Annotated in this window: 224 protein-coding genes, 1 tRNA gene and 6 pseudogenes (2 of these 231 only partly in view); 120 read left to right on the top strand and 111 right to left on the bottom strand. The window is 67.0% G+C overall.

Features of this window, described 5'->3' with window-relative positions; translation table 11 throughout:
• The 6 genes from AC1VNX_RS03220 to AC1VNX_RS03245 all read right to left on the bottom strand — a co-directional run.
• On the bottom strand, nt 1-158 hold the 5' end (the start) of the coding sequence (locus AC1VNX_RS03220) for a zinc-binding dehydrogenase (protein ID WP_483155435.1). 964 nt of this gene lie to the left of the window's left edge; only the first 158 of its 1,122 coding nucleotides appear in the window; the start codon lies at nt 156-158; the stop codon falls past the left edge of the window.
• Between the two features lie 87 nt (nt 159-245).
• Complete coding sequence (locus AC1VNX_RS03225) at nt 246-818, bottom strand: tyrosine-protein phosphatase (RefSeq protein ID WP_483155436.1); 573 nt, start codon at nt 816-818, stop codon at nt 246-248.
• Nucleotides 815-1,312 carry a hypothetical protein gene (locus tag AC1VNX_RS03230; protein ID WP_483155437.1) on the bottom strand — a complete coding sequence of 166 codons (498 nt, stop codon included), beginning with the start codon at nt 1,310-1,312 and terminating at the stop codon, nt 815-817. The genes AC1VNX_RS03225 and AC1VNX_RS03230 overlap by 4 nt, the downstream gene beginning before the upstream one ends.
• Complete coding sequence (locus AC1VNX_RS03235; RefSeq protein WP_483155438.1) at nt 1,309-2,475, bottom strand: MGDG synthase family glycosyltransferase; 1,167 nt, start codon at nt 2,473-2,475, stop codon at nt 1,309-1,311. The genes AC1VNX_RS03230 and AC1VNX_RS03235 overlap by 4 nt, the downstream gene beginning before the upstream one ends.
• 189 nt (nt 2,476-2,664) lie before the next feature.
• A complete protein-coding gene (locus AC1VNX_RS03240; RefSeq protein ID WP_483155439.1) occupies nt 2,665-4,110 on the bottom strand; it encodes a nicotinate phosphoribosyltransferase in 1,446 nt (481 codons plus the stop codon).
• Nucleotides 4,111-4,176: 66 nt separating this feature from the next.
• Nucleotides 4,177-5,247 carry a bifunctional nicotinamide-nucleotide adenylyltransferase/Nudix hydroxylase gene (locus tag AC1VNX_RS03245; protein ID WP_483155440.1) on the bottom strand — a complete coding sequence of 357 codons (1,071 nt, stop codon included), beginning with the start codon at nt 5,245-5,247 and terminating at the stop codon, nt 4,177-4,179.
• An 81-nt stretch (nt 5,248-5,328) separates the two neighbouring features.
• Here AC1VNX_RS03245 and AC1VNX_RS03250 point away from each other — a divergent pair, with 81 nt between their 5' ends.
• The 5 genes from AC1VNX_RS03250 to AC1VNX_RS03270 all read left to right on the top strand — a co-directional run bounded on the left by AC1VNX_RS03250 (nt 5,329) and on the right by AC1VNX_RS03270 (nt 9,965).
• Nucleotides 5,329-6,165: a pseudouridine synthase gene (locus tag AC1VNX_RS03250; RefSeq protein WP_483155441.1), complete on the top strand. Its 837-nt coding sequence runs from the start codon at nt 5,329-5,331 to the stop codon at nt 6,163-6,165.
• Nucleotides 6,132-7,265, top strand: a complete 1,134-nt coding sequence (locus AC1VNX_RS03255) for a winged helix DNA-binding domain-containing protein (RefSeq protein WP_483155442.1) — start codon at nt 6,132-6,134, stop codon at nt 7,263-7,265. The genes AC1VNX_RS03250 and AC1VNX_RS03255 overlap by 34 nt, the downstream gene beginning before the upstream one ends.
• A 146-nt stretch (nt 7,266-7,411) precedes the next feature.
• Nucleotides 7,412-8,068: a response regulator gene (locus AC1VNX_RS03260; RefSeq protein ID WP_483155443.1), complete on the top strand. Its 657-nt coding sequence runs from the start codon at nt 7,412-7,414 to the stop codon at nt 8,066-8,068.
• Nucleotides 8,065-9,435, top strand: a complete 1,371-nt coding sequence (locus AC1VNX_RS03265; RefSeq protein ID WP_483155444.1) for a sensor histidine kinase — start codon at nt 8,065-8,067, stop codon at nt 9,433-9,435. The genes AC1VNX_RS03260 and AC1VNX_RS03265 overlap by 4 nt, the downstream gene beginning before the upstream one ends.
• Nucleotides 9,436-9,626: 191 nt before the next feature.
• Complete coding sequence (locus tag AC1VNX_RS03270; RefSeq protein WP_483155445.1) at nt 9,627-9,965, top strand: hypothetical protein; 339 nt, start codon at nt 9,627-9,629, stop codon at nt 9,963-9,965.
• A 40-nt stretch (nt 9,966-10,005) separates the two neighbouring features.
• Here the strand turns inward: AC1VNX_RS03270 and aqpZ are convergent, their stop codons facing one another.
• Nucleotides 10,006-10,713 (bottom strand): aquaporin Z, encoded by a 708-nt coding sequence (gene aqpZ, locus AC1VNX_RS03275; RefSeq protein ID WP_483155446.1) that lies wholly within the window; start codon nt 10,711-10,713, stop codon nt 10,006-10,008.
• A gap of 186 nt (nt 10,714-10,899) precedes the next feature.
• On the bottom strand, nt 10,900-11,913 hold the full coding sequence (locus AC1VNX_RS03280; RefSeq protein ID WP_483155447.1) for a zinc-dependent alcohol dehydrogenase family protein: 1,014 nt from the start codon (nt 11,911-11,913) through the stop codon (nt 10,900-10,902).
• A 101-nt stretch (nt 11,914-12,014) separates the two neighbouring features.
• On the opposite strand from AC1VNX_RS03280, the gene AC1VNX_RS03285 reads away from it, so the two are divergent.
• Complete coding sequence (locus tag AC1VNX_RS03285) at nt 12,015-12,923, top strand: LysR family transcriptional regulator (protein WP_483155448.1); 909 nt, start codon at nt 12,015-12,017, stop codon at nt 12,921-12,923.
• A gap of 56 nt (nt 12,924-12,979) precedes the next feature.
• Nucleotides 12,980-14,011 (top strand): ABC transporter substrate-binding protein, encoded by a 1,032-nt coding sequence (locus tag AC1VNX_RS03290; protein WP_483155449.1) that lies wholly within the window; start codon nt 12,980-12,982, stop codon nt 14,009-14,011.
• Nucleotides 14,012-14,115: 104 nt separating this feature from the next.
• Here AC1VNX_RS03290 and AC1VNX_RS03295 read toward each other — a convergent pair whose 3' ends face one another.
• From AC1VNX_RS03295 to AC1VNX_RS03320, 6 genes are all read right to left on the bottom strand, one after another.
• Nucleotides 14,116-14,760, bottom strand: coding sequence for a hypothetical protein (locus AC1VNX_RS03295; RefSeq protein WP_483155450.1), 645 nt, complete (start codon nt 14,758-14,760; stop codon nt 14,116-14,118).
• Nucleotides 14,757-15,584, bottom strand: coding sequence for a COG1470 family protein (locus tag AC1VNX_RS03300; protein WP_483155451.1), 828 nt, complete (start codon nt 15,582-15,584; stop codon nt 14,757-14,759). Before AC1VNX_RS03300 ends, AC1VNX_RS03295 begins: the two co-directional genes overlap by 4 nt.
• Nucleotides 15,581-16,099: a hypothetical protein gene (locus tag AC1VNX_RS03305; protein WP_483155452.1), complete on the bottom strand. Its 519-nt coding sequence runs from the start codon at nt 16,097-16,099 to the stop codon at nt 15,581-15,583. The genes AC1VNX_RS03300 and AC1VNX_RS03305 overlap by 4 nt, the downstream gene beginning before the upstream one ends.
• On the bottom strand, nt 16,096-16,734 hold the full coding sequence (locus AC1VNX_RS03310) for a hypothetical protein (protein ID WP_483155453.1): 639 nt from the start codon (nt 16,732-16,734) through the stop codon (nt 16,096-16,098). Before AC1VNX_RS03310 ends, AC1VNX_RS03305 begins: the two co-directional genes overlap by 4 nt.
• Nucleotides 16,734-17,339, bottom strand: a complete 606-nt coding sequence (locus tag AC1VNX_RS03315) for a hypothetical protein (RefSeq protein ID WP_483155454.1) — start codon at nt 17,337-17,339, stop codon at nt 16,734-16,736. Before AC1VNX_RS03315 ends, AC1VNX_RS03310 begins: the two co-directional genes overlap by 1 nt.
• A gap of 62 nt (nt 17,340-17,401) precedes the next feature.
• Entirely contained in the window at nt 17,402-19,534 is a 2,133-nt protein-coding gene (locus tag AC1VNX_RS03320) for an SdrD B-like domain-containing protein (protein ID WP_483155455.1), read from the bottom strand.
• A gap of 466 nt (nt 19,535-20,000) precedes the next feature.
• Between AC1VNX_RS03320 and htpG the strand changes: the two genes are divergently transcribed.
• The 4 genes from htpG to AC1VNX_RS03340 all read left to right on the top strand — a co-directional run bounded on the left by htpG (nt 20,001) and on the right by AC1VNX_RS03340 (nt 25,625).
• Nucleotides 20,001-22,037, top strand: coding sequence for a molecular chaperone HtpG (gene htpG, locus AC1VNX_RS03325; protein ID WP_483155456.1), 2,037 nt, complete (start codon nt 20,001-20,003; stop codon nt 22,035-22,037).
• A complete protein-coding gene (locus AC1VNX_RS03330) occupies nt 22,034-22,738 on the top strand; it encodes a hypothetical protein (RefSeq protein ID WP_483155457.1) in 705 nt (234 codons plus the stop codon). The genes htpG and AC1VNX_RS03330 overlap by 4 nt, the downstream gene beginning before the upstream one ends.
• A 145-nt stretch (nt 22,739-22,883) precedes the next feature.
• Complete coding sequence (locus tag AC1VNX_RS03335; RefSeq protein WP_483155458.1) at nt 22,884-23,837, top strand: Bug family tripartite tricarboxylate transporter substrate binding protein; 954 nt, start codon at nt 22,884-22,886, stop codon at nt 23,835-23,837.
• Between the two features lie 87 nt (nt 23,838-23,924).
• The gene (locus AC1VNX_RS03340) at nt 23,925-25,625 is read left to right on the top strand and encodes a hypothetical protein (RefSeq protein WP_483155459.1); all 1,701 of its coding nucleotides are present in this window, start codon (nt 23,925-23,927) and stop codon (nt 25,623-25,625) included.
• Here AC1VNX_RS03340 and AC1VNX_RS03345 read toward each other — a convergent pair.
• From AC1VNX_RS03345 to AC1VNX_RS03360, 4 genes are read right to left on the bottom strand one after another with little or no spacing between them, the layout of a single operon-like run.
• Nucleotides 25,615-26,742, bottom strand: a complete 1,128-nt coding sequence (locus tag AC1VNX_RS03345) for a glycosyltransferase family protein (RefSeq protein WP_483155460.1) — start codon at nt 26,740-26,742, stop codon at nt 25,615-25,617. The genes AC1VNX_RS03340 and AC1VNX_RS03345 overlap by 11 nt on opposite strands.
• Before the next feature lie 3 nt (nt 26,743-26,745).
• Nucleotides 26,746-27,516 carry a hypothetical protein gene (locus tag AC1VNX_RS03350; protein WP_483155461.1) on the bottom strand — a complete coding sequence of 257 codons (771 nt, stop codon included), beginning with the start codon at nt 27,514-27,516 and terminating at the stop codon, nt 26,746-26,748.
• Nucleotides 27,506-28,516 (bottom strand): hypothetical protein, encoded by a 1,011-nt coding sequence (locus AC1VNX_RS03355; RefSeq protein ID WP_483155462.1) that lies wholly within the window; start codon nt 28,514-28,516, stop codon nt 27,506-27,508. Before AC1VNX_RS03355 ends, AC1VNX_RS03350 begins: the two co-directional genes overlap by 11 nt.
• A 43-nt stretch (nt 28,517-28,559) precedes the next feature.
• Nucleotides 28,560-29,588, bottom strand: coding sequence for a glycosyltransferase family 2 protein (locus tag AC1VNX_RS03360; RefSeq protein ID WP_483155463.1), 1,029 nt, complete (start codon nt 29,586-29,588; stop codon nt 28,560-28,562).
• Between the two features lie 96 nt (nt 29,589-29,684).
• Between AC1VNX_RS03360 and AC1VNX_RS03365 the strand changes: the two genes are divergently transcribed.
• Nucleotides 29,685-31,031, top strand: coding sequence for a UDP-glucose dehydrogenase family protein (locus AC1VNX_RS03365; RefSeq protein ID WP_483155464.1), 1,347 nt, complete (start codon nt 29,685-29,687; stop codon nt 31,029-31,031).
• Here the strand turns inward: AC1VNX_RS03365 and AC1VNX_RS03370 are convergent.
• From AC1VNX_RS03370 to AC1VNX_RS03380, 3 genes are read right to left on the bottom strand one after another with little or no spacing between them, the layout of a single operon-like run.
• The gene (locus tag AC1VNX_RS03370) at nt 31,017-32,159 is read right to left on the bottom strand and encodes a CaiB/BaiF CoA transferase family protein (RefSeq protein ID WP_483155465.1); all 1,143 of its coding nucleotides are present in this window, start codon (nt 32,157-32,159) and stop codon (nt 31,017-31,019) included. The two genes, AC1VNX_RS03365 and AC1VNX_RS03370, sit on opposite strands and share 15 nt — an antisense overlap.
• 10 nt (nt 32,160-32,169) lie before the next feature.
• The gene (locus AC1VNX_RS03375; RefSeq protein WP_483155466.1) at nt 32,170-33,150 is read right to left on the bottom strand and encodes a Bug family tripartite tricarboxylate transporter substrate binding protein; all 981 of its coding nucleotides are present in this window, start codon (nt 33,148-33,150) and stop codon (nt 32,170-32,172) included.
• A gap of 35 nt (nt 33,151-33,185) precedes the next feature.
• Nucleotides 33,186-34,886 (bottom strand): acyl-CoA dehydrogenase family protein, encoded by a 1,701-nt coding sequence (locus tag AC1VNX_RS03380; protein ID WP_483155467.1) that lies wholly within the window; start codon nt 34,884-34,886, stop codon nt 33,186-33,188.
• A 100-nt stretch (nt 34,887-34,986) separates the two neighbouring features.
• Here AC1VNX_RS03380 and AC1VNX_RS03385 point away from each other — a divergent pair, with 100 nt between their 5' ends.
• A complete protein-coding gene (locus AC1VNX_RS03385) occupies nt 34,987-35,889 on the top strand; it encodes a LysR family transcriptional regulator (RefSeq protein WP_483155468.1) in 903 nt (300 codons plus the stop codon).
• Here AC1VNX_RS03385 and AC1VNX_RS03390 read toward each other — a convergent pair whose 3' ends face one another.
• The 4 genes from AC1VNX_RS03390 to AC1VNX_RS03405 all read right to left on the bottom strand — a co-directional run bounded on the left by AC1VNX_RS03390 (nt 35,890) and on the right by AC1VNX_RS03405 (nt 39,241).
• Entirely contained in the window at nt 35,890-36,924 is a 1,035-nt protein-coding gene (locus AC1VNX_RS03390; RefSeq protein ID WP_483155469.1) for a serine/threonine protein kinase, read from the bottom strand.
• A 35-nt stretch (nt 36,925-36,959) separates the two neighbouring features.
• A complete protein-coding gene (locus AC1VNX_RS03395) occupies nt 36,960-38,078 on the bottom strand; it encodes a DUF2855 family protein (RefSeq protein WP_483155470.1) in 1,119 nt (372 codons plus the stop codon).
• Between the two features lie 161 nt (nt 38,079-38,239).
• The gene (locus AC1VNX_RS03400) at nt 38,240-38,665 is read right to left on the bottom strand and encodes an organic hydroperoxide resistance protein (RefSeq protein WP_093058675.1); all 426 of its coding nucleotides are present in this window, start codon (nt 38,663-38,665) and stop codon (nt 38,240-38,242) included.
• A 120-nt stretch (nt 38,666-38,785) separates the two neighbouring features.
• On the bottom strand, nt 38,786-39,241 hold the full coding sequence (locus AC1VNX_RS03405) for a MarR family winged helix-turn-helix transcriptional regulator (protein ID WP_295981273.1): 456 nt from the start codon (nt 39,239-39,241) through the stop codon (nt 38,786-38,788).
• Between the two features lie 163 nt (nt 39,242-39,404).
• On the opposite strand from AC1VNX_RS03405, the gene AC1VNX_RS03410 reads away from it, so the two are divergent.
• Nucleotides 39,405-40,460, top strand: a complete 1,056-nt coding sequence (locus tag AC1VNX_RS03410; RefSeq protein WP_483155471.1) for a MerR family transcriptional regulator — start codon at nt 39,405-39,407, stop codon at nt 40,458-40,460.
• On the opposite strand, the gene AC1VNX_RS03415 is transcribed toward AC1VNX_RS03410, so the two are convergent.
• On the bottom strand, nt 40,450-41,277 hold the full coding sequence (locus AC1VNX_RS03415; RefSeq protein ID WP_483155472.1) for an ABC transporter permease: 828 nt from the start codon (nt 41,275-41,277) through the stop codon (nt 40,450-40,452). The two genes, AC1VNX_RS03410 and AC1VNX_RS03415, sit on opposite strands and share 11 nt — an antisense overlap.
• A gap of 3 nt (nt 41,278-41,280) precedes the next feature.
• Nucleotides 41,281-42,270 (bottom strand): ATP-binding cassette domain-containing protein, encoded by a 990-nt coding sequence (locus AC1VNX_RS03420; protein WP_483155473.1) that lies wholly within the window; start codon nt 42,268-42,270, stop codon nt 41,281-41,283.
• Between the two features lie 26 nt (nt 42,271-42,296).
• Between AC1VNX_RS03420 and AC1VNX_RS03425 the strand changes: the two genes are divergently transcribed.
• The 4 genes from AC1VNX_RS03425 (at nt 42,297) to AC1VNX_RS03440 (ending at nt 44,821) form a co-directional block, all read left to right on the top strand.
• Complete coding sequence (locus AC1VNX_RS03425; RefSeq protein WP_483155474.1) at nt 42,297-42,617, top strand: hypothetical protein; 321 nt, start codon at nt 42,297-42,299, stop codon at nt 42,615-42,617.
• 88 nt (nt 42,618-42,705) lie between these two features.
• Nucleotides 42,706-43,548, top strand: a complete 843-nt coding sequence (locus AC1VNX_RS03430) for a hypothetical protein (protein WP_483155475.1) — start codon at nt 42,706-42,708, stop codon at nt 43,546-43,548.
• 68 nt (nt 43,549-43,616) lie between these two features.
• The gene (locus AC1VNX_RS03435) at nt 43,617-44,243 is read left to right on the top strand and encodes a hypothetical protein (protein WP_483155476.1); all 627 of its coding nucleotides are present in this window, start codon (nt 43,617-43,619) and stop codon (nt 44,241-44,243) included.
• A complete protein-coding gene (locus AC1VNX_RS03440; RefSeq protein WP_483155477.1) occupies nt 44,240-44,821 on the top strand; it encodes a hypothetical protein in 582 nt (193 codons plus the stop codon). The genes AC1VNX_RS03435 and AC1VNX_RS03440 overlap by 4 nt, the downstream gene beginning before the upstream one ends.
• Nucleotides 44,822-44,842: 21 nt before the next feature.
• Here the strand turns inward: AC1VNX_RS03440 and AC1VNX_RS03445 are convergent, their stop codons facing one another.
• Entirely contained in the window at nt 44,843-45,733 is an 891-nt protein-coding gene (locus AC1VNX_RS03445) for a LysR family transcriptional regulator (RefSeq protein ID WP_483155478.1), read from the bottom strand.
• Between the two features lie 116 nt (nt 45,734-45,849).
• Between AC1VNX_RS03445 and AC1VNX_RS03450 the strand changes: the two genes are divergently transcribed.
• Both AC1VNX_RS03450 and AC1VNX_RS03455 read left to right on the top strand, forming a co-directional pair.
• Nucleotides 45,850-46,515, top strand: coding sequence for a glutathione S-transferase family protein (locus AC1VNX_RS03450; RefSeq protein ID WP_483155479.1), 666 nt, complete (start codon nt 45,850-45,852; stop codon nt 46,513-46,515).
• Entirely contained in the window at nt 46,512-47,504 is a 993-nt protein-coding gene (locus tag AC1VNX_RS03455; RefSeq protein ID WP_483155480.1) for a flavin-nucleotide-binding protein, read from the top strand. Before AC1VNX_RS03450 ends, AC1VNX_RS03455 begins: the two co-directional genes overlap by 4 nt.
• Here AC1VNX_RS03455 and AC1VNX_RS03460 read toward each other — a convergent pair.
• Nucleotides 47,462-48,613, bottom strand: a complete 1,152-nt coding sequence (locus tag AC1VNX_RS03460) for a cytochrome P450 (protein ID WP_483161868.1) — start codon at nt 48,611-48,613, stop codon at nt 47,462-47,464. The genes AC1VNX_RS03455 and AC1VNX_RS03460 overlap by 43 nt on opposite strands.
• Nucleotides 48,614-48,725: 112 nt before the next feature.
• On the opposite strand from AC1VNX_RS03460, the gene AC1VNX_RS03465 reads away from it, so the two are divergent.
• The gene (locus tag AC1VNX_RS03465; RefSeq protein WP_483155481.1) at nt 48,726-49,421 is read left to right on the top strand and encodes an ArsR/SmtB family transcription factor; all 696 of its coding nucleotides are present in this window, start codon (nt 48,726-48,728) and stop codon (nt 49,419-49,421) included.
• Between the two features lie 96 nt (nt 49,422-49,517).
• Here AC1VNX_RS03465 and AC1VNX_RS03470 read toward each other — a convergent pair whose 3' ends face one another.
• The 8 genes from AC1VNX_RS03470 to AC1VNX_RS03505 form a co-directional block, all read right to left on the bottom strand.
• Nucleotides 49,518-50,474 carry a Bug family tripartite tricarboxylate transporter substrate binding protein gene (locus AC1VNX_RS03470; RefSeq protein WP_483155482.1) on the bottom strand — a complete coding sequence of 319 codons (957 nt, stop codon included), beginning with the start codon at nt 50,472-50,474 and terminating at the stop codon, nt 49,518-49,520.
• A gap of 173 nt (nt 50,475-50,647) precedes the next feature.
• Nucleotides 50,648-51,661, bottom strand: a complete 1,014-nt coding sequence (locus AC1VNX_RS03475; RefSeq protein WP_483155483.1) for a Bug family tripartite tricarboxylate transporter substrate binding protein — start codon at nt 51,659-51,661, stop codon at nt 50,648-50,650.
• Between the two features lie 125 nt (nt 51,662-51,786).
• Nucleotides 51,787-53,304 (bottom strand): AMP nucleosidase, encoded by a 1,518-nt coding sequence (locus AC1VNX_RS03480; RefSeq protein WP_483155484.1) that lies wholly within the window; start codon nt 53,302-53,304, stop codon nt 51,787-51,789.
• A 39-nt stretch (nt 53,305-53,343) separates the two neighbouring features.
• Nucleotides 53,344-53,895: a TIGR00725 family protein gene (locus AC1VNX_RS03485; RefSeq protein WP_483155485.1), complete on the bottom strand. Its 552-nt coding sequence runs from the start codon at nt 53,893-53,895 to the stop codon at nt 53,344-53,346.
• Nucleotides 53,843-54,667 (bottom strand): ABC transporter permease, encoded by an 825-nt coding sequence (locus tag AC1VNX_RS03490; protein ID WP_483155486.1) that lies wholly within the window; start codon nt 54,665-54,667, stop codon nt 53,843-53,845. Before AC1VNX_RS03490 ends, AC1VNX_RS03485 begins: the two co-directional genes overlap by 53 nt.
• 21 nt (nt 54,668-54,688) lie before the next feature.
• Complete coding sequence (locus tag AC1VNX_RS03495; RefSeq protein ID WP_483155487.1) at nt 54,689-55,768, bottom strand: extracellular solute-binding protein; 1,080 nt, start codon at nt 55,766-55,768, stop codon at nt 54,689-54,691.
• A gap of 22 nt (nt 55,769-55,790) precedes the next feature.
• The gene (locus AC1VNX_RS03500; RefSeq protein ID WP_483155488.1) at nt 55,791-56,819 is read right to left on the bottom strand and encodes an ABC transporter ATP-binding protein; all 1,029 of its coding nucleotides are present in this window, start codon (nt 56,817-56,819) and stop codon (nt 55,791-55,793) included.
• A gap of 19 nt (nt 56,820-56,838) precedes the next feature.
• The gene (locus AC1VNX_RS03505) at nt 56,839-57,606 is read right to left on the bottom strand and encodes an ABC transporter permease (protein WP_301506981.1); all 768 of its coding nucleotides are present in this window, start codon (nt 57,604-57,606) and stop codon (nt 56,839-56,841) included.
• A 185-nt stretch (nt 57,607-57,791) separates the two neighbouring features.
• On the opposite strand from AC1VNX_RS03505, the gene AC1VNX_RS03510 reads away from it, so the two are divergent.
• Both AC1VNX_RS03510 and AC1VNX_RS03515 read left to right on the top strand, forming a co-directional pair.
• Complete coding sequence (locus AC1VNX_RS03510) at nt 57,792-58,706, top strand: LysR substrate-binding domain-containing protein (protein WP_483155489.1); 915 nt, start codon at nt 57,792-57,794, stop codon at nt 58,704-58,706.
• A 55-nt stretch (nt 58,707-58,761) separates the two neighbouring features.
• Entirely contained in the window at nt 58,762-59,667 is a 906-nt protein-coding gene (locus AC1VNX_RS03515) for a ketopantoate reductase family protein (RefSeq protein ID WP_483155490.1), read from the top strand.
• Between the two features lie 112 nt (nt 59,668-59,779).
• On the opposite strand, the gene gorA is transcribed toward AC1VNX_RS03515, so the two are convergent.
• On the bottom strand, nt 59,780-61,156 hold the full coding sequence (gorA, locus tag AC1VNX_RS03520; RefSeq protein ID WP_483155491.1) for a glutathione-disulfide reductase: 1,377 nt from the start codon (nt 61,154-61,156) through the stop codon (nt 59,780-59,782).
• Nucleotides 61,157-61,282: 126 nt separating this feature from the next.
• Nucleotides 61,283-62,575, bottom strand: coding sequence for a FecR family protein (locus AC1VNX_RS03525; RefSeq protein WP_483155492.1), 1,293 nt, complete (start codon nt 62,573-62,575; stop codon nt 61,283-61,285).
• Between the two features lie 177 nt (nt 62,576-62,752).
• Here AC1VNX_RS03525 and AC1VNX_RS03530 point away from each other — a divergent pair, with 177 nt between their 5' ends.
• Complete coding sequence (locus AC1VNX_RS03530; protein WP_483155493.1) at nt 62,753-64,813, top strand: PEP/pyruvate-binding domain-containing protein; 2,061 nt, start codon at nt 62,753-62,755, stop codon at nt 64,811-64,813.
• 36 nt (nt 64,814-64,849) lie between these two features.
• Here the strand turns inward: AC1VNX_RS03530 and AC1VNX_RS03535 are convergent, their stop codons facing one another.
• From AC1VNX_RS03535 to AC1VNX_RS03555, 5 genes are all read right to left on the bottom strand, one after another.
• The gene (locus tag AC1VNX_RS03535; RefSeq protein WP_483155494.1) at nt 64,850-65,167 is read right to left on the bottom strand and encodes a DUF2645 family protein; all 318 of its coding nucleotides are present in this window, start codon (nt 65,165-65,167) and stop codon (nt 64,850-64,852) included.
• 2 nt (nt 65,168-65,169) lie between these two features.
• On the bottom strand, nt 65,170-65,877 hold the full coding sequence (locus AC1VNX_RS03540) for a hypothetical protein (protein ID WP_483155495.1): 708 nt from the start codon (nt 65,875-65,877) through the stop codon (nt 65,170-65,172).
• A 285-nt stretch (nt 65,878-66,162) separates the two neighbouring features.
• Nucleotides 66,163-68,139 (bottom strand): TRAP transporter large permease, encoded by a 1,977-nt coding sequence (locus AC1VNX_RS03545; protein ID WP_483155496.1) that lies wholly within the window; start codon nt 68,137-68,139, stop codon nt 66,163-66,165.
• The gene (locus AC1VNX_RS03550) at nt 68,136-68,759 is read right to left on the bottom strand and encodes a TRAP transporter small permease subunit (RefSeq protein ID WP_483155497.1); all 624 of its coding nucleotides are present in this window, start codon (nt 68,757-68,759) and stop codon (nt 68,136-68,138) included. Before AC1VNX_RS03550 ends, AC1VNX_RS03545 begins: the two co-directional genes overlap by 4 nt.
• A 108-nt stretch (nt 68,760-68,867) precedes the next feature.
• On the bottom strand, nt 68,868-69,983 hold the full coding sequence (locus tag AC1VNX_RS03555) for a TRAP transporter substrate-binding protein (RefSeq protein ID WP_301506966.1): 1,116 nt from the start codon (nt 69,981-69,983) through the stop codon (nt 68,868-68,870).
• Between the two features lie 177 nt (nt 69,984-70,160).
• Here AC1VNX_RS03555 and AC1VNX_RS03560 point away from each other — a divergent pair, with 177 nt between their 5' ends.
• Nucleotides 70,161-70,571 (top strand): rhodanese-like domain-containing protein, encoded by a 411-nt coding sequence (locus AC1VNX_RS03560; protein WP_483155498.1) that lies wholly within the window; start codon nt 70,161-70,163, stop codon nt 70,569-70,571.
• A 40-nt stretch (nt 70,572-70,611) separates the two neighbouring features.
• Here AC1VNX_RS03560 and AC1VNX_RS03565 read toward each other — a convergent pair whose 3' ends face one another.
• Complete coding sequence (locus tag AC1VNX_RS03565) at nt 70,612-70,884, bottom strand: DUF4242 domain-containing protein (RefSeq protein ID WP_125952379.1); 273 nt, start codon at nt 70,882-70,884, stop codon at nt 70,612-70,614.
• A gap of 129 nt (nt 70,885-71,013) precedes the next feature.
• Here AC1VNX_RS03565 and AC1VNX_RS03570 point away from each other — a divergent pair, with 129 nt between their 5' ends.
• On the top strand, nt 71,014-71,967 hold the full coding sequence (locus AC1VNX_RS03570; protein WP_483155499.1) for an AraC family transcriptional regulator: 954 nt from the start codon (nt 71,014-71,016) through the stop codon (nt 71,965-71,967).
• Between the two features lie 26 nt (nt 71,968-71,993).
• Here AC1VNX_RS03570 and lysM read toward each other — a convergent pair whose 3' ends face one another.
• Nucleotides 71,994-72,455: a peptidoglycan-binding protein LysM gene (gene lysM, locus AC1VNX_RS03575; protein WP_483155500.1), complete on the bottom strand. Its 462-nt coding sequence runs from the start codon at nt 72,453-72,455 to the stop codon at nt 71,994-71,996.
• 141 nt (nt 72,456-72,596) lie between these two features.
• On the opposite strand from lysM, the gene AC1VNX_RS03580 reads away from it, so the two are divergent.
• A complete protein-coding gene (locus tag AC1VNX_RS03580; RefSeq protein ID WP_483155501.1) occupies nt 72,597-73,385 on the top strand; it encodes a type III pantothenate kinase in 789 nt (262 codons plus the stop codon).
• Nucleotides 73,386-73,409: 24 nt separating this feature from the next.
• Here AC1VNX_RS03580 and AC1VNX_RS03585 read toward each other — a convergent pair whose 3' ends face one another.
• The 3 genes from AC1VNX_RS03585 to AC1VNX_RS03595 are packed head-to-tail and all read right to left on the bottom strand — an operon-like array spanning nt 73,410 to nt 76,464.
• Entirely contained in the window at nt 73,410-74,741 is a 1,332-nt protein-coding gene (locus tag AC1VNX_RS03585; protein WP_483155502.1) for a serine hydrolase domain-containing protein, read from the bottom strand.
• A gap of 23 nt (nt 74,742-74,764) precedes the next feature.
• Nucleotides 74,765-75,580, bottom strand: coding sequence for a crotonase/enoyl-CoA hydratase family protein (locus tag AC1VNX_RS03590; protein ID WP_483155503.1), 816 nt, complete (start codon nt 75,578-75,580; stop codon nt 74,765-74,767).
• Between the two features lie 35 nt (nt 75,581-75,615).
• Entirely contained in the window at nt 75,616-76,464 is an 849-nt protein-coding gene (locus AC1VNX_RS03595; RefSeq protein ID WP_301506954.1) for a 3-hydroxybutyryl-CoA dehydrogenase, read from the bottom strand.
• Nucleotides 76,465-76,648: 184 nt separating this feature from the next.
• Here AC1VNX_RS03595 and purT point away from each other — a divergent pair, with 184 nt between their 5' ends.
• From purT to AC1VNX_RS03645, 10 genes are all read left to right on the top strand, one after another.
• Nucleotides 76,649-77,851 carry a formate-dependent phosphoribosylglycinamide formyltransferase gene (purT, locus tag AC1VNX_RS03600; protein ID WP_483155504.1) on the top strand — a complete coding sequence of 401 codons (1,203 nt, stop codon included), beginning with the start codon at nt 76,649-76,651 and terminating at the stop codon, nt 77,849-77,851.
• A gap of 152 nt (nt 77,852-78,003) precedes the next feature.
• On the top strand, nt 78,004-78,945 hold the full coding sequence (locus tag AC1VNX_RS03605) for an alpha/beta hydrolase (protein WP_483155505.1): 942 nt from the start codon (nt 78,004-78,006) through the stop codon (nt 78,943-78,945).
• A gap of 121 nt (nt 78,946-79,066) precedes the next feature.
• Nucleotides 79,067-79,912: a helix-turn-helix domain-containing protein gene (locus AC1VNX_RS03610; RefSeq protein WP_483155506.1), complete on the top strand. Its 846-nt coding sequence runs from the start codon at nt 79,067-79,069 to the stop codon at nt 79,910-79,912.
• A 19-nt stretch (nt 79,913-79,931) separates the two neighbouring features.
• Complete coding sequence (locus AC1VNX_RS03615) at nt 79,932-80,807, top strand: branched-chain amino acid ABC transporter permease (protein ID WP_483155507.1); 876 nt, start codon at nt 79,932-79,934, stop codon at nt 80,805-80,807.
• A gap of 7 nt (nt 80,808-80,814) precedes the next feature.
• Nucleotides 80,815-81,891, top strand: coding sequence for a branched-chain amino acid ABC transporter permease (locus tag AC1VNX_RS03620; RefSeq protein WP_483155508.1), 1,077 nt, complete (start codon nt 80,815-80,817; stop codon nt 81,889-81,891).
• Between the two features lie 37 nt (nt 81,892-81,928).
• A complete protein-coding gene (locus AC1VNX_RS03625) occupies nt 81,929-82,708 on the top strand; it encodes an ABC transporter ATP-binding protein (protein ID WP_483155509.1) in 780 nt (259 codons plus the stop codon).
• A gap of 339 nt (nt 82,709-83,047) precedes the next feature.
• A complete protein-coding gene (locus AC1VNX_RS03630; RefSeq protein WP_483155510.1) occupies nt 83,048-83,821 on the top strand; it encodes an ABC transporter ATP-binding protein in 774 nt (257 codons plus the stop codon).
• A 5-nt stretch (nt 83,822-83,826) separates the two neighbouring features.
• A complete protein-coding gene (locus AC1VNX_RS03635) occupies nt 83,827-85,686 on the top strand; it encodes an AMP-dependent synthetase/ligase (protein WP_483155511.1) in 1,860 nt (619 codons plus the stop codon).
• A 47-nt stretch (nt 85,687-85,733) separates the two neighbouring features.
• Complete coding sequence (locus tag AC1VNX_RS03640) at nt 85,734-86,897, top strand: ABC transporter substrate-binding protein (protein ID WP_483155512.1); 1,164 nt, start codon at nt 85,734-85,736, stop codon at nt 86,895-86,897.
• A 7-nt stretch (nt 86,898-86,904) separates the two neighbouring features.
• A complete protein-coding gene (locus tag AC1VNX_RS03645) occupies nt 86,905-87,366 on the top strand; it encodes an EVE domain-containing protein (RefSeq protein WP_483155513.1) in 462 nt (153 codons plus the stop codon).
• A 22-nt stretch (nt 87,367-87,388) separates the two neighbouring features.
• Here AC1VNX_RS03645 and AC1VNX_RS03650 read toward each other — a convergent pair whose 3' ends face one another.
• Both AC1VNX_RS03650 and AC1VNX_RS03655 read right to left on the bottom strand, forming a co-directional pair.
• A complete protein-coding gene (locus AC1VNX_RS03650; RefSeq protein ID WP_019657800.1) occupies nt 87,389-88,042 on the bottom strand; it encodes a MarC family protein in 654 nt (217 codons plus the stop codon).
• A gap of 2 nt (nt 88,043-88,044) precedes the next feature.
• Nucleotides 88,045-88,791, bottom strand: coding sequence for an SDR family oxidoreductase (locus AC1VNX_RS03655; protein WP_483155514.1), 747 nt, complete (start codon nt 88,789-88,791; stop codon nt 88,045-88,047).
• Nucleotides 88,792-88,864: 73 nt separating this feature from the next.
• Here AC1VNX_RS03655 and AC1VNX_RS03660 point away from each other — a divergent pair, with 73 nt between their 5' ends.
• Nucleotides 88,865-89,470, top strand: a complete 606-nt coding sequence (locus tag AC1VNX_RS03660; protein ID WP_483161869.1) for a DsbA family protein — start codon at nt 88,865-88,867, stop codon at nt 89,468-89,470.
• A gap of 49 nt (nt 89,471-89,519) precedes the next feature.
• Nucleotides 89,520-90,203: a dienelactone hydrolase family protein gene (locus AC1VNX_RS03665; RefSeq protein WP_483155515.1), complete on the top strand. Its 684-nt coding sequence runs from the start codon at nt 89,520-89,522 to the stop codon at nt 90,201-90,203.
• Nucleotides 90,204-90,273: 70 nt separating this feature from the next.
• On the opposite strand, the gene AC1VNX_RS03670 is transcribed toward AC1VNX_RS03665, so the two are convergent.
• A complete protein-coding gene (locus AC1VNX_RS03670; RefSeq protein WP_483155516.1) occupies nt 90,274-91,188 on the bottom strand; it encodes a LysR family transcriptional regulator in 915 nt (304 codons plus the stop codon).
• A gap of 133 nt (nt 91,189-91,321) precedes the next feature.
• On the opposite strand from AC1VNX_RS03670, the gene AC1VNX_RS03675 reads away from it, so the two are divergent.
• Both AC1VNX_RS03675 and AC1VNX_RS03680 read left to right on the top strand, forming a co-directional pair.
• Nucleotides 91,322-91,648, top strand: coding sequence for an alpha/beta hydrolase (locus AC1VNX_RS03675; protein WP_483155517.1), 327 nt, complete (start codon nt 91,322-91,324; stop codon nt 91,646-91,648).
• 218 nt (nt 91,649-91,866) lie between these two features.
• The gene (locus AC1VNX_RS03680; RefSeq protein ID WP_483161870.1) at nt 91,867-92,235 is read left to right on the top strand and encodes a DUF4148 domain-containing protein; all 369 of its coding nucleotides are present in this window, start codon (nt 91,867-91,869) and stop codon (nt 92,233-92,235) included.
• A gap of 86 nt (nt 92,236-92,321) precedes the next feature.
• On the opposite strand, the gene AC1VNX_RS03685 is transcribed toward AC1VNX_RS03680, so the two are convergent.
• The gene (locus tag AC1VNX_RS03685) at nt 92,322-93,500 is read right to left on the bottom strand and encodes a magnesium transporter CorA family protein (protein ID WP_483155518.1); all 1,179 of its coding nucleotides are present in this window, start codon (nt 93,498-93,500) and stop codon (nt 92,322-92,324) included.
• 19 nt (nt 93,501-93,519) lie between these two features.
• Nucleotides 93,520-94,533, bottom strand: a complete 1,014-nt coding sequence (gene hemB / locus AC1VNX_RS03690; RefSeq protein ID WP_483155519.1) for a porphobilinogen synthase — start codon at nt 94,531-94,533, stop codon at nt 93,520-93,522.
• A 341-nt stretch (nt 94,534-94,874) separates the two neighbouring features.
• Between hemB and AC1VNX_RS03695 the strand changes: the two genes are divergently transcribed.
• From AC1VNX_RS03695 to AC1VNX_RS03805, 23 genes and pseudogenes are all read left to right on the top strand, one after another.
• Nucleotides 94,875-95,303 (top strand): CopD family protein, encoded by a 429-nt coding sequence (locus AC1VNX_RS03695; RefSeq protein WP_483155520.1) that lies wholly within the window; start codon nt 94,875-94,877, stop codon nt 95,301-95,303.
• An 11-nt stretch (nt 95,304-95,314) separates the two neighbouring features.
• Nucleotides 95,315-96,454 (top strand): VanZ family protein, encoded by a 1,140-nt coding sequence (locus tag AC1VNX_RS03700; protein ID WP_483155521.1) that lies wholly within the window; start codon nt 95,315-95,317, stop codon nt 96,452-96,454.
• Between the two features lie 57 nt (nt 96,455-96,511).
• A complete protein-coding gene (locus AC1VNX_RS03705) occupies nt 96,512-96,865 on the top strand; it encodes a (2Fe-2S) ferredoxin domain-containing protein (RefSeq protein WP_093208502.1) in 354 nt (117 codons plus the stop codon).
• A gap of 35 nt (nt 96,866-96,900) precedes the next feature.
• Entirely contained in the window at nt 96,901-97,533 is a 633-nt protein-coding gene (locus AC1VNX_RS03710) for an alpha/beta hydrolase (protein WP_483155522.1), read from the top strand.
• A gap of 40 nt (nt 97,534-97,573) precedes the next feature.
• Nucleotides 97,574-98,743, top strand: coding sequence for a D-alanyl-D-alanine carboxypeptidase family protein (locus AC1VNX_RS03715; protein ID WP_483155523.1), 1,170 nt, complete (start codon nt 97,574-97,576; stop codon nt 98,741-98,743).
• A 211-nt stretch (nt 98,744-98,954) separates the two neighbouring features.
• A complete protein-coding gene (gene rpsL / locus AC1VNX_RS03720; RefSeq protein ID WP_013543948.1) occupies nt 98,955-99,332 on the top strand; it encodes a 30S ribosomal protein S12 in 378 nt (125 codons plus the stop codon).
• Between the two features lie 152 nt (nt 99,333-99,484).
• On the top strand, nt 99,485-99,958 hold the full coding sequence (rpsG, locus tag AC1VNX_RS03725) for a 30S ribosomal protein S7 (protein WP_007829591.1): 474 nt from the start codon (nt 99,485-99,487) through the stop codon (nt 99,956-99,958).
• Between the two features lie 95 nt (nt 99,959-100,053).
• Nucleotides 100,054-102,153: an elongation factor G gene (fusA, locus tag AC1VNX_RS03730; RefSeq protein WP_483155524.1), complete on the top strand. Its 2,100-nt coding sequence runs from the start codon at nt 100,054-100,056 to the stop codon at nt 102,151-102,153.
• A 142-nt stretch (nt 102,154-102,295) separates the two neighbouring features.
• Entirely contained in the window at nt 102,296-103,489 is a 1,194-nt protein-coding gene (tuf, locus tag AC1VNX_RS03735; RefSeq protein WP_483155525.1) for an elongation factor Tu, read from the top strand.
• A gap of 26 nt (nt 103,490-103,515) precedes the next feature.
• On the top strand, nt 103,516-103,830 hold the full coding sequence (rpsJ, locus tag AC1VNX_RS03740) for a 30S ribosomal protein S10 (RefSeq protein ID WP_007838118.1): 315 nt from the start codon (nt 103,516-103,518) through the stop codon (nt 103,828-103,830).
• A 256-nt stretch (nt 103,831-104,086) separates the two neighbouring features.
• Nucleotides 104,087-105,568, top strand: coding sequence for a hypothetical protein (locus AC1VNX_RS03745; RefSeq protein ID WP_483155526.1), 1,482 nt, complete (start codon nt 104,087-104,089; stop codon nt 105,566-105,568).
• A 22-nt stretch (nt 105,569-105,590) separates the two neighbouring features.
• Complete coding sequence (locus tag AC1VNX_RS03750) at nt 105,591-106,136, top strand: hypothetical protein (RefSeq protein WP_483155527.1); 546 nt, start codon at nt 105,591-105,593, stop codon at nt 106,134-106,136.
• Between the two features lie 237 nt (nt 106,137-106,373).
• Nucleotides 106,374-107,054, top strand: coding sequence for a 50S ribosomal protein L3 (gene rplC / locus AC1VNX_RS03755; protein WP_483155528.1), 681 nt, complete (start codon nt 106,374-106,376; stop codon nt 107,052-107,054).
• Nucleotides 107,054-107,674 (top strand): 50S ribosomal protein L4, encoded by a 621-nt coding sequence (rplD, locus tag AC1VNX_RS03760; protein WP_019657681.1) that lies wholly within the window; start codon nt 107,054-107,056, stop codon nt 107,672-107,674. The genes rplC and rplD overlap by 1 nt, the downstream gene beginning before the upstream one ends.
• Nucleotides 107,671-108,006 (top strand): 50S ribosomal protein L23, encoded by a 336-nt coding sequence (gene rplW, locus AC1VNX_RS03765; protein ID WP_093206293.1) that lies wholly within the window; start codon nt 107,671-107,673, stop codon nt 108,004-108,006. Before rplD ends, rplW begins: the two co-directional genes overlap by 4 nt.
• Before the next feature lie 2 nt (nt 108,007-108,008).
• Nucleotides 108,009-108,832: pseudogene (rplB, locus tag AC1VNX_RS03770) on the top strand (50S ribosomal protein L2).
• 10 nt (nt 108,833-108,842) lie between these two features.
• Entirely contained in the window at nt 108,843-109,121 is a 279-nt protein-coding gene (gene rpsS, locus AC1VNX_RS03775; protein ID WP_007838132.1) for a 30S ribosomal protein S19, read from the top strand.
• Between the two features lie 9 nt (nt 109,122-109,130).
• Nucleotides 109,131-109,463, top strand: coding sequence for a 50S ribosomal protein L22 (gene rplV, locus AC1VNX_RS03780; RefSeq protein WP_019657678.1), 333 nt, complete (start codon nt 109,131-109,133; stop codon nt 109,461-109,463).
• Between the two features lie 13 nt (nt 109,464-109,476).
• Complete coding sequence (gene rpsC / locus AC1VNX_RS03785) at nt 109,477-110,391, top strand: 30S ribosomal protein S3 (RefSeq protein WP_093057771.1); 915 nt, start codon at nt 109,477-109,479, stop codon at nt 110,389-110,391.
• 52 nt (nt 110,392-110,443) lie between these two features.
• Nucleotides 110,444-110,860: a 50S ribosomal protein L16 gene (gene rplP / locus AC1VNX_RS03790; protein WP_007838137.1), complete on the top strand. Its 417-nt coding sequence runs from the start codon at nt 110,444-110,446 to the stop codon at nt 110,858-110,860.
• A gap of 55 nt (nt 110,861-110,915) precedes the next feature.
• A complete protein-coding gene (gene rpmC, locus AC1VNX_RS03795) occupies nt 110,916-111,125 on the top strand; it encodes a 50S ribosomal protein L29 (protein ID WP_026284221.1) in 210 nt (69 codons plus the stop codon).
• Nucleotides 111,126-111,134: 9 nt separating this feature from the next.
• Nucleotides 111,135-111,404, top strand: a complete 270-nt coding sequence (rpsQ, locus tag AC1VNX_RS03800; RefSeq protein WP_015867662.1) for a 30S ribosomal protein S17 — start codon at nt 111,135-111,137, stop codon at nt 111,402-111,404.
• Between the two features lie 76 nt (nt 111,405-111,480).
• Nucleotides 111,481-111,987: a peroxiredoxin gene (locus AC1VNX_RS03805; RefSeq protein ID WP_126025404.1), complete on the top strand. Its 507-nt coding sequence runs from the start codon at nt 111,481-111,483 to the stop codon at nt 111,985-111,987.
• 10 nt (nt 111,988-111,997) lie between these two features.
• Here AC1VNX_RS03805 and AC1VNX_RS03810 read toward each other — a convergent pair whose 3' ends face one another.
• Complete coding sequence (locus AC1VNX_RS03810; RefSeq protein ID WP_483155529.1) at nt 111,998-112,585, bottom strand: GNAT family N-acetyltransferase; 588 nt, start codon at nt 112,583-112,585, stop codon at nt 111,998-112,000.
• Nucleotides 112,582-113,292 (bottom strand): cytochrome b/b6 domain-containing protein, encoded by a 711-nt coding sequence (locus AC1VNX_RS03815; RefSeq protein WP_483155530.1) that lies wholly within the window; start codon nt 113,290-113,292, stop codon nt 112,582-112,584. The genes AC1VNX_RS03810 and AC1VNX_RS03815 overlap by 4 nt, the downstream gene beginning before the upstream one ends.
• 161 nt (nt 113,293-113,453) lie before the next feature.
• On the opposite strand from AC1VNX_RS03815, the gene AC1VNX_RS03820 reads away from it, so the two are divergent.
• Nucleotides 113,454-113,900: a c-type cytochrome gene (locus AC1VNX_RS03820; protein ID WP_483155531.1), complete on the top strand. Its 447-nt coding sequence runs from the start codon at nt 113,454-113,456 to the stop codon at nt 113,898-113,900.
• A 72-nt stretch (nt 113,901-113,972) separates the two neighbouring features.
• On the opposite strand, the gene AC1VNX_RS03825 is transcribed toward AC1VNX_RS03820, so the two are convergent.
• Entirely contained in the window at nt 113,973-114,470 is a 498-nt protein-coding gene (locus AC1VNX_RS03825) for a TlpA disulfide reductase family protein (protein WP_019657670.1), read from the bottom strand.
• A gap of 99 nt (nt 114,471-114,569) precedes the next feature.
• Between AC1VNX_RS03825 and AC1VNX_RS03830 the strand changes: the two genes are divergently transcribed.
• The 11 genes from AC1VNX_RS03830 to AC1VNX_RS03880 all read left to right on the top strand — a co-directional run bounded on the left by AC1VNX_RS03830 (nt 114,570) and on the right by AC1VNX_RS03880 (nt 123,172).
• Nucleotides 114,570-115,121 carry a hypothetical protein gene (locus AC1VNX_RS03830; RefSeq protein ID WP_483155532.1) on the top strand — a complete coding sequence of 184 codons (552 nt, stop codon included), beginning with the start codon at nt 114,570-114,572 and terminating at the stop codon, nt 115,119-115,121.
• Between the two features lie 148 nt (nt 115,122-115,269).
• Nucleotides 115,270-115,725, top strand: coding sequence for a PTS sugar transporter subunit IIA (locus tag AC1VNX_RS03835; RefSeq protein ID WP_126025398.1), 456 nt, complete (start codon nt 115,270-115,272; stop codon nt 115,723-115,725).
• Nucleotides 115,694-115,963, top strand: coding sequence for an HPr family phosphocarrier protein (locus AC1VNX_RS03840; RefSeq protein ID WP_184642140.1), 270 nt, complete (start codon nt 115,694-115,696; stop codon nt 115,961-115,963). Before AC1VNX_RS03835 ends, AC1VNX_RS03840 begins: the two co-directional genes overlap by 32 nt.
• A 10-nt stretch (nt 115,964-115,973) precedes the next feature.
• Nucleotides 115,974-117,776 carry a phosphoenolpyruvate--protein phosphotransferase gene (gene ptsP, locus AC1VNX_RS03845; RefSeq protein WP_483155533.1) on the top strand — a complete coding sequence of 601 codons (1,803 nt, stop codon included), beginning with the start codon at nt 115,974-115,976 and terminating at the stop codon, nt 117,774-117,776.
• Between the two features lie 213 nt (nt 117,777-117,989).
• Complete coding sequence (locus tag AC1VNX_RS03850; RefSeq protein ID WP_483155534.1) at nt 117,990-118,364, top strand: DUF4148 domain-containing protein; 375 nt, start codon at nt 117,990-117,992, stop codon at nt 118,362-118,364.
• 134 nt (nt 118,365-118,498) lie between these two features.
• The gene (locus AC1VNX_RS03855; RefSeq protein ID WP_184642137.1) at nt 118,499-118,963 is read left to right on the top strand and encodes a Spy/CpxP family protein refolding chaperone; all 465 of its coding nucleotides are present in this window, start codon (nt 118,499-118,501) and stop codon (nt 118,961-118,963) included.
• A 93-nt stretch (nt 118,964-119,056) separates the two neighbouring features.
• Nucleotides 119,057-119,458 (top strand): DUF4260 domain-containing protein, encoded by a 402-nt coding sequence (locus AC1VNX_RS03860; protein ID WP_483155535.1) that lies wholly within the window; start codon nt 119,057-119,059, stop codon nt 119,456-119,458.
• On the top strand, nt 119,452-119,844 hold the full coding sequence (locus AC1VNX_RS03865) for a hypothetical protein (protein WP_483155536.1): 393 nt from the start codon (nt 119,452-119,454) through the stop codon (nt 119,842-119,844). Before AC1VNX_RS03860 ends, AC1VNX_RS03865 begins: the two co-directional genes overlap by 7 nt.
• 50 nt (nt 119,845-119,894) lie before the next feature.
• The gene (locus AC1VNX_RS03870; protein ID WP_483155537.1) at nt 119,895-120,590 is read left to right on the top strand and encodes a response regulator transcription factor; all 696 of its coding nucleotides are present in this window, start codon (nt 119,895-119,897) and stop codon (nt 120,588-120,590) included.
• Between the two features lie 29 nt (nt 120,591-120,619).
• Nucleotides 120,620-122,008, top strand: a complete 1,389-nt coding sequence (locus tag AC1VNX_RS03875) for a HAMP domain-containing sensor histidine kinase (RefSeq protein ID WP_483155538.1) — start codon at nt 120,620-120,622, stop codon at nt 122,006-122,008.
• A 120-nt stretch (nt 122,009-122,128) separates the two neighbouring features.
• The gene (locus AC1VNX_RS03880) at nt 122,129-123,172 is read left to right on the top strand and encodes an NADP-dependent oxidoreductase (protein ID WP_483155539.1); all 1,044 of its coding nucleotides are present in this window, start codon (nt 122,129-122,131) and stop codon (nt 123,170-123,172) included.
• 30 nt (nt 123,173-123,202) lie between these two features.
• On the opposite strand, the gene AC1VNX_RS03885 is transcribed toward AC1VNX_RS03880, so the two are convergent.
• The 10 genes from AC1VNX_RS03885 to AC1VNX_RS03930 all read right to left on the bottom strand — a co-directional run bounded on the left by AC1VNX_RS03885 (nt 123,203) and on the right by AC1VNX_RS03930 (nt 133,653).
• Nucleotides 123,203-123,520: a hypothetical protein gene (locus AC1VNX_RS03885; protein WP_483155540.1), complete on the bottom strand. Its 318-nt coding sequence runs from the start codon at nt 123,518-123,520 to the stop codon at nt 123,203-123,205.
• Nucleotides 123,521-123,618: 98 nt separating this feature from the next.
• On the bottom strand, nt 123,619-124,461 hold the full coding sequence (locus AC1VNX_RS03890) for a DMT family transporter (protein ID WP_483155541.1): 843 nt from the start codon (nt 124,459-124,461) through the stop codon (nt 123,619-123,621).
• A gap of 89 nt (nt 124,462-124,550) precedes the next feature.
• Entirely contained in the window at nt 124,551-125,258 is a 708-nt protein-coding gene (locus AC1VNX_RS03895; RefSeq protein WP_483155542.1) for a helix-turn-helix transcriptional regulator, read from the bottom strand.
• A 50-nt stretch (nt 125,259-125,308) separates the two neighbouring features.
• Entirely contained in the window at nt 125,309-125,860 is a 552-nt protein-coding gene (locus tag AC1VNX_RS03900) for a hypothetical protein (RefSeq protein ID WP_483155543.1), read from the bottom strand.
• Between the two features lie 43 nt (nt 125,861-125,903).
• Nucleotides 125,904-127,079, bottom strand: a complete 1,176-nt coding sequence (locus tag AC1VNX_RS03905) for an SLC13 family permease (protein ID WP_483155544.1) — start codon at nt 127,077-127,079, stop codon at nt 125,904-125,906.
• Nucleotides 127,076-128,347, bottom strand: coding sequence for an MFS transporter (locus AC1VNX_RS03910; RefSeq protein WP_483155545.1), 1,272 nt, complete (start codon nt 128,345-128,347; stop codon nt 127,076-127,078). The genes AC1VNX_RS03905 and AC1VNX_RS03910 overlap by 4 nt, the downstream gene beginning before the upstream one ends.
• Before the next feature lie 16 nt (nt 128,348-128,363).
• Nucleotides 128,364-129,074 (bottom strand): hypothetical protein, encoded by a 711-nt coding sequence (locus tag AC1VNX_RS03915; protein WP_483155546.1) that lies wholly within the window; start codon nt 129,072-129,074, stop codon nt 128,364-128,366.
• A 175-nt stretch (nt 129,075-129,249) separates the two neighbouring features.
• Nucleotides 129,250-130,611 (bottom strand): sigma-54-dependent transcriptional regulator, encoded by a 1,362-nt coding sequence (locus AC1VNX_RS03920; RefSeq protein WP_483155547.1) that lies wholly within the window; start codon nt 130,609-130,611, stop codon nt 129,250-129,252.
• A complete protein-coding gene (locus AC1VNX_RS03925; protein WP_483155548.1) occupies nt 130,596-132,068 on the bottom strand; it encodes a sensor histidine kinase in 1,473 nt (490 codons plus the stop codon). The genes AC1VNX_RS03920 and AC1VNX_RS03925 overlap by 16 nt, the downstream gene beginning before the upstream one ends.
• 52 nt (nt 132,069-132,120) lie before the next feature.
• The gene (locus AC1VNX_RS03930; RefSeq protein WP_483155549.1) at nt 132,121-133,653 is read right to left on the bottom strand and encodes a class I adenylate-forming enzyme family protein; all 1,533 of its coding nucleotides are present in this window, start codon (nt 133,651-133,653) and stop codon (nt 132,121-132,123) included.
• Between the two features lie 238 nt (nt 133,654-133,891).
• Between AC1VNX_RS03930 and AC1VNX_RS03935 the strand changes: the two are divergent.
• Nucleotides 133,892-134,134 (top strand): annotated as a pseudogene (locus AC1VNX_RS03935) (winged helix-turn-helix domain-containing protein); the annotation flags it as partial.
• Nucleotides 134,135-134,143: 9 nt separating this feature from the next.
• Here the strand turns inward: AC1VNX_RS03935 and lipA are convergent.
• The 4 genes from lipA to AC1VNX_RS03955 are packed head-to-tail and all read right to left on the bottom strand — an operon-like array spanning nt 134,144 to nt 137,081.
• Nucleotides 134,144-135,127 (bottom strand): lipoyl synthase, encoded by a 984-nt coding sequence (lipA, locus tag AC1VNX_RS03940; protein WP_483155550.1) that lies wholly within the window; start codon nt 135,125-135,127, stop codon nt 134,144-134,146.
• A 7-nt stretch (nt 135,128-135,134) separates the two neighbouring features.
• On the bottom strand, nt 135,135-135,836 hold the full coding sequence (gene lipB, locus AC1VNX_RS03945; RefSeq protein ID WP_483155551.1) for a lipoyl(octanoyl) transferase LipB: 702 nt from the start codon (nt 135,834-135,836) through the stop codon (nt 135,135-135,137).
• Nucleotides 135,837-135,867: 31 nt separating this feature from the next.
• Nucleotides 135,868-136,179, bottom strand: coding sequence for a YbeD family protein (locus AC1VNX_RS03950; protein ID WP_483155552.1), 312 nt, complete (start codon nt 136,177-136,179; stop codon nt 135,868-135,870).
• Complete coding sequence (locus AC1VNX_RS03955) at nt 136,176-137,081, bottom strand: D-amino acid aminotransferase (RefSeq protein ID WP_483155553.1); 906 nt, start codon at nt 137,079-137,081, stop codon at nt 136,176-136,178. The genes AC1VNX_RS03950 and AC1VNX_RS03955 overlap by 4 nt, the downstream gene beginning before the upstream one ends.
• A gap of 157 nt (nt 137,082-137,238) precedes the next feature.
• Between AC1VNX_RS03955 and AC1VNX_RS03960 the strand changes: the two genes are divergently transcribed.
• The 22 genes and pseudogenes from AC1VNX_RS03960 to AC1VNX_RS04065 all read left to right on the top strand — a co-directional run bounded on the left by AC1VNX_RS03960 (nt 137,239) and on the right by AC1VNX_RS04065 (nt 159,939).
• Complete coding sequence (locus tag AC1VNX_RS03960) at nt 137,239-137,724, top strand: ATP synthase subunit I (RefSeq protein WP_483155554.1); 486 nt, start codon at nt 137,239-137,241, stop codon at nt 137,722-137,724.
• Nucleotides 137,725-137,728: 4 nt separating this feature from the next.
• On the top strand, nt 137,729-138,598 hold the full coding sequence (atpB, locus tag AC1VNX_RS03965; protein ID WP_093206375.1) for a F0F1 ATP synthase subunit A: 870 nt from the start codon (nt 137,729-137,731) through the stop codon (nt 138,596-138,598).
• Between the two features lie 54 nt (nt 138,599-138,652).
• Nucleotides 138,653-138,916, top strand: coding sequence for a F0F1 ATP synthase subunit C (atpE, locus tag AC1VNX_RS03970; RefSeq protein ID WP_019657641.1), 264 nt, complete (start codon nt 138,653-138,655; stop codon nt 138,914-138,916).
• Between the two features lie 82 nt (nt 138,917-138,998).
• The gene (locus AC1VNX_RS03975; protein ID WP_093206376.1) at nt 138,999-139,469 is read left to right on the top strand and encodes a F0F1 ATP synthase subunit B; all 471 of its coding nucleotides are present in this window, start codon (nt 138,999-139,001) and stop codon (nt 139,467-139,469) included.
• 8 nt (nt 139,470-139,477) lie between these two features.
• Complete coding sequence (locus AC1VNX_RS03980) at nt 139,478-140,008, top strand: F0F1 ATP synthase subunit delta (protein ID WP_483155555.1); 531 nt, start codon at nt 139,478-139,480, stop codon at nt 140,006-140,008.
• Between the two features lie 48 nt (nt 140,009-140,056).
• Nucleotides 140,057-141,610 (top strand): F0F1 ATP synthase subunit alpha, encoded by a 1,554-nt coding sequence (gene atpA, locus AC1VNX_RS03985; RefSeq protein ID WP_483155556.1) that lies wholly within the window; start codon nt 140,057-140,059, stop codon nt 141,608-141,610.
• A 33-nt stretch (nt 141,611-141,643) separates the two neighbouring features.
• A complete protein-coding gene (gene atpG / locus AC1VNX_RS03990) occupies nt 141,644-142,519 on the top strand; it encodes a F0F1 ATP synthase subunit gamma (RefSeq protein WP_483155557.1) in 876 nt (291 codons plus the stop codon).
• Nucleotides 142,520-142,607: 88 nt separating this feature from the next.
• Nucleotides 142,608-143,003 carry a hypothetical protein gene (locus AC1VNX_RS03995; RefSeq protein WP_126025130.1) on the top strand — a complete coding sequence of 132 codons (396 nt, stop codon included), beginning with the start codon at nt 142,608-142,610 and terminating at the stop codon, nt 143,001-143,003.
• A gap of 149 nt (nt 143,004-143,152) precedes the next feature.
• On the top strand, nt 143,153-144,553 hold the full coding sequence (gene atpD / locus AC1VNX_RS04000; protein WP_483155558.1) for a F0F1 ATP synthase subunit beta: 1,401 nt from the start codon (nt 143,153-143,155) through the stop codon (nt 144,551-144,553).
• A gap of 12 nt (nt 144,554-144,565) precedes the next feature.
• Nucleotides 144,566-144,985: a F0F1 ATP synthase subunit epsilon gene (locus AC1VNX_RS04005; protein WP_019657634.1), complete on the top strand. Its 420-nt coding sequence runs from the start codon at nt 144,566-144,568 to the stop codon at nt 144,983-144,985.
• Between the two features lie 232 nt (nt 144,986-145,217).
• Complete coding sequence (locus AC1VNX_RS04010) at nt 145,218-146,387, top strand: ROK family protein (RefSeq protein WP_483161871.1); 1,170 nt, start codon at nt 145,218-145,220, stop codon at nt 146,385-146,387.
• Nucleotides 146,384-147,920, top strand: a pseudogene (locus AC1VNX_RS04015) (sugar ABC transporter ATP-binding protein). The gene AC1VNX_RS04010 and the pseudogene AC1VNX_RS04015 overlap by 4 nt, the downstream one beginning before the upstream one ends.
• Nucleotides 147,883-148,914 carry an ABC transporter permease gene (locus AC1VNX_RS04020; protein ID WP_483155559.1) on the top strand — a complete coding sequence of 344 codons (1,032 nt, stop codon included), beginning with the start codon at nt 147,883-147,885 and terminating at the stop codon, nt 148,912-148,914. Before AC1VNX_RS04015 ends, AC1VNX_RS04020 begins: the two are co-directional and overlap by 38 nt.
• 43 nt (nt 148,915-148,957) lie before the next feature.
• Complete coding sequence (locus AC1VNX_RS04025) at nt 148,958-149,920, top strand: substrate-binding domain-containing protein (protein WP_483155560.1); 963 nt, start codon at nt 148,958-148,960, stop codon at nt 149,918-149,920.
• Nucleotides 149,921-150,081: 161 nt separating this feature from the next.
• Nucleotides 150,082-151,248: a Gfo/Idh/MocA family protein gene (locus AC1VNX_RS04030; protein WP_483155561.1), complete on the top strand. Its 1,167-nt coding sequence runs from the start codon at nt 150,082-150,084 to the stop codon at nt 151,246-151,248.
• 169 nt (nt 151,249-151,417) lie between these two features.
• On the top strand, nt 151,418-152,122 hold the full coding sequence (locus AC1VNX_RS04035; protein ID WP_483155562.1) for a hypothetical protein: 705 nt from the start codon (nt 151,418-151,420) through the stop codon (nt 152,120-152,122).
• Between the two features lie 259 nt (nt 152,123-152,381).
• Nucleotides 152,382-153,050 (top strand): hypothetical protein, encoded by a 669-nt coding sequence (locus AC1VNX_RS04040; RefSeq protein ID WP_483155563.1) that lies wholly within the window; start codon nt 152,382-152,384, stop codon nt 153,048-153,050.
• 120 nt (nt 153,051-153,170) lie between these two features.
• Nucleotides 153,171-153,818, top strand: coding sequence for a phosphatase PAP2 family protein (locus AC1VNX_RS04045; RefSeq protein WP_483155564.1), 648 nt, complete (start codon nt 153,171-153,173; stop codon nt 153,816-153,818).
• Nucleotides 153,819-153,895: 77 nt separating this feature from the next.
• A complete protein-coding gene (locus tag AC1VNX_RS04050) occupies nt 153,896-154,435 on the top strand; it encodes a DUF3617 domain-containing protein (RefSeq protein ID WP_483155565.1) in 540 nt (179 codons plus the stop codon).
• Between the two features lie 100 nt (nt 154,436-154,535).
• Nucleotides 154,536-155,654: a ligase-associated DNA damage response exonuclease gene (locus AC1VNX_RS04055; RefSeq protein ID WP_483155566.1), complete on the top strand. Its 1,119-nt coding sequence runs from the start codon at nt 154,536-154,538 to the stop codon at nt 155,652-155,654.
• Nucleotides 155,651-157,306, top strand: coding sequence for an ATP-dependent DNA ligase (locus AC1VNX_RS04060; protein WP_483155567.1), 1,656 nt, complete (start codon nt 155,651-155,653; stop codon nt 157,304-157,306). The genes AC1VNX_RS04055 and AC1VNX_RS04060 overlap by 4 nt, the downstream gene beginning before the upstream one ends.
• Nucleotides 157,303-159,939: a ligase-associated DNA damage response DEXH box helicase gene (locus AC1VNX_RS04065; protein WP_483155568.1), complete on the top strand. Its 2,637-nt coding sequence runs from the start codon at nt 157,303-157,305 to the stop codon at nt 159,937-159,939. The genes AC1VNX_RS04060 and AC1VNX_RS04065 overlap by 4 nt, the downstream gene beginning before the upstream one ends.
• A gap of 2 nt (nt 159,940-159,941) precedes the next feature.
• On the opposite strand, the gene trxC is transcribed toward AC1VNX_RS04065, so the two are convergent.
• Nucleotides 159,942-160,391 carry a thioredoxin TrxC gene (gene trxC, locus AC1VNX_RS04070; protein ID WP_301507652.1) on the bottom strand — a complete coding sequence of 150 codons (450 nt, stop codon included), beginning with the start codon at nt 160,389-160,391 and terminating at the stop codon, nt 159,942-159,944.
• 65 nt (nt 160,392-160,456) lie between these two features.
• On the opposite strand from trxC, the gene pdeM reads away from it, so the two are divergent.
• Nucleotides 160,457-161,140 carry a ligase-associated DNA damage response endonuclease PdeM gene (gene pdeM, locus AC1VNX_RS04075; protein ID WP_483155569.1) on the top strand — a complete coding sequence of 228 codons (684 nt, stop codon included), beginning with the start codon at nt 160,457-160,459 and terminating at the stop codon, nt 161,138-161,140.
• Here the strand turns inward: pdeM and AC1VNX_RS04080 are convergent.
• The 3 genes from AC1VNX_RS04080 to AC1VNX_RS04090 all read right to left on the bottom strand — a co-directional run bounded on the left by AC1VNX_RS04080 (nt 161,137) and on the right by AC1VNX_RS04090 (nt 163,305).
• Nucleotides 161,137-161,688 carry a TPM domain-containing protein gene (locus AC1VNX_RS04080; protein WP_483155570.1) on the bottom strand — a complete coding sequence of 184 codons (552 nt, stop codon included), beginning with the start codon at nt 161,686-161,688 and terminating at the stop codon, nt 161,137-161,139. The genes pdeM and AC1VNX_RS04080 overlap by 4 nt on opposite strands.
• Before the next feature lie 5 nt (nt 161,689-161,693).
• Nucleotides 161,694-162,554 carry a TPM domain-containing protein gene (locus tag AC1VNX_RS04085; RefSeq protein ID WP_483161872.1) on the bottom strand — a complete coding sequence of 287 codons (861 nt, stop codon included), beginning with the start codon at nt 162,552-162,554 and terminating at the stop codon, nt 161,694-161,696.
• A 151-nt stretch (nt 162,555-162,705) separates the two neighbouring features.
• A complete protein-coding gene (locus AC1VNX_RS04090) occupies nt 162,706-163,305 on the bottom strand; it encodes a LemA family protein (RefSeq protein WP_483155571.1) in 600 nt (199 codons plus the stop codon).
• Nucleotides 163,306-163,351: 46 nt separating this feature from the next.
• On the opposite strand from AC1VNX_RS04090, the gene AC1VNX_RS04095 reads away from it, so the two are divergent.
• A complete protein-coding gene (locus AC1VNX_RS04095; protein WP_483155572.1) occupies nt 163,352-164,110 on the top strand; it encodes a hypothetical protein in 759 nt (252 codons plus the stop codon).
• Nucleotides 164,111-164,113: 3 nt separating this feature from the next.
• On the opposite strand, the gene AC1VNX_RS04100 is transcribed toward AC1VNX_RS04095, so the two are convergent.
• From AC1VNX_RS04100 to AC1VNX_RS04130, 7 genes are all read right to left on the bottom strand, one after another.
• Nucleotides 164,114-164,788 carry a cysteine hydrolase family protein gene (locus AC1VNX_RS04100; RefSeq protein ID WP_483155573.1) on the bottom strand — a complete coding sequence of 225 codons (675 nt, stop codon included), beginning with the start codon at nt 164,786-164,788 and terminating at the stop codon, nt 164,114-164,116.
• The gene (locus AC1VNX_RS04105) at nt 164,785-165,717 is read right to left on the bottom strand and encodes an ABC transporter permease (protein WP_483155574.1); all 933 of its coding nucleotides are present in this window, start codon (nt 165,715-165,717) and stop codon (nt 164,785-164,787) included. Before AC1VNX_RS04105 ends, AC1VNX_RS04100 begins: the two co-directional genes overlap by 4 nt.
• Nucleotides 165,714-166,856 carry an ABC transporter permease gene (locus AC1VNX_RS04110; protein WP_483155575.1) on the bottom strand — a complete coding sequence of 381 codons (1,143 nt, stop codon included), beginning with the start codon at nt 166,854-166,856 and terminating at the stop codon, nt 165,714-165,716. Before AC1VNX_RS04110 ends, AC1VNX_RS04105 begins: the two co-directional genes overlap by 4 nt.
• Nucleotides 166,849-168,375 (bottom strand): ABC transporter ATP-binding protein, encoded by a 1,527-nt coding sequence (locus AC1VNX_RS04115; RefSeq protein WP_483155576.1) that lies wholly within the window; start codon nt 168,373-168,375, stop codon nt 166,849-166,851. Before AC1VNX_RS04115 ends, AC1VNX_RS04110 begins: the two co-directional genes overlap by 8 nt.
• Nucleotides 168,376-168,393: 18 nt before the next feature.
• Nucleotides 168,394-169,500 carry a BMP family ABC transporter substrate-binding protein gene (locus AC1VNX_RS04120; protein WP_483155577.1) on the bottom strand — a complete coding sequence of 369 codons (1,107 nt, stop codon included), beginning with the start codon at nt 169,498-169,500 and terminating at the stop codon, nt 168,394-168,396.
• Between the two features lie 80 nt (nt 169,501-169,580).
• Nucleotides 169,581-169,967 carry a VOC family protein gene (locus AC1VNX_RS04125; protein WP_369660599.1) on the bottom strand — a complete coding sequence of 129 codons (387 nt, stop codon included), beginning with the start codon at nt 169,965-169,967 and terminating at the stop codon, nt 169,581-169,583.
• A 4-nt stretch (nt 169,968-169,971) separates the two neighbouring features.
• Nucleotides 169,972-170,973 carry an isopenicillin N synthase family dioxygenase gene (locus AC1VNX_RS04130; protein ID WP_483155578.1) on the bottom strand — a complete coding sequence of 334 codons (1,002 nt, stop codon included), beginning with the start codon at nt 170,971-170,973 and terminating at the stop codon, nt 169,972-169,974.
• A 202-nt stretch (nt 170,974-171,175) separates the two neighbouring features.
• Here AC1VNX_RS04130 and rutR point away from each other — a divergent pair, with 202 nt between their 5' ends.
• On the top strand, nt 171,176-171,886 hold the full coding sequence (gene rutR, locus AC1VNX_RS04135) for an HTH-type transcriptional regulator RutR (protein ID WP_483155579.1): 711 nt from the start codon (nt 171,176-171,178) through the stop codon (nt 171,884-171,886).
• Between the two features lie 131 nt (nt 171,887-172,017).
• Here the strand turns inward: rutR and rutF are convergent, their stop codons facing one another.
• From rutF to rutA, 6 genes are read right to left on the bottom strand one after another with little or no spacing between them, the layout of a single operon-like run.
• A complete protein-coding gene (gene rutF / locus AC1VNX_RS04140) occupies nt 172,018-172,575 on the bottom strand; it encodes an NADH-dependent FMN reductase RutF (RefSeq protein WP_483155580.1) in 558 nt (185 codons plus the stop codon).
• A 14-nt stretch (nt 172,576-172,589) separates the two neighbouring features.
• Nucleotides 172,590-173,192, bottom strand: a complete 603-nt coding sequence (locus tag AC1VNX_RS04145) for a malonic semialdehyde reductase (protein WP_483155581.1) — start codon at nt 173,190-173,192, stop codon at nt 172,590-172,592.
• Entirely contained in the window at nt 173,189-173,995 is an 807-nt protein-coding gene (gene rutD, locus AC1VNX_RS04150) for a pyrimidine utilization protein D (protein WP_483155582.1), read from the bottom strand. The genes AC1VNX_RS04145 and rutD overlap by 4 nt, the downstream gene beginning before the upstream one ends.
• 5 nt (nt 173,996-174,000) lie before the next feature.
• A complete protein-coding gene (gene rutC / locus AC1VNX_RS04155; RefSeq protein ID WP_019657601.1) occupies nt 174,001-174,393 on the bottom strand; it encodes a pyrimidine utilization protein C in 393 nt (130 codons plus the stop codon).
• Nucleotides 174,394-174,431: 38 nt separating this feature from the next.
• Nucleotides 174,432-175,223: a pyrimidine utilization protein B gene (gene rutB / locus AC1VNX_RS04160; RefSeq protein WP_483155583.1), complete on the bottom strand. Its 792-nt coding sequence runs from the start codon at nt 175,221-175,223 to the stop codon at nt 174,432-174,434.
• 13 nt (nt 175,224-175,236) lie between these two features.
• Nucleotides 175,237-176,349 carry a pyrimidine utilization protein A gene (gene rutA / locus AC1VNX_RS04165; RefSeq protein ID WP_483155584.1) on the bottom strand — a complete coding sequence of 371 codons (1,113 nt, stop codon included), beginning with the start codon at nt 176,347-176,349 and terminating at the stop codon, nt 175,237-175,239.
• Between the two features lie 217 nt (nt 176,350-176,566).
• Here rutA and AC1VNX_RS04170 point away from each other — a divergent pair, with 217 nt between their 5' ends.
• From AC1VNX_RS04170 to AC1VNX_RS04180, 3 genes are all read left to right on the top strand, one after another.
• A complete protein-coding gene (locus AC1VNX_RS04170; RefSeq protein WP_432728068.1) occupies nt 176,567-177,019 on the top strand; it encodes a YybH family protein in 453 nt (150 codons plus the stop codon).
• A gap of 67 nt (nt 177,020-177,086) precedes the next feature.
• Nucleotides 177,087-178,112 carry a YheT family hydrolase gene (locus tag AC1VNX_RS04175; protein WP_483155585.1) on the top strand — a complete coding sequence of 342 codons (1,026 nt, stop codon included), beginning with the start codon at nt 177,087-177,089 and terminating at the stop codon, nt 178,110-178,112.
• Between the two features lie 4 nt (nt 178,113-178,116).
• Nucleotides 178,117-178,680 carry a DUF2946 family protein gene (locus AC1VNX_RS04180; protein ID WP_483155586.1) on the top strand — a complete coding sequence of 188 codons (564 nt, stop codon included), beginning with the start codon at nt 178,117-178,119 and terminating at the stop codon, nt 178,678-178,680.
• A 53-nt stretch (nt 178,681-178,733) separates the two neighbouring features.
• On the opposite strand, the gene AC1VNX_RS04185 is transcribed toward AC1VNX_RS04180, so the two are convergent.
• From AC1VNX_RS04185 to AC1VNX_RS04200, 4 genes are all read right to left on the bottom strand, one after another.
• Entirely contained in the window at nt 178,734-179,354 is a 621-nt protein-coding gene (locus AC1VNX_RS04185) for a c-type cytochrome (RefSeq protein WP_483155587.1), read from the bottom strand.
• 175 nt (nt 179,355-179,529) lie between these two features.
• On the bottom strand, nt 179,530-180,975 hold the full coding sequence (locus AC1VNX_RS04190) for an efflux transporter outer membrane subunit (protein WP_483155588.1): 1,446 nt from the start codon (nt 180,973-180,975) through the stop codon (nt 179,530-179,532).
• Nucleotides 180,972-184,136, bottom strand: coding sequence for an efflux RND transporter permease subunit (locus AC1VNX_RS04195; RefSeq protein WP_483155589.1), 3,165 nt, complete (start codon nt 184,134-184,136; stop codon nt 180,972-180,974). The genes AC1VNX_RS04190 and AC1VNX_RS04195 overlap by 4 nt, the downstream gene beginning before the upstream one ends.
• Nucleotides 184,137-184,154: 18 nt before the next feature.
• Nucleotides 184,155-185,462 (bottom strand): efflux RND transporter periplasmic adaptor subunit, encoded by a 1,308-nt coding sequence (locus AC1VNX_RS04200; RefSeq protein ID WP_483155590.1) that lies wholly within the window; start codon nt 185,460-185,462, stop codon nt 184,155-184,157.
• A gap of 179 nt (nt 185,463-185,641) precedes the next feature.
• Here AC1VNX_RS04200 and AC1VNX_RS04205 point away from each other — a divergent pair, with 179 nt between their 5' ends.
• The 9 genes and pseudogenes from AC1VNX_RS04205 to AC1VNX_RS04245 form a co-directional block, all read left to right on the top strand.
• Nucleotides 185,642-186,316: a TetR family transcriptional regulator gene (locus AC1VNX_RS04205; protein ID WP_483155591.1), complete on the top strand. Its 675-nt coding sequence runs from the start codon at nt 185,642-185,644 to the stop codon at nt 186,314-186,316.
• Between the two features lie 43 nt (nt 186,317-186,359).
• Nucleotides 186,360-186,434, top strand: a tRNA-Arg gene (locus AC1VNX_RS04210).
• Between the two features lie 639 nt (nt 186,435-187,073).
• On the top strand, nt 187,074-188,405 hold the full coding sequence (locus tag AC1VNX_RS04215) for a hypothetical protein (protein WP_483155592.1): 1,332 nt from the start codon (nt 187,074-187,076) through the stop codon (nt 188,403-188,405).
• 98 nt (nt 188,406-188,503) lie between these two features.
• A pseudogene (locus AC1VNX_RS04220) lies at nt 188,504-189,798 on the top strand (hypothetical protein).
• A 4-nt stretch (nt 189,799-189,802) separates the two neighbouring features.
• Nucleotides 189,803-190,504, top strand: coding sequence for a DUF4194 domain-containing protein (locus AC1VNX_RS04225; protein WP_483155593.1), 702 nt, complete (start codon nt 189,803-189,805; stop codon nt 190,502-190,504).
• A gap of 4 nt (nt 190,505-190,508) precedes the next feature.
• Entirely contained in the window at nt 190,509-193,325 is a 2,817-nt protein-coding gene (locus tag AC1VNX_RS04230; protein ID WP_483155594.1) for an ATP-binding protein, read from the top strand.
• 80 nt (nt 193,326-193,405) lie between these two features.
• Nucleotides 193,406-194,551 carry a DUF2399 domain-containing protein gene (locus AC1VNX_RS04235; protein WP_483155595.1) on the top strand — a complete coding sequence of 382 codons (1,146 nt, stop codon included), beginning with the start codon at nt 193,406-193,408 and terminating at the stop codon, nt 194,549-194,551.
• A 929-nt stretch (nt 194,552-195,480) separates the two neighbouring features.
• Complete coding sequence (locus AC1VNX_RS04240; RefSeq protein WP_483155596.1) at nt 195,481-196,719, top strand: MBL fold metallo-hydrolase; 1,239 nt, start codon at nt 195,481-195,483, stop codon at nt 196,717-196,719.
• Nucleotides 196,720-196,977: 258 nt separating this feature from the next.
• Nucleotides 196,978-197,235, top strand: a pseudogene (locus tag AC1VNX_RS04245) (transposase); the annotation flags it as partial.
• Between the two features lie 263 nt (nt 197,236-197,498).
• On the opposite strand, the gene AC1VNX_RS04250 reads toward AC1VNX_RS04245, so the two are convergent.
• The 8 genes and pseudogenes from AC1VNX_RS04250 to AC1VNX_RS04285 form a co-directional block, all read right to left on the bottom strand.
• The gene (locus AC1VNX_RS04250) at nt 197,499-198,368 is read right to left on the bottom strand and encodes an alpha/beta fold hydrolase (protein ID WP_483155597.1); all 870 of its coding nucleotides are present in this window, start codon (nt 198,366-198,368) and stop codon (nt 197,499-197,501) included.
• 38 nt (nt 198,369-198,406) lie between these two features.
• Nucleotides 198,407-199,474 carry a 4-hydroxy-2-oxovalerate aldolase gene (dmpG, locus tag AC1VNX_RS04255; protein WP_483155598.1) on the bottom strand — a complete coding sequence of 356 codons (1,068 nt, stop codon included), beginning with the start codon at nt 199,472-199,474 and terminating at the stop codon, nt 198,407-198,409.
• Nucleotides 199,475-199,485: 11 nt separating this feature from the next.
• The gene (locus AC1VNX_RS04260; protein ID WP_483155599.1) at nt 199,486-200,436 is read right to left on the bottom strand and encodes an acetaldehyde dehydrogenase (acetylating); all 951 of its coding nucleotides are present in this window, start codon (nt 200,434-200,436) and stop codon (nt 199,486-199,488) included.
• A gap of 67 nt (nt 200,437-200,503) precedes the next feature.
• The gene (gene mhpD, locus AC1VNX_RS04265) at nt 200,504-201,292 is read right to left on the bottom strand and encodes a 2-keto-4-pentenoate hydratase (protein WP_483155600.1); all 789 of its coding nucleotides are present in this window, start codon (nt 201,290-201,292) and stop codon (nt 200,504-200,506) included.
• Between the two features lie 13 nt (nt 201,293-201,305).
• The gene (locus AC1VNX_RS04270; protein ID WP_483155601.1) at nt 201,306-202,256 is read right to left on the bottom strand and encodes a 3-carboxyethylcatechol 2,3-dioxygenase; all 951 of its coding nucleotides are present in this window, start codon (nt 202,254-202,256) and stop codon (nt 201,306-201,308) included.
• Nucleotides 202,256-203,473 carry an FAD-dependent monooxygenase gene (locus AC1VNX_RS04275; protein WP_483155602.1) on the bottom strand — a complete coding sequence of 406 codons (1,218 nt, stop codon included), beginning with the start codon at nt 203,471-203,473 and terminating at the stop codon, nt 202,256-202,258. Before AC1VNX_RS04275 ends, AC1VNX_RS04270 begins: the two co-directional genes overlap by 1 nt.
• 61 nt (nt 203,474-203,534) lie before the next feature.
• Nucleotides 203,535-204,032: pseudogene (locus tag AC1VNX_RS04280) on the bottom strand (FAD-dependent monooxygenase); the annotation flags it as partial.
• Between the two features lie 18 nt (nt 204,033-204,050).
• Nucleotides 204,051-205,046, bottom strand: a complete 996-nt coding sequence (locus AC1VNX_RS04285; protein WP_483155603.1) for a Bug family tripartite tricarboxylate transporter substrate binding protein — start codon at nt 205,044-205,046, stop codon at nt 204,051-204,053.
• 122 nt (nt 205,047-205,168) lie between these two features.
• On the opposite strand from AC1VNX_RS04285, the gene AC1VNX_RS04290 reads away from it, so the two are divergent.
• Complete coding sequence (locus AC1VNX_RS04290; protein ID WP_483155604.1) at nt 205,169-205,984, top strand: DNA-binding transcriptional regulator; 816 nt, start codon at nt 205,169-205,171, stop codon at nt 205,982-205,984.
• 608 nt (nt 205,985-206,592) lie between these two features.
• On the opposite strand, the gene AC1VNX_RS04295 is transcribed toward AC1VNX_RS04290, so the two are convergent.
• Both AC1VNX_RS04295 and AC1VNX_RS04300 read right to left on the bottom strand, forming a co-directional pair.
• Nucleotides 206,593-206,775: a hypothetical protein gene (locus AC1VNX_RS04295; RefSeq protein ID WP_483155605.1), complete on the bottom strand. Its 183-nt coding sequence runs from the start codon at nt 206,773-206,775 to the stop codon at nt 206,593-206,595.
• 8 nt (nt 206,776-206,783) lie between these two features.
• Nucleotides 206,784-208,031: an acyl-CoA dehydrogenase family protein gene (locus AC1VNX_RS04300; protein ID WP_483155606.1), complete on the bottom strand. Its 1,248-nt coding sequence runs from the start codon at nt 208,029-208,031 to the stop codon at nt 206,784-206,786.
• Between the two features lie 381 nt (nt 208,032-208,412).
• Here AC1VNX_RS04300 and AC1VNX_RS04305 point away from each other — a divergent pair, with 381 nt between their 5' ends.
• Nucleotides 208,413-209,471, top strand: coding sequence for an AraC-like ligand-binding domain-containing protein (locus AC1VNX_RS04305; protein ID WP_483155607.1), 1,059 nt, complete (start codon nt 208,413-208,415; stop codon nt 209,469-209,471).
• A gap of 38 nt (nt 209,472-209,509) precedes the next feature.
• Complete coding sequence (locus AC1VNX_RS04310) at nt 209,510-209,791, top strand: IS1096 element passenger TnpR family protein (protein ID WP_483161873.1); 282 nt, start codon at nt 209,510-209,512, stop codon at nt 209,789-209,791.
• 106 nt (nt 209,792-209,897) lie between these two features.
• On the opposite strand, the gene AC1VNX_RS04315 is transcribed toward AC1VNX_RS04310, so the two are convergent.
• From AC1VNX_RS04315 to AC1VNX_RS04355, 9 genes are all read right to left on the bottom strand, one after another.
• Nucleotides 209,898-210,467, bottom strand: a complete 570-nt coding sequence (locus AC1VNX_RS04315) for an ATP-binding protein (protein WP_483155608.1) — start codon at nt 210,465-210,467, stop codon at nt 209,898-209,900.
• A 253-nt stretch (nt 210,468-210,720) separates the two neighbouring features.
• On the bottom strand, nt 210,721-210,879 hold the full coding sequence (locus AC1VNX_RS04320; RefSeq protein ID WP_483155609.1) for a DUF3309 family protein: 159 nt from the start codon (nt 210,877-210,879) through the stop codon (nt 210,721-210,723).
• A 76-nt stretch (nt 210,880-210,955) separates the two neighbouring features.
• Nucleotides 210,956-212,245, bottom strand: coding sequence for an NRAMP family divalent metal transporter (locus tag AC1VNX_RS04325; RefSeq protein WP_483155610.1), 1,290 nt, complete (start codon nt 212,243-212,245; stop codon nt 210,956-210,958).
• A gap of 42 nt (nt 212,246-212,287) precedes the next feature.
• Nucleotides 212,288-212,980 carry a Crp/Fnr family transcriptional regulator gene (locus AC1VNX_RS04330; protein ID WP_483155611.1) on the bottom strand — a complete coding sequence of 231 codons (693 nt, stop codon included), beginning with the start codon at nt 212,978-212,980 and terminating at the stop codon, nt 212,288-212,290.
• 121 nt (nt 212,981-213,101) lie between these two features.
• Nucleotides 213,102-213,818, bottom strand: a complete 717-nt coding sequence (locus tag AC1VNX_RS04335) for a Crp/Fnr family transcriptional regulator (protein WP_483155612.1) — start codon at nt 213,816-213,818, stop codon at nt 213,102-213,104.
• A gap of 142 nt (nt 213,819-213,960) precedes the next feature.
• The gene (locus AC1VNX_RS04340) at nt 213,961-214,212 is read right to left on the bottom strand and encodes a hypothetical protein (protein WP_483155613.1); all 252 of its coding nucleotides are present in this window, start codon (nt 214,210-214,212) and stop codon (nt 213,961-213,963) included.
• Nucleotides 214,213-214,251: 39 nt separating this feature from the next.
• On the bottom strand, nt 214,252-215,376 hold the full coding sequence (locus AC1VNX_RS04345; RefSeq protein ID WP_483155614.1) for a sensor histidine kinase: 1,125 nt from the start codon (nt 215,374-215,376) through the stop codon (nt 214,252-214,254).
• Between the two features lie 246 nt (nt 215,377-215,622).
• Entirely contained in the window at nt 215,623-216,417 is a 795-nt protein-coding gene (locus AC1VNX_RS04350) for a LuxR C-terminal-related transcriptional regulator (RefSeq protein WP_483155615.1), read from the bottom strand.
• A 229-nt stretch (nt 216,418-216,646) separates the two neighbouring features.
• A complete protein-coding gene (locus AC1VNX_RS04355) occupies nt 216,647-216,868 on the bottom strand; it encodes a hypothetical protein (protein ID WP_483155616.1) in 222 nt (73 codons plus the stop codon).
• Between the two features lie 415 nt (nt 216,869-217,283).
• On the opposite strand from AC1VNX_RS04355, the gene AC1VNX_RS04360 reads away from it, so the two are divergent.
• The 3 genes from AC1VNX_RS04360 to AC1VNX_RS04370 form a co-directional block, all read left to right on the top strand.
• A complete protein-coding gene (locus tag AC1VNX_RS04360) occupies nt 217,284-217,691 on the top strand; it encodes a hypothetical protein (RefSeq protein WP_483155617.1) in 408 nt (135 codons plus the stop codon).
• Nucleotides 217,692-217,754: 63 nt separating this feature from the next.
• Nucleotides 217,755-218,813, top strand: coding sequence for a glycosyltransferase family 4 protein (locus AC1VNX_RS04365; protein WP_483155618.1), 1,059 nt, complete (start codon nt 217,755-217,757; stop codon nt 218,811-218,813).
• Nucleotides 218,810-220,433, top strand: the 5' portion of a protein-coding gene (locus AC1VNX_RS04370; RefSeq protein WP_483155619.1) for an amylo-alpha-1,6-glucosidase. Its footprint extends 539 nt past the window's final position; 1,624 of the gene's 2,163 nt are visible here — the first part of the coding sequence; it begins with the start codon at nt 218,810-218,812; the stop codon falls past the right edge of the window. Before AC1VNX_RS04365 ends, AC1VNX_RS04370 begins: the two co-directional genes overlap by 4 nt.

A 220,433-nucleotide genomic window follows, 5' to 3' on the forward strand; every position in this document is an offset into this window, starting at 1 on the left:
GCCGCGCCGAAAAGCAGGCCCAGGTCGGACGGGTTCAGTGGCGAGGCCTCGACGCGGATCACCACTTCGTGGGCCTGCGGCTCGGGAATGGGGTCGTCGTGCAGCGAGAGTTCGAGTTCGCCGCTGGAGCGGATGAGGGAGCGGATTTGCAGTGCCATGGAAGAGCCCTTCTGGTCAGGTTCGCGGATGGCCTTCGGCCACGGGGCGGCCAGTATAGGAGCGGGGTTCGCTGCCTGCTGGCGCCTTCAGGACACCACCGGAATCGCCGGCGCGTGGGCCAGCGCGTCGCGCATGGCGGCCGGGTCGAGCCGCTCGATGTAGCGCGGGATGTTGCGCCACAGCGTGTGGTAGCCGTAGCCGCCGCGCAGCATCTCGTGGCGGGCACTGTCCTTGTCCCAGTCCTGCAGCGCCATGCGGTAGACCGCCGCGACCACGCCGGTGCGGTCGGCGCCGTGCATGCAGTGGATGAGCACCGGCCCCTGCTTCTCGGCCGCGCGGATGGCCTGCAGCGCGCGCAGCACCTTGGCGTCGTCGATGGACCAGGTGTTGATCGGCACCCGCACCAGCCGGATGCCGCTGCCGGCGAACACCTTTCGGTCGTCGTTGAACGAACGCAGGCTCACCACGGTGCGGATGTCCAGCGACTGCAGCGCCGCCAGGTTGGCGCGCCGGGGCTGCGCGCTGCGGTACAGGGTGGGCGTGATGCGGTGCAGGTTCTCCACGCCCAGCGCGTCCAGCGGATCGGCCCAGTGGCCGGGGCGCGGTGCCTCGGCGATGGGCTCCTGCAGGCGTTCCCTGCGCTTTCTCCCGCCGCTCATCGGGCGCCCTTGCGCGGCCAGTGCCGCGTCGCCAGGATGACCGCCGCCACCGCGAGCCCGCCCCAGTAGTCGACGGGCGCGCCCCAGATCCAGTGCTTGTGCCAGAACGCGTCCGCCGGGTTGAAGCGCTCCCAGCCGAAGGCCGGGTTGATGAGGAACCAGGTGAAGTCCTCGCAGACCCAGAAAACGATGAGGCCCGCCACCGCCAGCCCCACGTCGCGCCAGGTCCAGCGGCCGTTGAAGGCCAGCGGCGAGAAGAACACCAGCGCCATGAAGGTGAAGACCCAGGCGTGGTAGCCCGTCATCGCGCGGCCGCCCCAGAAGATGTCGAGCCAGATGCTGTTCTCGATGCGCCATGTCGGCAGCGAGGTGGCCCAGCCGGCACCGCCTTCGATCTGGATCTCGGCGTTGGCGAAGAAGAAGGCCATGACGACCACCCAGGCGAGATACCCGAGCGTGCGTGCCACGCTCGTCTTTTCGACGGCCGGGCTCATGCGGCTGTTCCCGTCGCGGTTCCCAGCACGCGCTGCAGCACCGATCGCGCTGCCTGCGGCTTGCCCAGCGCCCGGCTGCGCGCGGCCATGGCCGAGAGCTTGGCCGGGTCGGCCATGAGGCGCGCCACCTTGTAGTCGAGGCCGATGGCGTCGTAGGCAAGCCAGGCTGCGCCTTCTTCCATCAGGAAGCCGGCGTTGTGTTCTTCCTGCCCGGGAATGGGCGAGATCAGCAGCATCGGCTTGCCCAGCGCCAGGCACTCCGACACCGTGAGGCCGCCGGGCTTGGTCACCACCAGGTCGGAGGCGGCCATCATCCGGTGCATCTCGTTGGTGAAGCCGACGGCGGCCACGCGGCCCGGATGACGTTTGGCCAGCGCTTCGAGCCTGCCGTGCGCCTCCACGTTGCGGCCGGCGACGGCGATCACCTGGAAGTCGTTCGGCTTGCCGTCCGGCCCGCCCATGCCGAGCACGCGCTCGACCATGCTCGGCAGGTCGCCGACACCGGCACCGCCCGACACCATCAGCAGCACCGGCCGCGAAGGATCGAGCCCGAGCCCGGCTACGCAGGCATCGCGCGCCAGCGAAGGCGAATCGGGCTCGGAGAACGCGGGCATCACCGGGATGCCCGTGACGTGGATGCGCTCGGCCGGAACACCGCGCGCCTGCAGGCGGAAGGCCACTTCCTCGGTCGCGGCGAGGTAGCCCGTCATGCCTGGCACCAGCCACATGTTGTGCAGGTCGTAGTCGGTGATCTGCAGCCACACGGGGTAGTCGATGCGGCCCCGGTTGCGCTCGCGCATCAGCAGCTCGGCCGGCAGGAAGTGGGTGCAGATCACCGCATCGGGCTTCTCGCGGCGGATCTCGTGCACCAGCGCGCCGGTGCTCAGCCGCTCGATGCCGCGGCGCAGGCGCTGCGAGGGCGCATGGTGCGGCGTGACGTCGGTGCGCTGGTGCAGGTAAGACCACAGCTCAGGCGCGCGATTCACGAGCTGGATGTACCAGTCGGTGTAGACCTTGCGGAACCCCGCGGCCACGTGCGCCATCGCGTCGATATGAACCGCCGTGCAGGGCGGGGCGAGGGACTGGGCGGTGGCGGCAAGCGCCTGTGCTGCACGCACGTGGCCGTTGCCGGCACTCACGCTGAGGATCAGGAGTTTGGTCATGAAATCCGGGAGTTGCGCGGATTATGGCGATGCCGTGTGGCAGTGTTCTTGGGGCTGTGATTGGCGCTGTTGTTCGGGGCGCGATCTGCTCCCCGCAGCGAAATAAAGGAGGAGCCCGAAGGGCGGGGGACATTCGCGGAGGGGAGTACCCGGTGGCCTGGGTACTCCCCCCGAACGCCTGAGCTCAAATCAAAGCGGCGCCCGCGAAGTGATGAACTGATTCACCCCTGCAGCAGCGCGTTCGCGCACAGCATCGAACGTGGTGCTCTCGACGATGCGCCCGTTCTCGAACACCGTCTGCAGCAGATCGGCCTGGCCTGCCGCCAGCGTCTCTTCACGCACCGTGCGCTCGATGCCGTTCGCATCGCGCACCAACGCAAGACGCCCCTTCTTCGAGGTCTTGCCCACGTCTCCAACAGGCGACTTGTACACGTCGCGCCACTGGCCGTTCACCTGCATGGCCGAGCACTTCATCGCCCACTGCATGGTGTCGCGGTTGACCTGCTGCAGCAGCCCGCCGCCCATGCCGAAGGAGATGTTCTCGGTGGAGAAACCGTTGTGATAGAAGTTCGACAGGCACAGCCGCAGCGAGTCGAGCGTCACGCCGTCGCCCTGGATGATTCGCACGTTGTTCAGCACGCGGAAGCCCTTGGCGTTGGTCGTGGTGCCGAAGCGGTCGGCCAGGATGCGCGCCACCTTCAGCGTGGTTTCGGCCGGGTCGCCCGAGTCGGGCCGCACCACCAGCGTGGCGCCCGAGGCCACCACCTTTGCCTTCAGCTCTTCGCCCCAGATGCGCGCGCAGGCGTTGAAGATGTCGTAGCTGTCGCTCACCACCGCGAAGGTCGCGCCGGGCTTGCCGAACTGGTCGATCATGTTGCCGTAGGCATCGGCCTCGTGATCGCGGCCCCAGCCGGTGATGGTGCTGTGCTCCGCCGCCGGAATCGAAAAGCCCGCCACGTCGCAATCGTAGTAGCGGCGCGCCGCCACCAGCGCGGCCAGCGTGTCGGTGCCCATGAAGTTCACCAGGTGCGCCATGCCGCCGAGCGCGGCCGATTCGAGGCTCGACACGCCGCGCGCGCCGAAGTCGTGCAGCCTGAAGGCGATCTGGCCCTGCGGGTCGTCGCAGGTCGCCTCCAGGTAGCGCAGCAGCGTGGTGCGCGCGGCGGCCGAGAGCGTGGCCACCGTGGTCGGGTACCAGATGGCGCGCAGCAGCTCGGTCTCGAGGAAGCTCGTGACCCAGAAGAACTCGGGGTCGGTGTTCTCGATGGTCGCGAGCACGTTGTGCACCGGCAGCACGCTGCCCTCGGGCACGGCGCGGATGCGCACCGGCATCAGCCCGCCGTGCTTCTCGATCAGCCGCAGCCAGCCCTCGCGGTTGAAGGGCTCGCCGTGCACGGCCATGAGCGCGGCGGCTTCCTCCACGTCGTCGCGCGTCACCGGCGTCTGCAGGTATTCGCGCAGGTAGGCCTGCAGCCCGAAGAAGAGGGAATGGCTGAAGATGCCGCCGCGAGACTCGATGTAGCTGTACACCGTCTGCGTGCCGGGCGGGTACTGCATCCAGTGCGAGACCTTGTAGGAGTCGGTGCGCAGCAGCAGGTTGTTGCCCAGGGGCGAGGAGGTGAGATTGCGGTTCATGTGAAAGCTCCTTTCACTGTGGCGCCCGTCAACCAGGCGCCGTTCTTGCTGACAAGGCCGGGGCGTTCAGTTCTTGCCCAGGCCACCCAAAAAATGATTCGCGATGAAGAAGTGGTCTTCGTAGATGCGCTCCTGCATGTCGAGGAACTCGGCAATGGGCGCCCAGCGCACCTCGGCCGCGTCGTCGTCGGCGCGCACCTCCGACAGGCCCGTCCACTGGTTGTGCGCCAGCTCGAAGAAGAAGCCGTGCGTGATGGTGCGGCCGCGCTGCGAGCGGTCGGGCGCGTCGAACACATGGCTGGCCTTCATGCTGCCGTTGAGCACGGGCACCGGCACCTTCAGGCGGGTTTCTTCCTTCAGCTCGCGGATGGCCGCGTCCTGCAGCCGCTCGTGCTGGCCGACGAAGCCGCCGGGCAGCGCCCAGGTGCCCTTGCCGGGATGGAACTTGCGCTGCACCAGCAGGATGTGGCCAGCCTCGACGACCACGGCATCGACGGTGGTGTAGATCGGGGGAAACTCGCTGCCGGCGTAGCGGTACTTGTCGCGGTAGTCGGCGAGGAATGCGCGTTCCTCGCAGAGCTCGGCGTAGTCGGCGGTGCGGGTGAACTGGTCGAGGAACGCGGCCGTGCCGTCGGGCAGGTCGGCGCGCGCGAGCTGGCCGCGGTTCTCGGGGTCGAAGTAGAGGCTGCGCACGTCGGTGGCGTTGAGGCTCTCCACGCTGTTCTGTCCGACGAACTCCCAGTGCGGGAAGAGCTTGAGGTAGTAGCTCGACGCGTCCTTCAGGTGGCCCACCAGCGCCACCTTGGCCTTTGCGGGCGTGTGGCCGTCCTGCACGATGAGCCGCTCGACCGCCGACTGGATCGACGCGATCCAGATCTGGTCGTTGTAGGGCGAATCGCCCACGCCGACCACGCTCACGCGCATCTGCTCGGTGCCGCGCAGGCAGGCGCGCACCATGCGTTCGCGTTCGTCGAAGGTGAATGGGTTCTTGACGCTGCGTGGCTGCCGGTCGGAGCCGACCACCACGATGACCCGCTCGGCGGCGCGAAGGCCTTCCTCGATGAGTCGTTGATGTCCGAAATGAACGGGCTGGAAGCGCCCGATGACGATGGCGTATTGGTACTTGCGTGTGCTCACTTGGGAATCCCCCAAAAAGAACGCGATCAACTCGCGTCTGGCTTCAGGATAGCATCGGTGCCGCAATCCGATCAAGCCCCGATGACAGAGCCCTCTTCTTCCTCCCCCACCGACGCCGTGCGCCTCAACAAGCGCATGGCCGAGCTCAAGCTGTGCTCGCGCCGCGAAGCCGACGAATGGATCGCCAACGGCTGGGTGAAGGTCAACGGCAAGCCGGCCGAGATGGGCGTGAAGGTCACGCCCTCGGACCGCATCGAGGTCGACAAGGCCGCCAAAGGACAGCAGGCGAACCAGGTCACCATCCTCATCAACAAGCCCATCGGCTATGTGAGCGGGCAGGCCGAGGACGGGCACGATCCGGCGGTGAAGCTCTTCACGCCGCAGAACCGCTGGGCCGACGACAACGCGCGCTTCTTCTTCAACCCCGGACAGCTGCGAGGCCTCGCGCCCTGCGGCCGGCTCGACATCGATTCCACCGGCCTGCTGGTGATGACGCAGGACGGCCGCATCGCGCGCCAGCTCATCGGCGAGGACTCGACGATGGAGAAGGAGTACCTGGTGCGCGTGGCCTACCACGGCCTGGGCCAGCCCGCGTCCACCGGCCAGCTGGTGCGGCTGGACGACGACGACCCCGTCACCACCAACGTGCAGGCGGTCTTCCCGAAGGCCATGCTCGCGAAGCTGCGCCACGGCCTGAGCCTCGACGGCCAGGCGCTGAAGCCGGCGCGGGTCGACTGGCAGAACCCCGAGCAGCTGCGCTTCGTGCTCACCGAAGGCAAGAAGCGCCAGATCCGCCGCATGTGCGAGCTGGTCGGCCTGAAAGTGGTCGGCCTCAAGCGCGTGCGCATCGGCCGGGTGATGCTCGGCAACCTGCCCGTGGGCCAATGGCGATACCTCGCGCCGCACGAGAAGTTCTGAGCCTGCGCGCGCTGAACCGCGCGACGCTGGCGCGGCAGATGCTGCTGGAGCGGCGCAAGCTCAGCGCGACACAGGCCGTCGAGCGGCTGGCCGGGCTGCAGGCGCAGGCGCCCAATCCGCCTTACATCGGTCTCTGGAGCCGCATCGAAGGCTTCCGGCGCGAACAGCTCACCGAGGCCCTGCGCAAGCGCCACATCGTTCGCATGTCGACCCTGCGCGCGACGCTGCACCTGATGACCGCGCAGGACGCGCTGGCATGGCGCCCGCTGCTGGAGCCCGTGCATCAGCGCGGCCTGCTGGGCAGCAGCCACAAGAAAGAGCTTGAAGGGCTCGATCGCGCGGCCGTGATCGCGGCGGGGCGCGCACTGCTCGGCGAGCAGCCGCGCACCGGCGCCGAGCTGGGGCAAGCCCTGGGCCTGCAGTGGAAGGGCCGCGAGGCCGCATCGCTGGCCGCGCTGATCCGGAACAACCTGCCGCTCGTGCACCTGCCGCCGGCCGGCACCTGGAACTCGCGTCAGAACGCGGTGCTGCAGCCCCTGGGAGACTGGCTCGCAGAGGCTGTGGAAGCCGCCCCTGCCACGCAGGATGACCTGCTGCTGCGCTACCTCGCCGCCTTCGGCCCCGCCACGCTGGCCGATGCCGGCGCATGGTCGGGCCTCACGGGCTGGAAGGCGGTCGCCGAGCGCCTGCGGCCGCAATTGCGCGTGTTCGCGGGCGAAGACGGCCAGGAGTTCTTCGACCTGCCCCGTGCGCCGCGCCCCGACCCCGGCACGCCCGCGCCGCCGCGTCTCGTGGCCGAGTGGGACAACCTGCTGCTCTCGCACGCCGACCGCAGCCGCGTGCTCAGCGAGGCACACCGCGCCCGCGTGTTCACCATCAACGGCATCGTGCGCGGCACGGTGCTGCTCGACGGTTTCGTGGCGGGCACCTGGAAGATCGAGCGGGAGAAGCTGAAGAGCAGGAACACCGCCACCGTGCTGCTGGAGCCCTTCGGCCGCTGGTCGAAGGCCGACCGCGCAGGCGTGGAGAAGGAAGCTCTCGACCTGCTGGCCTTTGCCTCGGACGACGAGGGCGAGCGCCACGCCGTGCGCGTGGCCTGATCCGGCCTGAGCCATTGGGCCATTGACCCCGCGCCGCGCCCGCTGCCTAAGCTTGCTCTAAGTATTCGCACCTACTCTGCGCCACGGCGCAGGCTCTTCCGATCATCCCGGTCGCGTGCTACCTTGCGGCCGAAGGAGTCGCCGCGATGCGCGTGCTGTTGGTGGAAGACGATGAAATGATCGGGCGCAGCCTGAAGCAGGCGCTCGAGGGCGCGGGCTGGTCCGCGGACTGGGTGCGCGACGGCGAGCTGGCGCAGAGCGCGCTCGGCGACGGCGGCTACACCTGCGTGCTGCTCGACCTGGGCCTGCCGAAGCAGGACGGCACCGAGGTGCTGCGCCGCGCCCGCGAACACGGCGACGCCACGCCGGTGCTGGTGCTCACCGCGCGCGACGGCCTCGACGACCGCATCCACAGCCTGGACCTCGGCGCCGACGACTATCTGCTCAAGCCCTTCGAGTTTCGCGAGCTGCTCGCGCGCATGCGCGCCGTGGTGCGCCGTCGCGATGGCGCCGCGCACTCGCTGGTGGGCAGCGGTGCGCTGCAGCTGGACCTCACCACGCGCGAAGTCGTGGTCAACGGCGCACGAGAGGCGCTCACCGCGCGCGAGTTCGCGCTGCTGCACGCACTGCTGGAGCGTCCCGGCGCCATTCTTTCGCGCGAGCAGCTCGAGAACCGCATCTACGGCTGGGGCGAAGAGGTCACCAGCAACGCGATCGACGTGCTGATCCACGGCATGCGACGCAAGCTCGGCGCCGATGCGATCCGCAACGTGCGCGGTTTGGGCTGGCGCGTGGCCGCATGAACGGTGCGGCGCGCGGCATAGGCCGCTGGTGGCGGCCGCGATCGCTGCGCACGCAACTGCTGCTGTGGCTCATCACGCTGCACCTGGTCGCGGCCGTGCTCACGGCGTGGTTCTCCTTCGTGGCCTACGGCAACCTCGTGCACAACGCGCTGGACGACCAGATGCGCCTCGTGGCCGAGTCGTACGCGGGCAGCGATCCGCAGAAGCTGCCGCGCCCCATGGACGGCGAGGCCGCGTTCTCGCGCGGCGCTTTCATCGTGCAGATCTGGAGCGCCGACGGCAGCACGCTGCGCGCCACTTCATGGCCGGTGCTCACGGTGCCGCTGCAGGCCCGTCCCGGCTTCAGCGACGTGAATACCGGCACGCACGCGGGCTCCGCATGGCGCGTGTTCACCGCCGAGCCCGGCTCGCGCGCCGACCAGCCGCGCGTGCAGGTGCTGCAGAACGAGGACTATCGCCGCCGCCGCGCATTGCGCCGCGCGCTGCTCGAAGGCTTGCCGATCACGCTGCTGCTGCCGCTGGCGCTGCTGATCCTGTGGATCATCGTGTCGGCCGCGTCGCGCTCACTGCGCGCGGTGGCGCGCGACGTCGCCTCGCAGGACGAGCGCAGCCCCACCGAGCTGTCGCTCGCGCGCGTGCCCGACGAGATCGCGCCGCTGGTGGGCGCCTTCAACAACCTGCTGTCGCGCGTGCGCAGCGCCTTCGCCACGCAGCGGCGCTTCGTGCAGGACGCGGCCCACGAGCTGCGCACGCCGATGGCCGCCATCGGCCTGCAGATCGAGAACCTGCGCGCGCACGTGCCTGCCGGCGAGGCCACCGAGCGCTTCAACCAGCTGGAGGCGGGCGTCACGCGCGCACAGCATCTGATCGAGCAGCTGCTGCATCTCTCGCGGCAGGATGCGCCGCGTGTGGGGAGTGCGAGCGAGCGCGTCGACATCGAGGTGCTGCTGCGCGACAGCGTGAGCCAGCTGATGGTGCTTGCCGACGCGCGGCGCGTGGACATCGGCTTCGAGGGCAGCATCGCCGCCGTGGTGGTCGCGCCGGTGGCCGAGCTGCGCAGCGTGTTCGACAACCTGATCGACAACGCGCTGCGCTACGCGCCCGAAGGCGGCGTGGTCGACGTGAAGCTGCATCAGGTCGAAGGCCATGCGGTGGTCGACGTGCTCGACAACGGCCCCGGCATTCCGCAGGCCGCCATGGGCCGCGTGTTCGACCGCTTCTTCCGCGTGCCGGGTGCGGCGGCGGGCGGCAGCGGGCTGGGGCTGGCGATTGCCCGCACGGCGGCGGAGCGCCATGGACTGCGCATCGAACTGCGCAACCGCACCGACGGGCCAGGGCTGATGGCTCGGGTGCATCTGCCTGCCTAGCGCTGCCGTGCGTGCTGGGGCGGTGCGGTCCAAAGCTTCAGGAAAAAGAACGGCGCTCACGCGCGCCTAACTCTTCGCTCACATCCAGCTCAGTCAGCGTGCCTAGAGTGCGTTCAGGTCCTGCCACGCGCAGTTCGCGCGATGGCATGTGACCGGAGACAACCTGCTGCAATCAATCAGGAGAACACACCATGCGCACTTCCTTCAAGCTTCTCGCCGTCGGTTCCTTTGCTGCGCTGGCAGCGATGGGCGCCGTCACCGCATCGGCCGAAACCACCGATGGTTCGGACTTCCATCCGCTGCAGATGAATTCGCCGGAGAACCCCGATGTGCAGGCCGGCGCGATGGCCGCCGCACGTCCGAGCGGCACCGAGCCCGTGGGCCAGTCGACCAGCGCTCCCGCGATGAGCTCGACGATGCCGGTGGCCGACATCCAGGCAGGCGCCTATGCGGCGTCTCACCCGACCGGCACCGAGCCGATCGGGCAATCGACTTCACTGCCGATGGTGAAGTCGGGCAGCGGCAGCTGAGTCGACGAGGCCCTTTCGCTGCCGCCGGTGACGACGGCGATCAGTCGTCGTTGCCGTTGCTGAGCAGTGCGCGGTAGATCACCGCGCCGATGATGGCGCCCGCGATGGGCGCCGCCCAGAAGAGCCACAGTTCCGACACCGCATAGGACGGCCCGAAGAGGGCTGGCCCTGTGCTGCGCGCCGGGTTGACCGAGGTGTTGGTCACGGGAATCGAGATCAGGTGAATGAGCGTGAGGCACAGGCCGATGGCCAGCCCCGCGAAGCCGCCGGCCGCGCGCTTGGCGGTGGCGCCGAGGATCACGATCAGGAACACGGCCGTCATCACCACTTCGCACAGCAAGGCAGCTGTCATGCCGTACTTGCCGGGCGAGTGCTCGCCATAGCCGTTGGTGGCGAAGCCGCCGATGTCCGCGCCCGGCTTGCCGGTGGCGATGAGATAGAGAATGCCCGCCGCGGCGATGGCGCCGAGCACCTGCGCCACGATGTAGCCCGCGAGCTGCGAGGCCTTGAAGCGGCCCGCGGCCGCGAGGCCGATGGACACCGCCGGGTTGAAATGCCCGCCCGAGATCGGGCCCAGTGCGTAAGCCCCCGTCACCACCGTGAGACCGAAGGCCAGCGAGACGCCGAGCAGGCCGATGCCGACATTTGGAAAGGCCGCAGCCAGAACTGCGCTTCCGCAGCCTCCGAGCGTGAGCCAGAAAGTACCAATGAACTCGGCAGACCACTTTTTATAGGTACTGTGTTCCATAACGCTCCATCCTGAAGTTGAGAAAGCGCGCGGGCCGCGAGGCGATGCGCGGGCGGATTCTAGGAACGCAAAGAGGGAGCGTCGAGCAAGTCGTTGGCACTAACGGAACCTGTTCACGGATGGCGCGGCTTTTGTGCACTGCCGCAACTGCGTTGCATCTGCCGCACCAGTTCGTTTCGTGATCTTTTACAGCGTCACGACGATCTTTCCGAACGCGCCGCGCTCCAGGTGGTCGAGCGCATCGGGCAGTGCGTCGAAGCCGTAGCTTGCCGCGATCACCGGCTTGAGCGCGTTCGCATCGACGGCGCGCATGAGATCTTCGAGCGCGCGGCGATGGCCCACGCCGATGCCCTGCACTGTCACGCGGCCCAGCACCATCGCGTAGAACGACGCGTTCAGCGTCTCGCCGCCGAGCATGCCGATGATCGACACGCGCCCGCCCTGCTTCACGGCCTGCAGCGAGCGATCGAGATTCGGTCCGCTCGCGAGCTCGAGCACGTGGTCGGCACCGCGTCCTCGCGTGAGGCGGCGCACTTCGGCGGGCCAGTCGCCATCGCGCGCGAGCACATGCGAGGCACCGAGCGCGAGTGCCTGCGCACGCTTGGCATCGTCGCCGCCCGTCACCACGATGGCCCGCGCGCCATGCAGTCGCGCGATCTGCAGGCCGAAGAGCGCGACGCCGCCGGTGCCGTGGATCAGCACCGTCTCTCCCGCGCGCAGCGCGCCGGTCTCGGCCAGCGCGAACCATGCGGTGAGGCCCGCGCAGGGCAGGGTGCTGGCTTCGGCCAGGCTCAGCGTCCCGGGCGCGGCCACCGCCCAGGCGGCATCGAGCAACACGTGCGAGGCCAGCATGCCGGGGCCGGGCCCGCCGAGCAGCGTGGTGTCGGCATGCCAGTGGCTGTCGATCCAGCCGCCCCAGAAGGTGTTGACGACGCGGTCGCCGACCGCGAAACGCGTCACGCCGGGGCCCACGGCCTCCACGGTGCCGGCCATGTCGGAGCCGGGCACGAAGGGCATGCCGATCGCCATGCCCATGCCGTCGCGGATCATCAGCAGGTCGCGGTAGTTGAGCGAGACCGCACCCACCTTCACGAGGATCTGGTGCGGGCCCGGTGCGGGCAACGGGGCCTCGGCCTGCTCGAGATGGGCGCGGCCGAATTCGGGAAGCTGCCAGCGGCGCAGCGTTCGGGGTTCTTGCATGAATGGGCTCCAGGGGAAAGACAGGAAGCCTTCATGCTATTGACGATCAAAAATATCCGGTGGTGGATAATTTTCCGATCAATGGCGCCTGAAAGTATCCAATGAGCCAGCGTCTGCAAGGCATAGAAGAATTCGTCGCGGCGGTGGAGGCGGGCAGCTTCGCGCTGGCCGCGCAGCGCCTGCACGTCACGCGCTCGGCCGTCGCCAAGAGCATCGCGCGGCTCGAATCGCGGCTGGACACGCGGCTCTTCCTGCGCACCACGCGCAGCCAGAGCCTCACGCAGGAAGGCCACGGCTACTACGAGCGCTGCCGCCGCGCGCTGGCCGAACTCGAAGCGGCCGAGGCCATCGCCGACGTGGCGCGCAGCACAGCCTCGGGGCTCGTGCGCCTGAGCATGCCGGCGATGCTGGGCCGGCTGAAGGTCGGGCCGCTGCTGCTGGCGCTGGCGCGCAACCATCCGCAGCTGTCGCTGGAGCTCTCGTTCAACGACCGGCGCGTCGATCTCGTCGAGGAGGGGCTCGATCTCGCCATCCGCAGCGGCGAGCTCGCCGACAGCACGGAACTGGTCGCACGGCCGGTCGGCATGCAGTGGATGGTGCTGTGCGCCTCGCCAGCCTACCTCGCCGCGCACGGGCATCCCGCCGGCATCGACGAACTGAAAGGGCACGGGGCCGTGCTCTACGCGCGCGACGGGCAGGTCTCGTCCTGGCGCTTCCACGATGCCGAGGGCCGCCTCGTCGAGGTGACGCCGCCCTCGCGGCTGCGCTGCGACAGCGCCGAGGTGCTGCTGGAGGCGGCCGTCGGCGGCATGGGCCTCGCGCGGCTGCCGGCCTGGCTGGCGGCCGATGCGCTCGCGGCCGGCACGCTGATGCGCGTGTTCGACGAGCCCCGGCCCTTCGGCTTCGAGCTGAACCTGATCCGTTCGCGCAGCCGCTACCTGCCGCTGAAGACGCGCGTGGTGACCGACTGGCTGGCCGAGCACCTGCCGCCGTTGCTGGCTGCACGCTGAGCGGCTGTTGGGCGCTATCCTGCGCCTTCCAACAACGACAACGAGGAGATCCGCGCATGCGCCCATCCGCCATCGCCATCGCCGCCGGCATTGCCGCGGCCGCCCTTCTGGGTGCGCCGAACGCCGCGGCCCAGGGCACCGTCAACGCACTGTGCAGCACCGACGCCGGCTGGTGCGAGGCTGCTGCCACGGCCTTCACGCGCGAGACCGGCATCAAGGTGCAGCAGGCCCACAAGGGCACCGGCGAGATCGGCGCCCAGCTGCGCGCCGAGGCCGCCAATCCCAAGACCGACATCTGGTGGGGCGGCACCGGCGACCCGTTCCTGCAGGCGGCCGAGCAGGGCCTGCTGGAGCCCTACCGCCCGACCTACATCAACGACCTGCACGACTGGGCGGTGCGGCAGTACGCGCTGTCGCAGAACATGGTGGGCGGCTTCTACACCAGCGCCATCGGCTTCGGCTTCAACACCGACGTGCTCAAGAAGAAAAAGCTGCACGAGCCCAAGTGCTGGGCCGACCTGATCAAGCCCGAGTACAAGGGCGAGATCGAGATCTCGCATCCCGCCACCAGCGGCACGGCCTACACCATCATCGCGGGCCTGGTGCAGCAGATGGGCGAGGAGGAGGCCTTCGACTACCTGAAGAAGCTGCACAGGAACGTGACCAGCTACACCCGCAGCGGCCAGGCTCAGGCGCCCAACGTGGCCAAGGGCGAGGTGGCCATCGGCGTGAGCTTCATCTTCGGCTTCGAGCGCTGGCGCTACGACAAATTTCCGGTGAAGACCGCCGCGCCCTGCGAGGGCACGGGCTACGAGATCGGCGGCATCGCCCTCGTGAAGGGTGCGCGCAACAAGGAGAACGCCAGGCGCTACTACGACTGGCTGATGAGCCCCGCGGGGCAGGCCATCGGCGGCAAGTCGGGCAGCCTGCAGTCGCCGGCCAACAAGACCTTCAAGCCCGACCCGCGCATCCCGTCGATGGCCGAGGTGAAGCTCATCAAGTACGACTTCGAGAAGTACGGCAAGGCGGCCGAGCGCAAGCGTCTCATCGACCGCTGGACGCGCGAGGTCGAGTCCTTGCCGAGGTAGGCGGCTCCCGGCCCTTTTTCTTGTTCATGCAAAGCTCCTGAATCCACCCCGGAGCCTTGGCGAGCGATCCCGGCGCCAGCTGACCTGGCGGCGCACCGGCCCCGTCAGGGTGAACTGGCGGTGAAGGTGACCTGCCCGGTGTAGGTGCCGGCGGTGCGGCTGGCGAGGTTCGCGTAGGAAAAGGTCCAGGTCGCGGTGCGCTGGGTGACGAGGTTGGCGAAGGCGGTGCCCACGACGTTCACGGCGGTGCCCGTCCCGGTGTTCGGAATCTGCGGTGCGGGCAGGTTGGCATCGCTGCTGGCGATGGTGATCTCCGACAGCGGGATCGTGTTGGCGCCGTTCGCCAGCGGTGTCGTCGCGGTGGCCCGCAGCGTGATCTGCCCCGCGTTGCTGCGCACCTCCACCGGCAGCGCGTTGCCCGAGGGCGTGACGCCGAAGCCGGGCGCCGCGCCGCTCCAGTTCACCGGTGTGTTGTTGCCCGCGACCGGCGTGGTGGGCACGGCCGGGATCGACGGCGTGAGCACGAAGCTCACCGTGCTGGTGGTGCCGCCCGGCGTGGGCCAGGCGCCGTCGCCGATGCGGAAGAAGATGAACTTGTCGATGGCGATGGTGAAGTCCAGGTTCACGCCGGTGCTCAGCGGCACGGTCGCGCTGGGGCCGGCGGTGCTGGAGGCGGCCTGCGCCCCTGTCATGCCCATGCCCAGCACGACGGCGAGCGTACCGGCGCCATGCATCGCGCGGGTGTTCATTTCAGTTCCACGTCCACCTTGAAGCTGCCCTTGTCCCAGTCCAGCCGGCCGCTGGCCTTCACCGGGTAGACGGGCTGCGGCGGCGGTTGTCCGCCCTCGCCCTTGGGCACCAGCGCCAGCGTGCGCGTCTGGCCCGGCAGGATCGGCGTGCCCTCGGGTACCAGCTCGAACGCGAGGCCCTTGCTGTCGGTGGCGTCCAGGCTGCCTTCGAGCCGGCCGTGCGCGTCGCCGGTGTTGGCCACTGTCACCACCGCGCGGCGCGCGCCGCCGGCTTCTCCGCTGGCGATCTGCCTGATCTCCAGCCTGGGCTCCGCGCCGTCGAGCATGACGTACACCGCCACCGCGATGCGGCCCGTCACCGGCAGGCTCAGGCTGGCGCCGCCGCTGCGGATGACGGTCTGCTGCGCCGGCTCCGAGCCCTCGATGGCGATCATGAAGCGGCACTCGCCGCGCGGCGCGTCGGCCGGCGGTTCGACCTGGAAGCGGAACGATCGCTTGCCGCGCGCGGGCACCGTCACGCTGCGCCGCTCCAGCACCACCCACGGCCTGCAGCTGCCGGGCAGCAGTTCGTCGTGATAGCCGATGTTGCCCTCGGCCGAGTAGCTCCAGTCGATGGTGCGCATCGTCACCTCGGAGGCGGTCGAGGCCAGGTTGTGGATGTCGAGCGACTGGCCCAGCCGCGCGCCGGCCTTGCCTGTGAGCTCGAAGCGCGATGGGGTGACGGCGAGCTCGAAGGGCGCCGCCATCGATGTTCCGGCAGCGGCGAGAAGCACGAAGCAAAGGGGCGTGAGGAAAAGGGGCGTCAGAAAAGCAGGTGCGTTCATGGCAGCGTTTCGATTTCGAAGAACGACTCGAAGCTCAGCGCCGAGCCCGATGGCATGCGCAGCTCGCGCGGATCGACGCGCAGCGTCAGCTCGAAGGTCTCGTTCATCCATGGTGACTGGACCATGCCGTTCCACACCTGCACCCGGTCGCCGGGGCGGCCGCTGCCGCTCGCGAAGACGCCGTTGCCGCGCCACTGCACCTGCATGCCGGCGGGAGAGCGCAGGCCCGCGACCATCGCCGGGATCACGTAGAAGATGCGCGCGCGCCGGCCCATGTGGGACGCGGTGGCCAGCCGGTATTCGACGCGCCCGAGAGGCAGCACCAGCATGTTGCCGTCCATGCCCTGGGCATTGCCGAAGTCGCTGCGCACCTGCGCGCGCGGCGAGGCGGAGTCGTCGAGCCGGGCGATCGTCGCCCGCGCGGGATGGAACGCCGCGGTGCACAGGAGCAGCACCGCCAGCGGCGCCGCGGCCGTGCGCCGGCGAAAGAGGCGTGGAAAGCGAGCGGCGTTCATTCCATCGACGCCGTGAAGCGCACGGTGCCCTTGTAGTTGCCGCCCGGGTAGATCACGTCGTTGTCGTACGAGAACTGCAGCCGCGTGGCCGTGATGTTGTTCGACAGGTAGGTCCAGGTGCCGATGCCCAGCACGCAAGGCAGGCCGAGCGGGCCGACGCAGAAGGTGGCGTTCGCGTTGTAGCTCGCGATCGACTGGGTGGCGGTGCCGTCGAAGCGGCCGCTCTGGATGTCGCCCGAGGCGGCGCTGCTGTTGTTGGTGGCCACCCAGCTGACCTTGCTGAAGGGAATGACCGTGGTGCCGCAGCCGCCCGACTGGCAGCTCAGGCCGGCGGAGGAGTCGACGCGCAGCGTCACCGGGCGTGCCACCGTGGTGTTGGCCACGGGACGCACCGGCATCACCCAGACGTCGATGGTCGGCGTGCCGGTCACTGCCGTGGGCGTGAGCCCGGCATTGGCGCCGGTCACGCTGAAGGCCACCGTGTCGACGGTCGCGCCGGCCGAGCCCACGCGAAGCGTGAGGCCGTAGGTGCTGCCGGTGTCGGTCACGGTGGTGATGACGGCGCGCGCGGGCATGGCGGCGAGCATGGCCGCCGCAGCGAGCGCCATCGCCGTCACCACCGTCTGCGCCGGCATCAGATGCCCTGTGCGGTGTACGTGATGGTGTTCGTGTAGGTGCCCGCGACCCAGCCGGCGGGCGTGCCGCCGAGCGTGTAGGCCCAGGTGCCCGTGGCCACCGCGTTCGAGGGGAACGAGGTCGAGGCGCAGGCGCCGAGGTTGGCGCCCGGGTGCGGCAGCGTGCCGGTGGTCGCGACGGTGAAGTCCGCGTTCGCCGGGCCGCCGGCGGCGGGCGCCCAGGTGCCCATGGCGCAGTTGATGGTGCCGGCGCCGGCGTTGGTCCAGGCGTACACGTTGAGCGTGTTCGTGGTCGAAGCGGGCGTGACGGTGGGGGCCGCGCCGTTCCAGTCCACGTTGGTGTTGTTGCCGGTGACCGGCGTGGTGGGCACGGCCGGAATGCTGAGGGCGGAGGTCCAGGTCACCGTGTCGACCGTGGTGTTGGTCGAGCCCACGCGCAGCAGGATCAGCTTGGGCACCGTCACGCTCAGGTTCACCTTGGCCTGCGCGGTGATCGTGCCCGTGCCGGAGCCGTACTGGCTCTCGGCCACGGCATTGCCGCCGGCCAGCGCGAGGCCCGCGAGGCATAGGACCGTCAGTTTGCGGGAGATGGGGGCTCTGGTCATGAAGTCTCCTTGGGTTGAATGCACTGGGGTGGGGAAAGGGGCTGCTGGCAGGCCGGCGCGGTTCATTCGCCCACCTTGACGACGGGGATCGCCACGCTGGCCTGGCCGCGCAGCGGGACGTTCACGCTCACCCCGTTCTCGCCGGCCGCGCCCCATGGCAGCGGCACGCTCTCGAGCCTGAGCGTCAGTTGATGGCGGCCGGTGGTCACCAGCGGAAATTCGAAGCGGCCGTCGCGGTCGGTGACGGCGCGGTAGCGGCCGTCGAGCAGCACCTCGACGCCCGAGACACCGCCTTCGCCCGACTGCTCCTCGCCGTCGCGGTTGGCGTCGTAGAACACGCGCCCCGACACGCTGCCCCCACCGGGCCCTTCGGCGCGCATGCCGGCCGCCCGGTAGCCCGTGCCGGCGCTGCCCTCCCAGCGCAGGTAGACGTAGGCGGTCTTCTCGTTGCTGCGATAGAGGTTGGGCGCGGACCACGAAGTCGGCAGCGGCGAGGCTCGCGCCTGGTTGAAGTTGGCCACGAAGCCCAGCCGCCAGCCCGAGCCCAGGTCCTTCTCGGCCGTGAGCGAGCCCGACAGGCCGCGGCTGGTGTAGAGGCCGCCGCTTTGCGAGGTGTAGCGCAGGTTGCCGCCCACGTTGAAGCCGCCGTCGAACCAGTAGCGGAACTGCAGGCCGGCCGTCGGGTAGCTGCGCTCGGTGCCGCCGCTGCGGTCGCGCGCATGGCCGACGGTGGTGGTGAGTTCGGGGCGCATGGTCTCGTAGCGCCCGCCGATCCAGTCCTGCTCCCACTGCACTTCCTGGCCGGTGGCGGCGGAGTCGCCGAGCACGATCAGCTCGTTGCGCCGCACCGTCAGCGTGAAGCGGCTGCGCGGCCAGTCGAAGAAACGGGTCTGGTAGAAGGCGCTCGCATAGAGGCTGCGGCCGTCGCCGCCACCGGTCGACGTGCCCGGCAGGCTGCTGGCGGAGCTCGCTTCGTAGCGCGTGCGGTAGGCGCTCACGCTGCCGCCGACGGAGTTGTAGCGGTCGAAGAGGTACTGGAAGTTGCCGTTCGCGCCCACGCGCCGGTAGCCCGAGAGGCGAAAGCTCGTGTCGGCCGCCGCGCGCTCGTAGTCCAGGCCGGCGCCCCAGCTCATGCGGCTGGTGTTGCGGTCCACCCGCCAGTAGGTGCCGCGTGTGCCGGTGGCCAGCGCGTAGTCGCCGAAGTACAGGTTGGGCCGCGCGGTGTAGGCGCCGAACTCGTGGCGGTACAGGCCGGTGCGCGCACTCGCCTCGACGAAGAGACCGTGCGAATCGCCGGTGGGCACGCCCGGCGTGGGCGAGCTCACGCGGCTGCCCACCAGCGTGGCGCGCGCCTTGAAGTCGCCGTCGCGCAGCACGTCGCGGCCGTAGCCCAGCGAGGTGGCCCAGCTCGTGACGTCCTTGCGGCCGAAGCCCTGGGCCGTCAGCGGGTCGTAGTAGTAGGCGGCGACGTTGCGCGCCTGGTCGAGCTGGAACGCGGTGAACCACTTTTCGTCCAGCCGCAGCGTGGCGCCGAGCCAGCCCAGCGTGCCCTGGCTCTTCTCGAAGCCGGGGTACGGCCCGCCCGTGAGGTTGCCGCGCTGGCCGAAGCCGGCGCGCAGGTCGAACTCGCTGCTGAAGACCCGCGTGGAGGCGCCGCGCACCGTGGTCGAGCCCAGCGAGAGCCTGTAGTTGCGCGAGAGGCCGTCGGTGAGCTCGCTGTAAGTGTCGCCCACGGTGGTGTCGGCGAAGGTCTGCGTGGTCAGCGGAAAGCCGAGGTTGCGCAGCGTGAAGCGGCCGCTGGTGTTCTCGCGCGCATAGCCCAGTGAGCCGATGCCGAAGCTGCCCGTGGTGTTGTCGCCGCCAAGGTGGCGGCCGTCGGCCTGCAGCACGAACTCGCCGTAGTTGAGCGTCTCGCGGCGGTACTCGAAGCGCTGGCCCAGCTCGCTCGCGCGCTGGCGGCCGTAGCCGGTGGTGGTGGCTTCGCCGAAGCCGATGCGGCTTTCGACCAGCCAGGCGCGGTAGCCCTCGGGCTGCGCGGCCTCGGGCGAGTCGTCGGCCGAAGCCTTGTCCGACGGGGCTGTGTCGGGGGTCATGAAGCGGTCTTCGTAGGCCTTGGGCGCGGATTCGATGAGCGCCTTCAGGCGCGCCTGCTCCGCCTGTACGCGATCGAGGGTTTCGATGCGCGCGTCAGCCACGACACGGGCGGCAGGGGCCGTCGCCTGCTGGGGTTTTTGCTGGGGCTCCGCCTGTGCCTGCGCACAGGACAGCCACGCGAGGGCGGTCGTGCACTCGATCCATACAAGGGCGGCTACCGGGCGCCTCGCGGCTCCGGGCGGGCCGGAAACGGCCCCTGGCGACGTGCAAGTCATCAGAAGTCATCCCTTGTCTCGCTCCCCGGGGCTGTACCCCTGTTCGTGTCACTTCCTGGCAGTCGTCAGGATATTTCAGAACTGTTAACAAGAGTCAATTTTTCGGGGGGCGGAGGGTTTTCCCCAGAGGAGACACGGGCATCGGGCCTCCGGAAAGCCGAAAAATGGAACGTTGGATTTCATTTGCTCTTGATGAGAACAAAAGACGGCCCAATTGAAGACGTTGGCGTGGCGGCGCTCTGCGACGCCGCGCCCGACTTAGAATTTTTCCGGTTTCGACATTTCAATTTCCATGGCTGATTCCTCCAAAACCAAACTTCCGTTCCAGGCCGAAGTCGCACAACTGCTGCATCTGGTCACCCATGCGCTCTACTCGAACAAGGAAATCTTCCTGCGCGAGCTGATCTCGAACGCATCGGACGCCTGCGACAAGCTGCGCTTCGAGGCGCTCGACCATCCCGAGCTGTACGAAGACCAGCCCACGCTCGACGTGCGCCTGAGCTTCGACAAGGCCGCGCGCACCATCACCATCACCGACAAGGGCATCGGCCTGTCGCGCCAGGAGGCCATCGACAACCTCGGCACCATCGCCAAGAGCGGCACCAAGGACTTCATGAGCAAGCTCAGCGGCGACCAGAAGGCCGACGCTCAGCTCATCGGCCAGTTCGGCGTGGGCTTCTACTCGGGCTTCATCGTGGCCGACAGGATCACCGTCGAATCGCGCCGCGCCGGCCTGCCGGCCGATCAGGGCGTGCGCTGGGCCAGCGGCGGCGCCGGCGACTTCGAGGTGGCCGACATCACGCGCGCAGAGCGCGGCACCAGCATCACGCTGCACTTGCGCGAGGATGCCGACGAGTTCCTGAACGCCTGGAAGCTCAAGCAGATCGTCGGCAAGTACTCCGACCACATCTCCCTGCCCATCCTCATGGAGAAGGAAGAGTGGAAGGACGGCGAGAACGACCAGCCCGGCGACATGGTGAAGACCGGCGAGTGGGAAACCGTCAACAAGGCCAACGCCCTGTGGAGCCGCCCCAAGAAGGACATCACCACCGAGCAGTACGAAGAGTTCTACAAGAGCATCAGCCACGACTTCGAGGCCCCGCTCGCCTGGAGCCACAACCGCGTGGAAGGCAGCACCGAGTACACGCAGCTGCTCTACATCCCGGCCAAGGCGCCCTTCGACCTGTGGAACCGCGAGAAGAGCGCGGGCGTGAAGCTGTACGTCAAGCGCGTCTTCATCATGGACGACGCCGAGGCGCTGATGCCCAGCTACCTGCGCTTCGTGAAGGGCGTGATCGACTCGGCCGACCTGCCGCTGAACGTGAGCCGCGAGCTGCTGCAGGAAAGCCGCGACGTGAAGGCCATCCGCGAAGGCAGCACCAAGCGCGTGCTCGGCATGCTGGAAGACCTGGCGAAGAAGCAGAAGACCGCGCCCGAGAGCGGCGAGGGCAGGATCGACGTGGGCTCGGGCGAATCGGTGCCGGCTCCCGAGCCGACCGAGGGTGTGACCGACGTGGTCGACAAGAACGCGCCCACCGCCGCTGAAACCGCCGCTGCTGCCGCCGACGAATCGGGCAAGTACGCCAGGTTCTACGCCGAGTTCGGCTCGGTGCTCAAGGAAGGCCTGGGCGAGGACTTCGGCAACCGCGAGCGCATCGCCAAGCTGCTGCGCTACGCCTCCACCACCACCGACACGGTGAGCGTGAGCTTCGCGGACTACAAGGCCCGCATGAAGGAAGGCCAGGACGCCATCTACTACATCACGGCCGACACGCTCGCCGCCGCCAGGAACAGCCCGCAGCTCGAAGTCTTCAAGAAGAAGGGCATCGAGGTGCTGCTCATGACCGACCGCGTCGACGAGTGGGCGCTGAACTACCTCAACGAGTTCGACGGCACGCCGCTGCAGAGCGTGGCCAAGGGCGCGGTCGACCTCGGCAAGCTGCAGGACGAGGCCGAGAAGAAGGCCGCCGAGGAAGCCGCCGAGTCGTTCAAGCCCCTGCTCGAGAAGCTCAAGGAGGCGCTCAAGGACAAGGCGGAAGACGTGCGCGTGACCACGCGCCTCGTCGATTCGCCTGCCTGCCTCGTGGTGCAGGACGGCGGCATGAGCACGCAGCTCGCGCGCATGCTCAAGCAGGCCGGCCAGCCCGCGCCCGAGCTGAAGCCGGTGCTCGAGGTCAACGCCGAGCATCCGCTGGTGAAGAAGCTCGAAGGCTCGGCGCACTTCGACGACCTGGCCAACATCCTCTTCGACCAGGCGCTGCTGGCCGAAGGCGGCCTGCCGGCGGACCCGGCGGCCTACGTGAGGCGCGTCAACGCGCTGCTGGTGTGAACGGCCGGCCGCGCGTCATCCGTGCAGCGGCCGTCGTTCCGGCGGCGCTGCTCTTGCTCCTGACGGGCGGCTGTTCCCACTATCACGTCGGCATTCCGCTGGTGCCCGGGCTCTCGCTGGGGCTCGGCGCCACGAAGGACGGCAATTTCTCCGTCGGACTGAACACCGGCTTCGGCCCGCTCGGCGCGGGCGTGGCGGTGAACAACGGCGGGCAGGTGTCGGGCTCGGCCGGCGTGGGCGTCGGCGTGGGGCCGGTGCGCACCGGGGTGAGCAAGAGCGCCATGCTCTACGACCCGAAGGGGCAGCCGGTGGCTCCCGTGGCGCCGGCCACGGCGGACGGAGCGCCACCAGCGGCTGGCGCGGTGGCCTCTGCCGCCCCCGTGGCTTCGCCGGCTGCCGCAGCCGCGCCAGCCCCGGTCCAGTATTACTCGACACCCGCGGCGCCATTCACGCCCGTGGGCCCGGTCATTCCGACGGCTCCCGTGGCCGCCGCGCCCGCCAGTGTTTCGCCGGCCGCTGCGCCGGTCCGGAGGGCTCCGCTGGTCAAGATCACGCGTCCGCCGCCGGAGCCGGCGGCCCCCGTGGCGCCTGTTGCTGCCGCGGCGCCCGCCGTGAACGTCACCTACCGCACGCCGGCCGTGGCCGCCGCTGCGGCATCGGCCCGCGAGGCCGGCACGCCGGGCAATCCGGTCGCGCCCTGATCCCGCTGACTCCCTCCTGATCCCGCTCGGCCCTTGTGGCCTCGCGCGTCCCGTATCGCGCGGCGCACGGCGATGCCACTACCATGGCGCAGAACCCGTCCGCCCCATGACACGCCGCCGACCGTTTCTGCAGCAATTGCTGGCCATGACCGCACTCGCGGCCACGGCATGGCCGCCGCGCGCGGCGAAGGCGCAGTTCGCCTATCCCTCCAAGCCCATCCGCTGGATCGTGCCCTACCAGGCCGGCGTGGGCACGGACATCGTCGCGCGCACCATCGGCGCCCAGCTGGCCATCGACTCGGGCCAGCAGGTGATCATCGAGAACCGCGCGGGCGGCAACACCGCGCTCGGCGCCATCGAGGCGGCGCGCGCCCCGGCCGATGGCTACACCCTGCTGTCGGCCGACAGCGGCACGCTGGTGTTCAACCCGGCGCTCTACCGCAACCTCAGCTACAACCCCTCGCGCGACTTCGCGCCCGTCACCCTGCTCGGGCGGCTGCCGATGGTGCTGCTGGTCGGCCCGGCCAGCGGCGTTAAGGACGCGCGGGCCTTCATCGACGACGCGCGCGCCTTTCCCGGCAAGGTCAGCTTCGCCTCGGCCGGCACGGGCAGCCCGCAGCACCTGGCGATGGAACTGCTCGAGCGCGAGGCCGGGCTGGAGATGGTGCACGTGCCCTACCGCAGCGCCGCGGCCGCGGTGGCCGACGTGGCCGGCGGCCAGCTGCCGGTGATGATGTGCGACCTGGCCGTCTCGCGCCGCTTCATCCCGGGCGGCAGGCTGCGCCCGCTGGCGGTGGCGAACCCCGCGCGCCTGGCGCAGCTGCCGCGCGTGCCCACCTTCGCCGAGATCGGCCTGCCGCGCGTGGAAGCCGCCGCGCTCCTGGGCCTGGTGGTGCCCGCCAACACGCCGGGCGAGATCGTCTCGCGGCTGCAGCAGTCGGTGGCCAGCGCCATCCACAACCCGGCCGTGCAGCGCAGGCTGGCCGAGTTCGGCGTGGAGCCCGCGGGCGACACACCCTCGCGCTTCGCGGCGCTGCTGCAGGGCGAGTCGGCGCGCTGGCATCCGCTGATCCGCGACCTGAACCTCTCGCTCGACTAGGGCGCCCCATCCTTTACGGCAACTTTGCCGAAGCACCGCGCTTTACTCACTCCGGGCTAAGACTGGCTGCCTAGATTGGCGGGGCCCATGACCACCCGCCGGTTCCATCACGTCGTCTTCGCCGACGATTTCTTCCGTTCTCCCGCCAACGGGCTCCAGTACCACGTCGCCAACCGGCGATTCCTCCGGGGCTTCTTCGATTCCGCGCTCGGGCGCCTGGGCCTTCCTGTGAGCGAGGTCGCGCCGATGTCCGAGGGTGGCCGCATCGACGTCGCTCGCCTCATGGACCGGCTGGAGCTGCCCTGCACGCCCGCTGGCTGGGCGCGCGCCTGCATCGCCGACCTCTCGCCGCTGGTCGGGCGCGACGGCATGCCGGCCTTCGGCCCCGGCTGCCTTGTGATCGGCTGGGGCCTCACGCCCGCGCAGCAGCAGTGCATCGACCGCTCGGGCGCCAGCTACCTCGACATCGAGATCGACCCGCGCCGCTTCACCGAGCACCTGCATTTCTGCGCGCGCACCAACGACCCCGCCATCGAGGCCGCCCTGCTGGCGCGCCGCGTGGACGAGGAGCTGTTCTGGAACCACGCGAGCGCCCTCAAGGGCCGCTTCGCGCGGCATGGCACGGGCTCGCTGTTCGACCCGAGGCTGCGCGTGGGCCTCTTCTTCGGCCAGAGCCTGGTGGACCTGTCGCTCATCAGCGGCGGCCGCACCATGCACCCGGCCAGCGTGATCGCGCCGCTGCGCGAGCTGGCCAAGGGCGTCGACCTGCTGGTCGTCAAGCCGCATCCTTACGAGCCCGCGCTGCACGACCTCGCGCCCATCGCGCGCGCCATTCCCAACGTGGCGTGGACGCGCGAGAACACCTATGCGCTGCTGTCGGCCGGCAACGTGCATTTCGCGGCCAGCCTGTCGTCCAGCGTGCTGACCGAGGCGCGCTACTTCCGCAAGCCCGCCCACGCGCTGATCCGCGCCGACCGCAACGCGGGCGAGCTGCTGCCTTCCACCTGCTCGGGCTGGATACCGGTGGGTGCGGAACTGGGGTCGAAGGACTTCATGGCCGCTGTCTGCGGCATGGAGGACGAAAGCGCTGTCGCCGATGCCGCGCGCAGCTTCGCGGCCTGGCCAGCCACGGCCATCGACCGAGCCTTTCTCACGCGCTGGGGCCTGGACGACCGGACCGCCGGCCTGCCCGAGGTGGCCGAGCTGCAGCTGGGCCGCCCCTACCTGTTCCACCCCGGCAGCCCCGCGACGGGCTGGCTGAGCCACGGCTGGTCGGGCTTCGACGGCGAGGGTGCGCGCAGCGAGGGCGAACTGGCTTGCCTCGTCGTGCCGCTGCCCGCGCTGTCGGCGCCTTCGCAGGCTTACGCGCAGTCGCTGTCGCTTCAGCAGCCGTACCGCGTGGAGGTGCGCGTCGACTACCGAAGCAACGCCAAGTCCACGAGCGTCCATGCGATGTTCGATGGCATGGTGTTGCCGGGCCAGCGAGTGACCGGCGCGCGGCGGCGCAGCCTGGTGTTCGAGGTCGAGCCGGCGGCGGGGCGCAAGTGCCTGGTGCTGCAGTTCGTGACAGCTGACACCGGTCGCGGCGTGGTGATGCGCAGGCGCGTGGCGCGGCCGGGTTTCACGCTCAGGAAGCTGCAGGTGTCGCTGCGCATGGGCCGGGGCGTGATCTCGGCGCCGCCTAAGGCCACCATAGCGGCACGCTGGTCCGAGATCTCGCCGGTGCGCGCGATGGCGCGGGTGTTCCGCGCGCTGGTCGATTCGGCGCGCGGGTTGATCAGCGGCTAGCCGGAGCCTTCGCGGCAAGAGCCGTCAGCAGGGTGGTCCAGCACCCGAGCCGGTCGAGGGCGGCCTGGCGTCCTTCGGTGGCGTCACCGGACTCGGCCGCGATGGCAAGCAACTCATCGGCCGCGGTCGCCACGGCCCGCGCGAACTTCCGCGCATCGCCGCGCCACACCACCACGCGATGCGCCAGCCCGAGCTGCGCCGCGCGGCCCGCGTTGATCGCCTGCTCGGGCTGGTCGGTGAGCAGCAGCAGGATCGGCTTGCGGTAGACCGCCGCGATCGACAGCGCCGCCATGCCCGGCGCCGAGACGATGAAGGCGCTGTGCGCGGCTGCCTCGATCCAGTGCTCGTCGCGCGCATGCCAGTGCGGGCGGTGCGCATAGCCCTCGCCGACGAGGTGCGCCGGCACGCCCGCGTCGGCGAGGCCCTGCTCCAGCCCGTCGGCCAGCGCCGGTTCCTGGAAGTGCGGATTGAGGTACACGGCCGCGACGCGCTGCTGCGTCGCGTCGCCCCTGTCCACCGCGTCGACCACCGCCACCGGCGTGGCCAGCCGGTGGCGGCCGTGCCCGTCGTGCTGTGGCTCGCCATAGGCGAAGTCGTGCTCGATGCGCGCGAGGCTGCGGTCGATCTGCCAGGCCACGATGCCGCCGAAGAGGCGCGCGACGAAGCCCGGCATGCGGCCGCTGAAATTCGTCTCCAGCGCATGCCGCAGGCTCGCGCCGTACACGTGCACCACCTTGCGCCGCCAGAACGGCAGCCAGCCCATCAGCAGCAGCGCGGGGTGGAAGGAGTCGTTCACCACCAGGTCGGCATCGCGGAAGTGCGCGCGCAGCCGCCACACGTCGCGCAGCATGCGCTCGGGCCTGAACATGTACAGCGCCACGTTGCGGTCGGTCTCGCGGCGCAGCATGTTCTGCTGCGTGTCGAACTGCACCGCGTAGTGGCGCGAGAGCACCCGCGCGTCGATGCCGAAGCCGGCCAGAAAGCGCGCGCCTTCGTCCGAGGTGGTGAGCACGCGCACCTGTGCGCCGGCCTCGCGCAGCGCGTGCGCGAGCAGCTGGGCGCGCATCAGGTGGCCGCGCGCGTCCGCGGTCGCGAGGTAGAGGATGCGCGGCGGCATCGCTCAGGCGTGGTGCCGTACCGGCCGAGCCGCGCCGGGGCGCAGGCGCAGCGCCACGCCGGCCAGCCACATGCCGGCCGCGCCGGTGACGCCGAAGCCGCGCTCGGTGTCGCGCACCTCGCGCATCAGTTGCGCGAGCCGCGCTTCTTCTTGGGGCGCCACGCAGCGCTGCAGCGTGTGGCTGCACAGGCGGATGTGGCGGTCCTCGTCGGCCATCACGCGCGACAGCAGCGGGTGCAGCGCGTGCCGAGGGCCGATCAGCGCGCAGTGGCGCTGCAGAATGCGCGAGGCCATCTGCTCGGCCGCGAGGCCGATGGCATAGGCCGGCACCAGACCGCCGTGCGCGAAGTGGGGCGCGTGGCGGCGGATCAGCGCCTGCCAGCGCGCGAGCTTGCGGCGGCTGAACCAGTCGGGTTGTGGCGCTTCCTCGGGCGATGCGGCCGCCTGCGCGTTGCCGCCGCGCTCGACGATGGCCTGCGCGAACAGGCGCGCGTGCAGCTGCTCGTCGGCCAGGTGCTGGTCGAGCTGGCGCGCGAGCCATTCGGGCGGCGCGATGCGCAGCTCGCGCTGCAGCGCCTGCTCGGACGATTCCTCGCCTACCAGGTAGAAGCGCAGCAGCAGCATCTCGCCATCGTTGCTCGCATGCAGCTGGCGCAGCGCGGCGCGCTTGACGTGGTGCACCAGCCAGGCCTGCAGCGCGGGCCAGCCGCGCAGCCGCGGCGGCGAGAGGCAGTCGAAGCCGGGCGCGGTGCCGGTGGGCGAATCAACGGCCATCGGCTTTGGTCTTCACAGTCTGCGGCTGCTGCTGCTGCCAGCCCAGCACCAGCCCGATGAAGCTGTCCTGCAGGAAGGCGCGCGCGGCCGCGTCGGCGCCCGCGAACTCGCGTTGCTGGCCGTCGTAGCGGATGTAGCCCTTGCCGTTGGTGGCGCCCAGCAGCAGTTTCTCGTTCTTGTGGAAGCCGCGCTGCAGCAGGGGCTGCAGCAGCGACTGCGATTCGAGCCCGTACAGGAACAGGTCGCGCTGCACCACCTGGCGCGGGATCTTGCCGCTGAGCGCCTGCAGCTCCAGCGTCCAGTTGCCCTGCTGCATCGCCTCTGCCAGGTCTCGGCCCTTGGCGCCCGGAGCTCGGAAACGCGCGCGCGCCACCGACTTCGAGGCCCGGCTCAGGCCGAGGCCGATGGTGATGTCGGCGTCCCTCGCGCCTTCGGCGCGGTTGTCGTCCACCTGCACGAACACGTTGGCCAGCCGTGCGGTCAACGAGGGCTTGGCCAGCGCTTCCACGATCTGCTCGGGGGTGAGCATCACGCGCTCGGTGCCGGGCTCGTTCACCGTCACCTTGTACGGATCGATGCGGATGTCGTCGAACTCGCCGCTAACGGGCGAGTGGGCATGGCTGCTCACCGACCAGTCGGTGCCCGAGCGGCTCAGCAGCGCGTGGAAGGTCAGCGGCACGCGCTGGCCGTCGCGCGCGCGGCCCGAGCCCTGCAGCAGCACGTCGCCGACGATGGTCTTCTCGGAGTAGCTGCGGGTGCTGGCGAAGCGGATGGTGTGCGCCGCGGGGTCGAGCGCGGCGTGGGTGTCGGCGTCGTCCAGCGCGAGGCGGTTGCATTCGCCGCCGGCGCCCGCGAGCGCCGCGAAGGGGCAGCCGGCATCGGACTTGAAGTTGAAGACGCCGCGGCCGGCGAAGTCGGCGGCACCGGCCAGCGTGAAGGCGCCCGCGAGCGCGAGGCCCATTGCCGTGCGGCGGACGGAAAGTGAAGAGAAGTTGCGCATGGTCTTGGTTGTTCTTCTTCTGCGGAAAGGAGAGAGGAATCGATCAGGGCCGGTGGTACGACAGCGCCTGCGCATCCGCATTGGTGCGCCCGGTGGTGTGCCAGCCGATGCCGCGCGCGAACGCGCCCAGCATGTCGACCGCCGAGAAGCCGAGGATGAGCGCCACGCCCGCGAGCCAGCGCAATCCGCGCAGCGGCGGCAGGTCTTGATGGTTGAGCGCCTTCATGCTGAAGCCCAGCCGCGTGAAGAGCACGGCCAGCGGCCCGATCGGCCCGCTCCTGGCAAGCCACTGCCAGCGCGGCGAGACGTAGCTGCGCAGCAGGTGCGGCGTGAGCGAGCAGGTGTCCTGCCCGCGCATCCAGCGCAGCTTGAGCGCCTCGGCGCGCGTGTCGGGCAGGCGGTGCTCGGTGTGGGCGGCGGCCGCGTAGTGGATCGGCACGCCCGCCGCTTTCAGCCGCATGCCCAGCACCTGGCAGTGCGCACGGTACACGCCGTCCAGCGCCTGGTAGCTGTGCTCTTCGAACACCTCGCGGCGGAAGGCGACGTTGTTCGCGTAGAAGTTGCTCGTGGCGCCGGCATGGCCGGCGTTCGGGAAGTACATGAAGTCGATGGTGGTGAGCGCGGTGCCGACCACGTTGGCGGCGTAGCTGGTGCGCCCGGCCACCACGGCGGGCGCGTCGGCGCCCCTGGTGAAGGGCAGCAGCATCTGCAGCAGCCAGTCGTCGTCGGGCAGGCAGTCGGCGTCGGCGAACACCACGTGCGTGCAGCGCTGCGCGTCGGTGGCCGCGAAGCCGGCGTTCTTGGCGTCGTAGTAGCCGGTGCTCGCGTCGATGCGCACGAAGTCGACCGGGCGGCCCGCGAGCGCGCTCACGGCCTCGCAGGTGGCGGCGCTCAGTCCGTCGTGGGTGATGACCATCTGCGCGAGCGAGCTCAACGGCAGTTTCTGTTTCGCCAGCAGGGCGACGAGGCGCTGCAGGCTGGCACCCGCCCTGGCCTCTGCATCGGCTCCGCCGCGCAGGTTGTTGGTCTCCAGGACCAGCGCGCAACGCGCGGCAACTTGATCGGGCATCATCGAATTTTCCTGTCCGGACATCGTTTTGAAGGCTTGCATCCTGCTTTTATCGCACAACCGCGCCCGCCACCAGTGCCGCACGCCATGGGCTCGCCCATGAAAGTCAGCATCTTCGGCGCGGGCTACGTGGGCCTGAGCTTCGCCGCCTGCCTGGCCGAGGCGGGCCACGAGGTGCTCTGCGCGGACGCGGACCTGGCGCGCATCGAGGGGCTGAAGCGCGGCCTGATGCCGCTGCACGAGCCGGAACTGGAGACGCTGGTGGCCTCGGGCATCGCTGCCGGCAGCCTGCGGTTCACGGCCGACGAGCGCGCGGCCTGCGAGCATGGCGATGTGCTCTTCATCGTGGTGAACACGCCAGCCGATGCGCAAGGGCGAGTCGACCTGCGGCATGTGATCGCGGTGGCCGCCGCCATCGGGCGGCATCGCGATCGTGACGCGCTGGTGGTCTGCAAATCGACCGCGCCCGTCGGAACGGCCGCGCAGGTCGAGGCCGTGCTGGGCGGCGAGCTTTCGCAACGTGGCGCGCGGCACCGCATCGCGGTGGCGGTGAACCCCGAGTTCCTGCGCGAGGGCTCGGCCGTGCGCGACTCTCGCCAGCCCGACCGCGTGGTGATCGGCAGCGAGGACCCGAGGGCCATCGAGCTGCTGACCCGGCTCTACGCGCCCTTCATCCGGGACCCGCAAAGGCAGCTGCTGGTGATGGACCGCCGCTCGGCCGAACTCACCAAGTACGCGGCCAACGCGATGCTCGCCACCCGCATCAGCTTCATGAACGAGATGGCGCGCGTGGCCGAGCAGGCGGGTGCCGACATCGAGGCGGTGCGACGCGGCATCGGCGCCGACCGGCGCATCGGGCCCGACTTCCTGCAGGCCGGCGTGGGCTATGGCGGCTCCTGCCTCGCGAAGGACGTGCGGGCGCTCACGCATGCGGCCGAACGTGGGGGCCATGCGCTGCGCATCCTTTCCGCGGTGGCGGTCACCAACCACGAGCAGAAGGGCCGGCTCTTCGAGCTGATGTCGCGGCATTTCGGCGGCAGGCTCGCAGGCAGGACCATCGCTCTGTGGGGCCTGGCCTTCAAGCCCGACACCGACGACATGCGCGACGCGCCCAGCCTCGTGCTGCTGGAGCGCCTGTGGGCGGCGGGCGCGCGCGTGCGGGCCTACGACCCGGCGGCGATGCCGAATGCGCGCGGCCTCGTCGGCGAGCGCGACGACGTGCATTGGTGCGCCACCGCGCAGGAGGCGCTGCAGGGCGCCGATGCGCTGGCGGTGGTCACCGAATGGGAGGAGTTCCGCCGGAGCGACTTCGCGCTGATCGCCGGCGAGCTGAACGCGCCGCCCGCCATCTTCGACGGGCGCAATCTCTACGACGCCGCGCAGGCCGAGTCGGCGGGCGTCGCGTACTACGGCATCGGCCGGGGCCGGTCGTCAATGCTGCGCTGAGTCTTCCGAAGGCAGGAAGGCATCCCCCGGCGTGAGCGGCGCATGCCGGTAGCTGGCGGGCGTGCGGCTCAGCTTCACCGGCGCGCCGATGCCGCGGTAGCCGCCGGGCATTTCCACCACCATCTCGCGGTGCAGGGTGTGCGGATGCTGCAGCGCTGCATCCACCGGCAGCACCGGCGCGGCGGGCACGCCGGCGGCCATGAGCTGATCGACCAGCGCGCGGCCGTCGAAGGCGGCCATCGCCGCTTCGAGCCGCTGCTTGAGCTGCCCGCGATGCACCGAACGTGCGCCCGCCGTGCGGAAGAGCGGATCTTCAGCGAGCTCGGGCAGGCCGATGCTGCGGCACAGGCTGGCGAACTGCCGGTCATTGCCCACCGCCACGAACACCGGGTCGGTGCCGGTGGCCAGCGCGTCGTAGGGATAGATGTTCGGATGCGCGTTGCCGGTGCGCCGGGGCTCGGTGCCGTCCATGAACCAGTTGGCGGCATGCGGGTGCAGCAGCGAGAGGCCGCTGTCGTACAGCGCCGCCTCCACGAACTGGCCGCGCCCGCTGCGGCTGCGCTCCTGCAGCGCGAGCAGCACGCCGATCACCGCGTTGAGGCCCGTCACCATGTCGACCACCGGCAGGCCCACGCGCAGCGGGCCGCCATCGGCCTCGCCGTTGATGCTCATGATGCCGGTCATGGCCTGCACCGCGGCGTCGTATCCCGGCAGCGCGCCCAGCGGGCCGTCGGCGCCGAAGCCCGACACGCGGCACCACACGAGGCGCGGGAAGCGCTTCGACAGTTCCTCGTAGCCGATGCCCCAGCGTTCCATGGTGCCGGTCTTGAAGTTCTCGATCAGCACGTCGGCCTCGGCCACCAGCGCGAGCAGCGCCTCGCGGCCTTCTGCGGTCGAGAAGTCCAGGTGCTGCACGCGCTTGTTGCGGTTGAGCCCGTGGTAGTACGAGGCAACGCCTTCCCTGAAGGGCGGGCCCCAGGTGCGCGTGTCGTCGCCCTGCGGCGGCTCGACCTTGAGCACGTCGGCGCCATGGTCGCCGAGGATCTGGCCGCAGTAGGGGCCGCCGAGGATGCGGGAGATGTCGAGTACGCGGGTGCCCGCGAGGGCGCCCTTGGAGGCCTGGTTCATTTCGGTGTTCTCAATCGAGCTGCGCGCCGGACTTCTTCACGACGTCCTTCCACTTCACCGACTCGCTGCCGATGAACTGCCCGAGCTTCTGCGGCGAGGTGTCCGAAGGAACTTCGAGGCCCTGCGCCGCAAACATCTGCTTCACCTTGGGCGAATTCAGCACGTCGGCGAAGGCATGGTTGAGCTTGCTCACGCGGTCCGCCGGCGTTCCGGCCGGCGCGACGATGCCGAAGAACACGCTCACGTCGTAGCCCTTGTAGCCCTGCTCGGAAATCGTCGGCACGTCGGGCAGCGCCTGCGAGCGCGCCACGGTGGCCACGCCCAGCGCACGCAGCTTGCCGGCCTTGACGTAGGGCAGCGCGGTGAGGATGTCGGTGAACGTCATGCTGACCTGGTTGCCCAGCAGGTCGTTGAGCGCGGGGCCCGTGCCCTTGTAGGGAATGTGCTGCAGGTCGGTGCCGGCCACCGAGTTGAAAAGCACGCCCGCCAGATGCGAGGAGGCGCCGTTGCCCGACGAGGCATAGCTGAGCTTGCCCGGGTTGGCCTTGGCGTAGGCCACCAGCTCCTGCACGTTCTTCACCGGCAGCGCGGGGTTCACCACCAGGATGTTGGGCAGGTAGCCGACCTGGATCACCGGCGCGAAGCTCTTCACCGGGTCGTAGTTGATCTTGCGATACAGGCTTGCGTTGATGGCCAGCGGCCCCGAGGTGCCGAACAGCAGCGTGTGGCCGTCGGCCTCGGCGCGCGCCACGTACTCGGCGCCGATGTTGCCGCCCGCGCCCGCGCGGTTCTCCACGATCATCGGCTGGCCGAGCCGGTCCTTCATCTCGGCGGCGAGCGTGCGCGCCATCGCGTCGGTGGGGCCGCCGGGCGGGAAGGGCACGACCAGCATCAGGGGCTTGGTGGGGAAGGCGTCGGCGGCCTGTGCCGCCGGCATGGCGGCAAGCAGCGTCGTCGCGCAGGCGGCCAGCAGGAAGGTGAAGCGTTTCAAGGGATGTCTCCGTTTTTTGAAGGAAGAAAGGAAGCTCAGGCAGGCACGGCTGCGGGCGCACTGGCCGCGGCGTTCCAGTCCGCCGGCATCGCATCGGGCGAGAGCGGATCGCGCGGCAGCACGCGGTGCAGCAGCACCAGCTGGGCCCAGCGCAGGCGCGCCGTGGAGCCGCCGCGCGCGGCCTCCCAGGCCATGGCGATGGCGCTGGCGCAGTGATAGAGCGCCGATGCGGCCTGGCGCGCGAGCACGTCGCCGCCTTCGCGCGCGGCGGTCTCGGTCAGCGCGACTGCGCGGTCCAGCGCGTCGCGCAGGGCCTTGGCGAAGGCGGGAGCCAGCGCCGCATCTGCAAGCAGCTTCTCGCAGTGCGCGCGCAGCACCGGCAGCGAGCCTTCGCGCTTCACCGCGCGGATCACGTCCAGCGCCACGATGTTGCTCGTGCCTTCCCAGATCGAGCCCAGGTGGGCATCGCGCACCAGGCGCGCATCGCTCCATTCCTCGATGTAGCCGCAGCCGCCGCGCACTTCCATCGCATCGCCCGTGACCTTGCGCGCGTCGCGGCATGCGCGGAACTTGATGAGCGGCGTGAGGATGCGCAGCAGCGCATACGCATCGGGCTCGCCCGCGTCGGAGCGCGCGAGCGCCAGCGCGGTCTGGCACACCATGGTGCGGGCCTGTTCGGCGGGCAGGCGCAGCTTGTCGAGCTGGCGCTGCATCAGCGGCATCTGTTCCAGCGTGCGGCCGAAGGCGCGGCGCTCGGAGGCGATGAATTCGGCCTCGGCCACCGCACGGCGCATCAGGCCGGCGGCGCGCACGCCATTCGACAGGCGCGAGTTGTTGACCATGTCGGCCATCTGCACGAAGCCGCGGCCTTCCTCGCCCACCAGCCAGGCGGTGGCGCCTTCGAGGCGGATCTCGCCGCTGGCCATCGAGCGCGTGCCCAGCTTGTCCTTGAGCCGGATGATGCGGTAGCTGTTGAGGCTGCCGTCGTCGAGCCGGCGCGGCAGCAGGAACAGCGACACGCCCTTCATGCCGGCGGCACCGCCCGATTCGGCATCGGCGCGCGCGAGCACCATCGCGAAGTCCGCGTCGGGGTTGGAGCAGAACCACTTGTCGCCCGTGAGGCGCCAGCTGCCGTCCGATTCGCGGTGGGCCAGCGTGGCGGTGGCGGCGATGTCGGAGCCGGCGGCCTCCTCGGTCATGAACATCGCGCCCTGCGCCAGCTCGTCGAAGTCCAGCGAACTCAGGCGCGGCAGGTGCTTGGCGACCAGCTCGGGGCTGCCGAACTTCTTCAGCGTGCGCGTGAGCGAGTCGGTCATCGACACCGGGCAGCACAGGCCGAACTCCGCCTGCACGAACAGGTAGGTCAGCACGTACTTGACCAGCGGCGGCATCTTGCCCTTCCAGCCCAGCGTGTCGTCGCGGTGCGAGATGGCGGCCAGGCCGAATTCGGCGAGCGCGAGGCGCTCCATTTCCACGTAGGCGGGGTGCTTGACGACCTTCTGCTCGTCCAGGCCGGTGCGGGTGCGCTGCTTCAGCACGGGCGGGTTGCGGTCGGCGGTGCCGGCCAGCTCGTCGAGCAGCCCGCCCGCGAGGCCGCCCAGGCGCTCGAAGTGCGGCTGCATGTGGCGGCGCAGGTCGTCGGGCAGGTAGAGCGCGAGCAGGGCGTGCAGCTCGGCGTCGGTGGTGAAGAGGTTCTGGCCGTGGCGATCGGGGATCGGATGGGCGTGCTCTGGCATGCGCTTTGTCTCCTGGGGTCCTTGGTTTTGTGCATTGTTGAAGCCGCGACGATCCGTGTCTAATATCGATTTGGTCTTGTTCGATTCGATCTGCCTATTCATGGAACTGCGGCACCTGCGCTACTTCTCCGTGCTCGCCGAGGAACTGCACTTCGGGCGGGCGGCGCGGCGGCTGTCGATCTCGCAGCCGCCGCTTTCGGTGGCCATACGGCAGCTCGAGGACAACGTGGGCGCGCGCCTCTTCGAGCGCAACAGCAAGGAGGTGCGGCTCACGCCCGCCGGCGAGGCACTGCGGGTTTCGGCACGCCGGCTGCTGCTGCAGGCCGAGGAGGCCGCCATCGAGGCGCGCGACGTGGCGCTGGGCTCGGCGGGCCGTCTGCGCATCGGCTTCGTGGGCGCGATGCTCTACCGGGGCCTGCCGCAGGCGCTGCGCGCCTTCCAGGCCAAGCACCCGGCGGTGCGCATCACGCTGAGCGAGCTCAATTCGGGCATGCAGATCGCCGAGCTGCTGAACGACCGGCTCGACCTGGGCTTCGCCCACACGCACCGCGTGCCGGACGAGTTGCAGCACCGGCTGCTGCTGTCCGAACCCTTCGTGGCCTGCCTGCCTGCCGGACACGCATTGGCCCGCAAGCGCGTGCTGGCGCCGGCCGACCTGCGCGAGCAGCCCTTCGTGCTGTTCTCGCGCGAGGTCTCGCCCGACTATCACGAGCGCATCCTGACCATCTGCGCCGACGCGGGCTTCCTGCCCGAGGTGCGGCACGAGGTACGCCACTGGCTGGCGGTGGTCTCATGGGTATCGCAGGGGCTTGGCGTGGCGCTGGTGCCGCAGGCGATGCGGCATTCGGCCCTGCGCGGGGCGGTGTTCAGGCCGCTCGACAGGGCCGTGGCGCAGTCGGAGGCCTACGGCATCTGGCGCAGCGGGCCGGCCAATGTGCTGGTCGAGCGGCTGCTGGAGGGCGTGGCGGACAGTCTTGCCGCCGACCGGGGCGATCAGGCGTGATCAGGCATAGAGCGGCTCTTCCGCCATCTGCTCGCACTGTTCCTCGAGCATGAGGATCTGCCCCTTCCAGTAGTCGCTGGAGCCGAACCATGGGAAGTTGATCGGGAAGATCGGATCTTCCCAGCGCCGCGCCAGCCACGCACTGTAGTGAATGAGGCGCAGCGTGCGCAGCGGCTCGATCAGCGCCAGCTCGCGGCGGTCGAATTCGCGGAACTGCTCGTAGCCGTCGAGCAGGCCCGACAGCTGCGAGGTGCGCTGCGCGCGGTCGCCCGACAGGAGCATCCACAGGTCCTGCACCGCGAAGCCGGTGCGCGCGTCGTCCAGGTCGACGAAGTGCGGGCCACCGCCGGGGCGGTCGGTGGGTGTCCACAGGATGTTGCCGGGGTGCACGTCGCCATGCAGGCGCAGCTTGCGGGGCTGGAAGTCGGCTGAAGGCGGATTTGCCGCGAGCGCGGTCGCGCCGATCATGTCCAGCGCCTCGTTGCAGATCTTTTCCCAGTCGCGCTGCACGTCGAGCGGGATCTTGTTGTTCTCCAGCAGCCAGTCGCGCGAGGCGATGCCGAAGGTCTGCAGGTCGAGCGTGGGGCGGGCCTCGAAAGGCTTGGCGCCGCCCACGGTGTGGATGCGCGCGAGGAAGCGGCCGACCCATTCGAGCACTTCGAAATCATCGAGCTCGGGCGCGCGGCCGCCGCGGTAGGGGCTCACGCTGAAGGCGAAGCCGGCGTGGTGGTGCAGTGTCTTGCCGTCGAAGGCCAGCGGCGGCACGGCCGGCACCTCGCCGGCGGCCAGTTCGAGCGAGAAGCCGTGCTCCTCGAGAATCTCGGCCTCGCTCCAGCGGCCGGGCCGGTAGAACTTGACCACCACGGCACTGCGGTCCTCCAGGTAGACCTGGTAGACGCGGTTCTCATAGGAATTCAGGCCGGTGAGCCGGCCGTCGCCGTGCAGGCCCAGCGTCGCGAGCGCGTCGAGCACCACGTCGGGCGTGAGGCTCTCGTAAGGATGTGTGTTCGCGGGCGCCGCGGAAGAAAGGGTCATGCGGCGATTGTCGTCGCCGCGCGATGCCCCTGGCGTCAGCCTGCGATGGGCTGCCTGTAAAGGGACAGGATGTGGCCGGTGCGCGGATCGCCCTTGCCCGCCAGCACCTGCGCGTAGGCCGCCTGCACCGCCTCGCCGCCGTTGTGGTGCTCGGCATGCAGCCAGGGCGCCTTCGCGTCGGTGACGGTGGTCATGAAGTCGTGCCAGGCGGCGACCATGCGGCGCCCGAACTCCTCAGGGCCCCATTCGGAGGTGCGCTTCTTGATCTGCGCCGGCGCGAAGAACAGCGTGGCGCGCGGGCCCGCCAGGTCCTTGCCCGCGCCCTTGGACGCGAGCTGCTCGACGTGGGTGCCGCCGATGGAGCTGCTGTACTTCAGGTTGGCGAAGCGCGCGTGGATGGCGTTGCGCAGCGCGCCGTTGCCGGCGAAGTCGACGTACACGCAGGGCGTGTCGGCCGCGATGCTGTCGAGCGCGTCGTAGGTCACCACGCGGTCGTAGCAGCCGAGGCTTTCGCAGAAGGCCACGTTGGCGGGCGAGGTCAGGCCGATCACCTCGATGCCATCGCGCTTGTGCAGCTGGAAGGCGGTGCCGTAGGCCGTCTTGCTCGATGCGCTGGACAGCAGCATGGTGTTGGCGCCGAAGAAGTCGTTGTCGGCCATGAAGTCGTCGATCAGCCACGAGGTGATGAACAGCGGGCGCAGCAGCGCCTGGATGTCCTCGGTGCCGGCCGTGTAGAGCGGGTCGCTCGCGCAGCGGAAGTACTGGTTGTAGACCGCGGGCAACTCGGCGCGGTGCGGCGCCATGTCGGTGAAGCGCTCGGGCGAGAGCCGCCCGGGGCTCAGCACCGCGCCTGAGGCCATCGGCCAGTAGCCGTAGAGCCGCTCGCCCACCGGCACGCCCGGGTGCAGCGACTGCACCACGCGCGCGAAGCCCCAAACGGGGATGCTGCCCCAGCCCTCTTCGCCGCTCGGGAAGAACTGCCAGTAGCTCATCGCGTCGCCGAAGGCGGCGTACGTGATGTTGTTGGAGGTGAGCGCGAAGCTGTCGATGCGCACGCGCACCTGGCCGTCGGCGAGGGCTTCGTCGGCGGTGGCGGTATGAAGTCGCGTGGTGGAAAGCTGGTCTTTTCGGATGAGGAGGCTGGTGGTGCTCATGAGCGTGGCTCCTGGCGGTTGTGGTGTGCGCCTACGTTAGCCAAGCTTGATGAAAGGCGCCATCGCGCGGCGGCTTTCGGCGTCACCCGTGAGACATCGGCGGGCATGAAAAAGCGGCCCGGCTTGTGGCCGGACCGCTTGTTCGCGTGTGCTCGGGGAGCTTAGGCGATGGTGAGTTCGACGTCGATGTTGCCGCGGGTTGCGTTCGAGTACGGGCAGACCTGGTGAGCCGTGTCGACCAGCTTCTGCTTGGCATCTGCATCGAGGCCGGGCAGCGTGATCGCCAGCTTCACGGCGATGCCGTAGGCGGCGCCGCCGTTCGTCGGGCCGAGGGAAACGCTGGAGTCGATGGCGACGTCTTCAGGCACCTTCACGCCGATCTTCGGGCCGACGGCCTTCATCGCGCCGATGAAGCAGGCGGCATAGCCGACCGCGAACAGCTGCTCGGGGTTGGTACCGGGCTTGCCGGAACCGGGCGAGCTCAGCTTGACGTCGATGGCGCCGTCGCTGGACTTGCCTGCGCCGTCACGGCCGCCGACCGTGTGGGCTTCTGCGGTGTAGAGCACTTTGTCGAGCTTGGTGGTCATGGTGATTCCTTTGGTGGTGATGAAGTTGAAGGGAGGGTGGTGAAAAGGCTTCGTCCTCTCCCCTTGCGGGATCGATCGAAGCGGGAGAAAAATAAATGCGCGCGTGCTTTCGCCGCTGTGTCAGGCTGCCTTCCTGATGCGGTCGCGCAGGGTCTGGATCTGCTGGGTGAGCGAAACCAGCTCGGGCACCGAGCACTCGGCGGCCGCCATCAGGCAGGCCGGCACGTTGGAGGCGCGGCTCTTGAGCCTGCGGCCCGCGGCCGTCAGCGTGATGTGCACGCGGCGCTCGTCGGCCACGTCGCGCACTCGGGCCACGTAGCCGTTGGCTTCCAGGCGCTTGAGCAGCGGCGTGAGCGTGCCCGAGTCGAGCGAGAGCCGCTCGCCGAGCTCGGAGACCATGAGACCGTCCTGCTCCCAGAGGGCGAGCATCACGAGGTATTGGGGGTAGGTGAGCTGCAGCTTCTCGAGCACCGGCTTGTACAGCCGGGTCATGGCCAGCGAAGCGGAATAGACGGCGAAACACAGCTGGTTGTCCAGCTTGAGCATTTCGTCGGCGTTGATGGCGGTGGAGCGCATGGGCCGAATTGTAGCGAGCAATTAGATTGTGTGCAATGTAATTTGAAAGTGTTGGTGTCGCGATGAGGGCAGGACACATAAAACCCGGTTTTCGTGTCCGCCTGTTGACCTGGACCCAGGGGCAGCCCTTAAAAAGGAAGACTCGTCGAAAAAGGTTCTCATCGTGCGATCCAACACCAGATACCTAAACCCGTCCGAAGCCGCAAGGCGGCTCGGCGTGTCAGCCAAGGCCCTGCGGGTTTACGAGCAGCGCGGGCTGGTGGAGCCCGAGCGGACCGCGGCAGGCTGGCGTGCCTATGGCCCCGAACAGATGGCTCGCGCCGCCGGAATCGTCGCCCTTCGCGCGCTCGGCTTCAGCCTCGCTCAGGTGGGTCGGGTGCTGCAAGGCGACCCGCAGGGGCTGGAGCAGACATTGGCGGCTCATCAGGCGGCGTTGGAGGCGCAGTTGCATGGGCTTGCAGCAACGGTCGCGAAGATCCGCAGCCTGCGAAGCGATCTGCTGCAGGGCCGGACACCGACCATCGGCGAGCTCGCGGACCTGCGTGCACCAGCCTCCGAGGTCCGTGTCGCGTTCGAGCTTCCCTGGCCTTGGGGCGGCGAGCTTTTCGAGCTGCGCGACATCCGCGCGCTGAACTACATCATCGGCCCGCTCGGCAGCGGCAAGACACGGCTTGCGTACAGCCTTGCCGAGGCGCTGCCCGACGCTGTCTTCCTGGGATTGCAGAGGCTTGAAGAAGTCGAGGTGGCAACAGCAAAGGCAAGACTGCATGCCGACCACCGGTTGAAGTCGAGAGTGGACGAGGCCATGGCCTGGCTTGCGGAGGATGGCGCCACGCCATCGGACGCATTGTTGGTGCTGCTTTCCGACCTCGAAGCCGAAGGCCCGGCCACACTCATGGTGGACATGATCGAACAAGGCCTCGACCAGCCCACACAGGAAGCCCTGATCGCCTGGCTGCGCCGAAGAGGCCCCGGCGTGCGGCCGATCTTCATGCTCACCCGCTCCCGCGCGATCCTCGACCTGTCCGCCGTGGGCCCTGACGAAACCATCATCCTCTGTCCCGCCAACCACAGCCCGCCGATACAGGTCGCGCCATATCCCGGCGCACCCGGCTACGAAGCAGTGACCACCTGTCTCGCCTCGCCCGACGTGCGGGCCCGAACAGCGGGAGTCATCGCGTGGCGGCCGCCGAGCCGCCTTGAGCCCGCTACGCCCTGAACCTCTTGCGCGTCAACGCCAGCGCAATCCAGAACGCCACCACCGCATACACCACCAGCACCATCGCGTGCACCCACCAGCCGGCCGGCCACTGGTCCATGAAAAGCGGCCTCACCAGCGCCACCGCATTCGTCAGCGGCAGCCACGCAGCCACCGCCTGAACAGCAGTGGGCAGCTGCTCCAGCGGAAAGAACACGCCGCTCAGGAACATCATCGGCGTCATGAACAGCGTGAAGTAGTAGGTGAAGAAGTCGTAGCCCTTGGCCAGCGCGTTGAAGATCAGCGCGATCGACGAGAAGGTGATACCCGCGCCGATCAGCACCATCCACGCGACGAAGAGCTTCGGGCTGTGGCTGATGCCCAGGCCCAGCATCACGAAGAGGATGGCCGTCACGGTGAAGATCGACTTGAACGCCGCCCAGAGCATCTCCGCCAGAACGATGTCGTCGAGGCCCACTGGCGCGTTCATGATGCCGTCCCAGGTCTTCTGCACGTGCATGCGCGAGAAGGCCGAGTACAGCGCCTCGAAGCTCGCCGCATTCATCGCGCTCATGCAGATCGAGCCGCTCGCGAGGAACAGGATGTAGGGCACCTTCACGCCGTCGACCGACACCTGCCCGACCAGCGCGCCCATGCCGTAGCCGAAGGCCACGAGCCAGATCAGCGGCTCGGCGATGTTGCCGATCAGGCTCGGTATGGCGAGCTTGCGCCACACCAGCAGGTTGCGCAGGAACACGGGCCACCAGCGCAGCGAGAGCTCGGGCGGGCGCCACGGCGATGGAGAGGGTGGGGCTGTCGTTGCAGTCGTCGTGTTCATGGTTCAACCGTCCTCGCGGATCTGGCGGCCGGTCAGCTTGAGGAACAGGTCTTCAAGGTTGGCCGGCCTATGGAATGTGCGCAGCCCGCCGTGTCGCGTCAGCGCATCGAGCAGCCGCCGTGCGTCCTGCGTGTAGAAGAACACCGTCTCGCCGCTGACTTCCACGCGCGCCGCCATCGCCTTCAGCTCGGCCGATTCGGCCAGTGTCAGCGCGCCGTTGCCGTACACCTCGACCACGTCGGGCTCCAGGTGCTCGGCGATCAGGTCGCGCGGGCGGCCCTCGGCGATCTTGCGGCCGTGGTCCAGCACCAGCAGGCGCGAGCACAGGCGCTCGGCCTCGTCCATGAAGTGCGTGGTCAGCAGGATCGACTTGCCCTGCTGCAGCAGCACCTGCAGCCGCTCCCACATCAGGTGCCGCGCCTGCGGGTCGAGGCCGGTTGTCGGCTCGTCGAGCAGCAGCAGCTTCGGGTCGTTGACCAGCGCGCGCGCCAGCGAGAGCCGTCGCCGCATGCCGCCCGAGAGCTCGCCCGGCTTCGCATCGGCCTTGTGCGAGAGCGCCGCGAACTCCAGCAGCTGCGGCACGCGTGCGCGCACCTGCGCCTTGCTGAAACCGAAGTAGCGGCCGTACACCACGAGGTTCTCGGCGCAGCTGAAATCGGGGTCCAGCGTGTCGAACTGCGACACCACGCCCAGCTGCGCCTTGATGGCCAGCGCGTCGCGCGGCATCTGCAGCCCGAGTGCGGAGATCTCGCCGCCGTCGGGCGCGGTGAGGCCCAGGCACATGCGGATGGTGGTGGTCTTGCCGGCGCCGTTCGGGCCGATCACGCCCAGGCACTCGCCGGGCGCGATCTCGAACGACAGGTCGTTCACGACCGTGGTGTCGCCATAGCGCTTGTGCAGATGGCTGGCGTGGAAGAGGGGAGGCGGGGCGGAGGAAGAGGGTGTAGGCGGCACGCGGCCATTCTGACGCAGCCGGGCGCGAGGCGTGCCCATCGCTTCAATCGATGGACAATCCGCCGATGTCCAGAGCAATTTCATGGTGCGTGTTGTACCTGGCCGCGTTGGCGGCGCAGTCCGTGGCGGCGGCGCCCGCCGATGGCAAGCGGTGCGAGGAGCTTCATGCGGTCGCGAATGCGAGCCCTGGCTTCGTTCCGCGCTACGGCGCCGTCGTGGTCGGCACCGGCCGGGTCAGTCTCTACACCGCACCCGACGCGGGCTGCGACAGCGGCAAGTTCCTGATCCCGAAGGACCGCGTCACCGTCTACACGCCGTACAAGGAATGGGTTCAGGTCATGTTCATCCACCCGAAGACCGGCGAGGACACCATGGGCCCTCGATAACCCGGGTCGGAGCGCGCTCCCGGCGGCCCCACAATCTCTGCTCCATCAACGGATGAATGTCTGGCATTGCACGGGGGGAGGCCCAAGGATGCTGCGTTTCTGGTTGGCGCTGGCGGCGGTGTCGCTGCTCGGCGCCTGCGCACCTTTTCACCGGCCCCTGGCGGCCGCGGACCGCAACAAGGTCCAGGAAGTCGACCTGCGCGTCGTCGTCGCGCAGGAGAGCTTCATGTTCTCCGCGCAGTCGCCCGGCGTGAGCGCCGCCACGGGCGGTGGGCTGATTGGCGCGCTCATCGATTCGTCTGTGCAGCAGTCGCGCCAGAAAGAGATGAGCGCCGAGGTGCAGTCCATCGTCGGCCCGCTGCTCGACTACGACTACCGCACCGAGGCGGCCCGGGCGCTCGAGGCGCAGCTCGGCGAGCCGTCCTCGTTCCCGCTGAAGATCCGCTCCTCGCAGGTGCTCGCGGCCATGCCGATCAAGTCCGAGCACGAGGCCCGCATCGCCGCCACGAAGAATGGCCCAGCCTACATGGTGCTGCTGCTGCAGTACGCGCTGGAGCCCGGCCTGGGCGCCTTCACCACGCGCACCTCGGCCCTGCTCTGGCAGGACGGCAGGAGCGAGCCCAGCTACCGCGCCGCCGCCATCTTCCAGACGCCCGTGGGCGGTGTCGCGCGCGCCACCGTCATCCGGCGCCTCACGGCCGACGACGGGCAGGTGCTGCGCGGCATGATGCGCGAGTCGATGGCGCAGACGCTGCATGCGGTGGCGCTGGACATCGCCGGCGCGCGCTCGGGCGCGGTGAAGACCGCGCGCTTCAACGTCAATGGCTCGTGGGTGACGGTGGCCGGCCAGAGCTTCGACGAGCGGCCGGGCCGCGTGCTGTTCCGCGATCAGGACGGTGCTCTCTACTCGGTCAGGAGCGCAGCGCCATGAAGCCGCTACGCCACGCCTGGAGGCCGGCCGCTCTCTGCGCCCTGTGCGCCCTGTGCATGCTAGGCGTCATGCCAAGCATCTCGCACGCGCTCACCGAGACCGAGCCGCTTCCCATGGTCTACGAGCCCGCCCCCGAGCCCACCGAACGGCCCAACAGCACGCCCGCCCCGGTGCTGCGCGTGGCGAGCGGCTGCACGCTGTACCTGCCGAAGATCGACGACATGCGCCTGAACAAGGCCAACGTCGGCAACCTGACCCTCATGATGCCGACGCTGCACGCCACGCCGGTGGCGGTGCAGTCCATCCAGGGCGGCGGCGATGCCGGCGCGTGGACGCGTGGCGCGCTGCAGTCCGCGAGCCGCTATGGCCTGCAGGTCGTGAACGCCGCGCCGCCCGCATTCGGCAACGCGCGGCAGGTCACGGCCGACGTGGCGCTGCGTCTCGCGCATTCGTGGTCGGCCGGCCTGAACCTCGTCTCCCACGTCGTGCTGCAGGCCACCTACCGCACGCCCGGCGCCGAGGCAGTCGTGCGCCAGTACCACGGCATGGGCACTCGCACCAACTGGGCCAATGGCAACGGCGAATTCATGTCGGTGCTGAACCTCGGCATGGAAGAAGCGGTGCGCGGCATGGTCGCCGACACGGCCGCGCTGTGCGATGGCAAGCCTCTGCCCGCGAGGGCGCCGGCGCCGTGAACACGATCCCGAAGCAACTCAAGAGCAGGCTCGAACTGCACCTGACCTGCGGCGCGATGCACGCCGCGCAGATCCCGTCCTTCGTCGAAGTCTGCGAGCAGGTCGGGCTCAAGCCGCTGCTGATCGACCTCGCCCACGGCGAGCAGAAGCAGCAGCCCATGGCCACCACCTGGCTGCGCGGCGACCTGGCCGAGGCGAAAGCCGAGGCGGTGGCGCTGGCGCAGTGGCTGGCGCGTGCCGGCATGGCTGTGCTGCGCGTGAAGGTCGAGGCACCCCTGGAGGACCACGAGGGCCTGGGTCGGCCGGGCCAGTACTTCAGATGGCACGGCGAGCTGCGGTTGCGCGACGCCTCGGCGTTGCAGCAGCTGTGCGAAGAGCATGGCGCGCGGCTTTCGCGCGATGACATCGGCGATGAACCCGACATTCACGTCGTGACGCTGCGCAGCCATGAGCCGCTGGCCGGCTTCAAGGCGCGTGTCGCTGCCTTGGCCGCGCACCTGGAGCGCGAAGGCTGGCCGTTGATGAAGCAGCACTCGCAGATATGCCTGCACGACAGTTTGCTGCAGGCCGCCGCATGACGGCGCGGCCGCTGCTGCCGCTCAAAGCCTGAGCCCGTCGAACTCCATCTTCATCCACTCGATGAACGCCCGCGTGCGTGCCGGCAGCAGCCGGGCATTCGGATAGATCACGCTCACAGGCCGAGGCGGCGGCTCGAAGTCTTCGAGCACCAGCTTGAGCCGCCCCTGCGCCACGTGGGGCATCACCTGGTACGAGAAGAAGGTGCCGAAGCCCATGCCCGCCGCGCACGATTCGATGGCGGGTGCGAGGTGGTTGAACTCCAATCGGTTGTCGGGCGTCACGCTGATCACCTTGCCGCTTTCGTAGAACTGCCATTGCGTGGGCGCATCGACGCGCCCGCGCACGCAGGGCGCGCCGTTCAGTTCGCGCGGGTGCGCCGGCGTGCCGTGCCGCGCGAGGAATTCGGGGCTTGCGACCAGCACGCGTCGGATGGTGCCCATGGTCTGCGCGACGAGCGATGAATCTTCCAGCGGGCTGATGCGGATGCCTACGTCGATGCCTTCTTCCAGCAGGCTTACCGTGCGGTCGTACAGCCGCACGCTGCAGCGCACTTTTTCATAGCGCTTCATGAAGCGCACGATGGCGGGCGCCACGTACATGTGGCCGAAGAGCACCGGGGCGGTGATGGTGAGCTGGCCCGCGGGCTCGCGCGCCTCGGCCTTGAGCGCGAGGTCGGCGGCGTCGGCCGCGAGCAGCACCTCGCGCGCGCTGGGCAGGTAGCTGCGGCCCTCCTCGGTGAGCGAGAGGCGGCGCGTGGTGCGGTGGAACAGGCGCACGCCCAGGTGCGCCTCCAGCGCGGCGAGCGAGCGCACCACCGCGGGCAGCGATGTGCCCAGCGCCTCGGCGGCGCGAGTCAGGCTGCCCTGGTCGGCAATCTGGACGAAGGTCTGCATGGCCTTGAAGCGATCCATGGGTTGATTAAACCGGAAAACGCAGCAGTCAAATACAGGAAAGGCTATTCATTCGTTCGGCGCAAGAGAGAAGAATCCGGCCCATGCCTCACCTCTTAGCAGAAAAGGAATCGCCCATGACCGCCGTCCGCCCAATTCAGCCGACCCAGCCCATCAAGCTCTACGGCTCCCCCATCTCGGGCCATGTGCACCGCGTGCGCCTGTTCCTCACGATGCTCGGCCTGCCCTTCGAGAGCATCGATCTCGACATGCGCAAGCGCGAGAACCGCACGCCGGAGTTCCTGGCGCGCAACCCCTTCGGGCAGGTGCCGGTGATCGAGGACGGCGACCTGACGCTGGCCGATTCCAACGCCATCCTGGTCTATCTCAATGAGCGCTATTCGCCCGATCCGTCGCGCTGGATGCCGCGCGACGCGGTCGGCGCGGCCCGCGTGCAGCGCTGGTTCTCGGTGGCGGCCGGGCCGCTGGCTCATGGCCCGGCGGCCGCGCGGATCATGGTGCTGTTCGGCCACACGACCGATCCGACCGACACGGTGAAGCGCTCGCACGCGCTGCTCTCGGTGATGGAAACGCATCTGCAGCAGCAGGCTTTCCTGGCGGGGCCCGCCGCCACGCTGGCCGACATCGCGAACTACGCCTACGTGGCGCACGCGCCCGAAGGCAGCGTTTCGCTCGACGGCTATCCGAAGGTGCGGGACTGGCTGGCGCGCGTGGAGGCCCTGCCGGGCTTCGTGCCGATGGTGCGCTCGCGCGTCGGACTCGCCGCGGAGGCCGGCTCATGATCGCCGCGCCCTTCCATGCCGGCGAGCGCGCGCTGCAGGCGCTGGCGGGTTCGCGCGAGCAGATGGAGGTCGCCGGCCCGCGCGTCATCCGCGACTACATGCCCGACCAGCATCGCGAGTTCTTCTCGCTGCTGCCGTTCATCGTGGCCGGCAGCCTCGACGCCGACCTGCAGCCCTGGGCCAGCGTGCTCGCCGGGCCCACCGGCTTCGTGCACTCGCCCGATGCCACGCACCTGCGCGTCGATGCGCTGCCCACGGCGAGCGATCCGCTCATCGGCCAGCTGAAGCAGGGCGCCACGCTGGGCCTGCTCGGCATCCAGCCTCAGACACGGCGGCGCAACCGCATGAACGGCACGGTGGAGGCGCTCGATGCAGCGGGTTTCACCGTCGCGGTGCAGCAGAGTTTCGGCAACTGCCCGCGCTACATCCAGGCGCGCGAGCCGGAGTTCGTCGCGCCGCGCGGCGGCGATGCGGCGCCCGCGCAATGGCTGGACAAGCTGGACCTCGCGGCGCATCGCCTCATCGGCAGCGCCGACACGCTGTTCATCGCCACCGCGTACCCGGACGAGACCGCGACGGGTGACGAGGCCGATGCGAGCTCGCATGGCGTCGACGTGTCGCACCGCGGCGGTCGTCCGGGCTTCGTGCGCATCGATGGCGACGACATGCTCGTGCTGCCGGATTTCAACGGCAACCGCTTCTTCAACACGCTGGGCAACCTGGCCGTGCATCCGCGCGCGGGGCTGCTGCTCGTCGATTTCGACAGCGGCGACCTGCTGCACGTGGCGGCCACCGCCGAGATCGTGTGGAACGGCCCCGAGGTCGACGCGTTCGAAGGCGCCGAGCGGCTGGTGCGCTTTCACGTCACGCACGCGCTGCGCCGGCCGGGCGCGCTGCCGCTGCGCTGGGGCGATGCGCAGCTGTCGCCGCATCTCGCGGGCACCGGTCAGTGGAATACGGGGATGCGCCCGTTGACCGAGGGCCGGTAGCTCCAGCCACGCAGGCGCTGCGCATCGAGGTCGGGCGCACGCTGCAGCATCAGCGTGTGGAGGCTGGCAGCGGCCAGCGTGCAGGCGAGTGCCTGCCCGGGGCAGGCGTGCATGCCGTGGCCGAAGCCGAGCATGCGGCGGCGCGCGCGCACGGGCATGAAGCGGTCGGGCTCGGGGTTGAACGCCGGGTCGCGATTGGCGGAGGCCAGCAGCACCAGCACCGTGTCGCCCGTGGCCACGGTGGTGCCGGCGATGGTGACGGCTTCGGCGGCGAAGCGCCGCGTGTTGTGCACCGAGGGATCGTGCCGCGCGGTTTCCTCGACGATGGCCTGGAGGCCGTCGCGCGTGCGAGTCGAGGGCCGCAGCGACGGCTCGCGTATGAGTGCGATCAGGCTGTTGCCGACCAACCCGGCCGTGGCGTCGCAGGTCTGCGAGAGCAGACCCGCGAGGTTCGCGAGCAACGAGCGTGACAGGGGCGCATCGCCCGCGCTTTCTGCCAGCACCGCAGCGAGCAGCGTGCCATGCCTCGGCGCGTTGCCGGCTGCCAGGACTTCGAAGCGCGCCATCAGCTCCCCGGCCGCCGTGCTCGCGTGCTGCAGCTGCTCGGGCGTGGAGAGCGGCGACAGGCAGGCCACGAAGTCGCGCATCCACCGGTCCACCTGCGGCAGTGCATCGTCGGCAAAGCCGAGCAGGTGCGCGACGGACTGCACGGGCATCGATAACAGCGTGTCGGAGAGCGGCTGCTGCTGCTGCGGCACGCGCTGCGCGACCTGCAGGGCAGATGCATGCACCGCGTTCAGGTCGAGCCCGGCGAGCGCTCGTTGCAACGCGGGCCTGTGCGCCTGGTGGGCGGCACCGTCGTTCATGCGGACCAGATGGCCGAACACCTCGCCGGCCGGGCTGCCCACGATGGCGCGCGGCACGGGCTCGGCGGCCGGCCGCACGCGCAGGGCGCCGTGTGCCTGCAGTACCTGCTCGACGACATCCGCACGGCTTGCCACCCACAGACGCAGTTTCTCGTCCCACGCGAGCGGCGGTCCGTCGCGGAGGGCGGCGTAGTACGGATAAGGATCGGCGTGCGTGGCGGCCGCGACCGGATCGGCGGGCATGGCGGAAGGCGTAGGGCTCGTGTTCGTCATGGCGCCAGTGTGCGGTCGAAGCTGCCGCCACACTTCGCCCGCGAACGAAGTGTGGCGTGCGCTGCCGTCTTAGGATGGGCACATGGACGACACCCTTTCATCCTCCGCCGACTTCCAGCTCGCTCGCCTGGCCGGCGCGATCGCCGAGCCGGCACGCGCCCGCATGCTGAGTTGCCTGATGGACGGCCACGCACGCACCGCCACCGAACTCGCCACCGTCGCCGAGGTGGCCGCCTCCACCGCCAGCGCGCACCTCGCTCGCCTGAAGGAAGAGCGGCTGGTCGACGTGCTGGTGCAAGGCAAGCACCGCTACTTCCGCCTCGCCAACGACGACGTCGCCTCCGCGCTCGAAAGCCTGATGGTGGTGGCCGGCACACCACGCACGCCCGAGTTCAGGCCCAACACGCCGAGCCGCCTGCGCAGCGCGCGCACCTGCTACGACCACATGGCGGGCACGGCAGGCGTTGCGCTGCACGACCGGCTGCATGCCCAGGGCTGGCTCAGCGGCCTGCACAGCGGCTCGTACGAACTCACGCCCGAAGGCGCGATCGCGCTGGAGAGCCTGGGCGTGGAGATCGACGAGGTGCGCCGCTCGCGCCGGCGCTTCGCCTGTGCCTGCCTCGACTGGAGCGAGCGCCGCCCGCACCTGGGCGGCGCGCTGGGGGCGGCGTGGCTGCAGCTGTCGCTGAAACGGGGATGGGTGCGGCAGGAGCTGGACGGGCGGGCGCTCACGCTGACGCTGAAGGCGCAGCGCGAAATGCCGGAACTCTTCGCATGAAAGAGTGCGGCCGATTCGGCGCAAAGCTTCGTACGGCGCAGCCCAAGGCGGGGACGCCGCGGCACGAAGTGCGCGAAGCCTGGGGGAGAGCCTGTTTCAGGCCTTCAGCTTGAGCAGATAGATCAGCGGCCCGGCCATCGCCGTATCCAGGTCGAGAAAACTCTCGAAGTCCTTGCCGGCCATCCAGTAGGAGTCCCAGTTGTTGCGCTTGATGGTCTTCTGCCAGACATCGGCCATGGTGGCGCGGCGGATGGCCTCGAGCAGCACGGCCTTGCGTTCGGCCGTGACCTTCTTGCCGGTGAGCACGCCGCGCCAGTTGGCGAGGTCGGCGTCCACGCCCTGTTCGCGCACCGACGGAATGCCCTGGAACGGGCGCTTGGCCGACACGCCGATGGCGCGCAGCTTGCCGTTGGCGAGCTGCTCGCTGAATTCGCTGTAGCCCGAGATGCCGGCGGCGGCCTTGCCCGATTCGAGCGCCTCGACCACCTGCGCGCCGCCCGGATGCGGCTGGTAGACCAGCGCGCCCGCATTGCCGGCCACGCGTGCCAGCATGCCGGCATACATGTGGTCCACGCCGCCGGCGGAGCCCCCCGCGATGACCGTCTTCGCGGCATCGGCGCGCAACTGCGCGATCAGGTCCTTCGGTGTCTTGATGGGGGAGTCGGCCTTCACGGCCACCACTTCGTAGTCGCTGGTGAGCCGGGCCACCGGCGCGACCTGCGCCATGGTGATGGCGGGCTTCTGCAGGGCCACGGCGCCGACCATGACCATGCCGCTCATCAGCAGCGTGTCGGGGTCGGCGTCGTATTTCTCCACGTACTTGGCGAGGCCGATGGTGCCGCCCTTGCCGCCGATGTTCTCGTAGCTGATGTCGCCCACGGCGCCCGACGCGATCATCGCGGCGCCCAGCGCGCGGCCGGTCTGGTCCCAGCCGCCGCCTTCGTTGGCGGGAATGACGATGCGCAGCTTGGGCGCGAGCTGCGCTTCAGCCGCGCCGGCCACCGAAGGCCAGAGCGACGCGGGCGCCACGCTCGCAGCGGCGGCCGATGCCATCCACGCGGCGAAGCCGCGGCGGAGAGCCCCTTGGGGGCAGTTGGCACGAAATGCGTCATTTTGTTTCCGGCTCCCTATAAAAGTAACCGGATGATCGACGAAAACCGTGTCAGTCATTAGTGTCATTTGCTCGGGGTAAACCCGAGCAAAGCCCGACCGAGCGAACCGGCAGTTCAGGCCTTGAGCTTCAGCAGATAGATCAGCGGGCCGGCCATCGCGGTGTCGGTTTCGAGGAAGTTCTCGAACTCCTTGCCCTCGAGCCAGAACGGGTCCCAGTTGTTCTGCTTGACGGTTTTCTGCCACAGGTCGGTGGCGGTGGCGCGCCGCACCACCGTCAGCAGGGCGGTCTTGCGGTACGGCGGCACCTTGCGGCCGGTGAGCACGCCGCGCCAGTTGGCGAGGTCGGCATCCACGCCCTGTTCGCGCACCGAGGCGATGCCCTGGAACGGCCGCTTCGACGACACGCCCACGGCACGCAGCTTGCCGCTGGCCAGGCCCTCGGCGAACTCGCTGTAGCCCGAGATGCCGGCTGCGGCCTTGCCGGTATCGAGTGCCTCGACCACTTCCGCGCCGCCGGGGTGCGCCTGGTAGACCAGCGACTGCGACGCATCGGCCACGCGCGCCAGCATGCCGGCGTACATGTGGTCCACGCCGCCGGCCGAGCCGCCCGCGATGACGGTGCCGGCCGCGTCCGCGCGCAACTGCGCGATCAGGTCCTTCGGTGTCTTGATGGGCGAGTCGGCCTTCACCGCGATCACTTCGTAGTCGCTGGTGAGGCGGGCGATGGGCGCCATATTGGCCATCGTGACCGTGGGCTTCTGCAGCGCCACCGCGCCGACCATGACCATGCCGCTCATCAGCAGCGTGTCGGGGTCGGCGTCGTATTTCTCCACGTACTTGGCGAGACCGATCGTGCCGCCCTTGCCGCCGACGTTCTCGTACACCACGTTGCCGACCGCGCCCGATGCCAGCATGGCGGCGCCCAGCGCACGGCCCGTCTGGTCCCAGCCGCCGCCCTCGTTGGCGGGGATCACGATGCGCAGCCTGTTGCTGAGCGGCGCGTCGGCGGCGTGCGCGGTGCGCGGCCACAGCGCGGCGTGTCCTGCGCCGGCTGCCGCGGCCGAGGCCGCGATCCATGCAGAAAAACTGCGACGGGAGATGGGGGGAACGGAGCGCGACTGGGTCATCTTCTTTCCGGTTGTCGTGGGGTACACCGGATGATGTCCGCGAAACGCGCCAATCCCGCGCGGCCGCGGGCAGGACAAACCCTGAGGCAGCGGCCCCTGCCGGGGCCCTGCTGGAGCCGTTCTTCTTACTGGAACGCCACTTCGGCGAAGCTGCGCAGCTTGCGGCTGTGCAGCCGGGTCGAGCCCTCGGCGCGCAGGATGTCGATGGCCCGCATGCCGATGCGCAGGTGCTGCTCCACGCGCTCACGGTAGAAGTGGTTGGCCATGCCCGGCAGCTTGATCTCGCCGTGCAGCGGCTTGTCGCTCACGCACAGCAGCGTGCCGTAGGGCACGCGGAAGCGGAAGCCGTTGGCCGCGATGGTCGCGCTTTCCATGTCCAGCGCCACCGCGCGGCTCTGGCTGAAGCGGCGCTGCGGCTGGTTGCCCGGCAGCAGCTCCCAGTTGCGGTTGTCGGTGCTGGCCACGGTGCCTGTGCGCATGATCTTCTTCAGGTCGGGGCCCTCGTAGCGCGTGACGTCGGCCACGGCCTTTTCCAGCGCGAGCTGGATCTCCGACAGCGCCGGGATCGGCACCCACAGCGGCAGTTCCTCGTCGAGCACGTGGTCCTCGCGCACATAGGCGTGGGCCAGCACGTAGTCGCCGAGCTGCTGCGTGTTGCGCAGGCCCGCGCAGTGGCCCAGCATCATCCAGGCATGCGGGCGCAGCACCGCGATGTGGTCGGTGATGGTCTTGGCGTTGGCCGGGCCCACGCCGATGTTGACCATGGTGGTGCCGCTGCAGTCCTCGCGCACGAGGTGGTAGGCCGGCATCTGCGGCAGGCGCGGCGGGGCGGTGCCCTGGCTGCCGTCGAGCAGGTGGCCGTAGGTCGCGCTCGCGCCGGCCTCCAGCCCGCGCCGGCGCGTGACCACGTTGCCGGGCTCGATGAAGGCGACGTACTCGCTGTTCTCGTCGGCCATGGCCTCGTGGCCCAGGCGCACGAACTCGTCGATGTAGAACTGGTAGTTGGTGAACAGCACGAAGTTCTGGAACCAGTCGGGCGCGGTGCCCGAGTAGTGGCGCAGGCGGTGCAGCGAGTAGTCGACCCGCGCGGCCGTGAAGAGCGACAGCGGCTGCGCCTCGCCGTCGCGCGCCTCGAAGGTGCCGTTGGCGATGCCGTCGTCCATCACGCCCAGGTCGGGCAGGTCGAACACGTCGCGCATCAGGGCGCGACGCTCGGCGCTCATGGTGCCTTCGATGTGGTCGTTCTCGGCGAAGGAGAAGTGGATCGGAATCGGCTGCGTGCTGGTGCCGACTTCAAGCTCGACCTGGTGGTTTTCCAGCAGCAGGCGGAACTGGTCGAGGTAGTAGCGCGCGAACAGGTCGGGCCGCGTCAGCGTGGTCTCGTAGCGTCCGGGGCCGGCCACGAAGCCGTAGCTCAGCCCGGCGTTGGCCGGCGGCGTGTGGCGCGAAACGGTGTGAGTGTGCACCCGCACGAAGGGGTAGCAGGCCCGCACCCGACCCGGCAGCTCTTCGCCGGCGACGAAGCGCAGCATCGATTCGCGCAGGTGCGTGAGGCCGTCCTGGTAGATGCGCTTGACCTGCTCGAGTGCGGCGGCGGCGTCGGTGAAGCGGGCGGGAGCAACGAAGGTTGGCATGTAGGGCATGCCGGCATTGTGCAATGCGGCTGCCCTGTCAGCGCGCGGTCAGGCCAGAAGGCAGGCGAGCACCTTTGTGAGCATGTCGTTCACATCAGAAGCCTGCACCGCCCCCGGCAGCGCCACGTCGCCGTGCATCACGAACACCGGCTTGCCCCACTTGAGGCCCAGCGCCATTTCCGAGAGCGTGCCCATGTTGCCGCCGATGGCGACCAGGCACACGCCGCTGCGCGCGACGATGCCGTTGCGCATCTCGCCCATGCCGGTCGGGATGGCCACGCTGAGCCATTCGTTGGCGTTGCGGTCGTCGTCCTCGGGCAGGATGCCCACGGCGATGCCGCCGGCTTCCACCGCGCCGCGCGAGGCGGCCGCCATCACGCCGCCGCGCCCGCCGCAGACCACGGCCATGCCCGCGCCGGCCAGCGCATGCGCCACCGCGTGGGCGGCCTCGCACTCGGCCGGGCCGCCGTCGCCGGGGCCGATGATGGCCACCGGCTGGCGGTGGCGCGCAGGCCCCCGCTGTTTCTGCGCGAGGCGTTCCAGCGCCTCAGTGACCGGCGCCGGCAGCACCGCCGCGCTCGCGCCTTCGCGTAAAGACATCGCCCACTCCCATCACGATCACACACATAACCATCAGCACCAGCGACAGGGCCGCCGCCACCGCGAAATCGGAACCGCCGTCGCCCACCTGCGCCAGCAGCATCAGCGGCAGGATGTTGAGCTGCGTGCCCACCAGCGCCAGCGCCGTGCCGTAGGTGCCCATCGCGATCGCGGCCACCATGCAGGCGTTCGAAAGCACGGAGGGCAGCACCTCGGGCACCACCGTGTCCCGGAAGGCGCGCGAGCGCGAGGCGCCCAGCGTGCGCGCGGCCTGCGCCGGGCGCAGGTCGAGGTTCGCGAACACCGGGTACAGCGACAGCGCCACGCGCGGAATCAGGTAGTAGGCATACGCAAAACCCAGGCCCGACACGCTGTAGATCCAGCTGCCGATGGCGGCCGGGTCGGCGCCCAGCCCCGCGAGCAGCTGCGTCACGAAGCCCGCGCGGCCGAAGGCCAGGATGAAGCCGTAGGCGATCACCAGCCCCGAGAAGGCCAGCGGCAGGCCCAGCAGGGTCATCATCCAGCGGCGGCGCCCCTCGGGCTGGCGCGCCAGCTCGATCGCGATGCAGGTGCCCACCAGCGCCGACATCGTGCCCGCCGCGAGCCCGAGCGCCAGCGTGTTGCGCAGCGCCCCGAAGAACAGCGGGTTGCCGAACAGCCGGCCGAAGGCGCTACCGCCCTCGCCGAAGGCCTCGGGCAGCAGCGCCGCCAGCGGCACCGCGAAGAACAGCGCCATGAAGGCCCACGCGGGCCAGGCGCCAAAGCGTCGCATCACGTTCCTTCGGGCCTTCTTTTACTTGCCCAGGGCTGCCTGCGCCCAGAGCTTGTCGATTTCCGCCTTGCGCTCCGAGGCCTTCACCACGTCGAGCGGCTTGATCTGCGGCGCGGCCGGCATCCTGGCGGCCACGTCGGCGCTCAGCGGCGTGCCCGGCACGGCGGGGCGCACGAAGCCCTGCGCGAACAGCGACTGGCCGGCCTCGCTCATGATGAAGTTGAGCCACAGCTTGCCGGCGTTCGGGTTCGGGCCGTTCTTCACGAGGCTGATGGCGTAGGGCGCGGCCACGCTGGCTTCCTTGGGGATCACGACTTCCACCGCGTCACCCATGCCGTCGACGTGCTTGGCCTTCAGGCCGTCGTTCTCGTAGCTGATCCACACCGGGATCTCGCCCTTGAGGAACTTGGCGTAGGGCGTGGTGCCTTCCACGCGCAGCACGTTGCCGGCCGCATGCAGCTTGCCCAGGTAGTCGGTGCCGGGCTGCACGTTGTCGACACTGCCGCCGTTGGCGTACGCCGCCGCGAAGGTCAGCACCTGGCCGATGCCGGTGGAGCGCGGGTCGAGGTACACCACCGTGTTCTTGAACTCGGGCTTGAGCAGGTCTGCCCAGCCGGTGGGCACGTTCTTCACCAGCTTCTTGTTGACCAGGAAGGCGATGTTGAGCGTGTGGATGGTGAACCAGCGGCCTTCGGCCTCGCGGAACACCGGCGGCAGCTTGTCGAAGTTGACGGGCTTGAAGGGCGCGACCACGTCCTTCTTCGCGGCGTCGACGGCCGAGGCGGCGAAGTAGTAGGCGGTGTCGGCCTGGGGGCGGCGCTTGGTCTTCTCGAGCGCGACCACGGTGGCGGCGGAGCCGATGTCGTTGTAGGTCAGCTCGATCTCGGGGTAGCGCTTCTTGAAGTCGCGGAACAGCGACTTCCAGTTGGCCCACTCGGGGCCGGTGTCGAAGGAGACGCAAAGGCCTTCCTTCTGCGCTTCGGCGTACAGCGCTTTCTCGCCCGCGTAGAGCTCGGGGCCGTCGAAGGCGAATGCGGTGCGGGCCGCGAGAGAGGCCAGCGGCAGTGCGCCGGCGGCCTGGATCAGATGTCTGCGTTGCATGGTGGCTCCTTGGAGGAAAAGGTCAGTGGTCAAGTAAACGGAGGTGTTCGGGCGCGATGGCGATGGCCTCGACCGCGGGCTTCGCCGATTCGGCGAGGAAGGGCCTGGCCGCGCCCGGCACTTCGAAGTCGTAGCGCGTGAGCGCGCCCAGGTAGCGCTGCGCGCCGGTGCGCCCTGCAAGACGGTTCACGGCGTCGGCCGCCGGGTCGGGCCGGATGTGCTCGGGCCGCACCAGCACGTGCAACTCGGTGCCGAAGGGGCGCTGGCCGGTGTCGGCGAAGAGTTCGGCGAAGCCCATGTCCAGCCGGCCGGGTGCGGCCACCTTCGCGGGCAGGATCGTCGAGAGCCCGACGAACTCCGCCACCGCGCGGCTCGCGGGGTTCTCGTAGATGTCGCGCGGCGTGGCGATCTGCAGCAGCCGGCCGTCCTTGAGCATGGCCACGCGGTCGGCCATGGCCAGCGCCTCTTCCTGATCGTGCGTGACCAGCAGCGTGGTGGCGTTGAAGCGCTGCTGGATGGAGCGGATCTGGTCGCGCAGGTGGCCGCGCACGCTGGCGTCGAGTGCCGAGAGCGGCTCGTCGAGCAGCAGGGCGCGCGGGTCGATGGCCAGCGCGCGGGCCAGCGCCACGCGCTGCTGCTGTCCGCCCGAGAGCTGCGCCACGGCGCGCTGCGAGAACTCGCCCAACCCGACGATGTCGAGCAGCTCTTGCGCGCGGCGCTGCCGCTCGGCGGTCGCCACCTTGCGCAGCTTGAGCCCGTAGGCCACGTTGTCGAGCACGCTCAGGTGCGGAAAGAGCGCGTAGCTCTGGAACACCATGCCGATGTGGCGCTGGTGCACCGGCGTGCGCGACATGTCCTCGCCGTCGAGTGCGATGCGGCCGGTGTGGCCCGTTTCCAGGCCCGATACCAGCTTGAGCAGCGTCGACTTGCCCGAGCCGCTGGGCCCGATCACAGCGACCAGTTCGCCTGTGCGCACGTCGAGCGATACGTCGTGCAGGCCGTGCGTGCTGCCGGGGTAGTTGTAGCTGACCTTGTCGAGGAGGAGGCTCATGGCGTATCGGTTCTGCCGCTTATGCGCGTTGCTTCACGAGGGAAGAGGAAAGAAGCGCCGACGCGCTCGCCAGCACCAGCAGGATCACCGTGGCAGCGCAGGCGAAACCCGTCGCGCCGTAGAAGGCCTGCAGCAGCACCACCGGATAGGTGCGGTTCTGGAAGCTCGTGAGCAGATTCGACACGCCGAACTCGCCCACCGAGATGGCCGCCACCATCACCAGCCCGCTGATCAGGCTCTGGCGCAGGCTGGGCAGCACGATGCCGGTGAACTGCTGCCAGCCCGAGGCGCCGAGCGTGGCGGCCGCCTGCTCCAGACGGCCGAGGTCGAGGTGGCGCAGGTCGGTCAGCAGCGTGTTGGTGAGGTAGGGCAGCGTGAGGATCGCGTGCGCCGCGATCAGCAGCGGCATCGAGCCCAGCCAGGGCGCGAGGTCGGTGTTGAACACGATCATGTAGCCGAAGGCCAGCGTGATCGCCGGCACCGCCACCGGCGTGGCGCTCACGATGCGCGCCGCGAGGCTGCCTCCGCGCCGCGCGCCGTGGTACAGCGCGTAGGCCAGCGGCAGCGCCAGCACGGTGTTGATGGCGCAGGCCGAAAGCGCCACCACGAGGCTGCTCACGAAGGCCTTGCGGAAGGAGGTGTCGATCCAGAGGTCGGCATACCACTGGCCGGTGATGCCCGTGGGCAGCAGCGTGTTGGTCCAGTTGCCGCCCACGCTGCCGACCAGCAGCAGCGCGATGGGCAGCAGCAGGTACAGGCCGTAGATGAGCGAGATGACGCGAACCAAGCTTGCCTCCGAATGTCATGGGCGCCCGGCATACTTTCCGGATGCGCTACTGTTCGCGCCGGGCTTGCCGCCGCGCTGCCTCGAATTCTAGGAATCGCGTACGAACTTATGGGTGAAACTTGGATGACGACACTTGAGCAATTGGAAAGCGTTTTTCATGCGGCTTTCACGAAGCGAGGCCATGCATGAAGCGCGACTGCCCCACCATCCAGGAGCTGCTGGCCTTCGACGCCGTCGCGCGTCACCAGAGCATCACGCTGGCCGCCGGCGCACTTTGCATCACCGTGAGCGCGGTCAGCAAGCAGATCGCGGGGCTCGAAGCCTTCCTCGGCCGCGAGCTGCTGCAGAAGAACGGGCGCGGCGTGCAGCTCACGCCGCAGGGGCGCGTGTACTGGCAGAAGATCTCCGGCGGCCTGCGCGCCATCGAGACCGCAACTTTCGAGGCCCGCTCGGGTGATGCGGGCGCCGGCCTGCTCACGCTGGCGAGCGTGCCCACCTTCCTTACCAAGTGGCTCATTCCGCGCCTGCCCGCCTTCAGCCAGAAGAGCCGGCACGTGATGCTGAGCTTCAGCCGCCACCTGGAGCCCAGCGACGGCATCCCGGCCGGCGTCGATGCCGCCATCCGCTACGGTCCCGACGGCTGGCCTGGCGTGGTGTCCGAATACATCGCGGGGCGCGAGTTCGTGCTGATCGTGGCGCGCTCGCTGGTCGAGGGGCGCCATCGCATCGCCCAGCCCGCAGACATCGTCGGCCACACGCTGCTGCACCACGAGGGCGCGCCCAGCGCCTGGCGCCAGTGGGCCGCGCAGCACGGCGTGCCCGAGGTGCAGATCGTGGCCGGGCCGCGCTTCGCCCAGTATTCGGCGCTGATCCAGGCGGCGCTCAACGGACTGGGCATCGGCCTCGTACCGAAGCTGCTGGTGCAGGAAGAGTTGGCCGAGGGCGCGCTGCTGAGCCCCTGCGGCGCGCCCGTGAGCGTGAACCAGGGGCACTATCTCTGCTACCGGCCCGACCGCCTCGACCTGCCCGCCTTCGCGGCGTTCCGCGAATGGCTGCTCGACGAAGGGCTGAAGTCGCGCGGTGTGGAGACCGAAGCATGAAGCCGCCATCTTCGCTAGGCTCTGCCCCAATACGGACAAGCAAGGAAACGAACCGATGAAAGTCGCAGTGATGGGGGCCGGCGCGGTCGGCTGTTACTACGGGGCGATGCTCGCGCGCGCCGGGCACGAGGTGGTGCTGATAGGCCGCCCCTCGCATGTCGAGGCCGCCAACGCCAAGGGCCTGCGCCTGGAGACCAAGGCTTTCGACGAGCATGTGAAGGTGGTCGCGAGCACCGAGCCTTCTGCCGTGCAGGGCGCCGATCTCGTGCTGTTCTGCGTGAAATCCACCGACACCGAAGCGGCCGCCGGGCAGATCAAGCCGCATCTCGCGCCCGGCGCGCTGGTGCTCACGCTGCAGAACGGCGTGGACAACGACGAGCGCGTGCGCTCCGTGCTGCCGTCATCGAACGAGGTGGCGGCGGCGGTCGTCTACGTCGCGACCGAAATGGCCGGGCCCGGCCATGTGAAGCACCACGGGCGCGGCGAGCTGGTGATCGCGCCCTCGGGCCGCAGCGAGGAAGTGGCCCGGCACCTCGAAGCCGCCGGCGTGCCCACGCAGATCTCGGCCAATGTGCGCGGATCGCTCTGGGCCAAGCTGATCCTCAACTGCGCCTACAACGCGCTCTCCGCCGTCACGCAGCTGCCTTACGGCGTGCTTGTGAAGGGCGCCGGTGTGACCGACATGATCCGCGACGTGGTGGCCGAATGCCTTGCGGTTGCCAAGGCCGAGGGCGTGGAAGTGGCCGGCGACACCGACGCCGCGGTACGAGCCATCGCGCAGACCATGCCCTCGCAGTACTCGTCCACCGCGCAGGACCTGGCGCGCGGCAAACCCAGCGAGATCGACCATCTCAACGGCCTGGTCGTGCGGCGCGGCGAGACGCTGGGCGTGCCGACGCCGGCAAATCGCGTGCTGTTCGTGATGGTGAAGCTGCTCGAGGGCAAGCAACGCTCAAGTTGACCCCGATCTGGCGGGGAACACCGCGGAACCGGCTTTGCCGGGCCGCAGGTGCTGCCCCCGGAAGGGGGTTGGCGCGCGCGACACGAAGTGCGCGCAGCCTGGGGGTGAGCTGTTACCCGGGCATCGGCTCGCGCATCGTCACGAACTCTTCCGCCGCGGTGGGATGGATACCCACCGTGCTGTCGAAGATCGCCTTCGTCGCCCCCGCCCGCATCGCCACCGCGAAGCCCTGCACCACCTCGCCCGCATCGGCGCCGACCATGTGCAGGCCCACCACGCGGTCGGTGGCCTTGTCGACCACCAGCTTCATGAAGGTGCGTTCGCTGCGGCCCGAGAGCGTGTGGCGCAGCGACTTGAATTCGCTGGAGAACACGGTCACGTCGCCGAACTTCGCGCGCGCGTCGAGCTCGGTGTAGCCGCATGTGCCGATGTTCGGGTGGGTGAACACGGCGGTGGGAATGAACTCGTAGTCGAGGCGGCGCTTGCCCTTGCCGAAGAGCTCGTCGACCACCACCATCGCCTCGGCCAGCGCCACCGGCGTGAGCTGCACGCGGGTGGACACGTCGCCCACCGCGTAGATCGACGGCACCGAGCTGCGGTAGTGCGCGTCGACCGCGATTGCGCCACGTTCGTCGAGCTTCACGCCCGCCGCTTCGAGGCCCAGCCCCTGCGTGTTGGGTACGCGGCCGGTGGCGAAGAGCACCGTATCGGCCTCGATCTGCTGGCCGCGCGAGAGCGTGACCGTGAGGCCGTCGGCGCCGCCGGTGCCGCCTGTGCCGCGGGTTACCGAGGCGACCTCGCAGTTCAGCCGCACGTCGACGCCGGCCTTGCCCATCTCGTTGGCCAGGAACTGCCGCACGTCGTCGTCGAAGCCGGTGAGAAGGTGCGCGCGGCGGTGCAGCTGCGTCACCTTCGAGCCCAGCCCGTTGAAGATCGACGCGAACTCGCAGGCGATGTAGCCGCCGCCCACCACCAGCAGGCGCTTGGGGAACGGGTCGAGGTCGAACATCGCGTCGGAGGTCACGACGTGCTCGCGGCCCTGGATGTTTGGCACGAAGGGCGTGCCGCCGGTGGCCACGAGCAGGTGGCGAGCGGTGTAGCGCTTGCCGTCGACCTCCACCGTGTGCGGATCGGCCAGCTGCGCCCACCCTGTGACGAGCGTGACGCCCGCGTTCTTCAGCAGCGAGGCGTAGATGCCGTTGAGTCGCGTGATCTCTTTTGCGCGCTGCGCCTTCAGGTGCGCCCAGTCGAACTGCGGCGCCTCGGGCAGCTTCCAGCCGTAACCCGCGGCTTCCTCGAAGGATTCGGCATAGCCGGCCGCATAGCTGTAGAGCTTCTTGGGAATGCAGCCCACGTTGACGCAGGTGCCGCCGAGTTCGGCGGCCTCGGCGACGGCGACGCGGGCACCGGTCTGCGCCGCCATGCGCGCGGCGCGAACGCCGCCGCTGCCGGCGCCGATGACGAAGAGATCGAAGTCGAATGTGGGCATGGGAAATCTTGCTCCTTGGCCGCCGACTGTAGCGGCGGGCCGAAGGCGGCGCTTGGGGCGGGCCTTGCTTGACCGTGGAGTTGCTTCACGGAGTCCACTGTCCGAGAGCCCTGCGGGGCGAGCCTGCTAGCGCGAGTCCGGCGAAGTCCAGAGCCTGCGCGGATCGTCGCCGGCGGGCTGGGCCGGTTGCGGCTGGATGCCGCGCTGCTGCTGCAGTGCACGCAGCTGGGCCTGTTGCAATGCTTGCTGTTGAGCCTGCGCCTGCTGCTGCATCTGCGCGGCCCGCTGCTGCAGCTCCTGTTGCTGGCGAAGCATCTGCTGTTGGGCCAAGGCCTGTTGTTGAGCCGCGCGTTGCTGTTGCAGTTGCATCTGCGCCGCCTGTTGTTGTTGAAGCAGCTGTTGCTGCTGCAGGGCCTGCGCCTGCGCGGCACGCTGCTGCATTTCCTGCTGCTGGCGCAAGGCCTGTTGCTGTTGCCGCTGGAGTTGCAGCTGCAACTGCTGTTGTTGCTGCTGTTGCTGCCAGCGGTCCTGCTCGGCGCGCTCGCGCCAATCACGCCGCTGCTGCCATTCGCGCTGCTGGCGCCAGTCTTCCTGCCGGCGCCATTCCTGCTGCTGGCGCCAGTCCTGTTCGCGCTGCCACTCCAGCTGTTGCTGCTGGGCGGCCTGCGCCGCGCGCTGCTGTTCCATCCACTGCGCTTGCTGCTGCGCCTGTTCGTACTCGATCTGCTGCTGCCGCGCGATCAGTGCCGCAGGCGGCACCACCACCGTCGGCTGGCCGTAGCGCGCGGGCTCCGACTGGTCGTCGAACCGGCTGCGTTCGGCCACCCAGGTGTCGAAGCTGCTGTTCTGCGAGCGCGTGGTGCGCACGGTCGCGAGGTTCCGGCCCGACACGGTGGTCTGCTGGCGCTCGGTCAGCAGTTGCGAAATGCCGTTCTGGCCGTGCAGCGTGAGATGGCCCGAGGCCACCGCCACCCAGGTGGTCGTGGTGTCGGCCGCGTCGGTGGCGATACGGTATTCGCCCGGCGCACCGATCGCCGCCGAGAGGTTGGGGGTGTCGATGCTGATGCGCTGGCCCGAGGACATGTCGCGCACGCTCAGCTGCAGGTTGCCCCGGCTCGCGTTGATGCGTATGGTGTCCTCGTCGATGCCGGTGAACTCCACGTAGGTCCCGCCGTCCAGCCGCAGCGCGGCCGGGCCGATGTAGACCTCGGCGCGTGCGTTGCGGTCGGTCCAGATGCGGTCGCCGACGGCGAGTTGGCGGTCGGGCCGGGCGGGGGACCAGCGCTCGTCTCCGGCGGACGAGACGCTCACGGTTCCCTGCTGCAGGTTCAGGCGCCCGATGGACATCTGCGAGCCCTGCTGGGCGCTGGCCGCGAAGCCGGCGCACACCAGTGCCAGCCCGAGCAGCCATTGGTGCAAGGGGCGTTGAAGGGCCGAAAGGCTTGTTCTTGTGCGATTCATGTGATTTCTCTGATCCCCGGATGGACGAAGCGGTGGTGTTGTAACGCGCGAGAATCCGCTGCCGCTGTCAGCGCCGCTCACCTGCTTGGTGAAGCGCGCGTGGACTCGGCAACCGGTTGTAAGGAGGGACACCGCATGAAAAACCAGAACAACGCACGGCCCGTGAGTGCATCGTGCTTCCAAAAAAGTAGCGCGATCGCGTTTTGCGTGGCCGCCGCCGCAGCCATGCTGGCAGCCCAGCCCGCTGCAGCCCAGCTGGCGCGCAAGCCGTCGTATTACCAGCAGCAGAACCAGCAGCAGAGCCAGCCGCTGCCCGAAGGCCCCGCCGCCCAGCTCGTGCCGCGCCCCTCGGTGCCGTCGTCGCTGCCCGCGCTGCGCAGCCAGAGCGACTTCGACCAGCTCGCCCGCGTCTACGACGCCGGCACGCCGATGCAGCTCGCGCACGTGCTGTTCGCCATCGACCGGCAGGCCAGGCCGCCACGCATGTACTACATCGACACGCCGCGCTACCAGCTGCACGTGCGCTTCCTGCGCGACACCCGGCTCGTGCCCAACACCATCAAGCGCGAGATCGACCGCAACTACCTCGTGCCCGAGCGCCGCTTCCTGTTCGGCACGCTGAGCTGGCAGCAGAACATCGGCAGCTTCACCTACGAGTTCTGGGAGGGCGACAAGCTCACCGCGCCGCTGCTGCGGCAGGCCGACCAGCAGGTCAGGGCCAGCTTCTTCGGGCCGGTGAAGTTCAAGACCAACTCCACGCTGCACGAGCGCGTGGCAAAGGAGACCGGCATCGACTTCGTGAGCCAGGAGGCGCTGATCCGCGAGCAGCCCTTCCTGCCGATGAACCTCGGCACCGCCACCGGCCGCGTGCGCATCGTGGAAGACGACTCGGGCATCAACGCCCTGCTGCCCGACGACATCGCCGTGCTGCGGCAGGTGCCCATCGGCCTGCCGCCGGTGGCGGCCGTGCTGACCGAGCGGCCCTCGACCGCGCTCTCGCACGTCAACCTGCTGGCCAAGGGCTGGGGCATTCCCAACGCCTACGTGCGCGACGCCGCCGCCGTGCTGAAGGAGCAAGCGGGCCAGTGGGTGGCGCTGAAGGTGGCGGCTTCAGGCTACCAGGTGCGCCGTCTCACGGCGGATGAAATCGCCGCGCTGCCGCCGCGCGCGGTGCGCACCGCGGCCACCGGCGCCGTGCCCGGCAGCTCGCGCGCCATCAAGCCCGACCTGCGCGAAAGCCGGCTGCTGCCGCTTGCCTCGCTGCGTGCGCGAAACAGCGCGCAGTGCGGCGTCAAGGCCGCGAACCTCGGCGCCATGCAGGCCGCGCGCATCCCCGGCACCTCGGTGCCCGACGGCTTCTGCATTCCCTTCGCGCACTATGACCGCTTCATGCGCGCCAACGGCCTGGCCGATCGCATCGCGCGCATGCAGCAGCAGCCTGGCTTCCCGAGCGATCCGAAAGTGCGCCAGAAGGCGCTGGCGCAACTGCGCGACGAGATCGTGCAGTGGCCCGTCGATGCAGCCACCGCCGCCGGCTGGCGCGCGGCCTGGCAATCGCAGCTGGGAGGAGGCGGCGTGTTCGTGCGCAGTTCGTCCAACTCCGAAGACCTGCCCGGCTTCAGCGGCGCGGGGCTCTACACCACCGTACCCAACGTCAAGACCGGCGATGCGCTCGAAGTGGCGGTAAAGAAGGTCTGGGCCTCCGTGTTCAACCCGGAGGCCTGGGAGGCCCGCAGCGCCGCCGGCTTCGGCGCCGAATCGGTACTGATGGGCGTCTTCGTGCAGACCGCCATCGACTCGACCAACGCCGGCGTGATGATCACCCGCGACCCCTTCGACGCCGGGCACCCGCACATCACCTACATCTCCGCCAAGCGCGGCATCGGCATCCGCGTGGTCGAGGGCCGCCGAGTGGCCGAGCAGGTGATGTATTCGAGCTGGTCCAAGGCCATCCAGGTGCTCAGCCGTTCGGCCGAAGACACCGCGCTGCAGCTCGACAAGGACGGCGGCGTGAAGGAAGTGCCGGTGGAAGCCGGCCGCAACGTGCTCACCGACGAACTGGTGGTGCGGCTCGCGAACGTGGGCGCCGCCGTGAAGCGCACCTTCAACGCGGTCGATCAGGATATCGAGTGGGCAACGGTGGGGGACAGGATCGTGCTGCTGCAGGCGCGGCCGTATGTGGAGAGGAGACGCTGAGACCAGGCCGCGAGCCTTCAACCTGCGATTGCCAGTTCAGCACAGCGGGTAATAAATGAAGAACCGCCATCCCCAGACAGCCAGCAAGGCAACAGCTATCCAGAGAGAGTAATGTGCTTTTTTCTTTCGGATTGACTGGACGACTGCCAAAACGAGGAGCGGAATCAAAAAGGCAAAAGAAAAAAGCCTGGCGCTGATGTCGTCATCAAGCGGCAGTCCGCAGAAAGTCAGGCCTTCGGATTTTGCGTTGGGCTCGTCGAGCATCCATTCATACTTGTTCATTGGCATGAGAAGCATGAAGGCAATACAGAAAAAGGCATACGCCGATGCAAGTGCCATACCTATTTTTTTCATCTTCAGACTTTATCCAGGAGCGTCAGAACGTGGTCGCGGTGCTCCAACATTCTGCGCCCGTATTCAGAAAACTGCCTGCCTTGGCTGCCGGGAAGGACTTTTATTGAATTTAGAAAATCACCCAATGCGCGCTCGATACCCCGGTTATAGCGAGAGCCTGCAACGATGAATTGTTCGTCCGTGAGGTTTGAAGTATCGATGCCCGGATAGTCGGAAAGAATGAGGTTTTTCAGATGCTGGGCAACGATGTTCAAATTGAATGAATCGGTCTCAAGGCATGTAATCAACTTCATTCGGTCCGAGTAGGACAACACTTCAATCGGAATCCCAAGCTCCTTGGAGGCAACCCGCAGTTGAATGCTGACCGCGCCAACTGATGTTTCTTCGGGCGGTTTGCCAAATTTGACGGGTCTTCCTGCCAGCCTTCGCTGCAATGTGCGTATTTGAAATGCCGGCCTTTTTATACCGTCGGGTTTACCACCCACCTCGGCCCAGGCGACACAGGCTAGCAGCACAGGAGGGATCCGATGCTGCTCCGCCGCACTTTTGATGCGGAATTTATTGTAAACAATCCAGCCATCTTTATAAGCTTCCAAATATGCTCGGCCGCCGCCAATTTTTTCCGATAGGGCGCGCCATTTGACGATGTCCCAACTACTCCATTTGGGATGACTAGAATTATCTGATGCACAAAACTCCCTGCCACTCATATGGTGCTCCCTTTTTTAATTGGGGCATCATAGTGAGAGCGACTATTAATTTGGCAAAATCCTGAGAAATTCTGCACGTTTGAATGTATTTATTCGATATGCGCGTGGCACGTCGAGCAATACAGAGCCTGCCGAGCGCATTTATCTCTGAAAAGCGATCGCATTGAGAGTTCAGCGGCTGTAAACCTCAATGGACGATCGGGTTCTTTATTGCCCGTACGCCCGGGTCGCACGATCAGCTGAATGAGGGGAGCACAGCATCGCCCCGCCCGCCACGACCTGCCTCTACTTGTACAGCAGCTGCGGCAGCCACAACCCGATCTGCGGCCACACGTACAGCAGCACGATCGCCAGCACCTGGATGCCCATGAAGGGCAGCATGCCCAGGAAGATCTGGTTGAGCGTCACGTGCGGCGGGCTCACGCCCTTGAGGTAGAAGGCGGCCATCGCGACCGGCGGCGACAGGAAGGCGGTCTGCAGGTTCAGCGCCACCAGCAGCCCGAAGAACAGCGGGTCGACGCCGAAGTTGTCGAGCAGCGGGATGAAGATGGGCATGAAGATCACGATGATCTCGGTCCACTCCAGCGGCCAGCCCAGCAGGAAGATGATGACCTGGCTCAGGATCAGGAACTCCACCTTGGTGAGGTTCATGCCGAGCACCCACTCCTCCACCAGCGCCTGCCCGCCGAGCAGCGCGAACGCGGCCGAGAAGATGGCCGAACCGACGAAGAGCCAGCACACCATGGCCGATGTCTTGGCCGTGAGGAACACCGACTCCTTCAGCACCGCGAGGTTGAGGCGCCTGTAGGCCGCGGCCAGCAGCATGCCGCCGAGCGCGCCCATGGCGGCCGCCTCGGTGGGCGTGGCGAGGCCCAGCACGATCGAGCCGAGCACCGAGAGAATCAGCAGGACCAGCGGGAAGAACGACGCCAGCAGCATCTTGAAGATCTCGAGCCGCGCGAAGCTCAGGAACAGGTAGAACAGCATGACGATGGCGCCGAAGATCGCGAAGGTGACCCACCACCATGTTGGCGCGGGTCGCTGCGTGGCAGCCTCCGTAGCAGCAGGGGCCGAGGGCTCTGCGGTTCCTGCGGCGGTGGGCGCGGGGGGAGCGGCTGATGAGGCACCCGGCGGCTCGGACAGCGAGCCCTGGCTCGAGGCCGTGGCCGGTGCCGACGGTTGCGTATCGTCACTGGGAGGCTCCTGCAGTCCACCTTCCTGCGGTGGCTCCTGCAACCCGCCTTCGACCGGAGGCTCCTGCAGGCCGCCGGACTCCGGCGTGCTGCTGCGCACGGCCCCGATCTCCTCGATCTCGTAGCGCGCCTGGGCTTCCACCGTCGTCGCGGCCTTGTAGCTGAAGGCGGCCAGCAGCACGAAGATCACACCCGGCATCGCGACGATGCCCAACTGCTTCAGCACATGCGAGAACGGCACGTCTGCATTGCGCCGGCCTTTCAGCAGGCCGACCAGCGCATGCGCGGCCGGGCTCTCGGCCAGCCGCTGTGACAGCGGCGGCAGCGGCACGATGCGCTCCGCCTGCGACAGAGGCGGCGCCCATTGCGGCTTGAGCCACGCGACGATGATCACGTACAGCACGTAGAGCGAGGCCAGCATCAGCCCCGGAAAGAACGCACCCGCGTACAGCTGTACCACCGACACACCCGCCGTCGCGCCGTACACGATGAGCAGCACGGAAGGCGGAATCAGGATGCCCAGGCAGCCGCCCGCGGTGATCGCGCCGGCGGCCAGCGGCACGCTGTAGCCCGCGCGCAGCATCGCTGGCAGTGCGAGCAGCCCCATCAGCGTGACCACCGCACCCACGATGCCGGTGGCCGTCGCGAAGATGGTGCAGGTCACCAGCGTGGCCACCGCGAGCGCGCCGGGCAGCCGCGCCAGCGCCAGGTGCAGGCTCTTGAACAACGACTCGATGAGGTTCGCGCGCTCCACCAGGTAGCCCATGAAGACGAAGAGCGGCACCGCGATCAGCACGTCGTTCGCCATGGTCTTGAAGGCCGACTGCACCATCAGGTCGAGCGTGCGGTGCCAGTCGCGGTCGTAGGCCAGCCAGGTGAAGAGCATGCCCATGCCCATCAGCGTGAACGCGGTGGGAAAACCCAGCATGATGGCCACCACCACCAGCGAGAGCATCAGCAGGCCGAGGTGTCCGTTGGTGATGGTGGGTGCGTTGGCCAGCACCGCCACCGCACCGACCACGATCAGCGCCATGAACGAGAGGCCGAACCAGAGTTCTCGGCGGATCATCGCGCGGCCTCCTTCGGTGCCGTCACCACGCGGTCGAGCGCGGCGATGTCCTCGTCCTTCACGTGCACCATCTCCTTGAGCTTCTCGACGTCGACTTCCTCCACGTCCTGCTCGCGCGAGGGCCAGGCGCCGTCACGGATGCAGCGCACGCAGCGGATGATCTCCACCAGCCCTTGCAGCAGCAGCGTGAAGCCCGCCAGCGGAATGACGTACTTGAACGGGTACAGCGGCAGCGGCTCGGCCGAGAAGGTCTGCTCGCGGATGGCGAGCGACTCTCCCGCGTAGACCCATCCGGCCCAGGTCAGCGCGACGATGCCGGGCAGGAAGAAGACGATGTAGAGCACCAGGTCCACCAGCGCCTGCGTGCGCGGGCGGAAGAAGCCGTAGAGCACGTCGCCGCGCACGTGGCCGTTCTTCGAGAGCGTGTAGGCGCCCGCGGTCATGAACATGGTGCCGTACAGCATGATCTGCGCGTCCAGCACCCAGGCGTGGGGTTTGTTGAGGGCGTAGCGCGAGAACACCTCCCAGCTGATCAGCAGCGTGAGCAGCAGGGCGCACCAGGCGAAGGTCTTGCCGATCCATGTGGAGAACCGGTCGACCGCCAGCAGGAAAGATTGCATCGGAACGAACTCCTCGCCGCGTCATTCGTGTCTCGCGCGGCAGCGTGGGCGCAGGCATGAAAAGAGGGCACCGCCAGGGTGCCCTCGCGTCGCATCGATCCCGTTGGCTCAGGTCTTCTTCGCCTGCCGTCCGAAGTAGTGGTTGTAGGCCATCTTGAAATCGACCGAGTAGTCGTTCTGCCACTGGCCCGCGCGCTCGGCGAAGGCGCGCTGCGAGTCGAGCACCTTCTTGAACATCGGGTTCTCGGCCGACTTCTTCGCGATGGTCTTGTCCCACGAGGCGAGCTGTGCGCGCAGCACCGCGTCGGGCGTCTTGTAGAACTTGATGCCGGACTTCTTCAGCTCCTCGTAGTCCTTCGAGTTGCGGTCGATGGCCTTCCAGCTCATCTCGGCGCTCGCGGCCTGCGTGGCGTACTCGATGATCGACTTGAGCTCGGCCGGCAGCGCCTTCAGCTTGCCGCCGTTGAAGAGCACCTCGAACTGCTCGCCGCTCTGGTGGAAGCTCTGCAGCATGCAGTTCTTGGCCACGTCGGGAAAGCCCAGCACGCGGTCGCTCGATGCGTTGTTGAACTCGGCCGCGTCGATCAAGCCGCGGTCCAGCGCGGGCACGATCTCGCCGCCGGGCAGCGGATTCACGGCCGCGCCCATGTCGGTGAACACGTCCACCGCCAGGCCCACGGTGCGGAACTTCAGGCCCTTCATGTCCTCGGCCTTGGCCACCGGCTTCTTGAACCAGCCCAGCGGCTGCGTGGGCATGGGGCCGTAGAGATAGGAGACCACGTCGAGGTTCAGGCCCTTGTAGATCTCTTCCATCAGCGCCTTGCCGCCGCCAAAGGTGTGCCAGGCCAGCACCATGTTGGCGTCCATGCCGTAGCCCGGGCCCGAGCCCCACAGCGCGAGCGCGGAGTTCTTGCCGTACCAGTACGCGACCACGCCGTGGCCGCCATCGAGCGTGCCCTTGGCCACTGCGTCCAGCAGCTGGAAGGCGGGTACCACCGAGCCGGCCGGCAGCACCTCGATCTTCAGGCGGTTGCCCGCCATGTCGTTGACCTTCCTGGCGTAGTCCTGCGCGTACTCGTGGAAGATGTCCTTCGCAGGCCAGGTGCTCTGGAAGCGAAGGGTGGTGGTCTGGGCCATGCTGACCATCGGCACGGACATGGCGCCGGCTGCCACGGCGGCGCCCTTGAGCAGCCCGCGGCGGCGGGGCATCTTGCTGTCTGTCATTTGTCTCTCTCCAAACGGTTCTGACTTGGGAAATCCCAGGCTGTCCGTCTTGGAGTTATGGTTCGACAGGCCCAAGGCGCCATCTTTGGCGCGAGGGAGCACGCAACAAACAGGGTTTTCACGAACCGGTGAAAAATTCCGGGGCATGAAAACCCGCATCGCAAGGACCGAAGAGAAATGACAGAACCCGTCGAGAACAAGGGCTATGCCGGCGACGTGACCCCCGAGCAGGCCGCGCAGTGGACCGCCAGCGGCGAAGCCGTGCTGGTCGACGTGCGCACCGACGCCGAGCGCGAATGGGTCGGCTATGTGCCCGGCGCCGTGCCGCTGGCATGGAAGCAGTGGCCCGGCATGGTGATGAACCCGGCCTTCGACGAAGGCGTGCGCGCCGCGGCCGAAGGCGGAAAGAAGCTGGTGCTGCTGTGCCGCAGCGGTGTGCGCTCCATCGCCGCAGCGAAGCGTGCGACCGAACTAGGCGTGGAGGCCTACAACATCCTCGAAGGCTTCGAGGGCAACCCGGACGAGCAGGGGCATCGCGGGTTGATCGGCGGCTGGCGCAAGCGCGGTCTCCCCTGGCGGCAGAACTAGGGCCGCCTCGCGCACGCCACCGCCTGCTCGCTTGCTCGTTTCACTCGGCCGTGGCCGGGTCGATCACGCTGTACACGCGATCCACGCGGTTGGCGGGGAAGCCGCCGAGCTCCGCGTGCCGGCGCACCAGTGCCTCGTCGGTGGCCTGGTAGACGCAGTAGACCCGGTCGTCGGTCACGTAGCTGTGGATCCACTGGATGTCGGTGCCCATGCTGCTGAGCACGCCGCAGGACTTCTGCGAGATGGCTTTCAGGTCCGACGGGGTGAGCTTGCCGGCACCGGGGATGTCTCGCTCGATAACGAATTTGGGCATGGCGGTACTCCTGTCTAGAATCGGTCGAAGGCGACCAGGACCTATGGTGCCGACGCGAAGCCGCCCCGTATTGCCCGCTGCGCCTGACTTATTGACCGAAACCCCGCCCTCGCTTGCCGGGAGGTGACCATGGATGTCTTGTCGGACGTGCTGCGGACCATCCGCCTGGAGGGCGCGCTGTTCCTCAACGGGGACATGTATGCACCCTGGTGTTTCAAGGTACCCAAGGGTAGGGACATCGCGCAAATGCTCAAGCCCGGCGCGCAGCGGCTGGCCATCTGCCACCTCGTACTGCAAGGCGAGTGCTGGGCCCAGGTCGACGACGGACAGCCGATCCGCGCATGTGCCGGCGAAGTGATCGCCGTGCCGCATGGCGACTCTCATGTACTGGGCAGCGGTCTGCACCAGGCAGCGGTGGACATGCGGCATGTGGTGAGCCCGAAGGCGCCCGAGCTGGAGCGCATCCGCTACGGCGGCAACGGCGAGCGCACCGTGCTCGTGTGCAGCTGGTTCGCATACGAGGGCGATGCGCCAAATCCCGTCATGGCGAACATTCCGCCCCTGTTCACCACGTCGCTGCGCAGCAGGCCGGCGGGCCCGTGGATCGAACAGTCCGTCAACTTCGTGCTGGGCGACGCGGTTTCGCACTCGCCCGGTTCGGAGATGGTCGCCGCCAAGGTGGCGGAAGTGCTGTTCGCCGAAGTGCTACGTGGCTACATCGAGTCCGCGCCCGCCAACAACCCCGGCTGGCTGGCGGGCCTGCGCGACCCCCACGTGAGCCGCTGCCTGGCGCTGATGCACGCCGAACCCGCCCGCAACTGGACGGTCGATGAACTGGCGCAGGAAACCCACACTTCGCGCAGCGTGCTGGCGGACCGTTTCACCGAACTGGTGGGCGCGCCGCCCATGCACTACCTGGCGCGCTGGCGCATGATCCTGGCGGCCGGCATGCTGCGCAAGGACCAGTGCAACCTCGCGCGCATTGCCGAAGGTGTCGGCTACGAGTCGGAGGCCGCATTCAACCGCGCATTCAAGCGCGAGTACGGCGTGTCGCCTGGTGCCTGGCGACACAACGGCGCGTAGCCGCGTGCCGCAGAGACATCGGAGCTTCAGATCGCCGGAATGCGCAGCTTCTGCCCCGGATAGATCTTGTCCGGATGCGACAGCATCGGCTTGTTCGCCTCGAATATCACGTTGTACTTGTTGGCGTCGCCGTAGTACTTCTTCGAGATGGCCGAGAGCGTGTCGCCGCGCACCACGTCGTGGTACTGGGCGGGCGGCGCGGCCGGGGCCACGAGGTTGTTCTCCACGCTGGTCACGTTCGCCACGTTGCCGGCTGCGAGCGATGCCTTCTCGCTGGCCTCCTGCGAAGGCGCCTGTCCTGCGAGGGTGACCACGCCGGTTGCGGCGGTGTAGGTCACTTCCAGGCCCGTGAGGCCGAGGTTCTGCGTCTCGATGTAGGTCTTGATGGCGGCAGCGGCCGCCTGGTTGGCGTCGGGCGTGGCGGCCTGCGCCGACGAGCCGCCGAACAGCTTTTCACCAGCCTCCTTGATGAAACTCAGCAATCCCATGGTTCTCTCCTTGTGCGGTGGTGAATGAATGATGGAACTGGCGAATTTAGCGGTGGAACTCCGGCGGCCGGCGTAGGCCCATGCCGCGTGTGTCAACGACGTGCCAGCAGAAATAGACACAAAGTCGCAATAATCCCGCGCATGTCATCCCCCTTCCTCGCCATCGACATCGGCAACACCCGCCTCAAGTGGGCGCTCTACGACTCGGCCCGCCCCGGTGCCGCGTTGCAGGCGCAGGGCGCCGAATTCCTCGACCACATCGAACGGCTGGCCGACGGCCCGTGGGCCGACCTGCCTTCGCCCGGCTCGATGCTGGGCTGCGTGGTGGCCGGCGACGCGGTGCGGCGCCGCGCCGAGGAGCAGATCGTCGAGCGCTTCGACTGCACGCCGCGCTGGGTGATGTCGAGCGCGGGCGAGGCCGGCATCATCAACGGCTACGACCACCCCACGCGCCTGGGCGCCGATCGCTTCGTGGCGATGATCGGCGCGCGCCACCGCATGCTGGCTGCGGCGAAGCCGGGGCAGCCGCCTCGGCCGATGGTGGTGGTGCTGATCGGCACGGCCGTGACGGTCGAGGCCATCGACGCCGACGGCAAGTTTCTCGGCGGCCTGATCCTGCCGGGCCACGGCATCATGCTGCGCGCGCTCGAGTCGGGCACGGCGGGCCTGCACGTGCCCACCGGCGAGGTGCGCGAGTTCCCGACCAACACCAGCGACGCGCTGACCAGCGGCGGCACCTACGCCATCGCGGGTGCAGTGGAGCGCATGGTGCAGCACGTGCGCTCGCACTGCGGCGTGGAGCCGGCCTGCTACATGACAGGCGGTGCGGGCTGGAAGATGGCGCCCGTGATGAATGGGCACTTCGAGCTGGTCGAGAGCCTCATCATGGACGGGCTCCTGGTGATCGCCCGCGAGCGGGCTTCGAACTAGATAGAGGCGAAGAGGCTCAGGGGCTCAGGGGCGCATCAGCGCCTCGGCCATCGCCTGGAACGCCGGCAGCGTGAGCGGATCGTTCGCGCCGTTGGCCGCCACCGGGTGTGCCGCGTAGCGCACGATCACCATCTCGGCCTTCGGGTCCACGTAGATGCTCTGGCCGTGGATGCCGCGCGCCATGTACGCGCCGTGCGGGTTGTGCGACACCCACCACATGTCGCGGTACGACCAGCCCTTGAGCAGCGGATAGCCGGCCTTCACGAACTTCGCCGGGTCGCCTCCGCGCTGGATGTCGTCGACCACCGCCTTCGGAATGGCCTGCTGCCCGTTGGAGGCGCGTCCGCCGTTGCGCATGGTCTCGCCAAAGCGCGCAAGGTCGCGCAGCACGGTGTTCAGGCCGCCGCCGCCCGACTCGGTGCCGATGCGGTCGACCATGAAGTAGGCGTCCTGCTCGGCGCCGATGCGGCGCCAGATCTTCTCGCTCAGCAGGTCGGCCAGCGACTGGTTGCTGGCGCGGCGAACGATCCAGGCCAGCACCTCGGCGTTGACCGTCTTGTAGGCGAAGGCGTCGCCGTGCTCGCCTTCCTTCTTCAGCGTGACGAGGAATTCGTAGAACGACTTCGGGCCGGTGTAGTTCGCGCCTTGCGTGAGCATGCCGCCGGCACGCGCGTAGTCCCAGATTTCTGCCTTGGGGTCGGCGTAGTTCTCGGAGTAGTGCACGCCCACGGTCATGTCCATCACCTGGCGCACGGTGGCGTCGCCGTAGGCCGTGTCCTTGAGCTCGGGGATGTATTTGGTGACCGGCGCGGCCGGGTCCAGCTTGCCTTCGTCCGCGAGGATGGCCGCCAGCGTGCCCACGAAGGACTTGGTGACCGACATCGCGATGTGCGGGCGCTCGGGCGTGAGCGCGCCGAAGTACTTCTCGTAGACCACCTTGCCGCGATGCATCACCAGGATGCCGTCGGTGTAGGTGCCCGAGATCATCTGGGCGAAGTTCAGCGTCTGCTCGCCGCCCAGGGGCTTGAAGGTGACGGCCTCGACGTCGAAGCGCGCCGGCGCCGAAGGCAGCGGGCTGGCCGCGCCGCCGCCGCGCCACACGTTGGCGGTAGGCACCGTCTCGCGCACGTGCGAGAAGCTCCAGCGCGTGCGCGGAAACACGCCGCCGGCCGGGTTGTCGAAGGTGATGAGCTTGTCGGGCGGGGGCGGAAAGCCCTTCATCCAGCCCATGGCGTCGACCGAGGTGGCGGCAGGGTCGGGCAGCGCGGCAGGCGTGGGCGTCTGTGCGGAAGTGGTGTTCACGGCGAGCAGGGTGAAGGCGGCGGCGAGCGCCGTGCGTGCTGGAGAAAGAGGCATCTTGTCGTTCTCGGTGAAAGGGATCAACGGCCGCTGAAGCGTGCCGGACGGCGTTCGATGAAGGAGCGCACGCCCTCGGCGGCATCCTCGCTGTTCGACAGGCGCTTCTGTGTCTCGATGAATTCCGACACGGCGGCCAGCGGGCCCTGTTCCACGGCCTTGATCACGTTCAGCCGCGTGGCCACCACCGCCAGTGGCGCCTGCGCCGCGATGCGCTGCGCGATGGCCAGCGCCGCGTCGAGCTCCTGCCCGGCCGGCACCACCTTCTGCACGAAGTTGAGGCGATAGGCTTCGGCGCTGTCGAACTCGTCGGCCGTGAGCAGGTGCAGCATCGCGTTGCCCACGCCCGCGCGCTCGGCCATGCGCAGCGTCGCGCCGCCCGTGGCCATGATGCCGCGCTGCACTTCCATCTGCGAGAAGCGGCAGTTGTCGGCCGCCACCACGATGTCCGCGCCCAGCATCAGCTCGATGCCCACCGTGAAGCAGATGCCCTTGACCGCCACCACCATCGGCTTGGTGCGGCGGCGGTAGTCGGGCAGGCCGAAGTCGTGCGGCTCCACCAGGCCGGCGGGAATGGCCTTCTCGCCGCGCTTCATGTACTCGGTGACCGCGGGCAGGTCGAGGCCTGCCGTGAAGTGGTCGCCGAAGGCATGCAGCACGCCCACGCGCAGGCTCGGATCGTCGTCCAGCCGGGTGTAGGCCTCGGCCAGCTGCTTGAACATCGGCGGCGTCCAGCCGTTGCGCTTGGCGGGGCGGTTGATGCCGATCAGCAGCACGTGGTCGAGCACCTGGGTGTCGATGCAGCCTTCGGCCGGTGGGGTGGTGGGCGTGGCGGTCATGGCGTTGTTGTCTCCTTGTTTTTGTTTTCGCCGGATCAGTACGTGTAGACGCCGCGGCCGGTCTTGCGGCCGAGCTGGCCGGCCGCCACCATTTCCTTCAGCAGCGGGCAGGGGCGGTACTTGGAGTCGCCGAACTGCTCCAGGTACACCTCCATCACGGCCAGGCACACGTCCAGGCCGATCATGTCGGCCAGCGCCAGCGGGCCGATGGGCTGGTTGCAACCCAGCTTCATGCCGGCGTCGATGTCTTCCGCCGTGGCGATGCCCTCGGACAGCACGAAGAAGGCCTCGTTGATCATCGGCACCAGGATGCGGTTGACCACGAAGCCTGGCGCGTTCTTCACCGTGATGGGCGACTTGCCCAGGCGCTCGGCCAGTTCCTTCACCGTGTCGTGCGTGGCGTCGCTCGTGAGGTAGCCGCGAATGAGCTCCACCAGCGCCATCATCGGCACCGGGTTGAAGAAGTGCATGCCGATGAAGCGGTCTGCGCGCGAGGTGGCGGCAGCCAGCTGCGTGATCGAGATCGACGAGGTGTTGGAGGCGATGATCACCTCGGGCGCGAGCATCTCGTCGACCTGCTTGAGGATCTTGAGCTTGAGCGCGTGGTTCTCGGTGGCGGCCTCGATGACCAGCTGGGCGCTCTTCAGGTCTTCGTAGTTCGTCGAGCCCTTGATGAGCGCCAGCGCGGCGGTCTTCTGCTCGGCGGTGAGCTTTTCCTTCTTGATCAGGCGGTCGAGGCTGCCCGACACCGTGGCCAGGCCCTTGTCGACCGCTGCCTGGGCGATGTCGACCATCACCACGTTCACGCCGGCCACCGCGCAGGCCTGCGCGATGCCGTTGCCCATCGTTCCGGCGCCGATGATGCCTACAGTCTGGATAGCCATGAGAGAACTCCTTGGGGAAAGCAAAAAGAAAGGGGGAACGCGCGGCTGGCGCCACGGCAAAGACATCGATTGTGAATCAGCCCCGCGCCCGGGCCGTTCCCGCGTGCGACACCGCCGGCTGCCGGTGGCTTACAGTGCTGCGGTTGCTTTTTTCCGCTCTTTCCGTTCTTTTCGATTTCCGACCATGACCACCCTCGGCACCCCCCTTTCCCCCTCCGCAACCCGCGTGATGCTCCTGGGCTCCGGCGAACTCGGCAAGGAGGTGCTGATCGCCCTGCAGCGCCTCGGCGTCGAGACCATCGCCGTCGACCGCTACGAGAACGCGCCCGGCCAGCAGGTGGCGCACCATGCACGCACCATCACCATGAGCGACCCCGATCAGCTCAAGGCGTTGATCGAGGCCGAGAAGCCCGCGCTGGTGGTGCCCGAGATCGAGGCCATCGCCACGCCCATGCTGCAGGAGCTGGAAGAAGCCGGCACGGTGCGCGTGATCCCCACGGCCCGCGCCGCCCGCCTGACCATGGACCGCGAAGGCATCCGCCGCCTGGCCGCCGAGACGCTGGGCGTGCCCACCAGCCCCTACAAGTTCTGCGACTCGCTGGCCGAGCTGCAGGCGGCCATCGACGAAGGCATCGGGTACCCCTGCATCGTCAAGCCGGTGATGAGCAGCTCCGGCAAGGGCCAGAGCAAGATCGACGGGCCCGCCGACGTGCAGAAGGCCTGGGACTACGCCATGGCCGGCGGCCGCGTGAGCCATGGCCGCGTGATCGTCGAGGGCTTCATCGACTTCGACTACGAGATCACGCTGCTCACCGTGCGCGCCAAGGACGCCTCCGGCGGTGTGCAGACGCAGTTCTGCGACCCCATCGGCCACGTGCAGGTGAGCGGCGACTACGTGGAAAGCTGGCAGCCGCACCCCATGGCCCCCGCCGCGCTGCAGAAGGCGCAGCAGATCGCGCAGGCCGTGACGGCCGACCTGGGCGGCCAGGGCCTGTTCGGCGTGGAGCTCTTCGTGAAGGGCGACGAGGTCTGGTTCAGCGAGGTCAGCCCGCGCCCGCACGACACCGGCATGGTCACCATGGCCACCCAGTGGCAGAACGAGTTCGAGCTGCATGCGCGCGCCATCCTCGGCCTGCCGGTGGATACGTCGCTCAAGAGCCCGGGCGCCAGCGCGGTGATCTATGGCGGCGTGGACGCCACCGGCATCGCCTTCGACGGCGTGGCCGATGCGCTGCAGGTGCCCGGCAGCGACATCCGCCTGTTCGGCAAGCCCGAGAGCTTCACCAAGCGCCGCATGGGCGTGGCGCTCGTGCATGCAGCCGACACCGACACCGCCCGCAAGCTGGCCAAGGAAGCCGCTTCGCGCGTGAAACCCCGCACGGCCTGAAGGGGCGCGTAGCCAGTTTCCGCAAGCCGCGCTGCGGTGGCGCGGGCATGGTGCAGGGGCTTGCCGGGCCGGTCGGGTGCGGGTGCGTGCGGATACCGCGCGGGCCCGATGCCTTCCACACTGGACGCTCGCAACGATCCACCGGAGACACCATGCTGCACCCCCAGGCGCGCGCCCTGCTGGACTTCATCGAGGCGCGCGGCATTCCGCCGACGCACACCCTGTCGCCCGCCGATGCGCGGGCCTTCTACCGCGAGCGCCGCACCGCCACGCAGCCGCTGCCGCCCGAAGTGGCCGAGGTGCGCGACCTCGCCGCCGACGGGCCGCACGGCACCATCCCGGTGCGCCTGTACCGGCCGATGGGCTCCGGCGTTGGGCCTTTGCCGGTGCTGGTGTACTACCACGGCGGCGGCTGGGTCATCGGCGACCTCGACACGCACGACGTGCTTTGCCGCGAGCTGGCCAACGGCGCGGGCTGCGCGGTGGTTGCGGTGGACTACCGCATGGGCCCCGAGCACCGCTTCCCCGCCGCCGTCGACGACGTGCTGGCTGCCACCCGCTGGGTGCGCCGCGAGGCCGCCGCGCTGGGGCTCGATGCGAGCCGCCTTGCGGTGGGCGGAGACAGCGCGGGCGGCAACCTCGCGGCGGTGGTGTCGATCGCCGCGCGCGACGCGGGCGACCTGCCCATCGTCTACCAGCTGCTGATCTACCCCGCCACCGACATGCGGCGCGGCCACCCCTCGCACCAGGCCAACGGGCAGGGCTACCTGCTCACGGCGGACACGATCCGCTACTTCCACGACCACTACATCACCGATCCGAAGCACGACCTCGACTGGCGCGCCTCGCCGCTGCTGCACCCCGATCTCTCGAGGCTGCCTCCGGCACTGGTGCTCACCGCCGGCTACGACCCGCTGCGCGACGAAGGTGCCGCGTATGCCGAGGCGCTCACCGCCGCCGGCAACAGCGCGGTGTACGTGTGCTTCGAGCGGCAGATCCACGGCTTCGTGCCGATGGGCAAGGTGCTCGACGAGGCCAACGCGGCGGTCGCGCTGTGCGCCGCCGAGCTGCGCCGCGCGTTCGCGGCGGCATAGGGAAAGTCCTCGCGCAAATCGGCGCAAACCCATATCGCGCTGGCGGCCCGCGCCGCTACGATCCAGCCAACAAAGGACGCCGCCACGAAGCGGCAGTCCACCGATGCAGGAGACAAGCACCATGCAGCGAACGAGGACGACGCCGCCGCCCGCGCGCGGTGCCGAGAGGCAAGGCGAACGCCTGATGTGGCTCACGCCGCACCGCGTGTTCTACGCCGGCCTGCTCGGTGCCGCTGCCGAGCGCACGATGGGCGGGCACGGCGTGTACGTATCGCCCGCCGGTGCGCCGCCCACGCGCATCCGCATCGGCGGCGGGGCCTGGATGAGCGGCGAATTCGTCGTGGTGCCGCCGCACGTGCCGCACGAGGTGGAGACCGCGCATCCGCTGATCTTCAACCTGTTGATCGAATCGGAGTCGGTCGACCCCGCGCGCATGCCGGCCTTCCTGCAGCACTGCGGCCCGGTGGAGGCGCCGGCCTTCGTGCAGCGCGTGCGCGATGCCCATGCGAACCTGCTTGCTGCCTCGGCGCGCGGCATGAACTTCGAGGGCTTCGACTTCGACACCATGTTCTTCGGTGAGCCGCTCGCACCGCGCGCGCTCGACGCGCGCATCCGCAAGGTGGCCGACGCCATCAACGCCGATCCCGCCGCGCCGGCCTCGGCGGAGGAATGGGCGGCTTCGGTGCACCTGTCGTTCTCGCGCTTTTTGCACCTGTTCAAGCAGGAGACCGGCATGGCCTTCCGTGCCTTCCGGGCATGGAAGCGCGCGCGCAGCCTGCTGCGCTACGTGCGCCAGAGCAGCACGCTGACCGACATCGCGCTCGACACCGGTTATCCCGACTCGACGCACTTCAGCCATTCGATCCGCCAGGTCTACGGCCTCAAGCCCAGCGACATCGTGGCGGGTTCGCGCCGGCTTGCGCTGCACGACGCGGCCGGCGGCAGCGGCGGCTTCACCCGGCAATGAACGCGGCGGAACAGAGTCCATGCAGATTCTTCAGCTGCTGCTGTCGGGCATCGCGCAAGGCTGCATCTACGGCCTGATCGCGCTGGGCTTCGTGCTCATCTACAAGGCCACCGAGACGGTGAGCTTCGCGCAGGGCGACCTGATGATGCTCGGTGCCTTCGGCGCGTTCGCGGGCATGTCGCTTTTCGGCATGCCCTTCTGGCTCGCGGCCATCCTCGCGGTGGTGGCCATGGCGGCCTTCGGCGTGCTGCTGGAGCTGGTGGTGATCCGGCCCATCCTCGGTCAGCCGCAGTTCTCGATCGTGATGCTGACCATCGGCATCGCCTACGTGGCGCGCGGGCTCATCACCATGGTGCCGGGCATCGGCACCGAGACGCACACGCTGGCCGTGCCCTACAAGGACCAGATCTGGAAGCTGGGCGAGCTGGTGGTGAACCTGGAGCAGTTCGTCATCATCGTCGCCACCGCCATCCTGTGCGGCCTGCTGTTCGCGATGTTCCGCTACAGCAAGCTGGGCATCGCGATGCAGGCCTCGTCGCAGAACCAGCTCGCGGCCTACTACATGGGCATTCCGGTGAAGCGGCTCAACGGGCTGGTGTGGGGGCTCGCGGCGGCTGTGGCGGCCATTGCGGGCATGCTGCTGGCGCCCATCACCTTCGTGCACGCGAACATGGGCTTCATCGGGCTGAAGGCCTTTCCGGCGGCGGTGGTGGGCGGTTTCGGCAGCCTGCCGGGCGCGATCGTCGGCGGGCTGGTGATCGGCATCGTCGAATCGTTCGCGGGCTTCTACCTGCCTGACGGCTTCAAGGACACGGCGCCGTACATCGTGGTGCTGCTGATGCTCATGATCAAGCCGAACGGCCTGTTCGGCGAGAAGCTGCGCAAGAAGGTGTGAATCTCAGATGCGCTTCATCTTCAAAACGACATACGACCAGGACATCCGCCTCGCCAAGCACGGCGGTCATGTGTTCTGGTACGGCCTGCTGGCGGCCTTCCTGCTCGCGGCGCCGTGGGTCATCGACGAGTACTGGCTCGCGCAGCTGACCTTCGTGCTGATCTACGGCATCGTTGGCCTGGGGCTGATGCTGCTGGCGGGCTTCACGGGGCAGTTCTCCATCGGGCATGCGGCGTTTCTAGGCGCGGGGGCGTACACCCAGGGCGTGCTGACGAACATCGGCGTGCCGTTCCCGCTGGCGCTGATCGCTGCCGCGGCGCTGTCGGCGGCGGTGGGCGTGGTGGTGGCGCTGCCGGCGCTGCGGGTGAAGGGCATCTACCTGGGCATCGCGACGCTCTCGTTCGGTTTCATCGTCGAGGAGGTGTTCGCGCGCTGGGAGAGCATGACGGGCGGCAACGCGGGGCTGCACGTGAAGTCGCCGCAGCTCTTCGGCTGGTCGCTGGGCTCGGGCGAGGGCTTCTATTTCCTGTGCCTGGTGGTGGCGGTGCTGGCGACGCTGGGCATCCTGAACCTGCTGCGTTCGCCGACGGGGCGGGCCTTCGTCGCGATCCGCGATTCGGAGATCTCGGCGCAGAGCATGGGCATCCACCTGGCGCGCTACAAGACGATGTCCTTCGCGATCTCGGCCGCGCTCGCGGGGCTGGGCGGCGCGCTGTATGCGCACAAGCTGAGCTTCATTTCGCCGGACCAGTTCAGCATCCTGCAGTCCATCGACCTGCTGCTGATGGTGGTGATCGGCGGACTGGGCTCGGTGCACGGCGCGTTCCTGGGCGCGATCTTCCTGATCGCGATGCCGCAGCTCATTTCCATCGGCAAGGACTGGCTACCCGAGGCCATCGGACAGGCGCCGGGCCTGCAGGGGCTGGTGTACGGGCTGGTGCTGATCGCCTTCGTGCTGTTCGAGCCGCTGGGGCTGTACGGCCGCTGGCTGAAGATTCGCACCTGGCTGCAGCTCTTTCCCTTCTACCGCAAGGGCCTGTTCAAGCGGCAGAAGTCCTTCACCAAGTCGGACCGGCTGAGATGAGCGGCGGCGACATTCTTCTTCGGCCAGGGAGCTGAGCGTGCGCTTCGGCGGCGTGCTCGCGGTCAACAAGGTGAGCTTCGACGTGCGCCGCGGCGAGGTGTTCACGCTGATCGGGCCGAACGGCGCGGGCAAGACGACGGTGTTCAACCTGATCAGCCGCATCTACACGCCGACCACCGGCGCGATCGAGTGGCATGGCGAGCCGGGCGGGCCGCTCGCGCTGACGCAGCAGGCACCGCATGCCATTGCGGCGCTGGGCATCGCGCGCACCTTCCAGAACATCGAGCTTTTCGAGCATGCGACGGTGCTGCACAACCTGCTGATCGGCCGCCACACGCACCGGCAGACCGGTTTCTGGAGCGAGGTGTTCTTCACGCCGGCCACGCGGCGCGCGGAGATCGCGGCGCGAGAGAAGGCCGAGCAGGTGATCGACCTGCTGGACCTTCAGCACCATCGCGACTCGATGGTGGCGGGCCTGCCCTATGGCGTGCGCAAGGTGGTGGAGCTGGCGCGGGCGCTGTGCACAGAGCCCAAGCTGCTGCTGCTCGACGAGCCTTCCTCCGGCCTCAACGTGGAGGAGACTGCCGACATGGCGTTCTGGATCCAGGACATCCAGCATGAGCTGGGCGTGTCGGTGCTGATGGTCGAGCACGACATGTCGCTCGTGTCGAAGGTGTCGGACCGGGTGCTGGCGATGAACCAGGGCGAGGTGCTGGCGACGGGATCTCCCGGCGAAGTGCAGGCCGATCCGCGCGTCGTCGAGGCGTACCTCGGAACGGTGGACGACGTGAGCAGCCTGAGGAGGGTGGTGGCATGAGTGCCTCATCCGCTGCCTTTTGGGGACGCCCGGCGTGCGGCACAGCGCAGTCGCCCCCACTATGCCGGCCCTTCGGGCTCCCTTCCGGTGCTTGCTTTCCGCGGGGTCCCGCCCAAACTCGCTTCGCTCAAACAAGGGCGGGCCCTTATCCGCGGAAAGCTGCTCTCCTCAGCGGCACAGAGGGGGCGACCGCGCTGCACCGCACACCGGGCTTGGTCGGAGGTGTGTTCGCCCTGTGCGTGTCCACGGCGTTGGGGCCCCTGTCTCCGGCGGGCCGGTGACGTCGGCCCGCCGGAGACAGGGGCCCCAACGCCGCTCCCCGAACGAAGGAGCCACCGCATGAGCGACATCGTTCTTCAGCTGATGAACGTCGAAAGCGCCTACGGCCCCATCAAGGCCATCAGGGGCGTGAGCCTGAAGGTCCGCAAGGGCGAGATCGTGACGGTGCTCGGCTCCAACGGCGCGGGCAAGACGACCATCCTGAAGACCATCTCGGGAATCATCGACCCGCGCAAGGGCAGCATCGAGTTCCAGGGCAAGGACATCACGGCCAAGGACCCGGCCTACATCGTCCAGCAGGGCCTGAGCCACGTGCCCGAGGGGCGCGAGGTGTTTCCGCTGCTGTCGGTGAAGGACAACCTTCTGATGGGCGCCTACACCCGCAAGGACCGCGACGGCGTGGCGCGGGACATCGAGACGGTCTACGCCTACTTCCCGATCCTGCGGGAGCGTGCCTCGCAGGACGCCGGGCTGCTGTCGGGCGGGCAGCAGCAGATGCTGGCGATCTCGCGCGCCATCATGGCCGCGCCGCATCTCATTCTTCTGGACGAACCCAGCCTCGGCCTGAGCCCGAAGCTGACAAAAGAGATCTTCGAGATCGTGGTGCGCATCAACCGCGAGCGCGGCACCACCATCCTGCTGGTGGAGCAGAACGCCAACATGGCGCTCAACGCCGCCGACCACGGCTACGTGCTGGAGAACGGCCGGATCGTGATGGAAGACTCCTGCGAACGCCTGAGGGAGAAGGAAGACATCAAGGAGTTCTACCTCGGCATGAAGGACGACGGCGTGCGCGGCGAGCGGCGCTGGAAGAAAAAGAAGACCTGGAGGTAGCAGTCATGCAGCAAGGACTCTGGGACCTGAACACCTTCGCGCCGAAGCACGACATCGTCGTGCCCGGCGACACCATTCCCGCGATGTTCTGGAACGCCGTGAAGCAGCGCGGCGACAGCGTCTGGATGCGGCAGAAGAAGCTGGGCATCTGGCGCAGCTGGAGCTGGCACCAGACGGCCGACGCGGTGCGCGAGATCGCTGCGGGGCTGCAGGCCATCGGCTTCGCGCCGGGCGAGTGCGCATCGATCCTGTCGAACACCGTCATCGAATGGGTGCTGGCCGATCTCGCTGTGCTCAGCTGCGGCGGCGTCTCCAACGGCATCTATCCGACCGACGCGGCCTCGCAGGTGCACTACCTGTGTGAGGACTCGCGCACCACCGTGCTCTTTGTCGAAGACGATGAGCAGCTCGACAAGGCACTGGAAGTGCGCGCCGGCCTGCCGGGGCTGCGCCGCGTGATCGTGTTCGACATGGAGGGCCTGCGCGAGCTCGACGACGCCGGCGTGATGAGCCTCGACGCCCTGCGCGCCCTGGGCCGCGAGCGCCTGGCCGCCGACCCGCAGGCCGTGGAGCGCGCGGTGGCCGCCTGCCGCCCGGAGGACCTGGCGATCCTGGTCTACACCTCGGGCACCACGGGCAAGCCCAAGGGCGCGATGCACAGCCATGCCGGGCTCGTCTACACCGCGCGCGGCTACAACACGCTGGTGGCTCAGGACCAGCAGGACGAGCGCATGTGCTTCCTGCCGCTGTGCCACATCGCCGAGCGCATGGGCGGCGAGTATTTCGCGATGTACACCGGCTCCATCCTCAACTTCGTCGAGAACCCGGAGACGGTGCCCGAGAACGTGCGGGAGATCGCGCCCACCGTGTTCACGGCGGTGCCGCGCGTGTGGGAGAAGTTCTATTCGGGCGTGATGATCGCGCTGAAGGAAGCCGGCCCGCTGCAGCAGGCGGCCTACAAGTGGAGCATCGGCGTGGGCGGGCAGATCGCCGACCGCGTGCTGGCCGGCCGGCCCGTGGGGGCAGGGCTGAAGCTCAAGTTCAGGCTGGCGCGGGTGCTCGCACTGGACAACGCGCGCAAGCTCATCGGCATCCACCGCTCGCGCTTCCTGGTGACGGGGGCGGCGCCCATCTCGCCGGAGCTGGTGAAGTGGTACCTGGCGCTCGGCGTACCGATGCTCGAGGTGTGGGGCATGACCGAATCCTGCGGCGCCTCCACGGCAGTGCCGGCCGCGCGCATCAAGCCGGGCTCGATCGGCCCGGCCACCAGCTACAACGAGGTGCGCGTGGACCCGGCCACCGGCGAGATTCTGGTGCGAGGCCCCAATGTCTTCATGGGTTACCTCAACCTGCCGGAGAAGACGGCCGAGACCATCGACGCCGACGGCTGGCTGCACACGGGCGACGTGGGCGTGATGGACGAGGACGGGTATTTCCGCATCACCGACCGCATGAAAGACATCATCATCACCGCGGGCGGGAAGAACGTGACGCCCAGCGAGCTGGAGAACGAGCTCAAGTTCAGCCTCTACATCACCGATGCCGTGGTCATCGGCGACCGGAGGCCCTACCTCACGGTGATCGTCATGATCGACCAGGAGAACGTCGAGAAATTCGCGCAGGACAACGACGTGCCGTTCAGCAACTACGAGAGCCTGACGCGCGCCAAGGAAGTGCAGGACCTGATCCAGGGAGAGATCGACCGCGTCAACGCCAAGTTCGCGCGCGTGGAGCAGATCAAGAAGTTCTTCCTGCTGGAGACGCAGCTCAGCGCGGAGGACGAGGAGCTGACGCCGACGATGAAGCTCAAGCGCAAGCTGGTGCAGACCAAGTACGCCGGGCGCATCGAGGCCATGTACAGCTGATCGACATTGCAGATCCGTTTTTTTCGTCAACCCGAGGAGACAACCGCATGAAGCTCAAGACACTGACGACGCTGGCCGTGCTGGGACTGGTCGCGACGCTCGCGTCCGCGCAACAGCAGGGCGTGAGCAAGGACGAGATCCGCATCGGCACCATCCAGGACCTGTCGGGCCCGCTCGCGGGCTTCGGCAAGCAGGCGCGCAACGGCATGCAGCTGCGCGTGGACGAACTCAACGAGCAGGGCAGCGTCAACGGCCGCAAGCTCAAGCTCTTCGTGGAGGACTCGGGCTACGACCCGAAGAAGGCCGTGCTGGCCGCGCAGAAGCTGGTGAACCAGGAGAAGATCTTCATCATGGCCGGCCACATCGGCACCGCGCAGAACATGGCGGCGATGCCGGTGCAGTTCGACAAGAACGTCGTCAACTACATGCCGATCACGGCGGCGCGCGAGATGTACGAGCCGCTGAACCGGCTGAAGTATTCGTTCGCCGCCACCTACTACGACCAGATCAGGCTGGCGCTGCCGAAGATGATCAAGGACAAGGGCGCCAAGAAAGTCTGCACCATCTACCAGGACGACGAGTTTGGCCTGGAGGTGCAGCGCGGCGCCGAGGCGGGCCTGAAGGCCGCGGGCATGGAGCTGGCCGAGAAGACTTCGTTCAAGCGCGGCGCCACCGACTTCAGCTCGCAGGTCGCGAAGATGAAGGCCGCCAACTGCGACCTCGTGGTGCTCGGCACCATCATCCGCGAGACCATCGGCACCGTGGGCGAGGCGCGCAAGACCGGCTTCAACCCGACCTTCCTGGGTTCGAGCGCGGCCTACACCGACCTGATCCACAAGCTGGGCGGCAAGGCGATGGACGGCGTCTACGCCACCATGACGGTGCAGAACCCCTACACCGACGAGCAGTCGCAGCCGCTGCGCTTCTGGGCCAACAAGTACAAGACCAAGTTCAACGAGGACCCGACGGTGTTCTCGGTGTACGGCTACGTGATCATCGACTCGTTCATCAAGGCTGCCACCAAGGCCGGCCCGAACCTCACGACCGACAGCTTCATCAAGGCCATGGACAGCATGACCTTCGAGCCCGACATGTTCGGCAGCCCGAAGAGCAGCTACACGGCCACGAAGCGCCTGGGCAATGACCAGTCGCGCCTGTCGCAGATCAAAGACGGCAAGTGGGTCGTGGTTTCGGACTATGTGACACCATGACGGGACCATGCCCAATTACTGGTTGATGAAATCCGAGCCCGACGAGGTCTCGATCGACGATGCGCTCGCCGCGCCCGATGCCACCGTGGCCTGGACCGGCGTGCGCAACTATCAGGCACGCAACTTCATGCGCGACGGCATGAAGGTCGGCGACGGCGTGCTGTTCTATCACTCGAGCTGCCCTGAGCCGGGCATTGCCGGCATCGCGCGGGTGGCCTCGGGCATCAAGCCCGATCCGACGCAGTTCGATGCGAAGTCGCCTTACTACGACGCGGGCTCGAAAAAGGACGATCCGCGCTGGCTGCTGGTGGACGTGCAGGCGCTGCGCAAGACGCGCCTGCTGGCGCTGCCCGAGCTGCGCGCGAAGCCCGAGCTGGCCGACCTGGTCGTGCTGCGCAAGGGCAACCGGCTGTCGATCACGCCGGTGGAGCCGGCGCACTGGAAGATCATCGAGAAGATGCTGGCCTGAACTGCCCGGCCAGGTTTTGTGCTCAGCCGAGCTTGTTCAGGATCGGGAACAGCTTGCCGAGCCCGTCGGCCATCACCTCGACCGCGAGCGCCGCGAGGATCAGGCCCATCAGCCGCGTCATGATGTTGATGCCGGTCTTGCCCAGCACGCGCGCGATCGGCTGCGCGAGCGAGAACGCCAGGGCAGTGGCCAGCGCCACCACCACGCCGTAGCCCACGAGGATCGCCAGCTCCCACAGGTGCTGCGCCTTGTCGGCGTAGATCACCACGGTGGAGATGGTGGCCGGCCCGGTGAGCAGCGGAATGGTGAGCGGCACCACCGCGATCGACGCGCCCATCGACGCCTTCACCTCGGTGGCGCGCAGCTCCTCCACGTTGGTCTTGCTCTCGGCCGGCTTCGCATTGAGCATCGACAGCGAGCTCATGAGCAGCAGCAGCCCGCCGCCGACCTGGAAGCTCGCGATGGAAATGCCGAAGAAGGACAGCAGCTGCAGCCCCAGCAGCGCGCTCACGGCGATGACCACGAAGGCGCTGAAGGCCGACATACGCACCGTGTGGCGGCGTTGCGCGTCGCTGTAGCCCTGCGTGTAGTGGATGAAGAAGGGCACGATGGCCAGCGGGTTGACGATGGCCACCAGCGTCACCAGCGGCTTGATCAGGTCCATCGAGGTGCTCATGCTCAGCGGCCTCCGGTGACGTCTAGCAGGGCCGTGGTGGTGTAGCTAGCCTCGGGCGACAGCAGCCACATGATGGCACCGGCGATCTCCTCGGCGGTGCCGGTGCGCTTCATCGGCACGGTGGGCGCGAGCTCGAAGGCGCGGTCGGGCAGGCCGCCGGAGGCGTGGATCCCGGTGTCGATCAGGCCGGGGCGTACCGCGTTGACGCGGATGCCTTCCTCGGCCACCTCCTTGGCCAGGCCGATGGTGAAGGTGTCGATGGCGCCCTTGCTCGCGGCGTAGTCGACGTACTGGCCCGGCGAGCCCAGCCGCGCGGCGCCGCTCGAGATGTTGACGATGGCGCCGCCCGAGCCGCCGTAGCGCGTGCTCATGCGCCGCACCGCCTCGCGCGCGCAGACGAAGCTGCCGATCACGTTGATGCGGAACATGCGCTCCAGCCGCGCGACGCTCATCTCGTCGACGCGCGCCGTCACGTCGACCACGCCGGCGTTGTTGACCAGCGCGGTAAGACGGCCGAAGCGGGCGTCGACCTTCTGGAACATGGCGAGGACCTGCGCCTCGTCGCCCACGTCGGCCTGCACGGCCATGGCGTTGCCGCCGTTGTCGCGGATGGTGCGCACCACTTCATCGGCGGCCAGCGAGTTGGTGGCGTAGTTGACGGCCACCGCGTAGCCGCGGCTGGCGGCGAGCAGGGCAGTGGCCGCGCCGATGCCCCGGCCGCCGCCCGTGATCAATAGCACCTGGTCCAAAACCTACCTCCTGCAGAGAAACTGCGTGTCAGTTAAAACGACTGGCTTGGATTACATCATTGGGGGCGTGTACATGAGCACCGGCAAGACCATCGACTACTACTTTGCACCCCAGAGTCCGTGGACCTACTTGGGGCATTCCCGCTTTGCGGCGATCGCGGCGGCCGCCGGCGCCACGGTGCGGGTGCGGCCCATCGACATGGGCAGCGTGTTCCCGGTGTCGGGCGGGCTGCCGCTGGGCAAGCGGGCCCCGCAGCGCCAGGCCTACCGGCTGGTCGACCTCGCGCGCTACTCGCAACACCTGGGCCTGCCGCTGAACGTCAAGCCGAAGTTCTTTCCGGTGGCCAGCGACGACGCGGCGCGGGTCATCATCGCGGTCGACATGCACGACGGCACCGAGGCCGCCATGCGCATGTGTGCGGCGGTGTTCCAGGCCGTGTGGGTGCAGGAGCGCAACATCGGCGACCCGAAGGTGCTCGATTCGCTGGTGGTCGAATGCGGGCTCTCGCCCAAGCGCGGCGAGCAGTCGCAGAGCCAGGCGGTGCAGGAGCGCTACGAGGCCTACACGCAGGAGGCCATCGACATCCAGGTATTCGGCGCGCCCAGCTACGTGATCGACGGCGAAATTTTCTGGGGGCAGGACCGTCTCGACTTCGTCGAGCGCGCGCTGCGCCCGTAACCCCGGCATCCTTTTCTTTCATCCGGATGCCATCAAGGAGCAAGACAACATGGGTCAATTCATCGATCTCAAGGCCAAGGACGGCCTGAGCTTTCCCGCCTACGTGGCCGAGCCGTCGGGCAAGCCGCGCGGCGCGGTGGTCGTGGTTCAGGAAATCTTCGGCGTGAATTCGCACATCCGCTCGGTGGCCGACGGCTACGCGGCCGAGGGCTACCTCGCCGTGGCGCCTGCCACCTTCCAGCGCGTCAAGCCGGGCGTGGAGCTGGGCTATTCGGAAGACGACATGAAGAACGGCTTCGGCCTGAAGACGGCCGTCGAGGCGCTGCCGGCGCCGGGCGTGCTGCAGGACATCGAGGCCGCGATCGCCTACGCATCGAAGGCGGGCAAGGTCGGCATCGTCGGCTACTGCTGGGGCGGCCTGCTGACGTGGCGCGCTGCCGCGCTGCTGCCGGGCCTGTCGGCCGCGGCGCCGTACTACGGCGGCGGCATGACCTCGCCGGAAGAAACGGCGCGCCAGCCCAAGGTGCCGGTGCTGGCCCACTTCGGCAACCAGGACCACTGGATTCCGCTGGACACCGTCGAGGCGTTCAAGAAGGCGCATCCCGAAGTGGAAGTGCACGTCTACCCGGTGGGCCACGGCTTCAACTGCGACCAGCGAGGCTCCTACGACGCCGACGCGGCCAAGCTGGCGCGCGAGCGCACGCTGGCGTTCTTCGCGAAGCATCTCGGCTGACGCCTTTCTCTTTCCTCTTCGCTCGCGAATGAAGAAAGCCCGGTGCATGCCGGGCTTTCTTTCTTGTTTCTCAGGACGCCGGCTTGCGCTTGAGACCGGGCCCGTCGCCCACGCGGGTCTGGAGGAAATCGAGCAGCGCGCGCAGCGCGGCGCTGTTGTGGCGCCGCTGCAGGTACGCGGCCGAGAGCCACATGTCCTTGCGCGTGTAGCCCTGCAGCACCGGCACCAGTTCGCCATGCTCGATGTGCGACTGCACGAGGATCGAGGGCAGGTAGATCACGCCGAAGCCGCGCATCGCGACGCGGATCAGCGGGGCGCCCTCGGTGCAGTCCATGCGGCTCTTGACGTGCACGTCCAGCGGCTGGCCACCGTCGTCGAAGCGCCATACCGGCTGGGCGCCGAGCAGCGAGTGGGTGAGCGCCTCGTGGCTGGCCAGGTCGCGCGGGTGCTCGGGCTTGCCGTGCTTCTTCCAGTAGACGGGCGAGGCGCAGACCACCATGTCCATGAGCCGGAGCTTGCGCACGATGAGGTTGGCGTCTTCCACGGGACCGCTGCGGATGTCGACGTCGATGCCTTCCTCGGCCAGGTCGACGGTGCGGTTGGTCAGCTGCAGGCTGATGCTCACGTCGGGGTAGTAGCGCATGAAGTCGGCCAGCAGGTTCGGGAACTCGCCGTTGCCCATGCCGTGCGGGGCCGAGATGCGCAGCCGGCCGCCGGGCTGGCTGGCGCGCTCCTGAAGCTCCGCCTGGGTGAGTTCGACCATCTCCAGTACCGGCGTGCTGCGCTCCAGCAGCAACTGGCCGGCGTCGGTGAGGCTCACGGAGCGGGTGGAGCGGTTCAGAAGGCGCACCCCGAAGCGGGTTTCCAGCTCGGCCACATACTTGCTGACGGTGGCCTTCGACATATCCAGCCTCTTGGCTGCCTGGGAGAAGCTGCCGTGCGAGGCGACCTCCCGGAAGGTTCTGATCAGATCGAGACTGTCCATGTGGATGGGTCCATTGTTTCCATTTTGGGAACGCGATGGTTCGATTCTCCCGGGTTTTTCCTAACTGGTTTGGGCGACACTTGCGTTACACGCCGACGTCGCCAGCCCGGCTGGGCCGTTGGAAGGAACTGGAATGAAGACCCCGAACATCATCGCCGCCGCCGTTTTGTCGCTCTTTGCCGCCTCCGGCGCGCTGGCGCAAGGCTTCGAGCCGGTACAGCCGCTCAAGGCCGTGACCAGCCGCAGCGAAGTGGCCGCCGGCGCGGACGCCGCGGCGCGAGACGGGAATGTCTACGGCGACGTGGTCGCCGTGCCGCTGGCCTCGCGGCCCAGTTCGCTCGACCGGGCATCGATCCGCGCCGAGGCCGTGGCCGCCGCCCACGCGCCGAACCAGAACCTGGACCGCCGCGCCTTCGTCAACAGCGAGGTGCCGCCGCAATTCCAGGGTCCCCGGCGCTAGGCCGGAAGTTTTCCCCAGACAAGGCCGGGCCGGTGCAAACCGGGCCCGGCTTTTTGCTTTGCATGCCTTCATGTCGCCATTGTTTCAATAGAGGAAACACGGTGTCTCTGAACCGGGTGTTCCGGCAATGCCGTTCGCCTGGAAACTCGCCGCACAGGCTCGCGAACCAGCAGGCCTGGTGGACGAACCATCCAACGAACACCCTAGGAGAAATGAACATGAAGACCTCGCAAATCCTCGCCGCTGCCGCCCTGACCCTGATTGCCGTCACCGGCGCTCAAGCCGAAACGTACCAAGGCGTGAACACCGCCGTCTCGACCAAGAGCCGCGACGAAGTCAACGCCGAAGCCGTGCGCACCGCCGCTGCTCCGAACCAGAACGTCGTGCGCGGTTCGCGCGGCGCCGAAACGGTTGCCGTGTCGAAGGACCGTTCGATCGTCGAAGCCGAAGCCGTTCGCACCGCCTACGCTCCCGACCAGAACGTGACCAGCGGTTCGCGCGTCAACAGCAAGGTCATCTCGACCATGCAACACCCGATGGATGCTCGCGTCCAGGCCCAGCAAGGTTCGGGCGCCGTCGCCAAGTAATTGAAGCGGCCCTCCGGGGCTGCCGAAATGCAAAGGGCCACGCGAAAGCGTGGCCCTTTTCTTTGGCCGCAGGCCAAGGGGTGTGGTCAGCGCGTGCGGGCGAGGTAGCGCTTGCGCCAGAAGATCACGACCAGCAGCACGGCGATGACCAGCATGGAGGTCATCGCGATCCAGAAGCCGTCGGCCTTGTGCACCAGCGGGATGAACTCGAAGTTCATGCCGAAGATGCCCGCGATGAGGTTCAGCGGCAGGAAGACGGCGGTGAGCACCGTCAGCACCCGCATGATGTCGTTGGCGCGGTGGCCCTGGACGCTGAAGTGCATCTGCACGGCCGTCTCGGCGTTCTGCTCCAGCCGGTGCACGTGGTGCACCACGCGCTCGATGTGCTCGAGCACGTCGCGGCTGCGGATCATGATGAGCTCCCGCTCGCGCTGTTCCGCCTCGCCCTTGGGCGCGGGGAGCGTTTCCAGCGAGTCGATCCAGTCCTGCATGGCGGCGCGCTGGTCTTCGCAGATCTCGTCCAGGTGGTGCAGCGACTGGCGCGCCTCCATCAGCGCCCCCCAGTTGGTGAAGCGGCTGCGCGGGTCGATCAGCTCGGTCTGCCAGTGGTCGAGCTGCTTGGTGAGCTCGCGTCGCAGATCGAGATATCCGTCGACGATCTGGTTGATGACGCGCAGCATCAGGTCCGCGGGGCCGGTCGGCAGGCGGGCCGAGGTGGCGCGCACGTCGAGCGCCGGTGTGCCGCCGTCGACCGAGGCGGCGGCCAGCAGCCGCGCGGCGAAGGCGTCGCGCACCGCGCCGTCCTCGGGGTGTACCGACAGCAGGACGCGGTCGAACAAGGCGAAGCCCACCGGCCGGGTGTCGACACGGCGCAGCACGGGCGGGCCGCTGCGGGGCTGGCGGGACGCGGCGGCTGGGGCGGGAGCAGGGGCGGCCGGCGGGGCTTCGTTGCCATTGCCCTTGCCGTTTCCCAAAGCGGCCTGGCCGTTGGCCAGCCGCCGGAATACCAGCACGTCGTAGAGCGAGGTGTAGTCGTAGTGCGAGGGAAGCTGGTCGTTGAGCAGGTCGGCAACGTGCAGGTCGACCAGCTGCGTGAGGCACAGCGTCTGCAGGATCTGCTGCACCTCGGCCAGCGAGGCCCGGAATTCATCCCGCGTGAGCGAGATCCAGAGGTAGCCGCTGGCGCCGCAGGCGCCCGGCACGGTCAGCGGCGCCAGCGCGGCGTGCTCGCTGACCTGCGAACGATTGATTTCGAAGATGCGCATGCCCGGTTTCGGCGCGCCGTTACTTCTGCAGCAGGCGCGCGGCGTCGAGCGCGAAATAGGTCAGCACGCCGTCGGCGCCGGCGCGCTTGAAGGCCAGCAGGCTTTCGAGCACCACGGCATCGTGGTCGAGCCAGCCGTTCTGGGCGGCGGCCTTGAGCATCGCGTACTCGCCGCTCACCTGGTAGGCGAAGGTCGGCACGTGGAACTGGTCCTTCACGCGGCGCACGATGTCCAGGTAGGGCATGCCGGGCTTCACCATCACCATGTCGGCGCCCTCGGCGATGTCGATGGCGACCTCGCGCAGGGCCTCGTCGCTGTTGCCCGGGTCCATCTGGTAGACCTTCTTGTTGCTCTTGCCGAGCGTGGCGGCCGAGCCGACGGCGTCGCGGAAGGGGCCGTAGAAGGCGCTGGCGTACTTGGCGCTGTAGGCCATGATGCGCGTGTGGATGTCGCCGCGGGCTTCCAGCGCGGTGCGGATGGCACCGATGCGGCCGTCCATCATGTCGCTGGGCGCCACGATGTCCACGCCGGCCTGCGATTGCGCGAGCGCCTGCTTCACCAGCACCTCGACGGTCGCGTCGTTGAGGATGTAGCCGGTGTCGTCGAGCAGGCCGTCCTGGCCATGGCTGGTGTAGGGGTCGAGGGCGACGTCGGTCATCACGCCCAGCTCGGGAAAGCGGGCCTTCAGCTCTGCCACCACGCGGGGAATCAGCCCGTCGGGGTTGAAGGCCTCGCGGCCGTCGGGGGTCTTGAGGCCGGCGTCGATCACCGGGAAAAGCGCCATCATCGGAATGCCGGCCGCCACGCACTGCTCGGCCACAGGCAGCAGCAGGTCAAGGCTCAGGCGCTCCACGCCGGGCATCGAGGGAACGGCATCGCGGCGCTTCTCGCCTTCCTGGACGAACACCGGGTAGATCAGGTCGTTGACCGTCAGTGCGTGCTCTCGCACCAGATTGCGGGTGAAAGCGTCGCGGCGAAGGCGCCGCGGCCGCCCGGCGGGGAACATGGCCAGAGGGGAAGATGATGACGTCATATATCCAAAATTGTGCCTGAAGCGCCTGTTTACGGCCTCTTGGCACGGGCGTTCGGTTGTCGGACAACTACGGAAAATAGTAGAACCAAGGTTCTCGGTTTTTTGCTTTAAATGTCAAAGAAAGTGCCACAGTCGCTTGAAACCTTGTTTCGTCTTTGTTAAATTCTGAAGCGGGCGGCTTGCCGCTCCCCGCTTTCCTCCCTGAGCGGGTGCCTTGATGTGTGACAGCAAAAGGGCTTCCCAGCCCGACGTGAAGACGTCGGGCTTTTTTTTGCCCGTCGTACGAGTGCGTACCGGGGAAACGGGCAGTACCAGAGAGGGCGCGCCACTAAACTGCCGCCATGCTCTGGGTCAAATCTCTACACATCGTCTTCATTGCAAGCTGGTTCGCGGGGCTCTTCTACCTGCCCCGGATCTTCGTCAACCTGGCGATGGTTCCGCCCGAATCGGTGGCCGAGCGCGAGCGCCTGCTGCTCATGGCGCGCAAGCTCCTGAGGTTCACGACCTTCCTGGCGGTTCCCGCAATCGGCTTCGGCCTGTGGCTCTGGCTGGGCTACGGCATCGGGCGCGGCCCGGGCAACGGCTGGATGCACGCCAAGCTGGCACTCGTGCTGGCGGTGATCGGCTATCACCACGGCTGCGGCGTGCTGCTGCGCCGCTTCGCGGCCGGCGAGAACCGGCGCAACGACCGCTGGTTCCGCTGGTTCAATGAGCTGCCGGTGCTGCTGCTGCTGGGCATCGTGATCCTGGTGGTGGTCAAGCCGTTCTGAGCAGGGCAGCGGTGCACACGGTGGATCGGCCGCAGCACAAGTCCGCCGCGCTTCCCCTGGCGCTCGCGTATGGGGCGCTGATCGTCTACGCCAGCCTCTATCCGTTCGCCGACTGGCGGGACCAGGGGATCGCCCCCTGGGCGTATCTCTCGGCGCCCTGGCCCAAGTACTGGACGGGCTTCGACTTCGCGGTCAACGTGGTCGGCTACGTTCCCTTCGGCTTCCTCTGTGCTCTGGCCGTGCTGCGGACGGGGCGGGCTGCCGGCGTCTGGCATGCGGTGCTGCGCGCCACCGTGGCGGGAGCAGCGGTCTCCTTCACCATGGAGACGCTGCAGAGCTACCTGCCAGCGCGCATTCCTTCCAATGTGGATCTGGGGCTCAACACGGCGGGTGCCGTCGTCGGCGCCGTGCTGGCGGCGGGGCTCGAGCGGCTGGGGGCGGTCGCGCACTGGAGCCGTGCGCGCTCGCAGTGGTTCGCCGAGGACTCGCGCGGCGCGCTGGTGCTGCTGGCGCTGTGGCCCTTTGCGCTGCTTTTTCCGGCGGCCGTCACATTCGGGCTGGGGCAGGTGTTCGAGCGGCTGGAGGTGGCTATTTCCGAATGGCTGCTCGACACGCCCTTCATCGACTGGATGCCGCTGCGCCAGTTCGAGCTCGAGCCGCTGGTGCCGGCGGTGGAGCTGCTGTGCGTGATGCTGGGCGCGCTGGTGCCGTGCCTGCTGGGCTATCTGGTGGCGCGCTCGGCGGTGCAGCGCGCGGTGCTGCTGCCGCTCACGCTGCTGGCCGGCATCGCGGCCTCTGCGCTGTCGGCTGCTCTGAGCTACGGGCCGGAGCACGCCTGGGCCTGGCTCGGGCTGCCGGTGCAGGTCGGCATGGCGGCGGCGTTCTTCGCCGGCGTGCTGCTGCTGTTCGCGCCGCGCCGGCTGTGCGCGGCGCTGCTGCTGATGGGGCTGGTGCTGCAGCTGAGCCTGCTGAACCAGGCGCCCGAGAGCGCGTACTTCGCGCAGACCCTGGCCACCTGGGAGCAGGGGCGCTTCATCCGGTTCCACGGGCTGGCGCAATGGCTGGGCTGGGTGTGGCCCTACGCGGTGATGGTCTACGTGGTGGCGGCCTTGTCGCGCCGCGGGCGGGCCGGTGCGGTCCCGACGAGCTGAGCGTGCGGATTGCTCGGCCGGAGTGAGGGTAAAGAGGGTGGTCACTAAAATCCGCCGATGCCCAGCTCCACCCCAGCCGCACCGTCCGGCTACTACGGCCGCCACATTTTCTTCTGCCTCAACGAGCGCAAGAACGGCGAGGACTCCTGTGCCATGCACAACGCTCAGGAAGGCTTCGACCGCTGCAAGGCGAAGGTCAAGGAAGAGGGCCTATCGGGGCCCGGCAAGGTGCGCGTCAACAAGGCCGGCTGTCTTGACCGCTGCGCCGGCGGTCCGGTGGCCGTGGTGTACCCCGAGGCCGTCTGGTACACCTTCGTCGACAGCGAGGACATCGACGAGATCGTCGAGTCGCACCTGAAGAACGGCCAGGTCGTCGAGCGGCTGCTGCTGCCCCCGAACGTCGGGCGCTGAACTTTTACGCCGGCCCCTTGCTCGTACCTGCGCCAATGAATTCCCAGACCGAAAAGATCAGCCTCCAGGGCGCCGCCGGCGCGATCGAGGTGCAGCGCGACCAGCCTGCCGGAACCCCGCGCGGCATCGCGGTCATCGCCCATCCGCATCCGCTGTTCGGCGGCACGATGGACAACAAGGTGGTGCAGACGCTTGCGCGTGCCTTCGTCGCCAGCGGCTGGACCACGGTGCGCTTCAACTTCCGCGGCGTGGGTGCCAGCGAAGGTGTGCACGACGAAGGGCGTGGCGAGCTGGAGGACATGCTGAATGTCGTCGGCCAGCTCGCGCCCGAGGGGCCGCTGGCGATCGCCGGCTTCTCCTTCGGGGCCTTCGTCGCGGGCGGTGCCGTCGCCAGACTGTGGTCCGAGCGCGAGATCCGGCAGATCGTGCTGGTGGGCACGGCCGCCGCGCGCAACAACGTGGCCACGTTGCCCGTGGAGGCGCACGAGCGCACGCTGGTGGTTCATGGCGAGGCCGATGACACGGTGGCGCTGTCCGCCGTGATGGACTGGGCGCGGCCGCAGTCACTTCCTGTCACAGTCATCCCCGGGGGCGGTCATTTCTTTCACGGACAATTGCCGCTCCTCAAGGGTCTGGTCGTCCGCCATCTGCGCGCGGACATCGCATGAAAGCCTCGCAGGCTTGTTTTCGTCTCTTTCCGAACTCCCAATGAATCGTTTTCTTGGCGCGCTCCGCGCGCTGGTCTTTACCGCCGCCGCCTCCTTCAGCCTGATTGCCGCCGCCCAGATGCCGGCGCCGCCTGAAATCGCGGCGCGCAGCTATCTGCTGCTGGACGTGACCGCGAACCAGATCCTGGCCCAGAAGGACATCGACAGCCCGGTCGAACCGGCGTCGCTCACCAAGCTGATGTCCGCCTACCTGGTGTTCGACGCGCTGCGCGCCAAGAAGATCACGCTGACCCAGACGCTGCCGGTCAGCCCGCGCGCCTGGAAGATGCCCGGCTCGCGCATGTTCATCGACCCCAAGATGCAGGTGCCGGTGGAAGACCTGATCAAGGGCCTGATCGTGCAGTCGGGCAACGACGCCACGGTCGCGCTGGCCGAAGGCGTGGGCGGCACGGTGGAGCATTTCGTCGAGATGATGAACGCCCAGGCCAAGGTGCTGGGCATGAAGAACACCACCTACAAGAACCCCGAGGGCCTGACGGCGCCCGGCCACACCACGACGGCCCGCGACCTGAGCATCCTGGCGACCCGCCTGGTGCGCGACTTCCCGGAAGAAGCCAAGTACTACGCGATCAAGAAGTACCGCTACCCGGGCACCCCGTCGACCAACGACACCAACCGCAATCTGCTGCTGTTCCGCGACCCGACCGTCGACGGCCTGAAGACCGGCCATACCGAAGCGGCCGGCTACTGCATGATCGCCACCGCCAAGCGCGACTTTCCCAACCTGACGGGCGGGCGCCGCCTGCTGTCGATCGTGCTGGGCACCACGGGCGAGACCGTGCGCGCCAACGAATCGCAGAAGCTGCTGAACTGGGGTTACACGGCCTATGACGCTGTCCGCCTGTTCGACGGCGGCCAGCCGGCGGCCACTCCGGCCGTCTGGAAGGGCAAGGCCAACATCCTGAAGCTGGGCCGTCCCGAGCCCATCGTGGTGGCGGTGCCGACGGGCACGGCCAACAAGATCAAGACCCAGGTGTCGCGTCCCGACCCGCTGGTCGCGCCGTTCACCAAGTATCAGGCGGTCGGCTCGCTCAAGGTCACGCTGGATGACCAGCCCCTGGCCGATGTGCCGCTCGTGGCGCTGGAGCCGGTCGAGCAGGCCGGAGTCCTCGGCCGCGCCTGGGATGCCCTGCGTCTCTGGATCAAGTAAGCCGGGGGCGGAAAAAGAGGCAGAAAGGGCTGCTGGCGGTCATCTGCGGCTGCCGACTTTGCCGTTTCAGGCTCGTTTGCTATACTCGTGGGCTTTTCGGAATTTTCCGAAGGGTTTCACGTTTTCGTCATTCCCGGCCTCCTTGAGTCACGACAAGGGTGGTTTCACAGCCAGGGCCGGGGCGTTTCTCGTTTTGGGGACTTTTTAATTCATGCCAACCATCAATCAACTGGTGCGTCAGGGTCGAACGGTCGAAAAGATCAATTCGAAGAGCCCTGCCATGCAGAACTCGCCGCAACGTCGCGGTGTCTGCACCCGCGTCTACACCACGACGCCGAAGAAGCCGAACTCGGCTCTGCGTAAAGTTGCCAAGGTCCGCCTGACCAACGGCTTCGAAGTCATTTCCTACATCGGCGGCGAAGGCCACAACCTCCAGGAACACAGCGTCGTGCTGGTCCGCGGCGGTCGTGTCAAGGACTTGCCCGGTGTGCGCTACCACATCGTTCGCGGTTCGCTCGACCTGCAAGGCGTGAAAGACCGCAAGCAGTCGCGTTCCAAGTACGGCGCGAAGCGTCCCAAGAAGGCCTGATAGGTCTTCCTGTCGTCAAAAACAAACGGTGTTCGGTTACCTTGGCGGGTACATCGAACGAAGTGACCCACTCTCGGGTCGAGTAAGTGAGAGTCCTGACTGGCTCTCGCGGTGCCGGAAACGGTGCCAACTGAAGCAAAGAGGTTAGAAAAATGCCACGTCGTCGCGAAGTCCCCAAACGTGAAATCCTGCCGGATCCCAAGTACGGCAATGTCGAGCTGTCCAAATTCATGAACGTGATCATGGAAGGCGGCAAGAAGGCTGTTGCCGAGCGCATCATCTACGGTGCCCTCGACTTCATCGAGAAGAAGAACCCGGACAAGGACCCCCTCGAGGCGTTCACCGTTGCCATCAACAACGTGAAGCCGATGGTCGAAGTGAAGTCGCGCCGCGTCGGTGGTGCGAACTACCAGGTGCCAGTCGAAGTCCGCCCCGTTCGCCGCCTCGCCCTGTCGATGCGCTGGATCAAGGAAGCCGCCCGCAAGCGCGGCGAGAAGTCGATGGCCCTGCGTCTGGCCAACGAACTGATGGAAGCCACGGAAGGCCGTGGCGGCGCAATGAAGAAGCGCGACGAAGTGCACCGCATGGCGGAAGCCAACCGCGCCTTCAGCCACTTCCGCTTCTAAGAACCAAACTTCGCTTGGGCGTTGGGTGTTGGGTGTCGGGCTTGCAGCCCGCGCTCAAGGCCCAGCGCTCAACGCATTTAACCCGAAAGTAAATCATGTCCCGCAAGACCCCCATCGAGCGCTACCGCAACATCGGCATCTCCGCGCACATCGACGCTGGCAAGACCACGACGACCGAACGTATCCTGTTCTACACCGGTGTGAACCACAAGATCGGTGAAGTGCACGACGGCGCCGCCACGATGGACTGGATGGAGCAAGAGCAAGAGCGCGGTATCACGATCACGTCGGCTGCCACCACCTGCTTCTGGAAGGGCATGGCCGGCAAGTTCGACGAACACCGCATCAACATCATCGACACCCCCGGCCACGTGGACTTCACCATTGAAGTCGAGCGCTCGATGCGCGTGCTGGACGGCGCCGTGATGGTGTACGACGCCGTCGGCGGCGTGCAGCCGCAGTCGGAAACCGTCTGGCGCCAGGCCAACAAGTACAAGGTTCCGCGTCTCGCGTTCGTCAACAAGATGGACCGCACCGGCGCCGACTTCCTGCGCGTCCGCCAGATGATGGTTGACCGCCTGAAGGCCAACCCCGTCGTGATCCAGATCCCGATCGGTGCCGAAGAGCACTTCCAGGGCATCGTCGACCTCGTGAAGATGAAGGCGATCATCTGGGACGAGGACAAGGGCGTCACCTTCACCTACGGCGACATCCCCGCGAACCTCGTGGACCTGTGCAACGAGTACCGCGAGAAGCTGGTCGAAGCCGCTGCCGAAGCCAGCGAAGACCTGATGAACAAGTACCTCGAAGGCGGCGAACTGTCCGAGGAAGAAATCAAGAAGGCCCTGCGCCAGCGCACCATCGCCGGCGAAATCCAGCCGATGCTGTGCGGCTCGGCCTTCAAGAACAAGGGCGTGCAGGCCATGCTCGACGCCGTCATCGAATACATGCCCTCGCCGCTGGACATTCCGCCGGTGGCCGGCGTGTCGGAAGATGAGACGCCCACGACCCGCAAGGCTGACGACAACGAGAAGTTCTCGGCCCTCGCATTCAAGCTGATGACCGACCCGTTCGTGGGCCAGCTGACCTTCGTGCGCGTCTATTCGGGCGTGCTCTCGAAGGGCGACAGCGTCTACAACCCGGTGCGCGGCAAGAAGGAACGCATCGGCCGTATCGTGCAGATGCACGCGAACAACCGCGAGGAAGTCAGCGAAATCCGTGCCGGCGACATCGCCGCCTGCGTGGGCCTGAAGGATGTGACGACCGGTGAGACGCTGTGCGATCCGGAAGCTGTCGTGACCCTCGAGCGCATGCACTTCCCCGAGCCGGTGATCCGCCAGGCCGTGGAGCCGAAGAGCAAGGCCGACCAGGAAAAGATGGGCATCGCACTGGGCCGCCTGGCACAGGAAGACCCCTCGTTCCGCGTCAACACCGACGAAGAATCGGGCCAGACCATCATCGGCGGCATGGGCGAGCTCCACCTCGAAATCATCGTGGACCGCATGAAGCGCGAATTCGGCGTGGAAGCCAACGTGGGCAAGCCGCAAGTGGCCTACCGCGAAACGATCCGCAAGACCGTCGAGGAAGCCGAAGGCAAGTTCGTTCGCCAGTCGGGCGGCAAGGGCCAGTACGGTCACGTCGTGCTGAAGATCGAACCCCAGGAAGCCGGCAAGGGCTTCGAGTTCGTCGACGCCATCAAGGGCGGTGTGGTTCCTCGCGAATACATCCCCGCGGTCGAGAAGGGCATCGTGGAAGCCCTGGGCCAGGGCGTGCTGGCGGGCTACCCCGTCGTGGACGTCAAGGTCACGCTGCACTTCGGCTCGTACCACGACGTGGACTCGAACGAAATGGCGTTCAAGATGGCCGCGATCTTCGGCTTCAAGGAAGGCGCCCGCAAGGCCAACCCCGTGATCCTCGAGCCAATGATGGCCGTGGAAGTCGAAACGCCTGAAGACTACGCCGGCAACGTGATGGGCGACCTGTCGTCCCGCCGCGGCATGGTGCAGGGCATGGACGACATGGTCGGTGGCGGTAAGGCCATCAAGGCCGAAGTGCCGCTGTCGGAAATGTTCGGCTACTCGACCACGCTGCGCTCGATGTCGCAAGGCCGCGCAACGTACACGATGGAGTTCAAGCACTACGCCGAAGCTCCGCGCAACGTTGCCGAAGCCATCGTGGCCGCTCGCGCCAAGTAAGCTTTTCAAGAACGTCGGGCCATGCATTGCATGGCCCTTCCTGTCTGCGATCCGGTGCCGCCCTGTTCCCGTGCGGGGCGAACCAGCAACCGGATGCAGACATAAAACCAATACACGGGACTGCTCTTTCAAGGATTGAAAAATGGCAAAAGGTAAATTCACCCGCACCAAGCCGCACGTGAACGTGGGCACGATCGGTCACGTCGACCACGGCAAGACCACGCTGACGGCTGCGATCGCCACGGTGCTGTCGTCGAAGTTCGGCGGCGAAGCCAAGGCTTACGACCAGATCGACGCGGCTCCTGAAGAAAAGGCGCGCGGCATCACGATCAACACCGCGCACGTCGAGTACGAAACGGCCAACCGCCACTACGCACACGTCGACTGCCCCGGCCACGCCGACTACGTGAAGAACATGATCACCGGCGCCGCCCAGATGGACGGCGCCATCCTGGTGTGCTCGGCCGCCGACGGCCCGATGCCCCAGACCCGTGAGCACATCCTGCTGGCTCGCCAGGTGGGCGTGGGCTACATCATCGTGTTCCTGAACAAGTGCGACATGGTCGACGACAAGGAACTGCTCGAGCTGGTCGAAATGGAAGTCCGCGAACTCCTCGACAAGTACGAATTCCCCGGCGACGACACCCCGATCATCCACGGCTCGGCCAAGCTGGCCCTGGAAGGCGACAAGGGTGAACTGGGCGAAGGCGCCATCATGAAGCTGGCCGAAGCCCTGGACACGTACATCCCGACGCCCGAGCGCGCCGTGGACGGCACGTTCCTGATGCCCGTGGAAGACGTGTTCTCGATCTCGGGTCGCGGCACGGTGGTGACCGGCGCCGTCGAGCGCGGCGTGATCAAGGTCGGTGAAGAAATCGAAATCGTGGGCATCCGCCCGACGGTCAAGACCACCTGCACCGGCGTGGAAATGTTCCGCAAGCTGCTGGACCAGGGCCAGGCTGGCGACAACGTCGGCGTGCTGCTGCGCGGCACGAAGCGCGAAGAAGTCGAGCGCGGCCAGGTGCTGTGCAAGCCCGGCTCGATCAAGCCGCATACGCACTTCACTGCCGAGGTGTACGTTCTGTCGAAGGACGAAGGCGGCCGTCACACGCCGTTCTTCAACAACTACCGTCCGCAGTTCTACTTCCGCACGACGGACGTGACCGGCGCGATCGAGCTGCCCAAGGACAAGGAAATGGTCATGCCCGGCGACAACGTCAGCATCACCGTGAAGCTGATCAACCCGATCGCGATGGAAGAAGGCCTGCGCTTCGCCATCCGCGAAGGCGGCCGTACCGTGGGTTCGGGCGTCGTGGCGAAGATCCTCGACCTGTAATCAAAAACGGGAGCAAAGGAATCACCATGGCTACCAAGCAAAAGATCCGCATCCGCCTGAAGGCATTCGACTACAAGCTGATCGACCAGTCGGCCGCTGAAATCGTGGACACCGCCAAGCGCACCGGCGCGATCGTCAAGGGCCCCGTGCCCCTGCCGACCCGCATGAAGCGCTTCGACATCCTGCGTTCGCCGCACGTCAACAAGACGTCGCGCGACCAGCTGGAAATCCGCACGCACCAGCGCCTGATGGACATCGTCGACCCGACCGACAAGACCGTGGACGCGCTGATGAAGCTCGACCTGCCGGCCGGCGTGGACGTCGAGATCAAGCTGCAGTAATCCATTCGGCTTCGCGCCGAAGCTGCTGAGAAACCCGCCTGCAGAAATGCAGGCGGGTTTTGTGCTTTATGTCTCACGAATGTGGCATCCTCCCGTGCCGACGCCCGCCAATCTTCGAGGCGTCGGGTAGCTGAAGCGAGGGCAGCACAACATGGGACAAGGCATCTCTTTTTCGTCGGGCTTGGTCGCCTGCGTGGCGGCAGCGCTCCTGACCGCTTGCGGTGGTGGCGGAGGGGGAGGCGGCGGTGGCGTCCCCTTGCTCCCCCTGATCCCGGCGACGCCGGTCGCGCTGAGCGGCACGGCCACCTACGAGTCGGTGCCCAACCCCAGCGGCCGCCTCGTGTATGCCGACACAACGGTCAAGCCGGTGCGCGCCGCCTTCGTCGAGGTGCTCGATGCCGCCAGCGGCAACCAGCTGGCCACCACGGCCACCGACGACAACGGCGCCTATTCGGTGAACGTCCAGGGAAACACGAACGTCATCGTCCGCGTGCGCGCCCAGCTGACTCGCACCGGCTCGCTTCCGAGCTGGGACGTCACCGTGCGTGACAACACGCAGTCGAGCGCGATCTATTCCATGCAGTCCTCGGTGTTCTCCACCGGCGGCGCCGCGCTTACCCGCGACCTGCGCGCCTCCAGCGGTTGGGGCGGGTCGAGCTACACCGGCCAGCGCGTGTCGGGGCCGTTCGCCATCATGGACACGGTCTACACCGCGATGCAGAAGGTGATGACGGCCGCTCCGGCGACGGCGTTTCCTTCGCTGAAGGTGTTCTGGAGCGTCAACAACACGAACGCCAGCGGCAGCATTGCGCAGGGGCAGATCGGCACCACGTTCTTCGTTGGCAGGAGTTCGGGGGCCGAGATCTACGTGCTCGGCAAGGAGGACGTGGATACCGATGAGTTCGATGCGCCGGTGATCGCGCACGAGTGGGGGCACTACTACCAGGCCTCCTTCAGCCGCGACGACTCGACCGGTGGCTCGCACTCCACGACCGAGCGCGTCGATCGCCGCCTTGCCTTCTCCGAGGGGTGGGGCAATGGCTGGTCGGGCATTGCACTGGGGCGCAGCAACTATGTCGATTCGGGTGGCCCTGGCCAAGCGCAGGGCGGCAATCTCGATCTCACGAGAGGGCCGACGACCAATCCGGGCTGGTTCCGCGAACCCTCGATCCAGTCGATCTTCTGGAACCTGAACCAGCAGGTCGGGTTCAAGCCGATCCACGACACGATGACGAGCGCGCTGTTCAGGGGCGGCGCGCCGGTCACCTCGATTCATCCGTTCACGGCGGCGTTCAACGTTGTTGCGTCGGGCAATGCATCGGCGCTGTCGACACTGCTTGCGGGCCAGGGCATCAGCACGGCTTCCAACGATGCCTACGGCGTGCAGGAAACCAACAACGGCGGATCGCCGACGGTGAGCTATGTGTTGCCGATGTACGCCCCGGCGACGCTTGGTACGGGCACCTCGGCCTGCGTGACGAACGCCGAGGACCCGCAACGCGACGGAAACAAGCTCGGCAGCTTCTCCTACCTGCGCTTCACGGCGCCGACCAGCCGCAGCTATCAGTTCGCGATCACCCCGCCGGCGGGAGCCAGCCCCAATTTCGTGATCTACCGGGGCGGGGTGGTGAGCCGGAATACCAATTCAGTCAGCCTGTCGGCCGGCGACTATGTTCTGGTCGTCAACGATGTCAACAACTCCGGCGCAAACACCTGCTTCGGCGTGCTGATCCAATAAGCAGCAGCGAGGAAGTCCACCCATGAACCTCCGTTCCAGTTCGATGATCACCGCCGCCGCTGCATTCCTGGCGCTCGCTGCCGCGTCCGCGTGTGCGGACGGCGTCCCGGGTCAGCGCGCAGCCAAGCAGGCCGCTGCTTCCCGCAATGCCGCGCCCATGACGGTCGCGGCGCGCAAGCCCAACGATTCCGGTGTCCTGATCCAGTACAGGGTCGAAGGCACGGCCCAGGTCGGGCGGCCGATAGCCGTCGTTCTCCAGTTCGATGGCGTGAGCGACCCCGCCGGCGCTACCGCGCGCCTGACGACCGATGCCGGCCTTTCCTTGACGACGAGCAGCAGCCTGGCCCTTCCTGCTGGCCAGAGCACCACCGCCACCGCGACGGTCACCAGCGACCGCGACGGCCTTGCCTACCTGAACGTCTTCGTCACGCAGAACGGTGCCATGAGCATCGTTGCCATCCCCATCCAGACGGGCAAGAGCGCTCCCGCCATGAAGGCTGCTGGCGAGATGAAGTCGTCGGCCGAAGGCGAAAAGATCATCTCGATGCCGGCCAAAGAGCCGAAATAAGCCGGGAACCGCCCCGAAAACGGGCTTCCGAAGCCTGAAAAGCGCCGCAACAGCGGCGCTTGCATTGAGCCCGCCGCGCGGGCTATAATCGCTGGCTCTGCCCTTGTTGCGTCCATATGGGCGCTATGCGAGCAGAGATTTATCAACCTTCTTCCGCAGTTCGGGGAAACCCGGCAAACGCTGTCGCCAATTGAAGTGGCAGCGGCGAAGGAAGCTTCCATTTTTTGGAGAAAACAAATGAGTCTGAGCAACTCCCTCGGGTTGCTGGGCCGCAAGGTGGGGATGATGCGTCTCTTCACCGATGACGGGGACGCAGTTCCTGTCACGGTGGTGGATGTGTCCAACAACCGCGTGACCCAGATCAAGTCCCAAGAGAACGATGGCTACGTCGCCCTGCAGGTGACGTTCGGTTCGCGCAAGGCATCGCGCGTGACCAAGCCCGAAGCCGGCCACCTCGCCAAGGCGGGTGTCGAAGCTGGCGAGATCATCCAGGAATTCCGCGTTACCGCCGATACCGCAGGTCAGCACAAGGCTGGCGGCGTGATCCCGGTGGCAAGCGTCTTCTCCGTGGGTCAGAAGGTGGACGTGCAGGGCACTTCCATCGGCAAGGGCTACGCTGGCACGATCAAGCGTCACAACATGAGCTCGCAGCGCGCGTCGCACGGTAACAGCCGTTCGCACAACGTGCCCGGCTCGATCGGTATGGCGCAAGACCCCGGTCGCGTGTTCCCCGGCAAGCGCATGACGGGCCACCTCGGCGACGTCACCCGCACGACGCAAAACCTCGACGTCTTCCGCATCGACGAAGCACGTCAACTGCTGCTCATCAAGGGCGCGATTCCGGGTTCGAAGGGTGGCTTCGTCACCGTGCGTCCCGCCATCAAGGCCAAGCCGCAGGCTGCCCAAGGAGCGAAGTAATGGAACTCGAACTCCTGAACGAACAAGGCCAGGCCGCGTCGAAGTACGACGCCCCCGAGACCGTGTTCGGCCGTGACTACAACGAAGACCTGGTCCACCAGATCGTCGTCGCATTCCAGGCCAACGCACGCCAAGGCACGCGCGCCCAGAAGGACCGCGAACAGGTCAAGCACTCGACCAAGAAGCCTTTCAAGCAAAAGGGAACGGGCCGCGCCCGCGCCGGTATGACTTCCTCGCCGCTGTGGCGCGGGGGCGGCCGGATCTTCCCGAACATGCCTGACGAAAACTTCTCGCAGAAGATCAACAAGAAGATGTACCGCGCCGGCATGGCGTCCATCTTCTCGCAGCTCGCCCGCGAAGGCCGTCTGGCCGTGGTCGACTCGATCAAGGTCGACTCGCCCAAGACCAAGCCGCTGGCTGCCCGTTTCAAGGCGATGAATCTCGAGTCCGTGCTCGTGATCGCCGAAGAAGTCGACGAAAACCTGTACCTTGCCTCGCGCAATCTGGTCAACGTTCTCGTGGTCGAACCCCGTTACGCCGATCCGGTGTCGCTGGTTCACTACAAGAAGGTGCTGGTCACCAAGGGTGCCGTCGACAAGCTCAAGGAGATGTTCGCATGAGCCGCGTGAACCCTACCGCCGCTGAACGTACGTTCGAAGAAGGCCGCCTGATGGCGGTGCTGGTCGCCCCGATCGTGTCCGAAAAGGCCACGATGGTCGGCGAGAAGTCGAACGCTGTCACTTTCAAGGTGCTGCAAGACGCCACCAAGCCCGAAATCAAGGCCGCCGTCGAACTGATGTTCAAGGTCGAGGTCAAGGGCGTGTCGGTGCTCAACACCAAGGGCAAGACCAAGCGCTTCGGCAAGTCCGTCGGCCGCCGCGACAACGTTCGCAAGGCCTATGTGACCCTGAAGGCCGGTCAAGAGCTCAACCTCGTCGGGGAAGGCGCTTAATCATGGCCGTCATCAAGATGAAACCCACTTCGCCGGGCCAACGCGGCGCGGTGAAGATCTCGCGTGACCACCTGTTCAAGGGTGCTCCTCACGCCCCCTGCTGGAACCCCAGTTCCAGAAGGCCGGCCGCAACAACAACGGCCACATCACGATCCGTCATCGTGGCGGCGGTGCCAAGCACCACTACCGCGTTGTCGACTTCGTGCGCAACAAGGACGGCATCCCGGCCAAGGTCGAACGCATCGAGTACGACCCGAACCGCACCGCCCATATCGCCTTGGTGTGCTACGCCGACGGCGAGCGCCGCTACATCATCGCCCCGCGCGGTCTGGAAGCCGGTGCAACGCTGCTGTCGGGCGCCGAAGCTCCGATCCGCGCCGGCAACACCCTGCCGATCCGCAACATCCCGGTGGGTTCGACGATCCACTGCATCGAACTGCAGCCCGGCAAGGGCGCGCAGATCGCCCGCTCGGCCGGTACCTCGGCCACGCTGCTGGCCCGTGAAGGCGTCTACGCCCAGGTCCGCATGCGTTCGGGCGAAGTCCGCCGCATTCACATCGAATGCCGCGCGACCATCGGTGAAGTGGCCAACGAAGAGCACAGCCTGCGCCAACTCGGCAAGGCCGGTGTGAAGCGTCACATGGGTATTCGCCCGACCGTTCGCGGCGTGGTGATGAACCCGGTCGACCACCCGCACGGTGGCGGCGAAGGCAAGACCGGCGAAGGCCGTCATCCGGTCGACCCATGGGGCAACCTGACCAAGGGTTATCGGACCCGCAACAACAAGCGCACGCAGGTCTTCATCGTGTCGCGTCGCAAGAAGTAAGGGATAGCCAATGACTCGCTCTCTCAAAAAGGGTCCGTTCGTCGACCACCACCTCGTGGCCAAGGCCGACAAGGCCGTGACGACCAAGGACAAAAAGCCGATCAAGACCTGGTCGCGCCGCTCGATGGTTCTGCCCGAGTTCATCGGCCTGACCATCGCTGTGCACAACGGCAAGCAACACGTGCCTGTGTACATCACCGACCAGATGGTCGGCCACAAGCTCGGCGAATTTGCGCTCACGCGCACGTTCAAGGGGCACCCCGCGGACAAGAAAGTCCAGAAGAAGTAAGGAACGACCATGTCTGAAACACGTGCAGTCCTCCGCGGTGTCCGCCTGTCGGTCGACAAGGGCCGTCTGGTCGCTGACCTCATCCGCGGCAAGAAGGTCGATCAAGCGCTCAACATCCTGCAATTCACGCAGAAGAAGGCCGCTGTGATCGTGAAGAAGGTGCTCGAGTCGGCCATCGCCAACGCCGAGCACAACGACGGTGCCGACATCGACGAACTGAAGGTCAAGACCATCTACGTCGAGCAGGGCGCCACGCTCAAGCGCTTCACGGCGCGCGCCAAGGGTCGCGGCAATCGCATCAGCAAGCCCACGTGCCATGTGTACGTGACGGTTGGCAACTAAGCCTGGAAGAAATATGGGACAGAAAATCCACCCAACCGGCTTCCGCCTGGCGGTTACCCGTAATTGGTCCAGCCGCTGGTACGCAAGCGACCGCGATTTCGCGGGCATGCTGGCCGAAGACATCAAGGTTCGCGAATACCTGAAGAAGAAGCTGAAGAACGCTTCGGTCTCGCGCGTCATGATCGAGCGTCCCGCCAAGAACGCACGCATCACGATCTACTCGGCACGTCCGGGCGTCGTGATCGGCAAGAAGGGCGAAGACATCGAGAACCTCAAGCGCGAACTGGGCAAGCAACTCGGCGTGCCGGTTGCGGTCAACATCGAAGAAGTGCGCAAGCCTGAAATCGATGCGCAGCTGATCGCCGACAGCATCACGCAGCAGCTCGAAAAGCGGATCATGTTCCGCCGCGCCATGAAGCGCGCCATGCAGAACGCCATGCGTCTGGGTGCCCTGGGCATCAAGATCATGTCGGCTGGCCGCCTGAACGGCATCGAAATCGCACGTACCGAGTGGTACCGCGAAGGCCGCGTGCCGCTGCACACTCTGCGCGCCGACATCGACTACGGCACCTCGGAAGCCAAGACCACCTACGGCGTCATCGGCGTCAAGGTCTGGGTCTACAAGGGCGACACGCTGGGTCGTAACGACCTGCCGGCCGTCGAAACGCCGCGTCCCGAAGAAGAACGTCGTCCGCGCGGTCCGCGCCGTGATGGCCGCCCCGGTGGCGACCGTCCGGGCAGCGACCGTCGTGGCCCCGGCCCGCGCGCCGGTGCCCGCGGCCCGATCGGTGGCAACACCGCTCCGGCCGATGGCAGCGACAAGCCCGCAGAAGCAACCGGCGGTGCCGGTGCAGACTCGAAACCCGCCGTTAAGCGCGTCCGCAAAGCCGCGCCCGCTGCAGCAGCGGACGGTGCCAAGACCGAGTAATCGGTCGCTCCCGGGCGCGCAAGCGCCTGGGGCCCTCACGGAGTAACAAAACATGCTGCAACCTGCACGCAGAAAGTTCCGCAAGGAACAAAAGGGCCGCAACACCGGCATCGCAACCACGGGTAACTCGGTTGCGTTCGGTGACTTCGGTCTCAAATGCACCGACCGCGGCCGCCTGACGGCGCGCCAGATCGAAGCCGCTCGCCGCGCGATTTCGCGTCACGTGAAGCGCGGTGGCCGTATCTGGATCCGCGTGTTCCCCGACAAGCCGATCTCTACCAAGCCCGCCGAAGTGCGGATGGGTAACGGCAAGGGCAACCCCGAGTACTACGTCGCCGAAATCCAGCCCGGCAAGATCGTGTTCGAGATCGTCGGCGTGCCCGAAGAACTCGCCCGCGAAGCGTTCCGCCTGGCCGCCGCCAAGCTGCCGCTGCGCACGACGTTCGTCGCTCGCCAGCTCGGCGCCTGAGAGGAGAACATCCATGGCAACACGTAAGAAGAAAGAAACCGCGGCTCCGGCCAAGGTGACGAAGGCCGCAACCCTGCGCACGAAGGACGTCGCAGGCCTGCAAGCCGAAATCAAGGATCTGCAGAAGGCCCACTTCGGCCTGCGCATGCAGAAGGCCACGCAACAGCTGTCGAACACCTCGACGCTGCGCGTGACCCGTCGCGACATCGCGCGCGCCAAGACCATTCTTGCCCAGAAGCAGCAAGAAACCCAAGCCGCCAAGTAAGGAGTGAACATGACGGAAGCTAAAAAATCCCTCAAGCGCACCTTGATCGGCAAGGTGGTCAGCGACAAGCGTGCCAAGACCGTGACCGTGCTGGTCGAGCGCCGTGTGAAGCACGAGCTCTACGGCAAGATCGTGGCCAAGACGAGCAAGTACCACGCCCATGACGAAAAGGGCGAGTACAAGCTGGGCGACACCATCGAGATCACGGAAAGCCGTCCGATCTCGAAGACCAAGAACTGGGTCGTGACCCGTCTGGTCGAGAAGGCCGTTCTGGTCTGATCATCCCCGGCTCGATACAGCCCATCCGGAAACGGCCCACAATGTGGGCCGTTTTCTTTTTCCAGGAGCACATTCAATGATCAAAGTCGGCGACACCCTTCCCTCGGCCACCCTGCAGGAATATTCCGAAGTCGAGGGCGAAGGCTGCAGCATCGGCCCGAACCCGGTGGACGTGGCCAAGGCAACGGCGGGCAAGACCATCGCGCTGTTCGCGCTGCCCGGCGCCTTCACCCCTACCTGTTCGGCCAAGCACGTGCCGGGTTATGTGCAGCATTTCGACGACTTCAAGGCCGCCGGTGTGGACGAGATCTGGTGCGTGAGCGTGAACGACGCCTTCGTGATGGGCGCCTGGGCGCGCGACCAGAAGACCGGCGCCAAGGTGCGCATGCTGGCCGACGGCAGCGCCGACTTCGCGAAAGCCACCGGCCTCACGCTCGACCTGACCGGCCGCGGCATGGGCCTGCGCAGCAACCGCTACTCGATGCTCGTGAAGGACGGCAAGGTCGCGACGCTCAACGTCGAGGCACCGGGCAAGTTCGAAGTCAGCGACGCCGGCACGCTGCTGGCCCAGGCCCGCGGCTGAGGCCGGCGGATCAGAGATCCACTTTCAGGTAGTGGGCCCCGGCAACGGGGTTGTGATAGTAGGGCGGCACCTCCACGAAGCCCAGGTCTTCGTAGAGCGCCCGGGCTGATTCCATGTCGTCGAGGGTATCGAGCAGCACGCAGCCGTAGCCCGCGCTGCGTGCGGCATCGAGGATTGCCTCGGCCAGCTGGCGGCCCAGCCCGAGGCCGCGGAAGCCGGGGCGCACGTACAGGCGCTTCATTTCCGCCGCGTTCGCATAGTCCGCGCTGTCCAGCGGCCGCAGCGCGCAGCAGCCGGCCACGTGGGCCAGCGTGCCATCGGCGCGCTTCAGCGTTGGTGCCTGGCGCCCGGCCTCTTCCTTGACGTTCGCCGGGTCGACCAGCGCAAGCAGCAGCGTGCCGCGCGGCTCGGCGTACTCGCCTGGCAACTGCGCCAGTTCGCCGTCGAAATCCTGGAAGTCCAGGTCGATGCCCAGCGAACCTGCGTAGTCGCGGAAGATCGTGCGTGTCGCCTCGATCTCGTGGGCCTCTTCGGGGGTGAGCAGCACCACGGCCGGCATGGCCGACAGCGGCAGGGGGCGTGAAATCGAAAAGCTCATACGCGCAACGAGGAAACCCACCAGGCCACGCCCGCGCACAGCGCGAACAGCACCAGCGCCAGCCAGCGCGAGGCCGCGTCATCGCGACTGGGCGCCACCTGGCCGCTTTCGGAAGAAACCAGCTTGTCGCCCGTCACCATCGGCCGCACCAGGCGGTGCCGCTTGACGAGCACATAGAACAGCACCGCCAGCACATGCAGGCTCACGAGTGCGATAACGATCCACTTGCCCTGCGCCTTGTGCCAGCCGGTGGCCAGGCTCACGATTTCGCCTGAGACGAAGCGCGTGAGCGGTCCGGAGGCCGAGATCTCGTCGTCCGCCATCAGTCCCGTCGCGACCTGCAGCACCAGGATGGCCAGCACCGCGAACACCGACAGCGCGCCCAGCGGTGTGTGCCCGATCAGGTGATCCGGATGCGCCCGACCGCGCAGGTAGGCCGCGAGCGAGCCCGGACCGTAGACGAAAGCCCCGAAGCGCGACCAGCGCCCGCCGATAAAACCCCAGAGCAGCCTGAACAGCAGCAGCGCCATCACCGTGTAGCCGATGCGGAAGTGCCATTCCATGGCCCCGTTCAGTCCGGTGCCGATCATGCCGAGGACGGCGATGGCCAGCGCCCAGTGGAAAAGTCGCGTCGGCAGGTCCCAGACCCGGGTGCGGGCGCCGGGGCCGGAGGCCGCTTGGAAGGCGGCCACGGAGGAGTCGGTCATCGGGAAAGGCGCGGGGGCGCGATGCTGCGGAAGGCGCAGATTAGCAAAGTCCGGGCCCCGGGCCGCTTCGGGTTGTTGCTATGCACCGGACACGGCCCGCCCCTACACTCGCCCGCAGCGCTGCGCACGACGGCGTTTTTCTCCCACAACGAGGACCCACGATGACCCGATTTGCTTCGCTCGCCCTGGCAGCCGCCTGCGCTGCCATGTCTCTTCCCGCGGCGGCCCAGTTCGCCAAGCCCGAAGACGCCATCAAGTACCGCCAGAGCGCGCTGTTCGTGATGAGCCAGCACTTCGGCCGCCTCGGCGCCATGGCCAACGGCCGCGCGCCCTACGATGCAGCCGCCGCCGCGGCCAACGCCGAAGTGGTCGCCGACATGGCGAAGCTGCCTTGGGCAGGCTTCAGCGCCGGCGCCGAGGGCGGCAAGGTCAAGCCGGAGATCTGGAAGGAAGACGCCAAGTTCAAGGAGCGCCAGCAGAAGCTGCTCGAGGAAACCGGCAAGCTGGTGACCGCCGCCAAGGCCGGCAACCTCGATGCCCTCAAGGCCCAGTTCGGCCCGACCGCCGCGAGCTGCAAGGCCTGCCACGACAGCTTCCGCGCGCAGTAAGCAGCGGATCGCAACAGGACAAAAGCAAAAGGCGCCCTTTCGGGGCGCCTTTTCGTTGGGGCTGGCGGGAGATCAGGCCTCGGCCAGGAGTTTTTCGATGAGCTTGTGCAGCTCGGCGAAGTCCGGCTCCCCCACATAGCGCTTCACGATCTCGCCGCGCTTGTTGACCAGGTAGGTGGTCGGCGTGAGCTTCACGTCGCCCCAGGCCTGCGCCACGCTGCCGGTGTTGTCGATCGCCACCTTGAACGGCAGCTTGCGCGTCTGGGCGAAGTTGACGACGTAGCTCGGCGGGTCGTAGCTCATGGCCACTGCCAGCGTGTCGTAGCCCTGCGCCTTGTACTTGTCGTAGGTGGCGATGACCTTGGGCATCTCGCCCACGCAGGTCACGCAGCTGGTGGCCCAGAAATTGACCAAGGTGACCTTGCCCTTCAGGTCCGCTGTGCTCTTCTGCGTGCCGTCCAGCAGCACGAAGGTGGAGGCGGGAGCGGCGGTGGCGCCGGAGCCGAGGTACACGCCCACGCCGGTGGCCAATGCGACGACGACAGCTGCTGCGGCGAGGTATTTCTTCATGGCTAGGTGCAAGAGAAGGGCGGCGCGATTTTAGTTCCGCGTGGCGGATCGTGCTGGCGACATCCGGCCCGCCGCGCGCGGTTCGATAATCGCTGCCCCATGCCGTCGCTGTTCCTCGCAGTTCCCCGCTCCCGGCTCGCAGTGCTGGCCGCGGCAGCACTGTTCGCAGCCTGCAGCCCCGCCTTCAACTGGCGCGAAGTGCCGATCGCCGGGGCCGGCCTCGTCGCGATGCTGCCCTGCAAGGCCGACCGCGCAACCCGCGCGCTGCCGCTGGGCACTGAATCGGTGCAGGTCGACATGACAGGCTGCGAAGCCGGCGGCGCGACATTCGCCATCGCGCATGCCTCCGCCAATGGCCCCGAGCAGGCCGAAGCCTGGCTGCGCGCCTGGCACACGGCCACGCGGGGCCAGTTGGGCGAGGCGCAGGTGACGGAATCAGCTGCCAGCGTGCTGCGCGCAACGGCAGTACCCGCGCCGCTGCGCCTGGAAACCCAGCCGCAGCAAAAAGGCACGGCCACGCCACTGCAGGTGCTCTGGTTCGCCCAGTCGCAGAAAGACGGTTCGGTGGCGCTCTACCAGGCCACGGTGCTGGGTCAGCCTTCCTCGGCGGAGGCGTCGAAGACTTTCTTCGAGGGCCTGAGGCTTCCATGAGCGGTGGCCATCCCGCTATCTTTCCGATAGCTGCCCCGGCCGAGCCGTTTCGCGCGGGACTGTCCGTTTTCCGGGGCTGCTGCGTTATGTGCCATATCTACTTCCCCTGGACGCCCCCGCATAATCGACGCGTCGTCCTCCCTTTTGCATGAACAGCATCCTCATCATCGCCCACGCACCGTTCGCTCACGCGATGCGGCAGTGCGCGCTGCATGTGTTTCCCGACTGCGAACAGGCCATCGCCGCGCTCGACGTGCTGCCCAACGTGTCGCCCGAAGAAACGCTGGCGGCCGCGCGCATCACGCTCGCGCAGCAGCTGCACGCGCCGCGCTCGCAGGTGCTGGTGCTGGCCGACGTGTTCGGCGCCACGCCCTGCAACGTGGCGCAGAAGCTGGTGGACGGCGTCCGGTCGCGGCTGGTGGCGGGGGTCAATCTTCCGATGCTGCTGCGTGCCGTCACCTACCGGCACGAACCCCTGGAGACGCTGGTGCAGCGCGCCCTCGCGGGCGGCACCGCGGGCGTGATGCAGGTGGCGGTGGCGGCTCCCCAGAACCAGGCGAAAAGAAAGCACAGTGATCAAGAAATCCGTGACCATCAGCAATAAGCTGGGCCTGCATGCGCGCGCATCGGCCAAGCTGACCAAGCTCGCAGGCAGCTTTCCCTGCGAGGTGTGGCTCTCCCGCGGCGACCGCCGCATCAACGCGAAGAGCATCATGGGCGTGATGATGCTGGCTGCCGGCCTGGGCTCCACCGTCGAGCTCGAAACCAACGGGCCGCAGGAAGACGAAGCGATGAACGCCATCGTCCAACTGATGGACGACAAGTTCGGCGAAGGCGAATAAGGACCGTCCCATGACCTTCGCAGTCCACGGCCTTCCCGTCGCCCGTGGCATTGCCATCGGGCGTGCCGTGCTGGTGGTGTCGAGCCGCATCGACGTCGCCCACTACTTCATCAAGCCCGATGAGATCGAGACCGAGATCGACCGTGTGCGCACCGCGCGCAACGCGGTGGCCGACGAGCTCGCCAAGCTGCAGGCCAACGTCGCGCAGATGGGCCCGAACGACGCGCCGCACGAGCTCGCGGCGCTGCTGGAAGTGCACCAGATGCTGCTGCAGGACGAGGCCCTGAGCGGCGGCGTCAAGCACTGGATCAGCGAGCGGCTCTACAACGCCGAATGGGCGCTGACCACGCAGCTCGAAATCATCGCGCGCCAGTTCGACGAGATGGAGGACCCATACCTGCGCGAGCGCAAGGCCGACCTCGAGCAGGTGGTCGAGCGCCTGCTGCACCGCATGAAGGGCACGGCCGCCGTGCTGGCGCCGAGCCCGCCGCGCCGCAAGCGCGCAGCCTCCACGGACGACGACAACGACGACCCCACCGCGGGCGACGGCATCGACGTGCCGCTGGTGCTGATCGCGCACGACCTCTCGCCGGCCGACATGCTGCAGTTCAAGAAGAGCGTGTTCGCCGGTTTCGTCACCGACGTGGGCGGGCGCACCTCGCATACCGCCATCGTGGCGCGCAGCATGGACATCCCCGCCGTGGTCGGCGCGCGCACCGCGAGCCAGCTGGTGCGCCAGGACGACTGGGTCATCATCGACGGCGACGCCGGCGTGGTGATCGTCGATCCGTCGCCGATCATCCTGGCCGAGTACGGCTTCAAGCAGCGCCAGGGCGACCTCGAGCGCGGCCGGCTCGCGCGGCTGCGCCACAAGCCCGCCGTCACGCTCGACGGCCAGCGCGTGGAGCTGCTCGCCAACATCGAGATGCCGGAAGACACCGTGGGTGCGGTCAAGGCCGGCGCGGTGGGCGTGGGCCTCTTCCGCAGCGAATTCCTCTTCATGGGCCGCGACACCGGCTCGCCCCAGACCCGCCTGCCCGACGAGGAAGAGCAGTACCAGGCCTACAAGCGCGCGGTCGAGGGCATGCAGGGCATGCCGGTCACCATCCGCACCATCGACGTGGGCGCCGACAAGCCGCTGGACAGCATCTCCGCCAACAAGCAGGAGCACCTGAACCCCGCGCTGGGCCTGCGTGCCATCCGCTGGAGCCTGGCCGATCCGGCGATGTTCCTCACGCAGCTGCGCGCCATCCTGCGCGCGGCGGCGCATGGCGAGATCCATCTGCTCATTCCCATGCTCGCGCATGCGAGCGAGATCAGGCAGACCCTCTCGCTGATCGACTTCGCGCGCGCCGAGCTCGACAACCGCGGCGCGGTGTACGGCCACGTGAAGCTGGGCGCCATGATCGAGATTCCGGCGGCCGCGCTCACGCTGCGCATCTTCCTCAAGCACTTCGACTTCCTGTCGATCGGCACCAACGACCTGATCCAGTACACGCTGGCCATCGACCGTGCCGACGAATCGGTGGCGCATCTCTACGATCCGGCGCATCCGGCCGTGCTGCGCCTGGTGGCCGACACCATCGCCGAGTGCCGCCGGCAGGGCAAGGGCGTGGCCGTGTGCGGCGAGATGGCGGGCGACGTGGCCTTCACGCGCCTGCTGCTGGGGCTGGGCCTGCGCAGCTTCTCGATGCATCCCTCGCGCATCCTCGCGGTCAAGCAGGAAGTGCTGCGCGCCGACACCGGCAAGCTCGAAGCCTGGGCCAAGGGCGTGCTCGATTCCGACGACCCTGCCGCCGCGATGGCGGGCTGATTCGGCTGTTCATTCGGGAAGCACCGCGGAACCGGCTCTGCCGGGCCGCAGGTGTTGCCTCCCGGCAGGGAGTGGGTGAAGCGACATGAAGTGGGCGCAGCCTGGGGCGAGCTGAAACTTAACGAAACACGCCGAAACTGCGGCGAAAGGACTTGCGCGGAGCCCGCAAGCACGATCAGGCCTTCTCTTCAACCACTGAAAGAAAGGCCTGAAATGAACTCCATCTCCTTCACCCAGATCGTCGCCGTCGCATCCTTCGCCATGCTCGCCGCAGCCGGCGCGAAGGCCGAGAGCTACGAGGGCGTGCAGCCCGCCGTGTCGGCCAAGAGCCGCGCCGAGGTCAACGCCGAAGCCGTGCGCACCGCATCGGCGCCCGACCAGAACGTGGTGCGCGGCTCGCGCGGTGCCGAGACCATGGCGGTCTCGACCGAACGCGGGCGCATCGTCGCCGAAGCCGTGCGCGCCGCCGCCGCACCCGACCAGAACGTGTCGGCCAGCTCGCGCGTGAACAGCCAGGTCATCTCGACGATGCCCAATCCCGTCGACGCACGCGCCGCCGCTGCCAACGCCAAGAGCAGCCGCCTGTAAGCAGGCCGGCTTGTCGCCGCGCCCGTCGCAATAAAACGAAACACGCCGTAACCGCAGCGAGAGGACTTGGCCCGGTGCAATCCGCACCATGGAGCTTCCTCCTCAACACAACACCAGGAACACAAGGAATCGCCATGAAACACTGGATCAAACGCACTCTCTTCGGCTTCGCTGGCGCCGCCATGGTCGCGGGCAGCATCGCCGGTTGCAGTAGCTACCGCCACGGCTGGGGCGGCGACAGCGCCGAGTTCCGCACGAAGATGGTCGAGCGCGTGGGCAGCAAGCTGGAGCTCGACGCGAGCCAGAAGCAGAAGCTCACCGTGCTGGCCGAGAAACTGCAGGCGCAGCGTGAAGCCATGCGCGGCGCCGGCGGCTCGGGCGACCCGCGCTCGCAGTTCAAGGCGCTGTTCGCGGGCAACAAGCTCGATCAGGCCGGTGCCGCTCGCCTGATCGACGAGAAGACCACGGCGGTGCGCAATGGCAGCCCCGAGGTCATCGCCGCCGCAGCGGACTTCTTCGACAGCCTGAATGCCGCACAGCAGCAGAAGGTGCGCGACTTCATGGAACGAGGCGGCCGCCGCTGGAGCCATCGTGGCTGAGCTTGGCTCACCCCCAGGCTTCGCGCACTCCGTGTCGCTTCGCCTCCCCCTCTCCGGGGGCGACACCAGTGGCCCGGCGAAGCCGGTTCCACGGTGTCTCCCGAAGAAGCCGCTGTGGGCGTAACGGGCGGCGTGCGCACGCTGCTGCGTCTCGAAGGCGCCGTGGTGCTCGGCGTGGCGCTCGCCGCCTACGCCCAGTTCGGCGCGGGCTGGGGCGTGTTCGCGCTCTGGCTGCTCGCGCCCGATCTCTCGCTGCTGGGCTACCTCGCGGGCCCTCGCACGGGCGCTGCGCTCTACAACGCGGCGCACTCGTACGTCGGCCCGGTGCTGCTGCTGGCGCTCGGCGTGCTCGCGGCCATGCCTTGGGCGGTGGCCGGCAGCCTGATCTGGCTGGCCCACATCGGCATGGACCACGCGCTGGGCTACGGGCTCAAGTACGCGAGCGGCTTCGCCGCGACGCACCTGGGCCGCATCGGCAAGGCTGATCCATGGTGAGCCACGACAACACCGCTTCCCATGCCGTGCACGCGCCTGCCGCGCGCGCATGGATGCTGACCGAGGCGCTCACGCTGGGCGTCGCGTCGATGGTGCATGCCGGGTTCCTCGTGCCCGGCTACGCGCACCCGGCGGCACGCACCGCCGAGGCGGTGATCGCCACGGTGCTGGTGCTCGCCTCGGTGGAGACCTGGCTGCGCCCGCACCATGCGCGCCGCGCGGCCATCTTCGGGCAGGGCTTCGCGCTGCTGGGCACGCTGGTCGGATTGGGCACCATCATCGCGGGCATCGGCCCGCGCACGATGCCCGACGTGGTCTACCACGCGCTGCTGCTTTCAATTCTCGTGACGGGCCTGACCTGGGCGGTGCGATGCCGGCGGGGCTGATGGTCAGCGAGGTCATTCGTCACTTTCTCGTCCGGAGGCACAATCCCGCCATGCCGCGCATCCTGCTGATCGACGACGACGAGCACCTCGCCGCGCCGCTGACCACCTACTTCGCACGCTTCGGCTGCACGCTCGAAAGCGCCGTGCGTCCGAGCGAAGGCCTGGCCAAGCTGCGCGCGGGCACCTACGACGCGGCCATCCTCGACGTGATGCTGCCCGAGATGGACGGCTTCGCGCTGTGCCGCGAGATTCGCAAGGAAAGCGACATTCCCATCGTGATGCTCACCGCCCGCGGCGAGGTGATGGACCGCGTGGTCGGCCTCGAACTCGGCGCCGACGACTACGTGCCCAAGCCCTTCGAGCCGCGCGAGCTGGTGGCGCGCGTGCAGACCATCCTGCGTCGCCAGCGCAGCGTGCCGCAGGCCGCCGCCAACGGCACGCAGTACCGCGTGTTCGACGGCCTGTCGATCGACCTTGACCGGCGCCAGGTGCTGTGCCACGGCGAGCGCGTGGAACTCACCGGCACCGAGTTCGAGCTGCTGGCGCTGCTGGCGGCCGAGCCGGGCAAGGTCTTCAGCCGCGACGACATCCTCAACCGCCTGCGCGGCCACGAGGCCGAGCTCTACACGCGCGCGGTCGACATCGTGGTGAGCCGCCTGCGCAAGAAGCTGGAGCCGCTGGACTGCATCAAGACACTGCGCAACGCGGGTTATGCGCTGGCGGTGGCACGCAGCGAGCCTGCATGAATTTCGGCCGAAGCAGGGAGTCCCGCAGGATGCGGTGGCGCGGCGAGGAATGCCGCGACGAGATGACGCGCGGCGACTGGCACGCCAAGTGGCACGCGCGCTGGAACGAGAAGGTTCAGGGCAAGCGCCGCTGGCGGCGTTCGCTGCGCGTGCGGCTGGTGCTGATGTTCGTGCTGCTCGCGCTGGTGATGGCGGCTGTGTTCATGGGCGGCATGAAGAAGTCGTTCTCCACCGGCTGGGCCGAGGCCGCCAAGCCGATGCTGACCGATTACGCCGACCGCCTCGTCGCCGAGATCGGCACGCCGCCCGACGTGGCGCGCGCGCAGGCGCTGGTGGCGCGGCTGCCCATCACCATCCGCATCGTCGGCCCCAAGGTCAACTGGGATTCCAACCCCGGCGGCGCGAACAGCCCCGGCGGCTGGATGCACGACCGCGAGGACGTGTTCGGCGGCGACAAGTGGTTCATCCGCCCCACGGCCGACGGGCACCGCGTGATCTTCGGCTGGTCGCCCAAGCTTTGGCAGCTGGCGCCGCGCGTCATCGGCTGGGCCACGCTGGGCCTGCTGCTGTCGTGCGTGCTGCTGGGCTACGCCTACGTGAGCCGGCTGCTGCGCCCGCTGATCGACATCCGCGAGGGCGCGCAGCGCTTCGGCCGCGGCGAGTTCACGCAGCCGATTCCGATCCGCCGCAACGACGACCTGGGCGACCTGGCCGAGCGCATCAACACCATGGCCGAGGACATCCAGGCCATGCTCGACGCCAAGCGCGGGCTGCTGCTGGCGCTGAGCCACGAACTGCGCTCGCCGCTCACGCGCGCCCGGCTCAACGCCGAACTGTTGCCGACCACGCCCGAGGGGCAGGCCGAGCGCGACGCGCTGCTGCGCGACCTCAACGAGATGCGCGACCTCATCAGCGACCTGCTCGAAAGCGAGCGCCTCGCAAGCCCGCACGTGGCGCTGCAGCGCGAGCCGGTCGACCTGGCGGCGCTGATCCGGGAGATCGCCGCCGAGATGCCCGGCGCGGAGCACGTTCACCTCGACCTGGCAGATGGCCTGCCGCCGCACGGCGTGGACCGCATGCGCATCCGCCTGCTGGTGCGCAACCTGCTGGACAACGCGCTGCGCTACAGCGCCGACGCGCCCCGGCCGCCGTGCGTGTCGCTGCGCGCGGTGATCGAGGGCGACAGCAGCCGGCAGGGCGTGGAGATCGAGGTGCGCGACCACGGCCCCGGCGTGGACGAGGCGCAGCTCGAGCGCCTGACCGAGCCCTTCTACCGCACCGACGGCGCCCGGGCGCGCGCCACCGGCGGGGTGGGCCTGGGCATGTACCTGTGCCGGCTGATCGCCGAGGCGCACGGCGGCAAGCTCACGGTGCGCAACGGGCAGCCGGGGCTGCAGATCGTCGTCAGGCTGGCCTAGATTGGGTAGAAGTAAGCGCCAGGCGCCGCTGTCGCCTGCGCTACCTGCCCGCCGGGAGGGCGCCGCTACGATGCGCCTGCGCGCCAGCGCCCCTCATTCAAGGTCAAGGAGACAGCCACCATGAGCAGCCCACTCACCAATCACCAGGTCCGCCTCGCCAAGCGCCCCGAGGGCACGGCCACCCGCGAGAACTGGAAGTTCACCACCGAGCCCGTCGGCGAGCCGGCCGAGGGCGGCGTGCTCGTCAAGACGCTGTCGCTGTCGTTGGACCCCGCCATGCGCGGCTGGCTCAACGACGCCAAGAGCTACATCCCGCCCGTGGGCATCGACGAAGTGATGCGCGCCGGCGGCGTCGGCCGCGTCATCGCCTCGAAGAACCCGCAGTTCGCGGTGGGCGACACGGTCTACGGCACGCTGGGCGTGCAGGAATACATCCTCATCCCCGAAGACCAGATCAAGCGCAACGGCCTGGTGAAGATCGACCTGCGCGTGGGCACCATCACCCAGTGGCTCAACGTGCTGGGCATGCCCGGCATGACCGGCTACTTCGGCCTGATGGACGTGGGCATGCCCAAGCCGGGCGAGACGGTGGTGGTTTCGGGCGCGGCCGGCGCCGTCGGCCAGACCGTGGGCCAGCTGGCCAAGATCAAGGGCTGCCGCGTGGTCGGCATCGCCGGCGGCGAAGCCAAGTGCGACTGGGTGGTGAAGGAGCTGGGCTTCGACGCCTGCATCGACTACAAGGCCGGCGCCGCCGCGGTGCGCGAGGGCCTGAAGACCCACTGCCCGAAGGGTGTGGACATCTACTTCGACAACGTCGGCGGCGAGATCCTCGACATGGTGCTGGCGCGGCTCGCGCGCAAGGCCCGCATCATCATCTGCGGCGCCATCAGCCAGTACAACAACGCCAACAGCATGCCATCGGCCGGCCCCAGGAATTACCTGAGCCTGCTGGTGAACCGCGCGCGCATGGAAGGCATCGTGGTCTTCGACTACGCCGACCGCTATCACATCGCCATCGCCGAGATGGCCGGATACCTGAAAGATGGCCGCATGAAGAGCAAGGAAGACGTGGTGAAGGGACTGGAAACCTTCCCCGAGTCGCTCAACAAGCTTTTCGCGGGCGAGAACTTCGGCAAGCTGGTGCTGCAGGTGGCCGAAGACTGAGGCCGGACCGAAGGAGGGGGCTGCCCCGCCTCAGCCTTCGTCGGGGCGCATCGGAATGTCGCCCAGCGCGTCGTCCTCGCGCAGGCCGCGCGCGGCCTTCAGCAGTTCGATCGACAGGCCGTCGCCGTGGCCCGCGAAGCCCCGGGCGATGCCCTCGAGCACCGTCGACAGGCCGGCTTCGCCGTCGTTGCGCGCATCCATGCTGATGTTGAGCACCCGGGCCGCCATCTGGCGGTAGGTGACGGCGCCCGCGCCCTCCAGCGCGGCCACCAGGTCGAGGTACAGCGCCAGGTTCAGGTCGAACACCAGTTTGGGCGTGATCTCGAAATCCCTGTTCTTGTCGTCCATGTGGGTTGGCTCCTTTTTCCTGAGCCTCCACTCTAGCCAGAAAAGATGAAGGCGCGCCGTCGGATACAGCCTGATTCAGCACGCAAACATCACCACGATCACCGCGCTCGCGTGCCCATGATTGCCGCCGAGATGATCAGCCAGGCCGCCAGCACGATGGTCCAGGTCAGCGGACGACCCGTCACGAGCAGCAGCAGCGCCGTCGAGCCCAGCGGCGTGATGTAGCTCAGGATGCCGATCTGCCGCGCGTCGCCGCGCTTGAGCGCCATGTCCCACACGAAGAAGGCAGCGCCCAGCGGGCCGAGCCCGCACAGCACCAGCAGCAGCCAGTCGCGGCCCGACAGCGCCACCGAGGGCTCCAGCACCGCATGGCAGACCAGCGATAGCGCGCCCGAGACCAGCCCGAACAGGCCGATCGCAGAGGTCGGGAAAGCCGGCACGCGCTTCGTCCACAGCGAATAACTGGCCCAGACGAAGGCCGAGGCCAGCGCCGGCACGAAGCCCCAGTACCCCGCGGCGGAAGCGCCACCGCTCCCGCCTGCGCCCAGGATCGCCGCTGCCGCACCGCCAAAGCCCAGCAGTCCCGCCACCAGGTGCAGCGGCCGCAGCGACACGCCCGGCAGCAGCACCGGCGCCAGCACCACCATCAGCAGCGGCCACAGGTAGTTGACCAGGTTGGCCTCCACCGGCGGCGCATAGCGCAGCGCAATGAACAGCAGGAAGTGATAGCCGAAGAGCCCGTAGATGCCCAGCGCCAGCGTGCGCGGCGGCACCTTCCAGGCGGCTCGGTCGCGCAGCACAAGCGGCCAGCTCGGCACGCTGCCGATGATGAGCGCCAGCCCGGTGAGCAGGAAGGGCGGCAGGTGGGAAAGGGCCGTGCCCAGCGAGGCGAGCGTGGTCCACAGGGCGATGGCGATCAGGGCGTAGGCGGTCGATGGCATGGACGGCGAGGCTACGCGATGCGGTCGTCGCGCAATGAGGGTCCGTCGTCGCGAAACGACGGTCTTGCGGTCGAAGCGGGTTCAGCGCCTCAGCGCCGAAGGGCCGCCGTGAGCGCCGATGGCGAGCGGTAGCCCGTGTGCCGCGCCGTCTCCGCCACGCTCATGCCGCCCAGCCGCAGCTCGCGCGCATGCGCCAGCCGCAGCGAACGCAGCCACTGCATCGCGCCCATGCCCTGCTCGTCGCGGCAGCGCAGCGCGAACTGGCTCGGGCTCAGGCAGGCAGCGTCAGCCAGGTCGGCCACGCCCAGCGGTTCGTGCCAGCGGGCCCGCGCCCAGTCGGCGAGCAAGGTCCAGTCGATGCGTCGGCGGCGCGAATCAGCAGATGCCGGCGCGGGGCTCCAGGCCTCCAGCAGCAGCGCGGGGCCATGCTGCAAGGCCAGGGCCGAGGCCTGCGGCTGCCTCATGCATTGCGCCAGGTAGCGCGCCAGCGCGTGCAGTTGCGGCGCGTCGGGCGGTGCACGCTCGGCGCAGCGGGCCCATGCCGGATGTGTGGTGTCGAGCACCAGGCACAGGCTGCCGTGCTTGCGCGCGCTGAAGTCGTGCCGGTCGCCCGGGGCGACCACCTGCGCCTCGCCCACGCCGATGCCGGCGCCCCGGCCTTCCACTTCGATTTCAAGCACGCCGTCGAGGCCGATCAGCACCTGGAAGTGGTCGTGCGCATGGCTGCCATGCGAGTGGCCGTAGTCGCGCAGGGCGAGTGCATGGTGGGGCGACGGGGAGGAACCGGGGACAGGCATGGGCTGTCATGGATTGTCCGCGCAGCGCCCCGGCAATGCCACAGGCAGCATCAGCTTCCGTCGACTTCCTGCAGCGCCTGCCCGTTGACGCGCACCGCTTCGACCACGCGCCCCTGGCCCGTCGCCAGCGGCTGTGAGCGGCCCTCGGCCCGCACCTTGTCGCCGACCTTCAGGGCCAGCCGCGCGAGGCCGTCGGGCTTTGTGTGGACGAAGTCGCCGGTGTCCAGCACCACGCCGTTGGCCTGTCCGTGGCGCGCGTAGTTGAAGCGCACCACCTTGCCGTCGATGCTTCCGGCGGTGTCCACCTGGCGCGGCGCCTTGCCGTCGACCGAGGCCAGCCGTTCGAACCGGTAGACCGTGTGTTCGGCATCGCCCTTGGGCGAGGGACCTTCCTCGATGCCTTCGATCACCAGCGTCTGGCCGGACTTCAGGCCGGCGAACGCGGCTGCGGCGTCTTCGTCGTGGCGCTCGAACACGAACTGCGTGGGCACGCTGTCGGTGTCGATCAGCACGCCTTCGATGTGGCCCTTGGGGCTGTAGATCAGGTGCTGGAAACGGCCTTCGACCGACCAGACGTCGAGGGTGTCGTGAGGATGTGGCATGGAATGTCCTTTTTTGAGTGTGGTTGTGAAACGGAAAACGCGATCAACCGAGCCGCAGCAGCACCGCCGATGCCGCGCACACGATCAGGAAGGGAATGCTGATGCGATGGAACTCGCGAAGCCCGTGCGGCACCTTCGCCAGCCGCAGGGCGATGAGGTTGGCCAACGAGCCCAGCACGCAGCCGAAGCCGCCCACGCTCACCCCCGCCGCCAGCGCGGGCAGGTCGTGCACGTAGCGGTCCAGCAGGATGGTGGCCGGCACGTTGCTGATGAACTGCGAGGTGACGATGGCCGCGAGGTACGCGCGCCAGCCCTCGGCAATCGGCCACTGGCCCACCAGCGAAGCAACCGCCGGCAGTTCGGCGAGCTGGCGCAGGTCGACGAACATCAGCGCGATGATGGCGAGCAGCGCCCAGTCGACGCCCAGCAGCACGCGGCGCTGGAACAGCAGGTAGGCGACGAACACCACCGCCAGTCCAGCCAGCAGCCAGTGCCGGTCGAGCGCGACGACGAAACCCACGAACAGCACGCCCGACAGCGCCAGCAGCCTCGGCTGCACCGGTGCGGCCTCGGCCGCCGGCTTGAGCGCGATGGCCGTGCGCGGCACCAGCAGCCACACGGCCACGAACAGCCAGAAAAGCATGACGAGCACGGTGGGCGCCATCATGAGCATGAAGCCGCCGAAGCTTTCGCCGGTGCGGTGCCACAGGTACAGGTTCTGCGGATTGCCGATGGGCGTGAGCGCGGAGCCCGCGTTCACCGCCAGGGCCTGGAGCACCACCAGCCGCGCCAGCGGCAGGTGCGCCTGCGTGGCCAGCACGCGGGTGAGAGGTACCAGCAGGAACAGGCTCACGTCGTTGGTGACCAGTGCCGACAGCACGGCGGCCGTGGCGGTGAGCAGCAGCGCCAGCTGACGCAGATTGGTGGTGCGCGCCAGCAGCCGCTGGGCGGCCGACTGCAGCATGCCGCTCTTCTCCACGCCCTGCGTGATGGCGAGCAGCCCGGCCAGGGCCCCCACGGTCTGCCAGTCGACCAGCTTGAGCCAGTCCATCGGCGCGCGCGGTCGCACGAAGGCGAACAGCACCGCCACCGCCACCAGCACCCAGAGCAGGCCGTTGCCGCCGCCTTCGTGGGGCGCGGGAGCGTCGGCCCCGGAAGCGGCGGAAGCGGCGGAAGTGGCGGACGAGGACGACAGGGGGGACACGGTGTCTTTGGTCATGGAGCGGCGGTGGTCAGTGCGGAGGCGGCCGGCGCGTTCGCCATCGAACGGCGCCGGTCGCGAGTTTCCGGCATTGCGAGCGCAAACAGCGTCAGCGCAGCGGCCGCGATGCCCGCCAGCATCACGAAGGCCGTGCCGTAGCCGGCCAGGTGCGCGACCGTGCCCGCCACCAGGTTGCTGAGCGCCGCGCCAAGCCCCACGCAGGCCGCGCCGATGCCCAGCGCGAAGTTGAAATGCCCGCTGCCGCGCGTGATGTCGCCGATCATCAAGGTCAGCATCACGCCGAAGATGCCCGCGCCGATGCCGTCCAGCACCTGCAGCGACAGCAGCGCGGCCGGGCTGTCGGCCAGCAGGTAGAGCAGCCCGCGCACCGGCAGCACCGCGAAGCCAATCAGGAAGATGGGCTTGCGCGCCAACCGCGGCGCCCAGCGCCCGGCCGCCAGTGCAATCGGAATGGTGACCAGCTGCGTGACGATCACGCCGCCCGACAGCCACAGCGTGGCCGAGGTGCCGGCCTGCGTGCCGACCTTCTGCGCCACCAGCGTGAGCATGGCGGCGTTGGCCAGGTGGAACAGGAAGGCGCAGACCAGCAGCACGATGAAACGGCGGTCGTACCAGCGTGCGGTGGAACGCGGTGCGTCGGCTTCCTCGTGATCGGCGTCGGCATCGGCGCCGCGCGCCAGCTTCGGATCGACGTCGCGCTTGCGGATCAGCATGGCCGCTGCGATGGTCGGCAACGCCATCGCCACCGCGTAGAAGAACATGGCATGCGGCCCGAACGCATGGCCCACCCAGCCGGTGCCCAGCGCCCACAGCACCGTGCCCGCCGCAGTGATCGCGGCATTGCGGCCGACGCGCGCATCCAGCCCGGCGCGGCCCACCATGCCCAGGCTGACGGCGGCGATGGCCGGCGCCACCAGCGTGCCCGCAGCGCCGATGAGCGACTGGCCCGCCAGGATCACGCCGTAGCCCGGCCAGTTCGCCATGACCACGAGGCACACCGCGATGAGCGCGATGGCCCCCGCGATCCACCGCGGCTTGTGCCGCACGCTGTCGATCAGCGCGCCGGCCGGCGCCTGCACCAGCAGCCCGACCAGCGCCGAGACGAACATCACGGTGCCGATGCGCTGCGGGTCCCAGGCCAGCGTGCCGGCCATGAAGACGATCAGGAACGGGCCGACGCCGCCCTGGATGTCTGGCGCGAAGAAGGCCAGCGCGTCCAGTGCGCGCAGGCTGCGGCGGGAGGGGGCGGAGGACGGGGCGGTCATCGCAGCGGCTCGCGGATCAGAACGCCGGCACCGGCGGACGCGGCGCCGCCGGGCCGCGACCCGGTCCCCGGCGCGGGCCGTCGAACACCTCGCGCACGGCGGATGCGGTCGGGCCCATGCCCGTGGCTTCCAGCGCCGTGCCCTGCGCACCGCGCGTACCCCAGCCGCGCGCGTAAAGCTGCGCGCCGGGTTGCAGCTGCGCGCCGTACGCCGCGCCGATGTGCGGCGGGAAGCGCACGATGGTCCTGTCGGCCAGCAGCGCGCCGTGCACGTCGCCGAGGTCGTTGTACAGAAGGCGCTCGATGCGCCCGTCCGCCGTCATGGCGCTCAGCGCGGCCGGGTCGCGCCGCGGCGGGAGCATGCCGGGAGCGGGCGGCTCGTCGATCACGCTGCGGCCGTTGGCGCTGAGCGACTGCATGCGCACCACCGGCACCTGGGGCGCGCGCCAGCCGCGGACCTGCACGGTGTCGCCGGGCCTGAGCGCCTGCATCACTGCGGCCGAGAGGTGCGGCGGAAACGCGACCTGCGTACCGTCGGCCAGCAGCAGGCCGTCGGCCTCGCCGTTCGGGTTGAGCAGCCATTGCTGGACGCGGCCGGTGGCGACGGTCTCCGCCTCCGGTGCGGCGACGGGCGGCGGCGGCGGAAGATGGGCGAAGGCCGGGGTGAAAGCGGTGCTGCCCGCGAGCAGGCAGACGGCGGTGGCGATGGACGCGATGCGGTGTGTCATGGTGACTCCTTGTGGATGAATGCCCCATGGACATCTCACACAACGTGCCAGCCCGCATTTCCTTTGAAATCAACGACTTGCGCGCGCCGAATGGCGGCAGTCGTCCGGTACGGAGACAGGAGGCGTCCGCTTTGCGGACATCCCCGGGCGCCTTATCGCCTCATCGCCTTATCTACTACTCGATGCCGTACTGCGCCAGCTTCCGGTACAGCAGCTGGCGGTGAATGCCCAGCCGCCGCGCGGCCTCGGTGCGGTTGCCCTGCGCCTGCGCGAGCGCGTGCTCGATGAGCAGCCTTTCGAGCCGTTCGACCGCGCCGGGCAGGTCGCCCTCCAGCCACTCGGCCGGCAGCATCCCGACGGACGGTGCGGATTGCGCGGGCCGCGCCTCGCCCATCGCCAGGTCCAGGTCGGCGCTGCCGATCACGCGATGCCGCACCAGCGCCTGGCAGCGCTCCATCACGTTGCGTAGCTCCCGCACGTTGCCGGGCCAGGGCCGGCTCAGCAGCAACTGCGCGGCCTCCGCCGAGAGCGCCTTGGGCGCATCGGGCGAGGCCGCGCGCCGCAGGAAGTGCTCGGCCAGCGGGATCACGTCGGCCAGCCTCTCGCGCAGCGGCGGCAGGCGTATCGACAGCACGTCGAGCCGGTACATCAGGTCTTCGCGAAAGCGCCCCTCGCCGACCGCCGCGGCCAGGTCGCGGTGGGTGGCTGCGACGATGCGCACGTCGACCTTCACAGGCTTGTGGCTGCCCAGCGGCGTGACCTCGCCTTCCTGCAGCACGCGCAGGATCTTCGCCTGCACCGCGAGCGCCATGTCGCCGATCTCGTCGAGCAGCAGCACACCGCCGTCGGCCGCGCGGAAGCACCCCGCGCGCTCGCCGGTCGCACCCGTGAACGCGCCGCGCACATGGCCGAAGAGCTCGCTTTCGAGCAGCTCCTTCGGAATGGCCGCGCAGTTGACCGCCACGAAGGGCTTGTCCGCGCGCGACGAATACCGGTGCAGCGCGCGCGCCACCATTTCCTTGCCGGTGCCCGTCTCGCCCAGCACCAGCACGGGCGCCGAACTCGCCGACGCGAGGCCGATGCGCTTCTGCACCTCGCGCATCGCCTGGCTGAGACCGACGAGGTCGCCGTCGTCCTCCGTCACGGCGGCGGCCGATGCCACGCCTTGTTGCTGCTGCTGTTGCAGTACCCGCCCGAGCACCTCGCGCACGGCGTCGCGGCTGATCGGCTTGGTGATGTGGTCGAAGGCGCCGAGCCGCATCGCCTCGATGGTGTTGCCCGCGCTCGCGAAGGCCGTGAGCACGATCACCGGCGGCACGCGCGCGAGCCGCGCGTGCATCGCCTCCAGCGTCTGCAGGCCGTCCATGCCGGGCATGCGGTGGTCGAGGAACACGGCGTCGAAGCGCGTGCGCGCCATCGCATCGAGCGCCTCGGCGCCGCTCGCGGCGTTCTGCGCGTCGTGGCCCAGGCCCTGCAGCGTCTCGGCCAGCGTGTCGCGGAAAGCGTCGTCGTCGTCGACGATCAGGAAGCGCGCCATGGAAGCTCCAGTTCGAATCGCGTGCCGGGTTCGAGCGCCGCATGGCGCAGGTCGCCGCCGTGCGCCAGCGCCACCTCGCGCGCCAGGGCCAGGCCCAGGCCGGTGCCGTCGGCGCGGCCCGTGGCGAAGGGCTCGAAGAGGCTGGCCTGCAAGGCTTCTGGTACGCCGCCGCCGTCGTCGTCCACCCGGATGAAGAGCGCGCGCGCCTCGTTCGCCGAGGCCGAGAGCGTGACCTGCCCGCCGCGCGCCGCATGACGCACCGCGTTGTCGAGCAGGTTGTCGACCGCGCGCGCCAGATGCACGGGGTCGAACACGGCCTGCGCCGGCTCGTCGTGCTGCAGCACCAGGCGCACCTCCGCTGCGCCGGCCTTGACGCTCACGGTCGCGATGCGTTCTTCGAGCCAGCGATGCAGGTCGACCTGCACCGGCGCAAGCGTCACCGGCTGCACCAGCGCCAGCAGGCTCTGCACCAGGCCGTCGAGCCGGTCGATCTGCCCGACGATCACGCGCAGCGCGTCGCCTTGCTTCTCGGGCGTGGCGGCCAGCGCGTTCTCGGCCTTCAGCCGCATGGTGGCGATGGGATTGCGGATCTCGTGCGCGATGCCCCCCGTCATGCGGCCCAGCGCGGCCAGGCGCTGGTCGCGGCTGCGCTGCTGGGCGGCTTCGCGAAGGCGCGCGCGTGCTTCCTCGAAACGCACACGGTAGTGATTGAAGCCGTCGACGATGCGGTCGAGCTCGCGCACGCCGGTGCGGGGCAGCTCCGGCATGGCACCACCGTCGGCATCGCTGCGGGCCAGCCGGTCTTCCAGCCGCTGCACGTGGCGCAGCCCGCGCAACAGGATGAAGCCCAGCCACAGGCCCGAAGCCAGCACCAGCAACAGCAGCACGCCGAGCCCGGTGCGCAGGCTGTCCTGCGCGGCCAGCGCGCCGCCGGTGGTGCGGGTCATGGTCCAGGCCGCGAGGTCGTTGCCCGGCGCCGCCAGCGGGCAGGCCGCGACGATCAGCGCCTCGCGGCTGCCGCGCACCACGTCGGTCTGTAGCTGCTGCGTGCGGGCGGCCAGTTGCGCCACCTCGGCGATCAGCGGCTGCTCGGCCGCGGGCACGTCGCGCTTGACGCCGCCGCCTTCATAGGTGGGGTAGGCATAAGCCAGCTGGCCGCCGCCGGCCTGCCACACGCCGCCCTCGACGTGCGGCGCCTCGATCAGCACCAGCTGCAGCAGCACCTGGAGCAGGTCGACCTGCGGCTGTGCGGGGGCGGGCGACGAGGGCGACGGCGTGGCCGACTTGGCATAGCGCGCCGCGATCGCCCGGCAGGACTGCTCGGTGGCGGCGCGTGCCGCCGACACCTGCACGCCCGCGCTGCTGCGGTAGAGCGTGAGCATCACCACCGCCAGCGCGGTGCACATGCCGAAGAGCAGCATCCAGAAGAAGAGAAGTTGACCGCGCAGGGATTTCATTCGCCGCGATCTTGCCTTGTCTTCGTGTCGCGGCGCGTCAGTCCTGGCCCTGTCAACGAACGGCGAGGTCGCGCAGTTCGCGCTTGAGCACCTTGCCGATCGCGCTGCGCGGCAGCTCGTCGATGAAGGCCAGCCGCGCCAGGCGCTGGGTCTTGCCGAGCTGGGCGTTGGTCCACTGCAGCAGTTCGTCTTCGCTGGTGGCGTCGCCTTCGCGGCGCACCACGAAGGCGGCCGGAGTCTCGCCCCATTGCTCGGAAGGCACGCCCACCACCGCCACGTCCGCCACCGCCGCATGGCCGCGCAGCACGGCCTCCAGGTCGCTCGGGTAGATATTGAAGCCGCCGCTGATGATCATGTCCTTCTTGCGGTCGAACAGCGTGAGGAAGCCGTCGGCGTCGAAGCGGCCCACGTCGCCGGTGCGGATGAAGCGCTTGCCGGTGGCGTCGAACCACTCGGCCTCGCGCGTCTTCGCGGGCTGGCGGTGGTAGCCGGTCATCATGCCGGCCGAGTGGCCCACCACCTCGCCGGCCACTTCGGTGTTGCCGCTGGGGAGTTCCTTGCCTTCCTCGTCGATCAGGCGGATGTCGCTGCCCTCGGCGGGCCGGCCCACCGTGTGCAGCTTGGTCGGGTTCAGGTGCGCCTCCAGGATGCAGGTGCCGCCGCCCTCGGTCATGCCGTAGAACTCGACCAGCCCGCCGGGCCAGCGCTTGAGCACGTCGGCCTTCAGCGCCGCGCCGAAGGGGGCGCTGGTGCTGAACTTGTGCTTGTAGGAAGACAGGTCGTGCTCGTCGAAGCGCGGATGCGCCATCAGCCGCTGGTACTGCACCGGCACGAGCATGGTGTGGGTCACGCGGCGCTGCTGGGCGAGCTGCAGGTAGCCCAGCGCGTCGAACTTGGGCATCAGCACCACGCAGCCGCCGAAGGCCAGCGTGGGGAAGAACACCACCAGCGTGGTGTTGGAATAAAGCGGGGTGGACAGCAGCGTGACCGTATCGGGCCCGTACTCGTACTTCGCGCCGCGCTGCACATGGGCCCAGCGCATGCCGTGGCCCTGCACGATGCCCTTGGGCTCGCCCGTGGTGCCCGACGAATAGATGATGTTGAAGGCCCAGCCCGGCTGCACCTCGACCGCCTCGGGCCGCGCGCTCACAGGCGCCAGCCACTCCTCGATATTGCGGCCGACCTGAGAGCCGTCGAGCGCCACGCGTGGAATGCCGCCGTCCTTCGCGGGGCCGATCACCTCGGCGGCTGATGCGTCGCTGAACAGGATGTGCGCGTCGGCGTCCTCGATCATGCGCGCCAGGCTGGCGGGCGTGGAGCCGGGCGCCAGCGGTGCCACCGCGACGCCCGCGCGCAGCGCGCCCAGGAACACGGCCGCGTAGTTCACCGAAGACGAGGCGCAGATGGCGATGGCGTCGCCGGCCTTGAGCCCGTCGCGCTGCAGGCTGGCCGCGACGCGGTCCATCAGCGCGTCGAGGGCGCGGTAGTCCAGCGTGCGGGTTGCGTCCGACAGAGCGGCGTGATCGGGAGTGTGTTGCGCGTGGAGGCGGACCAGATCGGCAATGGCGCCGAAGCTGCGTTCCATGGCGGCTTGGACGGCAGGGTGAGTTTGCAAAGTCGTCTTCCTTCTTCCTGGCCAGACCTTGGCCTAAAGGCAGGATAGCGAAATGCTCCCGTTTTCCGCCAGCGCCTTGGCGACCGCGCGGTTGCCGGACGGCGTGCCGTCAGTTGGCGCTCAGGAAGGCGGGAACACGATCCCCGAGCGCTGTACGCCAAGCGGCGGCGCTTGTTGTCATCAGCGACAGGGACTTTCCGTGCTGCACGGCAACCCGCTGGGGCTCACGCCCATCGAGTTCCGCCTGCTGAAGGCCCTGGCCGACGCACGCGGCCGCGTGCTGTCGCGCGACAAGCTGCTCGACCACGTGCACGCCGACCAGCGCGCCGTGACCGATCGCGCGGTCGACAGCCACATCAAGAACCTGCGCCGCAAGCTCGATGCGGTGAGCGAGGGGCAGGAGTTGATTCGGTCGATCTATGGGGTGGGGTACAGGCTGGATCTGCCCTGAGCCGGAGGCTCAGACACCGGCGGCATGCGCCTGCTGATCGGCGTGATAGCTCGAACGCACCATCGCCCCCACCGCCGCGTGGCTGAAGCCCATCTTGTAGGCCTCTTCCTCGAACATCTTGAAGGTGTCGGGATGCACGTAGCGGCGCACCGGCAGATGCGAGCCCGACGGGGACAGGTACTGGCCGATGGTCAGCATGTCGATGTCGTGGGCGCGCATGTCGCGCATGACCTGCAGGATCTCTTCGTCGGTCTCGCCGAGGCCGACCATGATGCCGCTCTTGGTGGGCACGCTGGGGTGCAGCGCCTTGAACTTCTTGAGCAGGTTCAGGCTGAACTGGTAGTCGCTGCCGGGGCGCGCTTCCTTGTAGAGGCGCGGCGCGGTCTCGAGGTTGTGGTTCATCACGTCCGGCGGCGCGGCCTTGAGGATTTCGAGCGCCCGGTCGTCGCGGCCGCGGAAGTCGGGCACGAGGATCTCGATCTGCGTGGTGGGCGACAGCTCGCGGATGTTCCTGATGCAGTCGACGAAGTGCTGGCTGCCGCCGTCGCGCAGGTCGTCGCGGTCCACGCTGGTGATGACCACGTACTTCAAACGCAGCTTGGCGATGGTCTTCGCGAGGTTGATCGGCTCGTCCTTGTCGAGCGGGTCGGGACGGCCGTGGCCCACGTCGCAGAATGGGCAGCGGCGCGTGCACTTGTCGCCCATGATCATGAAGGTGGCCGTGCCCTTGCCGAAGCATTCGCCGATGTTGGGGCACGAGGCTTCTTCGCAGACGGTGTGCAGGTTGCTCTCGCGCAGGATCTGCTTGATCTCGTAGAAGCGCGTGGTGGGGCTGCCTGCCTTGACGCGGATCCAGTCGGGCTTCTTGAGCACTTCGCCGCTTTGCACCACCTTGACGGGAATGCGCGACAGCTTGGCTGCCGCCTTCTGCTTGGCCAGGGGGTTGTAGGTTTCGGCGCTTTGCGCGTCGCGGACGACTTCTGTGGTGCTCATTGGTATGTCAAGGCGCCAGGAAGGTGCAGAGCTTCTGGCTCAGCACCGCGGCGGCTTCTTCCCATGTGGTTTGGATGCCGATTGTAGAAAGGTCGACCGTCTGCAGCCCTGCGTAGCCGCAAGGGTTGATGCGCGAGAAGGGTTCGAGGTCCATCCGGACGTTGAGCGCCACGCCGTGGTAGGTGGCGTGGCGGCTCACCTTGATGCCCAGCGCCGCGATCTTGCCGAGCCCGCGAAACGGGTCGGCCTCGGGCATGGGGCCGGTCAATGCGGCGTGGGAGAACGGGTCGTCCAGCCGCACGTAGATGCCCGGCGCGCCCGCCACGCGGTGGCCCGTGACGCCGAAATGGGCCAGCGTGCGCAGCACCGATTCCTCGATGCGATAGACGTACTCCTTGACGAAGTAACCCGCGCGGCGCAGGTCGATGAGCGGATAGGCCACCACCTGGCCGGGGCCGTGGAAGGTGACTTGGCCGCCGCGGTCGGTCTGCACGACGGGGATGGCGCCGGGGTTGAGGATGTGGTCCTGCTTGCCCGCTATGCCTTGCGTGAAGACCGGGGCGTGCTCGCAAATCCATAGCGCATCGGGCGTATCGGGCGTGCGCTCGAGCGTGAACTGCTTCATCGCCGCGAAGGTGTCGGCGTAGTCGACGCGGCCCAGCGGCCGCAGTTCGATGGCGGGGCTGGCGATGGCTGCGGTGTCCGTCATTGCATGGCCTGCCGCGCGGACAGCTTGCGGGTCAAAGCACGACCTTGACCATCGGGTGCGAGGACAGCGCGCGGTAGATGTCGTCGAGTTGCTCGCGGCTGGTGGCCGTGACGGTGATGGTCACGCCGAGGTAGTTGCCGGCCTTGCTGTCGCGCAGCTCGACGGTGGTGGCGTCGAAGGTGGGGTCGAAGCGCTCGGCGATCTGCGTGATGGCATGCACGAAGCCGTCGACCTTGGCGCCCATCACCTTGATCGGAAACTGCGAGGGGTACTCGATCAGCGATTCCTTGCGCGGATCGGGGATCGAGGTGGTTTCGGTGGTGGTCGTGTTGTTGTCGGTCATGCCGTGACTCCGTGTTTCTGCTGCTGCTTTTGCGCGTTGTGGACCTTGGCCTCCTGGTAGGCCTTGAACAAGGCTTCGTAGATGGGGCCGGGCCGGCCGTTGCCAATAGGCTTGCCGTCGAGCGTGACGACCGGCAGCAGCTCCTTGCTGGCCGAGGAAATCAGCACTTCGTCGGCGGCGAACACTTCTTCGCGCGAGATGGGGCGCAGCTCGAAGGGAATGCCGAGCGTCCTGCTCAGGCGCTCGAAGAGGCCGTAGCGGATGCCGGTGAGCACGAGGTTGTTCTTGGGCGGGCCGATCAGCGTGCCGTCCTTCACGACCCATACGTTGCTCGACGAGGCCTCGCTGAGCCACTCGTCGCGGAACATGATGGTCTCGGCCGCGCCGGCCTCCACGCTGATCTGCCGCGCAAGCACGGCGCCCAGCAGGCTGGTGCTCTTGATGTGGGCCTTCTGCCAGCGGAAGTCTGCCGCGGTGACGCAGGCCACGCCCTTGGAGCGGATGGCGTCGGAGATGGGCGGCAGCGGGTTCACCATCACGAACACCGTGGGGCGCAGGCCGCGCACCATCGCGTGGTCGCGCGGAGCCACGCCGCGCGTCACCTGAAAGTACACGGACTGCGGCGCATCGCCAGCGGGTGCGACGAGGCGCATCACGATCTCGCGCCACTGCGCGAGCGAGAGCGGGTTCTCGATCTGCAGCTCGGCGAGCGAGCGGTCGAGGCGGGCCATGTGCTCCTCGAAACAGAAGGGCTGACCGAGGTAGACGGGGACGTATTCGTAAACACCATCGCCGAAAATGAAGCCGCGATCGAGGACGCTGATCTTCGCGTCGCGCAGCGCTGTGTATTCGCCATCGAGGTAACAAAGAGTGGCGGGCAGGGCGTCGGTGATAGGGTGCATGGAGGAATTATGGTTGCGCGCGCCGTGTCGGGCTCCCGTCAGGGAATGCAGCGCCGATTTGCGTGCGGGACAGTGCGGGTGGCGGGACTGGCTGGGTTTTTACTTATAATCAATGGCTTTGTAGAAATTCTGGGTCGTCATCCGGGCTTCATTCGAAATGAAAACAATCGCCCGTCATGACCCGGAGACCACGGAAGGTCTCGACGCAGAATTCAAGCCGTTGACCGCCGATGAGGCGCGTGAACTGCGAGCAAAGAACCCATCGATCTCCCCGTGGCGGGTGATCGCGGGTCAGTTGGTTGTCGGTCTGGTGGTGGCTCTGGCTGCCTGGGGACTGACGGGGAGGCAAAATCTGGGCTGGTCCGCCGCATATGGCGCGATCGCGGTGGTTGTTCCATCGGCGGTCTTCGCGCGCGGGCTGACCGGCCGGTTTTCCTCCCTGAATCCGGGTACTGCGGTGTTCGGGTTCTTCCTGTGGGAAATGGTCAAGATGGCCTTGTCCGTGGCGATGCTGATCGCCGCGCCAAGGCTGATAACGGCGCTGAGCTGGCCAGCAATGCTGATCGGTTTGGTGGTGACAATGAAGGCGGCCTGGTTGGCGGTGATGTTCTCGCCCCGGCGCCGGAAACTGAGAGACGAGTAACGGAATGGCTGCTGAAAACGCTGCGGAACATGGTCAGACCGCGGGTGAATACATCGTTCACCACTTGACGCACCTGCAAAGCTCCAAGCCCGGAGGTGTGGCCGACTTCTCGGTTTTCAACTTCGACTCTCTTTTCTTCTCGATCACGCTCGGTATCCTGGGTTGCTGGCTGCTCTGGCTGGCTGCCCGCAAGGCCACTTCGGGTGTTCCCGGCCGTTTTCAAGCGGCTGTCGAACTGCTCGTCGAAATGGTCGACCAGCAGGCCAAGGGCATCGTCCACAACGCCACCAGCCGCAAGTTCGTCGCCCCGCTGGCGCTCACGATCTTCGTGTGGATCTTCCTGCTGAACGCAATGGACCTGTTCCCGGTCGATTTGTTCCCGGCGATCTGGGCCAAGATCTTCCACATCGCCGGCGAAGACCCGCACCATGCCTACCTGCGCGTCGTGCCCACCGCCGACCTCTCGGTGACCATGGGCATGTCGGTGGCCGTGCTGCTGATCTGCATTTACTACAACATCAAGATCAAGGGCGCCGGCGGCTGGGTTCACGAGCTGTTCACCGCACCCTTCGGCAACCACTGGGCGCTGTATCCCTTCAACTTCGCCATGCAGATGATCGAGTTCGTCGCCAAGACGGTCTCGCACGGCATGCGTCTGTTCGGCAACATGTATGCCGGCGAACTGATCTTCCTGCTGATCGCCCTGATGGGTGGTGCCTGGTCCATGTCGGCCACCGGCATCGGCCTGGCCATCGGCCACATCATCGCGGGCACGGCCTGGGCCATCTTCCACATCCTGATCATCACGTTGCAGGCCTTCGTGTTCATGATGCTGACGCTGGTCTACATCGGCCAGGCCCACGATCACCACTGATCATCAGTTTTTGTTTTCTGTTTTCTCTTCAACCAAAGTCCTCTAGGAGTCATCATGGAAGTTATTAGCTTTGTTGCACTGGCCGCCGGCCTGATCATCGGTCTGGGCGCTGTGGGCGCATGTATCGGCATCGGCATCATGGGCAGCAAGTACCTCGAGTCGGCCGCACGTCAGCCCGAACTCATGGGTGAACTTCAAACCAAGATGTTCCTGCTGGCTGGTCTGATCGACGCCGCGTTCATTATCGGCACCGGTATCGCCCTGTGGTTCGCAACGGCCAACCCGTTCCTGTCGCAAATCGCCAACCTGCCGAAGTAAGTCTTTCTCGTCGGACCTGCGTCGTCGTTCCCTGGCCCTGCTAGCGAATGGCTTCGATTCAATCCCATAGAGAGGGTGAAAAGTGAGCATTACCGGTACCCTGATCGTTCAGATGATCGTGTTCCTGATCCTGGTCGGGTTCACGATGAAGTACGTGTGGCCGCCGATCGCGAAGGCGCTGGACGACCGCGCCGCGAAGATCGCCGAAGGCCTCGCTGCCGCCGACAAGGCCAAGTCCGAGCTGTCCGCCGCCAACAAGCGCGTGGAAGCCGAACTGGGTCAGGCGCGTAACGAGTCCGCGCAACGTCTTGCCGACGCCGAACGTCGCGCCCAGGCCATCGTTGAAGAGGCCAAGGCCCGCGCGACCGAGGAAGGCAACAAGATCGTTGCAGCCGCACGCGCCGAAGCCGAACAGCAGGCACTGAAGGCCCGTGAAGCACTGCGCGAGCAGGTTGCGGCACTGGCAGTCAAGGGCGCAGAGCAGATTCTGCGCAAGGAAGTGAATGCGGGCGTTCACGCCGATTTGCTCGCCCGTCTGCAGACCGAACTCTGATAGAAGCCATGGCAGAACTCGCCACCATTGCACGCCCCTACGCCGAGGCGCTCTTCAAGGCGTCGTCGTCCGACGTCGCCGGAACCAGCGCCTGGCTCGAAAAGATTGCCGCCATCGCGGCCAATCCGGAGCTCCAGCAGTTCGCCGACAACCCCAAGGCCACGGCCGAACAGGTGGTCGGCGTGGTCGCCGGTGCATTCGGTGCACCGCTGGCCGCCCCTGCCCAGAACTTCCTGTCCGCGCTCCTCGAGAACGGGCGCTTTTCGGTGCTGCCGGAAATTGCGAAGCAGTTCCGGGCGCTCGCCAACGCGAAGAGCGGTTCGTCCGACGCCGTGGTCTACAGCGCCTTCCCGATCGAAGCCTCGGCATTGGCCAACGTGTCGGCCGCGCTCGAGAAGCGCTTCGGTCGCAAGCTCCAGGTCTCGGTTCGTCAAGAACCCGAACTGATCGGCGGCATCCGTGTGGTGGTCGGCGACGAGGTGCTCGACACCTCCGTCAAAGCGCGCCTTGAACAAATGAAAGTTGCGCTGGCGGCCTGACGGTTTCCAGCCCTCTACTTGTAGCCTCAAAGAAAGAAGGAAAGAGTCATGCAACTCAATCCCGCAGAAATTTCCGAACTGATCAAGAGCCGCATCGAGGGCCTCGGGGTCAGCGCCAACATCCGTAACGAAGGCACCGTGGTGTCGGTGACGGACGGCATCGTGCGCGTGCATGGCCTGTCCGACGCGATGCAGGGCGAAATGCTCGAGTTCCCGCCCACGGCTGACGGCGTCCCGTCGTTCGGCCTGGCCCTGAACCTCGAGCGCGACTCCGTCGGCGCCGTGATCCTGGGCGAGTACGAGCACATCTCCGAAGGCGACACCGTCAAGTGCACGGGCCGCATCCTGGAAGTGCCGGTGGGCCCCGAGCTCGTCGGCCGCGTGGTGAACGCCCTGGGCCAGCCGATCGACGGCAAGGGTCCGATCAACGCCAAGATGACCGACGTGATCGAGAAGGTCGCGCCCGGCGTGATCGCACGGAAGTCCGTCGACCAGCCGATGCAGACCGGCCTGAAGTCCATCGACTCGATGGTGCCCGTCGGCCGCGGCCAGCGCGAGCTGATCATCGGCGACCGCCAGACCGGCAAGACGGCGGTGGCGATCGACGCGATCATCAACCAGAAGGGTCAGAACATGACCTGCGTCTACGTTGCGATCGGCCAGAAGGCTTCGTCGATCAAGAACGTGGTGCGCGCCCTGGAACAAGCCGGCGCCATGGACTACACCATCGTGGTCGCGGCTTCGGCTTCGGAATCGGCGGCAATGCAATACGTGGCGGCCTACTCGGGCTGCACGATGGGCGAATACTTCCGCGACCGCGGCGAAGACGCGCTGATCGTCTATGACGACCTGTCCAAGCAGGCCGTTGCCTACCGTCAAGTGTCGCTGCTGCTGCGCCGTCCCCCGGGCCGCGAAGCCTATCCCGGCGACGTGTTCTATCTCCACAGCCGTCTGCTCGAGCGCGCCGCCCGCGTGAACGCCGACTACGTCGAAGCCTTCACCAAGGGTGAAGTCAAGGGCAAGACCGGTTCGCTGACCGCGCTGCCGATCATCGAAACGCAAGCCGGCGACGTGTCCGCCTTCGTTCCGACCAACGTGATCTCGATCACCGACGGCCAGATCTTCCTGGAAACCAACCTGTTCAACGCAGGTATCCGCCCCGCCATCAACGCCGGTATCTCGGTGTCGCGCGTGGGTTCGTCGGCCCAGACGAAGATCATCAAGGGCCTGTCCGGCGGTATCCGTACCGACCTGGCGCAGTACCGTGAGCTGGCTGCGTTCGCGCAGTTCGCGTCCGACCTCGACGAAGCCACCCGCAAGCAGCTCGACCGCGGTGCCCGCGTGACCGAACTGCTGAAGCAGCCGCAGTACAGCCCGCTGCCGATCTCGCTGATGGGCGCGTCGCTGTTCGCCGTGAACAAGGGTTTCATGGACGACCTCGAAATCAAGCAGGTGCTGCCTTTCGAACACGGCCTGCACCAGTTCCTGAAGTCCAGCCACGCCGCGCTGCTCGACAAGATCGAGAAGGCCAGGGCCCTGGACAAGGAATCGGAAGCCGAACTGCTGGCCGCCGTCACCTCGTTCAAGAAGTCGTTCGCCTGATCGACGCCTTGACCGACGCAAGAAGGAGTTCTCATGGCAGCTGGTAAGGAAATCCGCGGCAAGATCAAATCGGTGGAAAACACCAAGAAGATCACCAAGGCCATGGAAATGGTCTCGGTTTCCAAGATGCGCAAGGCGCAGGAACGCATGCGCGCCGCTCGCCCCTACAGCGAAAAGATCCGCAACATCGCAGCCAACCTTGGCAAGGCGAACCCGGAGTACACCCACGCGTTCATGAAGACGACCGATGCCAAGGGCGTCGGCTTCATCATCGTGACCAGCGACAAGGGCCTGTGCGGCGGCTTGAACACCAACCTGCTGCGTGCCGTCACCAGCAAGCTGCGCGAAGCGCAGGCTGCGGGCAACGTGGTCGAGTCGGTCGCCATCGGCAACAAGGGCCTGGGTTTCCTCAACCGCATCGGCGCCCGCGTGGTGGCCCATGTGACGCAGCTGGGCGACACGCCGCATCTGGACAAGCTCATCGGGCCGGTCAAGACGCTGCTGGATGCGTACGCCGAAGGCAAGCTGTCGGCGGTGTACCTGTGCTACACGAAGTTCATCAACACCATCAAGCAAGAGCCGATGGTGGAACAGCTCCTGCCGCTGAAGGCCGAGACGCTGCAGACCGAGTCGGGCCATCATTCGTGGGACTACATCTACGAACCCGACGCGCAAAGCGTGATCGACGAGCTGCTGGTGCGCTACGTGGAGTCCCTGGTGTACCAGGCCGTGGCCGAGAACATGGCGTCCGAGCATTCGGCGCGCATGGTGGCCATGAAGGCCGCGACCGACAACGCAGGCAACGTGATCAACGAGCTGAAGCTGGTCTACAACAAGACCCGCCAAGCTGGCATCACGAAGGAACTGTCGGAAATCGTGTCCGGCGCGGCTGCTGCCGCTGGCGTTTGATTGAGGCAATGCAACAGGCCGCGTTGCTGATCGGGGGCGTTCCGCGCCCCTGGTAACCCAAGGCCTTTTTTAGGGGACTCTGCGCAAAATGAAGAAGATGCTTGCTCTGGTGGCTGTTGCTGCCGCTCTGACCGCCTGCTCCAAGAAGGAAGAGGCGCCCGCGCCTGCACCGGCTCCCGCTGCTGCGCCTGCAGCGCCCGCTCCGGCACCCGCGCCCGCTCCCGCAGCAGCGCCGGCGGCTGCTCCCGCCGCAGCTCCGACGGCATCGGCCGCCGATCTGCCGCAGGAATGCAACGACTACCTGGCCAAGGTGCAGACCTGCGTTGCTTCGCAAAGCGGTGCCGCAGCCGACGCCATGAAGGCAAGCCTCGACCAGACGAAGGCCACCTGGGCTTCGATGGGCGCCGACAAGGCTGCGCTGGGTCAGGCCTGCAAGGCTGCTTCGGACGCTTTCGCCGCCCAGGCGACGGCCATGAAGTGCTGATGAAGAAGAGCTGACGGCAACGACAGCGAAGAGAAATTCAGGAATGCCGGCTTGTCCGGCCTTCTTGCAAAAGCGGCCCGTCTTGGCAGCAGGACGCTTCTGCAAGAACCTGTCGCAAATTTATTGAGATCCATCCAGAAGGAAACGCCATGGCTGAAGGAAAAATTGTCCAATGTATCGGCGCCGTGGTCGACGTGGAGTTCCCGCGTGACCAGATGCCCAAGGTGTACGACGCCTTGAAATTCGAAGGCGGCGGGCTGACCCTCGAAGTTCAGCAGCAGCTCGGCGACGGCGTGGTGCGCACCATTGCACTGGGCTCGTCCGACGGCCTGCGTCGCGGCCTGGTCGTGACCAATACCGGCGCTCCCATCACCGTGCCGGTCGGCAAGGCCACCCTCGGCCGCATCATGGACGTGCTCGGCCGCCCGATCGACGAGCGCGGCGACGTGGGCCAGGAGCTCACCGCTTCCATCCACCGCAAGGCTCCCGCGTACGACGAACTGTCGCCCTCGCAAGACCTGCTGGAAACCGGCATCAAGGTGATCGACCTGGTCTGCCCGTTCGCCAAGGGCGGCAAGGTGGGTCTGTTCGGCGGCGCCGGCGTGGGCAAGACCGTGAACATGATGGAACTCATCAACAACATCGCCAAGGCTCACTCGGGTCTGTCGGTGTTCGCAGGCGTGGGCGAACGTACCCGCGAAGGCAACGACTTCTATCACGAGATGGCCGACTCCGGCGTCGTGAACCTCGAGAAGCTCGAGGACTCGAAGGTGTCGATGGTCTACGGCCAGATGAACGAACCTCCGGGCAACCGTCTGCGCGTGGCGCTGACCGGCCTGACCATCGCCGAGTCGTTCCGCGACGAAGGCCGTGACGTTCTGTTCTTCGTGGACAACATCTACCGCTACACGCTGGCCGGTACCGAAGTGTCGGCTCTGCTGGGCCGCATGCCTTCCGCCGTGGGCTACCAGCCGACGCTGGCCGAGGAAATGGGCCGTCTGCAGGAGCGGATCACGTCGACCAAGGTCGGCTCGATCACCTCGATCCAGGCCGTGTACGTTCCCGCCGACGACTTGACCGACCCGTCGCCCGCCACCACCTTCGCCCACCTGGACTCGACCGTGGTGCTGTCGCGTGACATCGCTTCGCTCGGCATCTATCCCGCCGTGGACCCGCTGGACTCGACCTCGCGCCAGCTCGACCCGAACGTGGTCGGTGAAGAGCACTACAACGTGGCCCGCGCCGTGCAAGGCACGCTGCAGCGCTACAAGGAACTGCGCGACATCATCGCCATTCTGGGCATGGACGAACTGGCTCCCGAAGACAAGCTGGCCGTGGCCCGCGCCCGCAAGATCCAGCGTTTCCTGTCGCAGCCGTTCCACGTGGCTGAAGTGTTCACGGGCTCGCCCGGCAAGTACGTGCCGCTGGCCGAAACCATCCGTGGCTTCAAGATGATCGTGAACGGCGAAGCCGACCACCTGCCGGAACAAGCGTTCTACATGGTGGGCAGCATCGACGAAGCGTTCGAGAAGGCCAAGAAGGTCGCTTAAGAAGGAATCACCATGGCAGGCACCATTCATGTGGACGTGGTCAGCGCGGAAGAGTCGATCTTCTCGGGCGAAGCCAAGTTCGTCGCGCTGCCCGGTGAAGCCGGTGAGCTCGGCATCTTCCCGCGCCACACCCCGCTGATCACGCGCATCCGCCCCGGCGCCGTGCGCATCGAAACCGCCGACGGCAAGGAAGAGTTCGTCTTCGTGGCCGGCGGCATTCTCGAAGTGCAGCCCAACGCCGTCACCGTGCTGTCCGACACCGCGATCCGCGGCAAGGACCTCGACGACGAGAAGGCCAACCAGGCCAAGGCCGCAGCCGAAGAGGCGCTGAAGAACGCGAAGAGCGACATCGACATCGCGATGGCCCAATCCGAGCTGGCCGTGATGGCCGCCCAGATCGCCGCGCTGCGCAAGTACCGTCAGAAAAAATAAGCTCCCCTCCCGGAGCACAAAAAAGCCGCCCCCGAGGCGGCTTTTTTCGTCCGCTCAGTTCTCGGCACTATCTCCATTTGGCCTGAATTAGGCCGAAGTTCGACCTTGTCCGGCTGAAGCCCGCCGCCTAGTATTCGCCTTCGTCCAGCAGCCACGGTTGCGGACGCAAGACAAAGAACACCGGAGACAAGGACGGCGCGTGGCACCCTGGAGTGGCATCACTGCGGACGAAATGCGTTTGCTGGAAACGACCTTCTGGTCAGCCGGCGGCTCGCGCCATGCCATGGCTGAGCAGCTGGGCTTTTCCAAGAGCAAGGCCAACGGGCTGATCGCCGGCCTCGTCGACCAGGGCCTGCTCGCCGAAGCCGGCCTGCAGCGCTCCTCGGGCGGACGCCGCCCCGAAAACCTCCAGCTTCATGCCGGGCTCGGCGTGCTCGTCGGTGTCGACATCGGCGCCACCAGCCTCGACGTGGCTGTGCTGCGGCCCGACCTGAGCGTTCTTGCCCAGCACGACGAACCCGCCGACGTGCGCGAAGGCCCGGCCGTGGTGCTGGCACGCGTGCGCGCGCTGATGCGCGAACTGCTGGCCCGCTGCGGCCACGGCCCCAAGGACGTGCTCGGCATCGGCATCGGCGTGCCTGGTCCGGTCAACTTCGAGATCGGCCAGCTCGTCAATCCGCCGCTGATGCCCGCCTGGGACAGCTTCTCGATCCGCGACTACCTGCGCGAGGACTACGCCGCGCCCGTCTTCGTCGACAACGACGTGAACCTCATGGCGCTCGGCGAGCTGTGGCGCCTCAAGCGTTCGCTGCAGAACTTCCTCGTCATCAAGATCGGCACCGGCATCGGCTGCGGCATCGTCTGCCACGGCGAGGTGTACCGCGGCGCCGCCGGTTCGGCCGGCGACGTGGGCCACATCTGCGTCGACCAGGAAGGCCCGCGCTGCCACTGCGGCAACCTCGGCTGCGTCGAGGCCATGGCCGCCGGCCCCGCGATCACGCGCATGGCAATGCAGGCGGCCGAGGCCGGCGAGAGTGCCGCACTGGCGGAAGTGCTGCGCCAGCACGGCCGCATCGACGCGATCGACGTGGGCCAGGCCAGCCGTGGCGGCGACACGGCCGCCAACGCCATCATCCAGCGCGCGGGCAGCCTGATCGGGCAGATGCTCGCGTCGGTCGTCAACTTCTTCAATCCGTCGCATGTGTTCATCGGCGGCGGCATCACGCGCATCGGCCCGCTGTTTCTCGCGGCCGTGAGGCAGAGCGTGTACCAGCGCTCGTTGGCGCTCTCCACGCGGCATCTGGAAATCCAGTACACGCCGCTGGGCATGCAGGGCGGCCTGATCGGCGCCGGCGTGCTCGCGATGCAAGAGACCCTGAAGGCCCGCGGAGTGGCGCCATGAACGCGGCCGAGAACATCAAGGGCAGCGTCGCCGTCGAGTTCGATGGGGTGGTGAAGGCCTTCGGCCCCGTGCAGGTGCTGCACGGCGTGAGCTTTGCGCTCGCGCCCGGCCACGTCTACGGCCTGCTCGGCGAGAACGGCGCGGGCAAGTCCACGCTGATGAAGATTCTGGCTGGCTACGAGCCGCTGACCGGAGGCACGCTGCGCGTCAACGGACAGCCGCAGCAGTTCGCGAGCTCGCGCGATGCCGAAGCACTCGGCATCGTGCTGATCCACCAGGAATTCAATCTCGCCGAAGACCTGAGCGTGGCGCAGAACATCTTCCTCGGCCACGAAAAAGAAGGGCTGGCTGCTCGACGACGCCTCGATGGAGCGCGACGCCGCCACCGCACTTGCAGCAGTGGGCCTGAACATCGATCCCCGCACCAAGGTGCGAAAGCTCATCGTCGCCGAGAAGCAGCTCGTCGAGATCGCGAAAGCCATCGCTCGCCGCGCGCGCCTGCTCATCATGGACGAGCCCACGGCCACTCTGACGCCGGGCGAGACCGAGCGCCTGTTCAAGCTCATCGCCCAGCTGCGCGCCGATGGCGTCACCATCGTCTACATCTCGCACAAGCTCGACGAAGTGGAGCAGGTGACGGACGAAGTCATCGTCATGCGCGACGGTCGCTTCGTCGCGCGTGCGCCGACGGTCGAGGTCACGCGCCATCAGATGGCCAACCTCATGGTGGGCCGCGAACTGGCCGACCTCTACCCGCCGCGCGACGTGGTCGTCGCCGCCGACGCGCCCGCCATGCGCGTGCGCAACTTCTGCGTGCCCGGTTGGGCGCAGGACGCGAGCTTCGAAGTGCGCCCCGGCGAGATCCTCGGCTTCGCGGGCCTCGTCGGCGCGGGCCGCACCGAACTCTTCGAGGGCCTGCTAGGCCTGCGTCCCGCGAGCGGCAGCGTCGAGATGCTCGGCAAGCCCGTGCCCCACGACAAGGGCTGGCGCAACCCGCGCGATGCCGCCAAGCACGGCCTCACCTACCTCAGCGAAGACCGCAAGGGCAAGGGCCTGCACGTCAACTTCGGCCTGCGTCAGAACCTCACGTTGATGGCGCTCGAACGCTACGCCCAGCCCTGGCTCAAGCCCGAGGCCGAGCGCGGCGCGCTGGCCGGGGCGGTGAAGGACTACAGCATTCGCACCGGTTCGCTCGACGTGAAGGCATCGTCGCTGTCGGGCGGCAACCAGCAGAAGCTCGCGCTCGCCAAGGTGCTTCAGCCGCAACCCAAGGTGGTGGTGCTCGACGAGCCCACGCGCGGCGTCGACGTGGGTGCCAAGCGCGACATCTATTTCCTGATCCAGCGACTCGCCCGCGAAGGGCTCGCGGTGATCGTCGTCTCGTCGGAGCTGATGGAGCTGATCGGCCTGTGCCACCGCGTCGCGGTGATGCGCGCGGGCCGTCTCGTTGCCACGCTCGACGCGGACCATCTGACTGAAGAGGAGCTCATCGCTCATGCCACCGGAACAGCCAACACCACCGCAGACGCTTGAAGCCGCGCAGCAGCAGCACCGCAGCGAGGCAAAGCCGGGCTGGGTGCAGCGCCTGCACGGCCTCGGCCCGGTCATCGGCCTGGTGCTGCTGTGCATTGCCGGCACGCTGCTGAACGGCGACTTCGCGACACTGGACAACGCGATGAACGTGCTCACGCGCACGGCCTTCATCGGCATCATCGCGGTGGGCATGTGCTTCGTGATCATCTCCGGCGGCATCGACCTGTCGGTGGGCTCGATGGCGGCGCTCATCGCGGGCAGCGTGATCATGTTCATCAACTGGGCCGGCCCGGCCTCTGGATCGCCGCTGCTCGCGGTCGTGATGGGCGCGGTGCTGGCGGTGGTGCTCGGTGCGGTGTTCGGGCTCGCGCATGGCCTGCTCATCACCAAGGGGCGCATCGAGCCCTTCATCGTGACGCTGGGCACGCTCGGCATCTTCCGCGCATACCTCACGTACTTTGCCGACGGCGGCGCGCTCACGCTCGACAACGAGCTGTCGGATCTCTACGCGCCGGTGTACTACGCCAGCCTCGCGGGCATTCCGGTGCCGGTGTGGGTTTTCGTGATCGTCGCGGTCATCGGCGGCATCATCCTCAATCGCACAGCGTATGGGCGTTACGTGCAGGCCATCGGCTCGAACGAGCAGGTGGCGCGCTACGCGGCCGTGGACGTCGACCGCGTGAAGATCCTCACCTACGTGCTGCTCGGCGTGTGCGTGGGCATTGCCACGCTGCTGTACGTGCCGCGGCTGGGCTCGGCCTCGCCGACCACCGGCCTGCTGTGGGAGCTCGAAGCCATCGCCGCGGTGATCGTCGGCGGCACCGCGCTCAAGGGCGGCGCGGGCAGCATCACCGGCACCGTGGTGGGCGCGATCCTGCTCTCGGTCATCAGCAACATCCTGAACCTCACCAGCATCATCAGCGTGTACCTGAACGCTGCGGTGCAGGGCTTCGTGATCATCATCGTCGCGTTCCTTCAACGAGGACGCCGCTAGCCCCTTTCCCGTTCGTTCCATCAACCACAAGGAGACACCCAGCATGACGACTCTCACCAGACGCCTCGCACTCACGGCAGTTGCCGCCGCGGCGTTCGCCAGCCTGCCCGCGCTCGCCGCGGAGAAGGTCAACCTCGGCGTTTCGATTCCGGCGGCCACGCACAGCTTCATGGGCGGCATCAACTACTGGGCCAACCAGGCGAAGAAAGACCTGGAGAAGGAACACAAGGACCTGAAGATCACGATCAAGACGGCGGCCAATGCGCCCGAGCAGGCCAACCAGCTGCAAGACCTGTCGACCGTCACCAAGATCAACGCGCTGGTCGTGTTCCCCTTCGAGTCGGCCGCTCTGACCAAGCCTGTTGCGCAGGTCAAGGCCAAGGGCGCCTACGTCACCGTGGTCGACCGCGGCCTCACCGACACCAGCGCACAGGATGCGTACGTGGCCGGCGACAACACGGCCTTCGGCAAGATCCCGGCCGAGTACATCGTCAAGCAGCTCGGCGGCAAGGGTAACGTGGTGGCGCTACGCGGCATCGCGACCACGCTCGACAACGAACGCATGGACGCTTTCAACGCCGTGCTCAAGGGCAGCCCCGACATCAAGCTGCTCGACGCCAAGTACGCCAACTGGAACCGAGACGACGCATTCAAGGTCACGCAGGACTACCTGACGCGCTTCAAGAGCATCGATGCCATCTGGGCAGCCGACGACGACATGGCCGTTGGCGTGCTGAAGGCCATCGAGCAAGCCAAGCGCGACGACATCAAGATCATCTTCGGCGGCGCGGGCGCCAAGGGCATGGTCAAGACCATCATGGACGGCAAGGACAAGCGCATCACCGCCGATGTGAGCTACTCGCCGAAGTTCATCTACGACGCGATCAAGCTGACGGCCGAGGCGCGCCTGAAGGGCGAGAAGCTGCCGGCCACCACGATCATTCCTTCGGTGCTCATCACCAAGGAAAACGCCAAAGAGTTCTATCACCCGAATTCGCCGTTCTGATGTCCTGAATCGGCGGGCCCGCCTTGCTCCCTCTCCCCTTGGGGAGAGGGTTGGGGTGAGGGCCGGCGGCGGTGGCAAAGGCGGTGAATGCGCAACCGCCGATGCCCTCACCCTCTCCCTCTCCCAGAGGGAGAGGGGACAGTTTCCAGGAACGCTTCGATATGACCGACACACCTCTCCGCAAACTGCGCTACGCCATGGTCGGCGGCGGCCGCGACGCCTTCATCGGCAGCGTGCATCGCAAGGCCATGGCGCTCGACGGCCAGATCGAACTCGTGGCCGGCGCGCTGTCGTCGAGCCCGGACAAGGCACGCGCCTCGGGCCGCGACCTCGGCCTGGCCGATGACCGCAACCACGGCGACTGGCAGGCGCTGCTGGCCGACGAGCTGAAGCGCCCGGAGGGCGAGCGCATCGACTTCGTGTCGATCGTCACGCCCAACCACGTGCACTTTCCGGTGGCGCAGGCCTTTGCCGAAGCGGGCTTCCACGTGGTGTGCGACAAGCCGCTGGTGCACACGCGCGAGCAGGCCGACGCGCTGGTCGCGACCGTGGCGAAGCAGGGCACGGTGTTCGGCGTCACCTACAACTACACCGGCTATCCGATGGTGCGGCAGGCTCGCGAGATGGTGCGCTCGGGCCAGATCGGCGAGGTCCGCAAGGTCGTCGTCGAATACAACCAGGGCTGGCTTGCGAGCCACGTCGAAGGCAGCGGCGGCAACAAGCAGGCCGACTGGCGCACCGACCCCGCACGCAGCGGCGCGGCCGGCGCCATCGGCGACATCGGTTCGCACGCCGAGAACCTCGTGGCCACCGTCACCGGACTGCAGATCGAAAGCCTTTGCGCCGACCTTGGCGCGCTGGTGCCGGGCCGCATGCTCGACGACGACGGCAGCCTGCTGCTGCGCTTCGAGGGCGGCGCGCGCGGCGTGCTCGTGGCCTCGCAGATCAACACCGGCCTGGAGAACGACCTGCGCCTGCGCGTATCGGGCACGCTGGGCACGCTCGAATGGCACCAGGAGCAGCCGAGCCGGCTGGTGCACCTGCCGCACGACGGGCCGCTGCAGGTGCTCACGCGCGGCGCGCCATGGCTGTGCGAGTCCGCGAAGCGCGCGAGCCGGCTGCCGGCGGGGCACCCGGAAGGCTTCATCGAAGCCTTCGCGAACGTGTACGCGGGCGTGGCGGCGGACATCCGCGCAAGGCTCGAAGGGCGAGTAGCCGACCCGCTGGCCGCCGACTATCCGCGCGTGGAGGACGGCGCGCGGGGCGTGCGCTTCATCGAACGCACGGTGGCTTCGGCAGGAAGTGAGCGTAAGTGGACTCCGTGGTGAGCTGCCGTTGGCTAGGCCATATCACGGCCCATGCTTTTGCCGATAGCAAATAAATCACGAAAAATCGCACCTGCCACGTTATTTATTTCGGCTCTTGGCGTAGTCGGCCGTCTCCATTTCTCCTTCCGCATGTCTAATCCTGCGGTTCAACAAAAAGAGGAGAAGTAGCATGAAATGGAGCTTGGCCGTCGCCACGACGGTAATGGGTATTTTTCTGAGCGGATGCGCCATCAAGCCACAGCAGCCAGTGGCCTTGGGCCAGGATGCGCTGAGTGCAAAGAGCGGAAAAGTTGGCGTGGCGATGTCTGCCCTGCCCAAAGTCGACACTTACTTTCCCGGCGCTGGCTGCCTGCTGTGTTACGCCTTTGCCAGCGCTTCCAATTCGTCGTTGACCAAGCATACGGAGACCCTGTCGCACGACGACCTTGCCACGCTCAAGGAAGACGTCGCAGTGGTACTGCGCAAGAAGGACATGGACGTGGTGGTCATCAAGGAGCCCATCGATCTAAAGTCCTTGCCCGACATCAGAACCGAGGTGCCCACGAACGCACGAAAGGACTTCTCTTCACTGCGAGGAAAGCTTGCCGTCGACAAGCTGTTGATCATCGACTTGCCGCTGGTCGGCTATGTGCGGACGTACTCCTCCTATGTCCCAACCAGCGACCCCAAGGCCACCGTCTCGGGCTCGAGCTATCTGGTGGACCTCAAGACCAACACCTACAGCTGGTATCAGCCCATTGAGATTAGCCGCAGCGCCGACGGCAAGTGGGACGAGCCGCCGAAGTTCCCTGGCCTCACCAATGCCTATTTCCAAGCGCTGGAAGCAGGTCGCGACAGTGTTCTGAAGCCGCTCAATGGCACCGCGAAGCCTTGAACGCCGACAGCTGGCACCAGCGGTGAGCTCGATCGTTAATGCCGGGTACACCCTGGCATGTGCGACGGCCATTACCCTGTCCGTGTTGACTCCCTCGGCGTTTGCGCAGAGTGATGCTGTACCACCGGCACCCAGCGATACCGCCAGTGTGCCGGTGGTGGCACCCTTGCCGCACTGGTCTTTGCAACTCCCGGCGGCTGGTCCCGTTGTCTTCAGAGGGGTTGTCAGTTTCGACGAGGCAGGGGTTGGCAGTGGAGGCATGCTCTACCCCGCACCCAATGCCGCAGGGCTTATCGCTGCCGTGATCACTCATGGGCTCATCAACGAGTCGTCGAAGAACGCGCAGAAGCTCAAGCTGCAGCAGAAGGCCGACGAGGTGCTGGTTCCCTACAAGGCCGTGCTGTCCACGTACACATACGCCGAGCTTGCGCGGCAAATGGTGATGGCCGGGCAGGCCGAGGCCCAATGGCTGGTTGAGAGTGCACCGGTTTTCGCATTGACGCAGGATCAGACGGCCCTTGTTCTTGAGAATTCGATAAAGGTTCGAAAGGCAGGGACGACAGGTCCAGCGGTTTACGAGCGGATGATCAAGGTCGTGTCTGCGCCGATGGCCGAACAGGATCCCGTGGCCTACTGGACACGGGACAATGGCTCCCGGTTGCGCCAGGTCACGGGCGAGCTGATGCAGGAGTCTGTCGATCTTTCTGTTTCGATGGCTGCAAAGATTCTGCCTGGGAATGTGGCCACGCAGAAGTCTTTCCGCTACTTCGAGGGGAAAACCGAGAAGGTCGAGCGCGCGGGGCTGATTGTCGAGCGATGCACACGCAGGGTACTGCTCACGCTCAGGGAAGACCTGATCTCGGTGCCCTTCTCGCCATCGACCGAAACGTGCGGGGTGACGGCTGTGGCGAATTCGCCCGCCAGCTGAAGTAACAGGTTGGCGGTGCGTGGTGGCTTGGGAGGCGAGCCGAATTAAAGTGGATGCACTTGGCAGCGCCACGTTGCATCCATGATCTCCTCGTTCTTTTCAAGCCGTAGTTCTTCCTCGATGCCTTGGCTGGTCATCCTCTGGCGTCGCAGCATCACGCTCTTCCCCCTGAAGCTGATCGGCAACACCATCGCCACGCTCGGCTTCTTCCCGCTGTACTTCTGGATCATGAAGAACGCGGGCCAGGCCTGGGTGCTGCCCCTTACGCCCGTCGACCGGCTGATCGCCTTCTGGCCGTGGCTGCTGCCGGTATACCTCTCGCTATGGGGCTACATCGCACTGCCGGTGCTGCTCGCCAAAGACATGCGCGAGCTGACGGGCTTCTCGCTGGGCTGCGCGGCCATGACGCTGCTGGCGCTACTCGTGTTCTGGTTCATGCCCACGGCGATTCCCAACTTCGTGGTCGAGACCACGCCGGGCACCTCGCTGCAGTTCCTCAAGATGGTCGACTCGGCCGGCAATGCCTTTCCCTCGCTGCATGTGTCGTTCTCGGTGTTCAGCTGCGTGGTGCTGGCGCGGCAGTTGCGGGCGGCGGGGGCGCCGCTGTGGCTGCGTGCCCTCAACGTGGCCTGGGCCGCGGGCATCGTCTATTCGACGATGGCGGTGCGCCAGCATGTGCTGATCGACGTGCTCGGCGGCTTCGCCCTGGGCGTGGCGTTCGGCGTCGCCACGCGGCGGCGCGCCGAGGGACGAGCACCGGCGGCGTAGGCCGATCGCGGTATTCCGCCGTGGCCGCACGCACGGTACAACGCGGGCTTCGCCATTCGAAGGAGCGGGAGTCCGCCATGAAAATTCGCCTGTCCGCCGTCATCGCATGCATCGCGGCCGGCGTCGCCGCGAGCCCTGCGTTCGCGCTCGACTTCCCCTCCCGCAAGCCCGGCCTCTGGGAAATCCAGACCCAGACCGGAGAAGCCACTGGCAAGAGCGCGGGCCACGGCGGCAATCACACCGTGCAGCAGTGCATCGACGCCGCCACCGACAAGGCCTTGCGCGACATGGGCCAGGGCATGGGCAAGGACCTGTGCTCGAAGCAGGAGCTGCGCACGGATGGCGGCAAGCTGGTCATGGATTCGGTCTGCAAGATCGGCAACACCGTGGCCACCTCGCATGCCGTCATCAGCGGCGACTTCAACTCCGCCTATCGCATGGAGAACAAGTCGACTTACAGCCCGCCGCTCATGGGCCGGGCCGAAGGCACGAGCACCATGGAAGCCCGGTGGATCGGCCCCTGCAAGGCCGACCAGAAGCCGGGCGACATGGTCATGCCCAATGGCATGAAGATGAACGTGCTGGACATGATGAACAACCGGCCGAAACGCCCCTAGCGTGCACCTGACGGCGGTCGCCCGGTAGGCGCCAGCCCACAACGCTTCGAGCCTGCCGCGCTGCGGCGCGAAACCCCGGCAGCGCCTACGATGGCGTGCCATGCCACCCGCAAAGCAGGAAGAAGACCTCCTCGTCGTCGCCAGGCCCGAGGGCCTGTACTGCCCGCCCGGCGATTTCTACATCGACCCGTGGCGGCCGGTGGCGCGTGCCGTCATCACGCACGCGCACTCCGACCACGCGCGCCCTGGGCATGCACACTACCTGGCCCACGTCGACAGCGCCGGCACGCTGCGCGCGCGCCTGGGCCGCGACATCCCGCTGCAGACGCTGCCTTACGGCGAAGCCATCGAGCACCACGGCGTGCGCGTCTCCCTGCACCCGGCTGGCCATGTGCTGGGCTCTGCGCAGGTGCGGCTCGAGCACGGAGGGCGCGTGTGGGTGGCCTCGGGCGACTACAAGACCGAGCCCGACGGCACCTGCCCGCCCTTCGAGCCGGTGCCCTGCGACACCTTCATCACCGAGTCGACCTTCGGCCTGCCGATCTACCGCTGGCCCACGCAGGCCGTGCTGTTCGCGCAGATCGACGCATGGTGGCGCGCCAATGCCGAAGCAGGGCGCGCCTCGGTGCTGTTCTGTTATGCCTTCGGCAAGGCGCAGCGCATCCTGCACGGCGTGGACGCGAGCATCGGGCCCATCGTCGTGCACGGCGCGGTGGAGCCGCTCAATGCCGTGTACCGCGCGGCCGGCGTGGCGCTGCCGCCCACCCTGCGCGCCGATGACGCGGGTGTCGACGCCGCGCTGCTTAAGCGCGCGCTGGTGCTCGCACCGCCCTCGGCACAGGGCTCGCCGTGGATGCGACGCTTCGGCAACTACGCCGACGCCTTCGCCAGCGGCTGGATGCAGCTGCGCGGAACGCGCAGGCGGCGCGGCGTGGACCGGGGCTTCGTGATGTCCGACCACGCCGACTGGCCAGGCCTGCAGCAGGCCATTGCCGGCACGGGCGCCGAACGGGTTTTCGTCACGCACGGCAGCGTGCAGGTGATGGTGCGGTGGCTAGGCGAGAACGGCCTCGACGCACAGGCCTTCAGGACCGAGTACGGCGACGAGGACGACCAGGAAACTTCCCGAGGATCGGCGAGCGGGCAGACGGCGCGCGATGCAGACGCCGGCAGCCCCCATCCCGACCTTCCCCCAGCGGGGGAAGGAGAAGCACCGTGAAGGCCTTTGCCGCGCTGTACCACGAGCTCGACGCCAGCACATCGAGCCTCGCCAAGCAGGCCGCCTTGCAGCGCTACCTGCGCGAGGCCGACGCAGCCGACGCCGCCTGGGCCGTCTACTTTCTCGCGGGAGGCAAGCCGCGCCAGCTGGTGCCCGTGAAGCTGCTGCGACTGCTCGCGCAGGAAGCTGCCGGCCTGCCCGAGTGGCTGTTCGACGAGAGCTACGACGCGGTGGGCGATCTCGCCGAAACCATCGCGCTGCTGCTGCCTCCGCCGAGCGAGGCGCACGAGCTTGGCCTCGCGGGCTGGGTCGAGCAGCACCTGCTGCCGCTGCGCGATGCCGCCAAGGCGGCGCCCGATCAGCTCGCCGACCGCCTGCGTGCGCAGTGGCGGCAGCTCGCGCCCGAGGAGCGGCTGGTGTACTTCAAGCTCATCACCGGCGCGTTCCGCGTCGGCGTGTCGAAGCTGCAGGTCACGCAGGCGCTCGCGGCCGTGGGAGGCATCGACGCCAAGCGCGTCGCGCAGCGGCTCATGGGCTACACGCACATCGGCGGGCGGCCGCAGGCCGACGACTATCGCGCGCTGGTCGCGGCCGAGTCGGGCGTCGAGCAGGAACAGAAGACCAGCGGCCAGCCGTACCCCTTCTTCCTCGCGCATCCTTTCAACCAGCCGCTGGAGCAGTTCGACGCAGTGCTGGGCCCGCCGTCGGACTGGATCGTCGAATGGAAGTGGGACGGCATCCGCGCGCAGCTGGTGACGCGCGCCGGCACGGTATGGGTGTGGTCGCGCGGCGAAGAACTGGTGACCGAGCGCTTCCCCGAACTCGCCGCGCTCGGCGAGGCGCTGCCCGATGGCACGGTGCTCGACGGCGAGATCGTCGTCTGGCGCGAAGGCCGCGTGCAGCCCTTCGCCGAGCTGCAGAAGCGCATCGGCCGCAAGACGCTGGGCGCGAAGCTGCTGCGCGACATTCCGGTGGTGCTGCTGGCCTACGACATCCTCGAATGGGAAGGGCGCGACCTGCGCGCGCTGCCGCAGTCGGAGCGCCGCGCGCTGCTCGATGAACTCGTCGGGCGCATGGACCACCCCTCGCTGCTGCCCAGCCCGATGCTCACAGGCCTCGACTGGCCCGATCTCGCGCGCCAGCGTGAAGCGGCGCGCACCATGGGCGTCGAAGGGATGATGCTCAAGCGCCGCGACGCGCAGTACGGCGTGGGCCGCACCAAGGACGTGGGCGTGTGGTGGAAGTGGAAGATCGATCCGCTGAGCGTCGACGCGGTGCTGATCTACGCGCAGCGCGGCCATGGCCGGCGCGCCAGCCTCTTCAGCGACTACACCTTCGCCGTGTGGGACGGCCCGCCGGAGCAGGAAGACCGCAAGCTCGTGCCCTTCGCCAAGGCCTACTCGGGCCTCACCGATGCCGAGATGGCGCGTGTGGACGCGATCATCCGCAAGACCACGGTGGAGAGCTTCGGGCCAGTGAAGAGCGTCAAGCCCACGCTGGTGTTCGAGCTGGGTTTCGAGGGCATCGCGCACAGCACGCGGCACAAGAGCGGCATCGCGGTGCGCTTTCCGCGCATGCTGCGCTGGCGCGAGGACAAGCCGGTGGAAGAGGCCGATACCCTTCAGACGCTGGCGGCGTTGTTGCCAGCATGAGCAGCAGGATCGTCAAGACAGCGCTCGACACGTGGTTCGCCGCGCGCGGATGGAAGCCGTTCAAGTTCCAGCGCGAAGTCTGGAAGGCCATTGCCGATGGCCGCTCGGGACTTCTGCACGCCACCACCGGTGCGGGCAAGACCTACGCCGTGTGGCTCGGCGCGCTGCGGGCCTTCGTGCGGGCGCGCAAGCCGGCGGCATCGGCGAACGCTCGGCCTGTTGCCGAGCCGCTCACCGTGCTGTGGCTCACGCCGATGCGCGCGCTGGCGGCCGACACGCTGCGCGCCCTGCAGCAGCCGCTGGAAGCCCTCGGCGCCGAGGTGCATCCGTGGAGCGCCGGGGCGCGCAGCGGCGACACCAGCTCGGCCGAGCGCAGCGCGCAGAACCAGCGCCTGCCCACGGTGCTCGTCACCACGCCCGAGAGCCTTTCGCTGCTGCTCGCGCGGGCCGATGCGCGCGAAGTGCTCGGGCATGTGTGCATGGCGGTGGTCGACGAATGGCACGAGCTGCTGGGCAACAAGCGCGGCGTGCAGGTGCAGCTCGCGCTCGCGCGGCTGAAGCGCTGGAACCCGGGCCTCGCGATCTGGGGCATGTCGGCCACGCTGGGCAACCTGCACGAGGCGATGCATGCGCTGCTGGGCCATGAAGAGGGCGTGCTGGTGCAGGGGCAGGTGCCCAAGAAGCTCGTCATCGATTCGCTGCTGCCCGGCGTCGCCGAGCGCTTTCCGTGGGGCGGCCACCTGGGCCTCACGATGCTGCCGCAGGTGATCGAGGAGATCGCCGCGAGCAGCACGACGCTGGTCTTCACCAACACGCGCTCGCAGGCGGAGATCTGGTACCAGGCGATGCTGGAGGCCAGGCCGGAGTGGGCCGGCCTCATCGCGCTGCACCACGGTTCGCTCGACCGCGAGGTGCGCGAATGGGTGGAGCTGGGCCTGAAGAACGGCGAGCTGAAGGCGGTGGTCTGCACCTCGAGCCTGGACCTGGGTGTGGACTTCCTGCCGGTGGAGCGCGTGCTGCAGATCGGCTCGCCCAAGGGCGTCGCGCGGCTGCTGCAGCGCGCGGGCCGTTCGGGCCATGCGCCGGGCCGGCCTTCGCGCATCACGCTCGTGCCCACGCACAGCGTGGAGATGGTGGAAGGCTCGGCCGCGCGCGTCGCCATCGCGGCCGGGCACATCGAGGCGCGCCATTCCCCCGGGCAGCCGCTCGACGTGCTGGTGCAGCACCTGGTGACGGTGGCGTTGGGCGGCGGCTTCGTGCCCGACGACCTGTACGACGAAGTGCGCGGCACGGCGGCCTACGAAGGCCTCTCGCGCGAGAGCTGGCAGTGGTGCCTGGAGTTCGTGGCGCAGGGCGGCCCGTCGCTTGCGGCCTATCCGGACTACAAGCGCGTGGTGCCCGACGCCGAGGGCGTCTGGCGCGTGCCCGATGCGCGGCTCGCGCGGCGGCACCGCATGAACATCGGCACCATCGTGAGCGACGCGAGCATCTCGGTGCAGTACCTCGGCGGTTCGAAGATCGGCAGCGTCGAAGAGAGCTTCGTCGCGCGCATGAAGGCCGGCGACTGCTTCCTGTTCGGCGGGCGCATGCTGGAGCTGGTGCGCATCCACGACATGACGGCCTGGGTGCGTCGCGCGAGCGGCAAACGGGCCGCGGTGCCGCGCTGGGGCGGCGGTCGCATGCCGCTGTCGAACACGCTGGCCGACGCGGTGGTGCAGCAACTCGCGCAGGCCGGCGAGGGACGCTACGACTCGCCCGAGCTGCAGTGCGTGCGCCCGCTGCTGGAGATACAGCAGCAATGGTCGGCGCTGCCCACGCCGCAGACGCTTCTGGCCGAGACCCTGAGCACGCGCGAGGGCTCGCATCTGTTCCTGTATCCCTTCGCGGGCCGGCATGTGCACCTCGGGCTCGCGAGCCTGCTGGCGTGGCGCGTCGCGCAGCACGAGGCGCGCACTTTCTCCATCGCGGTCAACGACTACGGTTTCGAGCTGCTGAGCGCGACCGAGGTCGACTGGCCGGCACTGTTGCCGCAGGTGCTGACGCTGCCGCAGGGCGAAGGCGCACGAGAGATGCTGCTGCACGAAGTGCTGGCCTCGCTCAACGCCAGCGAACTCGCGCAGCGGCGCTTTCGCGAGATCGCGCGCGTCTCGGGCCTCATCTACCAGGGCTATCCGGGCGAGAAGCGCAGCAGCAAGCAGCTGCAGGCTTCGTCTTCGCTGTTCTGGGAGGTGTTCCGCAAGTACGACCCCGGCAACAGGCTGCTGCGGCAGGCCGAGCAGGAACTGCTCGCGCAGGAGCTCGAGATCGGCCGCCTGCGCGCGAGCCTCGAACGCATCGCCACGCAGCAGCTGGTGCTGAAGCCGCTCGCGCGGCCCACGCCTTTCTCGTTTCCGCTGATGGTCGAGCTGTTCCGCGAGAAACTGTCGAACGAGAACGTGGCCGACCGCATCGCGCGCATGGTCGAGCAGCTCGAGAAGGCCGCGGGCGGCGTTGTCACCGCCGGCGGCGTGGAGCGAGTGAAGGGCACGCTGGCCTTCGGGCAGGAAGGGCCGGGCAAGCCGCCGAAGCCGGTGAGCCAGCGGCGCGACCGCAGGCGACCGTCGCGACCGTCAAGGCCGCTGCCGCCGCTCTAGTCTCAGCCCGCGCCGTGCGCCTTCACCCAACGCACGATGTCGGCCGCGCCCATCGCGCCGGCCTGCCGGGCCACTTCGCGGCCGCCACGGAACAGCGCCAGCGTCGGGATGCTGCGGATGTTGAAACGCGCGCCCAGCGCAGGCACCGCTTCGGTGTCGACCTTGGCGAGCCGCACGTGGGGCTCCAGCTGGGCCGCAGCCTGTTCGTAGGCGGGCGCCATCTGGCGGCAGGGGCCGCACCAGGGCGCCCAGAAATCGACCAGCACCGGGATCTCGTTGCGCGCGATGTGGCGGTCGAAGGTGGCGGCATCCGCCAGCGCCGTCGAATGGCCGGTGAACAGCGGGCGGTGGCAGCTGCCGCAGTCGGGCGCGCTGCCCAGCTGCGCCGCGCGCACGCGGTTGGTCGTGTGGCAGTGCGGGCAGACGATGTGCAGCGGGGGCGATTCGGTCATGGCCGGCAGATGGGGGCTGCGGAGGGCCTTTGCAAGGCGGTCGCGGGTTTTGCGACACTGGCTGCGTGACTTCTTCCGATACATCCGCGAAGCCGCTCGCCGTTGATTGGGCGGGCGAGCTGCTGCACCTGCTGCCCGAGCGGGCCCTGTGGTGGCCCGGGCAGCGCGTGCTGTTCGTGGCCGACCTGCACCTGGGCAAGGCCGCGACCTACCGCGCGCTCGGCCAGCCGGTGCCGGGCGGTACCACGCAGCAGAACCTGGCGCGGCTCGATGCCCTGATCGAAAGGCATGCGCCCCAGCGCATCGTGTTTCTCGGCGACTTCCTGCACGCTGCGCAGGCACGCACGGTGCTCTCCGCCGTCGAGGCCTGGCGCGCGCGCCACGCGGCCGTCGCCATGACGCTGGTGCGCGGCAACCACGACAGCCGCGCGGGCGATCCGCCGGAGGCGCTGGGCATCGAGGTGGTCGACGAGCCTTTCCTGCTGGGCCCCTTCGCCTGCTGCCACCATCCGCAGACGCATGCGACGCACTTCGTGCTCGCGGGGCATCTGCACCCGGTCTGCCGACTCCAGGGCAGGGGACGCGACAGCGTGCGGCTGCCTTGCTTCGCGAGCGACGAGCAGCAGGCCGTGCTGCCGGCCTTCGGCGAGTTCACGGGCGGGTGGTTGATGGAATCGGCGCCGGGGCGGCGCTTTCACGCGGTGGGCGGCGATGCCGTGTGGGCGGTGCCGCCGCGCGAAGGCTTCTAGAGAACGACGGGCTCGTCCGGCAGCTCGTTCACGTCCACTTCGCCCTCGGCCAGCGGAAAGTGCTCGACCAGCAGCGCGGAGATCTCTTCGAGCGCCTGCGTGAGCCCGTCCTCGAAGCGGCCTTCGCGGAAGGCCGCGCTCATGCGCTGGGCCATCGCCGCCCATTCGGCGTCGTCCACATGCGCGTCGATGCCCCGGTCGGCCACGATCTCGATGGCGTGCTCGGCCAGCAGCAGGTAGATGAGCACCCCGTTGTTGTGTGCGGTGTCCCACACGCGCAGCTTGCCGAACAGCGTCACGGCGCGTTCGCGCGGCGACGCGTGGCGCCACAGGTAGGACGTCGGCAGGCCGGCCTCGACGCAGATGCGGATCTCGCCGCTGTGGCGCCGCTCGCTCGCGGTCACGCGGCCCGCGAGGCGCTCCAGCGCAGCCGGAGGGATTGCGCGCCGAACCTCGGATTCGTCGATCCAGCGATGGCGCCAGATGCGGCCCAGCTTCGTGAAGAGGCCCGCTTCGTTGCCTGACGGCTTCGTGTTCGTGGTCTGCATCGTGTTCACCAGTCCCCCGACGCGCCGCCGCCGCCGAAATTGCCGCCACCGCCGGAGCTGAAACCACCGCCTCCGCCACCACCGCTGAAGCCGCCACCACCGCCGCCCCAGCCTCCGCCGCCGGAACTCCAGCCGCCGCCCCCGCCACCGCCCGGCCGCCCGGTGCCCGCGACCAGCGAGACGATCAGTGCCACCAGCGCCGCGATCACCGCGATGGCGATGCTGGTGGTGATGAAGAACACCACCACGCCCACGCCGCCGCCGATGAACATCGTGCCCAGCTTCTTGCCGAAGATGGCCCGTGCGATCGGCGCGCCGACGAAGACGCCGACGAACAGGAAGATAGCGAGGTTCTCCCAGTCGAAGCCGTCGCTGCCGCCGCTGTTGTTGCCGCCGCCCGTGTTGCGCGAGGGCTCGGGCAGCGGTTCGCCGTCGACCAGCCCGATGAGCCGGTCCACCGCCGCGTTCAGGCCGCCAGCGAAGTCGCCGTTGCGAAAGCGCGGCTTCATCTCCTCGTCGATGATGCGGCTGGCCGCCAGGTCGGGCACCGCGCCTTCCAGCGTCTTGGCCGTGGCGATGCGCATCTTGCGATCGTCCTTTGCCACCACGACCAGCAGGCCGTCGCCGACGCCCTTGCGGCCGATCTTCCAGGCATCGCCCACGCGCTGCGTGTAGCTGGCGATGTCCTCGGGTGCGGTGGTCGGCACCATCAGCACAACGATCTGCGAGCCCTTGCGCTGCTCGAAGGCCGCGAGCTTGGTTTCGAGGCCGTTGCGCTGTGCGCTGTCGAGCGTGCCGGTCTGGTCCATCACCCGCGCGGTGAGCGTGGGGATCGGGAGCAGGCCCTGGGCGGTTGCGTTGCCCATCGCCAGCAGCACCCAGAGTGCCGCAAGTGCCTGGAGAAATAGCGCGCACCAGTCCGGGAACACCGCGGAACCGGCTTTGCCGGGCCGCAGGTGTTGCCCCCGGTGAGAGGTGAGGCGCAGTGACACGAAGTGCACGAAGCCTGGGGGAGAGCTACTTCTTCGGGGTGCTGAAGTCGACCGTCGGCGGCGTGGAGATCTGCGCCTCGTTCTGCACCGAGAAGTTCGGCTTCGGCGCGTAGCCGAAGATCTTGGCCGTGAGGTTGGTCGGGAAGCTGCGCGCGAGCACGTTGTACTCCTGCACGCTCTCGATGTAACGGTTGCGCGCCACGGTGATGCGGTTCTCGGTACCTTCCAGCGTCACGCGCAGGTCGCGGAACGACTGGTTGGCCTTCAGGTCGGGGTAGCGCTCCGACACCACCATCAGCCGCGACAGTGCCGAGGAGAGTTCGCCCTGCGCCTGCTGGAACTTGTTGAAGGCCTCGGGGTTGTTGAGCGTCTCGGGCGTCACCTGGATCGAGGTGGCCTTGGCGCGCGCCTCGATCACCTTGGTGAGCGTGTCCTGCTCGAAGCTGGCCTCGCCTTTCACGGTGGCCACGATGTTCGGCACGAGGTCGGCGCGCCGCTGGTACTGGTTGAGGACCTCGCTCCAGGCCGACTTGCTGGCCTCGTCGAGGGACTGGAACTGGTTGTAGCCGCACCCGCTCAGGGACACGACCGCGGCAAGAATCAGGAACCAGCGCTTCATCATCATTTGCATTACCTCCGCAGAAGATGCGGAAGGTAGCATAGACGGCTCCATGGCCGTCGATCCTCTACAAGCCCTGCAAGCTGCCAATCGTGCGGTATTGCCCGTTGCATCTTCCGCCTTCGGTACGCTGCTGATCGCCGGCGCGACCGGCGCGCTGGGCGCCGAACTGCTGCGCCGGCTGGCGGGCAGCCACCGGCATGCCCACACCCGCGTGCTGGCGAAGGAGCCGATCCGCGACGGACTGCGCGGCGTCGAGACCTACCTGAGCCCGGCCCCGCCGATCGCGCAATGGCCGCTGACTTCGGCCCACACCGCCATCATCGCCTTCGACCCGCCGCGCCTGTACCACGACCGCGAGCGCGCGCTGTGGGTGCCTGAGCCTTCCGACCTGCCCGAACTGGCCTGCTGGCTGCGCGCCTGCGGCGTGCAGACGCTGGCCATCGTGCTGCCGCATGACCAGGGCCGGCTGCCCGAGGCGCTCAAGCGCGGGCTCGCGAGCCTCGACGAGCAGGCGGTGGTGGCTTGCGGCTTCGAGCGCGTGATCCTCGTGCGCTCCGCGCGCAAGCCGGTGAACGCGAAGATCGCCAATCCCTTCGAGCGGCTGGCTGCATGGATGCTGTCGGTCGTGCGCTTCATGGTGCCCAGCAGCGAGCAGCCGGTGCGCGCGGTGAAGGTGGCTGAGCTGGTCGATGTGGCGCTGCGCATCGCGCCGCCGGGCGTGCACGTTGCAGCGCCGGAGCTGGTGTGGGAATCAGCGCAGGGCGATATGCCGGCAGTTGCCGCGCGCTGGCTCGGTGTGTCGGGCTGAGGGTCAGCTGCGCCACTTGCGCAGCAGCTCCTGCGACTCCATCACCAGCCCCAGGTGCAGCGACACCATCGCGAGCGCTGCGTCTTCCAGATGAGGATCGGTGCCGCGCACGAGGTCGCGCAGCACGATCACGCGGTAGTTGCGGTTGCTGGCGTCGAAGGCGGTGTTGAGCACGCAGCAGTCGGTGAAGCCGCCGTCGAGCACCACGGTCTCGATGCGCTGGTTGCGCAGCAGAAAGTCGAGGTCGGTCGGGTAGAAGGCCGAGAGCCGGCGCTTGCCGTCCACGCGCATGTCGCCGGGCTCCACGCGTGTGACCCATTCGGTCCACTTCGAGCCTTCGATGGCGTGCGCGTCGGCGTTCGGAATCTCGCCCACGTGCAGTGGGAAGGTGCGCCGCCACGCGGACGGAATGCCGTTGATGTCGTCCACCCCGCCGGGCCGCAGCACCGACCGTACGTGCACGATGCGCACGCCCAGCGCGCGCACCGCGTCGTGAAAACCGTCGATGGGCGTCACCACGTCGCGTGCGCGCGGCGCGGGGCATGGGCAGTCGGGGCTGTCGTCGAGGTGGCCGCGATGCATGTCGATGGAGACGACAGCCGTGGTGGCCGGATTCAGGTAGTCGGCGAACAGCGCCGCGTCGAGCTCGCGCTCCTCGTTGTAGACCCAGGCCTTCATCGGCGTTCTTCTCTCACATAGGGTTGGCCCAGCGCGCCGGGCTCTTCGTCGGCACTGCGCCGCGAGAGCGCGACCCACACCATCACGCCGAGCGTCACCGCGTACGGCGTCATCATCACGAAGTACTGCGGCAGCTGCACGCCGGCAGCGGCCAGTTGGGGAATCAGCGCCTCGATGCAGCCGAAGAGCAGCGCGCCGACAAGCGCCTTCCACGGCGACCAGCGCGCGAAGATCACGAGGCCCACCGCAATCCAGCCGCGCCCGCCGGTCATGCCCGCGATCCACAGCTTGGTGCTGACCACCGAGATGTAGGCGCCCGCCAGCCCCACCAGCGCCGAGCCCGCGAGCACCGCCGCGAACCGCCATGCGGTCACGCGGATGCCGGCTGCGTCGGCCGCCTGCGGGTTCTCGCCCACGGCGCGCAGCCGCAGGCCGGCCGAGGTGCGCGCGAAGAACCACGCCACCGCGCCGAAGATCGGCAGCGTGAGCCACACCATCGCGTTCTGCTCGAAGAGCTTGCCCACGCCCGGCAGCACCGAGAGCGGCCACAGCCCCATCGCGCCGATGCCTTCGGTGGCATGGTTGGTCCACTCGGCCATGGAGCCGACCAGCGCGGTGAGCCCCTGGCAGAAGAACACCAGCGCGAGCCCGGAGATCACCTGGTTCACGCGCAGCCAGATCACCATCACCGCGAACAGCACCGACACCACGCTGGCCGCCAGCATCGCGAGCACCAGCGAAACGGCCGGCTGGCCGATGACGATCTGCGCGCCGATGCCGGCCAGCGCGCCGACCAGCATCAGCCCTTCTGCGCCGAGGGCGAGCACGCCCGCGCGCTCGCAGATGATGAGACCGAGCGCCGCGAGCGCATAGGGCACGGCGAAGTCGGGCGTGCTCGCCAACCAGTTGAGGACGATGCCGCTGTTCATGCCACAGCCTCCCCACCCACGCGGCGCAGCCGGTGGCGGATGAAGAAATCGCTCGACGCCACGCACACCACAATCACCGCCTGTATCAGCTGCACCATCGAGAACGGCACCTGGTAGAACACCTGCAGGCTGCGGCCGGTGACGAAGAGCGCCGCCACCAGCAGCGCCACCACCGTGGCCGCCAGCGGGTTGTTGCGCGCGAGAAAGGCGATGAGGATGCCCGAGAAGCCGTAGCCCTGGTAGAAGGCCTGCGTGAGCCGGCCTTCCTGCCCCGCCGCCACCGCGAAACCCGCGAGCCCGGCCATCGCACCTGACAGCAGCACCGCGCCGTAGATGGTGCGCCGCACCGGCACGCCGCTGGCATGCGCCACACGCGGGTTGGCGTCGACGAAGCGCAGGTACAGGCCCATGCGGCTCACGCTCGCCAGCCACCACGCCAGCAGCGCGACGACGCCCGCCAGCAGGATCGAGCTGCCGATGCCCGCGCCCAGCTCGGGCAGGCGCTCGAACACGCGGAACTGCGGCGAGTAGGGGAAGTTGTCCTTCGGGTCCTTCCAGCTGCCGTAGACCAGGTGCAGCAGGAAGTTGGCCGCCATGTAGTTGAGCATCAGCGTCGAGATGATCTCGTTCACGCCCAGTTTGAGCTTGAGCCACGCTGGGCCCAGCACCCACAGCAGGCCGCAGCCGATGGCGGCGACGAACATCAGCGGCAGGCGCAGGTTCTCGGGGCCGATCTGCCACATCGAGATGGCGGTGGCGCCGATGGCGCCCCAGATCATCTGGCCTTCGAGCCCGAGGTTCCAGAAGCGCGCGCGGAACGCGACGCAGCCCGCGAGGCCGACGAGGATCATCGGCGCGGCCTGGAACAGCACGGCGCGGAAGTTCTGGCCGTCGAAGAAGGTCTGCATCACGAACTCGTTGGCGAGCTCGTCGGCCGGCACGCCCGCCGCGATGAGGATCGCCGCCGAGATGGCGAAGCCCGCGAGCAGCGCGGCCGCGAGGATCAGCGCCTGCCAGTGCCAGGCCATGTGCTGGCGGATCTCCAGTGCATAGCGGCGGCCGGCAAGCGGCTGGGGCTGTTGCGCCGCCTGTGTCTTGCGCGACGGGGCCATGTCGGCGGAGAGCGATGCTTCAGCCATGGTCCACCATCGCCTGTCCGATGGCCTGGCGGTCGGCGGGCTGCGCGAACTCGCCGGCGATGCGCCCGCGCGTCATCACGCCCACGCGGTCCGCGAGCTGCAGCACCTCGTCGAGGTCCTCGCTGATGAGCAGCACCGCCGCGCCGCTGTCGCGCGCGGCGCGCAGCCGCGCATGCACCTCGGCGCTGGCGCGCACGTCGAGCCCGCGGCTGGGGCTGTGCGCGAGCACCAGCGTGGGCGACTTGCCGAATTCGCGCGCCAGCACCAGCTTCTGCGCGTTGCCGCCCGAGAGCAGCGCAGCCTTCTGCGCAACCGAGCGCACGCCCTGCACGTCGAAGGCGCGCACCGCTTCCTGCGTGTCGCTCTGGATGCGGCTGCGGCGCAGCCGCCACACGGGGCCGTAGCGGCCGGTGTGCACGCGGCCGATGGCGTAGTTCTCGGCGACCGAAAGACCGCCCGCGAGCGCGAGCCCATAGCGGTCCGCCGGAATCGCGGCGATGCCGATGCCCCGGCGCACCGATGCGGCCATGGTCTTCAGGTCGCCGTGGCCTTCGAGCCGTATCTCGCCCTCGGTCGGCTCGCCCTGCAGGCCCATGATCGCGCCCGCCAGTTCGCCCTGTCCGTTGCCGCCCACGCCGGCCAGCCCGTAGATCTCGCCCGCATGCAGTTCAAGGTCGACGCCGTCGAGCACGCGGCGGCCCTCGGGCGATGCGGGCGTGCGCAGCCCGCGCACCGAAAGGCGCACCGGTCCGCGCGGCGCCGCCGGCGGCTGGAAGCCCTGCGTGGCGATCGACTCGCCCACCGTGAGCTTCACCAGCTCCGCGACAGAGGTTTCGCCGGGCTGCAGCGTGGCCACCGTGCGGCCGCCGCGCATCACCGTCACGCGGTCGGCGTAGGTCTTCACGTCGGCCATCTTGTGCGTGACCAGCACCACCGCCGCGCCCTTGCGCGCCAGCCCCTGCACCGTCTGCAGCAGGCGCGCGGCCTCCTGGTCGGTCAGCACGGCCGTGGGCTCGTCGAGGATCAGGATGCGCGCCCCTGCCAGCAGCACCTTGAGGATCTCCACGCGCTGCTGCTCGGCGACCGACAGCGCATCGACACGCTTCGACGGATCGATGTCGAAGCCCAACTCGGCGGCCTTGTTGCGGATGTCGCGCGAAATCTCGCGCAGCCGCTCGCCATGGCTCTGGAACTCGGACGGCGGCGGCGCCGTGAGCAGGATGTTCTGCGCCACCGTGAAGGGCCGCACCAGCTTGAAATGCTGGTGAACCATGCCGATGCGGTGCTTCGCCGCGTCGCGCGGGCCGGCGAAGCGCACCGCGTTGTCGTCCACCAGCAGTTGCCCGGCCTCGGGCGCGTAGAGCCCGGCGGCGATGTTCATCAGCGAGGACTTGCCCGCGCCGTTCTCGCCCAGGAGCGCATGCACCTCGCCCCAGCGTGCGGAGAAGTGGGCATCGGTCAGCGCCGCGAAGCCGTCGAAGGACTTGCGTATGCCGGTGAGTTCGAGCGCATTGGGCATGAGGTGCGTGGCTCCGGCTTACTTCTGCGTGACCACGCCCTTGACGAACCAGTCCATCTTCCAGAGGTCGGCGTCCGACAGCACCGCGCCCTTGGCCACGCGCTCCTTGCCGTCGCGGTCGGCGAGCGGGCCGGCGTAGATCTGCTTGCCCTTCATGATCGCGTCGCGTTCGGCGGTGATGAGGGCGGCCTTGTCCTTGGGCACGGCGGGGCCGAAGCCGGCGATGTCGGTGCCGCCGTCCTTCATCTCGATGAACGCGCCGTACTGCGCGGGTTTCCAGCCGCCGGCGATGATCTTCTTGAGCTCGGGCGTCAGGAAGCGGTCCCACACCCACACCGACGAGCACAGCGTGGCCTTGGGCGCGAACTGGCGCAGGTCGCGGTGGTGGCCGGTGCCGTACACGCCGCGCTCCTGCGCGACGATCTGCGGCGTGGGGCTGTCCACGTGCTGGCCGATCACATCGGCGCCCTGGTCGATGAGCGCGGCCGCGGCGGCGCGCTCCTTCACCGGGTCGTTCCAGGCGCCGGTGTAGATCACGTTGACGGTGGCGTTCGGGTTCATCTTCTGCGCGCCGAGTGCGAAGGCGTTGATGGTCCAGTTCACCACGCCGAAGGGGTTGGCCGCGACGAAGCCCAGCTTGCCGGTCTTCGATGCGGCGCCTGCGGCCATGCCGCAGAGGTACTGGCTCTCGTAGGTGCGGCCGTAGAAGGATTCGAGGTTGCTGCCGTTGGTGGTGCCCGAGCCGTTGAGGAAGGCCACGTCGGGGTACTTCGCGGCCAGGTCCTTGAAACTGTCGGAGTAGCCGAAGGCGGTGCCGATCACGATGTTGGCGCCGCGCTGGATGAACTTCTCCGCCGCCGGCTTGATGGCCGAGGCGTCCTCGGGCACGTTCTCCACGAACTGGATCTTCTGGCCGATCTCCTTTTCGATCTTCACGCGGGCCTCGTCGAAGGCCTGCGTCCAGCCGCCGTCGTTCTTCGGGCCGAAGTAGAGCATCGCGATCTTCGGCTTGTCCTTCAGAGTGAAGCCGTCGGCGGCGGCAGCGGGCAGCGTGGTGAAGTACGCGCCTGCGGCCGCGATGGTCATCGCGAAGCCCAGGCCGGGAGTGAGGGTGCGCAACTGCATGGAACTACCTTTGAAGGGAGGCGTTGAAGAAGGGGAAGCGGGAGGGGGAAAGAGAGAGCAGCGAGCGGGCGCGGTGCGCGTCACATCATGAAGTTGATGCGGAACACGTTGCCCTCGGGATCGAGCAGCACCGACTGGTACCAGTTGTAGTAGGTGACGTAGGGCGGCTTGACGAGCGTGGCGCCGGCTTCGAGCGCGACGGGCACCATGCGATCGACGTCGGCCTGGCTGTCGACGTCGATGTTCAGCAAAAACTTCACGCCGCGCGTGTCAGAGAACTCGCTCAGGTGCAGCAGCTCGTAGGCATCGAGCGCGTTGAAGCCCAGGCTCGACTTACCGGTGTCCAGCCCGCGGAAGATGGGCGAGCGGATCGCCTCGATCTCTGTGAAGCCGAACACGCGCTGGTAGAAGCCGCTGAGCGCGACCACGTCCTTCGCGAAGACGTTGACGTAGGACAGGTGGGCCATGCGTTCAGGCCGTCACTTTGGTGCCGCCGAAGGTCGTCTGCTTGACGAACTTCGAGGTGAGGTGATCGCCAGAGGAGATGGGTGGGTACTTCGCCTCTTCACCCGGCGCGAGGCAGCTCGGCAGGCACTCGACCATCGCGTCGTAGTTCGGCTGGTGGAAGAACACCAGCGACTGGCGGCGGTTGGTGCTCGCCACCTCGAAGGGCGGGTTGATCACGCGGTGCAGCGTGGATACCCACTGGTCGTTGGTCCACTGCATCATGAGGTCGGCGATGTTGACCACCAGGCCACCCTCGACCTGCGGCACGTCCACCCACTGGCCGGCCTTGTTGAACACCTGCAGGCCCTTGTCGTCGGGCAGCACGATGGTGAGGCTGCCGTAGTCGCTGTGCGCGCCAGCGCGCAGCTGGCCCGGCAGCGGCTGCTCGCGCTGCGGCGGGTAGCTCAGCACGCGGAACATGCTGATGTGCTTGTCGATCTTGTCGTCGAAGAAGGTCTCGGGCAGCGAGAGGCCGAGCGCGAAGACGCGCATCAGCGAGCGCGAGAGATCGCTCATCGCGTCGAAGTAGCCCTCGTAGGCTTCCTTGAAGCCTTCGATGGGCGGCCAGCTGTTGGGCTCGAAGTGCGGGCCTGCGGCGGGGCCGCGGTGGTAGTCGTCGTCGGGCACGTTCGAGGGGCCGATGGAGAAAGACTCCTTCAGGTCGCCGGGCGCGGCCTCCTCGAGGCTGTAGGAGAGGCCTTCCTCGCCCACCGCGCTGTAGCCGCGCACGGCGTCCTCGCGCGGGCGGTCGACCTTGCGCTTCTCGCCCAGCGGCATGTCGAAGAACTTGCGCGAGAGCGACGACACGCGCGAGATCAGCTCCGGCGAGATGCCGTGGTTGGTGATGACGAGGAAGCCGATGCTGCGGCAGGCTTCGTCGACTTTCTTCGCGACCTCCGCCTTGCCTTCGGCGGTGCCGGCGAAGTAGGGCGCGAGATCGATGATGGGTACGGACAGCAGGGTCATGGCAGGTTCCTCTTGCTTGGCATGCCTTTCGCCATGCAACGTCTGTGCCAGTTGGACCAAATGGACAAACAGCATTCTTCGCGTCAGCATGGTGCGCAGGAATGCGTTGCGAAGGCGGTCGCGGCGCAAGGCGATGCACCGTGGCCTTACAGTGGTGCGCCGTCCGCCGATTCACGATCAGATCAATCAAGAGCGAGGGAAGATGCCGAAGACAAAAGCGCTGGCTGCGAATGCCGGCAAGGAGAGCCCGGCGCGCAAGCGCGCGAAGCCCGCGGTGCGAAGCGCGTCCGCAGTGAACCGCCGGTTGCGCCAGATAGAGGACAAGCGCAGCGCGATCCTCGGCGCGGCGCTGGGGCTGTTCTCGCGCTTCGGCCTGCATGGCACCTCCATCGACCAGGTGGCTGCGCGCGCCGATGTGTCGAAGAGCAACCTGCTCTATTACTTCGCGAACAAGGAAGAGCTTTACGTCAACGTGCTGCGCGACCTGCTCGCGCTGTGGCTCGAACCGCTGCGCGGCTTCAGCGCCGAGCAGGACCCGGCCGAGGCCATCGGCGACTACATCCGCCGCAAGCTGGTGGTTTCGCGCGACAGGCCCGATGCATCGCGGCTCTTCTGCCTGGAGATGATCCAGGGCGCGCCGCTGCTGCGCGACGAGCTGGACCGCGAACTGCGCACGCTGGTGGAGAAGAAATCGGAAGTGATCCGTGCGTGGATCGAGGCGGGCAAGCTGGCGCCCGTCGATCCGCACCATCTCATCTTCGCGCTGTGGGCGATGACGCAGCACTACGCGGATTTCGGGGTGCAGGTGCAGGCGCTGTCGGGGCATACGCTGGAAGACGAAGCCTTCTTCGAGCGCGCGGTGGAGAGCGTTCAGCGCATCGTTCTCCAGGGCATCACGCCGCGGCCGCGCTGAGTCTTGCTCCCTCTCCCCTTGGGGAGAGGGCTGGGGTGAGGGTGGCGGCCTGAATGTCGTCGCTGCCCTTGCAGGTGCCGCTGCCCCCCTCACCCTAACCCTCTCCCCAAGGGGAGAGGGAACAAGCGAGGTCAGTGCTGCGGCGGCGCCGCAATCTCGTGATAGCGCCGGTCGAAGTAGATCAGCCCCTGCGCCGCGCCGCCGATGGCGATGGACACCGCCTCGCAGAAGAGCACGTCGTGCGTGCCCGCGCTCGTCGCGTGCACCACGCGGCAATCGAACGACACGGCCGCGTCGTCGAGCATCGGCGAGCCAGTGGTCTTGCTGCTCCAGCGCGCGGCGGCGAAGCGATCGTCCATCGGCGTCTTGCCGCCGAATAGCGCAGACAGCGACTGGTGCCCCGCGGCCAGCACGTTCACGCACAGCACGCCGTTGGCCTTGAACGCCGGGTACACCGAGGCCGAGCGGTTCAGGCACACCAGCAGCGTCGGCGGCTCGTCGGTCACGCTGCACACCGCCGATGCGGTGAAGCCGGCACGGCCGGCCGGGCCGTCGGTGGTGATGATGTTCACCGCCGCGCCCAGCCGTGCCATCGCGTTGCGGTAGTCGGCCTTCTGCAGGCCCTGCGCCAGCACGGCGGGGTTGGGGGACGATGAAGCGGGATTCGAGGCCATGGCGTTCTGCAGCATCTCGAGTGACTCCTTCAGGCCAGCAGGCAGGCCTCGTCGAAGGACAGCCGCGGCAGGCGGCCGAACACCTTCGACGCGTCGCCGTGGCCGAGGTTGATGAGGAAGTTGACGGTCCAGTCGGTGCCCTCGAAGAAGGCCGCGTCGACCTTCGCCTTGTCGAAGCCCGACATCGGGCCGGCGTCGAGCCCCACCGCGCGCGCCGCGAGCAGCAGGTAGCCCGCCTGCAGGCTGGCGTTGCGAAAAGCTGTCTCGTGTGCGGCCTCGGGGCTGCCGGTGAACCAGCTGCGCGCATCGGCGTGCGGGAACAGCGTGGGCAGCCTGTCGTAGAACTTGCGGTCCCACGCGGCGATGACGGTGACGGGCGCGGCCATGGTCTTGTCGAGGTTGCCCTTTGAGAGCGCCGGCGCGAGGCGCTGCTTGCCTTCGGGCGTGCGCACGAAGACGAAGCGCGCGGGCGAGCAGTTGGCCGAGGTGGGGCCCAGGCTCGCGAGTGCGTAGACCTGCTTCAGCTGGGCATCGGTGACGGGTTCGTCGGTCCAGCCGTTGTGGGTGCGCGCGCCGGTGAAGAGCAGCGAGAGCGCGGCGTCGTCGAGGGTGGAAGCGATGGTGGTGGTCATGCTGGAACGGCGGGTGAGCTGACCCGCGAAAGAAAGTCGAGCAGGCTGCGGTTGAAGTCTTCTGCCTCGGTCACGCAGTGCGCGTGGCCGCCATGCGGCACGAAGTCGAGCGTGACGTCGCGCAGGCCGTCGGCCAGGCGCTGCGAGCAGGTCCAGGGCACGAGCACGTCGTCCCTGGCGGCGGCCACGAGCGTGGGCGCGGAGATGTCGGCGAGGCGCGCGTCCACGTCGAAGGCCCGCAGGGCGGAGATGCGCGCGCGCATGTTGGCTTCGCCGGGGAAGTGCGCGAAGGCATGGTCGACTTCATCGGCCACGCGCTGCGCGTTCTCGGCCGCCCATGCGGCGGGGTACAGGAAGATCGGCTGCGCTTCGACGTATGCGCGCGGGCCGCAGGCGCCGAGCAGGGCAAGTCGTGCATCGAAGCAGCGCGCCGAATGCGGGTTGGGCTTCGACCATGCATTGACGAGCGCGAGGCTCGCGATGCGCGAAGGCGCATCCAGCGCGAGCTGCAGGCCGACGAGGCCGCCGAGCGCATGGCCCGCGAAGTGGCACCGCGAGGTGCTGGTGGCGTCGAGGATCTCGAGCACGTCCTGCGCCATGTGCGCGATGGCGTAGGCCTCGGGCAGCGCGGCGGGGCTGCGGCCCGTGCCGCGCTGGTCGTAGGCGATGACGCGGTGCCCTGCGCCGATGAGCGCGCCGAGCTGCGGCTGCCAGAACCCGGCCGAGCCGCCGAGGCCCGAGGACAGCAGCACGGTGGCCGCCGCATCGGACGGTCCGTGCACCTCGTAGTGCAGCGCGCTCATGAAGCTCAGGCCTTCTTGCCGACGTGCGCGATCGACGCGATCTCGACCAGTGCGTCGGGCTTCACAAGGCCGCACTGGATGCAATAGCGCGCAGGCTTGGTGCCGGGGAAGAACTCGGCGTACACCGCGTTGATCTTCGCGTAGTCGGCCCAGTCCTTGAGCATGATCTGGTTGAAGGTCACGTCGTCCATGGTGCCGCCGGCGGCCTCGACCACGCCCTTGATGGTGGTGAGCACGTGCCTTGCCTGCGCACTCGCGTCGCCCACGTGCACCACGTTGTTGTCCTTGTCGAAGGGCAACGTGCCCGACACGTAGAGCACGCCGTCGGCGAGCGTGCCGGGAACGAAGGGGGCGATGGGAACGCCGGTGCCGGGAGGGATGATGGCTTGCTTGGGCATGGTGCAGAGTCCTTGGTGAAGAGGGTGGGGAAGGGAAATCAGGCAATGGCCGCTTCGGCTGGAACGGACTGGTTTGCAAGCGAAGGTGCGAAGGTGCTGCAGAAGTGCTCCGTCGTGGACACCCAGCCGAAGAAGGTCTCGACGTTGTAGACCGATGCCTTCTGGATCGCAGGGCCCCCGAGTTCGTGCGTGGCGTCCTCGAGCATCACGGCGAAGTATTCGAGGTGGAAGGCATCGCGCAGCGTCGACTCGACGCACACGTTGGTGGCGATGCCGGTGAACACCAGGTGGCGGATGCCGCGCGAGCGCAGCGTGCTGTCGAGCGTGCTGTTGAAGAAGCCGCTGTAGCGGGTCTTGGGCACGACGATGTCGCCCGGCCGGGGCTTCATCTCCTCGATCAGTTCGTAGTCCCAGCCGCCCTTGGCGAGGAACTTGCCCTGCAGCTCGGGCCTGGCGCGCATGGTCTTGAGCGCGTTCGACTTGTGCCAGTTGGGCGAGCCGGGGCCGCCGGCTTCCACGTAGTTCGCGTCCCAGCCGTTCTGCAGGAACACGACCAGCATGCCGGCCGCGCGCGCCGCCGCGATGCTGCGCGAGATGCTGGCGATGGTGCCCTGCGCGCCGGAGATGTCGAAGCCGGCCGAGTCGACGTAGCCGCCGATGGAGGCGTAGGCGTTCTGCATGTCGACGACGATCAGCGCGGAGTCGGTGGCGTGCAGCGCCAGCGGCTCGGGGCGCGCGGGCAGGATCAGCGGCGCGGGCGCACCGGGTGCGCGCGGCGCACCCACGGGCGTGTTCGAGGTGAGGGTGGTGTTGCGTGCCGGAGTGGTCATGTGGCGCTCCTCCTCAGGCCGCGAGGCGCTCGGGCACTGCCTGCGAAGGCACGGGGCTCTGCACGTGCGCGCGGCTCTTCATCAGCGGCTGGATGCGCTCGCCGAAGGCTTCCACGCCCTGCACGAAGTCGTCGAAGGTCAGCAGCACGCCTTCGGTGCCGGGCACTTCGGCCACTTCGTCGAGCATGCGCGCGACGCTCGCGTAGGAGCCGACGAGCGTGCCCATGTTGATGTTCACGGCCGAGGTCGGGTCGGCCATCTGGCGCACGTTGGTGTCGGCGCCCGACTTGGTATCGGCCGCGCCCTGCTGGCCCAGCCATGCGATGGCTTCGTGATCGGCGCCGGCCTTGTAGTGCTCCCACTTGGCGCGCGCGGCCTCGTCGGTCTCGTCGGCGATCACCATCATCAGCACGTAGGTCGTGACCTTGCGGCCGGTCTTCGCGGTGGCCTCGATGAGCTTGTCGGCCGCGGGTGCGAAGGCCTTGGGCGTGTTCACGCCCTTGCCGAAGCAGAAGTTGTAGTCGGCGTACTTCGCCGAGAACTCCATGCCGGCGTCGCTCTGGCCGGCGCAGATCACCTTCATGTCGGCCTGCGGGCGGGGGCTGAGGCGGCAGTCTTCCATCTTGAAATGCTCGCCCTTGAAGTCGGACTGGCCGTTGCCCCAGAGGTCGCGCAGCACCTGGATGTATTCGGACAGGTACTGGTAGCGCGTGCCGAAGAACTGGTCGCCGGGCCACATGCCCATCTGCGAGTACTCGGGCCGCTGCCAGCCGGTGACGAGGTTGAGGCCGAAGCGGCCGTTGGAGATGGAGTCGATGGTGGACGACATGCGCGCCACGATGGCCGGCGGCATCACCAGCGAGGCGGCGGTGGCGAAAAGCTTGATCCTGCTGGTGACGGCTGCAAGGCCGGCCATGAGCGTGAAGGACTCCAGGTTGTGGTCCCAGAACTCCGTCTTGCCGCCGAAGCCGCGCAGCTTGATCATGGACAGCGCGAAGTCGACGCCGTAGCGCTCGGCCTTCAGCGTGATCTGCTTGTTGAGTTCGAAACTGGGCTTGTACTGCGGTGCGTTCTCGGAAAGCAGCCAGCCGTTGTTGCCGATGGGAATGAAGATGCCGACGTTCATTGGAAGGGCTCCTGTTGCGGGTTGGGAGGCTCCTTGCATGCGCCGTGCCAGTTGAATAAGTCCTTTCGGATCAATGGTTTACGGAAAATACATGTTTTCGTTTTGACCATTTGGTCCAAAACGGAGCAGAAGATTCGGCCGGGCTGCGGCACCTCGGTGCGGCGGGAGCCAAACCGGTGCAGTGCCCGCGTCACGGAGCGCACGGCAGAATCACGCCATGCCCAAGACCCCACTCCGCGCCGCCGCGGCCATCGGCGGCACTGCCGACGACGTCGAGGCGGCTTTCTACGAAGCGCTGCAGCGCGGCGACATCGACGCGCTGATGGCCTGCTGGGCCGACGAGGACGAGGTTTTCTGCGTGCACCCCGGCGGCCCGAGGCTGGTGGGGGCCGTGGCCATCCGCGCGGCCTTCGAGCAGATGTTCGGCAACGGCGCGATCCACGCCATGCCTGCGCGGGTGCGCAAGATCGACTCGCTCGCCAGCGCGGTGCACAACGTGCTGGAGCGCATCGAAGTGCTCACCGCCGAAGGGCCGCGCCATGCCTTCGTGCTGGCCACCAACGTCTATCACAAGACCGCCCAGGGCTGGCGCATGGTGGCGCACCATGCGAGCCCCGGCAGCGCGCGCGAGCCGGACGACGCGAACGATCCACCCCAGGTCCTGCATTGATCGATTGATGCTTTCTCCGGTCGCTTCCTTCTCCCCGGCTGCTTCTGCCGGGACTTCCCTTCGGGCCATGGACTACGCTGCGCCGCGCTGGCTGCCCGGCGGCAACCTGCAGACCATCTGGGCCGCGCTCTACGCTCGCCGCTTCGACGGACCGGCGCCGGTCTACCGGCGCGAGCGCTGGTCGACGCCGGATGGCACCGACTTCATCGACGTCGATTTCGTCGATGCGCCGATGCCCGGCGCTAGGCCGCTGCTGGTGCTGTTCCACGGGCTCGAAGGCTCGTCGCGCAGTCACTACGCCGAAGCCTTCGCCGCCTTCGCGGCGTCGCGCGGCATGGCCTTCGCGGTGCCCCACTTCCGCGGCTGCAGCGGCGAGATGAACCTCGCGCCGCGCGCCTACCACTCGGGCGACTTCGAGGAGATCGGCTGGATCCTCACGCGCATGCGCGAGCAGCACGCCCAAAAGGGCGGCGGGCCGGTGCTGGCGGCGGGCGTGTCGCTGGGCGGCAATGCGCTGATGCGATGGGCCTGCGAAGCGGGCGAAACGGCTTCGGGCGTGGTGAGCGCTGTGGCCTCGGTCTGCGCGCCGCTCGACCTCGCGGCAGGCGGCGAAGCCATCGGCAAGGGCTTCAACAAGCTGGTCTACACGCGCATGTTCCTCTCGACCATGAAGCCCAAGGCGCTGGCCAAGCTGGCGCAGTTTCCGGGGCTGTTCGACCGCGAGCGGCTGGTGTCGTCGCGCAACCTCTACGAATTCGACAACGTCTTCACCGCGCCGCTGCACGGCTTTCGCGACGCCGACGACTACTGGGCCCGGGGCTCGGCCAAACCGCACCTGGCCTCGATCCGCGTGCCCGCGCTCGTGGTGAATGCGCGCAACGATCCCTTCATTCCGGCGCGGAGCCTGCCCGGGCCCGGCGAGGTCGGCTCGCACGTCACGCTGTGGCAGCCCGAGCACGGCGGGCACGTCGGCTTTCCGATGGGGCTGCCGCCGGGGCATGTGATGGGCATGCCGGAGCGCGTCGGCGGCTGGCTGCAGCTTCATGGCGGCGCTTCCGCTGACGGTGGGGGCTTGTCGTCGGGACGAGAATGACGTTATGGATGACATCGTCAAGCAAGCGCTCGCCAAATGGCCCAACGTGCCGCACTGCTACGGCTGGCTGGGCTTGGATGCGCGCGGCAACTGGTACATGCGCGACGACCGCACCCAGGCGCAGGGCCCGTTCCGCAAGGCCAAGGGCTCGATGCTGCGGCACGACAAGCTGATCGAATTCATCCACCGCAACTACGAGCATGACGACGAGGGGCAGTGGTTCTTCCAGAACGGCCCGCAGCGCGTGTACGTGGAACTGGAGGCCGCGCCATTGGTGTGGCGTGTTGCCGAGGATGCGAGTGGAGGCTTCACCGTCACAGCCCATACGGGCGCGGCGGTCACGGTGTCGGACTGCCTGCTCGACGAGGACGGCCGGCTCTATCTGGCGTCGCCGCTGGGGCTCGGGCTGGTGCACACGCAGGACGTGGGCATCGCGGCCGAGGCCGTCGAGCGGGGCATCTGGACGCCGGAGGCTGCGCAGGCCAGCGAACTGTCCTCGCGCTTCGGACACGTGCTGAGCCCGGCCGAACGCCACGCGGCCGTTGCTGCTGCAGCCCCGCACGCCTGAATGAAAAAAGCCGGCGCTGGGCCGGCTTCTTTCTTGCTGATCAGGGAAAACGCTTACTTGGCTGGCGCGCTCGCGGGTGCGGCAGGCGCCGCGCCCGAAGCGCCTTCTGCGGGCGCTGCTGCAGCGGCAGGGCGATCCGGCACGGGGAACTTGGCGCCGCCGGCATTGGCCATGTAGACCACGGCACGGCCCACTTCGAGGTCTTCGAAGTCGCCGCCGCCCTGCGGAGGCATGGCGCCCTTGCCCTTCAAGGCATGTTCGAGAAGCGTTGCGTAGCCCTGGCCGATGCGCGGGCCCCAGGCCGCGGCGTCGTTCAGGTGAGGGGCTCCGGGGATGCCGGGTGCTCCGTGGCAGGCGACGCACTGGGCCTTGAACACGGCCTCGCCGGCTGCGAGCGGGCGGTTGGCGTCACGGATCTCGATGCTGCCGATCTTCTTGAGGCGCTCGGCCACCTCCCGGTCGCGCGCCTCCTTGGTCACGCCGTAGAGCGCCATGTTGTCGCCTTCGGCGGTGCCGGCGGGCTTGTTGCCCGAGACCACGTAGGAGACAAGACCCACGATGATCAGGATCGGGGCAATGAAGGAAAAAAATACCGCGAGCAGCAGTTGCTTCGGGTTCTTGATCGGCCCGGTGTGGGCTTCTTCTGTGGCCTGGTAATGCGGGTCTGCGCTCATTCGCGTCCTCAATTATCGGGGGCTCGTCGGGGGGCTTTTCCTAACCAACCGGCGATTATAGAGAGAGCCCTCGCCGGCCGGGGCAAGGGAGCACCCTTATGGGACGCCTTGGCGTCTCAGCCCTGTTCGGGACGCCTTGGCGTCTCGTTCCCGTCGAGACGCCAAGGTTTACGTCTCAGCCCTTGCTGGCCGAGGCGTCGTTGCCGCCGTCGCGCGTGGCCCAGCCGCCGCCCAGCGTCTTGTACAGCGTGACCTGGTTCTGCAACTGCAGCAGGCGCGTCGTCACCGCCGACTGCTGCGCCGTGAACAGCGAGCGCTGTGCGTCGAGCAGGTCGAGCGCACTGGCGATGCCGTTGCGGTAGCGCAGGTCGGAGAGCTTGAAGCGCACGGCTTCCGCGTCGGCCTGCGCACGCTGCGCGCGCACCTGCTCGCCCAGCGTGGCGCGGCCCGCGAGCGCGTCGGCCACTTCGCGGAACGCCGTCTGGATCGACTTCTCGTACTGCGCCACCGCGATCTCGCGCCCGGCCTTGGCCGAGTCGAGCGTGGCGATGTTGCGGCCGGCGTCGAAGATCGGCAGCGTGACCGTCGGCGCGAAGGACCAGGCCTTGGAGCCGCGGTCGAACAGGCCCGAGAACTCGCTGCTCGCGGTGCCGATGGAACTCGTCAGCGACACGCGCGGGAAGAAGTTCGCGCGCGCCGCGCCGATGTTGGCGTTGGCCGCGATCAGCTGCTGCTCCGCCGAGCGGATGTCCGGCCGTTCGGCCAGCAGGTCCGAAGGCAGGCCGGCCGGCACGTCGGGCATCGGCTTGATGCCGTCCAGGCCCTTGACGCCACCGGCGGTGGCATCGGCCGGCACCGGCGCGCCCAGCAGCAGGGCGAGGGCGTTCTCGTCCTGCGCGCGGGTGCGCAGCTGTTGCGCATAGGCGGCGCGCGCGGTTTCCAGTGCCGAGTTCGCCGACTGGAAGTCGAGCTCCGACGACACGCCGTTGTCGAAGCGCAGCTTCGTGAGGCGCACCGATTCCTCGCGCGTGACCATCGTCTGGCGTGTGATCTCCAGCAGCTCGTCATCGGCCAGCAGCGTGAGCCAGCCGTTGGCCACCGATGCGATCAGGCTGATCTGCACCGCCTTGCGGGTCTCGTCCGTGGCGAGGTACTGCGCCAGCGCCTGGTCCTTCAGCGCGCGGATGCGGCCGAAGAAGTCGATCTCCCACGAGGTGAAGCCGAAGTTGACGCTGTACTGCGAGGCCACGCTGCCCTGGCTCGGGTCGATCGCCTGGTAGGCGTTGGGACTCGAGCGCGAGCCCGTGCCCGTCAGGCCGAGCGCGGGGAACAGGTTCGAGCGCTCAATCTGGAACTGCGCGCGCGCCTGCTCGATGTTGAGCACCGACACACGCAGGTCGCGGTTGTTCGCGAGCGAAGTCCGGATCAGGCCCGCCAGGCGCGGGTCGGTGAAGAAGTCCTGCCACGGCAGGTTGGCCGCGGCCTGGCCCGGCGGCTGCGACGGGTCGCCCGGGTAGGTGGTCGGCACCGGCGCCGCGGGGCGCTCGTAGGTCGGGATCAGCGAGCAGCCGGCCAGCAGCATTGCTGCGGCCAGGACTGTGGGAATCAGTTTCTTGGTCATTGTTTGCTTTCCTCCGGGGCGATGCCCGCGGCTTCGGCGTGCCGCTTGTCGGCTTCACGTTGGCGCGCGCTGCCCTTGAACAGGCTGCGCACCACCACGAAGAACACCGGCACGAAGATCACGGCCAGCGCGGTGCCCGTCACCATGCCGCCCAGCACGCCGGTGCCGATGGCGCGCTGGCTGGCTGAGCCGGCGCCCGAGGCGATCGCCAGCGGCACCACGCCCAGGCCGAAGGCCAGCGAGGTCATGATGATCGGGCGGAACCGCAGGTGGGCTGCTTCCAGCGCCGACTCGATGATGCCCTTGCCCTGCGCCTGCAGGTCCTTCGCGAACTCGATGATCAGAATCGCGTTCTTCGCGGACAGGCCGATGATCGTGATCAGGCCCACCTGGAAGTACACGTCGTTCGAATAGGCGCGCAGCATCGTCGCCACCAGCACACCCAGCACGCCCAGCGGCACCACCAGGATCACCGACAGCGGGATCGACCAGCTCTCGTACAGCGCGGCCAGGCAGAGGAACACCGCCAGGATCGCGAAGCCGTACAGGATGATGGCCTGCGAGCCGGCGAGTTTTTCTTCGCGCGACTGGCCGGTCCATTCGTAGCCGAAGCCGGCGGGCAGCTGCGAGGCGAGCTTCTCCATCTCGGCCATGGCCGCGCCGGTGCTGTAGCCCGGTGCCGCGTCGCCGCTGATGCGGATCGCCGGATAGCCGTTGTAGCGCACCGTCTGCGTGGCGCCCGTGACCCACTTGGTGGTCGCGAAGGACGCCAGCGGCACCGGCTGGCCCTGCGTGTTGCTGGCGTTCAGCTTGAGCAGGTCGTCGGGCTGCATCCGCGCCGGAGCGTCGGCCTGCACCACCACGCGCTGCAGGCGGCCGCGGTTCGGGAAGTCGTTGATGTAGCTCGAACCCAGCGCGGTCGACAGCGTTGCGTTGATCGCGTCGAAGCTCACGCCCAGCGCGTTGGCCTTGTCGCGGTCTATGTCGATCTGCAGCTGCGGCGCATCTTCCAGGCCGTCGGGACGGACCTGCGCCAGCACCTTGCTCTGCGAGGCCATGCCCAGCAGCTGGTTGCGCGCGTTGATCAGCGCCTCGTGGCCCGCGCCCGAGCGGTCCTGCAGGCGGAAGCTGAAGCCGCTGGCGTTGCCCAGTTCGGGAATGGGCGGCGGGCTCAGCGGGTAGATGAAGGCGTCGCGGATGCCCGAGAGCGCGCCGAAGGCTCGGCCTGCGAGGGCGCTGGCCGAGTGGGCCGGGTCCTTGCGTTCTTCCCAGTCCTTCAGCGTCACGAAGGCGAGGCCCGCGTTCTGGCCCTGGCCCGAGAAGCTGAAGCCCATCACGCCCACCATGCTCTGCACTTCGGGCTGCTTCAGGATGAAGCCCTCGACCTGCTGCATGACCGACAGTGCACGCTCCTGCGTGGCGCCTGGCGGCAGTTGCACGTTCACGATGATGTTGCCCTGGTCTTCCTGCGGCAGGAACGAGCTGGGCAGGCGGGTGTAGGTGAACACCACCGCGCCGATGATTGCGAGGTAGATCACCAGGTAGCGCGCGGCGCGGCGCAGGATGCGCGCGACCACGCTCTCGTAGCCCTTGGCCGTGCGTGCGAAACCGCGGTTGAACCAGCCGAAGAAGCCGGTCTTCTCGTGGTGGTGGCCCGCCTCGACGGGCTTGAGCAGCGTGGCGCACAGCGCCGGCGTGAGCGACAGCGCCATGAAGGCCGAGAAGGCGATCGAGGCCACCATCACCGCCGAGAACTGGCGGTAGATGTTGCCGGTCGAGCCCGCGAAGAAGGCCAGCGGCACGAACACCGAGATCAGCACCACCGTCACGCCGATGATGGCGCCGGAGATCTGCCGCATGGCCTTGCGCGTGGCTTCGAGCGGCGAGAGCCCCTCTTCGCTCATGATGCGCTCGACGTTCTCCACCACCACGATGGCGTCGTCCACCACGATACCGATCACCAGCACCATGCCGAACATGGTCAGCACGTTGATCGAGAAGCCCAGCGCCAGCAGCGAGGCAAAGGTGCCCAGCAGCGCCACCGGCACCACGATGGTCGGGATGATCGTGTAGCGCCAGTTCTGCAGGAACAGGAACATCACGAGGAACACCAGCGCCACGGCCTCCAGCAGCGTCTTGACCACTTCGGTGATCGAGATCTGCACGAAGCGCGAGCTGTCGTACGGAATGGCCCACTTCACGCCCTGCGGGAAGTAGCGCTCGAGCTCGGCCATCTTGGCGCGGATCGCCTTGGCCGACTGCAGCGCGTTGCCGTTGGGCGTGGGTTGCACGCCGACGCCGACCGCGGGCACGCCGTTCAGGCGCGCCGAGGTGGCGTACGACTGGCCGCCGAGTTCCACGCGCGCCACGTCCTTCAGCCGCACGGTCGAGCCGTCGGTGTTGGCGCGCAGCACGATGTTCTTGAACTGCTCGACATTGACCAGCTGGCCGTTCACCGTCACCGTGGCCGCGATGGCCTGGCCCGGGATGTTGGGCAGGTCGCCCAGCGTGCCCGAGGACACCTGCGCGTTCTGCGCGCGGATGGCGTTGTTGACGTCGGTCGCCGACAGGTTGAAGCCCTGCAGCTTGGCCGGATCGATCCACACGCGCATCGCGTTCTCGGAGCCGAAGAGCTGGGCCTGGCCCACGCCGACCACGCGCTGCAGCTCGGGCACGACGTTGCGCGCGGCATAGTCGCCGAGCGCCACCGGGTCGAAGTTCGGGTTGTCCGAAGACAGCATCACGAACATCAGGAAGTTGTTGCGCGACTTGTCCACGCGCACGCCCTGCTGCGTCACGGCGGAGGGCAGGCGCGGCGTCGCGCGCGACAGCCGGTTCTGCACGTCCACCTGCGCGAGGTCGTCGTTGGTGCCGGGCTCGAAGCTGATCGTGATGGAGCCGGTGCCGTCCGCCTGGGCCACCGATTCCATGTAGATCAGGCCCGGCGAGCCGTTCATTTCACGCTCGATGACGGACAGCACGCTGTCCTCGAGCGTCTGCGCCGAGGCACCGGGGTAGGCGACGTTGATGACGATGGCGGGAGGCGCCACCGGCGGGTACTGCGAGATCGGCAGCTGGGTGATTGACACACCGCCCACCACCAGGATGAACAGTGCGATCACCCAGGCGAAGATCGGTCGGTCGATGAAAAACTTGGCCATTTGCGGGCGCGCTCCTGATTACTTCTTCTCGGCCGAGGCCTTGTCCGCCGGGGCCTTCTCGGCCGCGGCGGGCGCCGCGGGCGCGGCTGCCTCGGCAGCGGGCTTGCTGGCCGCGCCACCGCCGTTCGGGTTCGGCTTGGTCCACGGAACCGCCTTCACCGGCGTGCCGGGCGGCATCATCTGCAGCTTCTGGAAGCCGTCGACCATCACCTGCTCGCCGGCCTTCAGGCCATCGAGCACCACCCACTGGTTGTCCTTGGCGGCGCTGATCTTGACGGTGCGCTTGCTTATCTTGCCGTCCTTGTCGACCACCGACACCGTGTCGCCCTGCTGGGTGCGCGTGACGGCCTGCTGCGGCACCGTGATCGCGTTGGTGGCCTGGGCCTGCTCGAGCTTCACGCGCACGTACAGGCCGGGCAACAGCTCGTTCTTGGGGTTGGGCACTTCGGCGCGCAGGGTGACCTGGCCGGTGGTGGAGTCGACCGTGAGGTCGGAGAACAGCAGCTTGCCTTCGAGCGGATAGTCGGTGCCGTCTTCGAGCACCACGCGGATGGTTGCGGCTTCCTCGCCGCTCGCGCGCTTGTACTGGCCGTCGGCCACGGCCTTGCGCAGCTTCATCGCGTCGGAAGCCGACTGCGTGAAGTTCACGTACAGCGGGTTGATCTGCTGCACCACGGCGAGCTCGGTGGCGTCGCCCTGGCCCACCAGCGCGCCTTCGGTGACGAGGGCGCGGCCGATGCGCCCGGCGATGGGCGAGGTCACATCGGCATAGCTCTGGTTGATCTTGGCGGTCTGCAGCGCCGCGCGGCCCGAGGCCACATCGGCTTCGGCCTGCTTGGCGGAGGCCACGGCGGTCGCGTATTCCTGCTTGCTCACTGCATTGGCCTCGACCAGCGGCTTGTAGCGGTCGGCCAGGGCCTTGGCCTGCACGGCGTTGGCCTCGGCACGGGCCAGCGTGGCCTGTGCGTTCTGGGTCGCGGCCACCAGCGGCGCCGGATCGATGCGGAACAGCAGCTGGCCGGCCTTCACGTCGCTGCCTTCGCGGAATTCGCGTTTCAGCAGGATGCCCGATGCGCGGGCGCGGACCTGGGCGATGCGGGAGGCTTCGAGGCGGCCGGGCAGTTCGGTAACAAGTCCGACGTCGGTTGGCGTGGCCACGACCACGCCGACTTCAGGCGCGGGGTGTCCGCCGCCACCGCCTCCGCCGCCCGGGCCTCCGGGCGCGTCGCTCTTGCCGCAGCCCGCGAGGACCAGCAGGACGACGGCGGCCACGGTCGCGAGGCGCGGCGAAAAGGACGATTGGCGCGAAACATGCAGGAGAGGCATGCGATTCCTTTGAAGCGAAAACGGGAGATGGCGCGCTCGCGGCGCGAACCGGAAACCTGTACAGCCAGGTAGGCCATCGGGGAAGCCGGCTAGTTTACATACATTCATGGATGTATAGTGACAGGCCGAACAATGGCCCCACGATACATAGAGGGCGTTGTCTTTACAAATCAGGAGACTTGGTGGCACGTCGTACGAAGGAAGAAGCATTGGCCACGCGGCATCGGTTGCTCGATGCCGCGGAGCTGCTGTTTCAGGCACAAGGTGTCTCGCAGACCACGCTGCAGCAGATCGCGCAGCAGGCCGGCGCGACGCGTGGCGCCATCTACTGGCACTTCAAGGACAAGGCCGACCTTTTCAACGCGATGATGGAGCGCGTCATCCTGCCGCTGGAGACCACGCCGAGGGCGGCGGCCACCGCGCCCAACGTCGAGGACCCGCTGGCGGAGATCGAGGAGGGCATGGTCCACGCGCTCAACCTCATGACCACCGACCAGCAGGTGCGCCGCGTGTTCGACATCGCGACCCACAAGGTCGAATACACGCACGACATGGCCTCGGTGCAGCAGCGCCACCTGGACGCCCGCAACGCCTGCGTGGCCGATTTCGAGAAGGCCCTGCGCATGGCCGCGCGCCGCGGCCGCATCAAGCTGCCAGTGCCGGGCCACGTGGCGGCGCAGGGGCTGCACGCGCTGATCAGCGGGCTCATCCAGAACTGGCTGCTCGACCCGGAGGCATTCGACCTCGTGCCGACCGGAAGGCGCACGTTCAGGGTCTATCTGGCGGGGCTCGGGTTCACCCGGCCGCAGCCGGGAGCTGCGGTTGCGGCAGAGGCCGAAACTGTCGTCGCCTGATAGGCGATAATGTCGGACTCCGGTGCAAACCGGACCCCAATTTCTCGCTGTATTTCAACGGATAGAATTCGGCCCTCCGAAGGCTGAGATCCAGGTTCGATTCCTGGCGGCGGGACCAGCTACTAAGCCGGACACATCCAAAGGTGTCCGGCTTTTTTATTTTCTCCTCTGAAGAAGGCCATTCTTCAGTCCGATAGGGTCCGAGGGAGTATGCCTCAAGCCGATGCATCTTGGGGGTATCTGGAGGGGTATCGAAATGCCAGATTGGGGGTATGTAAAAGCTACCCCGATACCCCTGGCTAGAACGGGTGGATGCGGCATCCTTTCTGGACCGGATGAGGCTCATATGCAGGTGTCTGGGGCGCGCGGGGCATGGCACAAAGCCTTAACTCTTGTTTGCCAGTCGGCGCGGCGGACAGAGGAGCCTAGTGCTCCCGAGCGCGGGATCGCGCTTTCTTGCATCTCGAGGTGTTCTGCGCACATGGCAGCGCGCGATAGCCTGCAGAGCGCGCTACCAACTACTGTCTGGTGGTCCAGTGTCGATGCGGCGGCACCCAGAACCTTGCTCAACTGAGAACCCGGCGAAACCGATGCGGTGCACCTCACCGTTCTTTCTGTGCAGCGCGTCACGAAGCGAGCCGAGCCAGCCGAAGCTGTGATGGAAGACTGAGCCGATCAACCACGGCTTGTGACCTCTTCCGACCCCGCTTCACGGCCTGCGGGATACTGGTCAGCTGATGTTGCCCGGAATTTCTTTATGACTGTGCTGACGATTTCGCAGCAGAGGGCGCTGACAAGCTATCTGCGCACTTGGAAGATTGCGGTAGATGCGAGCGTAGAGATCCTCGACAGTGCCACTGACCGATTTTGCGAGATTCTTCTTCAGGACTCGCCGTGGAATGAGTTGTGGTCGACAGGGGATGTTAGGGACCTGATTGAGCAAACGCGAGATAAGGTGCTTCGCACCGCAAGTCAGAATGTTCTATCAGTCCCGGAACTGCTGCGCAAGGAACTCGAGCATCGTTTGAAGACGGAGCTGGAGTCGTATCCGAGAGACTACTTTATTTATGTAGAGCTCCCCGGCTTGAATCCCAGTCGCGTTGACGAGGAGCTTCTCGTTCTCTCCGATCAAATCGCCTTGATCAGAACTAGCGCACCTCTGGAGAAGATAGAAAGACTTGTGCGGCCTAGTCTTCCTCTTGTTTCCGGTGATCTGCTGGCCAATGCAACCTCGCTGGATGAGGCGCGTGAAGCGCTTCGTCCTATTAGCTCATTTCTCTTGGAGAAAGATTCCGTGTACTTGCGAATCGCGGAGTCTGGAGCATTGCCAGATTTTCTTTTTGGAGAAGAGCCAGCGCTGCTTCCTATGGCTCTCACGTCGGTAAAAATTATTGTGTTCTATGGGCTGGAAACTGGCCTGCTAGAGCGACGTGAGGTTTTCCGCAGCAGACATCACGACCCAGGGCCGCGAACGATTTCGCACGTGGCTATTCATGCCAGGCATGGCGATGAGCAGCGACCGGAAAAGATTCCGCGAGATTTCGAGAATTTTCTGCGCGGCGTCACGTTCAGCTATCCAGGCGAAAAGGAACTCGACCCCACCCACCGTCGCGATGTGGTGCTTGCCCTCCAACCCGTTGTTAGTTTCTTGGCCATCCTGCATTCTGATGCACATGCTCAGCGGATTGCAGCTGGCATTGAATGGCTGATCGATTCACTTGCGACAAGCAATCAGACACTGTCACTTGTGCAAAGCTGTATTGGAATTGAAGCCATCCTTGGCGATAGTGTCCCTGGTGCGTACGAGCCGAGCATCACGGCGCGCCTTTCCGAGCGATTTGCCTATCTGATGGGGACAAGTGCAGAAGATCGAAATGTGTTGCGAGATCAGTTTCGCGCCGTCTTTGCAAAAAGAGGCGATCTTGTTCATGCACGCAGACATCGGTTGCCACCACACGAAATACGAATATTGCAAGGCGCACAGAAGATGCTGCAGGATCTTATTCGCAAAGAACTTGCGATGGTTTTAAAGCTACCTCAAGATGCACTCAGTCAAATGGATCCAATGGACATTAGTCGGAACCTGTAGCCCCTCTAGAGTAGGCCCCTTTCCGGGAAATCCGAGAGGAGGCTTATCCCGCGCAAAGTTACCTCAGTTAGTCGAGGAATTTTGGACAAAATGTAGGTATGGAAGCACAGAACGAAATAGATCATGAGGGAGGTAGTTTTGAGTCCTACTTTCGAGATCCTTCATCGGCATCGGACTCTCCGCTGGCTTGGGCTGTCGGCCAGCGTCTAAACACTCTGGATGCATTGCGCGGGCTCTTCAGTGGTCCGTCAGCCCTTGTGCAGCTGCGGGTGTGGTGTTTCATGGAGTTGGCCAGCGTTCCACACGGTCGGATCGCGCGCGATGACCTCAATCAGCTTTTTCACACCTTGCTACCGCAGGTGTTGGACAGTGTCCTCAAACGCTTTCGTGATGTTGACCTGTTGGTGTGGGACGCGACCTCGCAGGACTACACCCTGTCTGTTCTGGCCAGACAGGTGCATGCGCTGCTGGCCCCGTTGACACAGTCCTCAAACGACGATGACGATCTGGCTCCCTTGCTTGCGCAGGTGGCGGGGGCTCACGCCCTCGGATTGGCCGATCCGAATCAACTGCGTCACTTACATGCTCAGTTGGCAAGACTGCATGACGACTTTGCTGACGCCATCGCGAGCGGCTCTGAAGCCCGACTGCGCCAAGCTCAGCCGCGCTTTGAGCGCGCGCTGTCTTTGGTGGACAGGGCAGGGCACGCATTGACAGCACTAATCCGCTCCGAGACCGAAGACCCACGTCTGGAAAAGGAAGCGCGTGCGCTGGGGTACGCCCAAGCGCGCCTGCTCGCCATGGCCAGTCAGTTCACCCGTGCCATGCAGCAGGCCGACCGCCAGCGGGTGACTCTGGGAAGCACAGGAGTCACCAGTTCCGATGTTCGGCAGTGGCTGAGAGAGTACGACGGATTGCATTCCCTGCTGGTCGATGCGCTGGCGACGGGTGTGCAGCCTGTTTTCATCAGCCAGCACGACTTACTTGATGTGGCAGAAGGTGAGTTCGAGCGCGATCGCCCGGATCCTCAACGTTCTACCGAGCTACCCCCACCAAACCAGGCTGGGGAAGCCTGCTCGAAGTGCCACGCATGCCGCCCGAACTCGAAAGTCTGATCGGTCTGCTAGCCAACTGGCGAGCTGGTATGGAGAGCGCACAGCCAGAACCCAAGCCGCTGAAAACGGCTGTGCTTGGAGGCCGCTTCGCGCAAGCGGCCTATCGAATGCAACTATTGCCGTTGTTGGGTGATGTCCAAGCCCAGAACCTCAAGGGTCAAACCGGTGAACTCGCGCGGTCAGGCTGGAAGGCAGAGCTCACCACCACGGTTGTCAGTCAGGACGACCCTTACGTCCTCGCAATGAGTGATGGCCATCTGGCCTTGAAAGAATCTTAAGATCATGAACACCCCAGATGAAGCTGCCTTGCTGGTGGCGGAATTGTTAGCGCGCCGCTGGCTACCTCGTCAGCACCCTCGAATCAAGCGAGCTTTGGTGGATGCAGACTTGTGGAAAGCTGCGGAAGACCGGCTGGCGCAGGTCGGACTGAGGCTTGTGGACAACATTCATGCCGACCATGTCACCGCAGCGATGGTGCGAGGGGTTGAGCATGCCGTCTTTGGCGAAGCAGGCCTGAATAGTCACAACAACATTGATCTCCCCAGGGATGCAGTGTCTTTGCTCATCGTGCTTTGGGCCCTCGTCGTCTTGCCCAAGCGCGAACGTCAAGCTGCACGCGAAGCGGGAGCTGAGGCGGACTTGCAGAGTGAGATGTTTAACGCCGAGCGCCCCATGCCCCGGGCCGAGACGGTCAGTCCTGTTGTGTCGTACAAGGCGTTGCTCGCCGATTTCGGGCCCCAACTGGGCAAGAAGACCCGTCTGGATGGCAATCTGCGTCGTCTTGAGAATCACGGCTTCATCGTTCGCAAAGGTGAAGACATAGCGGAAGGCCCCTTGCTCGATCTGCTGCTGGACTACGACGTACTGGCCCCGCGAATTCTCGATGGAACGCTCAGCGCAGTACTGGCAAAGACTCGAGCAGAACGAAGCGAGCAAGCTTCAGAGGACCTTGCTCGAGAAGAAAAGACAGGCGAGGACTACTGAAGACATGTTCCATCTCCAATCTCTAGAACTGCTGCACTGGGACTATTGCCAACGACTGACTCTGCCATTGGATGGCTCCATCATCACTGTGGCAGGGCCCAATGGCTCCGGAAAGACCACGCTGCTGGACGCCATGCGAACGTTGCTTGGCCTCGAATGCTCGGGTGGACGCAGCTACAAGACGTACGCGCGTCACGCCAATGCCGACTCCGCCTGGTTGCGAGCCACAGTGGACAATCGCCCGCATGGTCGGCAGTCCTCCAGTCGGCCGTTCGCGCGCTGCCTGTTGTATAGCGATCAAGTCACACTGGTCTGTCGTATCGAGCGCAACGGCGGTGATTGGCAACGGCGTTACTGCATGGTCGAAGGAGATGTTTCGGTCGAGGACCTGACGCAAATCCCTGAACGGGACTGGCTTGGCATCGAGAACTGGCGCCGTCGCTTGGAGGGCGCAGGCCTAAGCCGTGCGATTGCCCGCGTGCTGGCGCTGGAGCAGGGGCAGACCGATCGCCTGTGTGAATACTCCCCCAAGGAATTGCTGCGACTGGTATTCGATGTATTCGGCGATCAAGAAGTGCTGGATCGCTATGAGGACGCTCGTCGTCACCAGAAAGAAGTCTCTGACGAGGTAGACATGGCCAAGCGCGAGCTGGCGCATGGCGAAGCGCAGCTGGCTCAGCTTGATGCACGCGTTAATCTCTATCGGCAATACCAAAGCAAACTTCGTGAGAAAGAGCGGCTTTGGACCGAGGTGATCCCCGTCCTGACTTGGAGCGAAGAACGCCGCGACGTGGCCACCAAACTGCGGGAGTTGCATCGGCAGCGCGTTCATCATGCAGTGACACTTCGCCAACAAAAGGCCGACAGACAGCGGCTGTTGGAGCTTTCCGAGCAGATCAACGAGGTGAAAAAAAAGGTCGGGGCCGCTGCCCTAGCGAAGGCTGGGGCCCTGAAGACCTTGCAGGATGCGAATGCAAACGTCAAACCCGTAGAGTTGGTAGTCAAGCAAGCTGACGAACTCTTGGCGCTGGCTCAGGTCGAGGGAGATGCCCAGAAATTGACTGAACGCTTGCAGGAAATTCAGGCTGAGAAGTCTCAACTTGAGGCCCAATGGAGCAGCTTGAGTGCCGAGCGGAAGAAGGCGCAAATAGCCTTCGATCAGCTGCAGGATCAGCGCCAAGCACCGCCTCCAGATGACGTCTCGCGATTCACGCGTGTGTTGCGGCAAGCTGACATTCATCATCATCTTCTGGCGGATGTGATCGAGATCATCGATCCTCGCTGGCGAGATGCCGCCGAGGGTGTGTTGCGCAGCGCGCGCTGGGTGGTAGTGCTCAAGAAAAGCAGCGACGAAGCCCGAGCGCTGGAGTTGGCGGAGCGCGAGCGCTACCGGAACTATGTTGTGGCGCAGGCCGAGGAAATGCCCGCCAAGTTCGATCCCGAAAGTCTGTTGGCGGTCCTCAAGTTCACCGATACCGCTCCTGTGTGGCTGTTCCGCCAACTGGAACAGATACGCCGGGTGGAGAGTACCGCCGAAGGTGTGAAATGGGGCCATGACTGGATCACGCCGAGTGCCTATTGGCGCGATGGCCGGGGAGGTCGAAGTGTTTGGGTTGATCCGAGTCAGCACCAGTTCGGCGCTGCCGCAGTCGCAGCGCGGCGTGAATCACTTGAGAAGCGGCTCACGCAGCTGGATACGGACCTCGGGGCGGTTGGCATTGCTCAGTTAGCCAATGGCCGTCAACTGAAGGCTGCGCAGGACGCAGCCAAAGGAATCAGCGCCGCGGCCGAGTTGATCAATCGCGGCGAGGAGTTCGAGCAAGCTCGAACGCTACTGCCGCAGCTGAATCAAGCTCGGGTTACTGCGGGCCGGCAGTGGCAGCAGTGTGAGACGGCGCATGAGCGGGCGAGAGATGAAGAGCGAGAGTTGGCGACTGCCTATGGGGACATACAGAGGCGACTGGGCGACAACGAAACAGCTTCGAAGAGATATGCAAATGAATGGGAAGTCAAGCGCACAGATTTGCGGCAGAAGTCGCTGACCTCCAGCCAGGAGAAGGGGAGATTTCCTTCGCGCTGGATACAGCCACGGACCGTGGATGCATTGCGCAAGGACTTTCACAACGCCACGCAAGCACGCCTTCGGGGGCAAGATGTAGACCGGATGCTCGAACAGAACGTCTGGGAAACAGATCCTGCAGTCGAGGAAAAGCACACTCTCATGGTCGCAAGCGTTCAGGGCCAGAAGCTCGAAATGCAGCAAAGAGAGGCCAGCAACAACGCCGCAAAGGAGGCCGCCGACAACGCTCGCGCCCGCTACATCGATGTATTGAAATCGACGGTGCGTCGCTATCGAAAAAATATCGTGGAGTTGGGGCAGCTCGCGGGTGTTGAGGTGAGTGCTGACCTGCCGCATCTGGACAACGATGACACTGTGCTACGCCAAGCCGAGCTCAAGGTCAACTTCAACTTCGATGGTAAGGGTCAGATTGGTCTGAATGACGGTGAGGCATCAGGCGGTCAGCAAGTTATCAAGTCACTCATTCTTCTTGTGGGATTGCTCAAGGACGAAGAAACGGCAGGTGGCTTTGTGTTCATCGATGAGCCCTTCGCGCATCTGGATGTGAAGAACATCCAGCTGGTGGGGCATTTCTTGAAGTCGACGCGCGCGCAGTATGTGTTGACAACGCCGATCACTCACAACGTCGAAGTGTTTGAGCCCGCAGACGTGACGCTGGTGACATCCAAGAAGTTGCCAGGCGCGCGCTGGGCCCCCCCTATTGGGGTGCTGCAACGCCGTCCAGCCACGCTTGAGGTATAGGCGTGGAGTGGGTCGATGTTCAGGTCCGGCGCGGTGTCCGAGAACGTAGTGTTACCCACAAGCCACCCGAGGCCTTGGGCTTGCTGACCGTCGAGCGTCGCGAGCTCCTCAAGCTGTGGGTTCGTAAGGACAACGAGATCCGAAGTCGCGAGGCGTTGCTCAAGGAAGCGGGGCGGCATCGCATCGAGATGGCGGAAGTCCTGTGCGACTGGCTGCTACGGGAGGGCTGGATCTCTCGGAAAGAGAGGCTGGTCGGGGGAAACTGGCAATGGGACGCGCTGACCTGGCGTGACCTTGCCACGCTGAAGCACATCCTGGGCATAAGTAGTCGCAGCAAACGTGATGAGGAGCGACTTCGCCTGGTCGGGGATCTGCGCGGATGGCTGGCGAATCTCTCTGAAGATGAGTTGGCGCGCGACCAAGCGAGTTTCCTGAGGGATCTGCGCACTGCCGTGGCCAGCTTGGAACAGGACGGGGCGCAGCGCGTGGAGATCCTGGAGGCGCGCAGCCGCTGGGTCAAGGCTCTGTACGACTGGTGTCAAGACGAGATGCAGGGCACTCGAAGGGATTTCGCCTTGCATGCGGGTGGCCATACCAAATCCATTGGTGTCGCGGACTGGAAGTGGCTGGAGGAAGGGTTCGATCTGGATCGTCTGGGAGTCAGTCATTTCACCCCGGTGATGTGGCTGGCTGGCCAAGGAATTCTTCAGAGAGGTGAGCGGTCCGTAGACCTGGGGGCGACGAGTTTCCAGGCGTTTTCTCTGGACGATTTAAGTCAGTTCACAGGCATTCTCGAGCCGCCAAGCGATTGGTGGTTGATCGAGAACCGAACAAGCTTCGAGCGGCAGGCAAAGGAGAGACCGGAGACCAGCACTCTGTTGGTTTGGATGCCTGGCCGGCCTTCGATGGCATGGCTGTCGGCCCTGGAGCATCTGGTCAAGATGGCGCCTTCGCCGCTGAGGGTGAGCGCCGACGCAGACCCTGCTGGTGTGGATATGGCCTGCACCATGGGGCGTCTGTGGGCGCACCTGGGGTTGACGTGGACGCCTTACCGGATGGGCGTTCCGGAACTGAGCGCATCTCCCCAGCAATGGAGCCTGAATGCGCATGACAAGGCGCTTTTGGCAAGGCTGCTGGCAACGCCGGATGTTCCACAGTCCTTGAGAGAGTTGTGCGAGACCATGGTGCGAGACGGCCGGAAAGCGGAGCAGGAGGGGTGGCTGTAGGCCTTCTCGAGTGCCTTGAGGTTTGGTTACTGCGTCCTTATCGAGCTCCGATCAGAAGCACTTTCCTGGTCAAGTGCGAGCGATCCTGCACCGTAGTGTCGCTACTGACCTGCCCGGTTGCTCCTCAATCGCTCGGTGGCAGGTCAAATTCACGATGGGCCATTTCGATCATTTCAGGAATCGCGCTCGAACGTGCAACTGTGAGAGAAGAAGATGCGGACGGAGGGGGCTGCGGATGCACTGGTGTCGTGACTGTGACCTCGACTTGTTGGAGGAGAGATTTATCGCGGTCAGTCATGTGCTCGTCGATTCCGATCTTGAACTCGGCACCGTCTGGGCACTTGAGCAAGACAGAGTCTCGCGAAATAGAAGAGATCATCCGACCGACCCCAACGCTGCCGCCTCTTTGAAGAGGGAGGGCTAGGCCTCCGTCGACCGAGACGAGTGCAATATCGAATCTGTGATCTCGAGACTGGACAACGCCCGAAAGTCGAATGCTCTGTACACATGAGGAAGAGGTCTTCGAGAGGGTTGCAAGTCGATTTCTCTTGAGCTCTTCCCCACCGCGGCGTGGACTTGAAGGATCGCTGGCATGGACATGTGACGTTGCTACCTCCAGCCCCTTCGTTGGCCTTCCTGCGTCCAAGTGATGGCCTGCGATGTTCAGGCCATCATTTGGAAGCCTGTAGACCTCCTCCCCGCAACCCTGGAGCAGGCCCGTAGCAAATATAGAAAGCGCCAAGAGGAGATGCACGGCCGAAAGAATGAGAACAGGCAATCGAGGCTGGCAAGTCTCTCTTCCACGCTGAAAGGACGGCCATGGGTTAACCCTCGTCGGAATTGACAGCCAACTGACAGCTATGCGCAAGTACTCTCCGCGCGCCATGTGAGTTCCTTCGCATGCAATAAATATTAGACGGAGACAGCAAATGAAGCATTCCAAAGGCGTCCTTCCTATCGCAGCATGCATCCTCTCCGCGTCCCTGCTGGGATGCGGTGGAAGTAGCGGCGGGTCCGGCGGTTTTGTGGGCTTTCCGCCCAACAGTGGTGGTGGATCGCAAGATCCAGGTGCATCCAACCCGTCGCCTCCCCCGCCCGAGGATCCTTTGAAGAACGCGCCCGAGTTCGCGCGGATGACTTGGTTCGGGATCACGAACTGGCACTATCAGATCGGCGATAAAGGTGTGTTGCTCGATGGCGAAGTGGTCAATGGTGGAAGAGATGCCAATCCGGCTGCTGTGACGAAAGCGCTCAATGCGCTGATTGCCTCTCCCGTTCCCTCGCTGAGTAAAGACGGGGACTCCACTTCGAAGCTCTCCGTCGACGCGATCCTCTTGGGGCACATCCACCCGGACCATTCCGTGCAGCTTCCGGAGTGGGCCAAGCAAACGGGGAAGATGGTCTATGCGCCGCCCGCGGAATGTGCGACTCTGGTGAGCAAGGGCATTCCGGCGGAGCAGTGCGTGGGCCTCAAGGGAGGCGAGGTGATCAAGCTCAGCGAGTTCGCGTCCGTGCGTGCGGTTCGATGGGTGCATAGCGTGGATTGCGACGAGTACAGCAATGGCACGGGTGGTCCGGAGACGTTCGGCTTTCTTTTCACAGTCAAGACCAAGAGTGGGAAGGTCCTGAGCTGGTACACGTCTGACAGCGGCGCAGGTGGACCGGACCTCACAGCGCCTCGGAAGGTAACGACCGTTGACGCGCAAGGAGTCAGTACCACAACGACCTACGGCTCTCCACTGTCCAATCTCAAGGCTGCGATCAAGGATGCAGGTCTGGATGGTTTTGATGTCTGGCAGGGCGGTCCGGAGTCGCGGATGGTCTACCAAGCCCGCACGGTGATCCCGACTTTTGGGGTCAAGACCTTCATGCCGCATCACCTCAACTCCCGCGCTGCCAATGGGCAATCTTTTGCGCTGACTTATGGGATGCACTATGCCTATTCGGCAGATGACCAACCGAAGCTCAAGGAGTTCCTGTCGGCGTTGGACGTCCCGCAGATCTATCCCACCAACTACTTCGACGCATGGGTTTACGACAAGGATGGTGTTCGCGCAATCAAAAACACGGCAATGAAAGCTGTCTATGGGTTGCCGTCCGAAGGAGCTGGTCCGGGACAGCAATACCCCAATCCCCGCGCAGGTAGCCTGGAATGTCCGGCCGACTGAGCACGTAAGCCTGGGCCTGATTGCATGCAATGAATCATGGTTTCCTACAGTGCGTCTGGCCAGAGGCTTTGCATGCACTTGGCCGGAGGCTTCCTTGCGGCCCTCTTGATTCTCCTCGCGGGCTTCGCCAATCGCATGGCTTGGGCGCACGGTGATTGGCCGCCTCTGCATGGTGGGATCATGAACACAGGAGGGGAGACCTCCTTTGAGCTTGTGCGAGCTGGCGATCGACGATACCGTGTGGGATCCTCGGTGTTGGCGAGCAACCTCGCGCATCAGGGCGGCAGCGCCACTGACGGGCGTACCACGCGCCATGCGAGCTATAGGGTCAGTCAAACCATGCGCAAGCGCATCGAGGAGCACTTCGGCTGGGGCAAGACGATCGGACACATCCGCCAGACGGTCTACCGCGGTATCAGACGGGTCGACCAGCACTTCAAGCTGACCATGACGGCCAGCAACATCGTGCGGATGGCTCGAATACTGTGCGGGGTGCCGCGAGGAGCGATGCCATGAGGTGGCAAACGGCCTGCACCTGGCTCTTGAAAGCAGCGCAGAGGCTAACCGCGAGACCCGAGTCGGCGCTCGAGGGCGCCAATCCGGGCCTGTTGGACTTGCGCCGGCCGCATCGGTCAGTTCGATCTGGCGAAATTCAACAGCCTGCTAGAGGCAAGAACGACCGGGCTGCTACGCCCGGGCCGGGGGATTCATAAGGACGCAGCGTTCCAATCGCCACGCATCGGGCGAGGCGTCCAGGAACGATCTGCGCGCGGTTGGGCTCAGCGCGCCAGGAAGTCCAGCACCATGCGGTTGAACTTGTCGGCGTGCTCCCACTGCGCCCAATGGCCGCAGCGGCTGAAGACGTGCAGGTCGGCTTTTTGCAGTCCCGTCACCAGCCGCAGGCCGATGTCCAGCGGAACGAAGCGGTCATCGCGGCCCCATACCACCAGCGTGGGGGATGCGATCTCACCAAGCCGGTGCCCCACGTCCGGGAACTGCTTCGGGTTCGCCTCGGCACTCTTCACGAAGTTCTCAAGGTGATCGCGGCGGCTGAGCATGTTGTCCAGGCGCGCCTGAAAGAGCTCTTCGGTGAGCTTGCTCGTGTCGTAGACGAACACGTTCATCATGCGCTTGAGGTTTTCGATCGTGGGGTCGCGGTAGAGGGCGCCAATCAGTTTGATGCCCTCGGTGGGCATCGGCACGAACGGGCTGAGGCCCCCGGTGCCGCCCCCCATCAGCACCAGTTTTCCCACGCGCTCGGGGTTGGCCAGCGCAAAGGCCACCGCGCTGTGCCCGCCCATCGAGTTGCCAACGATGTGCACCTTGTCAAGGCCAATGGCGTCGATCAGGCCCTTGAGCGCCCCTGCGTTGAGCTCGGAACGCGAGCCGGTGCTGACCACTGGATCGCTCTTGCTCCAGCCCGGACAGTCCATCAGAACGACGCGGTAGCCGGCGGCCACGAACGGCTCGACGTTTCGGTTGAAATTGGCCCAGCCGCTTGCGCCGGGGCCCGAGCCGTGGAGCATCACCACAGTCTCGGCGCCGCTACCGGCGTCGTTGTAGTGCAGTTGTAGTTCGAGGTCGCCTTCCTTGATGCGGACAAAGCGACTTGTGTCAGATTCGGTGATGAGGGCGTTGCTGGTTGACATGATTTGATCTTGGATGTGTTGACTTGAGTGAAAGGACCTCAGGCGGCTTCGCTCATGGCGTGCGGCAGGTGAACGCGCTCGTGTTCGAGGTCCTTCAACAGGTCGAGAGCCACGTCTACGATCATGTCCTCCTGCCCACCGACCATGCGGCGTTTACCCAGTTCGACCAGGATGTCCACGGTCTTCAGACCGTACTTGCTTGCGGCCGCTTCCGAGTGGCGCAGGAAGCTCGAATACACGCCTGCATAGCCCAGCGCCAGGGTCTCGCGGTCCACGCGCACGGGGCGGTCTTGCAAGGGGCGGACGACGTCGTCGGCCGCGTCCATCAGCTTATAGAGGTCTGTGCCGTGGTTCCAACCGAGGCGAGCAGCCGCCGCGATGAATACCTCCAGCGGCGCGTTGCCCGCACCGGCGCCCATTCCCGCCAGGCTCGCGTCCACTCGGTCGCAGCCCTCCTCTACCGCGACGATGCTGTTGGCCACGCCCAAGCTCAGGTTGTGATGCGCGTGCATGCCCGTCTGCGTTTCCGGTCTGAGCACGTCCTTGAATGCGCGGAAACGATCCCGCACATCATTCATGCCCAGCGCACCACCGGAGTCCACGACGTAGCAACAAGTCGCACCGTAGCTCTCCATCAACTTGGCCTGTGCCGCCAGCGCATGAGGCGTGGTCATGTGGCTCATCATCAGGAAGCCCACGGCTTCCATGCCGATTTGGCGCGCGTACTCGATGTGCTGCCTGGATACGTCGGCCTCGGTGCAATGTGTAGCCACGCGAACGATTCGGGCGCCTGCTTCATAGGCCGCCTTGAGGTCGTGAACAGTTCCGATGCCAGGCAGCAGCAACGTTGCGATCCTCGCGCTCTTGACCACACTGGCGACCGCCTCGATCCATTCGACATCGGTGTGAGCGCCGAAACCGTAGTTGAAACTGCCGCCTTGCAGGCCGTCACCGTGCGCGACTTCGATGGAGTCGACTTTTGCGTCGTCGAGCGCCTTGGCGATCTGCTTGACCTGCTCCACGCTGTATTGATGGCGAATGGCGTGGCTGCCGTCACGCAGGGTGACATCCGAGATGTAGATCTTCTTTTCGGGTGGGTGGCTCATCAGTGTCTCCTTCAGACTGCCACCGCCGCGAGCATCCGCTCGGCCATGGATTCGGCGGTGCGCAAGGCTGCGCTGGTCATGATGTCGAGGTTGCCGGCGTAGGCGGGCAGGTAGTGAGCAGCGCCCTCGACCTCCAGGAAAATGGAGGTTTTCAGGCCGTGCATGCGCGCACCGACACCCGGGATTCGGATGGGGTGCTCGGCCTCGATTCGGTCGAACTGCACCTGCTGCTTGACGCGGTAGCCTTGCACATACGATTGGACTTCGGCGGCCATGCGTTCAACAGACGCCGCGATCTCATCCTCGTCGGCGAAGTCGCTCAGCGTGTAGACGGTGTCGCGCATCATCAAAGGCGGCTCCGCTGGGTTCAGCACGATGATGGCTTTGCCCTTGGCAGCGCCACCGACAACTTCGATAGCCTTCGACGTGGTCTCGGTGAACTCGTCAATGTTGGCGCGGGTGCCGGGGCCCGCGCTCTTGCTCGAGATGCTGGCGACGATTTCCCCGTAGTGAACCTTCGTCACACGGGAGACGGCGGCAACCATCGGGATGGTGGCCTGGCCGCCGCACGTGACCATGTTGACGTTGGGCGCGTCAAGGTGCGCCTGACCGTTGACCACGGGAATGCAATACGGACCAATCGCTGCGGGCGTGAGATCCACGAGGCGGATCTCTGGCTTGAGGCTGCGCAGGAAGGCATCATTTTTGATATGCGCGCCGGCCGAGGTGGCGTCGAAGACGATGTCGATGTCATCGAAAACGGGCAGGCGCGAGAGACCTTCCACGCCATCGTGGGTGGTGGCCACGCCCATGCGTGCCGCACGGGCCAACCCGTCGGATGAGGCGTCGATCCCGACCATCGCCCCCATGTCGATGTGGCGGCCATGGCGCAGGATCTTGATCATCAAGTCTGTGCCGATGTTGCCGCTGCCGATGATTGCGGCTCTCAGTTTGCGGGTCATGAATGTGTTCCGGTTGGATAAGCAACTGCCGCGGTCGAAGCGCTGGCGTCGGGTGTAGTGGAATGGCTCATACTGCGGAGAAGCGCGCGCGAACGCTGCCCACTCCTTCGATTCGTGCCTCGAAGTGGTCGCCCGGCAGTACGGGAACCATGGGCCCCAACGCCCCCGTAAGGACGAGATCCCCCGCGCGCAGCGGTTGGCCAAGCGAAGCCAACTTGCGTGCCAGCCAGACGGCGGCGTTCAGCGGATGGCCCAGACACGCCGCACCGTTTCCGCCAGACACCGTCTCCTCGCCGCGCAGCATCGTCATGCCACAGAACTTGAGGTCCAGGCCGTTGAGCTGCGTGGGCACGCCGCCCAGCGCGACCAAGCCGCTGGAGGCGTTGTCGGCGACCGTGTCGGCGAACCGGATGTTCCAGTTGGCGATGCGGCTGCCGACGATCTCGATGGCCGGTAGGACATAGGCCGTGGCCCCGATGAGTTCCACCAGCGTGGTGTCGGCCGCCGGCAGGTCACGCTCGAGAACCAGCGCGACTTCGGCTTCGACCTTGGGCTGCAGCGTGCGCGAGAGAGGTATTTCTTCGTCGTCACCATAGAGCATGTCGGCGAACAGCGTGCCGAAGTCGGGCTGATCGACGCCAAGCTGGCGCTGCACGGCAGGCGATGTCAGACCGATCTTGCGGCCGACCACCCGTCGGCCCCGAGCCAAGGCATGCGCCACGTTGGCCTGCTGAATGGCGTAGGCGAGGCTGCCATCCGGATCGCTGCCTATTTCGTCGCGCAAAGGGGCAATCGGCTCTCGTTGAGACTCGGCCATGCGCAAGCGCTCGGCCCACTGTTCGATGCGGGGGTCCATTTGGATTTCCTGTTCAGTTGGGTTGCTTCAGCAACATGACGCCGAAGCCGGCGATGTATTCCGGAATGGCCTGGTAGTGGCGCAAGGCGCAGGTCAGCGGGCGGTCCACGGTGAGGGCGCTGCGCGCCACGAGCCAGGTCTTGGACTCGTGCGCCGACAGGCCGCCCTCTTTTTCGATGCTGTCCTCGCTCATCGCGCACAGCGCATCGAGGCCCGCCGTGCCATCGACCAGACCATCCATCCACCGGCGATCCCAGTCCGGGTTGATCGGCTTCATGGCGCTGTCGCCGGCTGCCAGCGCCAGGCCAGCGGCCATGACGCGCTTGGTCTTGGCCTCGCGCTCCTCTGGCGTTGGCTCGCGCTTGTGCGTAATGCGTTCGCGAACGGCCGGGTCCGGATGCGAGAGCGTGGGGACCGGCGGCTCGTGCGAGAGGCCGCCGGAGCCAATCAGAAGGGTGCGCCGCGGTTCGTTGTCGAGAAAGCGGCCGATGGCTTGGCCCAGCGCTCGACAGCGGCGCAGTCGCGGAATGCCCGGCTTGGCCACGGCGTTGAGGAAGATCGGCAGCACCGGTGGCGTATCCAAGCCGCCCCACAGAAGCTGCAGTGACTGTGCAAAGCCATGATCGACCTGCATGCTGCGTGATACGGCGAGGTCGAAGTCCTCGTCCATCAAGCGCGTGGCCAGTGCCACAGCCGCCTCGGCATCCACATTGAGGTCTCCAGCCGGCGTCAGATAGTCACCCACCGAGCACGCCTGCGTGCCGACGCAAAACGGCGGCATGAGCTCATTGAAGAAGCCGTTGTAGTGATCCGGCGCCACGAGCACGACGAGCTCCGGCGCGAATGCCAAAACCTGATCGCGCGCGCTGGCAATGGCGGTCTTCAGCGCCTGGTCGACCGCTGGCGCGACAGGGTTGAGCCCCATGAGCGGTGAATGCGAGATGCCCAGGAAAGTGCGTTCCATCACGCTGCCTCCAACACCTGCGACTTCTGGTCCAGCAGCGAAGCCAGGGCTTGCTCAAGTTCCTCCCGGGCTTGCGTGGAATCGGCCACACCAACATGCCGGCGCCATGCCACGACACCATCGGGTCGCACCAGCAGGGCACCCGCTTCATCGATTTCACGCACCGCATGCCAACTGCAGTAGACGTCCTGGGCAGCCGGCCTTCCGATCACGACAGTGCGGAGGAACGGCAGGTCCATCTCCTTCGCGGCATCCTCCCAGGCTTGGCCAGCGATCCCGGTTACCACGGAGACCTTGCCCTTGCCCACCAGATCGAGCGTGGACACGCGACGGCCGTCCTTGCCCACCAGCCAGACGTGCGGCAGCTTGGCACCGGGGCGCGTCGTCGGTTGGACGTGAAGCACCGGGTCGCGCTTCCAGACCTCCTCGGTGCTGTCGGCCTCCGGAATGACGGCCTCGGACACGCAGCGCTGGTTGAGTTCGACACCCTGGGCATTGAACTCGCGGTTCTTCAACTTCAATGCCTCGGCCAACGCGGCACGCCGGGCGGCGCCTGCCGGTCCTGGGTCAGTGAGTTCGGCGAGTCCCGCCGCGAGGGGATCCGGAGCATCCGAGTTGCGGAAGGCGCGGTTGAGCGGGGCATAGTCCAGCCGCGACTGATTGGCGCGCTTCACAATCTGCGCGCCCACTGGCGCGCGCTCCAGCGTGTACGAGTCCAGCAGATGCTCGCCGGCGTGCCCTTTCACCACGAACGCCAGCTTCCACGCGAGGTTGAAGGCGTCCTGCATGCACGTGTTCGAGCCCAAGCCGCTCGATGGCGGGTGGCGATGTACTGCGTCGCCGCCGCAGAAGACTCGACCAGACGAATAGACCGGCGCATGCGCCTGATTGACATACCAGACAGACGTGCTGTCGATCTTGATCTCCAGATCAGGGTCTCCCACGAGGACGCGCACCTTCCGCTTGACTTCCTCCGGCGAGAAATCGGGCTCGCCCTTCGACATGTCGAAACCCCAGCCTGCGATCCACTGGTTCCACGGTTCGATGGCACGCAACAGCCCCATGCCGATCTCGCCGAACGAAGTGTCGGAAGTCACCATCCAATACAGGATGCTCGGTCGATGGGCGACGTAGCGCGTGAGGTCGGCGGTGAACAGGACATAGGCTGTCGCAGCGCGCGCCAGTTGACCCTCCACCTTCAGGCCCGCATCGTCCATGACTTTGGATTCTGGCGCCGTCCGCGCCCACCAGATAGCGCGCCCTCAACTGGTACTCGCGATCACTGAGAAGGTCGCGCAACATGATGGTGACGCCGGTGGCATCCTGTTCGTGCCCCAGGTATTCGGTGTTGAAGGAAAAGACCGCGCCGCGCTCCGCGGCTTTCTTCACCAGCAGTGGCTCCATCTTGTCCTGAGGAAGATCCATCATCGGGCAGGGGCTGCCCTGCAGGTAGTCTCCGATGCGTTCGTCGCCGGTTCCCCAGGTGCGCAGCCGAGCAATCTCAGGCCCGGCGAGACTGGTGGTGAAGAGCGTGTCGCCCATCCATTCCCAGGGGGTGGCATCGCGCCGCGCTTCCTGCTCAACTCCCAGATCGCGTAGCACTTCCATTGCGCGCTGGTTGGTGATGTGCGCACGCGGAGTGTTAGCCGTCCAGTTGTAGCGGTTGACGACGTGCACGCGCACGCCATATGTTGCCAGTGCAAGCGCGGTCGTCGCTCCCATCGGGCCCGTGCCTACCACCAGCACATCGGTTTGAAACTCTTCCGGTCGTTTCATGATTTGCTTCCTGCTCGGTCATTTGACGGTCGCTTGGATGACCGCGCCATAGGTCTCGATGTCGCGACGCACGCGCGCTGTCAGTTCGGCAGGGTCCGCGGGATAGGGATCGCCCGAGATGGCAAGCTTTTCCTTCATGGCCGGCTGCTTGAGCGCCGCGTTGAACTCGCGGCCCAATTTGTCGACGATGGCCTGCGGCGTCCCGGCGGGAGCAACAAAGAAGAGGTAGTTGGAGATCACCAAACCCGGGTATCCGCTCTCCGCCAAGGTCGGAACGTCGGGCAGCAGCGGATGCCGCTGCGCGCCAAGCGTGGCGATCGGCACCAATTTGCCAGCCTTGATGTACTGCTGCGCGTAGTGCACCGGCATGACCATCGTGTCGATCTGTCCCGCGAGGAGGTCTGTGGCCGCCGGTGCCAGGCCCTTGTAGGGAACGTCCACAAAGTCAGCCTTGGTCAGGCTGTGCAACTGATGCATGTGGATGAACCACGGGCTCCCCGTTCCCATGGTGCCGAAGTTCAGGCCCGAGCTCTTGTTGTCCTTGGACAGTTGGACCAGGTCCTTGACAGTGCGCGCCGGTACTTTGGAGTTCACCACGAGCACCAGCGGCACGCTGATCATTCCTGACACGGGAACGAAGTCCCTGATCGCGTCGTATGGCACCTTGGCGCCGAGAACGTCGGCTGCCTTGGGGAGTTTCGCCATCGCATGATTGATCGCGTGCGAGTCGGAAACTACGCCGATGGTGTAGCCGTCCGCCGGCGCCCGTGCCACGACTTCGGTGCCGATGATCGAGGACGCGCCGGGGCGGTTGTCGATGATGATCGTCTTCTTCAGATTGGCAGACGCCGCCTCCGCGACTGCACGCGCGGCCGAGTCTGCATTGCCGCCTGCCGGATACGGCACGATGATCTTGATGGGCTGCTTGGCGGGCCACTCCTGTGCCCAGGATGGGCTGGCGGCGAAGCCCAGTGCGGCAATGGCGCACAGGGCGCGGCGAGTGATGGTCATCATGTCTCCTGAACGGGGCTGGTGAGATTGCGTTGGTCGCATTCCTTGCGAACGGTTGGCAGTGTCCGAGCCGGGTTCCAAGCCGTATAGTCCGTGCACACAGTGCACCGAAAAGAGTTCCGCGCATGCCCACGTCCACCGCATACGGCGACCCATCTCTCTATCGGGAAGTGCGCGGACTAAGCCGCGGACTGGCGGTGCTGCGTGCCTTGAACGCGATGCCGGGTGGCATCGGCGGAGTGGTCGAGCTGGCTCGCATCACCGGGCTTCACCGCACGACCGTGAAGCGCCTGCTCGAGACGCTGAAAACCGAAGGGTTGGTACACCACAAGGACGACGGGTTGTCCTATGCCTTGGGCTTTGAAGTCAGGCGCCTGTCTGAGGGATACGTCGGCGCCGACTGGATAGACCGGGTGGCGGCGCCGGCCATGCGTGCGCACCTGCGGGCGCTTTCGTGGCCGAGCGATCTGGCCACGCCCGACGGGGGCTTCATGATCGTGCGCGAATCCACCCACCGCGTGAGCATGCTGTCGCAGCACCGCGCGACGATCGGCATTCGCATCCCCATGCTGGTTTCCTCGCTCGGCCGGGCTTGGCTGGCCTGGTGCGCCGACGAAGAGCGGGAGGCCACGTTGTCTCTGCTCCAGGAGCGCGCCGACGCCATCGGAGAAATGGCACGCGACACGGCGTATGTGAAACGCGTGCTGCGGGAAACTCGCAGACGCGGGTATGCAATGAACAGGGGCGAATGGCTGACAGAGGCCAGCGTGACGGCGGTGGGCTTTCCCATCCGGATCGGGGAGCATGCAATCGGGGCGATCAATCTGGTCCTGCAGAACAATGCCGTGACCGATCGGGAGATCGCTACACGCTACGTGCCTCTGTTGCGAAGCTTGGCCGACGAAATTTCCGAAGGCGTCGCGAGTTCGCCGCGCGGCTGACGCGGCGAATGCGAATTAAGGGTAAACCCTCGCTTCAGACGTAATCGATGTGAGAACGGCCGCCATGGCGGTCACCCGCGCCAGTAGACGTGCAATCGCCCAGATAGCCGAGAGCCCGCCGCTCGGCGTATCTCTGCTCGCGGTCCATTCAAGAAGCGGGACCGGTGACGTCCGCTGCAAGGAAGTCCATGAAACTTCGCAACGCGGCGCTATTGAACTGGCGTTGCGCATACACCGCGAACACCCATAAGTCTCGTGGCATGTGACTGCTCAGGACCTGCACCGACTGAACAGAGGCGTTTGCCAGGTGCGACTGATGTGCCCACGCAATCGACGAAAAAGCGCGAAGACGGGAAGCATGCACAGGTCTTCGCTCAAGCGGTTGTACGAGGTGGGCGTGTCGCTGGATAGATTCGATATTGCGTAGCGCAGCGACTGGATGAATGTTCCTCGCGAGGCCGAGCCCGCAGCTTGAGGTGCGGTGCGCGATCCATCCTTGAAATAGCGGCCTGCTACCTTCGCTATCGCGCGGTGGCCCTGCCATCGACGGGAACGCCTGGGAGACATTCGGCCTTTGGGGCCGAATGCAAGTGCGTTGCCGCGTTCGATCATTGCCTATGTTTTTCAGCGATGGGCAGCCCGGTCGTGGTGCCTTCCGGTGCCGGAACGAAATCGCCGGCATCCACATCGATGGCTTGTGCGGCCATTGGCACCAGGGCGGACATCAGCAGGCTGGCCAAGGCCGGCGCCTTCTTCTTGGGGTCACCGCGGTTGATTTTCGGGGGCATCATGGCCGGCCTCACCCGCGTGCCTCGGCCGAAGCCATCGCGTCGTAGTCCGGCGAGCGCAGCAGCGCATGGAGCTGGCGACGGCGCACGCCCATGTTGCCGCCGTCGTACAGGGGAAAGCACAGCGCATCCTGCATCAGGCCGGCCAGCGGGTACATGTCGGTATAGGCATCGACGCCGACCACGCGCATGGTGTCGTAGACCGCCTGCACGCACAGTTCCGAACAGTGGACCTTGGTGATGATGGCCAGCTCGCGACTGCGTCCTTCAGTGAGGTCGAGCTGGTGGCAGGCCTTCCAGGTGAGGTAGCGCGCGGCCTCGATGCGCATCTTGATGTCGGCCAGCATGAAGCCGACGTTCTGGTGCTCGATCACCGGCACCGTGCCCGAGCGCTTGTCGGTCCGTGCGAACTTCAACGCGACGTCGAAGGCCGCGCGCATCACGCCCACGCATGCCGCACCGATGAGGGCTGCGGTCCAGGCGAAGGCGCCCTCCACCATGGCGATGCCGTCGCCCGGCTTGCCCACGATGTTGGCGGCTGGTACACGGACGTTGTTGAAGTGGATGCGTGGCGAGATCGTCGCGCGGTGGCCTACGGTGTCCAGAATGCCCGCGATCTCGATGCCTGGCGTACCGCCGGGCACCATGATGATCGCCAGCGATTCCTGCGGCGGCAGCGCCGGATCGGTGCGGCAGATGACGCTGTACAGGTGCGCGCCCTTGCCGTCCCAGCCGGTGCCGTTGGTGGTGTAGTGCTTGGCGCCGTTGATGACCCATTCGTCACCTTCGCGGCGGGCAAAGGTCTGCACGCCGACGGACGGGTCGGGGTTGTCGTAGTTGGCACCGCCGGTGACTTCGGTGAACGCCAGGGCGGCCAAGCGCGAGCCGTCCTCGACGAAGTCCGGCAGGAAGCGCTGCCTCTGCGCCTCGGTGCCGTGGTGCAGCACCGCGTGCAGTCCCAGGCCGGTGCCCAGCAGGGCGGTCGGCACGTTGACGTCGGCCGCGGCGAGCTCTTCGGCCGCCAATGCGAAATCCAGCGTGCTGAGTGCCGTACCGCCGACCGAGGCGGGCAGCAGCGCCTTGATGAAGCCGGCCTCGGCCATCGCGTTGTAGAACGGGCGGGTGGCGTAGAACCGGTCCTCCGGCCGTGCGATTGCGGCAATGCTGGGTGCGACCTTGCGCAGGACCTCGGCGCCGAACGCACGCGCGCCTGTCTGCAGCGCCTGCTGCGCTTCGGAAAGCTGGAAATCGATAGCCATGGAGAACGACCTTTCTTGCGGAGTGGAGGGAATCGACGAGAAATCGTAGGCAGCGGGTCTGCCGTGGTCTCGCCGGTCCGTGCACTTGCAATTGACGATCTGCGCAAGTGGGCAATGCGGTTCTCGCAGGGTGGGTGCATCTCGTTTGAACGCTCGCCGCCCGCAGTCGACCCGTGTTCTGGCGCGGACCTTGCATCGTTTCGCTTCGCAGGCGCACAGGCTCGGCCCGTCAAGCGATGAGTTGTCTTTTCGTGCAAGCCATCTGACGATCTGTGCAAGCGAGACACACATGAGAGGCTTGAACAGCATGCAATGCCCCAATATCGATCGGCGGTGCCCGTGCGCGCCGGTGGTCGTGCGCGCGACTGCGGAGTAACCCGAATGCCCGTCTGGACCACCGAAGCATGTGCGCGGCACGAACGATTCAGCTATTGGCGCGAGGTCCTCTGCGAGGCCTTCGTCTCGCTCAATCCGGTCCTCAAGCAACGGGACCCGGGGCCGGACTTCATGGGTGAGGCGAGTTCCCGCGCGCTGTCCCTGAGCATGCAGACGCGTGTGTTCTCGCGTACCCAGTTCGTCGAGCGACGCTGGGACGAAATTCGCCGAAATCCGGTCGAGTTCTGCTTCGCGAACTTTCAGCTCGAAGGCTCGTGCGTCGTGCGCCAGGATGGCCAGGAGACGCTGGTCTCACCCGGCGACTTCTCCGTCGTGGACAGCACGCGCCCCTACTTCCTCGACTTCCGGGAGGACTGGCGGGTGCTGTCGTTCCGTATCCCGAGGGATCAGCTGATGTCCCGGCTGGCGGCACCGCGCCAGGCCACGGCACGCTGCGTCAGCGGGCAGAACGGGCTGGGTCTGGTTGCGGCCCGCTTCGCCCGCTCGCTGGAGCAGGTGGACGCCGGTACCAGCATCGTCGCGCAGGATGGGCTCAGCGCTGCGCTCAACGGGATCATCACCACCGCGCTGGGAGCGACGCTCGAGGCGCAGGAGCAGGACCGGCTGCCTGTGCGGGCCGCCTTCCGCCAAGCGGTCGAGACGTACATCGCCGACCACCTGATGGAGCCACAACTCGGACCGGACCTCCTTGCGGGGCGCTTCAGGGTCTCTCGCCGTACGCTCTACGGCCTGTTCGAGGAGGCGCCGCTGTCCGTCAGCGGCCTGATCCGCGAACTGCGCCTGCAACGCAGCGCGCACGACCTGCGCAGCCCGGGCCATCGGGGCATTCTTGCCGTGGCGCTGCGCTGGGGGTTCAACGATGCCTCGCACTTCTCCCGGCTGTTCAAGCAGCGCTTCGGGATCTCCCCGCGTGGGTTCGCAGCTGGCGAGATGTCCACGGGGGAAGCAACGGTCGGCCTCCGCAAGGCCCGTGGCTCGAATCATCGCCCGGCAGACGGGAAACTAAGAGCGGCTAACAAAAGCATGTCATCGTCAAACACCTGATCGGCGTTTGACGTGGCCTTGGACTGGGCTGCCGCATTCTGCTCTGCCGTCGGAGTGATGACCTTGGCGGGCTCTGGCTCCTCTTCTGCTGGCTCTGGGAGCAGCAGGCCGTCGGAAGCTGCCGCCGTTGGAGTGGCGGTGAGAACGCATGCCCGCCAGAAGACGTGGGCGGTTCACTGGGCTACGAGGAGTTCCTCGAAGCGCTGGTCGATCCTCGGCATCCCGAGCACGTCGAGATGAAGGAATGGATCGGTCGTCCCTTCGATCCTCGTGTCTTCGACATCGACCAGGTCAATGCCCGATTAAACGCCCGCGAGTGAAGGCGTCAATAGCGGCCACCGTCGGACTATTACTCATGAGATGCATCTCTGGTCCATCCGGCAATCGGTGTTCCGTCAGGGCAACAGCTCCTCGGAGTCGAACCATTCAGCCGATAGCTCGGCCTTGCACTCCCGCAAAATCGAATGCAGGTAGCCAGAGGCTGACGCTCGTCCCGCGTCCCGGCGCCGAATCAACACGCAGCCAGCCCCCGGATTGGGCGGCAAAATCGTTAAGCTTCGATAGTCCCCCGCTTGGGACCGGGGCCCTGCCGCTTGTCTTGGGGAATTGCGCACCATCCACGTGCAACTCGCAGGGAAAGGCTATTTCGCCTGCCCTCGTCATCGCCTCGAGCATGAGGAAGTGCCCGTTTTCCCCGTCAGCCGGCGCTACCACCCGAAACACCATGCGGCCGATGGGCGGCGCATCTGCGCGCGCTTGCAGTACCAGCCGCAACAACGCCTCCTCGAGTGCGTCGGGGTCGACCCACCAGGGCGGACATTGCGAATCGACATGCAAGACCACCGCCAGCCGACGATCAAAGGCATGCCAGAGCAGATCGGCAAACGAGCAGAGGAAAGGCAACACCTCTACGCGCACGGGCACAAGCACCGGTAGACCTGCCTTCGCATCGGCCAGCGCCAAGCGCAACAACGCATCGGAGACAGTTTCGTACATGGAGAACCACTTCGGGAAAGCTCTGCAAGAGCCTTCGTCAGACCACCACCCGCTGACGCTTAGCGGACTGATGAGTTGCTGTTGCGAATGTTGCTTCGTCTGCGGGAAGAAAACATGGGGCGTCGCCGGACGGGTTGTGTAAGGAAATCCGGGCGCCTCACAACATCTCGCCTGGACTTGCGCTGCATCAATAGCCGCGCGTTCATCGGCACTCAGCAGCAATTCTGCGAATGGTAGTGCTGTGGGTGCTGTGCTACATGCGTCCCGTCAGCAGCAGAACGATCACCACCAGCACGATGATGCCGAGAATGCCGCTCGGACCGTAGCCCCAGCTGCGACTGTGCGGCCACGACGGAAATGCCCCAATCAGAACCAGGATCAGGATGATCAAAAGAATGGTGCCTAAACTCACGAAAAGCTCCTTGGTTTCTGCACTGCCCCAGGTTATCAAGGCGGCCTATTCCGGTCTGTTCCATACCGCACATACGTCATCGAAGCCGTAGCAAGGTCGCCAGCATTGCCACCACGGCAATCCCCATCATTGCCGTAGCCAGCCAACCCAGGAGCGTCAGCTTCTTCGAGATGGTGAATTGCCCCATGACCTCGGTCCGCGTGGCCATCAGCATGATCACGACCATGATCGGCACGGAGACGACGCCATTGATGACTGCGCTCCAGTACAGCGCCTTGATGGGGTCGATCGCGGTAAAGCCCAGAGCCACCCCCAGCAGCGTCGAGATGGCGATGATTCCGTAGAAGCGCTTGGCCCTCATGGGCGCGCGCTCAAGGCTGTTCTGCCATTTGAATGCGCCCGCCATGGCATAGGCGGACGACCCGGCCAAGACCGGGATCGCGAGCAGCCCGGTGCCGATGATGCCGGCGCTGAACAGCATGAACGCAAACTCGCCAGCAATCGGGCGCAGCGCCTGGGCTGCTTGTGCCGAGGTTTGGATCTCGGTGACGCCGTGCAGGTGGAGGGTGACGGCCGTGGTCAGGATGATGAAGAACGCCACCAGATTCGAGAACCCCATGCCGATGCAGGTATCGCTCCTGATGCGCCGAAGGTGTGGCTGCGCTTGCTCGGGCGCTTCGATCAGCGGTCGGGCCAGCGGGTCTGCAAGCTGGTCTTCGACCTCCTGGGACGCCTGCCAGAAGAACAGATAGGGACTGATGGTGGTGCCGAATATGGCCACCACGGTGGTGATGTAATCCGTGCTCCAGGACCCGCTGGGCACCAGCGTGCTGACAATGACCTGCCGCCAGGGGATGTGCACGACGAATGCCGTTGCCACGTACGCCAGCAACCCCAGGGTGAGCCATTTGAGAATGCGCACATAGCGGCGGTAGGGAATGAAGACCTGCAGCAGCAGCGAGACGACTCCGAAGGCCACGGCATACAGTTGCGCCGTACCGCCGACGATCAGCTTCAGCGCCTCGCCCATGGAGGAAACATCGGCGGCTATATTGATCGTGTTGGCGATCAGCAAAAGACCGACCACTGCGTACAGTAGCCACGCCGGGTAGTGGCGACGGATGTTGGTGGCCAGTCCGTGGCCGCTCACCCGCCCTATCCTCGCGCTTGCCATCTGGATGCCGACCATCAGCGGGTATGTCAGCAGTACTGTCCACAGCGTGCCGAACCCGAACTGCGCGCCTGCTTGCGAGTAGGTGGCGATGCCGCTCGGATCGTCGTCGGCCGCGCCCGTGATGAGTCCCGGGCCAAGCTTACTGAGCCAGGATTTTTCAACGCTGTGGACACGGGTTGGAGAGTCAAGCATGGCGTCGAGCTTTCCGCGTGGCTGGTCGTCTGATGGTCGGTGTCAGCGCAACGTGTCGATGTAGGCCTTCTGCTCGGCTGCATAGCAGCCACATGCGGCTACTTCCAGCCCGCGACGGTCGAGTACTTGGAGGTCGCCACGGTGGTACGCAATCAGCCCGCTGTGCTGCAAGGCGTTGGCAGCTACGGTGATGCCCACGCGTCGCACGCCGAGCATGTAGGCCAGGAATTCATGCGTCACGCGAAAGCTGTCGGCGTGGGCGCGATCCTGGCTCATCAGAAGCCACCGGGCCAGACGTGGGCCGATCTGATGGAAGCGAAGGCATCCGGCTGAAATTGTCAGTTGGGCCATCAGCACGTAGAGATAGCGGTTCAGCACGCGTTGCAGCGTCGGACTGCGCTTGAGTTCCTTTCGGAAGGCTCCAGCGTCGATGCGCCACGCCATCCCCGAGCCCTGCACCACCGCACGCAGGGGCGTCGTGCCCACGCCCAGCACCAGTTGCACGCCCAACATTCCCTCGTGCCCGACCATGCCGACTTCGAGTTCGGGACTGCCGTCAGTCAAGGTCAGCAGCGAAATGAAGCCTTCGGTGGGGAAATAGGCATAGCGCGTGCGCTCTCCGGGCGCGCAGAGCACGTCGGCCCAGATCAAGGGAGCAGGTTCGCAGAGGGCGAGGAAGCGCCGCCGGTCCCTCGCGGGAAGCCGTTGGATCAGATGGTTCTCTACGGTGGTCAATCTCGCCCTCTGCTGTGTTGGCAGTCCGAACGAGTCTGCAACGAGCGCCGGGAATTCACCGTTCGATGGCGCACACAGTGCGCCGGCGTCCGCGGACGCCGGTCATCACCGCCCGCAGCACCTACACCACGACCCTGTCCGGCAGAAGCCGGTCGTATTCCTTCTTGACCACCGCGTAGCACTCGCAGGTGCGTTGCTCCAGGCCCCGGCGATTCAGCACCGAAATGCGACCGCGGGCGTAGCGGATCAACCCGGCCCTCTGCAGCTTGAGCGCCCCCTCGGTCACGCCTTCGCGGCGTACACCGAGCATGTTGGCGATCAGTTCCTGTGTCATCACGAGCTCGCTTCCTTCCAGCCGGTCCAGGCTCAGCAGCAGCCAACGGCAGAGCTGTTGATCCAGAGAATGGTGTCGGTTGCACACCGCCGTCTGTGCCATCTGCGTGATCAGCGCCTGGGTGTAGCGCAGCAGCAGGTGGAGGATGGGAGGGCGCGTGAATTCTTCCTTGATGGCCTGTGCCCGCAGCCGGAAGCCCTGCCCCGCGCTCTGCACGACGGCGCGGCTCGGCGTGGATTCGCCACCCATGAACAGCGAGATGCCGACGATGCCCTCGTTGCCAACCACAGCGATTTCGGCCGATGCACCGTTCTCCATCACGTACAGCAACGAGACGATGGCACTGGTTGGAAAGTAGACGTGGCTCAGTGCGATGCCCGATTCGTACAGCACCTGACCCAGCGGCATTTCCACCGCTTCGAGTTGCGGCCGCCAGCGTTGCCATTCGGCCTCGGGCAGAGACGCCAGCAGTTTGTTTCTTCTCGGGTCGATCGCAACGGACATCGCGTGCTCCAAACGAGCTCTGGAGATTGTTCGGGATCCGAGTTCAGGCGCAGAGCCCACTTCAGTATAGGCAGCGGTGGCATTTCTTGTGCGCTATCGCACAAATCAGCTTCTCGCGAACGCCCCAGCCGTTCAACCCAAATCACGGTGCCAGGATCGCTGCTTTCTTCCGCGAGCAGGATTTCTCGCTGGCGATGGCCAATGCGCCTTCGCGGGTGATCGCGTGAACATGCACTGCTTCCGTCGCGAATGCTCTCGACCTGAATTGCGTTTCAAGAGTCGCTTCGATCATGCCGCTGGCAACCAGGCGTTTTGCCGCAGCCACGTCCGCCGACAGCGTGAGCCACCGGGGCTGCGCCATGCGTTCGAGCCGCATCAGCAATTGAATGTCCATGGCGAGTCCTTCGGGAAAGGGGAACGGCGCAGGCGCCGGTCATGGGAGAGCGTGGCGTGGCAGGCAGATCGTGAAGATGCAACCGGTGCCCGGCACATCCCGAACGGTCAGGGTGCCGAAGTCCGCCTCCACGCTCTGTCGGGCGATGGAAAGCCCCAGGCCCAGGCCCGACCGGTCGTGGCTGTGTTGACTGAAGGGGGCGAACATCCTGGCGGCGACTCCCTGTGCCAACCCTCCGCAGTGATCTTCCACCTCGATGAGGACGTGCTGGTCGGACTCGCGGATCCTCAAGGCGACATCGGTGCATGGGTGCGTGAACTTGAACGCGTTCTGCAGGAGGTTCCCCAATGCGGCGAGCAGCAACTCGCGATTTCCCTGGATGGCCAGGATCGGGGCGACGGGCGTCACCTCGAAGGCGCAGCCTGCAGCGCCTGCGACGAGTTGGGCCGCGGCTTCGGCTTCCTTGATGAACGCGGCGACCGAGAACGTCTGCCGCTGTTCTGACGCGGCATTGCGGACCTCGGCGAGCGCCCGGCCGATCAGCTCGCCCATTGCAGACAGGCTGCGCTTCAGCACGGTCCCGGTCGCCCCGCCCACGGTCATGTTGCCAAGTTCGAGGGCGTGGATCGCAAGGGTTGCTGTTCCGAGGGCGTTTCGCAGCTCGTGCACCAGGAAACCGAAACGCTCTGCTGCGTCCAGGCTTTGCTGGCGGGCGATCTGCGTGTCGCGCTGGCAGCTGAATTCGGTTACCGCATCGGCAATGGCGTTGTCCAGGCAGCGGTTCAGCGTCCGAAATTCTCCGATGGAGAACGGCACGTCGCGTTCGAAGGCGAGGTCCGTGATCGCCTGGCAAAGGTCGCCATAGTCGTGAACGACCTGGTCGACCGTGTACCCCAGCTGCAGCAGTTCCTTTCCATGGGCTGTGGCGGTCACCCCGATTTCTGACAGAGTCGGCGAATCGCCGCCGGAAGGACCTGAGATCCTCATGCTGTCCGCAGGTTTATCGTCCTCCTCAGCCGCAAGGGTTCTGATCAGTTGCTCGAGGAACATCGGGATGCCGTTTGCCAGCTGCTGCTCGGTGGCGGCGCGCCGTGGTCTGCGTGCAACCTTCGATTTGCACCTTGAAACCAGCTCTTCCCGGTTGTTGGTGAGAAAGTTGCGCATGTTCCGAGACCTCGATGGCTTTCGCCGGGTTCATCGATGAATGTCGCCCGACTTGCTTCTCGGGCGTACCGGTCCATCTTTACCTGCGCGAGAAAATTTCATCTGTGCGGCATCGAACATAGTCCGATCTGACGACGCGCCCTAGGAGCACGGGCCATGTCCGGGACTAGCAATGGAAAGCTCCAGGATTCAAGGCCCCGAGGACTGGCTCGCGATCGATCGCCTTTGAGGAAGTTGGCAGCCTCTCTATAGAAGGCCCTTGTCCGTCGCACAACTCACAGCCTGCGCGCGCGTGTGGACCTGCAGCTTGCGGTAGATGCTTTTTATGTGGACGTTGACAGTTTGCGGGCTGATCCTGAGTTGTTTGGCGATAGCGGCGCTGACGTTCCCGAGCGCTACAAGCCGCAGCACATCCAGTTCTCGTTCGGTCAATATCGCGCGGCCAGTCGGTGACTGAATGGGAGTGCCATTGGCGCGCGAGCGGTTCAGGTGACCGAGCAACCTGCGGGCCAGGGTCGGAGTGACGGCGGCTCCGCCGTTGACCACGTGCAAGACAGCCTGTGCGTAGCTCTGCAGCCACGCGGCCTGGACCAGGTAGCCAGAGGCTCCGAGCTCAAACGCATGCAGGGCCTGAGCCTCGTCAAGGTGCGCTGAAATGGCGATGACTTCGGGCGCACTGCGATGCTTCCTGGCCTCTTCAATCAGTTCGAAACCGCTGCCGTCCACGAGACAAACGTCCACCATCAACACCTCGAACTCGTGTCGCATCAACAAGCGTCGCCCTTCGCGCAAGGTGTTCGCCTGGTTTTCGAGCTGGATGCGACGATCGTCAAGCAACTCCTGCGCGATCACATGTCGGATCGAGGGATTCGGAGCCACCAGCAGAACCCGTACCGGCTTGGCGTGTTGCCCGGCCAGAAAGTGCGGCCACTGAACCGCGGTCGCACTTTGCGGGGCTGGCTCCTCAAATTGCCCGCGACCGGAGTAGTTTCGCGTCAGGCCTTCCTCGCTCACCACCGAGTCATCGTTTTCTCTCTCCATTTGCAGCTCCCTTTGTGATCATCGGTATTGCTGGAGAGAGCTTGGGAAGCTTGCCGTATTGCCCGTGCAACAAACAACCGCTGCCGGTCTATCGCGTGCGGCCAAGCTCAGTACACCGAGCAGCGCAAGAGTCAGTGGTGAATGGTTCATGGAGAATCCTTGGAAGACCTCCTCAGATTAGGCGCATTCCAGGCATGAAACGGTTCGCCAGCGAACATAGGCGCATTGGCTAGGTGGCGACGTGCCCGATGCCGGTGGCAAACCAGCGAAAGATCTTGGCCGGATTCTTCCAATCGCTCGTGTACCGAATGAACAGAAAGCCGGACGCCGCATTGCCGATCGCGTCGACGGGAATGCCGGCGGCCTGCAACGCTGCCTCTTCTTCTTCAACACTCGTGTCGAGCGGCAGCTTCAGAGTGATGGTCGCGCTATGAATGACTTTCCTTGCCATTGATTTTCTTCCCTTGAGTGCGCTGGCACGTTAGGAAAGTCGAGAAAATCGGTCTGTGCGTTGCCGTACACAAGGCACGCTAATTTCCTCGAGAGCAGGTCCATGCGCGCCACGCAACCATCAACAATCGGATCGCATTGGCACCACAAAAGATAGGTCAAAGCAACGCTAGGTGATTGGCGGCTATAGGCGGATGATGATCTGCCGCATGCCATTCGGCATGCCACCCGAAGGAGACAGCAATGTCTCGCCAACACCATCGCCGGCGATCTTCCCGTGAAGGCTTCCATGCCTTCCCTCTGCTCCAGCTGAAAGGTCCGCAAGCGGTAGTTCGGCCACGGTGAGCGGGGCACGCAACCCGCTGCGTGCCTCGGCGTTCTCCGCTGGTGCGGACGGCTATCTTTTTGGAGGTCACATGACCTTGTTCACCTATCTCATGCTTGCACTGCTGATCGCGGCATGCAGCATTCCTCTGCTGGACGTCATCGCGAGCTGGTACTACCTGCGATTCACGCAGGGCGTGCCCGCATTCGGCCTGACCTTCCCATGGGCTCGTTGGGCCCCCGGCAATAGCTCGCCCGAGGCCATCCAGGCCAAGGACTCGCTCCTCGACGAAGGCGGCCGTGCCGGTTTCGAGCCTCACGCGCCAAGAGTCGACCTGGCCAGTGAACCCGCGGCGACGGCCACCCGGATGAAAGACCCGGCAATCGGCTTCGACGGCCACCAGTACACGTTCGAGGGCTATCGCTATGACCGGTTCTTTGACGCGATCGACCATGCCGAGCTGATCCGCTCGCGCAGGGCGATGGTGACGCAAGCCTGAAACGCGTGGGCCTGTGATGTTCTTGATCCTCATGCTCGAAGGCGCGGACGCAGGAGCGACAGCATGAGAATTGCACAGGTAGCCCCGCTGTTTGAGGCAGTGCCGCCCAAGCTGTACGGCGGCACTGAGCGGGTCGTAGCGCACCTCACCGACGCATTGGTTGACCAGGGACACGAAGTCACGCTGTTCGCCGCGGGTGAGACCCAGACCAAGGCCCGCCTGGTAGCGACGCGTGCCCAACCGCTGCGGCTGGATAGCGGGCGCCTCAACTCGGACCTGGCGAGCCACCTCGCGATGATCCATGAGGTGCGGCAGCGGGCCGATGCGTTCGACGTCATTCACTTTCACGTCGACCTGATCCACTTTCCCTTCTTCGAGGGCATGCCGGAACGTACGCTCACGACGCTGCATGGCCGGCTCGACATCGACGATCTGCGCGACGTCTATGCGCGCTGGCCCTTGTACCCGCTGGTATCCATTTCCCGCAGCCAGCGCGCCCCGCTGCCAGATGCCAACTGGTATGCCACGGTGCAGCACGGCATGCTGCCCGACCAATACCGGTTCAGCCCGCAGGCACAGGACGGCTACCTCGCCTTTCTCGGGCGGATCTCGCCGGAGAAGCGGCCCGATCGGGCGATCGAGATAGCGAAGGCCGCCGGCGTGCCCCTGAAGATCGCGGCCAAGGTGGACGCCGCTGACCGCATCTACTTCGACACCTGCATCCGACCGATGCTGGATCATCCGCTGATCGAGTTCGTGGGCGAGATCGGCGACGCTCAGAAGAGTGCCTTTCTTGGCGGCGCACGAGCCCTGCTGTTTCCGATCGACTGGCCCGAGCCCTTCGGGCTCGTCATGATCGAGGCGATGGCATGCGGCACGCCGGTCATCGCCTGGCGCTGCGGTTCCGTTCCGGAGGTCGTGCAGCACGGCATTTCGGGCCTCATCGTCGACGACATCGCCGGGGCCGTAAAGGCGGTACACAGCATCGGCGGCCTGTCTCGCGCGCGCGTGCGCCGGGCGTTCGACGAGCGCTTCACCGCGCAGGCAATGGCCAAGCGCTATGCCCGCCTCTACTGGCAATTGGCGCATGCCCGTCGTCTGCACGAGAGCGAGGTGGCATGACCCCACCTCCTCCCGAGGGTACTCAACCCCCTCGGTCCACCACGGCGGACACCTCGGTGCCGCGCACGCCCGACCACCTCTTCGTTCTCAAGGATGGCGACAGCTTTGTGGTGGCCGACACCTATGGTGACATCGCGGGCTCGGGCGATGGCTTCTTTCAGGACGATACGCGGCTGCTGTCGTGCTTCCACCTCCTGCTGGAGGGCGCACGACCGACCCTGCTGTCCAGCGACGTGAGCCGTGACAACGTCTTCTTCACTGCGCACCTCACCAATCGACCGCTGCCTCCCCTCGGCGGCGATTCATTGCCTCAAGGCGTGGTGCACATCGAGCGGCGGCGCCTCCTTTGGGACGGTCTGCTGCGCGAGCGCATCACCCTCAGCAACTACAGCACGATGGTCACGCGGCTGCAGCTCGGCCTGGTCTATGGTGCCGATTTCAGCGACACCTTCGAGGTACGCGGAGAGCGTCGCCCGCAGCGGGGGGAGTTCCTGGCGCCCCGGGTGCAAGGCGCGAGCATCGAACTGAGCTACCGGGGGTTGGACGGCGTCACGCGGTGCACTCGGCTGGCTTTCTCGATCCAGCCCACCGCCATCGACGAGCGACGCTGCCACTTCGATCTCATCCTGGGTGGCCGGGAGGATATCGCGCTGTACGTGGACATCGGCCCAGCCGCGTCGGCCCCGGCGCGGGCGCAGTTCAGGGCTGCGGGCGCGGCAGCCCGGCGCAGCATGCGCATCCGCCAGCGCGGCGGCGCGCGGATACGGACCTCGTCCCGGCAGTTCCAAGCCTGGCTGGACCGCTCAGGTGCCGACCTCGCGCTGCTGACCACGGCATTGCCGACGGGCCCCTACCCTTACGCAGGCATCCCTTGGTTTTCCACCCCCTTCGGTCGCGATGCCATCATCACCGCGCTGCAAACGCTGTGGCTCAAGCCATTGCTGGCGCGTGGCGTGTTGGCCTACCTCGCCAGCCATCAGGCGCAGGAAACCTCGGCATTCCACGATGCAGAGCCCGGCAAGATCATGCACGAGCTGCGCAAGGGGGAAATGACCGCCATGGGCGAGCTGCCCTTCGGGCGCTACTACGGCGGCGTGGACACGACGCCCCTGTTCGTCACGCTGGCCGCGGCGTATGCGCGGCGCACCGCCGACCGTTCTTTCATCGTGGGGCTATGGCCCGCGCTGGTGGCGGCGACGGGCTGGATCCAGCGCAACGCCAGCCGTCACGGCGGGTTCCTGTCCTACGCGCGTGCCCAGGCATCCGGCTTGGCCAACCAGGGCTGGAAGGACAGCCACGACGCGATCTTCCACGAAGACGGGCGCACACCTGAAGGCCCCATCGCTCTGGTCGAGGTGCAAGGCTATGCGGTCGCCGCGCTCAGGGGCATGGCGATGCTGGCGAAGTGGCTCGGCAACGACGCGGAAGCCGTACCTTACGCGGAAGCCGCCGAAGCCTGGGCCGAACGGGTGGAATCGCGCTTCTGGCAGGAGGACATGCAGTTCTACGCGCTCGCGCTGGATGGGGCTGGTGCACCCTGCCGTGTCTATACCTCCAATGCAGGCCACCTGCTGTACACCGGACTGCCCAGCGAGGCGCGCGGGCGCGCCGTGGCGCGGC

Source organism: Variovorax sp. TLI9-5A (assembly GCF_056867935.1).

Coding starts and splice junctions, on each gene's coding strand:
- AC1VNX_RS03230 (WP_483155437.1), bottom strand. CDS start 1,312: ATGAGCCCGGCCGTCGAAAAGACGAGCGTGGCACGCACGCTCGGGTAT.
- rpsS (WP_007838132.1), top strand. CDS start 108,843: ATGACTCGCTCTCTCAAAAAGGGTCCGTTCGTCGACCACCACCTCGTG.
- AC1VNX_RS03355 (WP_483155462.1), bottom strand. CDS start 28,516: ATGCGCAACTTCTCTTCACTTTCCGTCCGCCGCACGGCAATGGGCCTC.
- AC1VNX_RS03535 (WP_483155494.1), bottom strand. CDS start 65,167: ATGAAAAAAATAGGTATGGCACTTGCATCGGCGTATGCCTTTTTCTGT.
- AC1VNX_RS03450 (WP_483155479.1), top strand. CDS start 45,850: ATGACCGCCGTCCGCCCAATTCAGCCGACCCAGCCCATCAAGCTCTAC.
- AC1VNX_RS04045 (WP_483155564.1), top strand. CDS start 153,171: ATGCCTTGGCTGGTCATCCTCTGGCGTCGCAGCATCACGCTCTTCCCC.
- AC1VNX_RS04040 (WP_483155563.1), top strand. CDS start 152,382: ATGCTCTACCCCGCACCCAATGCCGCAGGGCTTATCGCTGCCGTGATC.
- AC1VNX_RS04225 (WP_483155593.1), top strand. CDS start 189,803: ATGAACACCCCAGATGAAGCTGCCTTGCTGGTGGCGGAATTGTTAGCG.
- AC1VNX_RS04260 (WP_483155599.1), bottom strand. CDS start 200,436: ATGACCCGCAAACTGAGAGCCGCAATCATCGGCAGCGGCAACATCGGC.
- AC1VNX_RS03400 (WP_093058675.1), bottom strand. CDS start 38,665: ATGACCACCAAGCTCGACAAAGTGCTCTACACCGCAGAAGCCCACACG.
- AC1VNX_RS04305 (WP_483155607.1), top strand. CDS start 208,413: ATGCCCGTCTGGACCACCGAAGCATGTGCGCGGCACGAACGATTCAGC.
- AC1VNX_RS03285 (WP_483155448.1), top strand. CDS start 12,015: ATGAGCCAGCGTCTGCAAGGCATAGAAGAATTCGTCGCGGCGGTGGAG.
- AC1VNX_RS03865 (WP_483155536.1), top strand. CDS start 119,452: ATGGTGAGCCACGACAACACCGCTTCCCATGCCGTGCACGCGCCTGCC.
- rpsG (WP_007829591.1), top strand. CDS start 99,485: ATGCCACGTCGTCGCGAAGTCCCCAAACGTGAAATCCTGCCGGATCCC.
- AC1VNX_RS03315 (WP_483155454.1), bottom strand. CDS start 17,339: ATGACCAGAGCCCCCATCTCCCGCAAACTGACGGTCCTATGCCTCGCG.
- AC1VNX_RS03715 (WP_483155523.1), top strand. CDS start 97,574: ATGAATCGTTTTCTTGGCGCGCTCCGCGCGCTGGTCTTTACCGCCGCC.
- rutR (WP_483155579.1), top strand. CDS start 171,176: ATGCCGAAGACAAAAGCGCTGGCTGCGAATGCCGGCAAGGAGAGCCCG.
- AC1VNX_RS04365 (WP_483155618.1), top strand. CDS start 217,755: ATGAGAATTGCACAGGTAGCCCCGCTGTTTGAGGCAGTGCCGCCCAAG.
- atpB (WP_093206375.1), top strand. CDS start 137,729: ATGGCTGCTGAAAACGCTGCGGAACATGGTCAGACCGCGGGTGAATAC.
- AC1VNX_RS04250 (WP_483155597.1), bottom strand. CDS start 198,368: ATGTCAACCAGCAACGCCCTCATCACCGAATCTGACACAAGTCGCTTT.
- AC1VNX_RS03830 (WP_483155532.1), top strand. CDS start 114,570: ATGCCGTCGCTGTTCCTCGCAGTTCCCCGCTCCCGGCTCGCAGTGCTG.
- AC1VNX_RS04335 (WP_483155612.1), bottom strand. CDS start 213,818: ATGTCCGTTGCGATCGACCCGAGAAGAAACAAACTGCTGGCGTCTCTG.
- AC1VNX_RS04190 (WP_483155588.1), bottom strand. CDS start 180,975: ATGACCAAGAAACTGATTCCCACAGTCCTGGCCGCAGCAATGCTGCTG.
- AC1VNX_RS03305 (WP_483155452.1), bottom strand. CDS start 16,099: ATGAACGCCGCTCGCTTTCCACGCCTCTTTCGCCGGCGCACGGCCGCG.
- AC1VNX_RS04200 (WP_483155590.1), bottom strand. CDS start 185,462: ATGCCTCTCCTGCATGTTTCGCGCCAATCGTCCTTTTCGCCGCGCCTC.
- AC1VNX_RS04080 (WP_483155570.1), bottom strand. CDS start 161,688: ATGCAGACCACGAACACGAAGCCGTCAGGCAACGAAGCGGGCCTCTTC.
- AC1VNX_RS03485 (WP_483155485.1), bottom strand. CDS start 53,895: ATGTCTTTACGCGAAGGCGCGAGCGCGGCGGTGCTGCCGGCGCCGGTC.
- AC1VNX_RS03235 (WP_483155438.1), bottom strand. CDS start 2,475: ATGACCAAACTCCTGATCCTCAGCGTGAGTGCCGGCAACGGCCACGTG.
- AC1VNX_RS03905 (WP_483155544.1), bottom strand. CDS start 127,079: ATGACCAAAGACACCGTGTCCCCCCTGTCGTCCTCGTCCGCCACTTCC.
- AC1VNX_RS03805 (WP_126025404.1), top strand. CDS start 111,481: ATGATCAAAGTCGGCGACACCCTTCCCTCGGCCACCCTGCAGGAATAT.
- AC1VNX_RS03570 (WP_483155499.1), top strand. CDS start 71,014: ATGGATGTCTTGTCGGACGTGCTGCGGACCATCCGCCTGGAGGGCGCG.
- atpE (WP_019657641.1), top strand. CDS start 138,653: ATGGAAGTTATTAGCTTTGTTGCACTGGCCGCCGGCCTGATCATCGGT.
- AC1VNX_RS04340 (WP_483155613.1), bottom strand. CDS start 214,212: ATGGACATTCAATTGCTGATGCGGCTCGAACGCATGGCGCAGCCCCGG.
- AC1VNX_RS03960 (WP_483155554.1), top strand. CDS start 137,239: ATGAAAACAATCGCCCGTCATGACCCGGAGACCACGGAAGGTCTCGAC.
- lipB (WP_483155551.1), bottom strand. CDS start 135,836: ATGACGGACACCGCAGCCATCGCCAGCCCCGCCATCGAACTGCGGCCG.
- AC1VNX_RS04095 (WP_483155572.1), top strand. CDS start 163,352: ATGGCCGTCGATCCTCTACAAGCCCTGCAAGCTGCCAATCGTGCGGTA.
- mhpD (WP_483155600.1), bottom strand. CDS start 201,292: ATGGACCCCCGCATCGAACAGTGGGCCGAGCGCTTGCGCATGGCCGAG.
- purT (WP_483155504.1), top strand. CDS start 76,649: ATGACCACCCTCGGCACCCCCCTTTCCCCCTCCGCAACCCGCGTGATG.
- AC1VNX_RS04030 (WP_483155561.1), top strand. CDS start 150,082: ATGACCGACACACCTCTCCGCAAACTGCGCTACGCCATGGTCGGCGGC.
- AC1VNX_RS04350 (WP_483155615.1), bottom strand. CDS start 216,417: ATGGAGAGAGAAAACGATGACTCGGTGGTGAGCGAGGAAGGCCTGACG.
- AC1VNX_RS03390 (WP_483155469.1), bottom strand. CDS start 36,924: ATGACCCTTTCTTCCGCGGCGCCCGCGAACACACATCCTTACGAGAGC.
- AC1VNX_RS04295 (WP_483155605.1), bottom strand. CDS start 206,775: ATGATGCCCCCGAAAATCAACCGCGGTGACCCCAAGAAGAAGGCGCCG.
- AC1VNX_RS03670 (WP_483155516.1), bottom strand. CDS start 91,188: ATGGACAGTCTCGATCTGATCAGAACCTTCCGGGAGGTCGCCTCGCAC.
- AC1VNX_RS03530 (WP_483155493.1), top strand. CDS start 62,753: ATGAAAAACCAGAACAACGCACGGCCCGTGAGTGCATCGTGCTTCCAA.
- lysM (WP_483155500.1), bottom strand. CDS start 72,455: ATGGGATTGCTGAGTTTCATCAAGGAGGCTGGTGAAAAGCTGTTCGGC.
- AC1VNX_RS04195 (WP_483155589.1), bottom strand. CDS start 184,136: ATGGCCAAGTTTTTCATCGACCGACCGATCTTCGCCTGGGTGATCGCA.
- AC1VNX_RS03260 (WP_483155443.1), top strand. CDS start 7,412: ATGCGCGTGCTGTTGGTGGAAGACGATGAAATGATCGGGCGCAGCCTG.
- AC1VNX_RS04025 (WP_483155560.1), top strand. CDS start 148,958: ATGACGACTCTCACCAGACGCCTCGCACTCACGGCAGTTGCCGCCGCG.
- AC1VNX_RS04005 (WP_019657634.1), top strand. CDS start 144,566: ATGGCAGGCACCATTCATGTGGACGTGGTCAGCGCGGAAGAGTCGATC.
- AC1VNX_RS04360 (WP_483155617.1), top strand. CDS start 217,284: ATGACCTTGTTCACCTATCTCATGCTTGCACTGCTGATCGCGGCATGC.
- AC1VNX_RS03885 (WP_483155540.1), bottom strand. CDS start 123,520: ATGGACGACAAGAACAGGGATTTCGAGATCACGCCCAAACTGGTGTTC.
- atpA (WP_483155556.1), top strand. CDS start 140,057: ATGCAACTCAATCCCGCAGAAATTTCCGAACTGATCAAGAGCCGCATC.
- AC1VNX_RS03405 (WP_295981273.1), bottom strand. CDS start 39,241: ATGCGCTCCACCGCCATCAACGCCGACGAAATGCTCAAGCTGGACAAC.
- AC1VNX_RS04065 (WP_483155568.1), top strand. CDS start 157,303: ATGAGCAGCAGGATCGTCAAGACAGCGCTCGACACGTGGTTCGCCGCG.
- AC1VNX_RS04170 (WP_432728068.1), top strand. CDS start 176,567: ATGCCCAAGACCCCACTCCGCGCCGCCGCGGCCATCGGCGGCACTGCC.
- AC1VNX_RS03950 (WP_483155552.1), bottom strand. CDS start 136,179: ATGACCGACAACAACACGACCACCACCGAAACCACCTCGATCCCCGAT.
- AC1VNX_RS03620 (WP_483155508.1), top strand. CDS start 80,815: ATGCGCTTCATCTTCAAAACGACATACGACCAGGACATCCGCCTCGCC.
- AC1VNX_RS03455 (WP_483155480.1), top strand. CDS start 46,512: ATGATCGCCGCGCCCTTCCATGCCGGCGAGCGCGCGCTGCAGGCGCTG.
- AC1VNX_RS03415 (WP_483155472.1), bottom strand. CDS start 41,277: ATGAACACGACGACTGCAACGACAGCCCCACCCTCTCCATCGCCGTGG.
- AC1VNX_RS03270 (WP_483155445.1), top strand. CDS start 9,627: ATGCGCACTTCCTTCAAGCTTCTCGCCGTCGGTTCCTTTGCTGCGCTG.
- AC1VNX_RS03265 (WP_483155444.1), top strand. CDS start 8,065: ATGAACGGTGCGGCGCGCGGCATAGGCCGCTGGTGGCGGCCGCGATCG.
- rplD (WP_019657681.1), top strand. CDS start 107,054: ATGGAACTCGAACTCCTGAACGAACAAGGCCAGGCCGCGTCGAAGTAC.
- AC1VNX_RS03910 (WP_483155545.1), bottom strand. CDS start 128,347: ATGACCGCCCCGTCCTCCGCCCCCTCCCGCCGCAGCCTGCGCGCACTG.
- AC1VNX_RS04270 (WP_483155601.1), bottom strand. CDS start 202,256: ATGGAACGCACTTTCCTGGGCATCTCGCATTCACCGCTCATGGGGCTC.
- AC1VNX_RS04240 (WP_483155596.1), top strand. CDS start 195,481: ATGAAGCATTCCAAAGGCGTCCTTCCTATCGCAGCATGCATCCTCTCC.
- AC1VNX_RS04230 (WP_483155594.1), top strand. CDS start 190,509: ATGTTCCATCTCCAATCTCTAGAACTGCTGCACTGGGACTATTGCCAA.
- rplP (WP_007838137.1), top strand. CDS start 110,444: ATGCTGCAACCTGCACGCAGAAAGTTCCGCAAGGAACAAAAGGGCCGC.
- AC1VNX_RS03710 (WP_483155522.1), top strand. CDS start 96,901: ATGAATTCCCAGACCGAAAAGATCAGCCTCCAGGGCGCCGCCGGCGCG.
- AC1VNX_RS03515 (WP_483155490.1), top strand. CDS start 58,762: ATGAAAGTCGCAGTGATGGGGGCCGGCGCGGTCGGCTGTTACTACGGG.
- AC1VNX_RS04275 (WP_483155602.1), bottom strand. CDS start 203,473: ATGGACGATGCGGGCCTGAAGGTGGAGGGTCAACTGGCGCGCGCTGCG.
- AC1VNX_RS04145 (WP_483155581.1), bottom strand. CDS start 173,192: ATGACCACCACCATCGCTTCCACCCTCGACGACGCCGCGCTCTCGCTG.
- AC1VNX_RS03610 (WP_483155506.1), top strand. CDS start 79,067: ATGCAGCGAACGAGGACGACGCCGCCGCCCGCGCGCGGTGCCGAGAGG.
- AC1VNX_RS03825 (WP_019657670.1), bottom strand. CDS start 114,470: ATGAAGAAATACCTCGCCGCAGCAGCTGTCGTCGTCGCATTGGCCACC.
- AC1VNX_RS03815 (WP_483155530.1), bottom strand. CDS start 113,292: ATGACCGACTCCTCCGTGGCCGCCTTCCAAGCGGCCTCCGGCCCCGGC.
- AC1VNX_RS04345 (WP_483155614.1), bottom strand. CDS start 215,376: ATGCGCAACTTTCTCACCAACAACCGGGAAGAGCTGGTTTCAAGGTGC.
- AC1VNX_RS04185 (WP_483155587.1), bottom strand. CDS start 179,354: ATGAGCGCAGACCCGCATTACCAGGCCACAGAAGAAGCCCACACCGGG.
- AC1VNX_RS04035 (WP_483155562.1), top strand. CDS start 151,418: ATGAAATGGAGCTTGGCCGTCGCCACGACGGTAATGGGTATTTTTCTG.
- AC1VNX_RS03895 (WP_483155542.1), bottom strand. CDS start 125,258: ATGCCTGTCCCCGGTTCCTCCCCGTCGCCCCACCATGCACTCGCCCTG.
- atpD (WP_483155558.1), top strand. CDS start 143,153: ATGGCTGAAGGAAAAATTGTCCAATGTATCGGCGCCGTGGTCGACGTG.
- AC1VNX_RS03495 (WP_483155487.1), bottom strand. CDS start 55,768: ATGCAACGCAGACATCTGATCCAGGCCGCCGGCGCACTGCCGCTGGCC.
- AC1VNX_RS03930 (WP_483155549.1), bottom strand. CDS start 133,653: ATGGAACGCAGCTTCGGCGCCATTGCCGATCTGGTCCGCCTCCACGCG.
- AC1VNX_RS03540 (WP_483155495.1), bottom strand. CDS start 65,877: ATGAGTGGCAGGGAGTTTTGTGCATCAGATAATTCTAGTCATCCCAAA.
- AC1VNX_RS03295 (WP_483155450.1), bottom strand. CDS start 14,760: ATGAACACCCGCGCGATGCATGGCGCCGGTACGCTCGCCGTCGTGCTG.
- tuf (WP_483155525.1), top strand. CDS start 102,296: ATGGCAAAAGGTAAATTCACCCGCACCAAGCCGCACGTGAACGTGGGC.
- lipA (WP_483155550.1), bottom strand. CDS start 135,127: ATGAGCACCACAGAAGTCGTCCGCGACGCGCAAAGCGCCGAAACCTAC.
- AC1VNX_RS03635 (WP_483155511.1), top strand. CDS start 83,827: ATGCAGCAAGGACTCTGGGACCTGAACACCTTCGCGCCGAAGCACGAC.
- AC1VNX_RS03255 (WP_483155442.1), top strand. CDS start 6,132: ATGGCGATACCTCGCGCCGCACGAGAAGTTCTGAGCCTGCGCGCGCTG.
- dmpG (WP_483155598.1), bottom strand. CDS start 199,474: ATGAGCCACCCACCCGAAAAGAAGATCTACATCTCGGATGTCACCCTG.
- AC1VNX_RS03890 (WP_483155541.1), bottom strand. CDS start 124,461: ATGCCATCGACCGCCTACGCCCTGATCGCCATCGCCCTGTGGACCACG.
- AC1VNX_RS04215 (WP_483155592.1), top strand. CDS start 187,074: ATGACTGTGCTGACGATTTCGCAGCAGAGGGCGCTGACAAGCTATCTG.
- AC1VNX_RS03360 (WP_483155463.1), bottom strand. CDS start 29,588: ATGATGCCCGATCAAGTTGCCGCGCGTTGCGCGCTGGTCCTGGAGACC.
- AC1VNX_RS04085 (WP_483161872.1), bottom strand. CDS start 162,554: ATGGGCAACGCAACCGCCCAGGGCCTGCTCCCGATCCCCACGCTCACC.
- AC1VNX_RS04290 (WP_483155604.1), top strand. CDS start 205,169: ATGCCCACGTCCACCGCATACGGCGACCCATCTCTCTATCGGGAAGTG.
- AC1VNX_RS03480 (WP_483155484.1), bottom strand. CDS start 53,304: ATGCCCTACATGCCAACCTTCGTTGCTCCCGCCCGCTTCACCGACGCC.
- AC1VNX_RS03605 (WP_483155505.1), top strand. CDS start 78,004: ATGCTGCACCCCCAGGCGCGCGCCCTGCTGGACTTCATCGAGGCGCGC.
- AC1VNX_RS03250 (WP_483155441.1), top strand. CDS start 5,329: ATGACAGAGCCCTCTTCTTCCTCCCCCACCGACGCCGTGCGCCTCAAC.
- AC1VNX_RS03290 (WP_483155449.1), top strand. CDS start 12,980: ATGCGCCCATCCGCCATCGCCATCGCCGCCGGCATTGCCGCGGCCGCC.
- AC1VNX_RS03645 (WP_483155513.1), top strand. CDS start 86,905: ATGCCCAATTACTGGTTGATGAAATCCGAGCCCGACGAGGTCTCGATC.
- AC1VNX_RS03240 (WP_483155439.1), bottom strand. CDS start 4,110: ATGAACCGCAATCTCACCTCCTCGCCCCTGGGCAACAACCTGCTGCTG.
- AC1VNX_RS03370 (WP_483155465.1), bottom strand. CDS start 32,159: ATGAACCAGGCCTCCAAGGGCGCCCTCGCGGGCACCCGCGTACTCGAC.
- AC1VNX_RS03880 (WP_483155539.1), top strand. CDS start 122,129: ATGAGCAGCCCACTCACCAATCACCAGGTCCGCCTCGCCAAGCGCCCC.
- AC1VNX_RS03820 (WP_483155531.1), top strand. CDS start 113,454: ATGACCCGATTTGCTTCGCTCGCCCTGGCAGCCGCCTGCGCTGCCATG.
- AC1VNX_RS03385 (WP_483155468.1), top strand. CDS start 34,987: ATGGAACTGCGGCACCTGCGCTACTTCTCCGTGCTCGCCGAGGAACTG.
- AC1VNX_RS04325 (WP_483155610.1), bottom strand. CDS start 212,245: ATGCTTGACTCTCCAACCCGTGTCCACAGCGTTGAAAAATCCTGGCTC.
- AC1VNX_RS03850 (WP_483155534.1), top strand. CDS start 117,990: ATGAACTCCATCTCCTTCACCCAGATCGTCGCCGTCGCATCCTTCGCC.
- AC1VNX_RS03345 (WP_483155460.1), bottom strand. CDS start 26,742: ATGCCGCCGCGCATCCTCTACCTCGCGACCGCGGACGCGCGCGGCCAC.
- ptsP (WP_483155533.1), top strand. CDS start 115,974: ATGACCTTCGCAGTCCACGGCCTTCCCGTCGCCCGTGGCATTGCCATC.
- AC1VNX_RS03430 (WP_483155475.1), top strand. CDS start 42,706: ATGCTGCGTTTCTGGTTGGCGCTGGCGGCGGTGTCGCTGCTCGGCGCC.
- AC1VNX_RS03590 (WP_483155503.1), bottom strand. CDS start 75,580: ATGACCGCCACGCCCACCACCCCACCGGCCGAAGGCTGCATCGACACC.
- AC1VNX_RS03675 (WP_483155517.1), top strand. CDS start 91,322: ATGAAGACCCCGAACATCATCGCCGCCGCCGTTTTGTCGCTCTTTGCC.
- AC1VNX_RS03435 (WP_483155476.1), top strand. CDS start 43,617: ATGCCAAGCATCTCGCACGCGCTCACCGAGACCGAGCCGCTTCCCATG.
- AC1VNX_RS03855 (WP_184642137.1), top strand. CDS start 118,499: ATGAAACACTGGATCAAACGCACTCTCTTCGGCTTCGCTGGCGCCGCC.
- AC1VNX_RS03595 (WP_301506954.1), bottom strand. CDS start 76,464: ATGGCTATCCAGACTGTAGGCATCATCGGCGCCGGAACGATGGGCAAC.
- AC1VNX_RS03395 (WP_483155470.1), bottom strand. CDS start 38,078: ATGAGCACCACCAGCCTCCTCATCCGAAAAGACCAGCTTTCCACCACG.
- atpG (WP_483155557.1), top strand. CDS start 141,644: ATGGCAGCTGGTAAGGAAATCCGCGGCAAGATCAAATCGGTGGAAAAC.
- AC1VNX_RS04120 (WP_483155577.1), bottom strand. CDS start 169,500: ATGCAGTTGCGCACCCTCACTCCCGGCCTGGGCTTCGCGATGACCATC.
- AC1VNX_RS03280 (WP_483155447.1), bottom strand. CDS start 11,913: ATGCAAGAACCCCGAACGCTGCGCCGCTGGCAGCTTCCCGAATTCGGC.
- rpsL (WP_013543948.1), top strand. CDS start 98,955: ATGCCAACCATCAATCAACTGGTGCGTCAGGGTCGAACGGTCGAAAAG.
- AC1VNX_RS03335 (WP_483155458.1), top strand. CDS start 22,884: ATGACCGCACTCGCGGCCACGGCATGGCCGCCGCGCGCGGCGAAGGCG.
- AC1VNX_RS03500 (WP_483155488.1), bottom strand. CDS start 56,819: ATGAGCCTCCTCCTCGACAAGGTCAGCTACAACTACCCCGGCAGCACG.
- AC1VNX_RS03470 (WP_483155482.1), bottom strand. CDS start 50,474: ATGGCATCGGCCGCCGCTGCGAGCGTGGCGCCCGCGTCGCTCTGGCCT.
- AC1VNX_RS04020 (WP_483155559.1), top strand. CDS start 147,883: ATGCCACCGGAACAGCCAACACCACCGCAGACGCTTGAAGCCGCGCAG.
- rutF (WP_483155580.1), bottom strand. CDS start 172,575: ATGCTGCAGAACGCCATGGCCTCGAATCCCGCTTCATCGTCCCCCAAC.
- AC1VNX_RS04125 (WP_369660599.1), bottom strand. CDS start 169,967: ATGGCCCACCTGTCCTACGTCAACGTCTTCGCGAAGGACGTGGTCGCG.
- AC1VNX_RS04315 (WP_483155608.1), bottom strand. CDS start 210,467: ATGTACGAAACTGTCTCCGATGCGTTGTTGCGCTTGGCGCTGGCCGAT.
- AC1VNX_RS03555 (WP_301506966.1), bottom strand. CDS start 69,983: ATGACAGACAGCAAGATGCCCCGCCGCCGCGGGCTGCTCAAGGGCGCC.
- AC1VNX_RS03875 (WP_483155538.1), top strand. CDS start 120,620: ATGCGGTGGCGCGGCGAGGAATGCCGCGACGAGATGACGCGCGGCGAC.
- rpsQ (WP_015867662.1), top strand. CDS start 111,135: ATGACGGAAGCTAAAAAATCCCTCAAGCGCACCTTGATCGGCAAGGTG.
- AC1VNX_RS03925 (WP_483155548.1), bottom strand. CDS start 132,068: ATGAAATCCCTGCGCGGTCAACTTCTCTTCTTCTGGATGCTGCTCTTC.
- AC1VNX_RS03980 (WP_483155555.1), top strand. CDS start 139,478: ATGGCAGAACTCGCCACCATTGCACGCCCCTACGCCGAGGCGCTCTTC.
- rutA (WP_483155584.1), bottom strand. CDS start 176,349: ATGAACGTCGGCATCTTCATTCCCATCGGCAACAACGGCTGGCTGCTT.
- AC1VNX_RS03490 (WP_483155486.1), bottom strand. CDS start 54,667: ATGCGACGCTTTGGCGCCTGGCCCGCGTGGGCCTTCATGGCGCTGTTC.
- AC1VNX_RS03380 (WP_483155467.1), bottom strand. CDS start 34,886: ATGCCAGAGCACGCCCATCCGATCCCCGATCGCCACGGCCAGAACCTC.
- AC1VNX_RS03995 (WP_126025130.1), top strand. CDS start 142,608: ATGAAGAAGATGCTTGCTCTGGTGGCTGTTGCTGCCGCTCTGACCGCC.
- AC1VNX_RS03640 (WP_483155512.1), top strand. CDS start 85,734: ATGAAGCTCAAGACACTGACGACGCTGGCCGTGCTGGGACTGGTCGCG.
- AC1VNX_RS03475 (WP_483155483.1), bottom strand. CDS start 51,661: ATGACCCAGTCGCGCTCCGTTCCCCCCATCTCCCGTCGCAGTTTTTCT.
- AC1VNX_RS04115 (WP_483155576.1), bottom strand. CDS start 168,375: ATGCCCAATGCGCTCGAACTCACCGGCATACGCAAGTCCTTCGACGGC.
- AC1VNX_RS04110 (WP_483155575.1), bottom strand. CDS start 166,856: ATGGCTGAAGCATCGCTCTCCGCCGACATGGCCCCGTCGCGCAAGACA.
- AC1VNX_RS03810 (WP_483155529.1), bottom strand. CDS start 112,585: ATGAGCTTTTCGATTTCACGCCCCCTGCCGCTGTCGGCCATGCCGGCC.
- rpsJ (WP_007838118.1), top strand. CDS start 103,516: ATGGCTACCAAGCAAAAGATCCGCATCCGCCTGAAGGCATTCGACTAC.
- AC1VNX_RS03580 (WP_483155501.1), top strand. CDS start 72,597: ATGTCATCCCCCTTCCTCGCCATCGACATCGGCAACACCCGCCTCAAG.
- AC1VNX_RS03750 (WP_483155527.1), top strand. CDS start 105,591: ATGAACCTCCGTTCCAGTTCGATGATCACCGCCGCCGCTGCATTCCTG.
- AC1VNX_RS04180 (WP_483155586.1), top strand. CDS start 178,117: ATGGATGACATCGTCAAGCAAGCGCTCGCCAAATGGCCCAACGTGCCG.
- AC1VNX_RS04050 (WP_483155565.1), top strand. CDS start 153,896: ATGAAAATTCGCCTGTCCGCCGTCATCGCATGCATCGCGGCCGGCGTC.
- rplV (WP_019657678.1), top strand. CDS start 109,131: ATGTCTGAAACACGTGCAGTCCTCCGCGGTGTCCGCCTGTCGGTCGAC.
- AC1VNX_RS04010 (WP_483161871.1), top strand. CDS start 145,218: ATGCGTTTGCTGGAAACGACCTTCTGGTCAGCCGGCGGCTCGCGCCAT.
- fusA (WP_483155524.1), top strand. CDS start 100,054: ATGTCCCGCAAGACCCCCATCGAGCGCTACCGCAACATCGGCATCTCC.
- hemB (WP_483155519.1), bottom strand. CDS start 94,533: ATGACGTCATCATCTTCCCCTCTGGCCATGTTCCCCGCCGGGCGGCCG.
- AC1VNX_RS03955 (WP_483155553.1), bottom strand. CDS start 137,081: ATGCACCCTATCACCGACGCCCTGCCCGCCACTCTTTGTTACCTCGAT.
- rplC (WP_483155528.1), top strand. CDS start 106,374: ATGAGTCTGAGCAACTCCCTCGGGTTGCTGGGCCGCAAGGTGGGGATG.
- AC1VNX_RS04355 (WP_483155616.1), bottom strand. CDS start 216,868: ATGGCAAGGAAAGTCATTCATAGCGCGACCATCACTCTGAAGCTGCCG.
- AC1VNX_RS04130 (WP_483155578.1), bottom strand. CDS start 170,973: ATGACCCTGCTGTCCGTACCCATCATCGATCTCGCGCCCTACTTCGCC.
- rutC (WP_019657601.1), bottom strand. CDS start 174,393: ATGCCCAAGCAAGCCATCATCCCTCCCGGCACCGGCGTTCCCATCGCC.
- AC1VNX_RS03460 (WP_483161868.1), bottom strand. CDS start 48,613: ATGCCCGCCGATCCGGTCGCGGCCGCCACGCACGCCGATCCTTATCCG.
- AC1VNX_RS03650 (WP_019657800.1), bottom strand. CDS start 88,042: ATGAGCACCTCGATGGACCTGATCAAGCCGCTGGTGACGCTGGTGGCC.
- AC1VNX_RS03425 (WP_483155474.1), top strand. CDS start 42,297: ATGTCCAGAGCAATTTCATGGTGCGTGTTGTACCTGGCCGCGTTGGCG.
- AC1VNX_RS04055 (WP_483155566.1), top strand. CDS start 154,536: ATGCCACCCGCAAAGCAGGAAGAAGACCTCCTCGTCGTCGCCAGGCCC.
- AC1VNX_RS03560 (WP_483155498.1), top strand. CDS start 70,161: ATGACAGAACCCGTCGAGAACAAGGGCTATGCCGGCGACGTGACCCCC.
- AC1VNX_RS03365 (WP_483155464.1), top strand. CDS start 29,685: ATGAAAGTCAGCATCTTCGGCGCGGGCTACGTGGGCCTGAGCTTCGCC.
- AC1VNX_RS03545 (WP_483155496.1), bottom strand. CDS start 68,139: ATGATCCGCCGAGAACTCTGGTTCGGCCTCTCGTTCATGGCGCTGATC.
- AC1VNX_RS03920 (WP_483155547.1), bottom strand. CDS start 130,611: ATGGCGCGCTTCCTGATCGTCGACGACGACGACGCTTTCCGCGACACG.
- rpsC (WP_093057771.1), top strand. CDS start 109,477: ATGGGACAGAAAATCCACCCAACCGGCTTCCGCCTGGCGGTTACCCGT.
- AC1VNX_RS04300 (WP_483155606.1), bottom strand. CDS start 208,031: ATGGCTATCGATTTCCAGCTTTCCGAAGCGCAGCAGGCGCTGCAGACA.
- rutB (WP_483155583.1), bottom strand. CDS start 175,223: ATGACCACTCCGGCACGCAACACCACCCTCACCTCGAACACGCCCGTG.
- AC1VNX_RS03705 (WP_093208502.1), top strand. CDS start 96,512: ATGCCCAGCTCCACCCCAGCCGCACCGTCCGGCTACTACGGCCGCCAC.
- AC1VNX_RS03310 (WP_483155453.1), bottom strand. CDS start 16,734: ATGCCGGCGCAGACGGTGGTGACGGCGATGGCGCTCGCTGCGGCGGCC.
- AC1VNX_RS03420 (WP_483155473.1), bottom strand. CDS start 42,270: ATGGGCACGCCTCGCGCCCGGCTGCGTCAGAATGGCCGCGTGCCGCCT.
- trxC (WP_301507652.1), bottom strand. CDS start 160,391: ATGACCGAATCGCCCCCGCTGCACATCGTCTGCCCGCACTGCCACACG.
- htpG (WP_483155456.1), top strand. CDS start 20,001: ATGGCTGATTCCTCCAAAACCAAACTTCCGTTCCAGGCCGAAGTCGCA.
- AC1VNX_RS03900 (WP_483155543.1), bottom strand. CDS start 125,860: ATGCCACATCCTCACGACACCCTCGACGTCTGGTCGGTCGAAGGCCGT.
- AC1VNX_RS04105 (WP_483155574.1), bottom strand. CDS start 165,717: ATGAACAGCGGCATCGTCCTCAACTGGTTGGCGAGCACGCCCGACTTC.
- AC1VNX_RS03630 (WP_483155510.1), top strand. CDS start 83,048: ATGAGCGACATCGTTCTTCAGCTGATGAACGTCGAAAGCGCCTACGGC.
- AC1VNX_RS03665 (WP_483155515.1), top strand. CDS start 89,520: ATGGGTCAATTCATCGATCTCAAGGCCAAGGACGGCCTGAGCTTTCCC.
- AC1VNX_RS03300 (WP_483155451.1), bottom strand. CDS start 15,584: ATGAACGCACCTGCTTTTCTGACGCCCCTTTTCCTCACGCCCCTTTGC.
- AC1VNX_RS04090 (WP_483155571.1), bottom strand. CDS start 163,305: ATGATGATGAAGCGCTGGTTCCTGATTCTTGCCGCGGTCGTGTCCCTG.
- AC1VNX_RS03585 (WP_483155502.1), bottom strand. CDS start 74,741: ATGCCTCTTTCTCCAGCACGCACGGCGCTCGCCGCCGCCTTCACCCTG.
- AC1VNX_RS03350 (WP_483155461.1), bottom strand. CDS start 27,516: ATGGCCGTTGATTCGCCCACCGGCACCGCGCCCGGCTTCGACTGCCTC.
- AC1VNX_RS04285 (WP_483155603.1), bottom strand. CDS start 205,046: ATGATGACCATCACTCGCCGCGCCCTGTGCGCCATTGCCGCACTGGGC.
- AC1VNX_RS04100 (WP_483155573.1), bottom strand. CDS start 164,788: ATGAAGGCCTGGGTCTACAACGAGGAGCGCGAGCTCGACGCGGCGCTG.
- AC1VNX_RS03660 (WP_483161869.1), top strand. CDS start 88,865: ATGAGCACCGGCAAGACCATCGACTACTACTTTGCACCCCAGAGTCCG.
- rplW (WP_093206293.1), top strand. CDS start 107,671: ATGAGCCGCGTGAACCCTACCGCCGCTGAACGTACGTTCGAAGAAGGC.
- AC1VNX_RS03835 (WP_126025398.1), top strand. CDS start 115,270: ATGAACAGCATCCTCATCATCGCCCACGCACCGTTCGCTCACGCGATG.
- AC1VNX_RS03445 (WP_483155478.1), bottom strand. CDS start 45,733: ATGGATCGCTTCAAGGCCATGCAGACCTTCGTCCAGATTGCCGACCAG.
- AC1VNX_RS03340 (WP_483155459.1), top strand. CDS start 23,925: ATGACCACCCGCCGGTTCCATCACGTCGTCTTCGCCGACGATTTCTTC.
- AC1VNX_RS03870 (WP_483155537.1), top strand. CDS start 119,895: ATGCCGCGCATCCTGCTGATCGACGACGACGAGCACCTCGCCGCGCCG.
- AC1VNX_RS03565 (WP_125952379.1), bottom strand. CDS start 70,884: ATGCCCAAATTCGTTATCGAGCGAGACATCCCCGGTGCCGGCAAGCTC.
- AC1VNX_RS03465 (WP_483155481.1), top strand. CDS start 48,726: ATGGACGACACCCTTTCATCCTCCGCCGACTTCCAGCTCGCTCGCCTG.
- gorA (WP_483155491.1), bottom strand. CDS start 61,156: ATGCCCACATTCGACTTCGATCTCTTCGTCATCGGCGCCGGCAGCGGC.
- AC1VNX_RS03680 (WP_483161870.1), top strand. CDS start 91,867: ATGAAGACCTCGCAAATCCTCGCCGCTGCCGCCCTGACCCTGATTGCC.
- AC1VNX_RS03915 (WP_483155546.1), bottom strand. CDS start 129,074: ATGACACACCGCATCGCGTCCATCGCCACCGCCGTCTGCCTGCTCGCG.
- AC1VNX_RS03510 (WP_483155489.1), top strand. CDS start 57,792: ATGAAGCGCGACTGCCCCACCATCCAGGAGCTGCTGGCCTTCGACGCC.
- AC1VNX_RS03225 (WP_483155436.1), bottom strand. CDS start 818: ATGAGCGGCGGGAGAAAGCGCAGGGAACGCCTGCAGGAGCCCATCGCC.
- AC1VNX_RS03550 (WP_483155497.1), bottom strand. CDS start 68,759: ATGCAATCTTTCCTGCTGGCGGTCGACCGGTTCTCCACATGGATCGGC.
- AC1VNX_RS03685 (WP_483155518.1), bottom strand. CDS start 93,500: ATGCGCATCTTCGAAATCAATCGTTCGCAGGTCAGCGAGCACGCCGCG.
- AC1VNX_RS04175 (WP_483155585.1), top strand. CDS start 177,087: ATGGACTACGCTGCGCCGCGCTGGCTGCCCGGCGGCAACCTGCAGACC.
- AC1VNX_RS03695 (WP_483155520.1), top strand. CDS start 94,875: ATGCTCTGGGTCAAATCTCTACACATCGTCTTCATTGCAAGCTGGTTC.
- rutD (WP_483155582.1), bottom strand. CDS start 173,995: ATGAGCGCGCTGCACTACGAGGTGCACGGACCGTCCGATGCGGCGGCC.
- AC1VNX_RS03615 (WP_483155507.1), top strand. CDS start 79,932: ATGCAGATTCTTCAGCTGCTGCTGTCGGGCATCGCGCAAGGCTGCATC.
- aqpZ (WP_483155446.1), bottom strand. CDS start 10,713: ATGGAACACAGTACCTATAAAAAGTGGTCTGCCGAGTTCATTGGTACT.